This window comes from Gymnodinialimonas sp., from assembly GCF_059726805.1.
Genome location: NZ_AP041059.1, coordinates 334,251 through 552,498 on the forward strand (window position 1 = coordinate 334,251; position 218,248 = coordinate 552,498).

Annotated in this window: 230 protein-coding genes, 1 pseudogene and 1 riboswitch (2 of these 232 only partly in view); of the genes and pseudogenes, 132 read left to right on the forward strand and 99 right to left on the reverse strand. The window is 64.0% G+C overall.

The window, feature by feature from the left end; genetic code table 11:
• Positions 1-553, forward strand: partial view of a cytochrome c1 gene (locus AC6I9R_RS01640; RefSeq protein WP_461426845.1) — the 3' portion only. It extends 257 nt beyond the left edge of the window; 553 of the gene's 810 nt are visible here — the last part of the coding sequence; its start codon lies beyond the left edge, outside the window; the stop codon is at positions 551-553.
• Between the two features lie 204 nt (positions 554-757).
• Here AC6I9R_RS01640 and AC6I9R_RS01645 read toward each other — a convergent pair whose 3' ends face one another.
• Genes AC6I9R_RS01645 through thiB form a run of 3 tightly spaced genes read right to left on the reverse strand, consistent with a single transcriptional unit; the run spans position 758 to position 3,970 of the window.
• Complete coding sequence (locus AC6I9R_RS01645) at positions 758-1,447, reverse strand: thiamine ABC transporter ATP-binding protein (RefSeq protein WP_461426844.1); 690 nt, start codon at positions 1,445-1,447, stop codon at positions 758-760.
• Positions 1,434-2,999, reverse strand: coding sequence for a thiamine/thiamine pyrophosphate ABC transporter permease ThiP (locus AC6I9R_RS01650; protein ID WP_461426843.1), 1,566 nt, complete (start codon positions 2,997-2,999; stop codon positions 1,434-1,436). Before AC6I9R_RS01650 ends, AC6I9R_RS01645 begins: the two co-directional genes overlap by 14 nt.
• Positions 2,975-3,970, reverse strand: coding sequence for a thiamine ABC transporter substrate binding subunit (gene thiB / locus AC6I9R_RS01655; protein ID WP_461426842.1), 996 nt, complete (start codon positions 3,968-3,970; stop codon positions 2,975-2,977). Before thiB ends, AC6I9R_RS01650 begins: the two co-directional genes overlap by 25 nt.
• A gap of 45 nt (positions 3,971-4,015) precedes the next feature.
• Positions 4,016-4,131, reverse strand: a riboswitch (TPP riboswitch).
• An 87-nt stretch (positions 4,132-4,218) separates the two neighbouring features.
• Between thiB and aroC the strand changes: the two genes are divergently transcribed.
• The gene (gene aroC, locus AC6I9R_RS01660; protein ID WP_461426841.1) at positions 4,219-5,331 is read left to right on the forward strand and encodes a chorismate synthase; all 1,113 of its coding nucleotides are present in this window, start codon (positions 4,219-4,221) and stop codon (positions 5,329-5,331) included.
• A gap of 162 nt (positions 5,332-5,493) precedes the next feature.
• Positions 5,494-6,183 carry a hypothetical protein gene (locus AC6I9R_RS01665; protein ID WP_497863054.1) on the forward strand — a complete coding sequence of 230 codons (690 nt, stop codon included), beginning with the start codon at positions 5,494-5,496 and terminating at the stop codon, positions 6,181-6,183.
• 9 nt (positions 6,184-6,192) lie between these two features.
• Here the strand turns inward: AC6I9R_RS01665 and AC6I9R_RS01670 are convergent, their stop codons facing one another.
• From AC6I9R_RS01670 to AC6I9R_RS01720, 11 genes are all read right to left on the reverse strand, one after another.
• Positions 6,193-6,588 carry a thioredoxin family protein gene (locus AC6I9R_RS01670; RefSeq protein WP_461426839.1) on the reverse strand — a complete coding sequence of 132 codons (396 nt, stop codon included), beginning with the start codon at positions 6,586-6,588 and terminating at the stop codon, positions 6,193-6,195.
• 19 nt (positions 6,589-6,607) lie between these two features.
• Complete coding sequence (locus AC6I9R_RS01675; RefSeq protein ID WP_461426838.1) at positions 6,608-7,321, reverse strand: cytochrome c biogenesis CcdA family protein; 714 nt, start codon at positions 7,319-7,321, stop codon at positions 6,608-6,610.
• Positions 7,322-7,375: 54 nt separating this feature from the next.
• The gene (locus AC6I9R_RS01680) at positions 7,376-8,245 is read right to left on the reverse strand and encodes a DMT family transporter (protein WP_461426837.1); all 870 of its coding nucleotides are present in this window, start codon (positions 8,243-8,245) and stop codon (positions 7,376-7,378) included.
• A gap of 73 nt (positions 8,246-8,318) precedes the next feature.
• Positions 8,319-8,609 carry an HU family DNA-binding protein gene (locus tag AC6I9R_RS01685; RefSeq protein WP_461426836.1) on the reverse strand — a complete coding sequence of 97 codons (291 nt, stop codon included), beginning with the start codon at positions 8,607-8,609 and terminating at the stop codon, positions 8,319-8,321.
• Positions 8,610-8,745: 136 nt separating this feature from the next.
• A complete protein-coding gene (locus tag AC6I9R_RS01690) occupies positions 8,746-10,230 on the reverse strand; it encodes an AMP nucleosidase (RefSeq protein WP_461426835.1) in 1,485 nt (494 codons plus the stop codon).
• Entirely contained in the window at positions 10,227-10,979 is a 753-nt protein-coding gene (locus tag AC6I9R_RS01695; RefSeq protein ID WP_461426834.1) for a hypothetical protein, read from the reverse strand. The genes AC6I9R_RS01690 and AC6I9R_RS01695 overlap by 4 nt, the downstream gene beginning before the upstream one ends.
• Positions 10,976-12,766 carry an adenine deaminase gene (locus tag AC6I9R_RS01700; protein ID WP_461426833.1) on the reverse strand — a complete coding sequence of 597 codons (1,791 nt, stop codon included), beginning with the start codon at positions 12,764-12,766 and terminating at the stop codon, positions 10,976-10,978. The genes AC6I9R_RS01695 and AC6I9R_RS01700 overlap by 4 nt, the downstream gene beginning before the upstream one ends.
• A 73-nt stretch (positions 12,767-12,839) precedes the next feature.
• Positions 12,840-13,079, reverse strand: coding sequence for a hypothetical protein (locus AC6I9R_RS01705; protein ID WP_461426832.1), 240 nt, complete (start codon positions 13,077-13,079; stop codon positions 12,840-12,842).
• Between the two features lie 88 nt (positions 13,080-13,167).
• Positions 13,168-13,308, reverse strand: coding sequence for a hypothetical protein (locus AC6I9R_RS01710; protein WP_461427084.1), 141 nt, complete (start codon positions 13,306-13,308; stop codon positions 13,168-13,170).
• Positions 13,309-13,343: 35 nt separating this feature from the next.
• Positions 13,344-13,580 carry a hypothetical protein gene (locus AC6I9R_RS01715; protein WP_461426831.1) on the reverse strand — a complete coding sequence of 79 codons (237 nt, stop codon included), beginning with the start codon at positions 13,578-13,580 and terminating at the stop codon, positions 13,344-13,346.
• Between the two features lie 3 nt (positions 13,581-13,583).
• On the reverse strand, positions 13,584-14,288 hold the full coding sequence (locus AC6I9R_RS01720) for a sulfotransferase-like domain-containing protein (protein WP_461426830.1): 705 nt from the start codon (positions 14,286-14,288) through the stop codon (positions 13,584-13,586).
• Between the two features lie 96 nt (positions 14,289-14,384).
• Between AC6I9R_RS01720 and msrA the strand changes: the two genes are divergently transcribed.
• The gene (msrA, locus tag AC6I9R_RS01725; protein WP_461426829.1) at positions 14,385-15,065 is read left to right on the forward strand and encodes a peptide-methionine (S)-S-oxide reductase MsrA; all 681 of its coding nucleotides are present in this window, start codon (positions 14,385-14,387) and stop codon (positions 15,063-15,065) included.
• 24 nt (positions 15,066-15,089) lie between these two features.
• Here the strand turns inward: msrA and AC6I9R_RS01730 are convergent, their stop codons facing one another.
• Positions 15,090-15,377 (reverse strand): YggT family protein, encoded by a 288-nt coding sequence (locus AC6I9R_RS01730; protein ID WP_461426828.1) that lies wholly within the window; start codon positions 15,375-15,377, stop codon positions 15,090-15,092.
• A gap of 163 nt (positions 15,378-15,540) precedes the next feature.
• Here AC6I9R_RS01730 and AC6I9R_RS01735 point away from each other — a divergent pair, with 163 nt between their 5' ends.
• The 4 genes from AC6I9R_RS01735 to AC6I9R_RS01750 all read left to right on the forward strand — a co-directional run bounded on the left by AC6I9R_RS01735 (position 15,541) and on the right by AC6I9R_RS01750 (position 19,326).
• Complete coding sequence (locus AC6I9R_RS01735; protein WP_461426827.1) at positions 15,541-16,071, forward strand: acyl-CoA thioesterase; 531 nt, start codon at positions 15,541-15,543, stop codon at positions 16,069-16,071.
• Between the two features lie 51 nt (positions 16,072-16,122).
• Complete coding sequence (locus tag AC6I9R_RS01740; RefSeq protein WP_461426826.1) at positions 16,123-17,481, forward strand: MFS transporter; 1,359 nt, start codon at positions 16,123-16,125, stop codon at positions 17,479-17,481.
• A gap of 138 nt (positions 17,482-17,619) precedes the next feature.
• Positions 17,620-18,522 (forward strand): penicillin-insensitive murein endopeptidase, encoded by a 903-nt coding sequence (gene mepA, locus AC6I9R_RS01745; RefSeq protein ID WP_461426825.1) that lies wholly within the window; start codon positions 17,620-17,622, stop codon positions 18,520-18,522.
• Between the two features lie 210 nt (positions 18,523-18,732).
• Positions 18,733-19,326: an outer membrane protein gene (locus AC6I9R_RS01750; protein ID WP_461426824.1), complete on the forward strand. Its 594-nt coding sequence runs from the start codon at positions 18,733-18,735 to the stop codon at positions 19,324-19,326.
• Between the two features lie 122 nt (positions 19,327-19,448).
• Here the strand turns inward: AC6I9R_RS01750 and AC6I9R_RS01755 are convergent, their stop codons facing one another.
• Positions 19,449-20,288: an LOG family protein gene (locus tag AC6I9R_RS01755; protein ID WP_461426823.1), complete on the reverse strand. Its 840-nt coding sequence runs from the start codon at positions 20,286-20,288 to the stop codon at positions 19,449-19,451.
• A gap of 135 nt (positions 20,289-20,423) precedes the next feature.
• Between AC6I9R_RS01755 and dapD the strand changes: the two genes are divergently transcribed.
• The 4 genes from dapD (at position 20,424) to AC6I9R_RS01775 (ending at position 22,873) form a co-directional block, all read left to right on the forward strand.
• On the forward strand, positions 20,424-21,251 hold the full coding sequence (gene dapD / locus AC6I9R_RS01760; RefSeq protein ID WP_461426822.1) for a 2,3,4,5-tetrahydropyridine-2,6-dicarboxylate N-succinyltransferase: 828 nt from the start codon (positions 20,424-20,426) through the stop codon (positions 21,249-21,251).
• Positions 21,252-21,399: 148 nt separating this feature from the next.
• Positions 21,400-21,651, forward strand: a complete 252-nt coding sequence (locus tag AC6I9R_RS01765; RefSeq protein WP_461426821.1) for a GlsB/YeaQ/YmgE family stress response membrane protein — start codon at positions 21,400-21,402, stop codon at positions 21,649-21,651.
• 67 nt (positions 21,652-21,718) lie between these two features.
• Complete coding sequence (locus tag AC6I9R_RS01770; protein WP_461426820.1) at positions 21,719-22,459, forward strand: YHYH protein; 741 nt, start codon at positions 21,719-21,721, stop codon at positions 22,457-22,459.
• Between the two features lie 42 nt (positions 22,460-22,501).
• Positions 22,502-22,873 (forward strand): DUF8846 family protein, encoded by a 372-nt coding sequence (locus tag AC6I9R_RS01775; RefSeq protein ID WP_461426818.1) that lies wholly within the window; start codon positions 22,502-22,504, stop codon positions 22,871-22,873.
• On the opposite strand, the gene AC6I9R_RS01780 is transcribed toward AC6I9R_RS01775, so the two are convergent.
• Positions 22,870-23,916, reverse strand: a complete 1,047-nt coding sequence (locus tag AC6I9R_RS01780) for a Hint domain-containing protein (protein WP_461426817.1) — start codon at positions 23,914-23,916, stop codon at positions 22,870-22,872. The genes AC6I9R_RS01775 and AC6I9R_RS01780 overlap by 4 nt on opposite strands.
• Positions 23,917-23,929: 13 nt before the next feature.
• Positions 23,930-25,504, reverse strand: a complete 1,575-nt coding sequence (locus tag AC6I9R_RS01785) for a Hint domain-containing protein (protein ID WP_461426816.1) — start codon at positions 25,502-25,504, stop codon at positions 23,930-23,932.
• A 301-nt stretch (positions 25,505-25,805) separates the two neighbouring features.
• Between AC6I9R_RS01785 and dapE the strand changes: the two genes are divergently transcribed.
• The 3 genes from dapE (at position 25,806) to AC6I9R_RS01800 (ending at position 31,038) form a co-directional block, all read left to right on the forward strand.
• A complete protein-coding gene (dapE, locus tag AC6I9R_RS01790; RefSeq protein ID WP_461426815.1) occupies positions 25,806-26,960 on the forward strand; it encodes a succinyl-diaminopimelate desuccinylase in 1,155 nt (384 codons plus the stop codon).
• 169 nt (positions 26,961-27,129) lie between these two features.
• The gene (gene rnr / locus AC6I9R_RS01795; RefSeq protein ID WP_461426814.1) at positions 27,130-29,409 is read left to right on the forward strand and encodes a ribonuclease R; all 2,280 of its coding nucleotides are present in this window, start codon (positions 27,130-27,132) and stop codon (positions 29,407-29,409) included.
• 126 nt (positions 29,410-29,535) lie between these two features.
• Positions 29,536-31,038: a lytic murein transglycosylase gene (locus AC6I9R_RS01800; RefSeq protein WP_461426812.1), complete on the forward strand. Its 1,503-nt coding sequence runs from the start codon at positions 29,536-29,538 to the stop codon at positions 31,036-31,038.
• A 206-nt stretch (positions 31,039-31,244) separates the two neighbouring features.
• On the opposite strand, the gene AC6I9R_RS01805 is transcribed toward AC6I9R_RS01800, so the two are convergent.
• Positions 31,245-31,712 carry an MOSC domain-containing protein gene (locus tag AC6I9R_RS01805; RefSeq protein WP_461426811.1) on the reverse strand — a complete coding sequence of 156 codons (468 nt, stop codon included), beginning with the start codon at positions 31,710-31,712 and terminating at the stop codon, positions 31,245-31,247.
• Between the two features lie 87 nt (positions 31,713-31,799).
• Between AC6I9R_RS01805 and AC6I9R_RS01810 the strand changes: the two genes are divergently transcribed.
• From AC6I9R_RS01810 to AC6I9R_RS01825, 4 genes are all read left to right on the forward strand, one after another.
• Positions 31,800-33,497 (forward strand): DUF6504 family protein, encoded by a 1,698-nt coding sequence (locus AC6I9R_RS01810; RefSeq protein ID WP_461426810.1) that lies wholly within the window; start codon positions 31,800-31,802, stop codon positions 33,495-33,497.
• A gap of 362 nt (positions 33,498-33,859) precedes the next feature.
• Positions 33,860-35,473 (forward strand): calcium-binding protein, encoded by a 1,614-nt coding sequence (locus AC6I9R_RS01815; protein ID WP_461426809.1) that lies wholly within the window; start codon positions 33,860-33,862, stop codon positions 35,471-35,473.
• A gap of 22 nt (positions 35,474-35,495) precedes the next feature.
• A complete protein-coding gene (locus tag AC6I9R_RS01820) occupies positions 35,496-35,918 on the forward strand; it encodes a VOC family protein (RefSeq protein ID WP_461426808.1) in 423 nt (140 codons plus the stop codon).
• Between the two features lie 24 nt (positions 35,919-35,942).
• On the forward strand, positions 35,943-37,760 hold the full coding sequence (locus AC6I9R_RS01825) for a calcium-binding protein (RefSeq protein ID WP_461426807.1): 1,818 nt from the start codon (positions 35,943-35,945) through the stop codon (positions 37,758-37,760).
• Positions 37,761-37,763: 3 nt separating this feature from the next.
• Here AC6I9R_RS01825 and AC6I9R_RS01830 read toward each other — a convergent pair whose 3' ends face one another.
• The 5 genes from AC6I9R_RS01830 to AC6I9R_RS01850 all read right to left on the reverse strand — a co-directional run bounded on the left by AC6I9R_RS01830 (position 37,764) and on the right by AC6I9R_RS01850 (position 42,026).
• Complete coding sequence (locus AC6I9R_RS01830; RefSeq protein ID WP_461426806.1) at positions 37,764-38,618, reverse strand: D-amino-acid transaminase; 855 nt, start codon at positions 38,616-38,618, stop codon at positions 37,764-37,766.
• 35 nt (positions 38,619-38,653) lie between these two features.
• Complete coding sequence (locus AC6I9R_RS01835) at positions 38,654-39,448, reverse strand: CE1 family esterase (protein WP_461426805.1); 795 nt, start codon at positions 39,446-39,448, stop codon at positions 38,654-38,656.
• Between the two features lie 136 nt (positions 39,449-39,584).
• Positions 39,585-40,526, reverse strand: coding sequence for an N-acetyl-D-Glu racemase DgcA (gene dgcA, locus AC6I9R_RS01840; RefSeq protein ID WP_461426804.1), 942 nt, complete (start codon positions 40,524-40,526; stop codon positions 39,585-39,587).
• 2 nt (positions 40,527-40,528) lie between these two features.
• Positions 40,529-41,530 carry an N-acetyltransferase DgcN gene (gene dgcN / locus AC6I9R_RS01845; protein ID WP_461426803.1) on the reverse strand — a complete coding sequence of 334 codons (1,002 nt, stop codon included), beginning with the start codon at positions 41,528-41,530 and terminating at the stop codon, positions 40,529-40,531.
• 145 nt (positions 41,531-41,675) lie between these two features.
• On the reverse strand, positions 41,676-42,026 hold the full coding sequence (locus AC6I9R_RS01850) for a hypothetical protein (RefSeq protein ID WP_461426802.1): 351 nt from the start codon (positions 42,024-42,026) through the stop codon (positions 41,676-41,678).
• 290 nt (positions 42,027-42,316) lie between these two features.
• On the opposite strand from AC6I9R_RS01850, the gene AC6I9R_RS01855 reads away from it, so the two are divergent.
• From AC6I9R_RS01855 to cbiB, 3 genes are read left to right on the forward strand one after another with little or no spacing between them, the layout of a single operon-like run.
• Positions 42,317-43,294, forward strand: coding sequence for a glutathione S-transferase family protein (locus AC6I9R_RS01855; RefSeq protein ID WP_461426801.1), 978 nt, complete (start codon positions 42,317-42,319; stop codon positions 43,292-43,294).
• A 45-nt stretch (positions 43,295-43,339) separates the two neighbouring features.
• Positions 43,340-44,317, forward strand: a complete 978-nt coding sequence (locus AC6I9R_RS01860) for a threonine-phosphate decarboxylase (RefSeq protein ID WP_461426800.1) — start codon at positions 43,340-43,342, stop codon at positions 44,315-44,317.
• Positions 44,314-45,231 carry an adenosylcobinamide-phosphate synthase CbiB gene (gene cbiB, locus AC6I9R_RS01865; protein WP_461426799.1) on the forward strand — a complete coding sequence of 306 codons (918 nt, stop codon included), beginning with the start codon at positions 44,314-44,316 and terminating at the stop codon, positions 45,229-45,231. Before AC6I9R_RS01860 ends, cbiB begins: the two co-directional genes overlap by 4 nt.
• A 25-nt stretch (positions 45,232-45,256) precedes the next feature.
• Here the strand turns inward: cbiB and AC6I9R_RS01870 are convergent, their stop codons facing one another.
• Complete coding sequence (locus AC6I9R_RS01870; protein WP_461426797.1) at positions 45,257-46,132, reverse strand: LysR family transcriptional regulator; 876 nt, start codon at positions 46,130-46,132, stop codon at positions 45,257-45,259.
• A 110-nt stretch (positions 46,133-46,242) separates the two neighbouring features.
• Between AC6I9R_RS01870 and AC6I9R_RS01875 the strand changes: the two genes are divergently transcribed.
• The 6 genes from AC6I9R_RS01875 (at position 46,243) to AC6I9R_RS01900 (ending at position 51,512) form a co-directional block, all read left to right on the forward strand.
• Positions 46,243-46,539 (forward strand): DUF1330 domain-containing protein, encoded by a 297-nt coding sequence (locus tag AC6I9R_RS01875; protein ID WP_461426796.1) that lies wholly within the window; start codon positions 46,243-46,245, stop codon positions 46,537-46,539.
• Complete coding sequence (locus AC6I9R_RS01880; protein ID WP_461426795.1) at positions 46,536-46,874, forward strand: MoaF-related domain-containing protein; 339 nt, start codon at positions 46,536-46,538, stop codon at positions 46,872-46,874. Before AC6I9R_RS01875 ends, AC6I9R_RS01880 begins: the two co-directional genes overlap by 4 nt.
• A 949-nt stretch (positions 46,875-47,823) precedes the next feature.
• A complete protein-coding gene (locus AC6I9R_RS01885; RefSeq protein ID WP_461426794.1) occupies positions 47,824-48,999 on the forward strand; it encodes a lytic murein transglycosylase in 1,176 nt (391 codons plus the stop codon).
• A 66-nt stretch (positions 49,000-49,065) separates the two neighbouring features.
• Positions 49,066-49,914: a ParB/RepB/Spo0J family partition protein gene (locus AC6I9R_RS01890; protein ID WP_461426793.1), complete on the forward strand. Its 849-nt coding sequence runs from the start codon at positions 49,066-49,068 to the stop codon at positions 49,912-49,914.
• Between the two features lie 568 nt (positions 49,915-50,482).
• On the forward strand, positions 50,483-50,968 hold the full coding sequence (locus AC6I9R_RS01895) for a hypothetical protein (RefSeq protein ID WP_461426792.1): 486 nt from the start codon (positions 50,483-50,485) through the stop codon (positions 50,966-50,968).
• Positions 50,958-51,512, forward strand: coding sequence for a hypothetical protein (locus tag AC6I9R_RS01900; RefSeq protein ID WP_461426791.1), 555 nt, complete (start codon positions 50,958-50,960; stop codon positions 51,510-51,512). The genes AC6I9R_RS01895 and AC6I9R_RS01900 overlap by 11 nt, the downstream gene beginning before the upstream one ends.
• Before the next feature lie 467 nt (positions 51,513-51,979).
• Here the strand turns inward: AC6I9R_RS01900 and smc are convergent, their stop codons facing one another.
• The 3 genes from smc to AC6I9R_RS01915 all read right to left on the reverse strand — a co-directional run bounded on the left by smc (position 51,980) and on the right by AC6I9R_RS01915 (position 56,373).
• Complete coding sequence (smc, locus tag AC6I9R_RS01905) at positions 51,980-55,435, reverse strand: chromosome segregation protein SMC (protein ID WP_461426790.1); 3,456 nt, start codon at positions 55,433-55,435, stop codon at positions 51,980-51,982.
• Between the two features lie 180 nt (positions 55,436-55,615).
• Positions 55,616-55,837 (reverse strand): helix-turn-helix domain-containing protein, encoded by a 222-nt coding sequence (locus AC6I9R_RS01910; RefSeq protein WP_461426789.1) that lies wholly within the window; start codon positions 55,835-55,837, stop codon positions 55,616-55,618.
• Positions 55,837-56,373, reverse strand: a complete 537-nt coding sequence (locus tag AC6I9R_RS01915; RefSeq protein WP_461426788.1) for a hypothetical protein — start codon at positions 56,371-56,373, stop codon at positions 55,837-55,839. Before AC6I9R_RS01915 ends, AC6I9R_RS01910 begins: the two co-directional genes overlap by 1 nt.
• Before the next feature lie 67 nt (positions 56,374-56,440).
• On the opposite strand from AC6I9R_RS01915, the gene AC6I9R_RS01920 reads away from it, so the two are divergent.
• Positions 56,441-56,971: a hypothetical protein gene (locus AC6I9R_RS01920; protein WP_461426787.1), complete on the forward strand. Its 531-nt coding sequence runs from the start codon at positions 56,441-56,443 to the stop codon at positions 56,969-56,971.
• On the opposite strand, the gene AC6I9R_RS01925 is transcribed toward AC6I9R_RS01920, so the two are convergent.
• Entirely contained in the window at positions 56,960-57,250 is a 291-nt protein-coding gene (locus tag AC6I9R_RS01925; RefSeq protein ID WP_461426786.1) for a hypothetical protein, read from the reverse strand. The two genes, AC6I9R_RS01920 and AC6I9R_RS01925, sit on opposite strands and share 12 nt — an antisense overlap.
• Before the next feature lie 152 nt (positions 57,251-57,402).
• Between AC6I9R_RS01925 and rsfS the strand changes: the two genes are divergently transcribed.
• Both rsfS and rlmH read left to right on the forward strand, forming a co-directional pair.
• The gene (gene rsfS / locus AC6I9R_RS01930) at positions 57,403-57,837 is read left to right on the forward strand and encodes a ribosome silencing factor (RefSeq protein WP_461426785.1); all 435 of its coding nucleotides are present in this window, start codon (positions 57,403-57,405) and stop codon (positions 57,835-57,837) included.
• Positions 57,834-58,301: a 23S rRNA (pseudouridine(1915)-N(3))-methyltransferase RlmH gene (rlmH, locus tag AC6I9R_RS01935; protein ID WP_461427071.1), complete on the forward strand. Its 468-nt coding sequence runs from the start codon at positions 57,834-57,836 to the stop codon at positions 58,299-58,301. The genes rsfS and rlmH overlap by 4 nt, the downstream gene beginning before the upstream one ends.
• Here rlmH and AC6I9R_RS01940 read toward each other — a convergent pair.
• Positions 58,298-59,134, reverse strand: coding sequence for an ABC transporter permease (locus tag AC6I9R_RS01940; protein ID WP_461426784.1), 837 nt, complete (start codon positions 59,132-59,134; stop codon positions 58,298-58,300). The two genes, rlmH and AC6I9R_RS01940, sit on opposite strands and share 4 nt — an antisense overlap.
• A 97-nt stretch (positions 59,135-59,231) precedes the next feature.
• Here AC6I9R_RS01940 and AC6I9R_RS01945 point away from each other — a divergent pair, with 97 nt between their 5' ends.
• The 3 genes from AC6I9R_RS01945 to AC6I9R_RS01955 all read left to right on the forward strand — a co-directional run bounded on the left by AC6I9R_RS01945 (position 59,232) and on the right by AC6I9R_RS01955 (position 63,638).
• Positions 59,232-60,434 (forward strand): KpsE/RkpR family capsule polysaccharide export protein, encoded by a 1,203-nt coding sequence (locus AC6I9R_RS01945; RefSeq protein WP_461426783.1) that lies wholly within the window; start codon positions 59,232-59,234, stop codon positions 60,432-60,434.
• 9 nt (positions 60,435-60,443) lie between these two features.
• Positions 60,444-61,100, forward strand: a complete 657-nt coding sequence (locus AC6I9R_RS01950) for an ABC transporter ATP-binding protein (RefSeq protein ID WP_461426782.1) — start codon at positions 60,444-60,446, stop codon at positions 61,098-61,100.
• Between the two features lie 138 nt (positions 61,101-61,238).
• Positions 61,239-63,638 (forward strand): calcium-binding protein, encoded by a 2,400-nt coding sequence (locus tag AC6I9R_RS01955; protein WP_461426781.1) that lies wholly within the window; start codon positions 61,239-61,241, stop codon positions 63,636-63,638.
• On the opposite strand, the gene AC6I9R_RS01960 is transcribed toward AC6I9R_RS01955, so the two are convergent.
• Positions 63,628-67,224, reverse strand: coding sequence for a glycosyltransferase (locus AC6I9R_RS01960; RefSeq protein ID WP_461426780.1), 3,597 nt, complete (start codon positions 67,222-67,224; stop codon positions 63,628-63,630). The genes AC6I9R_RS01955 and AC6I9R_RS01960 overlap by 11 nt on opposite strands.
• Before the next feature lie 135 nt (positions 67,225-67,359).
• Here AC6I9R_RS01960 and gpmI point away from each other — a divergent pair, with 135 nt between their 5' ends.
• From gpmI to AC6I9R_RS01985, 5 genes are read left to right on the forward strand one after another with little or no spacing between them, the layout of a single operon-like run.
• Positions 67,360-68,874 carry a 2,3-bisphosphoglycerate-independent phosphoglycerate mutase gene (gene gpmI, locus AC6I9R_RS01965; protein WP_461426779.1) on the forward strand — a complete coding sequence of 505 codons (1,515 nt, stop codon included), beginning with the start codon at positions 67,360-67,362 and terminating at the stop codon, positions 68,872-68,874.
• Complete coding sequence (locus AC6I9R_RS01970; RefSeq protein ID WP_461426778.1) at positions 68,871-70,031, forward strand: murein hydrolase activator EnvC family protein; 1,161 nt, start codon at positions 68,871-68,873, stop codon at positions 70,029-70,031. Before gpmI ends, AC6I9R_RS01970 begins: the two co-directional genes overlap by 4 nt.
• A 33-nt stretch (positions 70,032-70,064) precedes the next feature.
• Positions 70,065-71,390: a S41 family peptidase gene (locus AC6I9R_RS01975; RefSeq protein WP_461426777.1), complete on the forward strand. Its 1,326-nt coding sequence runs from the start codon at positions 70,065-70,067 to the stop codon at positions 71,388-71,390.
• Between the two features lies 1 nt (position 71,391).
• Positions 71,392-71,853, forward strand: coding sequence for an RNA pyrophosphohydrolase (locus AC6I9R_RS01980; protein ID WP_461426776.1), 462 nt, complete (start codon positions 71,392-71,394; stop codon positions 71,851-71,853).
• Positions 71,850-72,341 (forward strand): hypothetical protein, encoded by a 492-nt coding sequence (locus AC6I9R_RS01985; RefSeq protein ID WP_461426775.1) that lies wholly within the window; start codon positions 71,850-71,852, stop codon positions 72,339-72,341. The genes AC6I9R_RS01980 and AC6I9R_RS01985 overlap by 4 nt, the downstream gene beginning before the upstream one ends.
• A 49-nt stretch (positions 72,342-72,390) precedes the next feature.
• Here the strand turns inward: AC6I9R_RS01985 and AC6I9R_RS01990 are convergent, their stop codons facing one another.
• Positions 72,391-73,569: a cupin domain-containing protein gene (locus AC6I9R_RS01990; protein WP_461426774.1), complete on the reverse strand. Its 1,179-nt coding sequence runs from the start codon at positions 73,567-73,569 to the stop codon at positions 72,391-72,393.
• A 175-nt stretch (positions 73,570-73,744) separates the two neighbouring features.
• Between AC6I9R_RS01990 and AC6I9R_RS01995 the strand changes: the two genes are divergently transcribed.
• Positions 73,745-74,032, forward strand: a complete 288-nt coding sequence (locus AC6I9R_RS01995) for a hypothetical protein (RefSeq protein ID WP_461426773.1) — start codon at positions 73,745-73,747, stop codon at positions 74,030-74,032.
• A 65-nt stretch (positions 74,033-74,097) separates the two neighbouring features.
• Here the strand turns inward: AC6I9R_RS01995 and AC6I9R_RS02000 are convergent, their stop codons facing one another.
• From AC6I9R_RS02000 to AC6I9R_RS02010, 3 genes are read right to left on the reverse strand one after another with little or no spacing between them, the layout of a single operon-like run.
• Entirely contained in the window at positions 74,098-75,006 is a 909-nt protein-coding gene (locus AC6I9R_RS02000) for an alpha/beta hydrolase (protein WP_461426772.1), read from the reverse strand.
• A 2-nt stretch (positions 75,007-75,008) separates the two neighbouring features.
• The gene (locus AC6I9R_RS02005) at positions 75,009-75,710 is read right to left on the reverse strand and encodes a winged helix-turn-helix domain-containing protein (protein WP_461426771.1); all 702 of its coding nucleotides are present in this window, start codon (positions 75,708-75,710) and stop codon (positions 75,009-75,011) included.
• Positions 75,682-75,975: a hypothetical protein gene (locus AC6I9R_RS02010; protein ID WP_461426770.1), complete on the reverse strand. Its 294-nt coding sequence runs from the start codon at positions 75,973-75,975 to the stop codon at positions 75,682-75,684. The genes AC6I9R_RS02005 and AC6I9R_RS02010 overlap by 29 nt, the downstream gene beginning before the upstream one ends.
• Before the next feature lie 242 nt (positions 75,976-76,217).
• On the opposite strand from AC6I9R_RS02010, the gene AC6I9R_RS02015 reads away from it, so the two are divergent.
• From AC6I9R_RS02015 to AC6I9R_RS02035, 5 genes are all read left to right on the forward strand, one after another.
• Complete coding sequence (locus tag AC6I9R_RS02015; protein ID WP_461426769.1) at positions 76,218-76,673, forward strand: hypothetical protein; 456 nt, start codon at positions 76,218-76,220, stop codon at positions 76,671-76,673.
• Between the two features lie 190 nt (positions 76,674-76,863).
• Positions 76,864-77,331 carry a hypothetical protein gene (locus AC6I9R_RS02020; protein WP_461426768.1) on the forward strand — a complete coding sequence of 156 codons (468 nt, stop codon included), beginning with the start codon at positions 76,864-76,866 and terminating at the stop codon, positions 77,329-77,331.
• Positions 77,332-77,425: 94 nt separating this feature from the next.
• The gene (gene rnhB / locus AC6I9R_RS02025; RefSeq protein ID WP_461426767.1) at positions 77,426-78,025 is read left to right on the forward strand and encodes a ribonuclease HII; all 600 of its coding nucleotides are present in this window, start codon (positions 77,426-77,428) and stop codon (positions 78,023-78,025) included.
• Between the two features lie 107 nt (positions 78,026-78,132).
• Positions 78,133-79,236, forward strand: coding sequence for a site-specific DNA-methyltransferase (locus AC6I9R_RS02030; protein WP_461426766.1), 1,104 nt, complete (start codon positions 78,133-78,135; stop codon positions 79,234-79,236).
• Between the two features lie 208 nt (positions 79,237-79,444).
• Entirely contained in the window at positions 79,445-80,080 is a 636-nt protein-coding gene (locus tag AC6I9R_RS02035) for an NAD(P)-dependent oxidoreductase (protein ID WP_461426765.1), read from the forward strand.
• Positions 80,081-80,212: 132 nt separating this feature from the next.
• Here AC6I9R_RS02035 and AC6I9R_RS02040 read toward each other — a convergent pair whose 3' ends face one another.
• Together AC6I9R_RS02040 and mutY are read right to left on the reverse strand one after the other, a co-directional pair.
• Complete coding sequence (locus tag AC6I9R_RS02040) at positions 80,213-81,346, reverse strand: alkane 1-monooxygenase (protein ID WP_461426764.1); 1,134 nt, start codon at positions 81,344-81,346, stop codon at positions 80,213-80,215.
• On the reverse strand, positions 81,333-82,382 hold the full coding sequence (mutY, locus tag AC6I9R_RS02045; RefSeq protein ID WP_461426763.1) for an A/G-specific adenine glycosylase: 1,050 nt from the start codon (positions 82,380-82,382) through the stop codon (positions 81,333-81,335). Before mutY ends, AC6I9R_RS02040 begins: the two co-directional genes overlap by 14 nt.
• Positions 82,383-82,461: 79 nt before the next feature.
• Between mutY and AC6I9R_RS02050 the strand changes: the two genes are divergently transcribed.
• The 3 genes from AC6I9R_RS02050 to comJ are packed head-to-tail and all read left to right on the forward strand — an operon-like array spanning position 82,462 to position 84,223.
• Positions 82,462-82,989, forward strand: coding sequence for a DUF721 domain-containing protein (locus AC6I9R_RS02050; protein WP_461426762.1), 528 nt, complete (start codon positions 82,462-82,464; stop codon positions 82,987-82,989).
• A gap of 10 nt (positions 82,990-82,999) precedes the next feature.
• Positions 83,000-83,683, forward strand: a complete 684-nt coding sequence (locus AC6I9R_RS02055) for a DsbA family protein (protein ID WP_461426761.1) — start codon at positions 83,000-83,002, stop codon at positions 83,681-83,683.
• A 3-nt stretch (positions 83,684-83,686) separates the two neighbouring features.
• Positions 83,687-84,223, forward strand: a complete 537-nt coding sequence (comJ, locus tag AC6I9R_RS02060) for a competence protein ComJ (RefSeq protein ID WP_461426760.1) — start codon at positions 83,687-83,689, stop codon at positions 84,221-84,223.
• Here the strand turns inward: comJ and lpxK are convergent.
• The 3 genes from lpxK to AC6I9R_RS02075 are packed head-to-tail and all read right to left on the reverse strand — an operon-like array spanning position 84,212 to position 86,742.
• Positions 84,212-85,198, reverse strand: coding sequence for a tetraacyldisaccharide 4'-kinase (gene lpxK, locus AC6I9R_RS02065; protein ID WP_461426759.1), 987 nt, complete (start codon positions 85,196-85,198; stop codon positions 84,212-84,214). The two genes, comJ and lpxK, sit on opposite strands and share 12 nt — an antisense overlap.
• Positions 85,198-86,490, reverse strand: a complete 1,293-nt coding sequence (locus AC6I9R_RS02070; protein ID WP_461426758.1) for a 3-deoxy-D-manno-octulosonic acid transferase — start codon at positions 86,488-86,490, stop codon at positions 85,198-85,200. Before AC6I9R_RS02070 ends, lpxK begins: the two co-directional genes overlap by 1 nt.
• Positions 86,491-86,496: 6 nt before the next feature.
• On the reverse strand, positions 86,497-86,742 hold the full coding sequence (locus tag AC6I9R_RS02075) for a DUF4170 domain-containing protein (RefSeq protein WP_461426757.1): 246 nt from the start codon (positions 86,740-86,742) through the stop codon (positions 86,497-86,499).
• 201 nt (positions 86,743-86,943) lie between these two features.
• Here AC6I9R_RS02075 and AC6I9R_RS02080 point away from each other — a divergent pair, with 201 nt between their 5' ends.
• Together AC6I9R_RS02080 and AC6I9R_RS02085 are read left to right on the forward strand one after the other, a co-directional pair.
• Entirely contained in the window at positions 86,944-87,171 is a 228-nt protein-coding gene (locus tag AC6I9R_RS02080) for a hypothetical protein (protein ID WP_461426756.1), read from the forward strand.
• Positions 87,172-87,387: 216 nt separating this feature from the next.
• A complete protein-coding gene (locus tag AC6I9R_RS02085; RefSeq protein ID WP_461426755.1) occupies positions 87,388-87,585 on the forward strand; it encodes a hypothetical protein in 198 nt (65 codons plus the stop codon).
• 402 nt (positions 87,586-87,987) lie between these two features.
• Here the strand turns inward: AC6I9R_RS02085 and AC6I9R_RS02090 are convergent, their stop codons facing one another.
• The 3 genes from AC6I9R_RS02090 to AC6I9R_RS02100 all read right to left on the reverse strand — a co-directional run bounded on the left by AC6I9R_RS02090 (position 87,988) and on the right by AC6I9R_RS02100 (position 91,711).
• Positions 87,988-88,776 (reverse strand): inositol monophosphatase family protein, encoded by a 789-nt coding sequence (locus AC6I9R_RS02090; protein ID WP_461426754.1) that lies wholly within the window; start codon positions 88,774-88,776, stop codon positions 87,988-87,990.
• Positions 88,763-90,112 carry a TldD/PmbA family protein gene (locus AC6I9R_RS02095; protein WP_461426753.1) on the reverse strand — a complete coding sequence of 450 codons (1,350 nt, stop codon included), beginning with the start codon at positions 90,110-90,112 and terminating at the stop codon, positions 88,763-88,765. Before AC6I9R_RS02095 ends, AC6I9R_RS02090 begins: the two co-directional genes overlap by 14 nt.
• A gap of 108 nt (positions 90,113-90,220) precedes the next feature.
• A complete protein-coding gene (locus AC6I9R_RS02100; protein WP_461426752.1) occupies positions 90,221-91,711 on the reverse strand; it encodes a hypothetical protein in 1,491 nt (496 codons plus the stop codon).
• Between the two features lie 154 nt (positions 91,712-91,865).
• Between AC6I9R_RS02100 and AC6I9R_RS02105 the strand changes: the two genes are divergently transcribed.
• From AC6I9R_RS02105 to AC6I9R_RS02115, 3 genes are all read left to right on the forward strand, one after another.
• Complete coding sequence (locus AC6I9R_RS02105) at positions 91,866-92,615, forward strand: SDR family oxidoreductase (protein ID WP_461426751.1); 750 nt, start codon at positions 91,866-91,868, stop codon at positions 92,613-92,615.
• Positions 92,612-93,223, forward strand: a complete 612-nt coding sequence (locus tag AC6I9R_RS02110; protein WP_461426750.1) for an enoyl-CoA hydratase/isomerase family protein — start codon at positions 92,612-92,614, stop codon at positions 93,221-93,223. Before AC6I9R_RS02105 ends, AC6I9R_RS02110 begins: the two co-directional genes overlap by 4 nt.
• A gap of 75 nt (positions 93,224-93,298) precedes the next feature.
• Positions 93,299-94,498: a TIGR03862 family flavoprotein gene (locus tag AC6I9R_RS02115; RefSeq protein WP_461426749.1), complete on the forward strand. Its 1,200-nt coding sequence runs from the start codon at positions 93,299-93,301 to the stop codon at positions 94,496-94,498.
• Between the two features lie 20 nt (positions 94,499-94,518).
• Here AC6I9R_RS02115 and AC6I9R_RS02120 read toward each other — a convergent pair whose 3' ends face one another.
• The 5 genes from AC6I9R_RS02120 to AC6I9R_RS02140 form a co-directional block, all read right to left on the reverse strand.
• A complete protein-coding gene (locus AC6I9R_RS02120) occupies positions 94,519-95,121 on the reverse strand; it encodes a glutathione S-transferase family protein (RefSeq protein ID WP_461426748.1) in 603 nt (200 codons plus the stop codon).
• A gap of 8 nt (positions 95,122-95,129) precedes the next feature.
• Positions 95,130-96,161, reverse strand: coding sequence for a DNA polymerase III subunit delta (holA, locus tag AC6I9R_RS02125; RefSeq protein ID WP_461426747.1), 1,032 nt, complete (start codon positions 96,159-96,161; stop codon positions 95,130-95,132).
• A 7-nt stretch (positions 96,162-96,168) separates the two neighbouring features.
• Positions 96,169-96,654, reverse strand: a complete 486-nt coding sequence (gene lptE / locus AC6I9R_RS02130) for an LPS assembly lipoprotein LptE (RefSeq protein WP_461426746.1) — start codon at positions 96,652-96,654, stop codon at positions 96,169-96,171.
• Complete coding sequence (gene leuS, locus AC6I9R_RS02135; protein ID WP_461426745.1) at positions 96,641-99,280, reverse strand: leucine--tRNA ligase; 2,640 nt, start codon at positions 99,278-99,280, stop codon at positions 96,641-96,643. The genes lptE and leuS overlap by 14 nt, the downstream gene beginning before the upstream one ends.
• A 101-nt stretch (positions 99,281-99,381) precedes the next feature.
• Complete coding sequence (locus AC6I9R_RS02140) at positions 99,382-99,864, reverse strand: DUF3576 domain-containing protein (protein ID WP_461426744.1); 483 nt, start codon at positions 99,862-99,864, stop codon at positions 99,382-99,384.
• A 443-nt stretch (positions 99,865-100,307) separates the two neighbouring features.
• On the opposite strand from AC6I9R_RS02140, the gene AC6I9R_RS02145 reads away from it, so the two are divergent.
• Positions 100,308-101,441 carry a porin gene (locus tag AC6I9R_RS02145; RefSeq protein ID WP_461426743.1) on the forward strand — a complete coding sequence of 378 codons (1,134 nt, stop codon included), beginning with the start codon at positions 100,308-100,310 and terminating at the stop codon, positions 101,439-101,441.
• Positions 101,442-101,513: 72 nt separating this feature from the next.
• On the forward strand, positions 101,514-102,167 hold the full coding sequence (locus AC6I9R_RS02150; RefSeq protein WP_461426742.1) for a YggS family pyridoxal phosphate-dependent enzyme: 654 nt from the start codon (positions 101,514-101,516) through the stop codon (positions 102,165-102,167).
• 113 nt (positions 102,168-102,280) lie between these two features.
• On the opposite strand, the gene AC6I9R_RS02155 is transcribed toward AC6I9R_RS02150, so the two are convergent.
• Together AC6I9R_RS02155 and ribA are read right to left on the reverse strand one after the other, a co-directional pair.
• Positions 102,281-102,790 (reverse strand): L,D-transpeptidase family protein, encoded by a 510-nt coding sequence (locus AC6I9R_RS02155; RefSeq protein WP_461426741.1) that lies wholly within the window; start codon positions 102,788-102,790, stop codon positions 102,281-102,283.
• On the reverse strand, positions 102,787-103,860 hold the full coding sequence (gene ribA / locus AC6I9R_RS02160; RefSeq protein WP_461426740.1) for a GTP cyclohydrolase II: 1,074 nt from the start codon (positions 103,858-103,860) through the stop codon (positions 102,787-102,789). The genes AC6I9R_RS02155 and ribA overlap by 4 nt, the downstream gene beginning before the upstream one ends.
• 159 nt (positions 103,861-104,019) lie before the next feature.
• On the opposite strand from ribA, the gene AC6I9R_RS02165 reads away from it, so the two are divergent.
• Together AC6I9R_RS02165 and AC6I9R_RS02170 are read left to right on the forward strand one after the other, a co-directional pair.
• Complete coding sequence (locus tag AC6I9R_RS02165) at positions 104,020-104,706, forward strand: response regulator transcription factor (protein WP_011453543.1); 687 nt, start codon at positions 104,020-104,022, stop codon at positions 104,704-104,706.
• A 335-nt stretch (positions 104,707-105,041) separates the two neighbouring features.
• Positions 105,042-105,683, forward strand: coding sequence for a DUF924 family protein (locus AC6I9R_RS02170; RefSeq protein ID WP_461426739.1), 642 nt, complete (start codon positions 105,042-105,044; stop codon positions 105,681-105,683).
• On the opposite strand, the gene AC6I9R_RS02175 is transcribed toward AC6I9R_RS02170, so the two are convergent.
• Positions 105,680-106,930 carry an MFS transporter gene (locus AC6I9R_RS02175; protein WP_461426738.1) on the reverse strand — a complete coding sequence of 417 codons (1,251 nt, stop codon included), beginning with the start codon at positions 106,928-106,930 and terminating at the stop codon, positions 105,680-105,682. The genes AC6I9R_RS02170 and AC6I9R_RS02175 overlap by 4 nt on opposite strands.
• 56 nt (positions 106,931-106,986) lie before the next feature.
• On the opposite strand from AC6I9R_RS02175, the gene AC6I9R_RS02180 reads away from it, so the two are divergent.
• From AC6I9R_RS02180 to AC6I9R_RS02200, 5 genes are all read left to right on the forward strand, one after another.
• Positions 106,987-107,946 (forward strand): alpha/beta fold hydrolase, encoded by a 960-nt coding sequence (locus AC6I9R_RS02180; RefSeq protein ID WP_461426737.1) that lies wholly within the window; start codon positions 106,987-106,989, stop codon positions 107,944-107,946.
• Between the two features lie 173 nt (positions 107,947-108,119).
• On the forward strand, positions 108,120-108,908 hold the full coding sequence (locus tag AC6I9R_RS02185) for an exodeoxyribonuclease III (protein WP_461426736.1): 789 nt from the start codon (positions 108,120-108,122) through the stop codon (positions 108,906-108,908).
• Positions 108,909-108,986: 78 nt separating this feature from the next.
• Positions 108,987-109,895: a thioredoxin gene (gene trxA / locus AC6I9R_RS02190; RefSeq protein ID WP_461426735.1), complete on the forward strand. Its 909-nt coding sequence runs from the start codon at positions 108,987-108,989 to the stop codon at positions 109,893-109,895.
• A 27-nt stretch (positions 109,896-109,922) separates the two neighbouring features.
• Positions 109,923-110,567 carry an LON peptidase substrate-binding domain-containing protein gene (locus AC6I9R_RS02195; RefSeq protein WP_461426734.1) on the forward strand — a complete coding sequence of 215 codons (645 nt, stop codon included), beginning with the start codon at positions 109,923-109,925 and terminating at the stop codon, positions 110,565-110,567.
• Positions 110,564-110,767, forward strand: coding sequence for a Trm112 family protein (locus AC6I9R_RS02200; RefSeq protein WP_461426733.1), 204 nt, complete (start codon positions 110,564-110,566; stop codon positions 110,765-110,767). The genes AC6I9R_RS02195 and AC6I9R_RS02200 overlap by 4 nt, the downstream gene beginning before the upstream one ends.
• Positions 110,768-110,783: 16 nt before the next feature.
• Here AC6I9R_RS02200 and AC6I9R_RS02205 read toward each other — a convergent pair whose 3' ends face one another.
• The 3 genes from AC6I9R_RS02205 to AC6I9R_RS02215 all read right to left on the reverse strand — a co-directional run bounded on the left by AC6I9R_RS02205 (position 110,784) and on the right by AC6I9R_RS02215 (position 113,051).
• Positions 110,784-111,221, reverse strand: coding sequence for a hypothetical protein (locus AC6I9R_RS02205; protein ID WP_461426732.1), 438 nt, complete (start codon positions 111,219-111,221; stop codon positions 110,784-110,786).
• Positions 111,221-111,658 (reverse strand): hypothetical protein, encoded by a 438-nt coding sequence (locus AC6I9R_RS02210; protein WP_461426731.1) that lies wholly within the window; start codon positions 111,656-111,658, stop codon positions 111,221-111,223. The genes AC6I9R_RS02205 and AC6I9R_RS02210 overlap by 1 nt, the downstream gene beginning before the upstream one ends.
• 130 nt (positions 111,659-111,788) lie before the next feature.
• Complete coding sequence (locus AC6I9R_RS02215) at positions 111,789-113,051, reverse strand: FAD-dependent monooxygenase (protein WP_461426730.1); 1,263 nt, start codon at positions 113,049-113,051, stop codon at positions 111,789-111,791.
• On the opposite strand from AC6I9R_RS02215, the gene AC6I9R_RS02220 reads away from it, so the two are divergent.
• From AC6I9R_RS02220 to AC6I9R_RS02255, 8 genes are all read left to right on the forward strand, one after another.
• Entirely contained in the window at positions 113,050-114,423 is a 1,374-nt protein-coding gene (locus AC6I9R_RS02220; RefSeq protein WP_461426729.1) for an amidase, read from the forward strand. The two genes, AC6I9R_RS02215 and AC6I9R_RS02220, sit on opposite strands and share 2 nt — an antisense overlap.
• A gap of 117 nt (positions 114,424-114,540) precedes the next feature.
• On the forward strand, positions 114,541-115,722 hold the full coding sequence (locus tag AC6I9R_RS02225; RefSeq protein WP_461426728.1) for an aminotransferase class I/II-fold pyridoxal phosphate-dependent enzyme: 1,182 nt from the start codon (positions 114,541-114,543) through the stop codon (positions 115,720-115,722).
• Positions 115,723-115,733: 11 nt separating this feature from the next.
• Entirely contained in the window at positions 115,734-118,580 is a 2,847-nt protein-coding gene (locus tag AC6I9R_RS02230) for a DNA translocase FtsK (protein ID WP_461426727.1), read from the forward strand.
• Positions 118,581-119,110: 530 nt separating this feature from the next.
• On the forward strand, positions 119,111-119,440 hold the full coding sequence (locus tag AC6I9R_RS02235; protein ID WP_461426726.1) for a hypothetical protein: 330 nt from the start codon (positions 119,111-119,113) through the stop codon (positions 119,438-119,440).
• Entirely contained in the window at positions 119,433-120,035 is a 603-nt protein-coding gene (locus AC6I9R_RS02240) for a Fic family protein (protein WP_461426725.1), read from the forward strand. Before AC6I9R_RS02235 ends, AC6I9R_RS02240 begins: the two co-directional genes overlap by 8 nt.
• Positions 120,036-120,424: 389 nt before the next feature.
• Positions 120,425-120,847, forward strand: coding sequence for a hypothetical protein (locus AC6I9R_RS02245; RefSeq protein ID WP_461426724.1), 423 nt, complete (start codon positions 120,425-120,427; stop codon positions 120,845-120,847).
• A gap of 112 nt (positions 120,848-120,959) precedes the next feature.
• Positions 120,960-122,555: a hypothetical protein gene (locus tag AC6I9R_RS02250; RefSeq protein ID WP_461426723.1), complete on the forward strand. Its 1,596-nt coding sequence runs from the start codon at positions 120,960-120,962 to the stop codon at positions 122,553-122,555.
• 177 nt (positions 122,556-122,732) lie between these two features.
• Positions 122,733-123,341, forward strand: a complete 609-nt coding sequence (locus AC6I9R_RS02255) for a LolA family protein (RefSeq protein ID WP_461426722.1) — start codon at positions 122,733-122,735, stop codon at positions 123,339-123,341.
• A 115-nt stretch (positions 123,342-123,456) separates the two neighbouring features.
• Here AC6I9R_RS02255 and AC6I9R_RS02260 read toward each other — a convergent pair whose 3' ends face one another.
• The gene (locus AC6I9R_RS02260) at positions 123,457-124,032 is read right to left on the reverse strand and encodes a transglycosylase SLT domain-containing protein (RefSeq protein WP_461426721.1); all 576 of its coding nucleotides are present in this window, start codon (positions 124,030-124,032) and stop codon (positions 123,457-123,459) included.
• Positions 124,033-124,122: 90 nt separating this feature from the next.
• Positions 124,123-125,010 carry an AEC family transporter gene (locus tag AC6I9R_RS02265; protein ID WP_461426720.1) on the reverse strand — a complete coding sequence of 296 codons (888 nt, stop codon included), beginning with the start codon at positions 125,008-125,010 and terminating at the stop codon, positions 124,123-124,125.
• Between the two features lie 88 nt (positions 125,011-125,098).
• On the opposite strand from AC6I9R_RS02265, the gene hspQ reads away from it, so the two are divergent.
• A complete protein-coding gene (hspQ, locus tag AC6I9R_RS02270; protein ID WP_461426719.1) occupies positions 125,099-125,425 on the forward strand; it encodes a heat shock protein HspQ in 327 nt (108 codons plus the stop codon).
• 577 nt (positions 125,426-126,002) lie between these two features.
• Entirely contained in the window at positions 126,003-127,169 is a 1,167-nt protein-coding gene (locus AC6I9R_RS02275; protein ID WP_461426718.1) for an ATP-grasp domain-containing protein, read from the forward strand.
• 223 nt (positions 127,170-127,392) lie between these two features.
• On the opposite strand, the gene AC6I9R_RS02280 is transcribed toward AC6I9R_RS02275, so the two are convergent.
• Together AC6I9R_RS02280 and AC6I9R_RS02285 are read right to left on the reverse strand one after the other, a co-directional pair.
• Positions 127,393-128,016, reverse strand: a complete 624-nt coding sequence (locus AC6I9R_RS02280; protein ID WP_461426717.1) for an MlaC/ttg2D family ABC transporter substrate-binding protein — start codon at positions 128,014-128,016, stop codon at positions 127,393-127,395.
• Positions 127,997-128,818, reverse strand: a complete 822-nt coding sequence (locus AC6I9R_RS02285) for an MlaA family lipoprotein (protein ID WP_461426716.1) — start codon at positions 128,816-128,818, stop codon at positions 127,997-127,999. Before AC6I9R_RS02285 ends, AC6I9R_RS02280 begins: the two co-directional genes overlap by 20 nt.
• 172 nt (positions 128,819-128,990) lie before the next feature.
• On the opposite strand from AC6I9R_RS02285, the gene AC6I9R_RS02290 reads away from it, so the two are divergent.
• The 6 genes from AC6I9R_RS02290 (at position 128,991) to AC6I9R_RS02315 (ending at position 134,844) form a co-directional block, all read left to right on the forward strand.
• Positions 128,991-130,715 carry a type I secretion system permease/ATPase gene (locus AC6I9R_RS02290; RefSeq protein ID WP_461426715.1) on the forward strand — a complete coding sequence of 575 codons (1,725 nt, stop codon included), beginning with the start codon at positions 128,991-128,993 and terminating at the stop codon, positions 130,713-130,715.
• The gene (locus AC6I9R_RS02295; protein ID WP_461426714.1) at positions 130,712-132,019 is read left to right on the forward strand and encodes an HlyD family type I secretion periplasmic adaptor subunit; all 1,308 of its coding nucleotides are present in this window, start codon (positions 130,712-130,714) and stop codon (positions 132,017-132,019) included. The genes AC6I9R_RS02290 and AC6I9R_RS02295 overlap by 4 nt, the downstream gene beginning before the upstream one ends.
• Positions 132,020-132,087: 68 nt before the next feature.
• Positions 132,088-132,555 carry a RidA family protein gene (locus tag AC6I9R_RS02300; protein WP_461426713.1) on the forward strand — a complete coding sequence of 156 codons (468 nt, stop codon included), beginning with the start codon at positions 132,088-132,090 and terminating at the stop codon, positions 132,553-132,555.
• Positions 132,552-133,316, forward strand: a complete 765-nt coding sequence (locus AC6I9R_RS02305) for a glycerophosphodiester phosphodiesterase family protein (protein ID WP_461426712.1) — start codon at positions 132,552-132,554, stop codon at positions 133,314-133,316. The genes AC6I9R_RS02300 and AC6I9R_RS02305 overlap by 4 nt, the downstream gene beginning before the upstream one ends.
• Positions 133,317-133,366: 50 nt before the next feature.
• Complete coding sequence (locus AC6I9R_RS02310) at positions 133,367-134,548, forward strand: GNAT family N-acetyltransferase (protein WP_461426711.1); 1,182 nt, start codon at positions 133,367-133,369, stop codon at positions 134,546-134,548.
• Positions 134,548-134,844 (forward strand): 4a-hydroxytetrahydrobiopterin dehydratase, encoded by a 297-nt coding sequence (locus AC6I9R_RS02315; RefSeq protein ID WP_461426710.1) that lies wholly within the window; start codon positions 134,548-134,550, stop codon positions 134,842-134,844. Before AC6I9R_RS02310 ends, AC6I9R_RS02315 begins: the two co-directional genes overlap by 1 nt.
• 77 nt (positions 134,845-134,921) lie before the next feature.
• Here AC6I9R_RS02315 and AC6I9R_RS02320 read toward each other — a convergent pair whose 3' ends face one another.
• A complete protein-coding gene (locus tag AC6I9R_RS02320; protein ID WP_461426709.1) occupies positions 134,922-135,410 on the reverse strand; it encodes a peroxiredoxin in 489 nt (162 codons plus the stop codon).
• A gap of 81 nt (positions 135,411-135,491) precedes the next feature.
• Between AC6I9R_RS02320 and AC6I9R_RS02325 the strand changes: the two genes are divergently transcribed.
• From AC6I9R_RS02325 to yaaA, 5 genes are all read left to right on the forward strand, one after another.
• Positions 135,492-136,700, forward strand: a complete 1,209-nt coding sequence (locus AC6I9R_RS02325) for an NAD(P)/FAD-dependent oxidoreductase (protein ID WP_461426708.1) — start codon at positions 135,492-135,494, stop codon at positions 136,698-136,700.
• Between the two features lie 10 nt (positions 136,701-136,710).
• Positions 136,711-137,268 carry a 16S rRNA (guanine(966)-N(2))-methyltransferase RsmD gene (gene rsmD / locus AC6I9R_RS02330; RefSeq protein WP_461426707.1) on the forward strand — a complete coding sequence of 186 codons (558 nt, stop codon included), beginning with the start codon at positions 136,711-136,713 and terminating at the stop codon, positions 137,266-137,268.
• A complete protein-coding gene (locus AC6I9R_RS02335) occupies positions 137,265-137,921 on the forward strand; it encodes an HAD family hydrolase (protein ID WP_461426706.1) in 657 nt (218 codons plus the stop codon). The genes rsmD and AC6I9R_RS02335 overlap by 4 nt, the downstream gene beginning before the upstream one ends.
• A 113-nt stretch (positions 137,922-138,034) precedes the next feature.
• Positions 138,035-140,095: a DNA helicase RecQ gene (gene recQ, locus AC6I9R_RS02340; RefSeq protein ID WP_461426705.1), complete on the forward strand. Its 2,061-nt coding sequence runs from the start codon at positions 138,035-138,037 to the stop codon at positions 140,093-140,095.
• A gap of 45 nt (positions 140,096-140,140) precedes the next feature.
• Positions 140,141-140,917: a peroxide stress protein YaaA gene (gene yaaA, locus AC6I9R_RS02345; protein ID WP_461426704.1), complete on the forward strand. Its 777-nt coding sequence runs from the start codon at positions 140,141-140,143 to the stop codon at positions 140,915-140,917.
• A gap of 159 nt (positions 140,918-141,076) precedes the next feature.
• On the opposite strand, the gene AC6I9R_RS02350 is transcribed toward yaaA, so the two are convergent.
• Positions 141,077-141,376, reverse strand: coding sequence for a DUF1244 domain-containing protein (locus AC6I9R_RS02350; protein ID WP_461426703.1), 300 nt, complete (start codon positions 141,374-141,376; stop codon positions 141,077-141,079).
• A 22-nt stretch (positions 141,377-141,398) separates the two neighbouring features.
• Positions 141,399-142,151: an N-formylglutamate amidohydrolase gene (locus AC6I9R_RS02355; protein WP_461426702.1), complete on the reverse strand. Its 753-nt coding sequence runs from the start codon at positions 142,149-142,151 to the stop codon at positions 141,399-141,401.
• Positions 142,152-142,314: 163 nt separating this feature from the next.
• Between AC6I9R_RS02355 and pyk the strand changes: the two genes are divergently transcribed.
• Together pyk and AC6I9R_RS02365 are read left to right on the forward strand one after the other, a co-directional pair.
• Positions 142,315-143,763 carry a pyruvate kinase gene (pyk, locus tag AC6I9R_RS02360; RefSeq protein WP_461426701.1) on the forward strand — a complete coding sequence of 483 codons (1,449 nt, stop codon included), beginning with the start codon at positions 142,315-142,317 and terminating at the stop codon, positions 143,761-143,763.
• Positions 143,760-143,996 carry a hypothetical protein gene (locus AC6I9R_RS02365; RefSeq protein WP_461426700.1) on the forward strand — a complete coding sequence of 79 codons (237 nt, stop codon included), beginning with the start codon at positions 143,760-143,762 and terminating at the stop codon, positions 143,994-143,996. Before pyk ends, AC6I9R_RS02365 begins: the two co-directional genes overlap by 4 nt.
• A 14-nt stretch (positions 143,997-144,010) precedes the next feature.
• On the opposite strand, the gene AC6I9R_RS02370 is transcribed toward AC6I9R_RS02365, so the two are convergent.
• Positions 144,011-144,601: an exopolysaccharide biosynthesis protein gene (locus AC6I9R_RS02370; RefSeq protein ID WP_461426699.1), complete on the reverse strand. Its 591-nt coding sequence runs from the start codon at positions 144,599-144,601 to the stop codon at positions 144,011-144,013.
• A 210-nt stretch (positions 144,602-144,811) separates the two neighbouring features.
• Between AC6I9R_RS02370 and rpmI the strand changes: the two genes are divergently transcribed.
• Entirely contained in the window at positions 144,812-145,012 is a 201-nt protein-coding gene (gene rpmI / locus AC6I9R_RS02375; RefSeq protein WP_461426698.1) for a 50S ribosomal protein L35, read from the forward strand.
• Between the two features lie 12 nt (positions 145,013-145,024).
• Positions 145,025-145,384, forward strand: a complete 360-nt coding sequence (rplT, locus tag AC6I9R_RS02380) for a 50S ribosomal protein L20 (RefSeq protein WP_461426697.1) — start codon at positions 145,025-145,027, stop codon at positions 145,382-145,384.
• A gap of 90 nt (positions 145,385-145,474) precedes the next feature.
• Here the strand turns inward: rplT and AC6I9R_RS02385 are convergent, their stop codons facing one another.
• Complete coding sequence (locus tag AC6I9R_RS02385) at positions 145,475-145,930, reverse strand: hypothetical protein (protein WP_461426696.1); 456 nt, start codon at positions 145,928-145,930, stop codon at positions 145,475-145,477.
• An 18-nt stretch (positions 145,931-145,948) separates the two neighbouring features.
• Entirely contained in the window at positions 145,949-146,740 is a 792-nt protein-coding gene (locus AC6I9R_RS02390) for an OmpA family protein (RefSeq protein WP_497863055.1), read from the reverse strand.
• Between the two features lie 597 nt (positions 146,741-147,337).
• On the opposite strand from AC6I9R_RS02390, the gene pheS reads away from it, so the two are divergent.
• The 4 genes from pheS (at position 147,338) to AC6I9R_RS02410 (ending at position 151,737) form a co-directional block, all read left to right on the forward strand.
• Positions 147,338-148,402 (forward strand): phenylalanine--tRNA ligase subunit alpha, encoded by a 1,065-nt coding sequence (pheS, locus tag AC6I9R_RS02395; protein WP_461427070.1) that lies wholly within the window; start codon positions 147,338-147,340, stop codon positions 148,400-148,402.
• A 4-nt stretch (positions 148,403-148,406) separates the two neighbouring features.
• Positions 148,407-148,718 (forward strand): hypothetical protein, encoded by a 312-nt coding sequence (locus AC6I9R_RS02400; RefSeq protein ID WP_461426694.1) that lies wholly within the window; start codon positions 148,407-148,409, stop codon positions 148,716-148,718.
• On the forward strand, positions 148,715-151,117 hold the full coding sequence (pheT, locus tag AC6I9R_RS02405) for a phenylalanine--tRNA ligase subunit beta (protein ID WP_461426693.1): 2,403 nt from the start codon (positions 148,715-148,717) through the stop codon (positions 151,115-151,117). The genes AC6I9R_RS02400 and pheT overlap by 4 nt, the downstream gene beginning before the upstream one ends.
• 170 nt (positions 151,118-151,287) lie before the next feature.
• Positions 151,288-151,737, forward strand: a complete 450-nt coding sequence (locus tag AC6I9R_RS02410; protein WP_461426692.1) for a YtoQ family protein — start codon at positions 151,288-151,290, stop codon at positions 151,735-151,737.
• A gap of 100 nt (positions 151,738-151,837) precedes the next feature.
• On the opposite strand, the gene AC6I9R_RS02415 is transcribed toward AC6I9R_RS02410, so the two are convergent.
• Entirely contained in the window at positions 151,838-152,539 is a 702-nt protein-coding gene (locus tag AC6I9R_RS02415) for a glutathione S-transferase family protein (protein WP_461426691.1), read from the reverse strand.
• 156 nt (positions 152,540-152,695) lie between these two features.
• Between AC6I9R_RS02415 and mscL the strand changes: the two genes are divergently transcribed.
• A complete protein-coding gene (gene mscL, locus AC6I9R_RS02420) occupies positions 152,696-153,127 on the forward strand; it encodes a large conductance mechanosensitive channel protein MscL (RefSeq protein ID WP_461426690.1) in 432 nt (143 codons plus the stop codon).
• 9 nt (positions 153,128-153,136) lie between these two features.
• Here the strand turns inward: mscL and AC6I9R_RS02425 are convergent, their stop codons facing one another.
• Entirely contained in the window at positions 153,137-153,586 is a 450-nt protein-coding gene (locus AC6I9R_RS02425; RefSeq protein WP_461426689.1) for a MarR family winged helix-turn-helix transcriptional regulator, read from the reverse strand.
• A gap of 76 nt (positions 153,587-153,662) precedes the next feature.
• Between AC6I9R_RS02425 and AC6I9R_RS02430 the strand changes: the two genes are divergently transcribed.
• Complete coding sequence (locus tag AC6I9R_RS02430) at positions 153,663-154,043, forward strand: hypothetical protein (protein ID WP_497863056.1); 381 nt, start codon at positions 153,663-153,665, stop codon at positions 154,041-154,043.
• Positions 154,044-154,163: 120 nt separating this feature from the next.
• Complete coding sequence (locus tag AC6I9R_RS02435; protein ID WP_461426687.1) at positions 154,164-155,000, forward strand: N-acetylmuramidase domain-containing protein; 837 nt, start codon at positions 154,164-154,166, stop codon at positions 154,998-155,000.
• Positions 155,001-155,051: 51 nt separating this feature from the next.
• Here AC6I9R_RS02435 and ald read toward each other — a convergent pair whose 3' ends face one another.
• Positions 155,052-156,170 (reverse strand): alanine dehydrogenase, encoded by a 1,119-nt coding sequence (ald, locus tag AC6I9R_RS02440; RefSeq protein ID WP_461426686.1) that lies wholly within the window; start codon positions 156,168-156,170, stop codon positions 155,052-155,054.
• 121 nt (positions 156,171-156,291) lie between these two features.
• On the opposite strand from ald, the gene AC6I9R_RS02445 reads away from it, so the two are divergent.
• Entirely contained in the window at positions 156,292-156,774 is a 483-nt protein-coding gene (locus AC6I9R_RS02445) for an Lrp/AsnC family transcriptional regulator (RefSeq protein WP_461426685.1), read from the forward strand.
• A gap of 33 nt (positions 156,775-156,807) precedes the next feature.
• Here the strand turns inward: AC6I9R_RS02445 and AC6I9R_RS02450 are convergent, their stop codons facing one another.
• Both AC6I9R_RS02450 and AC6I9R_RS02455 read right to left on the reverse strand, forming a co-directional pair.
• The gene (locus AC6I9R_RS02450; RefSeq protein ID WP_461426684.1) at positions 156,808-157,149 is read right to left on the reverse strand and encodes an AzlD domain-containing protein; all 342 of its coding nucleotides are present in this window, start codon (positions 157,147-157,149) and stop codon (positions 156,808-156,810) included.
• Entirely contained in the window at positions 157,146-157,853 is a 708-nt protein-coding gene (locus AC6I9R_RS02455; RefSeq protein ID WP_461426683.1) for an AzlC family ABC transporter permease, read from the reverse strand. The genes AC6I9R_RS02450 and AC6I9R_RS02455 overlap by 4 nt, the downstream gene beginning before the upstream one ends.
• A gap of 58 nt (positions 157,854-157,911) precedes the next feature.
• On the opposite strand from AC6I9R_RS02455, the gene mobA reads away from it, so the two are divergent.
• The 3 genes from mobA to AC6I9R_RS02470 are packed head-to-tail and all read left to right on the forward strand — an operon-like array spanning position 157,912 to position 160,204.
• Complete coding sequence (gene mobA / locus AC6I9R_RS02460) at positions 157,912-158,472, forward strand: molybdenum cofactor guanylyltransferase MobA (RefSeq protein WP_461426682.1); 561 nt, start codon at positions 157,912-157,914, stop codon at positions 158,470-158,472.
• The gene (locus AC6I9R_RS02465) at positions 158,469-159,323 is read left to right on the forward strand and encodes a molybdopterin guanine dinucleotide synthesis (RefSeq protein WP_461426681.1); all 855 of its coding nucleotides are present in this window, start codon (positions 158,469-158,471) and stop codon (positions 159,321-159,323) included. Before mobA ends, AC6I9R_RS02465 begins: the two co-directional genes overlap by 4 nt.
• The gene (locus tag AC6I9R_RS02470) at positions 159,323-160,204 is read left to right on the forward strand and encodes a DMT family transporter (protein ID WP_461426680.1); all 882 of its coding nucleotides are present in this window, start codon (positions 159,323-159,325) and stop codon (positions 160,202-160,204) included. The genes AC6I9R_RS02465 and AC6I9R_RS02470 overlap by 1 nt, the downstream gene beginning before the upstream one ends.
• Here the strand turns inward: AC6I9R_RS02470 and AC6I9R_RS02475 are convergent.
• The 3 genes from AC6I9R_RS02475 to AC6I9R_RS02485 form a co-directional block, all read right to left on the reverse strand.
• Positions 160,188-161,357: a MalY/PatB family protein gene (locus tag AC6I9R_RS02475; RefSeq protein ID WP_461426679.1), complete on the reverse strand. Its 1,170-nt coding sequence runs from the start codon at positions 161,355-161,357 to the stop codon at positions 160,188-160,190. The genes AC6I9R_RS02470 and AC6I9R_RS02475 overlap by 17 nt on opposite strands.
• Before the next feature lie 62 nt (positions 161,358-161,419).
• Complete coding sequence (locus AC6I9R_RS02480; RefSeq protein WP_461426678.1) at positions 161,420-161,629, reverse strand: helix-turn-helix transcriptional regulator; 210 nt, start codon at positions 161,627-161,629, stop codon at positions 161,420-161,422.
• On the reverse strand, positions 161,626-162,030 hold the full coding sequence (locus AC6I9R_RS02485; protein ID WP_461426677.1) for a hypothetical protein: 405 nt from the start codon (positions 162,028-162,030) through the stop codon (positions 161,626-161,628). The genes AC6I9R_RS02480 and AC6I9R_RS02485 overlap by 4 nt, the downstream gene beginning before the upstream one ends.
• Before the next feature lie 135 nt (positions 162,031-162,165).
• Between AC6I9R_RS02485 and def (AC6I9R_RS02490) the strand changes: the two genes are divergently transcribed.
• The 9 genes from def (AC6I9R_RS02490) to AC6I9R_RS02530 all read left to right on the forward strand — a co-directional run bounded on the left by def (AC6I9R_RS02490) (position 162,166) and on the right by AC6I9R_RS02530 (position 168,758).
• Positions 162,166-162,702 (forward strand): peptide deformylase, encoded by a 537-nt coding sequence (gene def, locus AC6I9R_RS02490; protein ID WP_461426676.1) that lies wholly within the window; start codon positions 162,166-162,168, stop codon positions 162,700-162,702.
• Positions 162,699-163,181: a peptide deformylase gene (gene def / locus AC6I9R_RS02495; protein WP_461426675.1), complete on the forward strand. Its 483-nt coding sequence runs from the start codon at positions 162,699-162,701 to the stop codon at positions 163,179-163,181. Before def (AC6I9R_RS02490) ends, def (AC6I9R_RS02495) begins: the two co-directional genes overlap by 4 nt.
• Positions 163,171-163,677, forward strand: a complete 507-nt coding sequence (def, locus tag AC6I9R_RS02500; RefSeq protein ID WP_461426674.1) for a peptide deformylase — start codon at positions 163,171-163,173, stop codon at positions 163,675-163,677. Before def (AC6I9R_RS02495) ends, def (AC6I9R_RS02500) begins: the two co-directional genes overlap by 11 nt.
• On the forward strand, positions 163,677-164,582 hold the full coding sequence (fmt, locus tag AC6I9R_RS02505; protein WP_461426673.1) for a methionyl-tRNA formyltransferase: 906 nt from the start codon (positions 163,677-163,679) through the stop codon (positions 164,580-164,582). Before def (AC6I9R_RS02500) ends, fmt begins: the two co-directional genes overlap by 1 nt.
• Positions 164,583-164,616: 34 nt before the next feature.
• A complete protein-coding gene (locus AC6I9R_RS02510; RefSeq protein WP_461426672.1) occupies positions 164,617-164,901 on the forward strand; it encodes a hypothetical protein in 285 nt (94 codons plus the stop codon).
• A gap of 91 nt (positions 164,902-164,992) precedes the next feature.
• Complete coding sequence (locus tag AC6I9R_RS02515) at positions 164,993-165,949, forward strand: L-malyl-CoA/beta-methylmalyl-CoA lyase (protein WP_461426671.1); 957 nt, start codon at positions 164,993-164,995, stop codon at positions 165,947-165,949.
• A gap of 73 nt (positions 165,950-166,022) precedes the next feature.
• Entirely contained in the window at positions 166,023-167,198 is a 1,176-nt protein-coding gene (locus tag AC6I9R_RS02520) for a LytS/YhcK type 5TM receptor domain-containing protein (protein ID WP_461426670.1), read from the forward strand.
• A gap of 82 nt (positions 167,199-167,280) precedes the next feature.
• Positions 167,281-168,240 (forward strand): acetyl-CoA carboxylase carboxyltransferase subunit alpha, encoded by a 960-nt coding sequence (locus tag AC6I9R_RS02525; protein ID WP_461426669.1) that lies wholly within the window; start codon positions 167,281-167,283, stop codon positions 168,238-168,240.
• Positions 168,241-168,311: 71 nt separating this feature from the next.
• Positions 168,312-168,758: a CIA30 family protein gene (locus AC6I9R_RS02530; RefSeq protein ID WP_461426668.1), complete on the forward strand. Its 447-nt coding sequence runs from the start codon at positions 168,312-168,314 to the stop codon at positions 168,756-168,758.
• Here AC6I9R_RS02530 and AC6I9R_RS02535 read toward each other — a convergent pair.
• Genes AC6I9R_RS02535 through AC6I9R_RS02555 form a run of 5 tightly spaced genes read right to left on the reverse strand, consistent with a single transcriptional unit; the run spans position 168,755 to position 171,864 of the window.
• Positions 168,755-168,970: a hypothetical protein gene (locus AC6I9R_RS02535; protein WP_461426667.1), complete on the reverse strand. Its 216-nt coding sequence runs from the start codon at positions 168,968-168,970 to the stop codon at positions 168,755-168,757. The genes AC6I9R_RS02530 and AC6I9R_RS02535 overlap by 4 nt on opposite strands.
• A complete protein-coding gene (locus tag AC6I9R_RS02540) occupies positions 168,967-169,566 on the reverse strand; it encodes a pyridoxamine 5'-phosphate oxidase family protein (protein ID WP_461426666.1) in 600 nt (199 codons plus the stop codon). The genes AC6I9R_RS02535 and AC6I9R_RS02540 overlap by 4 nt, the downstream gene beginning before the upstream one ends.
• Complete coding sequence (locus tag AC6I9R_RS02545; protein WP_461426665.1) at positions 169,563-170,288, reverse strand: lysophospholipid acyltransferase family protein; 726 nt, start codon at positions 170,286-170,288, stop codon at positions 169,563-169,565. The genes AC6I9R_RS02540 and AC6I9R_RS02545 overlap by 4 nt, the downstream gene beginning before the upstream one ends.
• Positions 170,288-171,190, reverse strand: coding sequence for a cell division protein FtsX (locus tag AC6I9R_RS02550; protein ID WP_461426664.1), 903 nt, complete (start codon positions 171,188-171,190; stop codon positions 170,288-170,290). Before AC6I9R_RS02550 ends, AC6I9R_RS02545 begins: the two co-directional genes overlap by 1 nt.
• Positions 171,187-171,864 carry a cell division ATP-binding protein FtsE gene (locus AC6I9R_RS02555; protein WP_461426663.1) on the reverse strand — a complete coding sequence of 226 codons (678 nt, stop codon included), beginning with the start codon at positions 171,862-171,864 and terminating at the stop codon, positions 171,187-171,189. The genes AC6I9R_RS02550 and AC6I9R_RS02555 overlap by 4 nt, the downstream gene beginning before the upstream one ends.
• 241 nt (positions 171,865-172,105) lie before the next feature.
• Between AC6I9R_RS02555 and AC6I9R_RS02560 the strand changes: the two are divergent.
• Together AC6I9R_RS02560 and AC6I9R_RS02565 are read left to right on the forward strand one after the other, a co-directional pair.
• A pseudogene (locus AC6I9R_RS02560) lies at positions 172,106-172,201 on the forward strand (zinc-ribbon domain-containing protein); the annotation flags it as partial.
• Positions 172,202-172,321: 120 nt separating this feature from the next.
• Complete coding sequence (locus tag AC6I9R_RS02565) at positions 172,322-172,951, forward strand: hypothetical protein (RefSeq protein ID WP_461427083.1); 630 nt, start codon at positions 172,322-172,324, stop codon at positions 172,949-172,951.
• A 64-nt stretch (positions 172,952-173,015) separates the two neighbouring features.
• Here the strand turns inward: AC6I9R_RS02565 and AC6I9R_RS02570 are convergent, their stop codons facing one another.
• Both AC6I9R_RS02570 and lysA read right to left on the reverse strand, forming a co-directional pair.
• On the reverse strand, positions 173,016-175,559 hold the full coding sequence (locus AC6I9R_RS02570) for a DUF4175 domain-containing protein (protein WP_461426662.1): 2,544 nt from the start codon (positions 175,557-175,559) through the stop codon (positions 173,016-173,018).
• A 30-nt stretch (positions 175,560-175,589) separates the two neighbouring features.
• The gene (gene lysA, locus AC6I9R_RS02575) at positions 175,590-176,855 is read right to left on the reverse strand and encodes a diaminopimelate decarboxylase (RefSeq protein ID WP_461426661.1); all 1,266 of its coding nucleotides are present in this window, start codon (positions 176,853-176,855) and stop codon (positions 175,590-175,592) included.
• Between the two features lie 78 nt (positions 176,856-176,933).
• Between lysA and AC6I9R_RS02580 the strand changes: the two genes are divergently transcribed.
• Positions 176,934-177,902 carry a quinone oxidoreductase family protein gene (locus AC6I9R_RS02580; RefSeq protein WP_461426660.1) on the forward strand — a complete coding sequence of 323 codons (969 nt, stop codon included), beginning with the start codon at positions 176,934-176,936 and terminating at the stop codon, positions 177,900-177,902.
• 29 nt (positions 177,903-177,931) lie between these two features.
• Here AC6I9R_RS02580 and AC6I9R_RS02585 read toward each other — a convergent pair whose 3' ends face one another.
• Positions 177,932-178,255 carry a DUF2834 domain-containing protein gene (locus AC6I9R_RS02585; RefSeq protein ID WP_461426659.1) on the reverse strand — a complete coding sequence of 108 codons (324 nt, stop codon included), beginning with the start codon at positions 178,253-178,255 and terminating at the stop codon, positions 177,932-177,934.
• 297 nt (positions 178,256-178,552) lie between these two features.
• Between AC6I9R_RS02585 and AC6I9R_RS02590 the strand changes: the two genes are divergently transcribed.
• The 3 genes from AC6I9R_RS02590 to AC6I9R_RS02600 all read left to right on the forward strand — a co-directional run bounded on the left by AC6I9R_RS02590 (position 178,553) and on the right by AC6I9R_RS02600 (position 182,780).
• The gene (locus AC6I9R_RS02590) at positions 178,553-180,202 is read left to right on the forward strand and encodes an electron transfer flavoprotein-ubiquinone oxidoreductase (RefSeq protein ID WP_461426658.1); all 1,650 of its coding nucleotides are present in this window, start codon (positions 178,553-178,555) and stop codon (positions 180,200-180,202) included.
• An 88-nt stretch (positions 180,203-180,290) separates the two neighbouring features.
• Positions 180,291-181,979 carry a tetratricopeptide repeat protein gene (locus AC6I9R_RS02595; protein WP_461426657.1) on the forward strand — a complete coding sequence of 563 codons (1,689 nt, stop codon included), beginning with the start codon at positions 180,291-180,293 and terminating at the stop codon, positions 181,977-181,979.
• Between the two features lie 9 nt (positions 181,980-181,988).
• The gene (locus tag AC6I9R_RS02600) at positions 181,989-182,780 is read left to right on the forward strand and encodes a 4-(cytidine 5'-diphospho)-2-C-methyl-D-erythritol kinase (RefSeq protein ID WP_461426656.1); all 792 of its coding nucleotides are present in this window, start codon (positions 181,989-181,991) and stop codon (positions 182,778-182,780) included.
• Positions 182,781-182,798: 18 nt separating this feature from the next.
• On the opposite strand, the gene AC6I9R_RS02605 is transcribed toward AC6I9R_RS02600, so the two are convergent.
• Positions 182,799-183,806, reverse strand: coding sequence for a polyprenyl synthetase family protein (locus tag AC6I9R_RS02605; protein WP_461426655.1), 1,008 nt, complete (start codon positions 183,804-183,806; stop codon positions 182,799-182,801).
• Between the two features lie 48 nt (positions 183,807-183,854).
• Between AC6I9R_RS02605 and AC6I9R_RS02610 the strand changes: the two genes are divergently transcribed.
• From AC6I9R_RS02610 to AC6I9R_RS02620, 3 genes are all read left to right on the forward strand, one after another.
• Positions 183,855-184,076, forward strand: a complete 222-nt coding sequence (locus AC6I9R_RS02610; RefSeq protein WP_461426654.1) for a putative signal transducing protein — start codon at positions 183,855-183,857, stop codon at positions 184,074-184,076.
• A 29-nt stretch (positions 184,077-184,105) separates the two neighbouring features.
• The gene (locus tag AC6I9R_RS02615) at positions 184,106-184,795 is read left to right on the forward strand and encodes a tRNA1(Val) (adenine(37)-N6)-methyltransferase (RefSeq protein ID WP_461426653.1); all 690 of its coding nucleotides are present in this window, start codon (positions 184,106-184,108) and stop codon (positions 184,793-184,795) included.
• Between the two features lie 98 nt (positions 184,796-184,893).
• Positions 184,894-185,058 carry a YdcH family protein gene (locus tag AC6I9R_RS02620; protein ID WP_461426652.1) on the forward strand — a complete coding sequence of 55 codons (165 nt, stop codon included), beginning with the start codon at positions 184,894-184,896 and terminating at the stop codon, positions 185,056-185,058.
• A 25-nt stretch (positions 185,059-185,083) separates the two neighbouring features.
• Here AC6I9R_RS02620 and AC6I9R_RS02625 read toward each other — a convergent pair whose 3' ends face one another.
• On the reverse strand, positions 185,084-186,031 hold the full coding sequence (locus AC6I9R_RS02625; protein WP_461426651.1) for a transcriptional regulator GcvA: 948 nt from the start codon (positions 186,029-186,031) through the stop codon (positions 185,084-185,086).
• Between the two features lie 321 nt (positions 186,032-186,352).
• On the opposite strand from AC6I9R_RS02625, the gene AC6I9R_RS02630 reads away from it, so the two are divergent.
• Positions 186,353-186,496 (forward strand): hypothetical protein, encoded by a 144-nt coding sequence (locus tag AC6I9R_RS02630; protein WP_461426650.1) that lies wholly within the window; start codon positions 186,353-186,355, stop codon positions 186,494-186,496.
• 188 nt (positions 186,497-186,684) lie between these two features.
• Here AC6I9R_RS02630 and yddG read toward each other — a convergent pair whose 3' ends face one another.
• The 4 genes from yddG to AC6I9R_RS02650 form a co-directional block, all read right to left on the reverse strand.
• Positions 186,685-187,554, reverse strand: a complete 870-nt coding sequence (yddG, locus tag AC6I9R_RS02635) for an aromatic amino acid exporter YddG (protein WP_461426649.1) — start codon at positions 187,552-187,554, stop codon at positions 186,685-186,687.
• A gap of 187 nt (positions 187,555-187,741) precedes the next feature.
• Positions 187,742-188,464 (reverse strand): acetoacetyl-CoA reductase, encoded by a 723-nt coding sequence (gene phbB / locus AC6I9R_RS02640; protein WP_461426648.1) that lies wholly within the window; start codon positions 188,462-188,464, stop codon positions 187,742-187,744.
• A gap of 91 nt (positions 188,465-188,555) precedes the next feature.
• Positions 188,556-189,731, reverse strand: a complete 1,176-nt coding sequence (locus AC6I9R_RS02645; protein WP_461426647.1) for an acetyl-CoA C-acetyltransferase — start codon at positions 189,729-189,731, stop codon at positions 188,556-188,558.
• Between the two features lie 183 nt (positions 189,732-189,914).
• Positions 189,915-190,745, reverse strand: coding sequence for an EAL domain-containing protein (locus AC6I9R_RS02650; protein ID WP_461426646.1), 831 nt, complete (start codon positions 190,743-190,745; stop codon positions 189,915-189,917).
• A gap of 100 nt (positions 190,746-190,845) precedes the next feature.
• On the opposite strand from AC6I9R_RS02650, the gene AC6I9R_RS02655 reads away from it, so the two are divergent.
• Complete coding sequence (locus AC6I9R_RS02655; RefSeq protein ID WP_461426645.1) at positions 190,846-191,430, forward strand: DNA-3-methyladenine glycosylase I; 585 nt, start codon at positions 190,846-190,848, stop codon at positions 191,428-191,430.
• Between the two features lie 56 nt (positions 191,431-191,486).
• Here the strand turns inward: AC6I9R_RS02655 and AC6I9R_RS02660 are convergent, their stop codons facing one another.
• On the reverse strand, positions 191,487-192,044 hold the full coding sequence (locus tag AC6I9R_RS02660) for a TlpA family protein disulfide reductase (RefSeq protein WP_461426644.1): 558 nt from the start codon (positions 192,042-192,044) through the stop codon (positions 191,487-191,489).
• A gap of 31 nt (positions 192,045-192,075) precedes the next feature.
• Here AC6I9R_RS02660 and argH point away from each other — a divergent pair, with 31 nt between their 5' ends.
• From argH to AC6I9R_RS02680, 4 genes are all read left to right on the forward strand, one after another.
• A complete protein-coding gene (argH, locus tag AC6I9R_RS02665) occupies positions 192,076-193,488 on the forward strand; it encodes an argininosuccinate lyase (RefSeq protein ID WP_461426643.1) in 1,413 nt (470 codons plus the stop codon).
• 64 nt (positions 193,489-193,552) lie between these two features.
• The gene (locus AC6I9R_RS02670) at positions 193,553-193,696 is read left to right on the forward strand and encodes a hypothetical protein (protein WP_461426642.1); all 144 of its coding nucleotides are present in this window, start codon (positions 193,553-193,555) and stop codon (positions 193,694-193,696) included.
• Between the two features lie 123 nt (positions 193,697-193,819).
• On the forward strand, positions 193,820-194,290 hold the full coding sequence (greA, locus tag AC6I9R_RS02675) for a transcription elongation factor GreA (RefSeq protein WP_461426641.1): 471 nt from the start codon (positions 193,820-193,822) through the stop codon (positions 194,288-194,290).
• A 57-nt stretch (positions 194,291-194,347) separates the two neighbouring features.
• Entirely contained in the window at positions 194,348-195,397 is a 1,050-nt protein-coding gene (locus AC6I9R_RS02680; protein WP_461426640.1) for a hypothetical protein, read from the forward strand.
• A 251-nt stretch (positions 195,398-195,648) separates the two neighbouring features.
• Here the strand turns inward: AC6I9R_RS02680 and AC6I9R_RS02685 are convergent, their stop codons facing one another.
• The 7 genes from AC6I9R_RS02685 to AC6I9R_RS02715 all read right to left on the reverse strand — a co-directional run bounded on the left by AC6I9R_RS02685 (position 195,649) and on the right by AC6I9R_RS02715 (position 200,122).
• On the reverse strand, positions 195,649-196,296 hold the full coding sequence (locus AC6I9R_RS02685) for a hypothetical protein (protein ID WP_461426639.1): 648 nt from the start codon (positions 196,294-196,296) through the stop codon (positions 195,649-195,651).
• Positions 196,297-196,613: 317 nt separating this feature from the next.
• Positions 196,614-197,255: a trimeric intracellular cation channel family protein gene (locus AC6I9R_RS02690; protein ID WP_461426638.1), complete on the reverse strand. Its 642-nt coding sequence runs from the start codon at positions 197,253-197,255 to the stop codon at positions 196,614-196,616.
• 90 nt (positions 197,256-197,345) lie between these two features.
• Entirely contained in the window at positions 197,346-197,801 is a 456-nt protein-coding gene (gene rnhA, locus AC6I9R_RS02695; RefSeq protein ID WP_461426637.1) for a ribonuclease HI, read from the reverse strand.
• Complete coding sequence (locus AC6I9R_RS02700) at positions 197,794-198,393, reverse strand: class I SAM-dependent DNA methyltransferase (protein ID WP_461426636.1); 600 nt, start codon at positions 198,391-198,393, stop codon at positions 197,794-197,796. Before AC6I9R_RS02700 ends, rnhA begins: the two co-directional genes overlap by 8 nt.
• The gene (locus AC6I9R_RS02705; protein ID WP_461426635.1) at positions 198,390-198,845 is read right to left on the reverse strand and encodes a DUF3429 domain-containing protein; all 456 of its coding nucleotides are present in this window, start codon (positions 198,843-198,845) and stop codon (positions 198,390-198,392) included. The genes AC6I9R_RS02700 and AC6I9R_RS02705 overlap by 4 nt, the downstream gene beginning before the upstream one ends.
• Before the next feature lie 137 nt (positions 198,846-198,982).
• Positions 198,983-199,597, reverse strand: a complete 615-nt coding sequence (locus AC6I9R_RS02710) for a LysE family translocator (protein WP_461429036.1) — start codon at positions 199,595-199,597, stop codon at positions 198,983-198,985.
• A 57-nt stretch (positions 199,598-199,654) separates the two neighbouring features.
• Complete coding sequence (locus AC6I9R_RS02715; protein ID WP_461429037.1) at positions 199,655-200,122, reverse strand: pyridoxamine 5'-phosphate oxidase family protein; 468 nt, start codon at positions 200,120-200,122, stop codon at positions 199,655-199,657.
• A 387-nt stretch (positions 200,123-200,509) separates the two neighbouring features.
• Between AC6I9R_RS02715 and AC6I9R_RS02720 the strand changes: the two genes are divergently transcribed.
• From AC6I9R_RS02720 to AC6I9R_RS02735, 4 genes are read left to right on the forward strand one after another with little or no spacing between them, the layout of a single operon-like run.
• A complete protein-coding gene (locus AC6I9R_RS02720) occupies positions 200,510-201,532 on the forward strand; it encodes an ABC transporter substrate-binding protein (protein ID WP_461429038.1) in 1,023 nt (340 codons plus the stop codon).
• A 36-nt stretch (positions 201,533-201,568) separates the two neighbouring features.
• Positions 201,569-203,719, forward strand: a complete 2,151-nt coding sequence (locus AC6I9R_RS02725) for an ABC transporter permease (protein ID WP_461429039.1) — start codon at positions 201,569-201,571, stop codon at positions 203,717-203,719.
• A gap of 9 nt (positions 203,720-203,728) precedes the next feature.
• The gene (locus AC6I9R_RS02730; protein ID WP_461429040.1) at positions 203,729-204,742 is read left to right on the forward strand and encodes an ABC transporter ATP-binding protein; all 1,014 of its coding nucleotides are present in this window, start codon (positions 203,729-203,731) and stop codon (positions 204,740-204,742) included.
• A gap of 9 nt (positions 204,743-204,751) precedes the next feature.
• Positions 204,752-205,543, forward strand: coding sequence for an inositol monophosphatase family protein (locus AC6I9R_RS02735; RefSeq protein ID WP_461429041.1), 792 nt, complete (start codon positions 204,752-204,754; stop codon positions 205,541-205,543).
• An 84-nt stretch (positions 205,544-205,627) separates the two neighbouring features.
• Here AC6I9R_RS02735 and AC6I9R_RS02740 read toward each other — a convergent pair whose 3' ends face one another.
• The 5 genes from AC6I9R_RS02740 to AC6I9R_RS02760 are packed head-to-tail and all read right to left on the reverse strand — an operon-like array spanning position 205,628 to position 209,639.
• Positions 205,628-206,137 carry a GAF domain-containing protein gene (locus tag AC6I9R_RS02740; protein WP_461429042.1) on the reverse strand — a complete coding sequence of 170 codons (510 nt, stop codon included), beginning with the start codon at positions 206,135-206,137 and terminating at the stop codon, positions 205,628-205,630.
• On the reverse strand, positions 206,134-206,892 hold the full coding sequence (locus AC6I9R_RS02745) for an ABC transporter ATP-binding protein (protein WP_461429043.1): 759 nt from the start codon (positions 206,890-206,892) through the stop codon (positions 206,134-206,136). Before AC6I9R_RS02745 ends, AC6I9R_RS02740 begins: the two co-directional genes overlap by 4 nt.
• On the reverse strand, positions 206,889-207,719 hold the full coding sequence (locus tag AC6I9R_RS02750; RefSeq protein ID WP_461429044.1) for an ABC transporter ATP-binding protein: 831 nt from the start codon (positions 207,717-207,719) through the stop codon (positions 206,889-206,891). Before AC6I9R_RS02750 ends, AC6I9R_RS02745 begins: the two co-directional genes overlap by 4 nt.
• Positions 207,716-208,612, reverse strand: coding sequence for an ABC transporter permease (locus AC6I9R_RS02755; protein ID WP_461429045.1), 897 nt, complete (start codon positions 208,610-208,612; stop codon positions 207,716-207,718). The genes AC6I9R_RS02750 and AC6I9R_RS02755 overlap by 4 nt, the downstream gene beginning before the upstream one ends.
• A gap of 1 nt (position 208,613) precedes the next feature.
• On the reverse strand, positions 208,614-209,639 hold the full coding sequence (locus AC6I9R_RS02760; RefSeq protein WP_461429211.1) for an ABC transporter permease: 1,026 nt from the start codon (positions 209,637-209,639) through the stop codon (positions 208,614-208,616).
• 164 nt (positions 209,640-209,803) lie between these two features.
• On the opposite strand from AC6I9R_RS02760, the gene AC6I9R_RS02765 reads away from it, so the two are divergent.
• The 6 genes from AC6I9R_RS02765 to AC6I9R_RS02790 all read left to right on the forward strand — a co-directional run.
• A complete protein-coding gene (locus tag AC6I9R_RS02765) occupies positions 209,804-210,421 on the forward strand; it encodes a helix-turn-helix domain-containing protein (protein ID WP_461429046.1) in 618 nt (205 codons plus the stop codon).
• 78 nt (positions 210,422-210,499) lie between these two features.
• A complete protein-coding gene (locus tag AC6I9R_RS02770; RefSeq protein ID WP_461429047.1) occupies positions 210,500-212,086 on the forward strand; it encodes an ABC transporter substrate-binding protein in 1,587 nt (528 codons plus the stop codon).
• Positions 212,087-212,155: 69 nt separating this feature from the next.
• Entirely contained in the window at positions 212,156-213,253 is a 1,098-nt protein-coding gene (locus tag AC6I9R_RS02775) for a M24 family metallopeptidase (protein ID WP_461429048.1), read from the forward strand.
• A gap of 228 nt (positions 213,254-213,481) precedes the next feature.
• Positions 213,482-214,825, forward strand: coding sequence for an efflux RND transporter periplasmic adaptor subunit (locus AC6I9R_RS02780; RefSeq protein WP_461429049.1), 1,344 nt, complete (start codon positions 213,482-213,484; stop codon positions 214,823-214,825).
• Positions 214,822-217,926, forward strand: coding sequence for an efflux RND transporter permease subunit (locus tag AC6I9R_RS02785; protein ID WP_461429050.1), 3,105 nt, complete (start codon positions 214,822-214,824; stop codon positions 217,924-217,926). The genes AC6I9R_RS02780 and AC6I9R_RS02785 overlap by 4 nt, the downstream gene beginning before the upstream one ends.
• A gap of 288 nt (positions 217,927-218,214) precedes the next feature.
• Positions 218,215-218,248: the start of an aromatic ring-hydroxylating oxygenase subunit alpha gene (locus AC6I9R_RS02790; protein WP_461429051.1), read on the forward strand. Its footprint extends 1,088 nt past the window's final position; only the first 34 of its 1,122 coding nucleotides appear in the window; its start codon is at positions 218,215-218,217; its stop codon lies off the right edge, out of view.

Here is a 218,248-nt window from a genome sequence, read left to right on the forward strand (position 1 = left end):
GCGCGCCTACATCGATGAGAACTTCATCGAGGTCTATGACGAAGAGTTGCAGGATTGGCGTATGGCCACGCCGAACGACAACTTCCCCGTCAACGACGGTGTCGGCGCCCCGGACCTCAGCCTGATGGCGAAAGCCCGCACCGGTTTCTCCGGCCCGCGCGGCACGGCGATCTATCCGCTGATCTATGGTCTGGGTGGGCCCGAGTACATCTACTCGCTTCTCACCCATTACACCGGCGAAGAGGTAGAGCAGTTCGGCGCCGTTCTCTACGAGAACACGACGATGGAAGGCGGCCTGATCTCCATGGCGCCCCCGCTGTGGGAAGGCGCGGTTGAGTATGCCGATGGCACGATCGCGACGGAAAGCCAGATGGCCGAAGACGTCTCCGCGTTTCTGATGTGGGCGGCAGAGCCGCACATGATGGCGCGCAAGCAGATGGGCCTCGTGGCGGTCATCATCCTCGGCATCTTCTCGGTCCTTTTGTATCTGACCAACAAGCGCCTCTGGGCGCCGGTCAAGAAGCGGGCCAAGGGCCAAATGCCGGCTGAATAAGCAGACCACCCATTTGAATGTGCAGCGCGCCCTTTCGAGGGCGCGTTTTGCGTTTCAGGCCCGTGCGCAAACCGCGTTAACACTTAAATGGTTTTTTATCAGGGGTTTAACCCCCTGCTCAAGCTTGAGCACCCCCGGGTCACGTCCAGGTCTTCAGCAACCGCTCCCGCCGCTCACCGGCGTAGGGTGGGTGAAACCCACCGTCTACATCCAGGGCCGCAGCGGCGCCGCATTATCGGCAATCGCCTCCGAAAGCAGCCCGTCCAGCGCCACCTTGCCCCCGTCCAGAAGCAGCACCCGGTCGCAGAGACGCTCCGCATCGCGGAGGTCATGGGTCGCCATGATCAGCGTCTGCCCGGTCTCATCACAAAGGCTGCGGACAAGCCCCAACATCTCGCGCCGCAAGCCGGGGTCGAGGGCCGAGAACGGCTCATCCAGCAGCGCGATCGTCTTGTCCCGCAACAGCATCCGTGCCAGCGCGACACGGCTCTGCTGCCCGCCGGAAAGCTCCGACGGCATCCGTGCGCCCATGCCGTCCAGATCCACCTTCGCCAGTGCCTCCGCCACGCGGGCGCGATCCTCGGGCGTCAACTTCAGGTCCGGCGCGATGCCAAGGGCGATATTGTCCGACACGGAAAGGTGCGGGAAAAGGTTCCCGTCCTGGAACAGGATCGAGATCGGGCGGTCAGCCACAGGCGCGGTGGTCACCTCGGTGTCCGCCATCGTGATCCGTCCCGCGTCGGGCCACAAGAACCCCGACAGCGTCGACAGCAGCGTGGATTTGCCCGACCCCGACGCGCCCATCAGCGCGACCCGCGCGCCCTTCGGAATGCGCAGGTCTGCCTCCAGCGTGAAGCTGCCCTGTCGCACGCGGACATTCTCAAGATGCAGCATTCACGCGGCCCCCTCGATCAAAAAGCCAGAACATCCCCAGCGACAGCGCCATCAGCAAAACCGCCGCCCCCTGCGCATCATTGGTGCGATAGGATCCGAACAGGCGGTACATCTCCAGCGGCAGCGTCTCCTGCCCCTGAGCTGAAAACAACGCGATGACGCCCAGATCGCCCATGGAGAACGCCGCCGCAAGCCCCGCGCCGAACCCGAGCGGGCGGCGCAAGCGCGGCAGGATCGCGTGCCGCAGCCGCGCCATGCCCCGCATCCCCAGCGCATCAGCAAGCCGCCCCTGCGTTGCCTCCGCCTGGGTCGCGGCCGGGATCAAAGCGCGTAGCAGGAACGGCAGCGCGACCAGCGCGTTCACCAGCCCGGTAATGGGAAGCGACAGCGCCACAGGGTCGGCCACCGGAAAGATCAGGATGAACAGCCCGGTGCCGACAACCAGCGGCGACACCGCGATGGACAAAAGCCCCACGCCCTCCAACCCCGCCCGCGCCGCTTTACCGGCGATCAGCAGCGCGATGGGCAGGGCCAGCGACACCGCCAACGCGGTGGAGGCCAGCGCCAGCAGGATCGACCGCAGCGCCGCCTCCCACGTCGACAGCGGCAACCCCCAGATCGCGCCGATGCCCTGGCCCGTCACGGCGGCCAGCGGCAGCAGCAGAAAGGCCCCCGCCGTGACCAGGGCGGCGCGGTCAAAGAGGCGCGCTGCCCCCGTATCCCCCGGCCAGCCCATCGCCGGGCGGTCCAGCCCGCCGCCGAAATCCGCTGCCGAGGCAAAGCGCCAGGCAACCAGGCCCGCGCCGATACAGATGGCCACCTGGATCACCCCCAGCAGGGCGGCACGGCCAAGATCGAAGTCGAACTGGAACGCCTGGTAGATCGCCAGCTCTACGGTTGTGGCGGCAGGGCCGCCGCCCAGGATCAGCGCCACCGCAAAGCTGGTGGTGCAGATCAGGAAGATCACCAGCGCCGCGCCGGGCAGGGTCGCGCGCAGCAGCGGCCATTCAAAGTGGTGGCGCATGTCAGCGGCAGTGAAGTTGAGCGAATGGGCCAGCCGGATCCGCTCTGCCGGGACGGCAAGCCAGGCTTGCAGCAGCAAGCGCGTGGCCAGCGGCAGGTTCAGGAACACATGGGCCAGGACAACGCCCGCAAGGCCGTAGATCTCGATGCTGCCCGCGCCGATGGCCTCCAGTGCCGCGTTCAGCCACCCGGCGCGCCCAAAGATCGCCAGAAGGCCCATGACGGCGACGATGACCGGCAGGATGAACGGCGCGCCCATCAGCGAGATGTAGGCGCCCCGCCCCCGAAACCGGCGCCGGGCCAAGGCCCGCGCCACGGGGATGGCCGCCAGGCACGAGACAACCGCCGACAGGAACGCCTGTAGCAGCGTGAACCGCACCGCGGCCCAATCGGCCGCGCGCAGGCCGGAAAACCCCTCGGCCCGAAAAACAACCGCGCCGAGGGGCCCCAGGATCATCAGAATGACCAGCAGGACAAAGGCCCCGCCGGTCACTTGCAACGGTGTTACTGGCTGAGCGCGTTTTGCCATACGGCCAATGCTTCATCGCGGACGCTGGCCGCATCCTCGGGGGAGAAGATCAACGCGGCTTCCGGCTGGATCAGCGTCTCGAACCCCTCGGGCAGCTGATCGGCGGGCAAGGCGGCAGGGTACATCCAGTTGGTCTGAGGGATGATCGTCTGGAACGCGGGCGAGGTCATGAAATCAAGGAATTGCTGCGCCAGCTCCGGATTGTCCGCCGTCTGCAACATGCCAGCGACCTCAATCTGCATGTAATGCCCTTCGCTGAAGGCGGCAGCGGTGATGGAATTGTCGGTCTCGGCGATCAGGTGATAGGCGGGCGAGGTCGTGTAGGACAGGACCATGTCCGCTTCGCCGTCCAGGAACAGGCCATAGCCCTCGGACCAGCCGGGCGTCACGGTCAGCACGTTGTCGGCCAGGCCGTCCCAGATTTCGCCCGCGCGGTCGCCGTAGGCGTTCTGCACCCACATCAACAGCCCAAGGCCGGGGGTGGACGAGCGGGGATCCTGGATCACGACAGAGGCGTCAGAGGCCGCGAGTTCCTCGAAACTCCCCGGCACGTTCTCCATATCCGTGCGATGGACGAAGGCGAAGTATCCCCAGTCGAAGGGCAGGAAATTGGGGTCGTCCCAGGCCACGGGCAGGGTCAGGCCCTCGGGTGACAGTCCATGCTCGGCCATCAGCCCGGCTTCCACCGCGGCGGCGGTCAGGTTGGTGTCGATGCCCAGGATGATATCGGCGTCCGAGCGTTCACCCTCCAGCCGCAGCCGCGCCAGCAACGCCGCGCCGTCGCCGGTGGCGGTGAACTGCAGATTGCAGTCGCAGATTTCCTCGAACGCCAGCTCAACGGCGGGGCCGGGGCCCCACTCGGAAATGAAGCTGTCATAGGTGTAGACCGTCAGCACATTGTCCTGCGCGAATGCAGTGCTTGCCAAAAGGGTCATACCCGTAGCGATGATCGTGGTGTTGGTGAGGTTCATAACTCACTCCTCCAAAGCTATGGGCGAAGTGAAGTCCGGGGGCGTCTGGCCCGCGATAACCTTCCCTCCGCCGGTGTTAACCGGTTCAGGTTCAACGGGTCAGCTTTCGCTATCTCAGCCATGTGTATCGTCAGATGCACGAGGCCCCCCGAGGTACGGCTAGACGTAGGGCAATGCGGACGCGGCGGCAAGCGGCTTGGCAAACGGGCGGCTTGGCAAAACGGTCGCACAGGGATAATCGGGGCGGCATGAGTATGAATTCCTACGGTCACCTGTTCCGCGTCACCACCTGGGGCGAAAGCCACGGCCCCGCCTTGGGGGCCACGGTCGATGGCTGCCCGCCCGGCGTCGCGGTCGACGCGGGCGCGATCCAGCATTGGCTGGACCGGCGCAAGCCCGGCCAGAACAAATACACCACCCAGCGGCGCGAGGCCGATGAGGTGGAGATCTTGTCGGGCGTCTATGAGGGCCACAGCACCGGCACGCCCATTCAGTTGATGATCCGCAATACCGACCAGCGATCCAAGGATTACGGCGACATCGCCGAGAAGTTCCGCCCCGGCCACGCCGACATCACTTATTGGCAGAAATACGGCATCCGCGATCCGCGCGGCGGCGGCCGGTCCTCGGCCCGTGAAACGGCGGCGCGGGTCGCGGCGGGTGGCGTCGCGCGGTTGGCGCTTGCGGCGCTGGCCCCGCAGGTGAAGATCAGCGGCTACATGGTGCAGATGGGGCCGCACGGGATTGACCGCGACCGGTTCGACCTGGCGCAGGTGGAGGAGAACCCGTTCTGGGTGCCTGATGCCCAAGCCGCCGAGGAATGGGCCACGTACCTCGACGGTCTGCGCAAGTCCGGCGACAGCGTCGGCGCAGTGATCGAAGTGCGCGCCAGCGGGCTGCCTGCAGGCCTCGGTGCGCCGATCTATGGCAAGCTCGACACTGACCTTGCCGCCGCGATGATGAGCATCAACGCCGTGAAGGGGGTCGAGATTGGCGACGGCATGGCAGCGGCGGCCCTGACCGGCTCTGCCAATGCCGATGAGATCCACATGGGCGCGGATGGCCCGGAGTATTCCTCCAACCACGCGGGCGGCATCCTCGGGGGCATTTCCACCGGCCAAGACGTCATCGTGCGTTTCGCCGTGAAGCCCACGTCCTCGATCCTGACGCCCCGCGCGACGATCACCAAAGGCGGCGCGCCTGCGCAGATCATCACCAAGGGGCGCCATGATCCTTGCGTGGGAATCAGGGCCGTTCCGGTGGGTGAGGCGATGATGGCCTGCGTCCTGCTGGACCATATCCTGCTGCACCGGGGCCAAATCGGCGGCGCCATCGGCGAAACCCGGGGGAAAATCGGGTAAGGTTTCGTTAAACCTTTAGGGGTTTTCCGCCCAATCCACGGGATAGAAGCGCTTTGATGCAAAGTGCGGAACAATGTGGCAAAACGGTCCAATCCTTGCCTTGTTCCCGCCACATTTCGCCAAAAATAAGGCGGGACTGGGGTTCATAGAATTGGATGTCTGATGGGGCAGAAGGCTCAAACAGATCGGTCGCCGCGCGGCCATATAACGATTGATTGGATGGTGCTGGCCGTCGCCTGCATCGCCACCTTGTTTCTTGTGGGCACCATGCTGCGCAGTACGGTGGATGCCGATGCGGCCACGTTGACCGGTTTTCAAGAGTTGGGCGGGAATGACACGCTGCTCGCGTTCCAGGATTTCAGCTTCAACGCCGAAGGCTGGACGCCCGCGTCCACCAGTGACCGCTTGCCGGGTCTGGGCCCCGTTCTGGGCCCCTTCGGGGTGGAGCCGGTGCAGCGATCCTTTGCGATGCCCGCCAATGCCACGGAAGCCGTGGCCACGTTTGACCTGCACCTCGTTGGCGATTGGGCGGCGGAGGGCGGGCTTCAGCTGTCCCTCGGTCAGGACCTTGTGCTGACGGCAGAGCTTGCCGAGGGTGCCGCGCCCGAAGATATCACGTTGAGCGTCACGGAACCGGACGGCGTCACGCTCGCCGTCCAGACCCTTGCCGTCAGCCCCCGCCCGGCGGAGGCGGCGTTGCCCGGCGCCAGCACCGATTTCGTGACCCTTCACGTCCGGCTTCACACCACAGAACCCGGCGAGACCATGGTCCTGCGGCTAAGCGCTGACGTGGCGGGGGAGGCGCAGTGGACGCTCGATAACCTCGCCGTCGTCACCACCGTTGGGTCCTAGAGCCTCGGCTTAAAGCCCGGCGTCCAGCAGCGCGCGGATGTCGCCTTCCCGTGTGCCCGCCACCAGGCGACCCACTTCCACGCCACCGCGGAACATCACCAGGGTGGAGCGGCGCGGAATGTTGAGAGACGTCGCCAGATCGCCGCGCCCGTAATCGTCCCAATCCACGCGGTAGAAGGTGATGGCGGCGTCATAGGCCGGGTTCGCCTGGCGCAGCGCGTTAATCGTCCGCTCCTGACTGCGGCAGGTAGAGCACCAATCGGCGGCGAAATCCACGAACACGGTCTCTCCGGCATTGATCGCGGCCTCGGCGCTGCCGGGGGTGTAGTCGATCATATTGGCCAGCGCGCTGAGCGGTGCCAGAGCAAAGGCGGTGGCGGACAGGATAAGCGTGCGACGGTTCATGGGGGGTGTCTCCGGTTGATTAGATCGAAACAGAAAGGTCTTGCAGCCAGATCGGCATCCGGTCGAGCAGCCAGATCTCGGCCATCAGGTGCCAGCGCATGTAAATCGCAAGGCCCACGAGGAAGAACACCACGCCCAGGAACGGGCGCGAGGCCGTCGCGAAGGCGCGCAGCGTGCCCATGCGCTTTTGCAGCGCCGAGCGGGCCGCGTAGCCAAGCGTGACGATGATCGTGCCGATCCCGAGGGCGAAGGAAAGCATGATGGCAAAGGCGCGCAACAGCTCTTCCCCTTGGGAGGCGAGCGATATTGCCGAGCCCAAGACAGGCCCCACACAGGGGCTCCAGACCGCGCCCAACAGCAGACCGCCGATGAACTGCCCCTGCCAGCCATCGGTCTGCATATCGCGCATCCCGTCATCGGCTTTCGCGGCCACACCTGCCGTGGCGGTGGCAAACCGCGCCGACAGCTGCGGCACCATCAGCACCGCGCCGAAAACCATCATCAACACAGCACCGGCGGTAGAGACCGTCTCGGCCCGCAGGCCCACAAGATGACCCGCCGCGATGATGCCGAAACCGATGGTCACAAACGCCAGCCCCATGCCCCCGGCCAGCGCCAGCGGGCCATAGCGCGACGATTGCAGCGAACCCGCCAACACGATGGGCAGGACCGGCAGAACGCAGGGGTTGATCAGGGTCAAAAGCCCGGCGGCATAGGCAAGCAGGAATTCCATGGGGCGGTGATGCCGCACCCGCCTGTGGCTGTCACTTAAACCGTTCGTGAGCGCTCAGGCCGCGATCCGCGCCCTTTGCACCGCCAGGATCCCGCCCGCGATGATCACCACGCCAAGGGCATCGATCCAGCTGAGGCTCTCGGACAGCAGCAGATAGGCGATGACGACCCCGAAGACCGGGTTCAGGAAGTGGTACGTCGCCGCCCGCGTCGGCCCGATGCGGCCGACCAGCAGGAACCAGATCAGCGTCGCGGCAAGACCCGGCATCAGGGTGGTGTAGACGAAGGCGAGGATGAAGGGCGTGGTCCAATCGACCGTCAGCGTCTCGAACGCCATCGCCGGGAACAGCAGCGCGACAGAGCCTACGATCATCTGCAGCCCCACGATCATCAACAGGTTGCCCCCGTCGGACGAGGCGCTTTTGACGGTCAGCGTCGCGGCGGTCAGGGCGACGGCGGCGATCAGGCACAGCACGATGCCGTAAGGATCCGCCCCGCCACCAAACCGCTGTGCCATGATCAGCGCGACACCCGCGAACCCGGCAATCATCCCGGCGATGCCCACCAGCGGAAGCCGCTCCTTGAAGAGGGTCCAATTCGCCAACGCCACCAGCAGCGGCATGGTCGAGGCGATGATCGCCGCGAAGGATGCCTCGATCGTCTGCATCGCGACGAAGTTCAGGCCCAGGTAAATCGCGTTCTGGCAGAGGCCAAAGATCACCACCGCGCGCCATTGGTTCCGCGTCAGGTTGAACCGTTGCCCCAACGCGAGCGCGATGGAAATCCCGATCAGACCTGAGAGGAGGAACCGCGCGGACAGCGAATAAAGCGGCGGCGCCGCCTCTACGATGATCCGGGCCGAGGTGAAGGCGGAGGACCAGATCAGGGCGAAGGTCAGCCCCATAACCACCGCTCGCACGTCCATCAGCCCGTCCCTCAAAAGCAAAAGGGCCGCGCCCTGATGGCGCGACCCTTTCATGTCTTCAGGTGGACAGCAATCAGCCGTTCACGGAATCCTTGAGCGCCTTGGCGATGGTGACTTTCACCTGCTTGTCGGCCTCTTTCTTGATCTGCTCGCCCGTGGCGGGGTTGCGGACCATACGCTCGGGACGCTCGCGGCAGTAGACTTTGCCGATGCCGGGAAGGGTCACGGCGCCGCCTGCGGCGACTTCCTTGGTGATCACGGACACCACTGCATCCAGTGCTGCGCCTGCGGCTTTCTTGTCGCCGCCCATCTCGTCTGCCAGCGCGGCGACGAGTTGTGTTTTGGTCATGGGTTTGGTTGCCATGTGCTTATTCTCCTGCTGTCTATCCCCCGAGCCCTTGGGCCGGTTGGCGCGAAACTAACCGTATTTAGTAGGGCCACACAACGGATCAAAAGGCGATTTCCTTGAAAAACAGGGGCAAACGGGCGTTTTTCTGCCGTTAAAGGAATGCCGTTTCCTGAAAAGAGCGCAATTTCCTGCTGTGTAGCCGTGCCAGGGGCATCCCGCGCAGGTGCTCCATCGCGCGAATTCCAATCTGCAAATGCCGCGAAACCTGGTCCTTGTAGAAGTCCGAGGCCATGCCGGGCAGCTTCAATTCCCCGTGCAGCGGCTTGTCTGACACGCACAGAAGCGTGCCGTAGGGCACCCGAAAGCGGAAGCCGTTGGCGGCAATCGTCGCACTTTCCATGTCCAGCGCCACGGCGCGTGATTGCGACAGACGCTGCACCGGCCCGGTCTGGTCGCGCAGCTCCCAATTGCGGTTGTCGAAGCTGGCCACGGTGCCGGTGCGCATGATCCGTTTCAGCTCGAACCCTTCCAGTTTTGTCACCCCGGCCACGGCGGTCTCCAGCGCGACCTGAATCTCGGCCAGCGCCGGGACGGGCACCCAGATGGGCAGATCATCATCCAGCACCTTGTCTTCGCGCAGGTAGGCATGGGCCAGCACGAAGTCGCCCAACCGCTGCGAATTGCGCAGGCCCGCGCAATGGCCGACCATCAGCCAGGCGTGGGGGCGCAGGACGGCGATGTGATCCGTGGCGGTCTTGGCGTTCGACGGGCCGACCCCGATGTTGACCAGCGTGATCCCGTTCCCGTCGTCGCGGGTCAGGTGATACGTCGGCATCTGCGGCATCTTCGCGGGCGCCGTGATCGGCGTCTCGGGGTCAGAGATGACCGTATTCCCGGTGGCCACGAAGCTAGTGTAACCGCTATCCGGATCAGCCAGTTGCGCGCGGGCATAGGCCTCGAACTCGTCCACGTAGAACTGGTAGTTGGTGAACAGCACGTGGTTCTGGAAATGGGCCGGGTCGGTGGCGGTGTAATGGGCCAGACGCGCCAGCGAATAATCAATGCGCTGCGCGGTGAACGGCGCCAGCGGCTGCGCGCCGTCCTCGTAGGTGAAGTCCAGCCCGTTGGCGATGTCGTCATTGGTGGTCGCCAGATCGGGCACATCGAAGACATCGCGCAGGATGAAATCCCCCGCGCCTTCCTGGGGCACGGTAATGGTGGTGTCATTGGCGACAGCAAAATGGACCGGCATCGGCGTCAAAGAGGGGCCGATAAAGACGCTGACGCCGTGGTTCTTCAGGATCAGGTCGATCTGCTGGGTCAGGTAGTTCGCGAAAAGATCCGGCCGGGTGATCGTCGTGGCATAGGTCCCGGGCTCGGACACGTGACCGAAGCTCAGGCGGCTGTCGACGGCGGCAAAGGACGTCGTGCGCATGCGGATTTCCGGGTAGAAGGCGCGGTAGCGCGTGCCCTCGGGCGCGCCGTTGGTCAGGGTCCCGGCGAAGCGGTCACACAGGAATTGCGTCGCTTCCGTGTAGAGCCTTTGCAGGTAGGCGACGGCGGCGGCGGCGTCCTCGAAGGCCTGGGGTTCGCCCTGATCAGGCGATGAGACGTGGAGTATGGGGTGCGTGTTCATTCTTCCTCGATTACATGTGGATAGCTTTCGCGCAGGATGGCGACGCCTTCGTCGCCCAGGGCCTCGCGAAGCTCTGCTGTCATTATATAGGGGTTCTCGGCGGTCATGCCGGGAATTGTCGTGGGATCCGGCTCGGGCATCATTTGGTCGAGCCAATCGCGGATCGGGTCCGGCGCGGTGTCTGGCGGGATGGAGATCCCGAGATCAGAGGCGCGCGAGGGCAGCGCGACGTTGAACGTGCTTTCAAGGAAAGCGCGGTAGGCCTGGGGCAGCAGCGGCGGCTCCGCCATATCTTGGGCGGCTTGCTCCTCTGCCGTCAGGGTAGGGTCCGTCAGCGCGCCGGGTTCCGAGTAGCCGATGGCGAGGAATTGCAGGGCGACCAGCGGATCAGAGGTCAGCACATGGGGAATGCCGTGGTTGAAGACCACGATGTGCTGCCTGTCCGCGGCGTCCGCCCAAAGGGCAAGGGTGCCGCCGTCGCCTGCGATTATTGCGATGGAGGCGACGCGGGCCGTGACCTCGTTGGGCGGCTCGTGGAACGGGGGGCCCGCCTCATAGTGGAACAGCACGAAACTGGCACCGGGGGCATCGCGCAGGTCGGGCGGATAGAGGCCAAGGAACGGCTCCCCCCCATGGGTGAAGGTGCCGCGGTGGCCCTGGACCTCCAACCAGTCCATCGTCCGGGCGATGGCATCGGGCAAATGCAGCGCGGGGGGCAGGGCCGCGCGGATATCGGCAGCGAAGCTCATGGGATCACGGGCGTCAGCTGGAAACTGCGCACATCGACAAGGCCGAGGTCCGAAATGCGTAGTTCCGGGATCACCACAAGGGCCAGCAGCGAATGCTGCATATAGGCGTTGTTGAGCGTGCAGCCCGCCGCCTGCATCGCCTCCACCAACTGCGTGACCTTCGCGGCGACCTCCGTGGCCGGACGGTCCGACATCAGGCCCGCGATCGGCAGTTCCACCAGCGCGCGTTCCGCGCCGTCCTGCCACAGCGTGACACCGCCGCCGACCGCGGCCAATCGATTGGCCGCCCGCGCCATCATGGCGCGGTCCGTGCCCACGACGATCATGTGGTGGCTGTCATGTGCGACGGTGGAGGCCATCGCCATGCCCGGCCCATAGCCAAAGCCGCTGACGAACGCGTTCGTCACACCACCGGTGCCCCGGTGCCGTTCCACCAGCGCGATCTGGGCGATGCCGTCCGGTTCCACGATGCCGCCCCGCACCGGCAGGTCCATCACCAGCGCCTTGGTGGGCGCCTGGTTCTCTACTACGCCAATGACATTGGCGCGCACCTGCGGGGCGGTGGACCGGATTTCGAAATCCGGTGCGGCCAGCGTTCGGCCCAGGTGCACCGATTGCCGCGTGTCTTCGGGCCAGTCCAGGTGGGGACACTCGGCGAGGCAGTCACCCCCCTCCGCCACTTTCACACCGCGCCCGTAGACCACCTCAATCGGCAGCCCCCGCAAATCGCCTGTCACGATCATATCCGCCCGCCGGCCCGGCGCGATCTGGCCAATCTCGCGCTCCAGCCCGAAGTGCGTCGCGGTGTTGATCGTGGCCATCTGCAGCGCCACCAGCGGATCACAGCTGCAGTCGATCGCATGGCGCACGGCGCGGTTCATGTGGCCGTCCTCCACCAGCGTTTTGGCAAAGCAATCGTCGGTGCAGATGATCATGTTGCGCGGGTCCAACCCTCGCTCGGTGATCGCGGTGATCTGGCTTTCAATGTCGTACCAGGCAGAGCCGAGGCGGATCATCGCCCGCATCCCCTGCCGCATCCGCGCCATGGCGTCGGTCTCACTCGTGCCCTCGTGATCATCCGCCGGACCGCCCGCGGCATAGGCGTGAAAGGCAGGCCCCAGATCGGGGGAGGCATAATGCCCGCCCACCGTCTTGCCCGCCGCTTGCGTTGCCGCAATCTCGGCCAACATCTGTTGCGAGCCATTCACCACGCCGGGGAAGTTCATCATCTCGCCCAGGCCCACGATCCCGGGCCATGCCATCGCCTCGCTCACGTCATCGGGCCCAATCTCGTACCCCGTCGTCTCCAACCCCGGCGCCGACGGCGCGCAGGAGGGCATCTGGGTGAACACGTTGACCGGCTGCATCAACGCCTCGTCATGCATCAGGCGCACCCCGCGCAGGCCAAAGACATTGGCGATTTCGTGGGGGTCAGTGAACATCGACGTGGTGCCATGGGGGATCACGGCGCGGGTGAACTCGGCGGGCGTCAGCATCCCGCTCTCGATATGCATATGCCCGTCGCAAAGGCCCGGGATCAGGTAGCGGCCCGCCAGATCCTCCACGACCGTATCGGGGCCAATGCAGTGCGACGCATCGGGGCCGACATAGGCGAAGCGGCCCTGTTTGACCGCCACCTGCCAGCCCTCCATGACCTCCCGCGTCTGGACCAGCACGACACGGGCGTTCGAGATGACAAGATCAGCGGGCGCGCGCCCGGCGGCCACCGCGACGAGATCGCTGGCGACATCCTGCCAGCTCGGGAATGTGGGGGTGTTTGCTTCCATGTCCCAGTTTGGCGCAGGTGCAATGCGCCTGCAAGTGACGTTTCGATAACCGTGTGAATCAATCCCTACGCGCTCAAAGGACCTCCACCAGCCACCGCCCAACAACGTAGTATGCCGCGAAATAGACCGCCAGGATGATCAAAAGCCGCCAGTGTTTGCGCCAGAACGCCAAATGGGCAAATCTGTAGCCCGCTTCGTTATCGGCATCGCGCCAATCGGACCACATGTTCTCCCCGCGGATCCGGAAGTACAGGTAAATGGCCAAGGCCGTCCCGAGGAAGGCTCCGATCGCCAAAGCGTCTCCCAAATTCATTTGCTTGGATCGTAAGTCCTCAAAGCGTGTTTCCGAAGACACTCATAGATAGGAAGGGCATTGGCTAACACTTTCTCATGCATCGGGCTCATGCATCGGGGCCGACATAGGCGAAGCGGCCCTGATTGACCGCCACCTGCCAGCCCTCCATGACCTCGCGGGCCTGGACCAGCACGACACGGGCATTCGAGATGAAAAGGTCAGCGCGCGCGCCCGGCGGCCACCGCAAGGCACCATTCAATAGGGCTTGCCGCAAGCTTGACATCACAGCCAAGCGCCGATGATCCAAAGGACAATGTAGACGACGGCGGCATAGGCCCCAAGGCTCAGCGTCAAACGCCAATGGGTGCTCCAGAATGCGTTGGTATGCTTGTAGTCGGGGCCACGGTAGGAGTCCTTGAGGTCCTGCCAGAGGTTCGCCTTCGTTCTGCGCCCATAGAGATAGGTGATCAGGATGAAGCCCGGAACGTAGAGGATCAGCAACAGTAGACCGACAGACATGGATCAGCTCCCTGGGTGCACCCTTTGGGCATGCATCGTTTGATAGATCGGCAAGGCCGCACCCAACAGGCCTTGATGCTGCAGCGCGACCTTCGGCAAAGGCCCCTCGGCGGCGGCAAACCCGGTAGAGCGGTGGACGGCATCGTACCAATGGGGCGCCCAGGCGCCGTCGAAGGGTTTGGGGCCTGCAGCCCACGCCAGCATCGCGGGGTCGTAGGGCAGGCCGATGGCGGCGCAGAGCGCGCGCAGCATGGCCTCGGGCGCTCTGCGGATGTCGGCGCTGTCGATGATCGGGCCGGGCAGGGCCTCGTAAATCGTAGTGGCCTGGGCAAAGCCGATGTCCTCCAGCGTCATCGTGTCTCGCTTGTTGGCATAGCTGGCGATGACCCGCGCGGGGTGGCGGATCAGGTGCACATTGCTGACGCCCTCGGCCCAGTCCAGCGGGAAGCCCGGCAGCATGTGGTGGGTCATCAGTTTCAGGTATTGGTGCGGCTTGGCGGTTGTGGCCAGAACCCGCTCGACCACGGCGAAGGGATCGGGCGGCTGCGCGGCCAGGCAGGCCGCGCGCATCGGGTGATCGGCGCCCGACACCGCCAGATAGGCGGCATAGAACGGCTCATCCCAGGCCTCGCAATCGGCGCGGTTGCCAAAGGCATACATCAGGGCCGTCGACAGGTTGCGGGGCCCCGACCACATGGCAATGCGCATTGTCACCTCCGTTCATTTCCACGTGAGATCACACCCGCAACGCTTGCAATGCAAGCGCGGGTTGGGGAGCGTTGGACAAACATGTCGGAGGTTCCCATGCCCAGAAACCCCATTCGCGAATCCGTCAAGGTCTTCACCCTGTCCATGGCGATCCTCGCGGGCTTCGTGCTGCACGGCAGCCGCGCCCATGCGCAGGACATCCGCACCGCCGTCGTGGCGGGCGGCTGCTTCTGGTGCGTCGAAAGCGATTTTGAGCGGGTCGCGGGCGTGATCGAGGTCGTCTCGGGCTTCGCTGGCGGCTCGGTGCCCAACCCGGAGTATCGCGACGTGGTGCGCGGCGGGACCGGCCATCTGGAGGTGGCCGAGATCACCTATGACGCCGAGGTGCTGCCCTATGCGACCTTGGTGCATCTGTTCCTGCGCTCCATCGACCCGCTGGATGCGGGCGGGCAGTTCTGTGACCGGGGCGAAAGCTACACCACGGCGATTTTCACCGACGACGCGCAGGAGCGGGACATCGCGCGCGGCGCGATTGCCGAGGCGGAAAGGCTGTTGGGCCAATCCATCGTCACCCCAATCCGCGACGCCGCGCCGTTCTACGCGGCAGAGGCGTACCACCAGGATTACTACCGCTCGAACGAGATCATCCTGACCCGGTTTGGCCCGCGCCGGAAATCCGTGGCCTATGACCTTTACCGCACCGCCTGCGGGCGCGATGCGCGGGTGCTGGAGGTTTGGGGCGCGGAGGCGGCCTTTGCCGCGGATCACCTGAACTAGGACAACCCCGGCGCAAGGCCCGGTCTAAAGGAAGAACGCCACGTTGTTGCGCAGGATGATTTCGACCGCGTAGACGCCCAGGATCACCACAAGCGGCGCAAGGTCGAGGCCGCCCATGTTGGGCAGGAAGCGGCGGATCGGGTCGTAGATCGGTTGCAGCAGGCGGTTCAGCCCGTCCCAGATCTGCGCCACAATCGGCTGCGCCATGTTCAAGACGCCAAAGTTGATCAGCCACGACATGATGATGTGGGCGATCACGATGAACTTCACGACGCCGATCAGAAGCATCAGGATCTGGAAAATTGAGGTCATGGGCTTTTCGTCCGCGTTCGTGAGTGTTCCCTGCCAGATAGGGCCGTGGCCCTTGGGCTGCAAGCGGGGAAGCCCCAGAGCCCTCCGATATCTCTGCATAGGCCCCACAATTTGACGCGACGGCCCTCTTGCACCCCGGCGCTGCGCGCGCGATGCATCTTTCATGTATCCCTACCTCAGATTTGGCGCCCTTGTGCTGCGCGAACGCCGTCTGCCGAAGATGGGTCTTTATGACACGCACGCGATGTCGATGACCTGCCTGCCGGTCGATATCGACATGTTCCTGGAGATGAACAACGGCCGCATCCTGACGCTCTTTGATCTCGGCCGCTTTGCGCTGGCGATCCGCATCGGCTTGGCGGATGTCCTGCAGGACCAGAAGTGGGGGCTTGTCGTGGCGGGCTCCACCGTGCGCTACCGCTCCCGGATCACGACGTTCCAGAAGTTTGAGATGCGGACGCGGTTTCTGGGCTGGGACGAGCGGTTCTTTTATCTGGAGCAATCGATGTGGCGCGGCGACACGCCCTGCAACCACGCGCTTTTGCGCACCGGCGTGACCGCCAAGGGCCGCCTCGCCCCCGTCGAAGATGTCGCCCAGGCCCTGGGGGTGGAGGGCGACAGCCCCGCCTTGCCGCCCTGGGCGCAGAACTGGGCTGAGGCCGACGGGACACGACCCTGGCCGCCCGAGGTCTGATCGCAGCGCTTGGTGATGGACAAACGCGGCCCCGCGCTGGAAGGTTGCGCCATGAACACCGCGCCCGCCCCTGCCGCTACGAACACCCGCAAACGCATCTGGGGCTGGTGGGCGTTTGACTGGGCGAGCCAGCCCTACAACACGCTGCTGCTGACCTTCATCTTCGGCCCTTATGTGAATGAGCTGCTGGGCGACGGCACCCAGGCCCAAACGGCCTGGGGCTACGGCGTCGGCGCGGCGGGCTTCCTGATTGCCATCTCCGCCCCGTTCCTGGGCGCGATGGCGGATCTTTCGGGGCGGCGGATGCCGTTCATCTACCTCTTCTCGGCCATGTATGTCGTCGGCGCCTACGGGCTTTGGTGGGCCGCGCCGGGGGATTTCAACCTGCTGCTGACCCTGATCCTCTTCGCCATCGGCCTCATCGGGATGGAGTTCGCCACGATCTTCACCAACGCCATGCTGCCCACCCTCGGCAACCGCGAAGAGATCGGGCGCATCTCGGGCTCGGGCTTTGCCTGGGGCTACGTCGGCGGCCTCGTCGCCCTGGTCCTGATGCTGTTCTTCTTCGCCGAGAATGCCGAGACCGGGAAAACCCTTCTGGGCATGGACCCGATCCTGGGCCTCGACGCCGCCACCCGTGAAGGCACCCGCGCCGTCGGCCCCCTCACGGCGATCTGGTTTGCCATCGGCATGATCCCCTTCTTTCTCTGGGTGCGCGACACGCCGCAACCGGGCGCCGTCCCCATGGGCCGCGCCCTGCGCGGCGCCCTGCCTGCGCTGATCAAAACCCTGCGCCGCCTGCCGTCCGAGAAACCCCTGCTGGCCTACCTCGCCTCGTCGATGTTCTACCGCGACGCGCTCAACGGCATGTATGTCTTCGGCGGCATCTACGCCTCGGGCGTGTTGGGGTGGAGCGTTGTGGACGTCGGCATCTTCGGCATCCTCGCCATCCTCACCGGCGCGTTCTTCTCGTGGCTGGGCGGGCGCGCCGACGGGCGCTTCGGCCCGAAACCGGTAATCGTGGTCAACGTCCTGCTCCTCAGCTTCGTGGCGCTGGCCGTCGTCTTCGTCAGCCGCGACAGCGTGCTGGGCGTCCCCGTCGCGCCCGACTCCTCCGCGCCCGATATCGCCTTCTACATCCTCGGCGCGTTCATCGGGGCCTGCGGCGGCGCGCTGCAATCCTCCTCGCGCACCATGCTGGTCCGCCAGGCCTACCCGGACCGCATGACCGAGGCATTCGGCCTCTACGCGCTGGCGGGCAAAGCCACGTCCTTCATCGCGCCGCTCTCCATCGGGCTGGTGACGCAGCTCTCGGGCAGCCAACAGGTCGGGGTCCTGCCGCTTGTGGTGTTGTTCGCGATTGGGCTGGTGCTGCTGATTTGGGTCGCCCCGGAGGGGCGCAATGAGTAGCCGCCCCAGAGGGGCGCAATGAATAAAGCCCCGAAGGGGCGCGATGAATAGACACCGGAGGGGCGTGACGGTTAAAGTAGAACAAGGCGGGGCCGTTTTGGCCCCAAAACGCCCCAAGTGATTATCGGAGACGTCGTTATGAAACGCCTATTTCCCTTTGCCATGTTGTTCCTCGCGGCCTGCGGCACAGGCGGCGGCCCCACGGCCCAATTGGACGCCACCTTGTCCAGCAGCGAAGCGCGGCAGTATTTCGGGGCCGAGACCACCGGAAGCGGCGGGCAAAGTGAGGCCATCGGCTTCTACTCCAACGGTTGCCTCGCGGGCGGCGTTGAGCTGCCCGAAACGGGGCCGACCTGGCAGGCGATGCGCCTGTCGCGGGACCGCAACTGGGGCCATACCGAGCTTCTTGATTACATCGAAACCCTCAGCGCCGATGTGGCGCGCAATACCTCCTGGCCGGGGCTCTATGTCGGTGACATGGCACAGCCCCGCGGCGGCCCGATGCTGACCGGCCATGCCAGTCACCAGTCCGGCATCGACGTCGATATCTGGATGCTGCCGCCCGACCGCCTGAACCTCAGCGTGGATGAACGCGAAAACCTCTCCTCCATCTCCGTGCGCGCGCAGCGGGGCGCCTCGGTCAATGGCAACTGGACGGCGGACCATGCCGAGGTGCTGCGCCTCGCCGCCAGTGACCCGCGCACCGCGCGGATCTTCGTGACCACCGGCGTGAAGGTCTGGCTATGCGAAAACGTGACCGGCGACCGCAGTTGGCTCAGCCATATTCGGCCCGCCAACGGCCACCACTACCATTTCCACGTGCGGCTCCAATGCCCGCGCGGCGACCGCAATTGCCAGAACCAGCCGCTGCCCCAGGGCGATGGCTGCCAAGAGGCCTACGACCGCGCCGCGCGCATCCTCAACCCGCCGCCCCCCGGCCCGCCGGACACGACGCCGCCGCCCGCCACACCGCCCCGGGGGATGCGCGTGCCGCTTGGCAATATGCCCAACCAATGCGTCAGCCTGCTCAGCGCGCTCTAACGCGGTCTGCCTGATTTCCGGGCATCTGCCCCTGCGGGCGGATGCCAAAGGTTAACGCCTTCGGGTCCTAAGTGCCTTTCCAGCAACAAAAACGTGCCCCGACCGCCACAGGCGGTGGGGGAATGGGCGCGCGCGCTGACACGGGCCGGGCCAGCCTGTAGACTCGCCGCAAGATCAAAAAAACGTCGAGCATAATTCGGAGTTCAAAAAATGAACCGCATTCTTTGTGCCATCGCGTTGATGGCCCTCTCCAGCCCTGCCCAAGCCCAAGTCACCGGCCCCGCCCTTTCAGATTGGCAGGGCGTCTACTTTGGCGGCCAGGTCGAGTTCTTCCCCGACAGCGAGTTCACCGATGACCGCACCCCGCTGATCGGCGGCGAGATTGAGGGAGAGATCGGCGGCACCTTCATCGGCTACCGCCATCAGTTCAATTCCTTCGTTGTCGGTGGAGAGCTTGATTATGTCGGCGGCGATGTCGAGACGACGCTGACCGCCTTGGGGGCAGGCGCCTCGGACGGGTCAGACATCGGCCTCATCCGCGCGGGCGCAGAGGTCGGCTATGCCTTCGGTCGTTTCCTGCCCTACGCCACGGCGGGCTACGCGCGCATCGTCTTTCGCAATACGATCAACGGCGACAATATCTCGCCGGGGTCGTTCTACGGGCTCGGGCTGGATTATCAGACCGGTGAATATGCGTCCGTCGGGGTCGAGGTGAACCGCCAGCGGTTCGAGGATTTCAGCCTGTCGCCCGACATCAACCTGGACGCCACAAGCGTCAGCGTGAATTTCGCCATCCGCTACTGACGGAAGGGCAGGGCCCCGGGCCATGTCTCGGGGCCGCCAAAAGGTTAACGCGGAAACTGTTCACAGTGATTATCGTTGTATTTCAGTATCTTAAGACCCTGCTCAAGCTTGAGCACCCCCGCTCACCGCCCCGGAATCTCTCCGCGTTTGCCCGACAGCGTCCAATTATCGATCACATCCAGCGCGTCCTGGGCCGTCTCCACGAAGCGGAACAGGTTCAGATCATCGGCTGAAATCGTGCCCGCCCGCACCAGCCCGTCCCAGTTGATGATCTCGCGCCAGAAGTCCTCTCCGAACAGCAGCACCGGCACCTGCTCCATCCGTCCGGTCTGGATCAGCGTCAGCGCCTCAAACGTCTCATCCATCGTCCCGAACCCGCCAGGGAAGACCGCGATCGCCTTGGCCCGCATCAGGAAGTGCATCTTGCGGATCGCGAAGTAGTGGAAGTTGAAGCACAGCTCCGGCGTGACGTAGTGGTTCGGCTCCTGCTCGTGCGGCAGCACGATGTTGAGGCCGATGGAGCAGCCGCCTGCATCCATCGCGCCCCGGTTGCCCGCCTCCATCACGCCAGGCCCGCCGCCGGTGACGACGACGTTCTCCGTACAGCCCGTCCCGACGGAGCGTTCGGTGATCACCCGCGCAAACTCCCGCGCTTCCTCGTAGTATTTCGACATATCCCGCAGCGCATCACTGCGCGCGCCCTCCCGGTCCTCGGGCCGCGGAATGCGGGCGCCCCCGAACAGAACGATGGTGGAGTTAATCCCCCGCTCATCCAGCCCCATCTCGGGCTTGAGCAGCTCCAACTGCAACCGTACCGGACGCAGCTCATCGCGGCACAGAAAGTCCTCATCCGCAAAGGCCAGCCGATACGACGGCGATTGCGCCTGCGGCGTGTTCGGCAAATGCGCGACCGCGCTGCGGTCTTGGCTGGCATTCCGGAAGGGTTTGCGTTCGTCTTTCATCAGGGCCTCTGTCTGTTGGTTCGCCCAAGCCTAGCGGCCCCGGCGAACACGTACCATCACCGATTGCCCAGTGGCCTTTGCAGGCGTTCACCGCTATAGCCGCCCCGAACGCCGCTATTGCTGAAGGGAAGTCCCATGTCCAACGCCCAACTCGAGACCGCCATCGAAGCCGCCTGGGAGGCCCGTGATCAGATCACGCCCGCCACAACAGGCGAAACCCGCGAGGCGATTGAGGATACGTTGACCGCGCTGGACAGCGGCACCCTGCGCGTGGCCGAGAAGCAGGACAGCGGCGACTGGCACGTGAACCAATGGGCCAAGAAGGCGGTGCTGCTTGGCTTCCGCCTCAAGGATATGGAGCTTCAGGGCGGCTCCGCCCAGGGCGGCAGCTGGTGGGACAAGGTCGACAGCAAATGGGCCTCCTGGGGTGAGAACGAATGGGGCGCCGCGGGCTTCCGCGCCGTGCCCAACTGCGTCGTGCGCCGCTCCGCCTACATCGCGCCGGGCGTGGTGCTGATGCCCTCCTTCGTGAACCTCGGCGCCTATGTCGACAGCGGCACCATGGTCGACACCTGGGCCACCGTCGGCTCCTGCGCGCAGATCGGCAAGAACGTCCACCTCTCGGGCGGGGTCGGCATCGGCGGCGTGTTGGAGCCGATGCAGGCTGGCCCCACGATTATCGAGGATGATTGCTTCATCGGCGCGCGCTCCGAGGTGGTTGAAGGCTGCATTGTCCGCGAGGGCTCGGTCCTTGGCATGGGCGTCTTCATCGGCCAATCCACCAAGATCGTGGACCGTGAAACCGGCACCGTCAGCTACGGCGAAGTGCCCGCAGGCTCGGTCGTGGTGGCGGGCTCCATGCCGTCGAAAAACGGCGTGAACCTCTACTGTGCCGTCATCGTCAAGCGGGTGGACGCCCAGACCCGCTCCAAAACCTCCATCAACGAGTTGCTGCGCGACTGATCGCGCTTTCATCTTGCCCGGAAAACTCCGGGGGGAGGGTGCATCCCTTGGGATGCGCACGGGGGGCTGGCCCCCCTCCGCCCTCTCCCAATCTGCCCGGTCCTGAGGTAGGTTCTCCCCACAAACCCCGCTTCTGAAGGAGAACCCCATGCAAGGTCTCGGAATTCTCGCAGCCATTCTTGTCGGCGGCCTCGCCGGTTGGATCGCCAGCCGCTTCATGGGCGCGCGGACTGGGATCATCATGAATGTGATCCTCGGGATCGTCGGCGCCGTGGTGGCCAATTTCCTCTTTGGGTTGATCGGCCTCACGACCTCGGGCGGTTGGTTGATGCAGGGGTTCGTGGCCTTCGTGGGCGCCTGCATCCTGATCGGCGTGCTGCGGATGCTGCGCGGGCGGTAAGGATTTTCGCGACGGAACGAAGCGGGGAGTGCGTGGAACCTTCAGGTAACACGAAAGGACCCACGCCATGATCCGCGCCCTCCTCCTGACGGCCCTGATCGCCACCGCCCTGGCGATCCCCGCCCAGGCCCATGAGCATGTGACAATGACGGTCGAAGATGACATCCGTTGCATCGCGTCCAACGGCATCCCGGGTCACGACGCGGGCCCCTGGCGCGCGGGCGCGATGGTCGAGCCGCAGAGCCACCTCTATTGCATGGACGCCACCCCCGAATTGACCGGCACGATCCGGCAAGATGTCCGTGTCTCGGGCATCACGTTGACCGGCATTCCGCTTCGTCCGGGCACGGCGGAGTATTACGACGCCGAAAGCGACCGGGGCTATTCCCGTGACAGGTCCTCGGGCTGGAACGTGGAAGGCATGGGTGGGCTGATCATGGACGCGCAGAATGCCCACGTCGATGGCGACGGGATGTATCACTACCACGGGATCCCCTCTGCCGTGGTAAGCGAGCTTGAGGGCACGCTGTTCGGCTATGCCGCCGATGGGTTCGAAATCCACTATGCCGGGGCGGCAGTGCAATCGTCGTGGCAGTTGCGGCACGGCGATCGCGCCTCGGGCCCCGGCGGCGTGTTTGATGGCACCTATGTGCAGGATTACGAATTTGTCGAAGGCTCCGGCGATCTGGATGAATGCAACGGTCGCCTGGAGGATGGGCACTACGTCTACTACGCGACGGACACTTTCCCCTTCTTCCCCCGCTGTTTCATGGGCGAGGTCGGCCAGGATTTCCTTGGGCGGCGGTAAGGCGGCTTGACTCAGACAGCCCTCCTGCGCCATCCGCGCGGGATGGCAGAGAATGATCAGAAGAAACCGAAGAAGCCCAAAGCCGTCCACGAGGTGTTCACGCTTCTGGTGGAAGTCGGCCGCAAGGACAACGACGGCCTGCCCAAAAAGGCGACCGGTGCGGGGCTGTTGTGCTTTGCCTCCGGCGTGGATGAGGCCGAGGCGGTGCGCGAGACCGTTGCGGTGCTCAAGCAAGCCGACCTCGCGCCGCTGGATGTGACGGGGTACGGCAGCCTCAAGGAACGCGAAGCCCAGGGCGATGAGATCAGCGAAGAAGAGCGGGACCTGATGGCGCGCGCCCGGGCGGAGAATTCGGTTATCGTGGTACAGATGACGCCGTTCTACGACGACGGGCCGGACCCTGCAGAGGCCTAGGCCGCCCGCGCGTGGGCCGTGACAAGTGCCCGCGCGGCAGCGCGATCCAGCAATGGCAAGGACGGCAAAGTGTCCGCCAAAATCGGGCTGGCCGATTGGCTGATCTGTTGATCGCCCAGGGCCATGACATCGCCCAGATGCGCGGTTTCCATCGGCGCGTTTTCGATCCGGATGCAGGCCGGATCATCCAGCATCATGTGGTAGAACATCCGCATCGGCTTGGTGCGGTCCCGCATCACGGCGCGCCCGGTGGCGAGGTCGGCGGCGCAGGCTAGGACCGCGTCGGTGCCGCAGAGGTAATCCACCACCGGTCCGGTCTGCAGCAGCCGGGTTTGCGGCGTCACCACAAGGTCCCGCGTCAGCCCGAAGTAGGGCGCGCGCAGGCAGATTGGGGCCGTGCGTCCCAGGCACAGGCGGGGCCGCGCCTCGATCCAGCGCAGGGGATGCGGGGCGCCTTCTTCGTCCAACAGCTCATCGCCCGGGCGCAGGGCGTCCACGGGCCGCGGGCCCTGCACGGTGGAAACAAGCGCGCCGCTTTCCACGCCGGGAAGGTCAGTCGCCGACACGGCGCTGGAGGCGACGGCGGCCACATGGGCGACGGTCAGAAACCCCTCGGCGCGGGGCAGCGCATCCCGCAGGGTCGCCTGTTTCGCAAGGCCCGAGCGCAGGACCTGCACCCGGTTCTGATCGTGGTTGGTGACTTCAAACACATCCGCCCGCCCCTCGGCGCAGGCGACGTAGCGCAGGCCCAGGGTCTCTCCGGCGCTCAAGGTGCCGGGGGTGGTGCAAAGGTCAATCTCACCGTGGAGCAGGCGGACGGCACCGTCGGGCATCAGGTAGATGCAGATCGCACTGTCGCCCTCGGTCGCGCCCTGCCAAAGGCGCAGGGGGATGTCGCGCGCGACGCCTCGGCCCCGGCGCGGTGTGGGGCGGCGGGGGCAGATCAGCTCCAACCACAGGGTCATGGCGCGGAGCGGCGTGTCACATGCCGTGGGCGGGGATCGGTAGACGCGCCTGTCGCTCCATATCGCTTGCCATGTCATGGGTGCGTCCGCCCTATGCCAACATCGCCCGCGCCTCAAAGGCGCGCAGCGGCAGGCGGGCGGCGGGGCCGTAGCCATCCATGGTGGTGGGGTCGATGTCGGGGAAAAGCGCCAGCACTTCTTCCTGAACCTCGGCGTCCAGGTCGTTCATCACCGTGGGGCCGGGCAGGAAGCTTTCCGTGGCCAGACCTTCGGAGAAAATGATCTGGTGTTGGTCGAACAGCAGGTGGAAATACTCCACCTCGCCGCCTTCCAGCACGCGGACAGAGCATTCATTGACCAGATCCTTCGCGGCGATCAGCACCTCATCCTCACCGAACATCAGCTCGGCCATCCAATGGGTCAGCATCACCCGGTGTTGGGGCGAGACGACAAGGCGACGGTGCATCCCGAAGGTGCCGGCCTCAATGGCGATGGGGGCAAAACGACCCTCGGCGGCAACCTTGCGCGACCCGATCCAGCGGATCGGCTGAAGGCCATTGTCGCGTGTTTCGATCCTGTCACCGGCGACGAGGTCTTCGACCGGCTTTTCGCCGTCTTCGGTCAATATCATCGTGCCGCGCACGAAGCAGGGAATGGCCGTGACCGTGACAAAGGCGGTGTCGGTGATGCCGTTGCCGTTATCGACGGTATAGGTGAAGTTGATCGTCTCGTTTGCCGTTAGCTCGGTCTGGGTGGCGGGCGGATCGATCTGCAACTCACCCGAGGGCAGCAGCGTCACGATGGTGCCATCCGACAGCGTGACGCTTTCGCCGAGCTCAACACGCACGCCATTGATATGGGTGATGAAGGCCAGGCCGCCGCTATTCGGATCGTTGGCCAGCACATCCAGAACGGAGGTCACACCCTCATAATGGGTCAGCGAATCCGCTTGGGCGATGAACTCACCCTGGATCGAATCCGCCGCAATCAGCACGTTGGAATCGTAGGAGCTGTCGCCCACATCGGCGATGCCGATTCTGATGTCGTTGGGCTGGTTGGCGTTGACCGGCATGACCAGGGTCAGCGTGACGGTGAAGCCGTCCATCTCGGTGTTGAAGTCGTCGTTGGTGTTGTTGTTGAATAGCGTCGCATTGGCCGATTGGTTGACCGAGTTGATCTGCGTCACGTTCACAATCGGCGACGTCACAAGGTTGCCGTTCACCCAGACCCCGAAGATGTCGTTGTAGATGGAGCCGGTGTATTCTGGATATTCCTCGGACGAGAAGGTGAACTGCATGGTCACAAAATCGGTCGTCGGGGTGAAGTTGATGTCCAGAAAGCTGGCGTCATAGGTGTTGGTGCCGGCGGCCGCGTTGAAGTCCGAGTTGTTGGACTGGCCGGGCGTATTGGTGGAAGTGCTGCCAGACCGGTTCGGATCGCCGTTGGACTGTGTGATGTTGTTGGCGCGGCCCGTCGACAGGATGACGCCGGTATCCGACGGCGTGACCCCGGGGGCGACCGTGTTGCCGTTGGTGTAGATGCCCGAGGACTGGCTCCACCCCGAATAGGTGGCATTGTTGACGGTAACGCCCGGGCCAAAGATCGTGTTGGCCATCTGAAGCGCCGTCGCGTTTTCATTGATCGGAAGTTCGTTTCCCGTCGCCATGTCTTGCCGTCACCCTTTCGGGCCGAGGTTCGGCATACACGATACGGCACACAGGCATTGCGGCTCGGGCATGACCCAAGCGCTTCCCGTGACGGTTACTCATTACTCTGCTCAATCGCGGCGCTGGTTTTTTGGTGCGTCCGCTTGCCTGCCTCGGCGTTGTTTTATTGCGACTTCGTTAACACGGAGCCTGTGGATAATTCCAATTTTCTGCTCGTTTGAGCCATCTTCCCGCCGCATTGTGGTCCTTCGGCCACGCCGATAGGATGCGTCCTACCATATCGTGTATCCCGAGGATTTCATGTCACAATCTCCTGTCGATCCCGTTGCCCTTACGGCAGCCTTGATCCGCTGCAACTCTGTCACGCCGCTGGAAGGGGGGGCTTTGGTCCTGCTGGACGAGCTGTTGTCAGAGGCCGGATTTGACTGCACGCGGGTGGACCGGGGCGGCACTGCCAACCTCTACGCCCGCTGGGGGACGCGCGGAAATGGCCGTGCGTTTGGGTTCAACGGCCACACCGATGTGGTGCCGGTGGGCGATGAGGCGGCCTGGAGCTACCCGCCGTTTGGGGCCGAGATGGACGGCGACTGGATGTACGGACGCGGGGCCACGGACATGAAGTCAGGCGTGGCGGCCTTCGCGGCGGCGGCAATCGATTTCGTGCGCAACACGCCGCCCGACGGGGCCGTGGTGCTGGCGATCACCGGCGATGAGGAGGGCGAAAGCACCGACGGCACCATCGCACTGCTGGATTGGATGGATAAGGTGGGCGAACGCGTGGACGTCTGCATCGTGGGGGAGCCGACGTGCCCCGAACAGATGGGCGATATGATGAAGATCGGCCGCCGCGGCGCGCTGACCGCGTTCTTCGAGGTCATCGGCAAACAGGGCCACTCCGCCTATCTGCACAAGGTGATCAACCCGCTGCCCGCCGTCGCCCTTCTGGGGCACCGCCTGTCGACCCATGTGCTGGATGAGGGGACGGATCACTTCGATCCCTCCACCTGTGCGATCACCACCATCGACACCGGCAACCCCGCCAACAACGTCATCCCCGCGCGCACCAAAATGACGGTGAACCTGCGGTTCAACGATCTGCATTCCGGCGAAAGCCTCACGGCCTGGCTCCGATCCGAGGCCGACCGCGTGGCGGCGGAAACCGGCACGACCATCCAGATGACCACCAAACTCAGCGGCGAAAGCTTCCTGACCCCGCCGGGCGACCTCTCGACCCTCGTGGCCAAAGCCGTGACAGCTGAAACGGGGCGGGTGCCCGAGATGTCGACCACCGGCGGTACGTCGGATGCGCGTTTCGTCAAGAACCACTGCCCCGTGGTGGAATTCGGCCTCGTGGGCCACCGAATGCACCAGGTGGATGAACGGGTGCGGATCAGCGATATCCACGACCTCAAGCGCGTCTACATGCGCGTCCTGCAGGACTACTTCGCCGACTAAGCGCGCCGCCCCTCCTCGACCCTTTCGGGTCTCCTCGCAGCGGTGCCGATCCGGGCACGCCGCTCCCCCCTTCATCTTGCCAAATACAACTCAACCCCATCCTCTCCGCCACGCGCCTCCGGTCGAATTGCCCGATGACGCCCCCCCCCGCCCATGATACGCCCCTCCCATGAGCAGCATCCCCTCCAAAGAGCAGATCCTCGCGTGGATCAACGACAACCCCGGTCGCCGGTCCAAGCGGGACATCGCCAAGGCGTTCGGCATCAAGGGTGCCGCACGGATTGATCTGAAACGCATCCTGAAAGAGCTTCAGGCCGACGGGCATCTGGAGAAGAAGGGCCGTATCTACCGCGACCCCAACAAGCTGCCGCCAGTCACGATCCTGCAGGTCCAGGCGCCGGACGAGAACGGTGATCTCTTCGCGCGTCCGTTGGAGTGGCACGGCGAGGGGGCGGAGCCGCGCGTTCTATATACCCCGCGCACGGCGGATCCGGCCGTGGGGCAGGGTGACCGCATTCTGGCCAAGCTGTTCGAGGTGCAGGGGGAGGACCACCATTACACCGCCAAGCTGATCCGCAAGATCGGCACCAACCCGCGCAAGATCCTGGGGATCTTCCGCAAGGAGGATGACGGCGGGACGATCACGCCGATCTCCAAGGGAACGGACAAGGAATGGCAGGTGCGTGCGGGCGACACCTTTGGGGCCAAGGACGGAGAGCTGGTCGAGGGAGAGCTGGCCGGGCCGAAAGCGCGCATGGGCGCGCCGCGCGCTAGGATCACGGCCCGCGTTGGCGATCCCGGTGCCGCGCGGGCGGTGTCGCTGATCGCAATTCATGAACACGGTATTCCGGATAGTTTCCCGAATGCCGTCATCGCCCAGGCCGATGCCGCCAAGCCCGCAGGCCTGAAGGGGCGAGAGGATCTGCGCGATCTGCCGCTGATCACCATCGACCCGTCCGATGCGCGGGACCATGACGACGCCTGTTATGCCCACGCCGATGAGGATCCGAAGAACAAGGGCGGCCATGTGATCTGGGTCGCGATTGCCGACGTGGCCCATTATGTGACGCCGGATTCTGCGCTCGACCGAGAGGCGCGCAAGCGGGGGAATTCGACGTATTTCCCCGACCGTGTCGTGCCTATGCTGCCGGATCGGCTGTCGGGCGATCTGTGCTCGCTCCACGAAGGGGTGCCGCGCGCGGTGATTGCGGTGCGGATGGTGATTGACGCGCAGGGGCAGAAGGTGGGGCATGCCTTCCACCGGGGGCTGATGACCTCCCCCGCCTCGCTGAGTTATGAGGAGGCGCAGGCCGCCCAGGATGGCGATGTCAGCGCCCGGACCGAACCCCTCCTCGAGGGCGTTATTCGCCCTCTCTTCGCAGCTTATGAAAGCCTCAAGATCGCGCGGGCCAAGCGGCAGCCGTTGGAGCTGGACCTGCCGGAGCGGCGGATCGAGCTGGACGACCGGGGGGAGGTAACCTCCGTCGCGTTCAAGGACCGCCTCGATGCCCACCGCCTGATCGAAGAATTCATGGTGCTCGCCAATGTCGCGGCGGCAGAAACGCTGATCGCCAAGCGCACGCCCCTGCTGTTCCGCGTCCATGAGGAACCCTCGCCCGAAAAGCTGGAAGCCCTGCGAGAGGTTGCCGACAGCGCGGGGCTGACGCTGGCCAAGGGGCAGGTGTTGCAGACCCGGCACCTGAACGACCTGCTGCGCGCGGCGGGGGAGGATGTGGCAGAGCTGATCTCGATCTCCACCCTGCGCTCGATGCAGCAGGCCTATTACAACCCGGAGAATTTCGGCCACTTCGGCCTTGCCCTGAAAAGCTACGCGCATTTCACCTCGCCTATTCGGCGCTATGCCGATCTGGTCGTGCACCGCGCGCTGATCAGCGCCCATGGGTGGGGGTCCACGTCACAAAAAGACGGGCTGTCGGCGGGCGAAATCGAACGGCTGGAAGAGACCGCCAAGCTGATTTCAAGCACCGAGCGGCGGTCCATGGTGGCCGAGCGCGATACCTCGGACCGCTATCTGGCGGCTTATCTGTCGGACCGGGTGGGGGCAGAGTTTGGCGGGCGGATCTCGGGCATCGCGCGGTTCGGTGTGTTCGTGAAGCTGGACGAGACCGGGGCCGATGGCCTCTTGCCGATGCGGGCCCTGGGGCAGGAGTATTTCCACTTCGATGCCGAGGCGCAGACCCTGATGGGCGCGGATACCGGCACGATGATCGGGATCGGCGATAGGGTGCTGGTGAAGCTCTCTGAGGCGGTGCCGGTGACCGGCGGATTGATCCTGGAACTGCTGGAGCATGACGGCAAAGCGCCGGCCCAGGGGCGTCGGCGCGGCCAGAGCCGGGGACGGGTCAAACCACCGGCGCGGCGCAAGGTCGGGGCGTCGAAAGGGCGTAAGGTCAAGCTTCGCAAGAAGGCCGCCCGCAAGAACGGCTAACCTGGCGTTAACCCTTTTTGCGCCATGCTCTCTGGCGAAAGCCCGCGCATTGTTGCGTGAAAAACTGTTAGTCCACCGCGTTTTTGCTATATTGTTGCGCTACTGAGCACGATCGAGCCTTTGCCCATGTCCCGTCTTGGACCCATCTTTCTAGCGGTTTTTCTCGCCCTGGGGCTGCCCGTTCTGGCGGCACCGCCCACGATTTCGCCGCTGCCCCTGCCGCGTCCGCTGCAAGGGGCTGTGGTGGCGGTGGAGGTCTCGGCCCCTCTGCGCCGCAACGTGCTGATCGAGGTGATTGCCGAAGAGGCGATTGAAGAGGCCGCCGTCGCGGATGAAGCCCCCGTAGAGGAAGCGGAACAACCGGCCCCGAGCGACCTTGCGATCCTGACCTCCCCGCGCCCGACATGGCGGGGCGACGTGCCGCCGGATTTCGCCGCCCGTGCCGCGCGCCTGCGGGCAGAGGCCGAGGCCGAGGAAGCCGCCAACCGCCCGATCCGCACCAGTGATCCTGAGTTTCGCGCCTGGATCGCGGCGTTCGAGGAGCGGGCGCTGGCCGCGGGCATCAGCGCGGACACGTTTGAGCGGGCCTTTGACGGGCTGCAGCTCAACACCGGTGTCCTGGAGCGTGACAGGAACCAGGCGGAGTTCTCGCGCGCGCTCTGGGTTTACCTGGACTCGGCGGTTTCCGCCGCGCGCATCCGCAATGGGCGCGAGGCACTGGCCGAATGGCGCACGACACTGGGGCGAATTGAAGAGCAATATCAAGTGGAAGCCGAGGTTGTGGTCGCGGTCTGGGGGTTGGAAAGCGCCTATGGCGCGATGCGCGGCAGCGAGGGGATTGTCGAGGCGATGGCCTCGCTGGCCTTTGACGGGCGCCGTCAGGAGTTTTTTGAGGCGCAGCTGATCGCCGCGCTGCAGATCATCGAGGCGGGCGACACTCGGCCGCGCAACATGACGGGATCCTGGGCGGGCGCGATGGGTCACACGCAGTTCATGCCCACCAGCTACCTGGAATATGCGCAGGATTTTGACGGCGACGGGCGGCGCAACATCTGGAGCGATAATCCCGTCGACGCGTTGGCCTCCACCGCCCATTACCTTGCGGAACACGGCTGGACCTACGGCCAGCCCTGGGGCCTGGAAGTGCGCCTGCCCGAGGGGTTCGACTACCGTCTGGCGGGCGAGCAGGAGCGCATTGGCGCGGCGTTCTGGAACCAGCAAGGCGTGCGGCTGCGCAATGGCGATCCGGTGCCGGAACATGGGCCTGCGTCGATCCTTCTGCCAGCCGGGGCGGGGGGTGTGGCGCTGGTGGTCTACAACAATTTCCGGGTCATCGAGCGGTATAATCCCGCAGACGCCTATGTCATCGCGATTGGCCATCTTAGCGACCGGATCCAAGGTGGACCCGCGTTCGAGGCCGGGTGGCCCCGGGGCGACCGGGCGCTGACCTTTGCGGAGCGCGAAGAGTTGCAGCGGTTGCTGCGGGCGGCGGGACATTATGATGAGCGGATCGATGGGATCGTTGGGCCAATCACGATTGCATCGGTGCGCAGCTATCAGGAAGCGGTCGGGGTGACGCCCGATGGCTATGCATCCTTGGCGATCCTGCAGCGGTTGCGGGGCGGGTAGGGTTCAGGGATTGCGCCTTGGCTCAGACGCCCTTCGGGCGCCTTCGCCAAGTCGCCGGGGGCGCCTCCTCCGCGCTTCGCGCGTCCTCGGCGCTAAAGCGTTCCGCCAAAAACCTGAGTAACAGCTTTTGGAGGAGCGCAGTGCAAGGCTTGATCGTTGCACGCGCCCCGCCTTTTTCTGATGTCTCAGGTCAAAGGCGGGACGCTCTAGGCCGGTGTGACGTCATCCCCGAGGGTGATCAGGCCCGGCGCCACCACGCGGGCGCACCAGCCGCCGTGGCCGCGCATGGCGTTGTAGCCGCCGGGACCCAAGGCGGCTTCCATCCGCGAACACGGGGCGCAGGGGATCGTGATCTCGATGAGCGCTGCGCCGATGCGGAGCTGTTTGCCGCGCAGGGCCTGCAGGTTGAGTTTTGAGATGACGAGGTTGCGGCGCAGGGTCTCGGGTGCCAGCTCGGACATTCCGGCGAGGGCGGCGATTACCGGCACATGCTCGGCCTGGATCAACGTCAGCGCGCGCTTCCCCGGGCGGCTGTGGTCGCCTTGCAGGCCGCCCTCCAGCAGATGCGCCTTTGGGACCGCCTCGATCTCTGCAAGCCGCGTGGGCCGCAGCCCGATCCAATCAAGACGCCCTTTCTGGGCATGGCGCGCGGTGAGGGTGGCGAGGGTTTCCATGGGATCCCCCTTAACACAGCGAAGGACTCGACTCCCAGCCGGTCGCGCACTAATTTGAGAACAAATTAGGAACATGTGCTGCCACCCATGCCCCAATCCTCAGGCTATATCGCTGATCCGCGTCGGCGCATCCTCTCGCTGTGGTTCCCCCGCCTCGGGGCGGAGCGGGTGCTGCGGATGGCCCCTGCCTTGGTCGAGACGCCGCTTGTGACGGTGGCAGAGATCGGCAATCTGCGGCAACTGGTGGCCACCACCCAGGTCGCCGAACGCCTTGGCCTGTCGCGCGGGCAATCCCTGAGCGAGGCGATGGTGCTGTGCCCCGATCTCGTCACCCGCCCGCAAGACCCGGGCCGGGAGGCGGCGCTGCTGGCGGCACTGCGGCGCTGGGCGGGCAAGTTCAGCCCCTGGGTGGCGGAGGAAGGCGCAGAGAGCCTGATCATCGACCTCACCGGCTGCGCGCATCTGTTCGGCGGGGAGGAGGCGCTGTTTGCCCAGGTGCATGAGGATTGCGCAGACCTCGGCCTCAGCGTCTGCGCGGGGATTGCCGACACGGCGGGGGCGGCCTGGGCCCTGGCGCGCTACGCGGGTGGCGGCGGGCTCGTGCCGGAGATGGTACGGGGGCGCAGTGGCGATGCGATTGATCAGGAAGCGCGGGCCACGCGGTCCCGCGCGCGCAAGCGGCATTGGGTGAAGGGCGGCCCCGCCCCCGCGACAGAGGTGGCGGGCACGGCACCGCGGATCGCGCAACCCGGCGGCACGCGGCAGGCCCTCGCACCGCTGCCCATCGCGGCGCTAAGGGTGACCCCGGATATCACGACAGGCCTTGCGCGCCTTGGCCTGCGCCGCATCGGCGACGTGTTGACCCTGCCCCGCGCGGGCCTGGCCCGGCGTTTCGGTCGGGGCCTCATGCAGCGGCTTGATCAGGCGCTGGGGATCGAGCCTGAACCGATCTCTCCGGCGGGCGCCCCGCTGCATTTTGCCGTGCGCCTCAGCCTGCCGGAGCCGATTGGCCTGGAGGCGGATATCGTCGCGGGGCTGGAGCGGATCCTGCCGCCGCTGTGCGAGAAACTGCGCGCCCGGGGACGCGGCGCGCGCCGGGTGCGGCTGGAGTTGAGCCGAGTGGAAGGCGACACGCAGGTTGTCGAAATCGGCCTGGCGCGGCCTGCCGATCAACCGGACAAGTTGCAGCCCCTGTTTGCGATGAAACTGGACGATGTGGACGCGGGCTTCGGGATTGACCGCTTGCGGGTGATCGCCCATGTGACCGAGCCGTTGCACGCCACGGAACACAAGGGCGGGTGGGCCGTGGCCCAGGAGGCCGCGGGGCCCCGCGCGCGCGGGCAGGACATGGCGGATCTGATCGCGCGGCTCGGCGCCCGGGTGGGGCTGGAGGCGATCCGCCGTGCGCGGCCTGCCGACAGCCATATCCCGGAGAAAACCTCTGTCCCCCTCGCCGCCGCCTGGTCCGAGCCTGAACCCTCTGGCACCTGGCCCGCCCCCACGCGGCCCCGTCCGTTAACGCTGTTCCAGCCCGAGCCTGTCACCGCCCCGGCCACCCCGGACGTGCCGCCCGAGTTCCGCTGGCGGGGGCGGCGGTTTGAGATCCAAAGCGCCCAGGGCCCCGAACGCATCGCGCCGGAATGGTGGCTGGACGAGCGGCAATGGCGCACCGGCGTGCGCGATTACTGGCGCGTCACAACCCGGGACGGCGCGCGCCTTTGGCTCTATTATGCCCATGGGGGCGCCCAATCGGGCGGGTGGTTTGCCCAGGGTGATTTTGGGTAAGCCAGCCCTCGCACGGCACACCAAGCGCACCCCGGGGCCCTCTGATGTCACGCCTTGAGGGGTGATTCAGGTTTTTTTGAAACCGCCACGGGCTTTGCGGCGCCGAGAATGTGGCAAGAATTTGGCGATTGAAGTCGGGTTGGAAACAACCCAACAGAATCGGCCAGATTGTACCCTAAACCCCTGTAAAATAGGCGAAGTAGAGGGTTCCCAAACGCCATAAAAATGACGAAAATTACCCTCAAATTGCACCCTGCCCGAGCGCTGCCACCCCCCTCTCGGGCTCGATTCTACAGATCGGACTGCAACCAGACATCGGCACCGCCCCGTTAGGGCGGTCCCCCACCAAGAGTATCGTACCCATGTTCTCCATCTTGCCCTTCCTGCTCGTCGGCCTCGGCCTTTCGTTCTTCATCGACAACGATGACGACAATGACGAGCAGCCCTCGACCCCGGAGCCGGGGTTTGAAACCGGCGATGGCCCCGAGGAAGAAGACATGCTCACCTTCGTGCAGGGGATCAGGCTTGGCGTGCTGACGCCCGACGGCGACCCCACAGAGGGTCCGCTTCAAGGTGGTGAAGGTGACGACACGATCACCGGCGGCATCGACAACGACGTGCTGATCGGCGCGGGTGGCAACGATCAGATCGTCGGCGATCTGGGGGAAGATACGATCAGCGGCGGTCTTGGCAATGACACGCTGGATGGCGGCGAGGGTGCTGATGTGATCGAAGGCGGCGCCGGCGCGGACCAGATCATCGGCGGGCTTGGCAATGATACCCTGGCGGGCGCAGATGGTGCCGACACGCTGCTGGGCGGTGCGGGCAATGACGTGCTGGACGGCACGCAGGAAGACCTGTTTGTTCCAACCTCCCCGACCGACCCCATTGACCCGATTGATCCCACCATTCCCGGCGATGACGGACCGGCCTCCGAGCCCGACACTCCGGCTGACCCGTCCGAGGACCCCATTGTTGAGCCCCCGGCCCCGCCAACCGGGAACCAGCTGCTGGATGGCGGCGCGGGCAATGACCTTCTGACCGGCGACAAGGCAGACACGCTGACCGGCGGCGAAGGGGTCGACAGCTTTGTGGTGGATGCCTCCGGCGACCCGACCGATGGCTCGGTCCTGATCACCGATTTTGACCCCGTGCTGGAGGCGCTGACCCTGAACGTGGACGGCCTTGAGGTCGGCGACCCGACCCAGGACGGCTTCGCTTTTGAGATCGAGACCCGCGATCTTTCTGACGACAGCGGCATGGAAGTTCTGCTTCAAGGCGTGGTCGTGGCCACCCTTGCGGGCGTGTCCGAGACCGATGAAATCACCATCTCTGTCGTCGGCGCGAACTCTGGCACCGCCAACCCTGGCACCTTCACCAACCTGGGCGACGGCGATGATATCGCGACCGGTGTTCTGTCTGACGACACGATCAACGGCGGTGCGGGCAATGATTCCATCGACGGCGCCGCAGGGCGCGATGTGCTGAACGGCGACGCGGGCAACGACACGCTGAACGGCGGCGCGGGCCGCGATGACCTGTCGGGCGGCACCGGCAATGACATCCTCGATGGCGGCGGTAATGATGAGCCCATCGGGGCAACGGTCGTGCAAGAGCGGCTTGATGGCGGCGAGGGCGACGACACCCTGCGTAGCGGTGATGGCTTTGTCGCGTTGACCGGCGGGGAGGGCACCGATGTGTTCGAGATCACCCGGACAGAGCTGAACGCTGATCCCGCAGTCGATCCGGTCCGGGTGCCGGTGACCGAGGTCACTGACCTGAACGTTGCCACCGAAGAGGTGAACATCAGCTTCGTCAACGGTGACGCCTCGGCCTCTCCGGTGCCCTTCACCCTGGTGGATGCGCCTGATGGATCCGGTGTGGCGGTTGTGATCGGGGGGGAGTTCTACGTCTTCCTGACCGGTGTTCTTGCCGCCGATGCGCCCACGGTGAACGTGACCAGTGCCGCAGCCTAAGCCCCCTTTCAGGGTCCGCGCCTTGGGCGAAATTGCCATCCGCTGCGATAACCTCGCGCGGATGGAGGCGTTTTATGCCGACGTCCTGGGGCTGGAACGAATGCCCGGCAATGCCGCGCCGGACATCGTCTTTTTCCGCATCGCCGAAGGCTTCGGTGGACACACCCAGGTGCTTGCGCTGTTTGGAAACAATGCGGCGGGTGACCTCGGATTGTATCCCAGCGCGCGCCAAGCCCCTGAAACCGGGGCAAAATCCTCATTGCATCACCTGGCGTTAACCATATCCTACGAGGAACAAGACGCCGCCATGGCCTGGTACGATTCGCTGGGGAAAGCGTACCGGGTAGAACATTTCGGCTGGGTTGGCTGGCGGGGGATCTTCACCGAAGACCCCGAGGGCAACACAGTCGAACTTGTGGCCTACGATCCCAGCCTTAAAGAGTGACCCATTTAAAGCGGAGGCACTGCCATGCTGACCCTTCTTCCTCTTCTCCTCCTGGGCGTTGGCCTGGCGTTCTTTCTGGGCGGCGACGATGATGATGACAGCTCTCCGACCATCGTCGGCACCGACAACGATGACCTTCTGACCACCGACGTCGGCGCGCTGCTGGACGGGCTGGAAGGCGACGACACCCTGCGCGGGTCCGAGGAGGATGACACCCTGCTGGGACGCGGTGGCAACGACCTGCTCAACAGCCAGGGCGGCGATGACCGGATTGAGGGCGGCGACGGCGTCGATACGCTCAACGGCGGCACTGGCGCCGACACGCTTCTGGGCGGCTTGCTGGGGGATTTCCTGGGCGGGGACGACGGCGACGACAGTCTTTTTGGCGGCTTCGGACCCGACCAGATCGAAGGCGGCTTCGGCGCGGATACCGCCGACGGCGGCCCGGGCGCAGACCTGATCTATGGCGATGGCGGCGAGGACAGCCTGGATGGCGGCACCGGCGATGACACCCTCTTTGGGGGCCCCAGCGGTGACACGATCAACGGCGGCGATGGCTTCGACAGCATCGAAGGTGGCAATGGCCGTGATGACCTCAGCGGCAACGCGGGCAACGACGTGATCTTCGGCCAGAACGACAACGACACCCTGCGCGGCGGCGAGGGCAATGACCTTCTGGACGGCGGCGCAGACACAGACCGCATCTTCGGCGATGGCGGCAATGACACGATCATCGGCGGCACCGGCTCGGACGGTCTGGTGGGCGGCGAGGGCAATGACGAGCTTCTGGGCAAACGCGGCCTCGACAAGCTGTTCGGCGAGGAGGGCGACGATACGCTCTTCGGCGGCCTCGACAACGACCTCCTCAGCGGCGGCATCGGCAACGACAACCTCGATGGGCAACAGGACGACGACAGCCTGCGCGGCGACGAAGGCGACGACACGCTGCTGGGCGGCCTGGGCAACGACGACCTGGATGGCGGCGAGGGGAACGATAGCCTTCGCGGTGGCGCGGGCAATGACAGCCTCTTCGGCGTAAACGGGGCCGATACGCTTTTTGGTGACGACGGCAATGACCTTCTGCTTGGCGGCGACGGCGGCGATTCCCTGTCTGGCGGCGCTGGTAACGATAACCTCCTCGGTGGCCTCGGCGCCGATGTCCTTTTCGGGGGTGTCGGCAACGATGTCCTTTCCGGCGATGAAGATGATGACCTGCTGAACGGCGAAGACGGGGCCGATAGCCTCATCGGCGGGGAGGGGAACGACACGCTTCTGGGCGGCGCGGGCAACGACACCCTGGAAGGCGGCGTGGGCAATGACAACATGGTTGGCAGCGCCGGGGACGACCTGCTCTTCGCTGGCCTGGGCGACGATACGCTCGACGGGGGCGAAGGCGCCGATACGCTTATTGGCAGCATCGGGGCGGACGTTCTGTTGGGCGGGGCGGGCAATGATTTCCTCAACGGCCAAGCCCTGCTTGAAGAGCCGGGCGTCGCCGACGTCCTCATCGCGGGCGATGGGGACGATGTTCTGGCGGGCAACGATGGGGATACCCTCACCGGCGGTGCGGGCGTCGACCAGTTCCAGGTGTTCAGTGATTTCGAGACTCCGGGAGAGGTGGTGGAAATCACCGATTTCGAGGCCGGGTCCGAGGAACTTGTCCTGCAACTCCAGTTTGATGACATCTACAACGGCACGCCACCGCCGCTGAATGTCACGCAAACCGATGCGCCCGGCGGCGGGGCCTTGGAAATTCGCGTGAACGGGACGGTTTTCGCCTTGCTCTCGGGCATGACCTCGGCTGACGCTGTCAACGTCTCGACCGTGGTGTCGTTTGACTAAGCCCTAAACCGCCGCCTTGCGCATCTCGTCCAGGTAGATCTCGCGCAGGCGGGCGACGACGGCGCCGGGGGTGCCTTGGCCGACCGTCACGCCATCAAGCTCCACCACGGGCATCACGAAGGTGGTGGCCGAGGTGACAAATGCCTCGTCGGCCGCCTTGGCTTCTTCCATCGTGAACGGGCGCTCTTCGACCTTCATCTGCGCCTCTTCCGCCATCCGAAGAACGGCAGCGCGGGTGATGCCGCTGAGGATCTCATTGCCCAGGTGTCGGGTGACAATCGTGTTGCCCTGGACGATATAGGCGTTATTCGACGTGCCCTCCGTCACCACGCCGTCCTGCACCATCCAGGCATCATGGGCGCCTGCCGCCTTCGCGGCCATCTTGCCCATCGACGGGTAGAGCAGCTGCACCGTCTTGATATCGCGACGGCCCCAGCGTTGATCCTCGATCGAGATCACCTTCATGCCGGTCTTGGCCATCGGGTTGTCGGCGAGGCCCGGCTTGTTCTGGGTGAACAGCACCAGGGTCGGCGCTGTATCCTCGGGGTAGGCGAAATCACGGTCGGCGGCGCCGCGCGTGACTTGCAGGTAGATCAGCCCTTCGTCGATCTCGTTGAGGCGCACGAGTTCGCGGTGGATCTCCAGCAGCTCTTCTTCGGTCGTGGGGTTCGCCATATCCAACTCATCAAGCGAGCGTTGCAGGCGCTTGGCGTGACCGTCGAAGTCGATCAGCTTGCCGTCCAACACGCTGGTGACCTCATAGACACCGTCCGCAAACAGGAACCCGCGATCGAAGATCGAGATGGTGGCTTCATGCTCGGGCAGGTACTGCCCATTGACGTAGACGGTGCGGGTCATCTGTTCAGGCTCCTAAAACGCAAGTTCCCTCTGCATTAGAGCCGCGAGAGGATCCGTTCAATGGCCCATTCGACGCGTGCCGTCGAATAAGAATGCCCGCCGCTGAACAGGCAGAAATCCAGCAGCAATCCATCGGCGTTTTCGCGCAGGAAACACGACAGGTCGCCGGGCATCTCGGCCAGGCGCGCCTCGGGCTGGTCGCCATGCTCGGCGTACATCGCCAGCGCCTCCATCACGTTGCCCTGGTGGACCGGGCCAATCGGGCGTCCGGCCAGCGGCACGACCCCGTCGCCATCGCCATGGATGTGGATCAGATGCGCGGGCGGTGTGGGGCAGGACGGCGGGATGTTGAGCCAGAAGGTGCCCGAATAGGGCACGAAGCCCGCGAAGGTGTCGCCCATGCCGCAGGCCAGGGTCCAGGTCATCATTCCCCCGGCGCTGAACCCGGTGGAGATCAGGCGCGATTGATCAAGCGCGATGCGTCCGGCCACGTCGTCGATCACCGCGCGCACGTAGTCATACTCGCGCGCCTCGGTCTGTTGCGGTTCTCGCGGGCGGTGGGCGAGGTTCCAGTCATCGGCGTCCGCGTTCAGCGCGATGAAGGCCATGCCCAGGCGATCAGCCATGGCGCGCAGGCTTTGGTTGCGCATCGCCCCGCCCGCTGTGCCGCGATAGCCGTGGGCGTGGAAGAAGGCCCCGACCGGTTGATCGGTGTCGGGCATGTAGTAGCGGTAGGTGCGATCCCCCAGAACCGAGCAGTCGGTATCGGGGCCGCAGGCGAGGGCTGGCGTGCTCAGCAGGGCGAGGGCGGCGGCGAGGATCAGGCGCATGGGGGCTCCGGTTGGTGTCACGGCAACGTGTCGGAAATTGCGGGCCTCTGCACCCCACTTTCGTGTGAGGGCGCTTGGGGCCGGGTGCGGACCCTCCGGGGGGGATATTTTAGGAACGGGGAAATAGGGGGGAGTGCTATCCCCAGAGGGCGGCGTCCGGCGGGTAGACGGTGGAGCCGTCGAAGCGCAGCGGCGGGGTGCGATCTTCGGCCAGCAGGAGCGGCCCGTCGAGGTCCACGATCTCGGCGCCCTGGGCCAGGATCATCGCGGGCGCCATGGCGAGGCTGCTGCCGACCATGCAGCCGACCATCACGGCGTAGCCCTCGGCGCGGGCCGCGTCATAAAGCGCGAGCGCTTCGGTCAACCCGCCGGTCTTGTCGAGCTTGATGTTGACCATGTCGTATTTGCCCTTCAGGCCCGGCAGCGACGCGCGGTCATGGCAGGACTCGTCGGCGCAGACGGGCAGGGGGCGGGCGATTTCGGCAAGCATATCGTCTTCGCCCGCGGGCAGGGGTTGTTCCACCATCTGCACGCCCAGGCGCAGCAGGTGGGGGGCGAGGTCGGAATAGACCTCTGCCGTCCATCCCTCATTCGCATCGACGATGATCGCGGCCTTGGGCGCGCCTTTGCGCACGGCTTCAAGGCGGGCCATGTCGTCGGGGGTGCCGAGTTTGATCTTCAGCAGCGGGCGGTGGGCATGTTTGGCTGCTGCCGCGCGCATATTCTCGGGCGTGTCGAGGGACAGGGTAAAGGCGCTGGTGACGGGGCCGGGGGCGGGCCGATCGAACAGATCCCAGGCGCGGACGCCCTGGGACTTGGCGCGCAGGTCAATCAACGCGCAGTCCAGCGCATTGCGGGCCGCGCCCGCGGGCAGGGCCGCGACGTCGCCGCCAGAGGCCTCGATCTGCGCGGTCACACTCTCCAGCGTCTCGCCATAGCGCGCATAGGGCACGCATTCGCCGCGACCCTGGTGGCCGCCCTCGTCCACCGTGACAGTCAGCACCTGCGCCTCGGTCCGCGATCCGCGAGAGATCGTGAAAACCTCGGCCAGGCGGAAACTGTCACGGGTCACCTGCATGGTCAGATCGCCTCCAACGCGTCGCAGAGGCGCCCCGCGCCCTGGCGGAATGGATCCGCCGTGGGCAGGCCCATGCGCTTCTCGATATCGGCGAGGCATTGCAGCGCCTCGTCCTCCCCCAGGGCGGCGGTGTTGACGGAGATGCCGACAACCTCAGCCTTCGGGTTCGCCACGCGGGCCAGCGGCAGCGCGGTGTCGCGCAGCGCTTCCAGCGTCGGCAGGGAATAGGACGGCAAGCCGCGCATGTGTTTGCGCGTCGGCTCATGGCTCAGGATCAGCGCATCGGGTTGACCGCCGTGGACCAGCGCCATGGTGACGCCCGAGTAAGACACGTGGAACAGCGACCCCTGCCCCTCGATCATGTCCCAATGATCGTCGTCATTGTCGGGCGTCAGATACTCCACCGCTCCGGCCATGAAATCGGCGATCACGGCGTCCAAAGGCACGCCGTCGCCGGTGATCAGGATGCCGGTCTGCCCTGTCGCCCGGAACGAAGACTTCAGCCCGCGCGCCTTCATCTCGCTGTCCATCGCCAGCGCCGTATACATCTTGCCGGCCGAGCAATCGGTGCCCACCGCAAGGCAGCGCTTGCCGGACCGTTTGATGCCATTGGCAATGGGGTAGTCGACCGACGGGATGCGCACATCGTGCAGGGTGCGGCCATACTCATGGGCGACGGCGACAAGATCCGGCTCATCGCTCAGCAGGTTGTGCAGGCCGGACGCGATGTCGAACCCCTCCGACAGCGCCTCGATCAACACGCGCTTCCACGCGCTGGAGATCACGCCGCCCCGGTTCGCCACACCCACCACCAGCGTCTTCGCGCCCGAGGCTTTGGCGGCGGCCAGGTCCATATCGGCGACCTTCACGTCGGCATTGCAGCCGTCCATGCGGAACTGGCCGATGACATTCTCGGGACGCCAGTCGCGGATGCCCTGGGCGACCTTTGCGGCCAGTTGGTCGGGCGCGTCGCCCAGAAACAGAAGATACGGTGTTTCGATCATCGGATGGCCCTTCCCCGGTGTGCTTCGTCACGGCAAATTAGCCGTGTTCCGGCGCACGTACTGCGAAAAATCGGGTGATCTTACGGCCAGACGCGGGAGATCATCGCGCCAGGGGCGGGTCCTGACGCAAAATCTCGCAAGTAGCCTAAGCTTTGGACAGCAATCCTGCGGGGCGGGTGTCGGATTGAACGAAGTCCACCGGCGCGGTGCGCGCCGTTGCCGTGTTGCGCTTGAAGTCATAGCGCATCAGGTCGCCGTCCTCTGCCGAGGCCACGATCAATGCCTGGTAAAGGTGCTGCGCGCCCTCGTAGATGTCGATCAAGCCGCGCAGGCGCGGGGCCTTGTCCCGCTCCAACGCGAAGCCGTCTCCGGACATTTCCAGGATTGCGAAGGCCTCATCGCCCACATGAACGGTGCGGGTCGCCCGCTTGCGTTTCACATGGCGGTGGGCCGCAGCCAATTGGTCACGGATCTCTTTGGGCAGGTATTCAGACATCGGATCCTCCGACAGGGTGGGGTCGCACGCCGGGAAAGGTGGCGGGTTTTCGTGTCAGGTCAATGACATAACGCGGGCAAAATCCGGCCGCGCCCACCACCATGGCGTCCCATGCTTAACAAACCCCTTACCCGCTTGGCCCCGCGTCAATTGCTGCACTGCAGAGATCTTTTATATGATCTTGGAAAAATATTTCCTGTGCGCAGATGCGGAGCCGCCCGTGCGCGCCCTGACCTATACGCCCGGCCCCCCGCCGCCTACTTCCGACTCAGCACATGAAGGAGATGACGATGGGCCTCTTGGTTGACGGAACATGGCAAGACACCTGGTATGACACCAAGAAGACCGGCGGCGCGTTCAAGCGCCAGGAGGCGCAGTTTCGCAACTGGATCACCGCAGACGGCAGCGCAGGGCCCACGGGAGATGCGGGCTTCAAGGCCGAAAGCGGGCGCTACCACCTCTATGTCTCTCACGCCTGTCCCTGGGCCAACCGCACGCTGATCTTCCGCGCCCTGAAGGGGCTGGAGGATCACATCGACATCTCCGTCGTCCACCCCGACATGCTGTCTGACGGCTGGACTTTCGCCACGGATCACGACGGTGCCACCGGTGATACGCTCTATGGTCTGCCCTTCGCGCGCGACCTTTACACCCGCGCGCAGCCCGATGTGACGACCCGCGTCACGGTGCCGATCCTCTGGGACAAGCAGCGCGAAACCATCGTGTCCAACGAATCGGCCGAGATCATTCGCATGTTCAACAGCGCCTTCAACGACATCACGGGCAACGTCGATGATTACTACCCCGAAGCCCTGCGCCCCCAAATCGACGCGATCAACGCTCGCGTCTATTCCGAGGTCAACAACGGCGTCTACAAATCCGGCTTTGCCACCACACAGGACGCCTATGATACCGCCGTCCATACGCTCTTTGACGCGCTCGACTGGCTCGAAGGGCTCCTGTCGGAGAACCGCTATCTTGCCGGTGACACGATTTCCGAGGCCGACTGGCGCCTGTTCACGACGCTGGTGCGATTCGATCTGGTCTATCACCTGCACTTCAAGTGCAACCGGGCGCGGATCGTGGATTACCCCAACCTCTGGGCCTTCACGCGGGAGCTTTACCAATGGCCCGGCGTAGCGGAGCAGGTGAATTTCGACCATATCGTGCGCCACTACCACTACAGCCACGAAAGCATTAACCCGCACCGGATCGTGCCGATAAATCCGCAGATCGACTGGACCGCGCCCCATGGTCGCTCCCTTTGAGGTAGCGGATTGCGGGCGGCGCGGTTTCTTGTATCAAAAGGTCCCATGACCGCGCTGTTTTCCAAACGTGACCACGGAGGTGGTATCGACGCCGCCGCCGCCGAATATGGCGGCGATCAGACGGCGTGGCTGGATCTGTCCACCGGTATCAACCCCGTCGCCTACCCGGTGGGCGAGATCGCGCCAGAGGTCTGGAGCCGCCTGCCGGGCGACGCCGCCATGGCGCGCCTTCTGGACGCCGCCCGCATGTTCTGGTCCGTGCCCGAGGGCGTCGAAATCATCGCCGCTGCCGGGGCCTCGCCCCTGATTGCGCGAATGCCGGATCTGGCCGCGCTCGCGGGCGCCTATATCCCGGTGCCCACCTATAACGAGCATGCCGCCGCCTTCGCCGCCCGCGGTCGGCTTGGGGACGCGCTGAACCCCAACAACCCGGTCCATGTCTACGTGCATCCCAACAACCCCGATGGGCGGCTCTGGCCCGGCTCCGCCATCGGCGGGCGGCCTCTGACCGTGATCGACGAAAGCTTCTGCGATACGGTGCCCGAGAAAAGCCACATCGCCCGCGCGGCAGAGCCCGGCGTGATCGTGCTGAAAAGCTTCGGCAAGTTCTGGGGTCTTGCGGGCGTCCGGCTTGGGTTTGCCATGGCCCTGCCCGAAACCTTTGCGCCCACCGGCGGCAAGGGCAACCTGCCCGAGCTGATGGGCCCCTGGTCCGTCTCCGGCCCGGCGCTGGAGATCGGGGCGCAGGCCCTGTCAGACCACGACTGGGCCAGCGATACCCGCGCCCGCCTGGGCCGCGACGCCGCGCGGCTTGATGACCTGATGCTGAGCGCCGGGGCCGAGATCGTCGGCGGCACGACCCTCTTTCGCACCTACTCCCTGCGCGAAGGCGCGGCGCATTGGCAAAACCGATTGGCCGAACACCACATCTGGTCGCGGATCTTCCCCTATTCCAGCAACTGGATGCGCCTGGGCCTTCCCGGCACGGAAGAGGACTGGGCCCGGCTGGAGGCCGCCCTGTGACGGCCACCGCGCCGCTCTTGCTGGCGGCGTTGATCCTCGATGCCCTGGTGGGCGAGCCGCGCTGGCTCTGGTCCCGCGTCCTCCACCCAATCGTCCTGATGGGCCGCCTCATCGACCTTTGCGACGCGCGCTTCAACAATCACACCCGCCTCGCCGGATCGCTGGTGATGGCGGGCCTCGCCGTCGGCGTCCTGGCCCTCGGCGGGCTCATCGCGAGCCTTCCCCTCGGTTGGCTCTGGCAAATCCTCATCGCCGCCATCTTGCTCGCCCAACGCTCTCTCGTGGATCACGTCGCGGCCGTCGCCACCGCCCTCCGCCGCTCCCTCTCCGATGGCAAGCGCGCCGTCGCCATGATCGTCGGCCGCGACACCGCCCCCCTCGACGAGGCCGCCGTCGCCCGCGCCGCCATCGAATCCGCGGCCGAGAACCTGTCAGACGGCGTCATCGCCCCCGCCTTCTGGTTCCTCGTCGCCGGCCTCCCCGGCCTCCTGCTCTACAAAATCACCAACACCGCCGACAGCATGATCGGCCACCGCACCCCCCGACACGCGGCCTTCGGCTGGGCCGCCGCCCGCTTTGATGACGCCCTCAACTACATCCCCGCCCGCCTCACCGCCCTCCTCATCTCCCTGGCCTCCGGCCAAGCCGCCCCTCTGCGCTGCGCTTATCGCAGCGGCCCCTTGCATCGGTCCGTCAACGCAGGCTGGCCGGAGGCCGCGATGGCCGCGTCGCTCGGCCTCGCCCTATCCGGGCCCTGCACCTACGGGGGCGAGATGACAACGGACCCCGTCCTGAACGACGGCGGAGAGCGGAACGCCGGGCCAGGAGACATCTCGGCAGCCACAGGCGTGCTCTGGCGGGTGTGGGGCGTGATGCTGGTGGGGGTGGTGCTGCTAACGCTGGTGAGCCTGTGATCCTCATCCACACCGGACACCTCCCTCACGACATCTCCGCGCGAAGCGCCTGCAGGAAGTTCTGCACCCGCACCGACGGCGGGCGATTGCTTGGCCGCACGATTTTCGCGAACCGCACGTAGCTCTCGTACTCCTCCAACGCAGGCACCAAGTCGCCGCTCTGTACTGCCTTGCCACAGACGAACTCAGGCTCCAACGCCATGCCAAGCCCGGCCTTGGCCGCCTCAATCAGATAAGCGCCGCTGTTGGACACATACCGTGTGGTCAGCGGCACCTTGGTCAGCTTGCCCGCCCGGTTCCGGAACGCCCAGATCTTCGTGCCGGCACCCGTGCGATAGGCCAAAGCTGGCAGCCCGATCAGATCCTTGGGCGACTTGGGCAGGCCGTGGGCCTCCCAAAACGCGGGGCTGGCGCACAGCACATAGCGCACCTTGAACAACGGCTCTTCATCCAAGCCCGGCCTCTCAACGCCATCGATACGAATTGCCAGATCGTAGTGTGCGTCGACCAGATCGATGGGGCGATCACTCACGTCAATCTCGAAATGCACGCCCGGATTGGCCTCGGCGAACCTGTTCATCACCGGGGCGATGGTGTCGGTCCCCAAGGCCTGCGGCACCGCGATGCGGATCAGGCCGGAGGCGTGTTGAAGATCCCCGGCGATCGCGGCATCGGCCTCATTCAAGTCGGCAACGACCCGCAGGCACTTGTCGTAGTACGCCTGGCCGTAATGGGTCAGCGTGGTGCCCTGTTGCGTGCGGTAGGTCAGCGCCACCCCAAGGCGCGCTTCCAGATCGTGGATGCGTCGGTTGATCGCTGACACGGCGATATTCATCTGTCGCGCGGCGGCCAGCTGCGATCCCGCGTCCACAACGGCGATAAACGCCTCAATCTCGGCCAAACGGTTAATGTCTAATTCCTGGAAAACGACTTTCTGTTTTCATCATCTATGGCGCAAAATTCGAAAGCAATAGGGTAACGGCCAACGACCACAAACCCTATGAGGATCCGATGACCGCCTATTGCCTGTTCCAAAATCTCGATATCACCGACAGGGAGAAGATGCAGACCTACGCCACGACGGTAGAGCCCATCACCCACGCCTTCGGTGGCCAATACGTGACCAAAGCAGGCGCGGTCGATGTGAAGGAGGGGGACTGGGCGCCGACCTATCCCGTCATCATCAAGTTCCCCTCGATGGAGGCCGCGCGCACCTGGTACGATTCGGACGCATACGCGCCTCTCAAAGCCCTGCGAACCTCCGCAGGCCGCTTCAGCGCCGTCTTCATCGAAGGCAACACGGAATGAGCGGCGGCAGCACGGCGGTAGATGTGACCCATGAGGATCTTGTCGGCGCGAGCTTCCAGTTCCTCTACTCGGATGAGACCTACCGCATCGATATCCTGTCCGAGGCGCGCCTGCGCTGGACCCGGGTGGCCGGGGACAATGTCGGTCAGAGTGATGAGGAGGCCTACGTTTTTGATACGCTCAGCCCAGAGATCATTCTGGTGACCTGGATTGAGGCCGACGGTCTGGGTCTGTCAAACGCCCTGAACGTGGTGGACGGCACGTTGATCACCCACGCCAACCATGGACGGGAGGTGTTCCAAAACATGGGGCGGCACAGCTTCAAGGTGGGTTAGGCACCAAGACAACGCATGTCGCGCTGCGTCAGATCTAAGGGTCGTCCCGCCGACGCGCCTCGCCCCAACACCCATCCCCCTTCCCGCGCCGTGGCGATGATCGATAGCGGCGTTGGTGTCATCTGCCCGGTGCCGAATGCCTTCAGGCTGCCCAACCCCAAGCGGAAGGACCACCCTTGGAAGCACTGGCCCGACGCATAAGGCGCGGTGGCCTGGCCTCCGCGCCCTCCCTACGCCTAACATCCGCCGCGCACGTCGCCTCTCCTTCTGCCCATAAAAATTCTGCGCGCTTTCACATGGTACGCCCGCTTTGCCAACCGGCAGACCAACCGTTTCGTGGGGCTGCCCAGACGCCCCACATTTGCCGACGCGACGCTCGCCCTGGTCTTCCTCTATGTCGTCGCTCCCGCCTTGGCCGGTTGATCCGTATTCACCCTGCGCCAGGCTTTGCGCATTCCAACGCAGGCTTGGGGGAAAGGCTTCCCAAGCACCTTTTCCTCGGAAACAGAAAGCTTCTACATCAACCGCGCAATGACCTTTGCGCTGAGCGCCATGGTTCTTTCGGGGCTCTACTCTCTCCCCGGCATTCTCTGCTCGATGCGCGATGCCTTCCGCCCCCCTAAACCGCAAAACCCCGCGCCACCCCTGGAAGGCCTGGCCCAACAGCTAACCGGGCACCAACCCACACCGCTCCCCCACGTGCCACGCCGCCCATCAGCCACCCCGCTCCCTCCTTCATCTTGCCAAATACAACTCACCTCCCACGCTCAACCAACCGCATCGCCCCCCGAAGGTCGGGCACCCCACCAGGCCCACGCCAGCCGCAACGTCGCGATTGTCGCGCTCCCACTGCTGCGCTTCCAGGCACCTTGTCTATTTGGGCGGTTGCGGCACGCGCGCCATCGGGTAATCTCCCCTCAAAATGCTTCTCCAACAGGGTTTTCTCTCCATGCGCCGTTTCCTCGTTCCGTTTCTGTTGTCCCTCACCCTCGGCACCGCCGCCCAAGCGCAGCAATGTGGCGGGAACTTCAATGAATTCGTCCAGGGTCTCCGCGCCGAAGCGGCGGAGCGGGGCCATAGTGCCGAGACCATCGACGCCTTTTTCCGCCACGCCAACTTTGACCAGCGCACCCTGAACGCCGACCGCGCCCAGGGCTTCTTCCAGCGCCCCTTCACCGATTTCGCCCGCCGTCTGATCAGCCAGGGCCGCATGGATAACGGCCGCCGTAATGCCGAGCGCCAGGCCGCCACCTTCGACGAGATCGAGCGGCGTTTCGGCGTCTCGCGCGGGATCCTGCTGTCGTTCTGGGCGTTCGAGACCGACTACGGCGCCTTCCAGGGCGACTACAACACCCTCGACAGCCTCGTCACCCTCGCCCACGATTGCCGCCGGCCCGAACTCTTCCGGCCCGAGGTTTTCGGTGCCCTCACCCTGTTCGAGAACGGCGACTTCGACCCGGTCAACACACAGGGCGCCTGGGCCGGTGAGATCGGCATGGTCCAGATGCTCCCCGAAGATATCGTCGCCCACGGCATTGACGGCGATGGCGACGGCCACGTGTATCTGCAAACCTCCGCCCCCGATGCCCTGATGTCCGGCGCCAACATCCTCTCGTCCCTCGGCTGGCGCCCGAATGAGCCCTGGCTCGTCGAAATCACCCTCCCCGCCGACCTTGACTGGTACCAGACCGGCATCCACACCTCCCGCACCGTGGCCGAGTGGGAGGCCGACGGCGTGCAAGGCCGCGCCGGCCCCCTGCCGATGCGCAACGCCCAGGCCTCCGTCGTGATCCCCCAGGGCCGCAACGGCCCCGCCTTCCTGGCCTACCCGAACTTCAACGTCCTGTTCGAGTGGAACCAGTCTTTCACCTACGTGCTGACCGCCGCCTATTTCGCCACCCGCCTCGAAGGCGCCCCGGTGTTTGATGCCCGCAACCCGGACCAGGGCCTCGACGGCAACGCCATGCGCACCCTGCAGCAACGCCTCCAGGCGCTCGGCCATGACGTGGGCGAGATCGACGGCATCCTCGGCGCCGGCACCCGTGCCGCCGTGCGTGAGGAACAGCGCCGCCTCGGCCAACCCGCCGACGCCTGGCCCACCTGGACGCTGCTTAACGCTCTGTAAACCACCAACCGCGCGCTGCTTCCGGGTAGCGCGCAACACCCCCCTTCGCGGCCCTATACTGCCGCCATGACCCAGATCCACCACATCCCCCTCTCCGACATCGACGCCGATGCCCTCCCCCGCGACCGCATCTCCCTGGCCCCCTCCGCCCTGTCGGAACTGCAAACCTCCATCGCGTCCCTCGGCCTCACCCACCCGATCGAGGTCTGGGCCAAGCACGATCCCGTCCCCGACGCGCCCCGCCATGGCCTGATCTCCGGCCTGCGCCGCCTCACCGCCACGCGTGCCCTGGGCCACACCACCATTCCCGCCTTCATCCGCGACCCCTCCGACATCGCCGAGGCCATGACCCGTATGGTCGCCGAGAATGAGATCCGCGCCGCCATTTCCCCGTGGGAGAAGGGCCGCCTTGTCACCGAAGCGGTGGCCGAGGGCCTCTTCCCCACGCTAGACGCCGCCACCGACAGCCTCTACCGCACCCTCGACCGCCACCGCCGCGCCCGCATCCGCGCCATGGCCGAGGTCGTGTCCGAGATCGGCGACCACCTGCTGACCGCGCCCGAGACCCTCAGCCAGAACCAGATCACCCGCATCGCCTTCGCGCTCCGCGCCGACCTCGGCCCCCTCATCACGACGGCCCTTCGCACCTCCAAACAAAAATCCCCCGACGCCCAATGGAAAACCCTCCTGCCGATTTTATTAGAGGCCGAGGAAGCCGCCCGCACCCCGGACACCGCCCTCTACCGCCCAGGTCGCCCCCGCCGCACAGCCCAAGTGCGGTCGAAGCTACACATCCGCCGCGAGAGAACCCCCGACGGCTGGTCGCTGCGGTTCACAGGCCCAGAGGCAACCGGCCCGCTGATGGAGGACATCATGGACTACGTCGAAGACACCTTCGGCAACCGCCAACGGTAGGGCGCACATTCATTGTGCACCTGCTGCGCCCCGGCTCCCCGCCAGTTAACGCACCCGGGCAGAATCAAGCGCGCCAGCGCGCTGCCCATCGCCGCACCGCGGCCCGCCGATGGGCTTCACGAGAAAATTGGTAGGGAAAGCTAAAAGAGCGGTGGAAAACATGTTCGGCAACAGCCAACGCAAATTGCCCCGTAGGGTGGGTGAAACCCACCACCCGCAGACCGGGCCTCGGCCCGGATATGAGCCGCCCCAATCAACGCACCCGGGCAGAATCAAGCGCGCCAGCGCGCTGCCCATCGCCGGGCCGCCCCCCGGCACGGCGATTTGGTTGGTCTTGGTGCGTCATTCGTTCTGTGGGACGTGCTTGGCCACCATAAAGCGCCTTGGAACGACCGTCGGATCGCCGCACCGCGGCCCGCCGATGGACGGTACTAACCATGTAAGGCAATGGGAGCGCAGCAATCCTCTCATTGTCTACTGGTGGTTACAATGAAGCGCCACTGCACAACATATTGTTGACTTCACTAGAATTAGGTGATTTACCTTATGGCGTAAGGGAGATCGCCTAATGAGCTTTGCAAGAACCTACGAAAACTTTGAAGGAAGCACTGTTCGGAGGAGTGCTATGGGTGAAGAACATTTACCCGGTGCTGAACAGTGGCGCGATGTTCAAAACCCAAACCTTACGGCGTTGGGGAATACTACCCGTCCGAGACGGGCGGCTCTAAAGATGTCGATGGCACAAATGGCGAGAGAAATGCAGGTCTCACCTGCAACCTTGAGTGAGTTTGAAACAAAGAACGAAAACTTTCCAATCGCATGGCTTCCTGAGATTGGGCGGATTCTCAATTTCCAACCCGAGACTCTGGCTGATCTCAAAGCTAAACGTCAAATTTCTGATCTGGCTAAGAAGGATAAGTCACTTTTATCGGACAGATTTTTGAAGGCTTATCTAAGGAACCGAGAGCTAATCTCAGAAGACGGCAAGCAACGTTTGCTGGAAACACTTACTTTGATTTCTCGTCAGGAAAAGGGGGAGGCTGATGAAACCTGAAATTAGTGTAGTCTCAAATCGAGAACGCGCCCTTGTCCTCTATCAAATTTCCGATTGGATGCGGAGTCATAGCCTAGCAGCGGATGGCAGGCTTTGCTGCTCTACGTTTCTGGAGTTCGTTATGCCAGAAAAGCTCAAACGTTTTACATTTCATGTTTCGGATGTCGTGAGACGCAAGGGGTCGCGAGAAATACTTAGAGGACTGACAGAGTTTACTCCCGATCCTAAGGTTACGATATCGACGAAAGTGTACTTGGACGCGTTGGATGGTGAGCCATCGTGTATCGGAACTGTATATCACGAATGCTTACATGCCATAGAGCACCATTTGCCTGCGGCTCAAGGTCGCCTTTCAAAGGCCGAAACGAAAGTCTTGGAGGCCGAAGCAGACTTCGTTGCAGCTGCTGTCATGTTCCCATTGTCGGCAATCACCAACCGAACAACGGCGCTTTCTCTAAGAGCAGATCACTACGACGATCCATATTTGGCAGAAGTCGCACTAAGACATGCTAATGCCGTCTACCCGAATACTTGGCGCCGCTGACAGTGAGCTTGTAGCATGTATGAACATTTCGAAGACATCATAGCCTTGACTGCCGACGCAGAAATTTCCTTCGGGTTTATCAAAGGAAATGGATTAGGCGCGGTTTTACTAGCATTGGTTGTCGTCGTCTTCTTGATCAAGAATAAAGTTGGTTCAAGCGACATAGTGAGTATTATCAGAGCTGTACGCCCTTCTAAGGGGGCGAGGCCGCAGCGCTCCAAGGACTCAAGCTCTCCTTAGGCTATATTCGCCGCGTCAAAAGCTCTATCGTACTTGCTTTCTTGGCAGCTTATGTTCTTTAGCTCACTGCGTGTCCCTTCGCTGCGGTCAATCGGAACACTGGCAATCGATGAGGGCACTTTAAAGCCCACTAACCCGCCCCAAATTCACCCGCTCAAACCTTAACAAATCCAAAGACAAAACAAAAACAACCCCTTAACCCCCTGCTCAAGCTTGAGCACCCCAGATCAAGCCACCAGAGTCTCCGCCGCTTTCAGGTCCACCGAGACGAGCTGAGACACCCCCTGCTCCCCCATCGTGACCCCGAAAAGTCGGTCCATCCGAGCCATCGTGACCGCGTGGTGGGTGATCGTCAGGAACCGGGTGTTCGTCATGCGGGTCATCTCATCGAGCATGTCACAGAAGCGGGTCACGTTGGCGTCGTCCAGCGGCGCGTCGACCTCGTCCAGCACACAGATCGGCGCCGGGTTCGCCAGGAACACCCCGAAGATCAGCGCCAGCGCCGTCAGGGTCTGCTCGCCGCCCGACAGCAGTGAGAGGGTCGAGAGTTTCTTGCCCGGAGGCTGGCACAGGATCTCCAGCCCCGCCTCCAGCGGATCGTCGGATTCCACCAACACCAGCCGCGCCTCCCCGCCGCCGAAGAGGTGGGTGAAGAGGCGGGCGAAGTTCTCGTTCACCTCGTCGAATGCCTTCAAAAGCCGCTCGCGCCCCTCCTTGTTCAGCGCGTTGATCCCGGTCCGCAGCTTGGCAATCGCCTCCTCCAGATCGGTCTTCTCCGTCGCCAGCGTGTCGTGTTCCTCCTGCACCTCGCGGCTGTCCTCCTCGGCGCGCAGGTTCACCGCACCCAGGGCGTCGCGCTGGCGGCGCAGGCGCAGGACGTCCTGCTCGATCCGGTCGGCGGAGGGCATGGGATCGGGCAGATCGCCGAGGGTTTCCAGAAGCGCTTCCGGCGTCAGTTCCATCTCCTCGGCGATGCGGTCCGCGGCGGCCTGCACGGCCTCCATCGCGGCATCGCGCCGGGCCTCGGAGGCGGCGCGGACCTCGCGCGCCTCCGACGCGGCGCGCTCAGTGTCCCGCTCTGCGCCACTGGCGGCGCGCAGGTTCATTTCCCCGACCGAGAGCGCGTCGGCAGCGGTCGCTTTGCGGGCCTCGGCCGACGCGATCTGCACGGCAAGCCGCTCGCGCCGGCGTGCCACTTCGGCGGGTTTCTGACGGGCGTCGGTGAGGGCAACCTCTGCCTCACCCCGGCGCTTTTCCAGCTCGGCCAGACGGGACGCGGCGTTGGTCAAACGGTTCTGCCAATTGGTGATTTCGGTGCCGATCTTACTGATACGAGAGACGCGATCCTCGCCATCGCGCTTCACCTCATCGAAGGCGGCGCGTTTGGCGAGCATGGTCATCCGCGCGGCCTCGACCGTCGTTTTCACGTCTTCCAGACGGCCCCGCACGGCATCCAGATCATCCAATTCGGCAAGCGCGTCCTGGGCGCGGGTCAGCTCGGCGCGGGCGGTGTCGGCTTCTTCCGCGTGGCGAGAGGCGGTCAGGCGCAGGGTCTCCAACTTGCCATCGAGGACGCTTTGGTCCGCCTCGGCGCGGGCGGCGGCACGGCTGGCCTGGCTGAGCTGCGTTTCCGCGTCGCGACGCGCGGCACGGGCGGATTTATCGGCCTCTGTCAATTGGTTAAGGCGATCTGCGAGAGCCTCATGGACGGCCTTGGCGGCGTCGGCCTTACTCCGCGCGCGCAGGCGTTCCTCTTCCAGCTCGGTCAGGCGGTTCGCCTGTTCCAGCCGTCGAGCGGCGGTCGACACGGCGTCGGCGACGGCCACGGCGAACCCGTCCCAGCGCCAGAGGTCGCCCTGTTTGCTGACGAGACGTTGGCCGGGCTGCAAGGCGGGCTGTAACCGAGGTCCATCGGTGGCGTCGATGATGCCGATTTGGGACAGACGGCGCGCGAGGACACTGGGCGCTGTCGCGACCTCGGCGGCGGGTTGCGCGCCTTGCGGAAGGGGGGTGGAGGCGTCGTAGCCGGGAAGATCTGTCCAGCCGGTCGCGCCCGCCGCATCGGCGCGGGCGGCCTTGAGGTCATCGGACATCGCAGCGCCAATTGCGGCCTCGAAACCGGGAGAAACCTTAATTTCGTCAAGTACTTGGGCGCCGTCGCCGCGATCGCGTTCCAACACGCGGGCCAATGCCGTGACCTCTGCGTCCAGCGTGCCGGCACGGCCTTCAGCCTCGGACCGGGCAGAGCGTGCCTCGGTTTCCTTGGACTGAGCCTCGGCCCGCGCGGCTTCGGTTTCGAGTAGCGTTTCCTCGGCGCGGGCGGCGAGACTTGCGGCGCTGGCCAAAGCCTCCTCGGCGCCCTCGGCTTCGCGCTTGAGGGTTTGCAGGCGGTCGGCGGCATCACTGGCTGCATTCTCGGCTGCTGTCGCGTCGGCCGTGTTGCGGGTGACGGCTTTTTCGGCCTCTCCCATGCGGCGTTCGATGGCCTGATACCTGGCCGCCAGCGCGGCAGATTGTTCTGTAAGATCAGAGAGTTCCGCCTCTTGCCCCGCCAAAACGGAGCGCGCGTCCGTCACCGCATCGCGGGCATTGCCCAAGCGCGCGTCCTGGCCCTGTTGTGCCGTCTGCAGCTCTGCCCTTTCCGCTTGCAGGCGCGCGACGGTGTCGCCCGCGTCGGCGTTCAAAGCCTCTTCCCGGTCGTGGTCCTTGTCGATCTGGGCGATGCGGTTGGTGAGCGTTTCAACAGCGGCGGCGGCGCGGTCGGCCTCGGCCTGCAGGCTATCGCGTTCGACCAGTAAACGTTGGAGAACGGCAGCCGCGACGGTGTCTTCTTCGCGCAAAGGCGGCAGCGCTTCTTCGGCGGCTTCGCGGGCCTTCACGGCCTCCATCGCGGCGGCCTCGGACTGGGCGGCGGCAGTGAGACCGGCGCGCAGCGCCTCTTCCGCGCGGAGGCGGGCGGCGTCTGCATCGCGCCAGCGGGTGAACAGCAAAAGGCCTTCCGCGAGGCGCAGCTCGGACCCGATCTCGCGGTAGCGGGCGGCTTGTTTTGCCTGTCTTGCCAGGGTGTTAAGCTGGCTGGCCAGTTGATCGAGCACGTCGTCAACCCGGGCCAGATTGGCCTCTGCGCCCTTCAATTTCAGCTCGGCCTCGTGGCGGCGTTGGTAGAGGCCCGAGATGCCAGCGGCCTCTTCCAGCACGCGGCGGCGGGCCTTGGGTTTGGCGTTGATCAGCTCGGAGATCTGTCCCTGACGCACCAGCGCGGGGCTGTGCGCGCCGGTGGAGGCGTCGGCAAACAGCATCGAGACATCGCGGGCACGGACGTCTTTTCCGTTTAGTTTATAAGCACTTCCGGCATCGCGGGTGATGCGGCGGACGATGTCGATCTGGTCTTCTTCGTTGAACCCGGCGGGGGCGAGGCGGTCGGTGTTGTCGATCTGAAGCGAAACCTCGGCGAAGTTGCGGGCGTTGCGCGTGGCGGCGCCGCCGAAGATGACGTCTTCCATGCCCGCGCCGCGCATCGCGGTGGGGCGGTTTTCGCCCATCACCCAGCGTAACGCCTCAAGAAGATTGGATTTTCCGCAACCATTGGGGCCCACGACCCCGGTCAACCCATCGGCGATCACGAGGTCCGTGGGGTCGACGAAGGACTTGAATCCATTGAGTCTGAGCTTTGTGAAACGCACCTGTACTGCCTCTTTCCGATGGCGATTCTTCTGACGGGCAGTCTACGCGGAGGGCGGCCCCATGAGTCAACGCACATGGGGCGTATATCGTAGGGATCGGCGGGTTATCCCCAATATATGTGGCTTCTTGCCAAACCTATGTTTGGGGCAGCGCGAGGGCACAAGTATATCAATGGTATATCAATCTGGATTTTCACCTTCGGAGAGGACCTCCAGAATGTCCCCCGGCTGACAGTCGAGCGCGGCGCAAATCTTGGCCAGCGTCTCGAACCGGATGCCCTTCACCTTGCCGGATTTCAGCAGGCTGAGATTTGCCTCGGTGATGCCGATCTGGGTGGCCAACTCACGCCCCTTCATCTTGCGACGGGCCATCATCACGTCCAGTCGGACGACGACCTGCATCAGATGAACGCCCGGTTCTCATCCGCGATGCGGGCGGCCTCGGTCATGGCGAGGCCGATGACGGTCATCAGGCCGGCGGCGAGGAACAGGAACAGGTCCGTGTTGCTGAACGCGATCGACAGGCTGCGCTCGCCCGGCGGGTTGCCCCAGGTCAGCGCGAGGACGGTGAGGGTGTGGGCGAGCACGCCGTAGATGGCGAGGGCTAGAAGGAGCGTGCCGATGCGCCGGATGCGTCGGGCGGCCTCGCCCCCCAGGACGTCACCGGTGGCGAAGAGGACCAGCAGGGCGCGGATGTTCCAGAGGACGACACAGATCAGCGCGACCGAGAGGGCGGCGATGGCATAGGTCACCGTGAGGGCCGCGGGGGAAAGGACGGCGGGAAGGGTCACGCCGCTGTAGGCATCGCGCAGGAACGCGGTGTCGAAATAGCCTGACAGCGCCATGGTGAACACGGCGAAGGGGTAGGCCAGAAGCGCGATGGTTGTCACAAGCGCCAAGGGGCGCGCGATGCGGCGGGTTTGCGAAAGACTATCCATGGCCCCTTGTCACACAGAAAAAGTTTTCTGTAAAACAATAATTACAGAATCAGCGAGGCAGGTGATCATGACGCGCATTTTCTTAGGCTTAGGGGTGGTGGCCCTTTCTGGCTGTGTCAGCCTGAACCCGGTGACCATGGTGCAACTGGCGCGATTGGATCCGCTGACGGCGGATCCGACGCAGATGGCGGTGGCGCTTGATCTGCCGGAGGGTGTCGGCGTGGCGGAAGGCTCGGCCCACATGCGGCTTTATGCCGACCATCAGGACGGCGCGGGTTTTGATGAGCGGTTTGAGCTGGTCCAAAGCGCGCAGGACGTGTGGCGGGTAGAGCCGGGGGCGCAGGACAGGTTCCGCGCGGCGCAGGCGCGGGCCTTGGCCTGGGAACAAGCGGACGCGGATGCGGCCTCGGGCGGGTTTTCGGTGGGGTTTGAGCCGTGCACGTTGGACGCGGGGCCTGGGGCGGACGCAAGGGTGTCATTGAGCCTGCAACTGGAGCCCGGCGCGCGGTTCCTGCCGTTGTTCAACGAGGTGCCGGTGACGGCGTTCATGGAGGACGCGGATTTGGCGGCGCTGCGGCCTTGCGGATCAGCAGATTAGATCGGCGCGCATCACGTTCTGGTCGCCGCGCAGGCTGTCGGTGACAACTGTGCAGCCGGTCGCCTGCTCCATCGCCTGCCCCGCGCGGTGGACGATGGCGCCGATGGAGGGGAAGGGCATGGCGTTGGTGCGGATCGCCTCGGCCCGGGTGCCGTTCTGGCGGACAGAGAATTCGGCGCCATCCACGGTCACGTAAGTTGGCGTGATCCCCATCATCGCGGGCGAGGGGCTGTCGCAGGCGACAAGCAACAGCGGGAGGGACAGGAGAGCGTAACGCATCCCGCACCATGGGCCTGACATGGTTAACAAATCGTTACGGCACCACGGCCTTGGCAACACTGCGCCGCCGCCACGTAAGGCGTGGTTGAGAACGGGCTTGGGCGATGTTATCTTGGCCCCATCTCGGCGCCGGGGACGCACAGGCGCGTATGATGGAGGACAGAGTCCTGACCGGACTTAACCAAGCAGGGGCCAAGACCTCTGCACCCGCCGCGACCGGCCAGACCCGGGGCGCACGGACCCAAACCGCCTACAGCAGCGAAGAGCTGCTTGAGCGCATTTTGACATCTCTCAATGACGACAAAGCCGAAGACGTCGTGCAGATCGATCTGCGCGGAAAGTCCTCGATTGGCGATTACATGGTCGTGGCCTCTGGCCGCTCCACCCGCCAGGTCGCGGCGATGTCCGAGAAGCTGGTCGACAAGCTGAAGCAGGAATTCGGCCTGTATTCCAAGATCGAAGGCAAGGATGCCGGCGATTGGGTGCTGATCGATACCGCCGATGTCATCGTCCACATTTTCCGCCCTGAAGTGCGCGAGTTCTATCAGCTGGAGAAGATGTGGCAGCCTGAAGCAGTCGCGACCTGAAGGTTCACCTGTGCGTTGTGGGCCGCCTGAAGAAGGGGCCCGAGAAGGCGCTTCTCGACGATTATTTGCAAAGATTTGACAAGACGGGCCGGGGCCTTGGGCTGACGCTTGGGGACGTCGTGGAGGTCGATGACCGCAAGGGCGGCGGCATGGCGGCGGAGGCAGAGCTGATTCGCGCACGGCTGCCGGGTGCCACGTTTTGGGTCATGGATGAACGCGGGGAGGTGATGACCTCGCCGCAGTTCGCGGATCGGTTGGGCGCGCAAAGGGACCGGGGCGCGGGCGATCTGGCGCTGGTGATTGGCGGGGCGGACGGAATTGATCCCGGCCTGCGCGCCGAGGCCGCGCTGGCGATCTCCTTCGGCAAGATGGTCTGGCCTCACATGCTGGCCCGGGTGATGCTGAGCGAGCAATTGTACCGCGCGGCAAGCATCCTTGCCGGAAGCCCGTACCACAGGGTTTAGCGCATCAGGATTTGCTGACGGTGGCGACGCAGCAACAGTAGCCCGAAGACCAGCGGCACCAGCGCCCAGACCACCAGCAGCGGCACCGAGATGAAGTCCGGCGCATAGGTGGGGTAGACGCCTTGGCGGAACATCGACGTGAAGTGAATCCAGGGGGTCCAATCAAGGATTGATTGGATCGCGGGGGACAGATCTTCGTAGAGGAAGAACACGCCCGCGCCGATCAGAAGCGGGCGCGTGGCGATGGACCAGAAGTGGCCATAGACGGGGTAAAGCCCCAGAAGCGCGCAGTTGAAGGTGCCGTGGCCAAGGCCCAGGAGGGCTGCGAAGGCCATGGCGGTGACCATGTAGCGGAACTCCAGCACGGCGGTTGTGTCCGTGAACTCCAGAATGCCGAACAGCACGATGCAGCTGACTGCGAGGCTGGTCAGCGTGTTGAGGATGAAGCGCGCCAGGATCGCGTCGATCCAGGTGACGGCGGGGTACATCAGCAGCGGTCTGGAGAAGTTGAGCGCGTGCATGACGGTCGCGATTGTCAGGTTATAGAGCAGGAACGGCAGGTAGCCGGTGGCGTAGAACAGCAGGAATGAATTGCCGAGCGATGGGCTGCGGATAAGCAGAGAGAAGACGAAGGCCATCACCAGAAGGGCCGCCGTGGGTTCCACCACCGCCCAGATGTACCCCCCCGGAGAGCGGCCATAACGCGTCGACATCTCACGCAGCATCAGCGCGATGATCGCGCGCGCCGATGCAAAGCTGGTCGCGCGCGACTTGGCGCGGCCCACGGGCGAGGGAAAAGGCGAGAGGTTGGCCAAAGGGGCGGGGTCCATCATGCTTTCTTAAAACTCTCCAAGTATGTATGACGAATGATATTCCAGCAACGGGATGCAGGGCTTGCGCCCGTTAGAGCACGTCAGGATTGCCAAACCATTGACTGAAGCGGCGAAAAAACCGGACGCTCCCGTAGGGGCCAAGCGGCGGATCCGGGTGAATACGGTGCCTGCGGGCCGGGCCAAAATGCGGTGGCGGCACTGGGGGATCCTGATCTCTTTCGTGGTGCTGGTTCTGGCGCCAATCGCGGTGTTGGCGACGTACCTTTATACCGTCGCGGTTGATCAATATGCCTCTACCACCGGGTTCACGGTGCGCCAGAACGAATCCAGCGCGGCGACGGATGTGCTGGGCGGCCTTGCCGCCTTCACCGGCGGCGGCGGAAGCGGGCAGGCGGATGCGGATATCCTGTTTGAGTACATCGTCAGTCAGGAGCTGGTGCAGCGCCTGGATGCGCGGCTGGATCTGGTGGGCCATTACTCGGCCCCGTTTGAGGAGGATCCGTTCTTCGCCCTCGACCCCGACACCACGATTGAAGGGCTGGTGGACCATTGGCAGCGCATCGTGCGGATCAGCTACAGTCAATCCTCGGGCCTGATGGAGCTGCGCGTGCTGGCGTTTGAACCGGGGATGGCGCAGGCCATCGCCAGCGCGATTATCGAGGAAAGTCAAAGCCTTGTGAACGCGCTCAACAGTACAGCGCGCGATGACGCCATGCGCTTTGCAGAGCAGGATCTGGCGGCTGCGCTGGTGCGGCTGCGCACAGCGCGCGAGGCGCTGACCGCGTTTCGGACGCGCACCCAGATCGTGGACCCTGAAAGTGACCTTCAGGGGCGGATGGGGGTGCTGAACAATCTGCAGCAGCAATTGGCCGAGGCGCTGATCGAGAATGACTTGCTGGGTGAGAATACTGCCAACCCCAATGACCCGCGCCTGCGCCAATCGGCGCAGCGCATCGACGTGATCCGCGAGCGGATCGCGCTGGAGCGGCAGAACTTCACCGAGGCCGACGCCCAGGTGGGCGGCGAGGATTACCCCACGCTGATCGCGGAATTCGAAGGCCTTGTCGTGGACCGGGAGTTTGCCGAGGAAAGCTATCGCGCGGCCCTGACCGCGCTGGACTTGGCGCGGACGAATACCACGCGGCAAAGCCGCTACCTGGCGGTGTTCATCCAGCCGACCTTCCCGGAACTGGCGCAGTTCCCGCGCCGCGATGTGATCCTGGGCCTTGCCGCGCTGTTCCTGGTGCTGAGCTGGGCAATCCTGGCGCTGGTCTATTACTCGATCCGCGACAGGCAGTAGGCCGCGGCGATGATCCGGTTCGAGAACCTGACCAAGTCCTTTCGCGTCGCGGGCCAGCGGCGGATCGTGATCGACAACCTCAACCTGACGCTGCCCACCGGCAAATCCCTGGCGCTTCTGGGGCGCAACGGAGCGGGGAAATCGACGCTGATGCAGATCATCGCGGGCAATATGGATGCCGATCATGGGCGGGTGATCTCGGACGGGACGATATCTTGGCCGGTGGGATTTGCGGGGTCGTTCCACCCCGAGTTGACGGGTGCGCAGAACACCCTGTTTATCGCCCGGGTCTACGGCGTCGACACGCGCGAGTTGACAGATTTCGTGCGCGGGTTTGCAGAGCTTGGGGACCATTTCAACGAGCCGGTGCGCACTTATTCCCAAGGCATGCGGTCGCGGCTGACTTTTGGTTTGTCGATGGGAATCGAGTTCGACACCTATCTGGTGGATGAGGTCACGGGCGCGGGCGATGCGGCGTTCCGACAGAAGTCCAAGCAGCTGTTTGCGGCGCGGATGGAACGCTCTGGCGCGATTATGGTAAACCATAATCTGGGCGAATTGCGGGAGTATTGCGATTCAGCTCTGGTCCTGGAAAAGGGCCGTTTGCGCTATTTTGACGATCTCGATGAAGCCATTGAGCTGCATAAAGAGAACATGGGCGCCTAGCCCCGCATCCCCGCCGGGCGGTTAATTCAACGCCTCAAATTTCGATCTATTCGCCACCGGCCTGCCACAAACTCGCACGAACTTCGCACAAGCTTTGGCACCACATTGCCGGTGAGCGATTTGGAAGGTGGGTGCGAGATGGCACAAATGGTGATCAAGGGGCAGTTCCAGACGGGGCAATTGGCCTTGGATGTTGGAATCTCTGATTTGATGGTGACGGTGGTGGACGGGAAATCCGTTCTCTACACGAACTCCGGGCAGAACGGCGGCTTGGCCGCTTTTGAGCTGAACCCCAATGGGTCGGTCAGCATCCTCGACACGGCGCTGTTCAACAGCGCCTGGGCCGAGGGCGCGCTGCGCGACATGTACCTGATGGAGGTGAACGGCGCCATCTGCATCGCGGTGGCGGGCAACGGTGAGGATCAGTTGCACCTGTTCGACATCAACGCCAACGGCAGCCTTGGCCAGGCCGTGACGATGACGGGCATTTCGACCGAGATGTCGCAAGTGCAGGGGTTGAGCCAGACCGAGGCCCAGACCCTGTTCATGGCCGATGCCAATACCGGCATGATCAGCGGCTACGAGATCAACGCCAACGGCACCCTGTCGCAGACCATGCAGGTTGCGGACACCAGCACCACCTATTCCTCGGGGATCATGGCGGTCGATTCGACAAAGGTGCTCAACAAAGAATATGTCATCAGCGTCAGCGAGACCGAGAAGGGCGTGTCCGTCTACCGGGTGGACGGCAACAGCCTGCAAAACACCGGCAATGCGGGTGTGAATGAGGGGATCGGCGTGATGACCCCCACCGATATGAAGGTGGTGGAGATGGGCGGGCGTAGTTTCGTCCTGCTGGCCTCGGCGCCCGGTGACGGGCAGGGGCAATCGGGTGCGATCACGGTCATGGAGCTGGCCCAGGACGGCAGCCTTGTGTCCACCGATCACATCATCGACACCCGCGAGACGCACTTTGGCAACGTCCAAAGCCTGGAAGTCGTGGAGGCTGACGGCCGCACCTATGTGGTCGCGGGCGGGGGCGACGACGGCGTCACGCTGTTTGTGCTGATGCCGAACGGACGCCTTCAGCTTCTGGGCACGGTCAGCGACGATCCGGGGTTGCAGAACATCTCATCCGTGGCGGCCCATTTCGACGGCGGGACGCTGAGCCTGTTCGTCTCGTCCGAGATGGAGGGGGGCGTGACGGAGATTACCGTCGATCTGACCAATCACGGCGAGATTATCGAGGGCTCCCACGCGGGCGGCACGATCACGGGCGGGGCCAAGGACGACATCCTGATCGGCGGCGTCGGCAACGACAACATTATCGGCGGCGCGGGCGATGACCTGCTGGAGGATGGCTTGGGCGTCGACACGATTCACGGCGGCGACGGGTCCGACACGTTCATCCTGCGGTCCGATTTCAGCCATGACGAGATCCGTGATTTCGAGGCCGGGGTGGATCAACTGGACCTGTCGGCCTGGCCGATGCTCTATGATCCGGCCCAGATCGGCTACACGGCCACGGCCAACGGCGCGATCCTGAGTTGGCGCGGCGAGACGCTGGAGCTGTTCTCTCGCGATGGGCAAACGCTGAGCTTCAGCGAAATCCAGGCCGCGATCCTGAAAACCGCAAACCGGGTGCCGGATTTCTCCAGCTTTGGGGGCAATGGCGGGAATGACAACATCGACGGCACCGCGATCAATGACGCCTACAACACCGGCAGCGGCAACGACACGGTCGATGCCTTCGCGGGCAATGATTACATCGATGCCGGCGAGGGGAACGACAGGGTCACCGGCGGGCTTGGCCAGGATACGATCATCCTGGGAAATGGCTGGGACTACGCCCACGGCGGTGATCAGGAGGACCTGATTTACGGCGGCGGTGGCCGGGACGAGATCTGGGGCGGCAACCAGGCCGACACGATCTATGGCGGGCCCGGCGTGGACACCATTCGCGGGCAACAGGGCGAAGACCTGATTTTCGGCGGCAATGAGCGTGACATTATCCTGGGCGACAACAGCAACGATACGCTCTACGGCGAGGGCGGCAACGACGTGGTGCGCGGCGGCAATGGCAATGATCTGGTGTACGGAAACGAGGGCAATGACCGGCTGTTCGGGGCCAACCACGAAGACACGATCTATGGCGGTGACGGTAACGACCTGATCCGCGCCGGATTTCAGGCCGATTTTGCAGATGGCGGGGCCGGGAACGACTACATCGTCGGCGGGGGCGGCTTTGACACGCTGGTGGGCGGCACCGGGAACGACACGATGGAAGGCAATTTCAACGCCGACCGTTTCTGGTTCGAGGATGGCCACGGCAACGATGTGATTGTCGATTTCGAGGCCACCAACAATGCCGAGAAACTAGTGTTCAGTGAGCTGTCGACGATGAATTCCTATTCCGAGGTCATGCAGGCCGCGGTGCAGCAGGGGGCGGATGTGTTCATCGACACCGGCCTTGGCAACTCGATTCTGTTGGAGAACGTGCTGCTGACCGACCTCGATCCGAACGATTTCATCTTTTAGGGCGCCCCGCGAGGATGTCCTTGTAGAGCGCGACTAGTGCGTCGCCTTGTTCGGCCGCTGTGCGTAACTCCGCCCGGTGGGGCGGCGGCTGCGTATAGCGCGCGGGGTTGGCGTCGATCTGGGCCAGAACCCGCGTCAGCGCGCGATGATCGTCGACCGGGACGATATGGCCATTCTCCCCCTCCACGATATCCGCACCGATGGCGCCCCGGTCGGAGGCCACGACCCAAAGCCCCAGGGCCATCGCCTCGCGCGTTACCAGCCCGAAGCTTTCGGGCCAGACGGAGGGCGCCATGAGCACGTCAAACCGCCCGTAGAGCGTGCCGACCTGGGCCTGGGGTTGGCGCGGGATGCGCAGGACGGGGGTGGTGTTCCAGACCTCATGCACCTCGGCCCCCGGCGGCAGCGAATGGTCCGAGACGATCAAATCGATGTTCTCAAACGCCTGCGCGGTCAGCGCCGCGCGCAGGATGTCATAGCCCTTGTGGCGCGATGCGCCGCCGATCAGGCCCAGGCGCACGCGGCCCTCGGGCGGGTCCGTCCGATTGCGCTCGGGCAGGGTGGAGACACCGTTGGAAAGCGCCGTCACGTTGGACAGGCCCGCATCGCGGTGCAGTTGGGCAAAAGGCTCGGACACGGCGAGGGCGGCGGCGGCGTCGGTGATGCAGCGCCGCGCGATCTGCTCTCTCTCGGCCAGGGGAGATGCCGTGAAATCATAGAGCGACGGCGCGCCATCGGGGCCGGTGATGAACTGATGCGGCGAGGTCCACCAGCCGTCATGCAGGGTCAGAACGTAGGGAATGCCGCGCCTGCGGCAGGCGTCGATGACCCCGGCGCCGAGGCGTTGCAGGCAATGGGCATGGACGATATCGGGCTGAATGCGGTCCAGCAGCGCCTCAATCCGCGCGTCCATGACCGGGTCGCGCATGGCCCGCTCGGGCACGTTCTTGTCCCGGGTGATGGCCCAGATCCGCGCGCCGGAATGGCTGACGGCCTGAACCTTGTGGGCGGTTTTCCCGCCGTTAAGCGTAGTGAGGATGTCGACCTCAAACCCATCGCCGTGTCTGTCCAACAGGTGGGTGACGTTATCTGCGACAACGCGCGTGGCGCCGCCGAGGGCTTGCGGCGGAAAGAAGACGTTAACCACCAAGAGTTTGGGCTTGGGCGCAGACCGGGTGGCTTGCATGTTTTCGACCAGTGCCGCCCCCATGGCGGGCATGGCGTAGTCGCGCAGAACCTGGGCGCGGGCGGCCTGACCCATGGACAGGCGCAGGGGGTCCTCATCAATGAGGTGCAGAAGGGCGGAGGTGAATGCCTCTGCATCATCGGCGATGATCCCGGTCGCGCCGTTGTCGATCACGTCCGCCATCACCGGAGAGGGGCTGACGACGGCGGGGATGGCGAACATCGCGGGTTCCATCCACTTGATCTCGGACTTGGCATCGGCGGCGGGGGACGGGGCGAGCACGGACAGCGCGATGTCGGCCTGCGACAGAGCGTCCATATAGGCCTCAAAATCCCAGATCGGGGGCATCAGGGTGACGTCGTCGGGCGACAGATGCCTCAGCGGGGGGAATTCGCCCATGAGGCGGATCTCGACCCGGCCCGGACGGGCCTGAAGGACCTCGGCCAGGGCGGGTTCCAGAACATTGGAGAACTCTGCCTTATGGGCCTTGGTGCCCGAGCCGTAGAACAGCACGAGTTTGTCGTTCTTGGGCTTCTTGGCGGCGGCCATGGCGACGGCATGGGCCGCGCCAAGGGCGTTGCGATGGGTGAAGGCGGTGCCGGTGATCGTCAGCGGCGCGAGGGCGTCGCGGATCGGATCGGTGGAGGCGATGCCGGTGCCACAAAGCCGCGCGGCGGCGGCGAAAAACGGGACGCCGCAGGCGATGGCGTCGCGTGTGTCATTGCCGATCTGGCCTGCGTAAGTCTCCAGCGGGGGTGGGAAATGCCGCGGATCAAAGATCAGGTCATCGACGTCGAAGAAGGTGGCGAGGCCCTGTTTGGCGGCGTCCATCATGACATCCGCCGTGTCGGGCAAGGCGGGGGTTCGTTGGAAGATGACGGCATCGAATTGCGCGAGTTGGGCGTGTAGCGCGGCGACGTCGGTGCTGTGCAGGAAAACGGTCACCTGTAGCCCCTGGGCGCGAAGCTGATCGGCCCTTTGGTCGGCGCGGTAGAGCTTGCATTGATAAAGGTCGTCATTGGCGAGGATCGCGACGCGGGCGATCTGCCCGGAGCGGTCCAGCCGGTCCGGGGTCGGCGCGTAGATGGCAAGGGCGCGGGTCAGCAGATCCTGCACCTCGACCACGAGGCGGTGGGCGAGGTGGGTTTCGAGATCCTCGCTCAGGTCGTCGATGATCATCCGCGCCACCGCGCGGGCCTTGCGGGTGATCGCCACATCGCCCCGGGCCGCATCGGGCAGGGTGCTGGCGCAGGTCAGGGCCGCGTCGAGATTGCCTTGATCGTAGTGCAGCCGCGCGAGCGTCACGCGGTTCTCTCCCCCATCGAAATCAGGCGGCGCGACGGAGCGCAGGGCGATCTCTCGGGTGATTTGGCGGGTGCCGTGGATCAGCTCGGCCAGATCAACGCTCGCGCGCGGATCGTCGGGGGTGACGGACACCACATGGGCCAGCAAGGCTTCCGCGGTGCCGATATCGCCCCGGCGACGGCATTGCCGGGCCAGATCGATGGCAAAGCTGCGCAGGGCCGTGTGGGAGAGGTCGAGGCTTTCGACAAGGGGCATAGGATGCAGGAGCATCCGGGCGAGGTGGCCGGTGGAACCTGCGGAAACCTCGGTCGGCAGATGGACGTTGAACCGCGCCCGCGCGGCGGCTTTGGGGTTGGCATGGGCATTGGCGCGCAGGCCAATGCTGGCCCAATGGCGCGGCGTGGCGGGACCTTCGAGCGACAGCTCGGCCAGGGAGGCGGCGTAGAACGCCTCATCCAACTGGTGATCGGGATGGGCGGGAATGCCGGCATCCAGGCCGGTGGCGGCGAAATGGTGGATGCAGGACACGCGGTCCGGGGCGGGAAGCTCCATTCCTGCGGCGTCGAGGGCGGCAAGGTAGGTTTCATGGTGGAAGATGTGTTCCAGGGTCGGGCCGTGGAGACCGAGAAGCAGCCACAGATCCCGTTCCCCCAACATCAGGTGCGAGGCCGGAACGCCGAGGGCGGTCAGCGCGGTTGCCGCTTGCGGGGCGGTCAGATGGGAGGGGAGCCTGTGACCAAGGGTCTCGGCGACGAAATCCGGGCTCCAGCGCGTTGGGGTGCCGTTGCGCCCCTCGGCAATGCCGAATTCGAGGTAGTGAAACAGCGCCTCTTGCGGTCTGTCCACGGCGCCTGCGACATCGCTATTGTGGGTGAGGTAGGCACCAAGGGAGAAGCCGTCGCGCAGCGCGCTGGCGCGGGGGTGTCGGGCCAGGATGTCTTCCAGCGTTTCGCCGCCGCCGTCTTCCGAGCAGGCGTGGGCGAGCCATTCGCGCCAGGCGTTGCGGTCGGCTTGGGACGTCAGCAGATTGTCCGGCGGGTCGCTTGCTGCGCCCCCGTCTTCGGCCTGCCCCACTGACCCCGCGTCGCTCGTCACTTTGCGCCCTTCTGGCTTGCATTTCATCCGTCATAGCGCGCGCGCTTCGGCCTGTCACCGCCAAGCGGGCCTGCGGGCGCTTGCAGCGCGGATGCGCCCTCCATAGAACGGAATTGGTAAAGGAGTTCTCAACGAATGACAGATCAACCGCGCCCGGTCGTGTTGTGCATTCTGGATGGCTGGGGCCTGGGCCAGACGCAAGCGGATAACGCACCGCACCTGGCGGCAACGCCGGTGATGGACGGTCTGATGGCCTCTTGCCCGCACGCGACGCTGCTGACACACGGGCTCGACGTGGGCCTGCCCGAAGGGCAGATGGGCAATTCCGAGGTCGGCCATACCAACATTGGCGCGGGGCGCGTCGTGAAGATGGATCTGGTGGAGATCAACGATTCCATTGCTGCCGGTGAATTCGCGGAGCGCGAGGCGTTGGTCGCCTTTGCTGAGGCGTTGAAGGCCTCGGGCGGGACGGCGCATCTGATGGGGTTGGTGAGCGATGGCGGGGTGCATTCGCAACTGACGCATTTGGAAGCAGCCGTTGAGGTTCTGGTGGCGCGCGGCGTGCCGGTGGCGGTCCATGCGATCACCGACGGGCGCGATGTGGCGCCGAAATCCGCCGAGGGGTTCCTGCGCGGCTTGGCATTGCCCGACGGCGCGCGCGTGGCGACAGTCTGCGGGCGGTATTTCGCGCTGGATCGTGACAACCGCTGGGACCGTGTGGCGCGGGCTTACGCCGCGATGGTGCGGGGCGAGGGTGAGCGGGCCGAGGATGCCTTGGGCGCGGTGCGCGCGGCCTACGGGGTTGATAAAACGGACGAATTTATCCCACCGACCGTGGTGGCGGACTACGGCGGGATGGCCGACGGCGACGGGATCTTCATGCTGAATTACCGCGCCGACCGAGCGCGGGAGATCCTGGCGGCGCTGGGGGATCCGGCGTTCGAGGGGTTTGACGTGGCAGGCCGGCCCGAGTTTGCCGCGAAGCTGGGGATGGTGGATTACTCCAAGGCCCATGACGCCTATATGACCACCGTTTTTCCGAAGCAGGAGATCAAGAACACCCTCGGCGAATGGGTCGCCAAGGCGGGCCTGCGACAGTTTCGCGTCGCCGAGACCGAGAAGTACCCGCACGTGACATTTTTCCTCAACGGCGGTGTCGAGGTGCCGGAGACGGGCGAGGATCGGGAGATGCCGAAATCGCCCGATGTGGCGACGTATGATTTGCAACCCGAGATGAGCGCCGGGGCGGTGACGGAGCTGTTGGTGGGCGCGATCCGGGATCGCTATGACCTGATCGTGGTGAATTACGCGAACCCCGATATGGTGGGACACACCGGCGATCTGGCCGCTGCGATGGCGGCCTGCGAGGCGGTGGATGCGGGGCTTGGCCAAGCGGTGGCGGCGCTGGAAGAGGTGGGCGGCGCGATGATCGTTTGCGCGGACCACGGCAATTGCGAGACGATGGTGGACCCGGAAACGGGCGGGCCGCATACGGCCCATACGACAAATCTTGTGCCGGTGATCCTGGTGGGCGGGCCCGAGGGCGCGGGTCTGCGCGATGGACGCCTGGCGGATTTGGCGCCGTCCTTGCTGGCGTTGATGGGGTTGGAACAGCCTGTTGAGATGACCGGCGAAAGCTTATTGGAATGAGGGTCTTCGCGCCCCTCCTCGGGCCTGCGCTGCTGGCAGCAACGCTGTCCCTCCTCGCAGCGGTCCCTGTGGCCGCCCAGGGAGATCCGGCGATAACGGCGCGGGAGGCGTCGCGCATGTTGGAGGACGCCGCGACGGCGTTGCGCGAGGCGGAGGGCGCGCGCGATCAGGTGGAGGCCTTGACCGAAACCGTGCGCGCCTATGAGCACGGGCTGGACGCCTTGCGGGCCGGCATTCGCGATGCGGCCCTGCGCGAACGCACGATCTTGTTGGTGTTTGATGCAGAGCGCGAGCGGCTGGCGCGGTTGATGGGCGTGTTGCAGCGGATCGAAGAAGCGCCCGCCCCCGCGACATTGCTGCATCCGGAGGGGCCTTTGGGGACCGCTCGGCTGGGGATGATCGTGGCCGATGTCACCCCTGCGGTCGCGCGGGAGGCCCGTGCGTTAAGGGCGCAACTGGAGGAACTCGCGGTGCTGCGCGCGTTGCAGGACGGGGCGGTGGGGCAATTGGAAGCCGCGCTTGGGGGCGTGCAGGAAGCGCGCACGGCCCTGAGCCAGGCCATCGCCGACCGGGTCGATCTGCCTGAACGCTTTGCCCAGGACCCGGCGGCGATGGCACGGATCCTGGAAAGCGTCGATAGCCTGGGCAGTTTCGCCGCGATGTTGGCCGAGACGCCCGCACCGGCCATGGACACGATCCGCGACTTCGCGAGTGCGCGCGGCACCCTGCCGCCGCCCGCCCTTGGCACGCTGGTGCGCGGCTTCAACGAGACCGATGCGGCGGGCATCACCCGGCCCGGCGCGCTGCTGGCGGTGCCGATGAACGCGCTGCTGACCGCGCCTTGGCCCGCATCTGTCCGCTATGCCGGGCCGCTTCTGGATTACGGAAATGTCATTATCCTGGAGCCGCAAGCCGACTATCTGCTAATTCTGGCGGGCGCGGGCGATCTGTTCGTGACCGCCGGAGAATTGGTGCCGTCCGGCGCGCCCCTGGGCCTGATGCCAGACGCAGCGGGTGATACGGACGGCGATACTGAAGAGGAATTGATCGTTTCCGACGCGCTTGGCGGTGGTGTCGAGCCGACGGAAACGCTTTATATAGAACTCAGACAAGGCGGGAGCCCGGTGAACCCAATGCAATGGTTCGCGGCACAATAAGATCCCGTGATGGCAAATAGAGGACGACGATCGATGAAGAAACTGATGATGGCCGCCGTGGGCGGCATTGCAGGCGGGGTGTTGTTGAGCACTCAGGTCGCGGGCCCCTTGCTGGCGCAGGAGGCCGAGCGGAACGCCTCGGTCTATGAGCAGTTGGACCTGTTCGGGGACATCTTCGAGCGCATTCGCCAGAATTACGTGGAAGAAGTGGATGAGGCCGAGCTGATTGAAGCGGCAATCAACGGGATGCTGATCTCGCTCGATCCGCATTCGTCCTATATCTCGGCGTCCGACTTCGAGGACATGCAGGTGCAGACCCGCGGCGAGTTTGGCGGGCTTGGCATTGAGGTGACGCAGGAAGATGGCTTCGTGCGGGTCATCACGCCGATGGACGACACGCCAGCGATGGAAGCGGGCGTGGAATCCGGCGACTTCATCACCGCCGTCGATGGCGAGGCGCTTCTGGGCCTGACCCTGGAGCAAGCGGTGGACCTGATGCGCGGCCCGGTGGGCAGTGACATCGTCATCACCATCGTGCGCGAGGGCGAAGAGCAGCCGTTTGACCTGACCATCACCCGCGACCGCATTCAGCTGACCGCTGTGCGCGCGCGGCTTGAGGGGAACACCGCCGTTTTGCGCGTCTCGACCTTCAGCGACCAGACCTTCCCGAACCTGCGCGAAGGGTTGATGGAGCTGATCGAAGAGGTTGGCGGATTGGAAAACATGAACGGCGTCGTTCTGGACCTGCGCAATAACCCCGGCGGTCTGTTGAACCAAGCGATCCGCGTGAGCGATGCGTTCCTAGAGCAGGGTGAGATCGTCTCCACCCGTGGTCGCGAACCACAAGACGGCGAGCGCTACAACGCCACGCCGGGCGACATGATCGAAGGGCTGCCGATGGTGGTGCTGATCAACGGCGGCTCTGCCTCTGCCTCGGAGATTGTGGCCGGTGCGCTGCAGGATCACCGCCGCGCGGTGGTTGTGGGCACCAACAGCTTCGGCAAAGGCTCGGTCCAGTCGGTGATGCCGCTGGCGGGCGATGGCGCGATGCGCTTGACGACGTCGCTGTATTACACGCCATCTGGCCGGTCTATTCAGGCCCTGGGCGTGGCGCCTGACATCATCGTGGAACAGCGCGATCCGGTTGAGGTGGAAGAGGACGAAGAGGGTCGTCCCGCCCGCTCGGAAGCCGGGCTGCGCGGCGCGATTGAGAACTCGTCCCTGACCGAGGATCAGTTGCAGCAGCTTGAAGAAGAGCGCGCCATTGCCGAGGCCACCGCCGCCTTACGCAATGAGGATTATCAACTGGCCTATGCCATCGACATCCTGACCGGTCTGGGCGCGTTGGGTCCGAACTGAGGTGACGCAAACGTTGCCCTATCGCCCGTGCGCGGGGGTCGTTTTGACCAACGCGGACGGGCTTATCTTTGCGGGCCAGCGGGCTGGCATGGACGTGCCCGCCTGGCAGATGCCCCAGGGCGGGATCGATGCGGGCGAGGATCCGCTGGACGCCGCCTACCGAGAGCTGGAGGAAGAAACCGGCGTGGGTCGCGACCACGTTACGTTCATGCGGCAGACCGCCGATTGGCTGGCCTATGATTTCCCGGAAGAGCTGCCGATGCGGTGGAAGGAGAAGTACCGGGGCCAAACGCAGATGTGGGCGCATTTCCGGCTGGATGCGCCCGACGACGTGATCAACCTGAACCACAAAGATGTGGAGTTCAGCGACTGGCGGTGGATGACGGCAGAGGAAATCCTGACTGCCATCGTGCCCTTCAAACGCGATATCTATGAGGCAGTCTTCAAGGAGTTCGCCCTATGATCCGCCAGTTTGCCTTTGTCGCCGCCCTTTTGGCCGCCGGTCCCGCCTCGGCCCTGTCGTGCGCTGTGCCCACCGTGGCCGGGGCCTATACCGCCGCCGCCCAGAGCCCGGCGGATTACGTGATCGCCGTGGGGTCGCTGCGGCTGACCGGGCCAAGCAACCCGCCCCAAGGGGCGGTGGCGCAGGGCGGGGATATCAACCAGATGGTCGGCTACACGCAGCCCGCGCGGTTCCAAGGCGAATTCTTCACGGGCCGCGATTTTGATGCCTCCCGCGATGTCCCCATCACGGTCGATGTCACCTGCGTTGCCGCGTGGTGCGGGTCGGCGCAGGATATTCCCGACGCCTTGTTCTTCTTCCGCGTCGACAATGGCGCTTATGTGCTGACCGCGAATGCCTGTCCCGGCTTTGTGTTCGATCTTGCCCATCCCGGCATGCTGGAAGAGGTCATCAACTGCCATCTAAGCAGCTGCCCCGGCGCGTGGTGAGCAATAAGCGTAGCGGCCCCGAGCGTCCCGCCCGGGACCGCCACCTAACCTAAAGCACCCGCATCAACCCTTCGCGCACGAAGCGTTTGGCCAGCACCATCTTGCCCGCGTCATCGAGGTCCCCGCCCATATCCCCCAGGCGGAAATCGGTGGTGGTCACACAGAACGCCATCGCCTCTTTCGCGTGGTCCGGCAGGATGATCTCGGCACCCTGGGCGACAAGGCAGACCTGATCCTCGTTCGGGACATCGTGGATGCCGAAGACGATATGCGGATGCGCGCCGACGCGGCTGTCCATCGTAAGACTGTCGAGCTTGGCCAGCTGCGCCATCTGCCCTTCGACGCGGGGCACGCGCGCGGTCAGGAATTCTTCCTGGAAGCCCGACAGCAGCTTGCCCACATGGGCGTCGCCGACCAGCGCAATCAGCTCGGCGAAGGTGTCGTTATAGGCATCCAGATCGGCACCATAATTGGCAAACCCCGGCGGCAGTGCTCGGCGCAGGGCGGGTTCGCGGTGGGCCTTGGCGATGACGGCCTCGGCCACAGCATCGGCCCAGGTGCGGAACATCAGGCCCGTGGTGATGTGGAGCGAAGTCTCGTCGGTGGCCACAGCATCATGGGCCATGCCGCGCGGGATGTAGACGGCATCGCCGGGTTCCAGCACGAAGCGCTGCACCTCCTCGCCCACGTCCATGCCACGCTCAAACGCCTGATCGGGCAGGGGCAGTTCGACGGGCGTGCCGTAGATGCGCCATTCCTTGGTGCCCGCGACTTGCAGGACCAACACGTCGTGGCCGTCGTAATGCGGGTTGAAGCCCTGATTGCCGGGGGGCGTCATGTAGATGTTGGTCTGCACGCGGGCCGACATCGCCGCCTCCATCGCGCGGCAATAGCGCGCGAGCGCGGGCAGGCGTTCGTGCAGCCCGGAAAGGATCACCGTCGCGCCATCGGCATGGAGCTGGTTCACGCGCACGGGGTCGATCTGCCCGGTCTCGTAGGCGAAATCGGCGGGGGTGATATTGCCGTCGGCGCGGGTCACGTTGATCTCGGGCACATGCAGACCCATGGTCGAGACGACGCGGTCAATATCCGCGTAGCTTAGCAGATCTGCGAAATACCCCGGTTGGCCGCGCTTGATCAGCATCGGCTTCTTCTCAAAGTACTCGGAAAAGAAGGTGTCAGGCGTTTCGGGCGAAATGGCCCAATCAAAGCTGAAGGTCTCGGTCATCTGGCGTCCATCATCTGTGGTATGTGCTTGATTTCATGTTGTGGCAGTCTGAACACGCAAGGGCGTCGGGTTCAATCGCTGTTAAAGGTAAGGGATCACCGACGTTGACTGGTTAAGGCAGATCGGTCAGAAATTCGGCCATACGTAGCTAGAGACCCATTGAGGAATTTGAACAATGTCCAGCGAAGACAAGAAAAAGACACTGACCGACGCCGACATCACGACGGATCACCCCACCAACCGCCGCACGGTTCTGGGTGTGATGGGCGCCGCAGGCGTCGGCGCGGCCCTGATCCCCACCGGCGCAGAAGCGCAAGGCACTGACAGCGACAACGGCTCCTGGACGGACGCTGCAGGCTGTGGCCGTGGCTCGGGTGGCTATTCCACCGGCATCACCGATGCGGACAACGGCTCCCTCGGGACCGACGCGCCGGGCCGTGGCCGGGGTGCGCCCTACTGCTGAACCCACGCGCGGTTTGAGCGAAGACAATTTGGAAGCGGGGTGGAGAAGAGGCCATCCCGCTTTTTCTATGTGCGCTCTATGGCCTCGGCGAGGGCTCTGGTCGCGCGGGCAAACACCTGCGCCGCCGCCGGAGACCGGTCGCGCCAGCGGATGAACCCATGGATCATCCCCTCCGCCTTCTCGTACCAGACAGGAATGGACGCTGCGAGGAGAGTGGCGGCGAGATCCTCGCCGTCACCGAGGAGGGGGTCGAGCGCGGCCGTGAGGATCACGGCTCGGGGCAGGTTGGCAAAGGTGATCGGCTCGGGCGTCTGGCCTTGCAGGTAATCCCGCCAGCATCGGTGCATTAACTCAGTCGTCAGATAAGGCGCCTGGGCGTGGATCACATAGCTTTGCGCGCGGCACGCCGGATCGACCGCCGGATAGATCAGAAACATCCCCGCCGCCTGCTGTGTCGTCGCGGCCGTGCCAAGCGCCAGGTTCCCACCCGCGCTGTCACCCCCCAGCCAAAGCGCCGGGATAGCCCCCAAGGGAGAGGCCCCCGATGCGAGGTATTCAAATGCTGCCCTGCATTCGGTCAAAGCCCTAGGATAGGGATGTTCCGGGGCTAGCGCATAGTCGATGCTGACCACCCGAAGCCCCGTGTCGCGCGCGATGTCGGCGCAGACGTGTTCATGGCCGCGCAACGACCCAAGACTCCACCCGCCGCCGTGGATATAGAGCATTGCTTCGGCGCGGGGGTTTGGGGCGGTGTAGGTGCGCAGCGGCACGGCGCGGTCCGCCACATCCAACGTCCAGTCGTGGGTTTGAATATCGGTGGGTAGCGGCGGAAGGCGGTCTTCCATTTCGGCCACCGCCGCGCGGAGGTCTGTGATGGGGCGCAGATGCTCGGGCACCAGATTCGGATCATTGGCCATGGCGCGGGCCAGATCCCAAAGATCAGGGTGCAGGCCGGGGTAGGGCGCGGTCCCCATGCCTACATCATCTTGATGACGTCTTTATCGATCGCCAGAATATAGCCGCGCCGGGCGATGTTCTTGACCAGCAACTCAGAAACCATCTGGTTGCCCAACGTATCGCGCAGCCGCTTAATCCGCGTGGCGCCTGCCGCCTCATCCACGTCGGACTCCAGCTTGCCCGAAACCATCGCCTCAATCTGCGCGCCGGTCAGCACGTCGTCGTCCAGCCGCGCCTCGGCCAGGACAGACAGCGTCTCCATCGCCGCATCGGTCAGCTTGAATTCCAGGTTGTTGATCAACACCACACGTTCTTCACGCGACAGGATCAGGGACGAGACCTGAATGCCCTGTCGCTCGATCTCGCCCATGCGGCGGTTGAGCGTGATGATCGTGACCAGAAACACCAGGCAGGCCACCAGCAGCGCGGTTGCGAAGATCATCAGCACGAAGATCACCGCGCGGTAGCTGGCCAGCACCTTGGAGAACGTCGTGCCCGATTGCGCCAGAACCTCCAGCATGGCGATGGCGTCGGGGTTGCGGACGTCATTGACCTCGAACACCTGAATGACGGCTTGGTTGAAGGCGTCGGCATCGGGCAGATTCACAAAAAGCAAAACGGCGGACGTCACAAGAACCGCGACGACCGCCAGAATACCAAGTTGTACGACGCGCGTGGACGCGATCCGTGTGTCAGAAACGGAGGTAGTATTGTCCGGCATCCGATCTCCTCGATGTGAGGCCGGAGTCATCAAACACCGAACTCACGTTCACCAACGTCCAGCCTTGGGCGGCAAGACGGCCAGCGACGTAAGAAGATGCGGCACTGACCGAACATGCGCTTTGGGGCACTTCAATCACACCGTAGTGCAGACGCAAAGGGTTATCCATCCTTGCGCGATAGTCCGCGTAACACGCGGCATTGGCGGCCGAGGCCAGGAGGCTCAGCGCCAGCGCGCAGAGGAGGGGTTTGAAGAATCGTTTCATCTGTTTGGCTCGTTTGATTGCTGAAAGGGGGCAGCTTCACGAACCGATATGCGGGTGGTGGGGTCTGTCATTCAATATCGGGGGGGCGGATCCGAGCCTGTTATCCGATAGCGGCGCGGTGTTTTTGCCTTGCAGGCCGGGGCCGCGGAAAGGTGACGCAACGGCAATTTTCGCCGGAACATCTTTTCATGATCCTGCGGGCCCTTTTTCTGCCCGCGCCTGATTTCAAGTGAGCGATTTCGATGACCAAAACCTTTTCCGCCCTCGTGGTGGTGCTTGCAGGCCTTGGGTCCGCAGCACCCGCCCAAGTCTTTCCCAGCCTGAGCCAAAGCTTGACTGATTTTCTGCCACTGGAGCTTCCCGCCTTTCAGAGCAGCGATTTACCTGAGCCCCTTGAAATCGCAACGCCACCCACCTGGATGTATGACCTTCACGGGGCCGATCCCGAGACTATTGACCTTCTGGTCTGGGCTGCCACCCGCCCCGAGACCTGGGGTGCCGCTTCGGCGCCCTATCAAGTGGCCCACCCCGGTCCTAGCTATGTCGGGTTGATCCCGGCCCCGGTGCCGGACGGCTGGGTTGTGACCCACCGCTGCCTTGCCTGGGACGACACCTATGTCGGTGCCGAAACCCCAAACGGGGACTGCTACATCTTCGAGATGCGCCCGTTCGTTGCGGGCCCCCTGCGTCGTCCCTGAGCGCGCGCACGTTATCCGATATCAAATCAACCGGTATCCGATAGCGCCGCGCCGTCATTGCATGGCTGAAAGCGGAGGGGGGAGGGTGATCCCACAAGCGCCGAATGAGTGCGCCTTCTTGAACTTCGGAGCGTGCGCTTCGGGTCAAGACCCCAAGACCTTTCACGACGCAACACAAGGGAACAAGACGATGATGCGCCACCTCTCCAAGACCATGACCGCTGGCGTTCTGGCGGTGACCCTCGCCCTGACGGGCATTACCGCCACGGCCTCTCCGGCGGCGGCCAACGGCCATCGCAACAATGGCGGCGATGCTGCCGCCGTTCTGGGCGGGCTGTTGCTGCTTTACGGGTTGAGCCAGGCCGGGCGGAACCATGGCACCCGCAACCACGGCAGCCGGATCCACATCGACCCCGACAACCCCCACATCATTCACCGTCCCCCGCCCGTCCACCGCGTGGCGCCCCAGCGCTGCTTTATTCAGGGCTATGACGGCAACGGCCAATATCGCGGCTACCGCTACCGCTGCATGCAGAACCACGCGGCCAACGCGCATCTGTTGCCGTCCAATTGCCTGCGCCATGTCTGGACGGACCGGGGCCAGCGCACGATCTACGGCGGCCGGTGCCTGCGCAACAACGGCTGGGTGCGCGGGTAGCACCCTGATCTCGCAATAAACCACCCGAGTAGTGAAGGAGAGGCGGCGTGACCCGATGGTTGCGCCGCCTTTTGCTTTGCCGCAAACCGACGCCATGGGACCGGATTTTGAATTAGAGCGCGGGCTTGGCGGCACCGTCGCGGGCGTGGATGAGGTGGGGCGCGGCCCCTGGGCCGGGCCCGTGACGGCCTGCGCCGTGGTGCTGGACCCGGCGCGGGTGCCCGAGGGGCTGAACGATTCCAAGAAGCTGGCCGAGGCGCGGCGGGAGGCGCTGGCCATGGAGGTGCTGGCCGTCGCCGATGTGTCGCTCGGGTGGGCTTCGGTTGAAGAGATCGACGCGATGAACATCCGCCAGGCGACGTTCCTTGCCATGCGCCGCGCGATTGACGGTCTGACAGGCAAGCCGACCCACGCGCTGATCGACGGAAACGCGGTACCGCCCGGTTTGCCATGCCCCGCCAGTTGCGTCGTGAAGGGCGACGGGCGCTCGGTTTCCATCGCAGCGGCCTCAATTGTGGCCAAAGTACGGCGCGACGCCCTGATGAAAGAGCTTGCCGTGATGCATCCCGGTTACGGTTGGGAGACGAATATGGGTTATGGCACGGCAAAACACGCGGCCGGTCTACAACATCTGGGGGTGACCCCGCATCACCGACGCAGCTTTGCGCCGATCGCCAAGATATTGTGTGGATAAAATCGTACCCGCTCGATTCGAGATAAATTGACCGGGAATCCCGGATCGTGGAGTCTGTCCCCAACACCAAATGAGCGCCCGAAAGAGGCGCCAGTGCGAGGCGGACAATGACAACAAAAACAAAAGACAAGGCAGCGGTGACGCTGCCCTTGAACGAGATTCTTGCCGGCGATTGCATCGATGTGATGAATGCCCTGCCCGATGCGTCGGTCGACCTGATCTTTGCCGATCCCCCCTATAACCTGCAGCTGAAGGGCGACCTTCATCGTCCCAACAACAGCCTTGTCGATGCGGTCGATAACGACTGGGACCAGTTCGACTCGTTCCGCGCCTATGACTCCTTCACCAAGGCCTGGCTTTCGGCGGCAAAACGCCTGCTGAAGCCCGGTGGCGCGATCTGGGTGATCGGCAGCTACCACAACATCTTCCGCGTCGGTGCGGAGTTGCAGACCCAAGGCTTCTGGATCCTCAATGACGTGGTCTGGCGCAAGTCCAACCCGATGCCCAACTTCCGCGGCAAGCGGTTCACCAATGCCCATGAGACGATGATCTGGGCGTCGAAAGACGAAGGCTCCAAGTACACGTTCAATTATGAGGCCCTGAAAGAGCTGAACGAGGGCATCCAGATGCGCTCGGACTGGGTCCTTCCGATCTGCAACGGCGGTGAGCGTCTGAAGAACGACAAGGGCGACAAGGCGCATCCGACGCAAAAGCCGGAGTCGCTCCTGCACCGTGTTCTGGTGGGCTCCACCAACCCCGGCGACGTCGTGCTCGATCCGTTCTTCGGCACCGGCACCACGGGCGCGGTCGCCAAGGCGCTGGGTCGTGAATACATCGGGATCGAGCGGGAAGAGGCCTACCGCGTGGTGGCCGAGAAACGCATCGCCCGGGTCCGCAAGTTCGACAAGACGGCGATTGCCGTCACAACGCCAAAACGTGCCGAGCCGCGCGTACCCTTCGGCCAACTCGTGGAGCGCGGCCTGCTGCGCCCCGGCGAGATGCTGACCAGCCCAAGAGGTCAGCAAGCCAAGGTCCGCGCGGACGGCACGTTGATTGCCGACGACGTGAAGGGCTCCATCCACAAGGTGGGGGCCGAGCTGGAAGGCGCGCCGTCGTGCAACGGCTGGACCTATTGGAACTTCAAACGGGACGGCAAAAGCGTTTCGATTGACGTGCTGCGTCAGCAGATCCGGGCGGAAATGTCCGAGTAAGATCCCAAGACATCAAGTTTCCGGGGCTCCCAAGACCCCAGACCAGAACCTTGCCGCCCGCGCATGTGACCACCTTGGCGCGCGGGCCACCTTCGCCCGTCGGACCTCGTTCCGGCGGGTCTTTTCGCGTCTGGGCGTCGGCCCGCCAGAATTTCCCCGTTGGAAGCCGGTTCCGCGCGCCTATCTGTAAGGGGTAGGAGGTGCTGCCATGAAACTCTCAGTGATCGGCGCGAGCCGGGGTATTGGCCGAAAGGTCGTGGACGAGGCGCTGGAGCGCGGCCACGAGGTCGTGGCGATGTCGCGCAACCTGACGTCCCAGGGGATCTCTGGCGACGGGTTCACCGCAATGGACGGCGATGCAACGAACGCCACAGATGTGGCGGCGGCGATTGCAGGCGCCGATGCCGTGATCCTGACGCTCGGTGTCCCGAAAGACGCGCGCGTCCTGAAGGCCACGACGCTGTTCTCGGACGCGACCCGGACCCTGATCGCGGCGATGGACGAGGCGGGGATCAAACGCCTGATCACCGTGACAGGCTTCGGCGCGGGCGACAGCAAAGACAAGCTGTCAACGCCGGAACGTCTGACCCAAAAGGCCTTCCTGGGCCGGGCCTACGCCGACAAAGACCTACAGGAAGAATTGATCCGAGACAGCGGGTTGGACTGGACCATCGCGCGCCCCGGGATCCTGTCGGACAATCGCAAATCGAATGCCTACAAGGTGCTGGTGGACAAAGACACCTGGCGCAACGGGTTGATCAACCGCGCCGACGTCGCCGATTTCTTGGTGACCGCCGCCGAGCAAAACAGCCACATCCACCAAACCCCCGCGCTCCAACGCTAACGCACCCCTCCTCGAGGGCGTCGCCCTCTCCTCGCAGCGGCTCTCTTTCATCTTGCCAGAAAAACTCTCAGGGGGTCTGGGGGGATGAAATCCCCCAGTTGGGCGACCGCAAAGCGGGCGCCATCCCTCGGGTCAACGCGGCGCCGGGTGGGTCAACTTGTTATAGGCCTTCCACTCCGTGATCTCCGGATAATACATCGCCCGCCAGCGCTTCACGCGGGGGTTCATCACCCGCTTCCACAGCGGCGGGATCATCGCGGCGGCGGTCATTACCGGGTAGCCATAGGGAAATTGCGGCGCGTCGGCCTCGGTGTAGTTCTGCAACAGCGGAAAGCGCCGGTCCGGCTTGTAGTGATGGTCCGAATGGCGCTGCAGATTGATCAGCAACCAGTTCGAGGCCTTTTGCGCCGCATTCCAGGAATGCCTCGGCTGGACGTGTTCGTACTTGCCATCGCCCAGGTGCTTTCGCGTCAGCCCGTAATGTTCGATGTAGTTGGTCAGTTCCAACTGCCAGACGGCCGTGAAGGCCTGCCCCAGGAACATCGCCAGCCCAACCCAGCCGCCGATCAAAAAAGCCAGGGCCAGGAACGCAGCCTGGAGCGCCAGGTACTGCCAGAAGGGATTGGTGCCGTCCCAGGCGGGAAGGCCTTTGCGCGCCAGCATCGCCTTTTCGGCTTTCCAGGACGAAGAGTAGGACTGCCGCAACACGCGGGGAAAGAAACGGTGGAACCCCTCGTTGTAGCGCGCCGTCACCGGATCACGCCCGGTGCCGACATAGCGGTGATGAACCAGCAGATGCTCGGACCGGAAGTGGGAATAGAGCACGCTGGCCAGCAGCAGATCGCCCCACCAGCGCTCCAGTTTCGACTTCTGGTGCATCAGCTCGTGGGCGTAGTTGATGCCGATGGTGCCGCTCAGCACGCCCATCCCGAAGGCGAGGCCAGCCAGCTCCCACCCGCCCAGATGATTGGCACGTGTGGCGTAGAAGATCACGGAAAACAGCGTCGCGAATTGCAGCGGAGGCCAGACCAGCGTGATGGCGCGGTACCAGAACAGCTGATCGTCGGAGGTGGCGAGGTCCGCATTCTCCAGCTCTAGTCCGGCGATCTGGTCGAGCAGGGCAAACAGCCACCAGGTCGATAGGGGAATGGCCAGTAACCACCAGCCGCCTTGGCTTGCGACGACGGCGATCAACGGGATCAACATCAGGCTCGCCCAAAACGGCAAGGCGCGGTGGAGTTTCGCAACGGTGTCAGACGGGATCATCGGACGTCTCACTCAGATCATAGGCTTTGCGCATCAGGGTAGGCAAAGAGGATGGCTTGAATAGGGCACGGGGCACGAATTCGCCCCGCTGCGGCGACGTGTCCGAGGGGGCCTGCACGATGCGCAGGGCCAGGCGCAGGTGGAAGTGAGTGAAGGTGTGGCGGACTTCAACACTCGGGTCCTGCCAGTCCGCCGCGAAGGGCGGTGCCTCTGTCGGCGCATCGGACCAGTCCGAGGTCGGGAAGGCCAGCATGCCGCCCAGAAGGCCCTTGTCTTCCCGGGTCTCCAGCAGGATCGCGCCATCGTCCCGGCGCGCGACATAGACATAGCCGAGGCGCGTGGGCTTGGGCTTTTTCGGGGCTTTCTTCGGCAGATCCGCCGCGATGCCCGCTTTACGCGCGGCGCAGGCACCCATCAAAGGGCAGATCCCGCAGGCAGGCGATTTCGGGGTGCAGATCGTGGCGCCAAGATCCATCAACGCCTGGGCGTGATCCCCCGGGCGCTGCAAGGGTGTCAGCCTCGTGGCGTGCTCCTTCAGCACCGGTTTGCAGCCGGGCAAAGGATCTTCAACGGCGAAAAGCCGTGCCATGACACGTTCGATATTGCCATCCATCACGGCGGCAGGCTGCTGGAATGCGATGGAGGCGACGGCGGCGGCGGTATACGGCCCGACGCCCGGCAAAGCCAGCAACTCCGCCTCCGTCTGCGGGAACGCCCCGCCATGCTCCGCTACCACAACGCGGGCGCATTTCAGCAGATTGCGGGCGCGGGCGTAGTAGCCCAGGCCCGCCCATTCGCCCATGACCTCGGCATCTTCCGCCGCCGCCAGGTCCGCAACCGTGGGCCAGCGGGTGGTGAATCGCTCAAAATAGGCTTTCACGGTGACGACGGTGGTCTGCTGCAACATGATCTCGGACATCCAGATCCGATACGGATCTGCCGCCCCGCCACTGCCGGGCGGAACACGCCATGGCAAAACCCGCGCATGGGCGTCATACCAGTCCAGCAATGCGCGGCCTATCTGCTCTTCACGCACCCGTTATCCATCCCATGTCGCTTGTTATTGGTTAGCACCTCGTGAAGGCATAGAGTGCGCGTAACGAAAGGTTCAACCCATGGCTGCCTCTGCACCTCCGCCCAAGCCGCAAATTGCCCGTCGCAGACGGGGGTTTGAGCGTGCTGTGACGCTGGTGGGGCCAGAACTGCGGACGCCCGCCGAAAAGCGTGGGTTTGCCGAGACCAAGCTGCTGACCCATTGGCCCGAGATCGTCGGGCCCGACATCGCGGATATGGCAGTGCCGGTGAAGGTAAAGTTCGGGCGCGGGTTCGGCGGCACGCTGGTGTTGCTGACCACGGGCGCGAAGGCCCCGATGCTGGAGATGGCGCGCGAGCAGATCATCACCCGGGTGAATGCCTGCTACGGCTATTCGGCGATCAAGGATGTGCAGGTCACGCAGACCGCGCCCACAGGCTTTGCCGAGGGGCAGGTGGCGTTTAGCGCCGCCAAACCAAAACCCAAGCCTGCGCCGGACCCCGCGCGCCTTGCGAGTGCCACCGAGGGCCTCGATCAGATCAACGATCCCGTGCTGCGCGACGCCTTGCGAAAGCTGGCCGGGAACATAGTTAGTCAGTCAAATCGTTAAGGAGAATTCAATGGATCGCAGAGCCATGTTGTTAGGCGGCGCCACCGGTGTTCTGGGCGCGGGCGCGTACCTGTTGTGGGATGGCCGGGGCGGACAGCGCCAGCAGACCGAAGCGCCGCTGACCCCCTTCACGGCGGCCAACGCGCAGGAAGTCACCGATCTTCCCGAGGTGGCCGAGATGTCGAAAGGCAACCCCGACAGCGGCGTGACGCTGATCGAATATGCCAGCTTCACCTGCCCCCACTGCCGCAGCTTCCACACCAACGTGCTGCCGCAGCTGGAGCGTGATTACATCGAGCCCGGCCTGATCAATTTTGTCTACCGTGAGGTCTACTTCGACCGCTATGGCCTGTGGGCCGGGATGGTCGCGCGTTGCGGCGGCCCGCTGCGGTACTTCGGGATCGTCGACCTGATCTATCAGTCGCAAAGCGAGTGGACCCAGGGCTCTCCGGCGGAAATCGCCGAGAACCTCCAGCGCATTGGCCGCACGGCAGGGCTTTCCAGCGAAGAGCTTGATGCCTGCATGACCGACGCCGCCATGGCCCAGGCGATGCTCGCCAATTACGAGGCGCAGATGGAGGTTCACCAGATCGCGGGCACCCCTGCCTTCGTGCTCAACGACGAGCTGCATGGCAATATGAACTACACCCAGATGAGTGGCCTTCTGGATGCCGCTATCGAGGCCGCAGGCTAAGCCTTGGCGCGTCTTCTGGGCGCCGCCCGGATCTTTGCAAGCCACTACCAGTTTGTGCTGTGCGAGGATCCAGGCCGCCCCCTTTCCGATGAGGAAAACTGGACGGACGCGCTTGTTCAGCGCGGCTACGCCGGTGCGCCGGATTGGCGTATGATCGGGACGGAAGCCGACCTGAATGACCATTGGATCGAGCTGGCCCTCGCCGACGCGGCGCCGGACCCGTCCAATTGGCACAGGATCATCTGTTGTGATTTTGAGACCCGATCCGGGGCTGTGAACCTGATGGGAGTGCTGGCGGATGAGGCCGAGATTTCAGCCCAGATTGCACCCGGCACCTACGCGGCCCATATCTGCGTGCGCAACCCCGGCGTCGATCAGCAGACCACTGGAGAGCTTGATGCCGGGGCCGAGATGTTGACCGACACGGAACTGGCCGCGCGCGAGGATCTGGAACGTTACCGCGTGGTGCTTGTGCCGGGCGCGCCCAAGCGCACGGGTGTGGTCTTTGACCGGGAGAGCGGTCAGGCGTCAGCCGGGTAGAACGCGGTCAAGCGCGGCATCCAGCGGGCTCCAATCGTCGATCTGCAGCCGCACGGGCACGGTCATCACCTGGGCGCGGAACACGGGCGACAGGCGCACCGCGTCCTTTTCCGTCGTCACCACTTGCGCGCCGCGTTGGTAGGCATCGCGCAAGAGGCGGGTCATCAGCGTGTCGTTGAGCGGTTGGTGATCGGCCAGGGCGTGGGCTGCATGCAGATCCGCGCCGAGGCTTTGGAGGGTCTGGAAAAACTTCTCGGGGTGGCCGATGCCTGCGAAGGCCAAAACCGGCAGCCCGTCGAGGGGCAGGCCCGTCGGCAAGGGCTCCAACGCGCCGGTCAGATGCGGCACGGAAATCCGCTTGCCCCAGGCCTTGGCAAACCGCGTCTGCGCCGCCTCCGGCCCGATGCTAAGGACCATGTCAGCGCGTTGCAGCCCCACGTCCACCGGCTCTCGCAACGGACCGGCGGGGATCACCCGGCCATTGCCGAAACCGCGCCAGGCGTCGACGACGACGACCGAGATGTCGTAGGACAACGCGGGGTTCTGGAAGCCGTCGTCAAGGATCAGGCAGTCCGCCCCCGCTGCTACGGCCGCCCGCGCGCCCGCCAGCCTGTCCGTTGCCACCCAGGTCGGCAGAAAGGCGGCCAGAAGCAGCGCCTCGTCCCCTACTTCTTTCGCGGTATGCGTGCGTTCATCTACGCGCAAAGGCCCTTCAGCCTCACCCCCATATCCGCGGGTCACGGCGTGGGCGGCGACGCCACGCTCGGCCAACCGTTGCGCCACGGCAATCGCCGTCGGCGTCTTGCCGGTCCCGCCAGCGTTGATGTTGCCGATGCAAATGACCGGCACGCCGATGCTTTCCCGCGCGCCGCGCTGCAAGCGCCGCGCGGTGCCCGTCGCGTAGAGCGCGCCAAGCGGCGACAGCAGCGCTGACAAAACGCCCGCAGGCTCATGCCAGAACCCCGGCGCGCGCATCAGGGCGTCTCCGTTTCTTCCAGCGTGTCGATGATCAGCGCCAGGGCGCGGTCCGTCACATCCGCCCCGTCCGAGATCACTTGCCACGCCGCCGCCGCCATGGTCGCGGCGGCATCGGGGTTCAGCAGTTCCGCGACCTGACCCGCCAACTTGTCGGGCGAGGATACCATCCGCGCCGCGCCGCCGTCGCGCAGGCGGTCATAGATGTCGACGAAGTTCGTCACATAGGGGCCGTGCAGAATGGCCGAACCGAGGGCGGCGGGCTCAAACGGGTTGTGACCGCCGATGGCCACAAGGCTGCCGCCCACAAAGCTGATCGGCGCAAGGCGATACCACAGGCCCATCTCGCCCATCGTGTCGGCCAGGTAAACTGGTGCTTCATCCATTGGCAGCTCATCCGCCGAACGGCGGGTGAAGCGCAGGCCCTCGGTCTTGAGTTGTGCTGCAATCTCGTCACCCCGGTGCGGGTGGCGCGGCACCAGGAGCAGCAGCAGTCGCGGTGAAGAGCGCATCGCCATACGGTGCGCCTGCAGCACCATCGCATCTTCGCCCTCATGGGTGGAGGCGGCGAGCCACACGGGCCGTCCCGCCAGCTTCGCGGCCATCTCGGCGCGGTCATCCTCGTTGCAGGGCAGGGCGGCGGCGCCTTCCTTCAGGGTGCCCATGACCTTCATGCGGCTCACGGGCATGCCCAGACGCCGCAGGTAAACCATCGTCAGATCGTCCTGCACCAGCGCGGTCTGGAACCGGGCCAGCAGGCTGCGGGCCATGCCGCGCGCGAACCGCCATTTGTCGTGGCTCGCCTTGGACATGCGCGCGTTGAGCAGCAGCATCGGGATACCACGGGCATGGGTTTCCACGACCAAGGCGGGCCAAAGCTCACTTTCCGTCCAGATCGCTACATCGGGCTTCCAGTGGTCCAGAAAGGCGGTGACGAAGGGTTTCGCATCAAGCGGCGCGTAGTGGTGGATCGCACGTTCGGGCAGGCGCTCGGCCATCACGGCGGCAGAGGTCACGGTGCCAGTGGTCACCAGCACATGCAGGTCTTCGCGCTCGTCCAGCAGGCGGCGGATCAGCTCCAGCACCGCCAGGGATTCCCCCACAGACGCGGCATGGAACCAGATCAGCGGCCCCTCGGGGCGGGGTACGCTTGCGATACCGCGCCGTTCGTCCAGACGCGCGCCATCCTCCTTGCCCGCCGCCAGCCGCTCGCGCAGCTTGCGTTCGGCGAAACCGCGCGCACCGCGGGCGGACCACGCCATATAGAGGCCAAGGAGGAAGGAACGCGCCATCGGGTCTTAGCTTCCCAGCTCTTCCGTGGGCGACGCTTCCGCGCCCTCATCGCGCAGGCGGTGAATATGGGCGATGAAGTACCGCATATGGGCATTGTCCACGGTGCGCTGCGCCTCGGATTTCCAGGCGTCATAGGCGGATTGGTAATCGGGGAACATGCCGACGACGTGAATGTCTTCGGGGTTCTCAAATTCTGTCTTCTGGGGGTCTTTCAGCTCTCCGCCGAAAACGAGGTGCAGGCGTTGGGGCATGGGGATCTCCTGAGGGTAGACGTCGCGGGAACCCATACAGCATGTCGCTTGGAAGTTGGAACCGGTTTCGGGCTTGCGGCACCTGCCGCTGCCGATGGCAAAGGCGGGGCCGGGACGGCACGCGGCAGGGTCAGGATTCCCTCCGTAGCGGCACCGAGGCGGAAAGCGCATAGTCATCCCATCGAAACGGAGGACTTTTCCATGACCAAGACCTTTTCCACGCTCGTCGCAGCCCTGGCAATTACCGCCTCTCTGGCGGCTGTGACGCCCGTTTCGGCCGATTCTTCTCGGGGTGAAGTAACCCGCACGACGCCTTCCGAAGTCATGTCAGGCCCGATTTCTGGCGGCGACCTGGGCTCGGGGCGCATTACTGTCCTGGATCAGGATCTCGACACGATCGCAGGTGGTGGCCTTGGCTCCGGCCGCTGATCCCGCCTGACCCCCGCAAGGCCGCCCTGCTCTCTCCCTCCTTCTCCGCCCGGGCCGCTTTGCCAAAAGACCCCCACCGCGCTCTCCCCCCGTGGTGGGGGTTTCTTTGTCTCTCTGCCCCTGTGCTGAGAGCCTCCCCCAAGGGTCAGGATTCCCGCCATGGCGAGGGCACAGAGGAAAGCACATATTCATCTTATCGAAACGGAGGATTTTTCCATGACCAAGACCTTTTCCACGCTCGTCGCAGCCCTGGCAATTACCGCCTCTCTTGCGGTTGTGACGCCCGTTTCGGCCTTTACCGCCCCGGGTGATGTCGCTGGCGTTTCCGGCCTGGACCTCGGCTCTAGCCGCCTTTCCGGCACCGACCTTGGGTCGGGGCGCGTGTCGACCATGGACCTGGGATCCGGCCGCTAACCCTGCCCGCCCCAAGCAAGTCGCGGCCCGTCTCTCTCTCCCCCCCGCTCAGGCTGCCTTGCCATACCCCCGTCGCGTCCCCCCGCGGCGGGGGTCTTTCGTTGCGGGGTAAGGAGACCCTTACTCGTGCGCCGCAATCCAAAGGCGTAGCGTAAAGGGGCAAGCACAGGTGATCATCGAAAGATTTCGCCACGCCAATTTCTGAAAGACACCCATAGCTGCCATGCCCTTTTCAAAACCCCTTTTCTTCCTGGCCTCGCTCTTGATTGTCACTGTGCTTGCAACCACCCCGCAAAACGCGTCTGCCCATACCAACGGCCCGGCTGAAGAGGAGGATTTTGCCTCCAGCCGGATCCTGGCAACGGGTCCTTTGAACATCGTCTATTTTCGGGTGTCTGGCCGCTAATGGGGCGGCGCTGCGCGTCGCTCTAACAGCTGTGCGTGGACCTTTGCGTTTCCGGTCAACACCCCGTCGACCTGCGCGCTTGCGCCGTTGAACTGCAGCGGACGCCCGAAACCGTCGGTCACCACGCCGCCCGCTTCCGAGATGATCAGCGCGCCTGCCGCGATGTCCCATTCCCATGTCGGGCGGAAGGTCATCATCGCGTCGAACCGGCCTTCGCCCACCAGTGACATCCTGTACGCCAACGACGGGCGGTAGGCCTTGCCGATGACCGGCACGTCGCCGTCCCAATGGTGCGCCTGCATATTGCCCTTGGTGGTCAGCGCGGTCGCTTCGGCCAAGGTCTCGGTCTGGGTGACGTGCAGGGTGGAGGTGTTCAGCGTGGCGCCGCCGCCAAGGCTTGCGCCATACATCTTGTCGCGCATCGGCAGGAAGACGGCGGCAGCGGTCACGACGCCATTGCGCACCACCGAGAGGGAGTGGGAAAAGCTTTTGCCCCCCTCAATGAACGCCCGCGTGCCGTCGATGGGATCGCAGATGAACACGTGTTCATTCTCCAGCCGCGCGGCGCTGTCTTCTGTTTCCTCCGACAACCAGCCATAGTCGGGGCGCGCGTCCAGAAGGACCTCGTGCAGCATCTTGTCGATCGCCAGATCGGCCTCGGTCACCGGCCCTTCTGCGCCCTTGTCGAAGACGGCGGGGTCCTTGCCGAAAAACTGTTTCGCGATCTCACCCGCCTGCTGCGCGGCCTCGGTCAGAAGGGCAAGGTCGTCCTTAGGCTCCGGCAATCGTCAGCCCCTCAACCAGAACGGAGGGGATCACGCGGCTGATATGCGCGCGGGCGTCGTTGGCGGGGGTGAGGACCCGCAGCATATCGCGCAGGTTGCCTGCCACGGTGCATTCATTGACCGGATAGGCGATCTCACCGTTTTCGACCCAGAATCCCGAGGCCCCGCGAGAGTAATCGCCCGTCGTGGCGTTGATCGACGACCCGATGAGCGAGGTGATCAGCAACCCGGTGCCCATCTCGCGCAGAAGCGCCTCTCGCGAAAGATCACCCTGCGTCAGCCGGACGTTCCCGACCGAAGGCGAGGGCGGCGCGCCGGTGCTGCGCGTGGCCGACGCGGTGGAGGACAAGCCCAGTTTGCGCGCGGTGGAAAGGTCCAAGGTCCAGCCGGTCAGCACGCCGTCTTCGACAATCGTGCGGTTCGCGGTCGCCAGCCCCTCGGCATCGAACGGACGACTGGCGGAGGTGCGCGGGCGCAGCGGCTCTTCGATCAGCGACAGGCCCTTGGGCAGCACCTGCTCGCCCAACAGATCGCGCGCCCAGGACGCGCCGCGGGCAATCGCAGTGCCATTGGACGCCGCCAGAAGGTGGCCGATCAGGCCGCCCGCGACACGTTCGTCATACATCACCGGAAACGCGCCGGTGGGCGGTTTCTTCGCGCCGGCACGGGCTACTGTGCGCTCGGCGGCGATGCGCCCGACCTCTTCCGGGGACATCAGGTCGCTGGCGTGGTTGCGCCCGTCGCCGAAGTAATCCCGCTCCATCGCGGCGCCTTCTCCGGTGATGGCGATGCAATGGAGCCCGTGATCCGTGCGCGTATAGCCCCCGGCAAAACCGTTGGTGGCCGCCAGGAAGATCTCGCGCCGCGAGAACCCCGCGCCCGCGTCCGAGACCTGGGCAACCCCTTCCACGGCCAGCGCCGCAGCCTCAGCCGCCAGGGCCATCGCCTCTAGTCGGGCCGGGTCCGGGTCTTCGCCCGTGTCGTTCATGTCCAATGCGTCGCCGTCGCGTAAATCGCTCAGCTGTTCGGCATCGGCGAGGCCCGCATATGGATCCTCCGGCGCAAGTTGCGCCATGGCGACGGCGCGTTCCGCCATCTCGCGCAGGGTGTCGAGCGACGTGTCCGACGCCGAAACACAAGCCTGGCGCTGGCCCACCAGCACCCGCAGGCCCATGTCGATCCCCTCGGACCGTTCGGCCTGTTCCAATGCACCGTTCAGCACACCAATGCTGACCGAGGTCCCGTCCACCACCAGCGCATCGGCAGCGTCGGCACCCGCACGGGTCGCGGCCTCCAGAAGGGCGTTGGCAAGGCTCGGCAGGGGGGCGTTCGTCATGGGCATCCTCTCGGGTTGTAGGGGAGGTAGAGCCGCAAGAGGGGGCTTGCAAGCGAAACGGCCCGAAGCCTGCGCTCCGGGCCGATCAAAAAGCTGTCTATGTGCGGGTTACTGCAACGGCACCCCATTGGCGGTGATGGAGCCATCGGCGCCGAATTCCACCGTGGTCTCCAGCGTGTCAGGCGCGGCACCGGGCCGCGCGAAAACATTCGCCATACCCATGATCATCCCGCTTTGGGCCGGGGGCACCATGCCACCAGCGACCAAGGTTTCCATCAACGCGTTGCCGCCCGAAAGTTGCAGGTCGGCAGAGCCGACGGGCATCGGGACCAATTGCCCGGGCGCAAAGCTGAAATCTGCGGTCCCGGCAAGCTCAGCGCCGCCCACGGACAGGTTCAACTCGTTCACCGTGATGGCGCGCAATTCGCCCGGCGGGCCGGTCATGGTTTCCGGATCAAGGGTCATCAGATCCACGAACAATTGCAGCTGTCCCGTCGCATCAATCAGCAGGCTGGCCGGGTCACGCGGGAAGGCCTGGCCAGGGTCCACCATTCCCAAAAGGCTTTCGCCCACCATCAGGTCTTGTACGCTCAGGCGCAGGCCCATGTCCTGGGGCGCCTCTCCGGCGAAGACCGGCATGGAGAACGCGATCTGGGTCGAGCCGGTGGAGATCTCGACCGGCACCGGGATTTCCGCACCGCTCACCATGGCCTCGGCGCCGGTTGCCGACACGTCATAGCTGATGGCTTCGGGCGAGAAGCCTACAACCATGCGGCCGCCATCGTTGGAATAAAGCGCGGCAAAGGATTCGCTCGGGTCTTCAAACTGAAGCTCCATCCCAAGGGAGGCATAGGTGATATCGGCCGTCAAATCGGCGGCGTCCTGCGACAGCCCCTCTGGCGTGGCCATGGAATAGACCGCGTCAAACGACCCGCTGCTGGTCTCTGCGATGTCGGCGATCTGAAGGCCGACCTTGAGCGTCCCGGGCTCCGATTCCGGACCCCTGATCTCCACCGCCATGGTGATGCTGCCAATCGCGCTTTCGGACGAGATTCGCGTGTTTTCCGGCTCCGTCCCCATCAGGGTGAAGACGGACCCAAAGTCCGTGATCGCCATATCAAGGTCGATCTCCGGGATCTCATCCGCGGGGCCCACGATTTCGCCGATAGCGGCGGTAATCAGGTCCGCGCTATAGGTGTAGGTCCGATCTTCCGGCGAGCCCGAGGCGACAACGCTGAGGTTTTCGTGGTTCAACAGGATCGTAAGCCCGTCCGTCCCGCCATCGAAGCGGACATCAACCGTATAGGGTTGCGAGAACGTCATGGTGACGGTGCCATCGCCATTCTCGGTCAACACAACTTCCTCCACCAGGGCGCGCATGTCGACGACGTCCGCATCTTCCTGGGGCACAAGCGTCTGGCTGAAATTGGTGAGGGTCAGTCCGGTGTCGGTCGTGGCCACGTCAGCCGTGATCGGCGAGGCCGCAGCTTCGGCCTGCATTTGCCAATCGGCCCAAACATCGGCGGCGGTCATATCGGCCATCGCGGGGGAGGCAGCCACAAGGGCGACAGCGGAAATCGTATAATAAAGTCGTTTCATAGGAGGGGTTGCTCCAGCAAACAGGGGTGTAAAGCCCGAATGATCACGGGCCGCGCGCCGTGCGTCAAGTCGGGATATCCGGATATGGCTGGTCGCCGCCGATTGGGGGCGCTACGTTCCGCGACAGCAAGGTGACGCGAAAGGGGCACGTAACATGGGACATGCGGTAGAGGGCAAAGTGGTCGCAATCACCGGCGCCAGCCGGGGCATCGGGGCGGCGGCAGCGCGCGAGTTTGCAAGCCTTGGCGCTAAGGTCGTGCTTTTGGCGCGCTCCCGTGATGCGATTGCGGAACTGGCCGGAGAGATCGGCGAAAACGCCCTCGCCGTGCCCTGTGACGTGGCCCGCTATTGGGAGGTTGAGGCCGCGTTTCGCGCCGCCGTTGACACCTTCGGCTCCCTCGATGTGGTGATCAACAACGCCGGCGTCATCGAGCCTGTGGCGCGGATCGAAGATACCGATCCGGACGCCTGGGGCCAGGTGATCGACATCAACCTCAAGGGTACCTTCAACGGCATCCGTGCGGCTCTGAACCATATGCCCCAGGGCGGCACGATCATCGGCATCTCCTCGGGCGCGGCCACGAATGCGCTGGAGGGTTGGTCGCATTACTGCGCCTCCAAGGCCGCCGCGCTGATGCTGACCCGGTCCCTGCACAAGGAGATGGGCGAACGTGGCATCCGCGCGCTCGGCCTGTCGCCCGGCACCGTGGCGACCCAGATGCAGGTGGAGATCAAGGCCTCGGCCATGAACCCCGTCGCCGCCCTGGAATGGTCCGATCACATCCCGCCTGAGTGGCCCGCCAAGACCTTGGCCTGGATGTGTACCGAGGCGGCGGATCCCTACCTCGGCGGCGACATCTCGCTGCGCGATGAAGCGATCCGCTCAGCAGTTGGCCTCACATGATTGACGTCCATGACGATGATGGCCTGCGCCTTGTCACCCTTAACCGCCCCGACAAGGCCAATTCCCTCACCGCCGCGATGCTATCCGAGCTGCGCGATGTCTTCTCGGAAAGCCAGTCCTGCCGGGCCCTGATCCTGACGGGTGCAGGCACCAAGGTGTTTTCCGCTGGCGCAGATCTGGAGGAAGCCCACGCAGGCCTCGCCACCTCCCCGCTCTGGGAAGAGGTCTCCGGCGCCCTCGCCGCGCTGCCCTGCCTGACCATCGCGGCCCTGAATGGCACGCTGGCGGGCGGCGCCTTCGGCATGGCGCTCGCCTGTGACATCCGCCTCTCCGTCCCCCGCGCCAGATTCTTCTACCCCGTCGCCAAACTGGGCTTCCTGCCGCAGCCCTCCGATCCCGTGCGCCTCTCGGCCCTAATCGGCCCCGCCCGCAGCAAACTGATCCTTTTGGCCGCCGAAAAACTGGGTGCCGACGAAGCCCTCTCTTATGGACTCATCGACCGCATCTGCGCGCCCGATGCCCTCCTCCCGGACGCCAGCGCTCTGACCACGGCCTCCCTCAACGGCGACCCCGCAACGCTGCACAAAATCAAATCCATGATCCCCTAAGCGCCCGCTCCCCCCTTCATCTTGCCCAGAAAACTCCGGGGGTTTGGGGGCTGGCCCCCAACGGAAAGACGCTCGATGCCAAGACCGACGCCTGAAATCGACGCCCTGGTCATCGGCTCCGGCCCCGCGGGCCTCATGGCGGCAGAGACGCTGGCAAATGCCGGCCGCAAGGTCACCATCGTCGAGGCCAAACCCTCAGCGGGCCGCAAGTTCCTGATGGCGGGCAAATCCGGCCTCAACCTCACCAAGGATGAGCCGCTGGAGGAATTCATCCGCTCCTATGGCCCTGCCGCCGACTGGCTCTACCCGATGGTGGCGCAACTTGACCCTGTGGAGGTCATGGCCTTCGCCGAAGACCTGGGCCAGCCGGTCTTCACGGGCACCACGGGCCGTGTCTTTCCCAAGGCCATGAAAGCCTCGCCGCTCTTGCGCGCCTGGTTGCAACGTCTCGACGCGACGATGCATTTGCGCTGGCGCTGGACCGGGTTTGAGGGTGACGCGTTACGCTTCGACACACCGGATGGCCCGCAGTGCCTGTCGCCGAATGTCACCGTTCTTGCCCTCGGCGGGGCCAGTTGGGCGCGCTTGGGCTCAGACGGCGCCTGGGCCAGCATACTAGCCGACAAGGGCGTCGACCTGGCCCCGTTCAAGCCTGCCAACATGGGGTTCCGCGTCGACTGGTCCACGCATATGGCCCCTCATTTCGGCACGCCGCTCAAGAACATCGCCCTGATCGCGGGGGCCGCGCGGCACCGGGGGGAGGCCGTCATCTCGCAGCGCGGTCTGGAGGGCGGCGGCATCTATGCCGTTTCCTCTGCCGTGCGCGACGGCGCCGATCTGGCCTTTGATCTGTTGCCTGGTCGACCCGTCGAAGGCCTGATTACCCGTCTCAAGAAACGCCCGAAGAAACAGACGATGACCAAGGCGCTGACGGGCCTTGGCCTCGACCCGCTCAAGCGCGCTCTTCTACAAGAATTTGCCCGGCCCCTGCCGGAGGATCCCAGCGCCCTTGCTGCCCTGATCAAAGCGCTTCCCGTCAAACACCAGGGTCCCCGCCCAATGGATGAGGCGATTTCCACCGCGGGCGGTGTCACGCGCGCCGCGGTGACAAGGGGCCTGATGCTGCAGGCGATCCCCGGTGTCTTCGTCGCCGGGGAGATGCTGGATTGGGAAGCGCCAACTGGCGGCTATCTGATCAATGGCTGCCTTGCGACAGGCCGGTGGGCCGGGTTGAATGCGGCGATGCATTTCGATGGACTCTCACCGGCGGGATAAATCCCGCCCCACGTTTCTTCCTACGTCCCAGCGGCCAAGGCTCGTTTGAACGCAGGCCGCGCGCGCATCATGGCGTTGTGCTCGGCCAGACGTGTGTTGGTGACGTCAAACTTCGCGCTGCCCGCCCATCCCATGCAGTGGGACAGAAGGATATCGGCAAGGCATATCTCAGACCCCATAACAAACGGGCCTTCAGCGCTCATCCGGTCCGCAATCGCATCCTGGTTGCGGGTGAATTCCCATCGCAGCGAGTCCTTCACGCCCGCCACACGCTGTTCCTCGGGCAAGATGAACGAATGGCGCGCGGCGGCCCAAAGCACCCCGTCGATCTCATCGTTGACGGCCTGCACGAAAGCATCCTGCTGCGCGCGGGCGATCGTGCCGGCGGGCGCGGTCAGTTTCCCGTATCTATCCGCCAGGTACGTCATGATCGCGACCGAGTCGGGAATGGCGACACCATCTTCTACCAGAACCGGGATCTTGCCGGTGGGGTTCAACGCGCGAACTTCCTCGGATCGGGGCATCGCCGCCACGACGGAATATTCCAGCCCCAGCTCCTCCAGCATCCAAAGCACCCGCATCGCGCGGGACCTTGCGCCGCCAAACACCACATAGTCGGTCATCTTCTGCCTCACCTCCTTGAACGGGCGGGCAGCATTGCCAGCCTGATCAATGTCCGTTCCATTACCGCCATCTGCGGCGCCGTACTGGCCGAGCGCAGGATTAGATCCGTCTCGATCAACATCGACAGGGCCGTTTCCAGCGCATCGCGGCCCCAGCGGCTGGCCTGCCGCGCCATGCGGTCGCGGCGCGGGCCAAAGACCGGCGGGCGCATCGCTTGCAGCCCCGCGGCGGGGCCATTGGGATGAGCGCTCGCGGCGTGCAGCGCCTTGAAGTGGCGCAGTGCTGCAATGCAAAGGGACACCGGCGTGGTGCCCTGTTGTTTCAGGCGCACAAGGATTGGGCCGATGGCGCCGGTTTCGGCCTCTGCCGTGGCATGGAGGATATCATCCAGCTCGGCCTCCCGGGTCAAAGGCGCGACAGCCTCGATATCGGCAGGGGTCGCGGGGCTCGCGTCGCCGCGTTTATAGAGGCCAAGCTTTTCCACCATCTGCCGGAAATCACCCGGCCCGATGGCCCGCGCCAGCCCCTCCAGATCCACCATCGCCTCACGGTCGACGTCCTGGACACCGGCCGCTTTCAGGATGTCCTCGATCTCGGCCCGGCCCGGCGGGTCGTCGTAGATCGCGGCGGCATAGGCGCGCTTGTTGCCCTCAAACACCTTGCGCAGGGCGGACTTGGCGGTCAGCCGTCCGGCCGTCGCAATGATCTGCGCGTCGCCCTGTTGCCATTCCTCAAAGGCGGCGGTGAAAACCTTGGACAGGCCGTCCGTCGCGCCCTCCACCAGCACGGCCCTGGGTCCCGGAAAGAAGCCCACGGCCTTCACGGCATCCAAGAGGCCCGCACTGTCGGACCGCAGATCCGCCCCGGTCATCCGTGTCAGGCGCATCTCTTCTTCAGCGGCTTCCCCCAGTAATGCGGCCAAAAGATCCTGCCGCTTCAAGGCCACGCGCATGGCGTCGTCGCCAAAGATCAGACATCCCGCGGCAGAGGTATCGGGCTGCTTGAAGTAGGCATTCGCATCGCGGGTGGAGAGTTTCATCGCAGGCCTAGGACCAAGAGGCCGCACCCGCAATCAGCCTGGTGACCAATTGGTCCGCCAGCGCGACGGCCAAGCGGTCCTCCGCATCGCGGCGCGCGGATTCCGTGGCCACAGGCGATTCGGTCGTGGCGTAGGAGGTGAAGGTCGCCACCTCCCCGGTCTGAACGATAAGGCCCGTGCCCGCATCGCGCACCGTGAAGCTGAGCGTGCCCACAAGGTTGATGCGGTTGATCACCTCGTCCACGTCAATGGCGAGGTCCCGATTGGTCCGCTCGATCACATAGTCCAGCGTGTAGCTGGACCCGGTGCCAATGCGGTCTTCCAGGCGCGCGACCAGCGCAAATTCCAGGCGCGAGGCCGGGTCCGCCACGCGGATCTGGTTGCGGATCACCTCTCCGCTGCCGCCGGGGCCGTAGACGGGCCGGAAGTTGCACGCCGCCAGGGGCAGCGCGGATAGCGACAACAGAAGTGTGCGGCGACTAAATAACGACATTCACGATCCGTCCGGGGACAACGATCAGCTTTTTCGGCGCGGCCCCCTGCAACGCCCTGACCACAGCGTCGTCTGCAAGGGCGATCTTTTCAACCTCTTCCTTGCTGGCATCCTTGGCGACCGTGATCTCGGACTTGCGTTTGCCGTTGATCTGGATCGGCAGGGTAAGCGTGGATTCCACCAACATCGCGTCATCGGCGACGGGCCAGGGCGCATTGGCGATCAGGCCTTCGCCGCCTTGGTGGGCCCAGATATCCTCGGCCAGATGCGGGGTCATCGGCGCCATCAGTTGCGCCAGGGTCATCACCGCCTCGCGTTGCGCCTTGTGCGAGGCTTTGGATTTCTGCAGCGTGTTGGTGAAGGCGTAAAGCTTGGCGATGGCGGCGTTGAAGCCGAAGGATTCGACCCCGTTGGTCACGTCGCGGATCGTCTTGTGCATTTCGCGCAGCAGGTCTTCGTCGCCTTCGCCGCCGTTTCGGTCCATCTGGGCGATCCGGTCGCACAGCGACCAGACGCGGCCCAGGTGCTTGTAGGCCGCTTCCGCGCCGGAGGCCGTCCATTCCACGTCCCGCTCAGGCGGGGAATCGGACAGGACGAACCAACGGGCGGTGTCCGCACCGTATTGTTTGATGATCTCCACCGGGTCCACGACGTTGTTCTTGGACTTCGACATCTTCACGGACGACTCGACCGTGATCGGGACTTTGACGCCGGTCGGTTTGAACAAAGCTACAGGCCCGTCGGGAGTTTCTTCTATGTCTTCAGGGTAAAAGTAGTGTTTTTTCTTTCTCTCAGTTTCATCGACACTGATTTTCCCATCTTTTTCTCTGTTAATCGTTCCCGAGATTGTTTCTTCCCAGCTGTATGAGGCATGCGTGACCATGCCCTGCGTGAACAGTGCGTCGAAGGGCTCGATGGCCTTGCGGGGCAGGTGGCCGGTGATGTGCATCGCCCGGGCGAAGAAGCGCGAGTACAGCAGATGCAGGATCGCGTGCTCGATGCCGCCGATGTATTGGTCGACGTTCATCCAGTATTCGGCCTCGTCGCGCGACGTGGGCGTCGCCGCATGGGGCGCGGTGAAGCGGGCGAAGTACCAGCTTGAGTCGACGAATGTGTCCATCGTGTCGGTCTCGCGCAGGGCGGGTTTGCCACAGGACGGGCAGGGCACGTTGCGCCAGGTTGGGTGACGGTCGAGCGGGTTGCCGGGGACATCGAACGTGACGTCGTAGGGCAGCTCGATGGGCAGGTTCTCTTTCTTCTCGGGCACCACGCCGCAGGCGTCGCAATGGACCACGGGAATCGGGCAGCCCCAGTAGCGTTGGCGCGACAGGCCCCAATCGCGCAGGCGGAACTTGGTGACGCCTTGGCCGACGCCCTCGCCCTCGCAAAAGGTCACGGCGGCGTCGATGGCGTCGTTGCCGGATTGGATTTCCTCGCCCGCGAAGCCACGGGTGTAGCGGACCGGGTCGGGCTTGGGCGGCACATAGGCCTCGCCGCCGTCCTCGGGCAGGACATGGTCTGTGTCGTCCACGGGCACATAGGTCGAGACGACGGGCAGCTCGTACTTGCGGGCGAATTCCAGGTCCCGCTCGTCATGGGCGGGGCAGCCGAAGATGGCGCCGGTGCCGTAGTCCATCAGGATGAAGTTGGCGATGTAGACGGGCAGATGCGCGCCCGTGTCGAAGGGGTGGCGGACGCGCAAGCCGGTATCCATGCCCATCTTCTCGGCCGTCTCAACCTCTGCCGCCGTGGTGCCGCCTTTGCGGCACTCGGCGCAGAAGGCGGCGACGTCGTCGCGCTCGGCTTCCAGCAGCTTGGCGATGGGGTGATCGGGGGAGATGCCGACGAAACTCGCCCCCAACAGAGTATCAGGCCGTGTCGTGTAGACCTCCACTCGGTCGTGGCCGCCCACGGGCTCCACCAACCCAAAGGCAAACTGCAGGCCGCGAGACTTACCGATCCAGTTGGCCTGCATCAGCTTCACCTTGGCGGGCCAATTGTCCAAACCTTCCAGGGCGCTCAGCAGCTCATCGGAATAATCCGAGATCTTGAAGAACCACTGCGTCAGTTCCTTCCGCTCCACTTCAGCGCCGGAGCGCCAACCCTTGCCGTCCTCCACCTGCTCATTGGCCAGGACGGTCATATCCACCGGGTCCCAGTTCACGACCGCATTCTTGCGGTCGATCAGACCGGCTTCCATCATGTCGATGAACAGCGCCTGCTGGTGGCCGTAGTATTCCGGATCACAGGTCGCCAGATCGCGGGACCAATCGATGCTGAACCCCAAGGGGCGCATCTGGTCGCGCATGTCGTCCATGTTCTTGTAGGTCCAGTCCTTGGGGTGAATGCCCCGGTCCATCGCGGCGTTCTCAGCCGCCAGACCAAAGGCGTCAAAGCCCATCGGGTGCAGCACGTTGTGCCCCGTGGCCTTCTTATAGCGCGCGATGACGTCGCCCATGGTGTAGTTGCGCACGTGGCCGATGTGGATTCTACCGCTCGGGTAGGGAAACATCTCCAGCACGTAGTACTTGGGTTTGTCGCCTTCCATCGTTGCAAGGAAGGTGCCCGCGTCCGCCCAGGCCTTTTGCCACTTCTTCTCGATCTCGGAGGGGGTGTAACGGGGCATCGGTTAGTTCCTTGGGTCGGGTCGACATGAAAACGCCGGGCTGGTGGGCCCGGCGTGTTGTTAAGCGGTCACGTAGAGTTGGTCTAGGGGTGGGGGCAGGTCTAGAGATTGCCGTCGGCAACCCGCAGCTGGCGCGCGCGCGTAAGAATGGCGTCTTCCACCTGGCGCGCGGTCTCACGGCTGACGGCGCTGCCGCCGCGGCCTTGCAGGGCGACGCGCAGGGAGCGCGCCTCCAGCGCCGGGTCACTGACGTAGACCGTCGCGCGGTAGGCGCGGTTGCCGCCGGGAGGTGTCGCGTAGCCAAAGACCAGGATGCCGGTGAACGGATCGGCAGCTTCTAATGGCATGAAGTCCAGGATCTCCAACGAGGCGCGCCAGAGGTAGCGGTTGACCTCGACCGTGACGGACGGATCATCCGAGCCGCCGAACAAATCCCAGATCGTCTCACGGCTCGGATCCAGCATCAGGCCTTCCTGTTGAAGGCGCGCATCCGCAGCCTCGCGGTTGTTGCCCAGACCGTTGCAAGCGGCGAGCGCCCCGATGATCAAGGCAAGGCCCAGAAAGTTTACACTTCGTTTCAACATCTTCTCTGGTCCCGCCCAATTCGTTGCGCAACTTTTATAGAAGCGCCTTGCGTGCGGCAAGGGGCGCTGTGTCAGCGCTTGACGGCCCACGGGACGGGGGGCTTGCGTCACTACTTATATACACTGCATTCAACTGTAGCGGATCTTGCCACCCGCTGGCCTTGGCCCTTGCGACACGATTCGAGTCGTTCCACCCCGAGTCGCCCCGATATCGAGAGTTCTTGCAGTGCGACCTTGGCGTGTTTTCCAGGCTCCCATCGGCACCGTGTTCATCCAGTCATTGGGGGCGACACGGCCCGTAAGCCCTATTAACCTTTGATTTATTGAGGCGCGGCGCCCCCAGCCCGAACGCGGGACTGTGACATGTCTGCACCATGCGGTTGCCAACCTTCCAAGCGTCTCCGGGCCATTCTTGCAATCAAAGGGGTGAAAGGCGAAACACCATGCATACCCAATTCGGGCGTTCCGCTTTGGGGTTGGATTATTCAAGTGAACACAAGGGAAAAACCATGAAAAAGGTTCTCTTCGCAACTACCGCGCTTGTCGTCACAGCTGGTATCGCAGCTGCAGACGTCTCGCTCAGCGGTCGCGCCGAAATGGGCGTCAACGGCGGCAACAACGGTGGCACCGCGCCTACCGATGTTAACACCGGCTTCTTCACCGACATCGACGTGACTTTCACCCTCTCCGGTGAAACCGATGGCGGCATCACCTTCGGTGCAGCAATCGACATCGACGAGTCGACCGTTGCAGACACCGCAGCTGGTGGTTCCACCAACGGCGCATTCGGCAACAACGCTGACGACGGCGGCATCGCGATCTTCATCTCCGGCGACTTCGGTACGCTGACGATGGGCGACACCGACGGCGCACTCGACTTCGCCATGCAGGAAGCTGCAGCCGGCAACGCGGGTTCGCTCGCAGACGACGAAACCGCACACGCCGGTTACCTCGGCTCCTACGGTGACGGCGCATACGACGGCCAGATCCTACGTTACGACTACTCCTTCGACCAGTTCACTTTCGCAGTGTCGGTCGAGATGGACGACGCAACTGCCGGCACCCGTGACACCGGCTACGCTGTTGGTGCAACGTACACCTTCTCCTTCTCCGGTGGTTCTGCCACTGTTGGTGGTGGTGTGCAGTTCATCGACGCCGCCAACTACAACCCGGGTAACACCGCCAACTACACCGGCCAGGACCTGGACGGCGAGTACATGATCATCGGTGTGTCGGCAGCTGTGTCCCTGGACAACGGCCTGTCCGCCGCGATCGCCTACACCGACTACTCCTCGGAAGAAGCGACGCCTGATGACGAGTACACCCACATCGGTGTCGGCGCTGGTTACACCTTCGACGCGATCACCGTGTCCGCCAACTACGGCATGTGGGACATCACCCCTGACGGTGGTGCACCTGCAGAAGAGATCTCCGGCTTCGGTTTCGCAGCTGCCTATGACTTCGGTGGCGGTCTCTCCGCTCACCTCGGCTACGGCATGTCCGAGACGGACGCAGCAGGCGCCAACGCCTCCTACGCCGAGAGCACCTGGTCCTTCGGCCTGGCAATGTCCTTCTAATCCAACCGGATTAGTCTGATTTGGGAAGAGCGGGCCTTGTGCCCGCTCTTTTCTTTTGGTGAACCTGACAGCATGGCTTTGTCTGATATCACCCCCCGTATCACCGCGAGTGCAACGGCCCATGGCCGGGACCCCGCGGACATTACCTTGATCGCCGTTTCCAAAGTGCAGCCCCCTGAGCGGGTCGAGGCTGTGCTGTCCGAGGGCTACCGGATTTTCGGCGAGAACCGCGTGCAAGAGGCCCAGGGACGCTGGCCCGACTTTCAGGCCAGGTACGACGGGATCGACCTGCACCTAATCGGGCCGCTGCAAACCAACAAGGCGCGCCAAGCGGTGGAGATGTTCGGCACCATTCACACGGTTGATCGCCCGAAACTGGCCAAGATCCTCGCCCGGTTGGCGCAGGAGCGGGGCTCCAGCCCGGGCCTGTTCATCCAAGTGAACACGGGCGAAGAGCCCCAGAAAGCCGGTTGCTTGCCGTCCGAGGCCGATGCCTTCATCGCCGAGGTCCGGGCGATGGACCTGCCCCTTCTAGGCCTCATGTGCATCCCGCCGGTGGAAGAAGAACCGTCCCTGCACTTTGCCCTGTTGGCCAAGATCGCGGCGCGCAATGGCCTGCAAGGCTTGTCGATGGGGATGTCGTCGGACTTCGAGACTGCGATTGCCCAGGGCGCGACCCACATTCGTGTCGGCTCTGCGATCTTTGGAGAGCGCGCTTACGACTGACGCGGCGCGTTGCGGCCTCCTCCTTTGCCGCGTCTTCTGCGAAGACGCAGGCAAACTCGACGGCCGTGGTGGCACCTCGCCCTTCGGGCATCGGTGCGGGCGCCCTTTGGTTGCTAGCCCGCTAAAGCGTCCGGCACGATCAGCCGGGTCCCCACGGTGATACGCGGTATGATCCACCGCAGATGCGCCCGGCTGACGGCGACACAGCCTTCAGTGCTGCGCCCCGGCCCGCGCCATTGGTGCATGAAAATGGCCGATCCTTTGCCCGCCTCGGCCTGGGGCCAGTTCCAATCGGTGATCAGGACGATGTCGTAGAGCGCATCGCCCCGGGCCAGCCGCTCGGCTGAGCCCGCGTAGGGCCTGCGCACCATCAGGTTGTAGTCCTCATCCCCTGCATCGTCGGACCAGAGGTCATTGGGACCAATCGGCACCGCCCAGTCGCAGGGCTTTTGCCCCCGGTCGGCGCGGTAAAGGCAGCCGACGATCCGGTGTACGCCCACCGGCGTGCCGCCATCCCCCTCGCGCTTGTCTCGGACCACGCCGCCGCGCCCGACGGTGAAGGGCAGCCGCGCGCCCCAGAAGCGCAGGCCCGAGGGGGTCAGGACGATGTCTTCAGGGCTCATAACAGATGCCCCGATTTACTGCGTTTCACTTCCAGATATCCGGCATTGTAGCGATTGGGGTCGATGATCAGGGGCACCCGCTCGGTCACGTCGATGCCCTCGGCGCCCATCATCTCGACCTTGCGCGGGTTGTTGGTCATCAGTCGCACGGCGCTAAAACCCATGCGACGCAGCAAGTCGGCGCCGATGCGGAAGTCGCGCTCGTCATCCTCAAAGCCCAGGCGGTGGTTGGCCTCCACCGTGTCGAAGCCCTGGTCCTGCAGGGCATAAGCGCGCATCTTGTTGGCCAGGCCAATGCCGCGACCTTCCTGGTTGAGGTAAAGCAAAACGCCTTCGCCCGCCGCGCCCATCGCCGTCAAAGCGCCGTGGAGTTGCGGGCCGCAATCGCATTTCAAAGAGCCTAGGACATCGCCCGTAAAACACGCGGAATGCAGCCGCGCGAGGACGGGCTTGGCGCGGTCGGGGCGGCCGACTTCAACGGCATAATGCTCGATCTCGGCATTGTCGGGGCGGAAGATGTGCAGACGGCCCGCACCCGCAAGCGCCATCGGCAGGCGCGCGGCGGCAACGGGCGACAGCGGTGCCGACGCCGCCAGGTCCTGGGCGGTCTGCCCCGCCGGCAGCACGGTCAGGCCTTCGGGCCAGTCGCGCACCTCAACCCCCGCTATGGCGGGCAGAAGCTGTGCGGACTTCGTCAGCTCCAAGGCGATGCGGTGCAAGGAGGCATCGCCGGACCGCTCCTCCCTGAACGGTCCTCGCAGCGGCGCGCTGAGGTCGCAGGCCGGATCGGCGAGCTCTGACAGCCACCGCGCGCCCGCATCCGCCGGCATCGTGATTCGCGCAATGTCACCGTCATAGACCCGGATCTTCAACGTCTCGGCCCGCCAGCCGGTGACAGCGGCCACCACCGGCCCCAAGGCGCGCAACGCGTTCAACCGCGCGTCGCCGGCCGTCTCGCAGGCCATCACGATCAGCCCCGCGCCGTCCTCAACCAATACCACGGGCAGCCCGACCCGCAGGTCGCTGCGGGCGCGCGCCACAAGGTCGGATATGGTGGGCAAAAGGCTCATGCCCCACACATAGCCCGCTCAGGTCTGGAATTGAAACATTCCCTCACGCGCTCACACAGGGGCACACAGGCCTGTGAGGCATGGTTACATCCATAGACAAACCCCGCCCCAACCCGTCATGTCATCTCAACGGAACATGAAACGACGGGAGCCCGCACCATGGCAAACCTCAAGAAAATCCTTCTGGTCGACGACGAAGACGACCTGCGCGAGGCGCTGAGCGAACAGCTTGTGATGACCGAAGACTTCGATGTGTTCGAGGCCGCCAATGGCGCCCAGGCCATGGAACGGGCCAAGGAAGGCATCTACGACCTGGTGATTCTCGACGTCGGTCTGCCCGACACCGATGGCCGCGAGCTCTGCCGCCTGATGCGCAAGCAGGGCGTGAAATGCCCGGTCCTGATGCTGACGGGCCATGACAGCGACGCCGACACGATCCTGGGCCTGGATGCCGGTGCCAACGACTACGTCACCAAGCCGTTTCGCTTCCCCGTCCTTCTGGCCCGCATCCGCGCACAGCTGCGCCAGCACGAGCAAAGCGAAGACGCCGTCTTCCAGCTTGGGCCATACACCTTCAAGCCCGCCATGAAGATGCTGATCACCGAGGACGAGCGGAAGATCCGCCTGACCGAGAAAGAGACCAACATCCTCAAGTTCCTCTACCGCGCACAAGACGGCGTCGTCGCCCGTGATGTGCTGTTGCATGAGGTCTGGGGATATAACGCAGGCGTCACCACCCACACGCTGGAGACGCACATTTACCGTTTGCGTCAGAAAATAGAACCAGATCCGTCCAATGCCCGCCTTCTTGTGACCGAATCTGGCGGCTACAGACTGGTGGCATAGTGATACAGGCGCCTGCGCGTTCCTCCCGATGCACGGCCCTAATGAACCCCTCGGTGCCGGGGCTTCCGACCTCCCTCGGAAATGGCACCATCCTCCCTGTTGACTGGCCCGGACCTCGTGTCCGGGCTTTTTTTTTGGCCGTGGCGACGAATTTGACGTGGATCAAGTTCAACGTCACCCGCGTGGTGTAGACCTTTGCCTACAACCTCCCTGTTGTGACTTTGCCCGGCCCCCTGAACACAAAGGGGTGCCCGGGTTTTCTTTTTGCCCCCGCGCGGGCCTCACCCCAAGATTAATCGTTTTCCCCGCCGCCGCGCGCGCTGTAGCGTCGGCCCATGACACAGCAATCCGACTTTGACCCGCAAATCGTCCTCGACCTCTGGTTTCCTGATAACGGCCATTGGACCAGTCCCGAGACCCACATGGCTTTCTGGAGAGAGCGGATGCAGGGCGGTATGGACGCGCGGATTATCCGTGATTTCGCCGAGCTGACTCATGCCGCCGCCGCCGGGGCGCTGGATCATTGGGCCGAAACCCCGCGCGGTCGTTTGGCGCTTCTGATCGCGCTCGATCAGTTCCCACGCTCGCTGTGGCGCGACACGCCCGGCGCGTTTGGCCAGGACATCAAGGCGACGCGTCTGGCGCTGGATGGGATTGAAAACGGTCACTTTCACGCTCTGCCCCATATCTGGGAGCGGCAGTTTTACCTGATCGCCATTTCCCACTGCGAAGGGCCCGATCACCTGGATCGTCTGGATGTGAAAGACCGGATGGTCGAAGGCTACCCCGAGATCTGTCCGCCGGGGATGGAGCCGATGTTGGAAAAACTCGCCGAGCAGCACGCGCGCGAACGTGAGATCATCGAACGTTTCGGCCGTCATCCGCACCGCAATCCGATCTACGGCCGCGTCTCGACACCGGAGGAAGAGGCCTACATCGCCACAGGCGATTTCCCGCACGTCAAAAGCACGGATTAACCGGCTTTCGGCAACCGCAACCGCGCGACCCCGTAGAGGAACAGCGCGATGAACACCCCGGCGCCGACCAGGAACACCAGCCGCAACGCGTCTTCGCGGCCCATGTCGGGCTCGGCCATCGCCATGATCCAGCCGCCCGCCAAGGCCCCAAGGGGCATCATGCCCCAGCCAAAGAATCGGTAGATCGAGTTGACCCGGCCCAGAAGCGCGTCGGGGATCACGCGTTGGCGGAAGGACACGGTGACGACGTTCCACAGGACCGCCACGAAAGTCTCCAGAAACAAGAGCGTGACCGCGACCCAGACCTGGGAGGTGAAATAGAGGCCCAGGAACGGCAGCGGCATCAGCGCAAGGGCGACCCACAGGCTGCGTGAGGATCCCAGCCGCGCTGCGATCCAGGGGCAAAGCAAACCTCCTGCCACGCCACCGGCTGCCCCCGCCGTCAACAGCATCCCGTGGCCCACCGCGCCCAGTCCCAGGACCTCCTGGCTGAACAGAACCAATACGGTGAACCCCGCCATATGCGCGGCGTTGAGCCCGCCCAGGATCAACGCCAGCTGCAAGATCACGCGGTGTTCCTTGATCCAGGTCCAGCCCGCGCGCATCTCGGTCCAGAAGCCCTCGCGGTCCGCAATGACGCCGCGCGCCGGGAAGGCGATGGCCCAGACGGCGAAGGCCGCAAGCGCGAATCCCAAAGCTTCAAACAAGAACGGCGCGGGGACGGCGAGTGCGATCAGAAGGCCCGCCAGCGGCGGCCCGACGAATTGGCCCATAACCTGCTCCATCGACCAGATCTGGCCGTTGGCCTCCTCCAGCCGGTCCTTGTCGACAACGCTTGGCAAGGCGGTCTGCGCGGCATTGTCCCGGAAGACCTCCGCCGTGCCCATCAGGAAGGCGAGCGCGGCTAGACCGCTGATCATCCAGATGATTTCGGCGCCGGAGGCCTCCCTCGGCCCCGCCACGATCAGGGCCACGACCGCCAGCGCCAGCGCCATGCGCGCCAGATCCGCGCGGACCACCATTTTCTGGCGGTCCGCCCGGTCCGTCCAAACGCCCACGGGCAGGGACCACAGGAACCACGGCAAGCGCGTGGCGAAGGCGACAACGGCCAAGGCGCGGGGATCGGTGGTGATCAGCGTCGCCATCCACGGAAAAGCCAACGCGCCGATCCCGTCGCTGAGGTTCGACAGACCCGCGCCGGACATCAGCAGGCGGAAGTTACGGTTTTCGCGGATTAATGCGGCCATGGGCGGCTCCTTCAGGGCAAGCTTGCATTGGATCGCGGCTGGGGCACAATGGGGCCATGCGCTTAATTCTCAGAACGCTACTGGCCCTCTGCCTGCTCGTGGTGCTTGCACTGGGTGGGTTTCGTCTGGCCGCTGACCTGCGCGAGGTGGAGGCGGCGGCCGATGCCGCGCCTGCAGACGGACGCCTCGTGCCCACCGCCCTGCAAGGGATTTTCGCCATCGAGCGTGGGCCTGCCGAGGGCCCTCCGGTCCTGTTGATCCACGGCTCCGTCGGTTGGTCGGGCAGTTGGCGCCATACGCTCGACCTGCTTGCGGCAGAGGGTTACCGCGCCCTGGCGATTGATCTGCCGCCGATGGGCTTTTCGGACCGTGACCCCGGCGGCGACTATGGCCGCGCGGCCACCGCCGCGCGCATCCTGGCGTTTTCCCGGGCCGAGGGGATCACACCCCATATCGTTGCGCATTCCTTCGGCGCGGGCGCCGCGATCGAGGCGGTGATGCAGGACCCCACGGCCTTCGCCTCGCTCACCATTATCAACGGCGCGCTTCCGCTCGACCCTGCGCCTTCGCTGCTTCCGGCGCCGCTGCGCCCGATCTGGCTGCGCGAGGCGCTGGTTTCTGCCACCGTCACCAACCCCTTGGCCTCCCGCCGCCTGCTACAAGCCTTCCTCTACCGCAAGGAGACGGCCACCGATGAGGTCCTGGACGTTCTGGCACGACCAAGCACCCTGGAAGGGGCCACCGAGGCCCTGGCGATCTGGCTACCGACCCTGCTGATCCCGCCCGTTGATCTGCCCTCTGTCCGCTCAGAAGCCTATGCAGCCCTCGATATCCCCACGGCGATCATCTGGGGGGCAGAGGACACGACGACGCCGCTGCCCCAGGGTGAAAACCTGCACGCGCTGATCCCCGGCAGTACCCTGGCGGTCCTGCCGGACGTGGGCCATATCCCGATGATCGAGGACCCCGCCGCATTTGACGCGGCCCTCCTCTCGGCCCTCGCGGGCCTGCGCTAACCCGCCCCTCCTCGAGTGCGTTGCACTCTCCTCGCAGCGGGGCTCTGTTTCATCTTGCCCGGAAAACTCCGGGGGGTGACGTGCTCCGACAGGAGCGCGTCGGGGGGCTGGCCCCCCTAGCCACGCCTGCCCAAATCTCTATCGTGGCCGAAACACACAGCCGGAGCCGCCAAATGCCCTTCACCCTCGCCACTTGGAACATCAACTCCGTCCGCCTGCGCCAGACCCTCGTGTCACAGTTGATGACCGAGGAAGCGCCCGATGTCCTCTGCCTGCAGGAGTGCAAGAGCCCCGTCGACAAGATGCCGTCGGATGTCTTTGCCGCCCTTGGCTATACCCATGTCGTGGCGCGCGGGCAGAAGGGCTACAACGGTGTCGCCATCTATTCCAAGCTCCCGATGGTGGAGGCGGGCTCTCACGAGTTTGCGGGCCTCGACCATGCCCGCCACATCGCCGGGCAGTTGGAAAACGGCGTGACGATCCACAACTTCTACGTCCCCGCCGGCGGGGATGAGCCGAACCGTGAGAAGAACATCAAGTTCGGCCAGAAGCTCGATTATATGACGGATATGCGCGATTGGGCGCGGGCGGATCAGCCCGCCAAATCCATCCTTGTGGGGGATCTCAACATCGCGCCCCGCGAAGACGACGTCTGGGATCACAAGAAGCTTCTGAGGGTCGTCTCCCATACCCCCATCGAGGTCGAACACATGGCCGAGGCCCAGGAGGCGGGCGGCTGGGTGGACGTGACCCGCACCGATATTCCCGATGGAAAGCTCTATAGCTGGTGGTCCTACCGCTCGCCCGATTGGGACGGCGCAGACAAAGGCCGTCGCCTTGATCACATCTGGGCCACGCCCGATATTTCCAACGCGGCCCATTCCTCTCGCATTGCCCGCCACGTGCGCGGGTGGGAAAAACCTTCAGACCATGCGCCCGTGTTTGCAACATTCGACCTTTAACCGCGCCTGCCCCCCTTGGCGCGCGGCGTCCCACGCCGCATATAACCCGTATCACCAGTAATTGACGGAGCTTGCCCCATGCTCGAATTTGGCCAATCCCCCGACGCCCCCCCCGCCGACCTGATCAAGGATGTGACTGACGCCACCTTCATGGCCGACGTGGTGGAAGCCAGCCAAACCGTTCCGGTGATCGTGGATTTCTGGGCGCCTTGGTGCGGCCCCTGCAAGGTCCTGGGTCCGCAGTTGGAAGAGGCCGTGATCGCCGCCAAGGGCAAGGTCCGCATGGTGAAGGTCAACGTGGATGAGAACCAACAGATCGCGGCGCAGTTGCGCGTGCAGTCGATCCCCACGGTCTACGCTTTCCATGAAGGCCAGCCGGTCGACGGCTTCCAAGGCGCGGTGCCGGAAAGCCAGATCAAGGAATTCGTCGCCAAGCTGGCGGCGATGTCCAAGGAAGATGGCGGCTTGGGCGAAGCCCTTGAAGCGGCAGAGGAAATGCTGGCCGAGGGCGCCCATGACGACGCCGCTCAGACGTTTGCTGCGATCCTTGGCGAAGAGCCAGAGAATGCGCTGGCGACCGCGGGCCTTGCCCGCGCGCATCTGGCCATGGGCCAGGTTGATGAGGCCGAGCAGTTGCTGTCCACCGCGCCCGACAAGATCTTCAACGCCCCTGAGCTGGAGGCCGTACGTGCCCAGATCGAGTTGGCGCGTCAGGCCGAAACCGCGGGCCCCCTGGCCGAATTGCAGGCCGCCGTGGAGTCCAACCCGAACGACCACACCGCGCGTTTTGAACTGGCCCAGGCACTGCATGCGGCCGGCGATGTCGAAGAGGCCGTGGACCATTTGCTGGAATTGTTCCGCCGCGACCGCAATTGGAACAATGAGGCCGCCAAGACCCAGCTCTTCACGATCTTCGACGCGCTGCCGCCGCAAGATCCGATTGCCCTCACCGGCCGCCGCCGTCTCAGCTCGATGATATTTGCCTGAGACAAGGATCAGCCTACGTCCATGCCCATGATGAAACACGCTGATCTTCCCGGCACGATCCCGGTCTTCCCGCTGCCCGGCGCGCTGCTCTTGCCCCGCGCCCGCCTGCCGCTGCATATTTTCGAGCCGCGCTACCTGCAGATGATCGAGGATACGATGAAGACCTCGCATCGGCTGATCGGAATGGTGCAACCCTTCGAGGCGCCGGGAACGGGCGAACAGAAGTTGCACCACATCGGCTGTGCGGGGCGTCTGACCCAGTTCTCGGAAACCGAGGATGGGCGCTACATGATCACGCTGGCGGGCATGTCCCGGTTTCGGATCGCGTCCGAAGTCTCGGGCTTCGCGCCGTACCGCCGCTGCGACGTGTCGTGGGAGGGGTTCAACACCGACCTTGGCCCGACCGAGACGGACAAGGCCTTTGACCGCGACAGCTTCCTCGACTTGCTGAACCGCTATTTTCAGGCCCAAGACCTCTCCACCGATTGGGACAGCCTGAAAGACGCCGAGGATGAGTTGTTGATCAACTCCCTGTCGATGCTCTGCCCGTTTGATCCCGAGGAAAAGCAGGCCCTGCTAGAGGCGCCGTCGCTGTCCACCCGGCGCGAAACGCTGGTGACGCTTCTGGAATTCGCCCTTGCCGCAGGCTCGGACGAAGAACGCATGCAATGAGCGATCCGGCGGATGACGCGCCGGTCCGGCCCCTCATCGACCGCCGGATGTTAGAGGCGCTGGTTTGCCCGGTCACCCAGGCACCGTTGTCATACGACAGAGAACGCCAAGAGCTGATCTCGCGCGCGGCGCATCTCGCCTACCCGATCCGGGGCGGCATTCCGATCATGTTGGAAGAAGAAGCCCGCAAGCTGGATTGATGCGGCAGGGCGGGGATTACTCTGACGTTCCGCCATCGTCGGGCGTGCGGGGTGCTCTGTGCATCACTCCGCCCCAGATGATCAAAACCAAGGCCACAAGCGCGCCGATCCCGACGTTTCGCCATCCAACCGAAAGCACCTGGTCCATCGTCAGGAAGCGTTCCCCAATCAGGTCTTCGTCGCTCAGCAAGGCGATCAACATGTCATTGGTTGCCACCTCAATGGCGGCAAAGGGCGCGGCCAGCGCTGTTGCCCCCAAAGCGATCAGCCCGCGTGCCACCGCGTGGCGGTTGGTCTGGGCAAACCAGATGAACACGCCCGCGAACAGGGCCGAGGCGACGCCGCTGGCAATCGCCCGTGTGGGCGTGGTGACGGCGGTCACGGCCACCCAGCAGAGCGCCAGGATCAACACGGAGAAAATGGCCAGGATCAGCGGGCCATTGGGCGATTTCACTACGGGGCCTCGGGCGTGCTGGCCGGGCTGCGATGCATCAGCCCGCCGATCAGAACCAGGATCAGGCCGAAGATGATACCAAAGACCAACCCGGCAGAGGCAAAGATCGACGATAGGAACAGCGCCCCTGCTTCCTCCTCGGTGAGGGAGCTGCCGTTCTGAATTGCGGTAAGCGTGCCCTCCGCCACCTGCTCTCCGAACCCGGCAAGGGCTGCGATGGGGACAATGATGAACACCGCGCCCAGTCCCAGGAAGCCACGCGCGAAGGCGTGGCGGCCGTTGTTGGCAAACCAGATGAAGGCGCAGGTCAGCGCCGCGACGATGACGCCCGTCATCAACCCGCCGAACGCGCCGTTCAGGCCGACGGTGAAGAGGAATCCGAACGCGAAACTCAGCGCGCCAAAGAGGATCAATGCGGTCAGTTTTGGGCCAGTCATGGGGGGTCTCGTCTTGTTGATTTTCGGGCAGGTTAGTCAGTCCGACATGATCCGCAAAGTGGGGATTGCCGCACCCCTGAGGGCAGATTGATATACCATTGATCTACCCGCGCGCCGTTTTCGCCGCCGCCTACAGCGCGCGCCCCTGCATCAGACGCGGCAGATCCCCGGTTAGTCCAGCCGCCTCACGAATGAATTTGCGCCGCAGGGCGGGCACCGTGCCGATTGCCCCCATGCCGATATCGCGGATCGCGCGGATTGCCGGGTTATCGTTGGAAAACAGCCGATTGACGCTGTCCGTTGCCACGGCCAGCCCCATCGTATCGGCCCGGCGCCATTGCTGATAACGGTCCAGCACGTCACGGCGCGCAAAGCCCTCTCCGCGCCGCTTGGCGTCTGCCAAAGTCTCTGCCAGCGCACTCACATCGCGCAGTCCCAGGTTCAGCCCTTGGCCCGCAATCGGGTGAACACCGTGCGCCGCGTCGCCCACAAGGGCCAGCTTTTCGGCCACAAAGGCGGTGGCGAGCGATAGGCTTAAAGGGTAGCTATGTCGTTGACCGGTAAGAGAAATATCGCCCAGGAAGTCGCCGAATGCCGGCCGCAGGGCATCCATGAAATCCGCATCACTGGCGCTTGCCAAGGCACTGGCCCGAGGCTCGGTTTCCGACCACACGATGGACGATCTGTTGCCCGGCAGCGGCAGGATCGCCAGCGGTCCGCCCGGCATGAAGAACTGATGCGCGATGCCGTTGTGGGGTTTTTCGTGCTGGACCGCGCAGACAAGCGCCGTCTGCGCGTAATCCCACCCGGTCCGCTTGATGCCCGCGCGCGCGGCCACGCCCGAGCGTTTGCCGTCCGCACCGACCAGAAGACGCCCGCGCAGCACCTCTCCACCTTCCAGCGTGACAGAGGCTAACCCATTGGTATCCTGAGAGATAACGCGCGCATTCGCGCGGTGTGTCACGCGCGGATCAGCCTCCATCGCGGCCATCAAGGCGCGGCGCAAGTAGCGGTCTTCCAGCATATGACCCATCGGGCCTTCCTCGATCTCGGCATGGTCGAAGTGCAGGTAAAACGGCGCCGCCCCTTCGCCAGCGCGCCCGTCAGAGGCCTTGATTTCCAACATCGGCTGCGCGTGGTCCGCGACCGCGTCCCAGATCCCCAAAGCGCCGAGCATTCGGACCGAGGCCAGCGCCAGGGCATAGGCGCGCCCGTCAAAGCCGGTCTCTTCCCGGGTCTGCGCGGGCAGGGCGTCCAAAACCACGCTCGAAAGTCCCGCCTGCGCACAGGCCAGCGCCAGGCAGGGGCCGTTTAACCCCCCGCCAACAATCAGAATATCTGCATCAAGCTGTTCCATAGGGTGAACTATGGCGCGGCCAAGGGGATTGTCCATGTGGCGCGTCGTCGTTAGCCTTTTCGCAAGCAAACTGGGGGCGGTGAAGATGGATTGGCTGAGCAAAAGCGCAAGCGAGATCGGGCGCGGCATTGGCGCGGGCGACGTGGACCCCGTGGCGCTGACCGAGGGCTATCTGGATGCCGTAGCGGCCAGCGCGCATGGCCCCCGCATCTACGCCCGCATGACCCGTGACCGCGCGTTGGCCGAGGCGATTGCCGCCCACGACCGCGCCAAGCAAGGCGTTCGGCGAGGGCTGATGGATGGCGTGCCGATCAGCTGGAAGGACCTGTTCGACACGGCGGGCGTCACGACAGAAGCGGGCTCCAAGCTGTTGGAGGGCCGCGTGCCGACCGCGGACGCAGAGGTTCTGGCCAACGCCACCCGCGCGGGCCTCGTTTGCTTGGGCAAGACCCATATGACCGAACTGGCGTTCTCGGGCCTTGGCGTGAACCCCTCCACCGCGACGCCCCCCAACGCCCATGATCCGGCGCTCGCCCCCGGCGGCTCATCCTCGGGTGCCGCCACGTCGGTGGCCTACGGTATGGCCGCGGCGGGGATCGGGTCAGACACCGGCGGCTCCGTCCGCCTGCCCTCGGCCTGGAACGACTTGGTGGGCTTCAAGCCCACCCACGGCGCGCTGTCGCTTCGGGGTGTCGTACCGCTCTGCGAAAGCTTCGACACGGTCGGCCCGCTCTGCCGCACCGTGGAAGACTGCGCCGAGTTGTTCGCTGTCATGGGCCGCACGAAGGCCCCCGACCTGCGCGCGGCCAGCCTGCAGGGCACCCGCTTCGCGGTCCTCAACCCCTATGCGGATGACGTGCGCGAGGCCCCCGGCGCGGCCTTCCAATCCGCCGTGGACCGCCTTGGCAAAGCCGGTGCCCATATCGATACCGTCAACGTGCCCGCGGTCGATGAGGCCATGCAGACCACGCTTTCCCTTTACACCGCCGAGGCTTACGGGACCTGGGGCAAGGACATCGAAGCCGCCCCCGACAAGATGTTCCACCGCATTCGTGACCGTTTCCGCCAAGGCGCGGACGTGTTGGCGGCGGATTTCGTGGCTCTCTGGCAGCGCCTGCGGGTGCTGCGCGCGGACTACTACGCGGCCACCTCCGGCTACGACGCTGTGCTCATCCCGTCTGCCGCGAACCTGCCGCCCAACGTCGCACGGCTGGATTCCGATGACGATTACTTTGTCACCGAGAACCTCTTGACCCTGCGCAACACCCGCGTCGGCAACCTGATGGGCCTTTGCGCGGTGACCCTGCCCACGGGCGTGCCGTCCACGGGGCTGATGATGATGTGTCCCCCGGGCCATGACGCGCGCCTGTTGCGCCTGGCGCAGGCGGCGGAGGCCAGTTTGGCCTAACGGACACACCCCTCGCCACACCCACCTGATATTAAGCCTCTTTTTCTGGACCAGAGCCGCCCCCTTCGCTATCATCATGGCTAACGGGGCGTTTATGACCCTGAAAATGAGGCAGTAATGGTGTTTCCGGAGCGGTTTTCGAACCTCCCAGAATATGCGTTTCCGCGTTTGCGGACGTTGTTGGACGGCATGGAGCCGGGCGGCGACCCTATTCTCATGACCATTGGCGAGCCGCGCCACGCCTTCCCCCCGTGGATCGCCGAGGCGCTGGCGCAAAACCTGCATGGCTTCGGCAAATACCCCGAGAATGACGGCGCTTTGTCCCTGCGCACGGCCCAGGCCGCGTGGCTTGGCCGCCGCTACAACGCTGATGTCGATCCTGCCACGCAGATCCTGGTCCTGAACGGCACGCGAGAGGGGCTCTACAACGCCTGCATGGCGCTCTGCCCAGAACGCAAGAATGGCCAACGGCCCGTCGTCCTAACACCCAACCCCTTCTATCAGGTCTATGCCGTGGCCGCGCTCTCCGTTGGCGCCGAACCCGTCTATCTGCCCGCCACGGAAGCGACCGGCGACCTGCCGGATTTCCATGCCGTCGACCCCGCGATCCTCGAGCGCACGGCCATCGCCTACATCTGCTCGCCTGCCAACCCGCAGGGCGCCGTCGCGTCCGAGGCCTATTGGGAAGCGCTGATCACCCTGGCCGAGAAGCACGATTTCAAGATCTTCGCGGATGAATGCTACTCCGAGATCTACCGCGAGACACCGCCCCCCGGCGCCCTGCAAGTCGCCCAAAAAATGGGCGTGGACCCGGAACGGGTGATGGTGTTCCACTCGCTCTCCAAACGCTCCAACCTGCCGGGCTTGCGCAGTGGTTTCTGTGCGTCGGGCCCGCAAAACATCGCCCGGATGAAGCAGTTGCGCGCCTACGCGGGTGCGCCGCTTCCGATGCCGCTGCAAGCGGTGGCCGAGGCGGTTTGGAACGACGAAGACCACGTGATCGACAACCGCAACCTCTACCGCGTGAAGTACAAGATCGCCGACGATATCCTTGGCGACGTGCAGGGCTACAAGGGCCCCGAGGCCGGGTTCTTCCTGTGGTTGCCGGTCCAGGACGCGGAACAAGCCACGGTCAAGCTGTGGCAAGAGACGGGCGTGAAAGTGCTGCCCGGCTCCTACCTCGCGCGCGAAGTGGACGGGGTGACCCCCGGCCACGACAAGATCCGCGTCGCAATGGTTGCTGAAAAAGAAGAAATGCGTCGGGGGCTGAAGATGCTCCGCAAGGCGCTGTATGATTGAGGAGGCATAACATGGCCTATCAGACCCGCCAGCGTGAACCGCTTCTGGACGGACATATGCAAGCAATTCTCGCCCGTCGTGGCCGAGAGATGTGCGGTATGGCCCTTGTGGGTCTTGGTCTTGCCCTGGCGGCAATGCTGTGGAGCTATGTGCCCGAGGATCCCAACTGGATGGCTGCGACAGATGCCGCGCCCGAGAACCTTTTGGGCCGGGGCGGTGCATCGATCGCCGCCGTGATGATGATGATCATGGGCTTTGCCGCCTGGGTTCTGCCCGTGGCCTGCATCGCCTGGGGCGTGCGTTTCATCCTGCATCGCGGGCAGGAACGCGCCTTGGGCCGCGTCTTGTTCCTGCCCATCGCGATTGCCTTGGCCGCGATTTATGCCGCCAGCCATGTGCCGCCTGCGGGGTGGTCGCACTCCTTCGGCGCGGGCGGTCTGTTCGGCGATACGATCCTGGGCGCCGTGCTGAGCGCGCTGCCTATGGCGCCGCAGATCGGCATCAAGATTGCGGCTTTCGTGGCCTTCGTGTTCACCGCGTTGATGGTGCTGTTTGTGCTGGGTGTCACCCAACGGGAATTGGGGCTGACCCTGCGGTTCCTGCTGGTCGGCATGATCGCAACGGGTGGTGCCGTTATGGCCACGATGCGCGGCCTCGGACGCGGGGCAGGGGCCACCGCGGCGGCCTTGCAGGACCGCAGGATTGCCCGCCGAGAGGCGCAGGCCGCACAAGCGGCCCCGCTTGCCGTCGATCCCGCCTATGCCACCACCGGTGAGCCGCGCGTGCAGCGTGCCGTTGCGCCGGACGAGCCTGCACCCGCGCCCGCCGCTGTCGCCCCAGCCACGCCGGGCCTGTTCTCTCGCATGCCGGGCCTGCGCCGGGAGGCAGAGCCGCCCTTGGAAGCCCCGTTGCCCGAGGCGGATCCGATGCTGGTCGAAGACCTGCATGAACAGCCCGTGGGCCAGGACCGCGTGCGGTCGCGGATCTCTGATGCGATCCGGGCGCGCCGCCATCCCGTCGAAGCGGCCCCGACTGGCAACACCATCGCCGACATCGCCGCCCGCGCCCGTGTGACGCCGGGAACGCCGTCCCGCGTGCCGGGCTTGAACCGGATCGAGCCGCCGCTGACCGCAGCCCACGCGCAGGACACGCCGGAAGCGCCCATGGCAGAGGTCGAGCCCGTGGAACTGCACCGCGCCGAGCCGGAGCCCGCTCCGGTCGCCGTGCCGCCCGCGCGTGTCGAACGCAAGGTGGTGCAGCAACCCAGCCGCAAACCCCAAGCGCAGTCGCGTCAGGCGAAGGCCGATAGCCAGCCCTCCCTGCCGCTGTCGGAGCCGGAACCCTATGAGTTCCCGCCGCTGACGCTTCTGACCAACCCGACCACCATCGAGCGGCATCACCTTTCCGATGAGGCGCTGGAGGCCAACGCCCGGATGCTGGAGAACGTGCTGGATGACTACGGCGTGAAAGGCGAGATCGTCTCCGTCCGTCCCGGCCCCGTCGTCACGATGTATGAGCTAGAGCCCGCGCCCGGTTTGAAGGCCTCGCGCGTCATCGGTCTGGCCGATGACATCGCGCGGTCGATGTCCGCGCTGTCCGCCCGAGTGTCCACGGTGCCCGGACGGACCGTCATTGGCATCGAGCTGCCGAACCAGAACCGCGAGATGGTCGTCCTGCGCGAGATGCTGTCCCACCGCGACTTCGGCGACGGCTCCCACAAGCTGCCGCTCGCTTTGGGCAAAGATATCGGCGGTGATCCGATCATCGCGAACCTTGCGAAGATGCCTCACCTGCTGATCGCGGGGACGACCGGCTCGGGTAAATCCGTGGCGATCAACACGATGATCCTGAGCCTGCTTTACAAGATGAAGCCGGAAGATTGCCGGATGATCATGATCGATCCGAAGATGCTGGAACTGTCGGTTTATGACGGCATCCCCCACCTTTTGTCGCCCGTTGTGACGGACCCCAAGAAGGCCGTTGTGGCGCTGAAATGGACCGTCGGTGAGATGGAAGAGCGCTACCGCAAGATGTCCAAGATGGGCGTGCGGAATATCGACGGGTATAATTCTCGCGTGAAAGATGCGCTGGATAAGGGCGAGATGTTCTCCAGAACCTATCAGACGGGTTTTGATGATGAGACGGGCGATCCCGTGTTCGAGACCGAAGAATATATGCCCGAGAAGATGCCCTATATCGTCGTCATCGTCGACGAGATGGCCGACCTGATGATGGTCGCGGGCAAGGAGATTGAGGCCTGCATTCAGCGGCTGGCTCAGATGGCGCGGGCGTCTGGGATCCACATCATCATGGCGACGCAGCGGCCGTCGGTGGATGTGATTACCGGGACGATCAAGGCGAACTTCCCGACGCGGATTTCTTTCCACGTGACCTCCAAAGTCGACAGCCGGACCATCCTGGGTGAGATGGGCGCCGAGCAGCTGCTGGGCATGGGCGATATGCTTTATATGGCGGGCGGGGCGAAGATCACGCGTGTCCATGGGCCGTTCTGTTCCGATGAAGAGGTGGAGGAGATCGTCCGCCACCTGAAAAGCTTCGGGCCGCCGGATTACGCTTCCTCGGTTCTGGAGGGGCCGGACGACGACAAGGAATCAGACATCGACGCGGTTCTGGGGCTGTCCACGGGCGGCAATACGGGCGGCGAGGATGCCTTGTATGATCAGGCGGTGGCGATCGTGGTGAAGGACCGGAAATGCTCCACCTCGTATATCCAGCGCAAGCTGGGGATCGGGTATAACAAGGCGGCGCGGTTGGTGGAGCAGATGGAGGAAAACAGCCTCGTGTCCTCGGCCAATCATGTGGGCAAGCGAGAGATCCTGGTGCCGGAGCAGGACTGAGATCTGCAGGGGTGTGCAAGGGGTGCTCAAGGTTGAGCAGGGCCCTAAACAACTGAAATATAACAGTATTCAGGTTTGTTAACTTTTTGCACCTGCCGTTGTGAGCTGGCTTGCGTTCGAGCGGCGCGGGGCAGGCATTCGCCAAGTCGGGGGTCTTCAGAGGTCGGCGAATGACGGCTTGGCTGTGACAAAGGCATGTGTCCAAGTTTGAGCAGTCCCCCGATCAGTGCGTCTCGGCCCTGGGCGATCCCACGCATAGAAATGATCCTCAAGCGCCTTGCGTGGGGGGGCGACGGTCAGTGAGCTGGCGCAACCGCAAGATCCAGGCGCCAAGAGCCCTGTTTTGGGAATGCTGGACAAGGCCTGAACACTTCAGGAATTTTTTCGTCTGAAAACCGCATGGCATCCAGGCTTGTGAGATCGACCTGCGTGACGGGGGGAGATGGCGAAAACTTTACATATGACAGCACAACTCTTGACAAATGACGTCAAAACATTATTTTGATGTCATCACTTATCGGAGCTGACTCATGTCTGTGCCTATTACTCTTCGTGTCGAGCAGAACCTGAAAGACCATCTGGCCAAGCTGAGCGAGCATAGGCAGATGACGATGAACAAGCTTATCACCCAGGCCCTTGTGCAATTTGTTTCCAAGGAATCGCTTGCGGTGGAGGAAGAATTGGAAGCCTCGTTGGCTACGTTGAAGGCGTATCGGGCATCTGACCCCAACTTTGAGCAAGCCATTGACGGCGTGGTGACGGCGGAGCTGTCTACTGACGTTGATCCCGCCCAAGGGGATGTGGTGTTTCCGGAAGACCACGAAGCCACAACCCTCGTTCGCAATTTGCTACGTGCCTGATTGGGATGAAGACAGCGACAAGCTGACCGACAATCTGAAGAAAGCGTACCGCGCGTCCCGTGATCAGGCCTTGGGGCGCACCTTACCCCGTGTGGAATTGGCGCGAGGTTGGCACGCCCTTGTGATGGCAGGGTTGCAGGTTCCGGACCGGAGCTATGTGGGCGGTTTCCGGGGCGAAAGCGGGCTTGAGGGGTGTGAGGTTCACATCGGTATGCACGCAGGTGCGCCGTCTTCTTCGGTAGCGGAAGAGCTCCGAAGGTTTGAGCGGACACTGGAAAGAACCGTTGCAGCCCTGGATGGGCTGATCCCGCCGGGGCGTATCCCCAGTTCCAAAGATCAACTGAACGCCGTGATCGAGCTATGTGCGTGGGTGCATGCCGAATGGGTCAGGATTCATCCGTTCGCCAATGGCAACGGAAGGACCGCGCGGATCTGGACGGGCTTCATCGCGATGCGATACGGCCTGCCGCCTTTCGTGAAACTCAGGCCAAGGCCCGACGGAGGCTATGGGGCGGCGTGCGGCAAAGCGATGGAAGGAGACTGGGCGCCAACAGTGCAGGTCTTCCGACGCATGTATCTGGACGTGATCGCCTGAAACCTCTGGACTGGGCGGAGGTTGCCTTCCCGGACCCGAGATTGGAGCGGATTGATTTTCAGTCCGTAGGCAACGTCGATCCGATTGAAGCCGTGAGCGCCTTTGAGCACCGGCGAGAGATGTCGGTAACGGCTGTCTTCAAACCCATCCAACCCTACGCTCCAGAGTAGTCTGACCGCATGAAGCCATCACTGGAAAGAGTGTAGGTTTGGCGTATCGCGTGGGCGTTGCCAGACGGCCCGCGTTTTGATTTCCACAGATTTTCGAATGCCCGTGTTCATATGGGTAGTTTCCCCCAGTGTTTGGCGCGCCGCGACGGGGCATCCATGGGTCATCGCCACGCCGCATCCAGCGGAAAGGCACAAACGATTGAACCAAGGAATTAGACCATGACGACCCCTTCGACCCTTAAGAAATTTGCCCTTGCCGCTGTTTTGACCCTGGGCGGCTTCGCCTCGGGCGCGTCGGCCATGACGCTGCACAATTGCACCCATGATCCGCTGATGGTGAGCCTGATGAACAACGCCGGCAGCTTTTCCCAGCCGACGACGATTGCGGCCAACGGCACAAGCCAGATCCATGCGACGCGGTCGCTGGGGCCGTATCGCATCGTGCTGCCGCAACTGGGCGAGGGCGCGCATTTCAGCGGGCGGGACGGGGATGGCACCTTCAGCCTGATCCGCACCGGTGGCGGCAACATCGGCATCCGCGACGGCAACGCTTGTGCCCAGGCGGGCGGCGGCGGCAACGCGGGCGGCGGCGGTGAGATCTGCTACGAGGTCACCGGCGGGCGGGTGTGCTATCGTCCGTAAGCGGGCCTTTGGCTCGATAGGATTGGGAAAGCGGGCGCGGGAGTGCCTGCTTTTTCGTTTTGAGCCGGGCCTCTGCTGGACTTGTCGGGGCGGCTCGCGCACAAGCGGGGGGATGATTACCCCTTTCAAGCGGCCTGTGTGGCCGCCCGATTACAGGTCTCCTCCATGGGGGAAGCGGGCATCGATATTCGACCATATCGCAGCCCATGTTGAGCGCGCGCCACCGGGGCGGCTGTCCCGTGAGGGGTATGTCCTGCCCGACGAGCCCAAGCGCGACGACAGCCGCATGTCGTTCGCACGCGGTGCGTTGGATGGCGCCTTCGTTCATCATTATGCTCAGACGCAAAAGGACGATGCCGTCGAGGTCCTTCATGTCGCGTTGGTGGCTGCGTGCAAATCCGCGTCCGACGACAACATCCGGGCGCTTTACGATCTGATGTGCGGCGGGTCGGCCATAAGCCTTGTCGATCCGCTGCTGGGGCGGATCCGCTCTGAAAACACACCGGCGCCGGGTCGATTGAGGGACATCGCGCGCTGGTTTACGACGAAAGCGGCGGACCGGGAGGTGGTCAAAGTCTCGATCGTGTTGCTGGGCTTGATGGACGACACCCGGGACAGGGGCGTTCTGCTGATCTTGGGCAAACATGACGAGTTCACGCAATACGCGGTGCGTGCGTTGGCCCAAGCATCGGATGGTGAAAGCGCGCTTTGGGCCTTGGCGCAGGGCACGGATGGGTGGGGGCGGATTAGCGCAGTCGAGCATTTGCGGGATACTGAGGATCCTGCGATCAAGGATTGGCTTCTGCGCCACGGGTTCAAGAACACCATCATGTATGAATACCTGGCCTGCATCTGTGCGCGGGCCGGGGAACTTCATCTGGCGCTGGAGTCGGCGAACGTTGATGGAGACCTGTTCGAGGGAGCGGTAGAGATCATCTCTGCGTTGATTAATGGCGGTCCGGCGGAGGGGTTGGAGGACTACGAGCATGGCTGTGCTGCGATCCACCATCTTGTGGGGCAGCCGGAGGCGCGCTTTGCGACGGCGGCCCACTTTGCGTTTCTGTGGAAGCTGAAAGGCCATATCGGGCGGCATCTGTCAGGCGCACGGGATTTGGGCCAGGATTGGACGGTGGCCGGTGCCAATGTGATCATTGCGCGGATTGATCAGGTTTTGGCGAGCCGGGATTGGCGGGCTGTGATTGAAGAGGCCCTCGTCCACGGGGATCGGGACGCGTTTTGGTTTGCCAGCCGATCTTGCGAGAGACTGGGGCTTGATCCCTGGCCGCATTTCTATCGCAGGACAAAGGCCGGTGAGGATTATTGGTGGGGTCTGATGCGGAAGGCTGGGCCAGAGCGTATTGATGCCGTTTTGGCATTGGCGCAGGAGAAAATCCCGCTCGACACCATTGCGTCGGGTCCTGCGGAGCACATGGGTTTTGGTCGCGCATATGCATCCCATCGGGCGCTCGATTTCATTTTGCAGGACTTGCGGGCGCATTCGGGGAAGGGATGGGATTTCGTTCAGGCGGGGCTGAAAAGCCCGGTCATCCGGAACCGAAATATGGCCATCCAAGTGCTGGAGGCTTGGGGGAAGGCGGCCTGGCCGGAGGGTGCGGAGCTTTTGGTGCGGCGGGGTTTCGCGGAAGAACCCAATGACAAGGTGAAAGCGCGGTTCGCGGATGTGCTGGCCAGGCGAGACACGCGTTGATCCCGGGGCGGGCGCGGGGTGAGGCAGGTTCCGCCCCTCCTCGGGCCGCTTCGCGTCCCTCCTCGCAGCGGTTGGGGTTCACCGGCTGTTGATAGGCGGTGACGTGCCGGTGTTATCGCATAGCGGGGGGAACGTGCCTATATTCGGGGCAAGCACTTCGAATCGGAGCATTTTTTCATGTCGATCACTCGCCGCACTTTGATGGGCGCCACGGCGGCTTTTGCCGTGCTGGGCCCTACGGCTGCCTTTGCGCAGGCCATTCCTTTGGGCGATCTGTCCGCCTACCTCAACGCGATGCAAACGGCGGAGAGCCCGTTTACGCAGATCAACTCGGACGGGACGGTGTCCACGGGGACGGTGTTTATCCATCGGCCCGGGCGGGTGCGGTTTGAGTATGACGGGGATGATCTGCTGGTGATGGCGGGTGGATCGCAGGTGGCGATCTTTGATGGCCGTGCCACTGGCCCGCCGGAGCAATATCCGCTGGATGAGACGCCCTTGCGGATCATTTTGCAGCGCAATGTGAACCTGGGGCAATCCGGCATGGTGAGCGAGCATTCGTTTGACGGCACCTCCACGCGCGTTGTGGCGCGGGACCCGCGGCGGCCCAATATTGGCTCGATCACGCTGGTGTTCACGCCGGGGCCGGAGTTGCGGCAGTGGATCATCACCGATGAGGGGGGCGCGCAGACCACGGTGATCCTGGGCGCGTTGGAGCAAGGCGGGCGGATCCCGGCGCGGTATTTCTCGATCCCGCAGGAGGTCAACGCCCGCAACGGCGGCTGATCAAAGCATTCCGCCAAAAGCCTGAGACACGGGCATTTGGCGGGACGCAGTGCAACGCTTGAATGTAGCGCGCGCCCCGCCTTTCGCTGATGTGTCAGGTTAAGGGCGGGACACTCTAACAGCGCTCCAGCTGTTGGCGGTAGCGCTCGGCGCGGTCTTCGACGCGGCGGGCGACTGTGATCAGCCAGGGTTTGGAGTTGTAGCTGCCGCGCGCGTAGCCGGTGTGGCCTTCGTGGTAGGCCAGGTATTGGCGGCGCACGTCGTCCAGCGCGATGCCGTTCCTCTCCAGCGACAGGTTCATGTACCAGCCCATGAAATCCGTGGCATCGTCGATGTCGGTGCGCCGGGCGCGGGGGCGGTTCTGATCCTCCTGATACTCGGCCCAGGTGCCGTCGAGCGCCTGGGAATAGCCGATGGCCGAGGATTGGCGGCCCATGGGGATCACGCCCAGGGCATAGCGGAAAGGCGGGCGGATATCGCCGTCAAACCGGCTTTCCTGGTGGATCGTGGCCATCATGTTGGGCACGGGGATGTTCCATCTCCGCTCGGCCCGGCGCAGGGCACGGCCATAGTTGGGCCTTTCGCGCAGAAGCGCGCAGGCGTCATCGAGATTGCGGGGCGATTCGAAATCCCGCGACCCACACGCCGCGAGAGAGGCCGTGAGGCCTATCAGTAAGGTTCGTCTGTACATGGGCTGCTCTGCCTCTGGGGTGCGCCTGTTTCCGGCACGTTGTGGACAAGTATAGAGCAAAACGGCGTGCAGGAAAACGGGGGGAATGCCTTACCCGGGCAGAAGAAACGAAAGCGTGATCGGAAGGGCAACAATCGCCAGAAGGGTGGAGGTGACGACAAGGCTGGCGGAGGCGTCGGGGTCGGTCTGGTAGCGCTCGGCCATGAGGTAGGAGGTGACGCCCACGGGCGTGGCCATCTGCAGGATCAGCACGGCTTGCGGGATCCCGGTGAGGCCGGTGGCAAGGCTGACGCCGACGCCTGTCGCGAGGCCTATGGAGAGCTTGATCGCCGAGAGGCCAAAGGCCGGCAGCACCCGGGCCGGTTTCAGGCGCGCCACGGCAGCCCCGAGGGTGAGGAGCATCAGGGGGATGCCCATCTGGCCGATGAGCGTCAAGGCGTTGAGCGCCACGGTCGGCGGCTGCCAACCCGCGATCAGGAAGGCAACGCCCAGGACGGAGGCCCATAAGATAGGCTCCCGCAGGACCCGGGCGGGGTTCTGGACGCCCGCGACCATCCAGAGGCCCGCAGTGAACATGAAGATCGCCATGAGGGCGAAGACGACCACCGCCAGACCCAGCCCGGTATCGCCAAAGGCGAACAGCGCCAGGGGCAGGCCGAGGTTGCCGGTATTGCCAAACGTCAAAGGCGCCAGGTAGGCGCGGGGGCCCAGGCGGAAAAGCCGGACGGTCAGCCAGGCGCCAAGGGCGATCACCCCGTAGCACAGCGCGGTGGCAAAGCTGAGGGCGGCAAGGGCCTGCGGCGCGATCTGGGCACCGACTAGGGCGGTGAAGATCAGGCAGGGCACCGCGAGGGTCATCGCCAGGCGGGTGACGAACTGAGTCGGATACTCATACCCCAAACGCACCCAGGCAAAGCCCGCCGCCCCCAGAATGAACACCGGCGCGGTGATCTCCAACACTGTAAGGGCAAGGTTCACAGACTGTTTCCCGCAAGAATCGCGCCGCGGGATGGACAAACCCCGCCCCGGTTCGCTAACAAACTTCCTTAAGTTCCGGGGGCAAGCCATGCTTGAGACGCAAGCCAAATACAACATCGGCCAGATCGTGAAACACCGGAAACATCCGTTTCGCGGTGTTGTCTTCGATATCGACGCAGAGTTCTCGAACTCCGACGAATGGTACGAGGCGATCCCCGAAGAGGCCCGCCCGGTGAAGGACCAGCCGTTCTACCACCTGCTGGCCGAGAACGATCAGACCTATTACGTGGCCTATGTGTCCGAGCAGAACCTGGTGCCCGACGACACTGGAGAGCCCGTGACGCACCCCGACCTGCCGGATCTGTTCGGCGAGTACCGGGATGGGCATTATCCGTTGGAATATCAGCTGAATTGAGTGCTGTGATTGGTGCGCTTTGCGCATCGTGTCGGCTGATGAGCTGTGCTCGGGCGATGGTTTGCTGATGCGGCGAAGGGCGGCTTTGTGCCCAAGAGTACCGTAGACCTGAAGCGCGGCGAACTTCCGGTTACGTGAATATTCGACTTTCGTCGGCAGCCCCTGCGACACCGCATTTTGGCACAACGGTGCCTTGATTACACGGCTTGGGTTGACCATGTTACGAGGGCGTCCATACAAATCTGTAGGGAGTTTCATAGATGGGATCATGTAGCAGCGGTGGCGGTAATCCTATTGCGCCATCTGGAGGGTATGTCCAGAGCTCCAGCAAGGGAGGAACTCACCACACAGTGGCAAACCCCAGAACCAATGTGCGGATATCATGGGACACTGATTCCGACGGAAATAAGTCCGGTGTGCATATCACTGATCAGTCCTACAAAAGTGGGCAATCGACCGGTGGTTGGTTGCGCCGTCTCTTTAGCTCCAAGTATCGTTAAGCATGTGAGATGTCGGGCTAGTCACCAGTGATTGGCTGAGTGGATTGCACTGGCTGGTCCCGAGAGTTGAACCAAAGATGAAAGATCGTTCGCGCACTGTTGTTTTTGTTGGGGCTTTCGACGACCACTTCTACAGGATACCCAGCTACATCAACGCTTGCGCATCACTCGGCTTTTCAAGTAATTTCGTAAGCTCAGCGGACTTTCTTGAGCATTATGCTGACTTTTCGGGTGCAAGCGTCGTGGTATTCAACGACGAGCCAGCAATTCGCAGCGTTGCTGCCACATTAGGCACTGGCGATGAAAACTCAGACCCTCGAATTGCTAAGGCAGTGGTGCTAAGCAGCTTCACAGACAAGCATCTTGTAAGAAGGATTTCGTCGTCTGAATTCCCTCATCGCTTTACCGCTTCGAAACGAGACGACCTAGACATGGCTTTAGTTTCCAGCTCAATGGAAACAAGCACCGCTGTGGTGATAAAGCCGACCGTCGGGAGTTGCGCCGTTGGCGTCAAAAAGTGCACGTCGGTTAGGCAAGTTGCAAACTACGTTTCTAAATTGAGCTCTGACGATGAAGTAATGGTGGAAGAGTACATCGACGGAGATCATTTTTGCTTGGATGTGACTTGGAACGGACGAGCTGCTTCTCTTGTCGGTTTCTGTTGGAAGGTCATGTCTTTCGCCCAGACTCCATACATCATTGGGCATAGTTTGATTGAACCCATACCTAGTGAACTTGTTGAGCTTGTAGTCAAAAAGATCAGTTCGATACTGACATCCCACTGCTCTGGCATCGCGGCAAACTTCCATTGCGAGCTTGTTCTCGGTTCACAGGATGGAAAGCCTCATCTTATCGAAATCAATCCTCGTGCTCCAGGTGGGTGGCTACCGGAGCTATACTCCGTTGGGGTCGGGCGCAGCTACGATCTTGAGCTAGTAAGAAATGCAGCCGGGTTACCCCCAATGCAAGGCTGGCATCATACACCCGCTGCACTTGGCAGTATTGTGAATTCAGATTTTTTTGAGAACGAGACTAAACAAAAAGTGCGTTCATCATCGATCTACGAGCGCTTCACTTCGGACGGAATTAGTGAGTCTGGAAAAATCGGAAGGTTCTTGTTCTGGGGGCAGTCGTCCGAGCAAGTTGCACTTGAATTTCAAGCAACACTAGAAGCATCAATGCCTCTACAAGAACCTGACGAAGACAAGATCGCGGCAGCGGTAGTTTCGTCAAAGTGTTGCTAGTTTAAGCAACCCTCTAACCTTAGGCGCACAATGTGTTCAGACTTCCACAATGCGGAATTTGAACCGAGTTGAGTGAACGGCGGCTTTGTCCCGCAAAGCTGTCATCGCGTCTACGTCGGTGAGGTCGCTCGTTTCGTGCGAAGAGACCCAGGGGTGTGACTATGGCGTGGATGAAGGCACCTGTTCCCTCGGGCGCGGGGTGGGTTGCACCCACCCTACGGGTCTAGCCGAGGGTGCGGAGATGCTGAGTCAACGCGTCGATGTTGCCGCCGCGGGCTTCTAGCATGGCGCCGATTTCGGTGCGTTCCGAGATCATCAGGTTCACGCCCTGGATGATCAGGTTGAAGAACAGCGGGCGGCCGGAGCCGTCGGAGACCAGCCAGCGTAGCTCGAACGGGCTATCGTTGCGCAGGTTGACCGTGGTGATGACCTCGAAGAACGACCGGACCGGGCGCACGCCATTTACGGTGATGGAACCGCCGATGAACTCGCGGAAGCGGCGGCCGTATTTGGCGGAGAAATAGTCTTGGAACGCCTCGGTAAAGGCGCGCAGCTGCGCGTTGCTGGCCGAGCGTGCGGGCGGCCCGAGGACCGAGCGGGCGATGGTGGGCACGTCGGCGTAGGTGCTTAGGATCCGCTCCATCTCGCGCAGCACGGAGGCGTCAGACCCGCCCGAGGCGATCACGCGGTTCACGTCGGCGACGGCGGCTTCGACAAGGGCCTGGGCCTGGCCTGCGGTCATCGCGTGGCCCGCGCGGGGCAGAAACGGCAGCGAGGCCCCGGCGATCGCGGTGGACAGGAACGCGCGGCGGCGGAAGGTGAGAAAGCTATTGGGCGTATGGGTCAAAATAAGGATCCGAATAGGGGTCATAATAAGGGTCTGCGGCCACCGCCTCGGCGGCGGCGGCGGGGTCTTCATTGGCGTAGGGGTCTTCATAGGTGGCGGCGGTGCCCCCAAGCTCGAACCGGCGTTGTTGCAGGTAGAGGGACCGCATCTGCAAATAGCTGTCCGCGCTTTCGTACAGCACCGAGTCGATGGTGTCGTCGAACGCGTAGCGGGAGTTCAGGGCCGAGCCGATGCTGGCGCCGGTCGAATAATAGCTTTCCGGCGCATCGATGTGGTGGCGCAGGGGGTTCATGGCGAAATCCACCACCCTGCCGACGGTATCGCGGGTGGTCGAGGGGCCAAGGAACGGGTGGACGACATAGTCGCCCTCACCGACGCCATAAAGGTGTAGGGTTTCGCCAAAGTCCGTCTCTTCCTCGGGCACGCCGAGGGCGGTGGCGACATCGAACAGCCCGCCCACGCCGATGGTGGAGTTCAGGGCAAACCGCAGGGTGTTCTGGGCGGCATCGCCCAGGCGCAGTTGCAGGATGTTGTTCACCACGTAGCCGGGCTGGTTCAAGTTCGAGGCGAAGTTCGACACGCCTACGCGCACAGGCTCGGGCACGGCGGTGCCGTAGGCGGTTGCGACGGGGTCCAGAACGGCGCGATCCAGCGCGATGTTGGTGGCATGGGCGGCGCGATTGCGCGCTTCATCGGCGTCGGCGATCTGATCGCCGGGGGGCAGCGTGGCGGGGCCACAGGCGGTCACCAAAAGCGCCAGCGCAACGGCGCAGAGGCGGCCCGGTAGTTTCGAAAACGTCAAGCGCACGTAGATCCCCCGTGGATAAGCGAAGTGCAATCTCATCGCCCTGCACACTTTCTAAAGGGTATAGGGGAACTATGCAGCGCACCACACCCTTGATACATCGGCAGGCATGGTCGGACTGTCAAGGCGACGACCAAGCCCTTGAGATCAAAAGAAGGCGACCGAGCCCATGAGCACGATTGCAAAAGACGAACTGGCAGAGTTTCGCCGACGCAACGCCTGGATCCTGTGGTCTGTCGCGCTGTTCAGCCTGTTCGTGAACCTGCTGATGCTGACCGGGCCGCTGTATATGTTGCAGGTCTACGAGCGGGTTCTGGGCTCGGGCAGTGAAGAGACGTTGCTGGCGCTGTCGGTGCTGGTGGCGTTCCTTTTCGCGATGATGGGGATTCTGGATTACGCGCGCGCCCGGGTGGCGGCGCGATTTGGCGCGCGGTTGCAGGAGGCGTTTGATGGCCGCGTGTTCCGCGCCGCCTTGGATCGGGCGCAGCGCACCGGGCGGGCACAGACGGCGTTGAGTGATTTGGGGTCGGTGCAGCGGGTCATGTCCTCGCCGGTGTTCATGGCGGTTTTCGACCTGCCCTTCACGCCGCTGTTCATCGTCGCCATCTTCTCGTTCCATGCCTGGCTTGGGTGGTTCGCCCTGGGCGCGGCGGTGACGTTGATCCTGGTCACCTTCGTTAACCGTCTGTCTACCGCCGGGCCCTTGGCGGAGGCGTCCGAGACGACCCGCGCCGCCGATCGCATGGCCGGAGAGATGCAATCTTCCGCCGAGGTGATCCGGTCGCTCGGGATGCAGGGCGCAGCATTCGCGCGGTGGCACAAGCAGCGGGCGCGGGCCCTGGATGTCAGCATGCGGGTGGCGGACCGGGCGGGGGGCTATGCGACCCTGTCCAAGACCCTGCGGCTGTTCCTGCAATCAGCGATCCTGGGCCTTGCGGCGCTGCTGGTCCTGCGCGGAGAGATGCGGGCCGGCGCGATGATTGCGGGCTCGATCCTGATGGGCCGCGCGCTGGCGCCGATTGATCTGGCGATTGGCCAATGGCCGATGATCCAGGAGGCGCTGCGCGGTTGGGGGCGGTTGCGGGACCTGCTGCTGGCCGAGGGGCAGGAGCCGGAGCGGCTGACCTTGCCGCGCCCGAGCGCCGCGCTTGAAGTGGCAGGCCTGACCGTCGCCCCACCCGGAGAATCGAAGCCATCCCTGCGCGGAGTGTCGTTTCGACTGGAACCGGGCGAGGCGATTGGGATCATCGGCCCCTCTGGCTCGGGCAAATCAACGCTGGCGCGCGCGATCACCGGGGTCTGGCCCATCGCGGGCGGCTCGATCCGGTTGGACCGCGCGACGCTGGATCAATACGACCCTGACGCCCTTGGCAAACTGATCGGCTACCTGCCGCAGGCCGTCAGCCTGTTTGACGGCACGGTCGCCGAAAACATCGCGCGGCTGGACCCGAACCCGTCCGGCGAGGCGGTGACCTCGGCAGCCGTGGCGGCAGCGGCGGACACGATGATCAGGGAGTTGCCCAACGGCTACGACACCGAGGTGTCGGGCCTGGGACCGCGCCTGTCAGGCGGGCAGGTGCAACGCGTGGGGTTGGCGCGCGCGCTTTACGGCGACCCGGTGCTGCTGGTGCTGGACGAGCCGAATTCGGCGCTGGATCACGAGGGATCCGAGGCGCTGAACGTTGCTGTTCAGGGGATGAAGGCGGCAGGGCACGGGGTTCTGATCATGGCGCATCGGCCCAATGCGATCCAGCAATGTGATAAGCTTCTGGTCCTGAACAACGGCATGGTGCAGGCCTTCGGGCCGCGCGATGAGGTGCTGGCCAAGGTTCTGCAGAACAGCGCCGATGTGCAGCGCGTGACCAGTGCCAAAGCGGCGGGAGATTTGACATGACCCAAGACACACGCCCCGCCTGGTCCGTCCGTGGCCCGATGCTGATCGGCCTTGTGGCGCTGGCCGTTCTGGTCCTGGGCTTTGGCGGGTGGTCCGTTTCCAGCACGCTCTCCGGGGCCGTGGTGGCCTCGGGCCAGATCGAGGTGGATCGCAACCGTCAGGCCATTCAGCACCCCGACGGCGGCGTGGTGGCCGAGTTGCTGGTTGATGAGGGCGACCGCGTCGGGGATGGAGAGGTTTTGGTGCGGCTGGATTCCTCGGAACTGCTGACCGAACTGGCCGTCGCGCGCGCCCGCCTGGCTGAGAGTGCCGCGCGCCGCGCGCGGCTGGAGGCAGAGCGGGACGGTTTGACGTCCCTGGAATTCTCGGAAGACCTGATGGCGATCGGTGCCGCTGATCCCGAGATTGCCGATGTGCTGGCGGGCCAGCAGAACCTGTTTGCGGCCCGCGCCGACACGCTTGCGCGCGAAGAAGAGCAGCTGCGCGGGCGCATCACGCAGATCGGCACGCAGGTCGACGCCATGCGCGCGCAGGAGGCGGCGCTGGTGGAGCAGATCGAACTTGTGGGCGCGGAGCTGACCCGGCGCGAGGATCTGCTGGAGCGTGGCTCCGGCACCGTGGAGCCGGTGGTGCGTTTGCAGCAGGAACTGGTGCAATTGCGCGGACAATTAGGGCAGGCCACGGCGGGACGGGCCGAGGCGGCAGAGCGGATCATCGAGACGGAGTTGGAGATCCTGCAACTGACGACGACGCGCCGCGAACAGGCGATTGGCGAGTTGCGTGAGATCCGCGTGGGCGAGCAGGAACTGGTGGAACGCACGGCCAACCTGGAACGCCGCATTGCCCGGATGGAGTTGCGCGCGCCGGTTGCGGGGACGATCCATGGGCTGACGATTTTTGGCGCGAGGTCCGTCCTGCGGCCGGCGGATCCCTTCGCCTATATCGTGCCGGAGGGGCGCCCCCTGGTGATCTCGGCCCGGATCCCGGCGATTGACATTGATCAGGTATTCGAGGGGCAGAATGTGTCCCTGCGCTTTCCGGCGTTTGACCAAAGCTCCATGCCCGAGGTGGTGGGAGAGGTGGCGCAGGTCTCGGCCGATGCGTTTGTGGATGAGGTTAGCGGCGGTAGTTTTTATCGCACGGAAATCACCATGACCGAGGAGCAGGCGCAGCTTTTGGGAGAGCGGGTTCTGATCCCCGGCATGCCGGTCGATGCGTTCATTCGCACCGAGGACCGCACGCCCCTGGCGTATCTGCTAGAGCCCTTCACCACCTATTTCTCACGCGCGTTCCGGGAAAGCTGAAGCGGTCTTTCCATGGACCGCCGGGCGCACTACGGTTTGCGGCGAAACACATTTGGGGAGGCTCAACCATGAGCGGAGTTATCGAAGCACGGCTGGCGGAATTGGGCGTTGTTCTGGGCGAGGCCACGGCGCCTGCGGCCAATTATGTGCCCTTCGTGCAGGTGGGTGATACGTTGTTCGTGTCGGGCCAGATCTCGATGGAAAACGGTGAGATGATCACCGGCAAGGTCGGGGTGGATCTGAGCGTGGAGCAGGGGGCCGCGGCGGCAAAAGTCTGCGCGATCAACCTTTTGGCGCAGGTGAAAGCGGCCTGTGGCGGGGATCTGGACAAGCTGGCGCGGGTGGTGAAGCTGACGGGCTTCGTGAACTCCACCCCTGATTTCGGCGACCAGCCCAAGGTGATTAACGGCTGTTCCGATTTCCTGGTGGAGGCCTTGGGCGACATCGGGCGCCACGCCCGCTCGGCCGTGAGTGCGGGGGCGTTGCCGTTCAACGTCGCCGTGGAGATCGAGGGCATCTTCCAGCTCAAGCCATGACCCCTGTGCTTCCGCCCGAGTTCCTGGGCAAGCCGCTGGCGCACCGGGGCCTGCATGACCGCGCGTTAGGCGTGATCGAGAACAGCGCCAGCGCTGTGCGCGCGGCGGTCGACGCGGGCTACGGCGTGGAGGTGGATGTGCAACTGACCTCGGACGGGGCGGCGATGGTGTTCCATGACGCGCGGCTGGACCGGTTGACCGACGAGTCCGGCCCGATCCGGGGCTGGGCGGCGCGTGATCTGGTGAAGCTGGTGCTGACAGGGTCCGAGGAGACGGTGCCGACCCTGCCCGAGGTGCTGGAGATTGTGGGCGGCAAGGTGCCGCTGTTGATCGAGATGAAAGACCAATCGGGTGGTACCGGTTCTGCGCCGGACGAGTTGGAACGCGCCGTGGCCCGCGCGCTGAAGGGCTACGACGGTCTTGTCGCCGTGATGTCGTTCAACCCCCATATGGTCGCCAATATGGCCAAGCGTGCCCCCAGTGTGCCGAGGGGGATCGTGACCGACGGCTACAACGAGAAGGAATGGCCGGATCTGTCGCAAGACACGCTGATGGCCCTGCGCGAGATTGGCGCGTTTGACGCCGTGGGCGCCAGTTTCATCAGCCACGACTGGAACGACCTGGCCGCGCCGCGGGTGGCGGAGTTGAAGGCCAAGGGCGTGCCGATCCTGTGCTGGACGGTGAAATCGCCCGAGCAAGAGGCGCAGGCGCGCCGCGTCGCCGATAACATCACGTTCGAGGGCTACACGCCTGCCGATTGACGCCCCCGGCGTGCGACCCATTTATGTAGCACGCAAGCGTGGAGGCGACCGTGGACGGCGACACTCAGATCAGCATCGATGTCCTGACGTCCCTGTCGCAGATCAGCGCAGAGGACTGGGACGCCTGCGCCTGCCCCGAGGACGGGCGGCCTAAAGATCCGTTCACCACCTATCGGTTTCTGAGCGCCCTGGAGCAATCCGGCAGTGTCGGGCCGGGCAGCGGCTGGCAGCCGCGCTACCTGGTGGCGCGGATGGAGGGCGAGGTGATCGCTGTGGCGCCCATGTATGCCAAGGGGCATTCCCAGGGGGAGTATATCTTCGACCACAACTGGGCCCATGCCTACGAGAATGCGGGCGGGGAGTATTACCCCAAGCTGCAAATCGCGGCACCGTTCACGCCTGCCACGGGGCGACGGTTTCTGACCAAGCCCGGCCATGACGCAACCGGGATTTCCGCGTTGATCCAGGGGGCGGTGCAGCTGGCGGCGGACAATGCCTTGTCGTCACTTCACGTGACGTTCTGCACCGAGGACGAGGCGATTGCGGGTGAGCGCATCGGGTTGATGCGGCGCTGGTCGCAGCAGTTCCATTGGGTGAACGACGGCTACGCGGATTTCGACGGGTTTCTGGGCAGTCTTTCCAGCCGCAAGCGCAAGAACATCCGCAAGGAACGCGCGCGGGCGCAGGATTTCGGCGGCCAGATCGTGAGCCTGACGGGCGATCAGATCAAGGCCGAGTATTGGGACGCCTTCTGGCATTTCTACCAGGACACTGGCGCGCGGAAGTGGGGCACGCCCTACCTGACCCGCGCGTTCTTCGACATGGCGCATCAGACGCTGGCCGATGACATGCTGCTGTGCCTGGCCCTGCGCGAGGGGCGGCCCGTGGCGGGCGCGCTCAACTTCATCGGCGCCGACACGCTTTACGGGCGCTATTGGGGCTGTGTGGAAGATCACCCCTGCCTGCATTTCGAGCTGTGTTATTATCAAGCCATCGACTTTGCCATTGCCCATGGCATGGCCCGTGTGGAGGCCGGGGCGCAGGGGGCGCACAAGCTGGCGCGGGGCTATCTGCCGGTGGCGACACACTCGCTCCACTGGGTGCGCGACGCGGGATTTGCGGAGGCAATTGCGCGCTATCTGGAGGCCGAGAAGGCCGCCGTGGATGAGGAAATCGAGGTGCTGACGGGCTACGGCCCGTTCAAGCGCGCGCATGTGGAGGAGCAGGAATAATGGCGGTGAAACTGGAAGGCGACGCGCGAGCGGAGGCATTGAAAGCCTTGGCTGAAAGCGGCTGGGAAGAGGTGACGGGCCGCGATGCGATCCACAAGATGTTCCAATTCCGGAATTTCACGCGGGCGTTCGGCTGGATGACGCAAGTCGCCATCGAGGCCGAGAAGATGGACCATCACCCCGAATGGTCCAACGTCTACAAGACGGTCGAGGTCACGCTGGCCACCCACGATGTGAACGGGCTGTCCGAGTTGGATGTGACCCTGGCGCGGAAGATGGACCAACTGGCGGGCTAGGCGCGGGACGGATCTTGGAAGATCCGTGGAACGCCCTTCGAAGGGCGTTTCCCGCGCCTGGCCGCAACCGTGGTGCCCTAGATGACGGCCAGGATCGATTCACCCGCGGAAACCTCACATACGCCGGGGCCTTCCTCGACATGGAGTTTCTTCACGACGCCGTCCTCGACAAACATCGCGTAGCGCTTGGAGCGGTCAAAGAAACCGACAGACTCCGCCGTCCAGTTCATGCCGATGGCCTTGGTGAACTCGGCCGAGGCGTCGCCCAACAAGGTGATGCCCGCCTCTTTGCCGCCGGTGACCGTGCCCCAGGCATCCATCACGAAGGGATCGTTGACGGAAACGCAAATGACCTCGTCCACGTCCTTGGCCTTGAAGCCGCCCATGTTGCGGATGAAGCTTGGCATATGCGCGGTCGAGCAGGTGCCGGTATATGCGCCGGGCAGGCCGAAAATCACCACATCGCGGCCCTTGGTCAGCGTATCCATCTCGACCGACTCGGGGCCGTCGGCGCCGACGCGCAGAAGGGTGGCATTGGGAAGGGTGTCGCCAATGGAAAGTGTCATTTGGGTGTGCTCCTGCGCTTGTGCGGTTGTTCCTCTGGCATATAGGGTCTGCCTCGGGCAGGGCTAGCGGGGAAGCGCGTCATGGACAAGATAATCGTCATCGGAGCAGGGCAGGCGGGCGCGTCCTGCGTGGCCAAGCTGCGCGCGGAAGGGTTGGAGGGCAAGATCACCTTGATCGGGGATGAGCTGGTGCCGCCGTACCAGCGCCCGCCCCTGTCGAAGGCGTATCTGTTGGGGGAAATGGCGCTGGATCGCCTCTTTCTGCGGCCCGTGACGTGGTATGTTGAGAACGATATCGAGCTGCGCCTGGGGGCGGGCGTCGACGCGATTGATGCGGGTGCGAAGACGGTGAGCCTGGGCGACGACGTGCTGGAATATGATGCGCTGGTCCTGGCCACGGGGTCCACACCGCGCCGCCTGCCTGCCAACATCGGGGGCGATCTGCGCGGTGTCCATGTGGTGCGCACGCTGGCCGATGTCGATGCGATGGCGCCCGAGGTGACGGAGGGTCGCCGTGCGTTGATCGTGGGCGGCGGCTACATCGGGCTGGAGGCCGCCGCCGTGGCGCGCAAGCGCGGCATGGAGGTGACGCTGATCGAGGCCGCGCCGCGCATTCTGGGCCGGGTCGCCGCGCCTGAGACGGCGGATTACTTCCGCGAGTTGCACCGCGCGCATGGCGTGCGCATCCTGGAAGGGGTGGGGTTGGAATGCCTCAACGGTGTCGATGGCCGCGTTGTGGGCGCGTTGCTGAGCAACGGCGAAGAGCATCCCTATGACATGGTGATTGCGGGGATCGGCATTGTGACCAACGACGGCCCGGCAGAGATGGCGGGTGTCACGCGTGACAACGGGATTGCCACGGACATTCAGGGGCGGACATCTGACCCAAGCATCTGGGCGGCGGGCGATTGCGCCTCGCTTCCGTATCGGGGGGAGCGGATCCGGCTGGAGAGCGTGCAGAACGCGATTGATCAGGCCGAGGCGGTGGCGAAGAACATCCTGGGCGCCGGAGAGGACTACGTGCCCAAGCCGTGGTTCTGGTCGGATCAATACGACGTAAAACTGCAGATCGCGGGGCTGAACACGGGCTATGACCGGGTCGCCGTGCGCGACGGCGGCGCGGCGCGGTCGCATTGGTACTACAAGGGCGCGGAGTTGCTGGCCGTTGACGCGATGAATGATCCGCGCGGCTACATGATCGGCAAGCGGTTGATCGAGGCCGGGAAATCGCCTGCGGCAGAGGTGGTGGCGGACCCGGCGGCGGATCTGAAGGCGCTTCTCAAGGCATGAGGCTGGGTTCTTGAGGATCGTGGGCGGGCGCCTGCGCGGCAAGAAGCTGGCCGATGTGGGCGCGGGCGATGCGGCGGCGCATTTGCGGCCCACCACGGACCGGGTGCGCGAGAGCCTGTTCAACCTGCTGACCAACGGACGCAATGGTGATCTGGTGCGGGACGCCCGTGTGCTGGATCTTTTCGCCGGCACCGGCGCGTTGGGGCTGGAGGCCCTGTCGCGCGGGGCGGTTCACGCCACGTTTGTCGACAGCGGCACCGCGTCGCGGGCGCTGCTGCGCGAGAACATCGCGCTGTGCGCTGCGCAGGGCGTCACCAAGGTGTTCCGAAGCGACGTGGCGGATCTGGGCCCGCCGAAAGCGCCCGTGGATCTGGTGTTCCTTGATCCGCCCTACGGCCAAGGCCTCGGTGAGGACGCGATCCAAGTGTTGCTGGCCCAGGGGTGGCTGGCGTCCGGCGCGACGCTGGTGTGGGAAGAAAGCGCCCCGCCCCTTATCCCCGCGCCGTTCCAGATGCTCGACCAGCGCAGCTATGGCCAAACCACCATCACCCTCTTGAGGTTTCCATGACGCTTGATCTCGTCATTTTCGACTGCGACGGCGTGCTGGTGGATAGCGAGCCATTGTCCAACCAGGTCACTGTCGATGCGCTGGCCGGAATGGGCGTTCACATGAGCCTGCAAGAGGCGATGGACCTGTTCATGGGCAAGTCGATGGTGCAGGTCGCCGCGATTGCCCGCGCAAGGGGCGCCCCGCTGCCAGGGACGGACGCGGAATGGATCGCGGAGCTCTACGACATCACCTATGCGCGGTTGCGCGAAGGGGTGGATCCGATCCCCGGTGTCGTCGGCGTGCTGGACGCTTTGGACGCGGCGGGGGTGCCTTACTGCGTGGCGTCAAACGGCTCGGACGAGAAGATGGACATCACGTTGGGCGGCACGGGCATGGCGGCGCGGTTTGCGGGCAAGCGGTTCTCGGCACACGCGTTGGGCGTGTCGAAACCGGACCCGGAGTTGTTCTTCATCGCCGCCCGCGCCATGGGCGTCGCGCCCGAGCGCGCGGTTGTGATTGAGGACAGCGGATCGGGCGCGTTGGGGGCGCAAAGGGCAGGGATGCGGTGCTTTGGCTATGCGCCAAAGGGGGGCGAAGACCTTGAGAAGGTCGGCGCAGAGGTGTTCCGGGACATGGGCGATCTACCAGCCCTGCTCGGGATTGCGAAGTAATCCACAACATCTTGGCCCAGATCGGGCGCGCAGGCCTTGTTTACTGAATCTCAATATGGGACGTTCAGATTTAACGAGCATTTGAACAAAAAAATCGACAGGCTGCCCCAACGATGTTGGTCGAACACCCCGACACATCCGCGATCTTGAAGTCCACCTTCGGGTTTGACGCGTTCCGCCCCGGTCAGGCGGAAATCGTGGAGGCTGTGGCCTCGGGCAAGGATGTGCTTGCGATCATGCCCACGGGCGGCGGCAAGTCCCTGTGTTTTCAACTGCCCGCGCTGATGCGCGACGGGGTGACGGTGGTGATCTCGCCACTGATCGCCTTGATGCGCGATCAGGTCCGCGGGCTGCGCGAGGCGGGCGTTGAGGCGGGGGCGTTAACCTCGGGCAACACGCCGGAAGAGACGGACGCGGTCTGGGAGGGGCTGGAGAAGGGCACGCTGAAACTTTTGTACCTGGCGCCCGAGCGGTTGGCGTCGTCGGGGACCGAGAGGATGCTGCTGCGCGCGGGCGTGTCGATGATCGCCGTGGACGAGGCCCATTGCGTCAGCCAATGGGGCCACGATTTCCGCCCCGATTACCTGCGCCTGGGCGCGCTGCGCCGCGCGCTGAACGTCCCTTTGGCCGCCTTCACCGCAACCGCCGACGCAGAGACCCGCGCTGAGATCTGCGAACGCCTGTTCGGCGAGGTCCCGCCCGAGGTGTTCCTGCACGGCTTTGATCGCCCCAACCTGACCCTGGCGTTCGAGGTGAAGAACAAGCCGCGCGAGCAGATCCTGTCGTTTGCCGCGGCGCGCAAAGGGCAATCCGGCATCGTCTATTGCGGCACACGCGCCAAGACCCAGACGCTGGCGCAGGCCCTGCGCGAGGATGGCCACAACGCCTGCGCCTATCACGGCGGGATGGAGGCCGAAGACCGCCGCATCGTGGAAACCCGGTTCAACCGCGAAGACGGCTTGATCGTCTGCGCCACAGTGGCCTTCGGGATGGGCGTCGACAAGCCCGACATCCGCTGGGTCGCCCACGCCGATCTGCCCAAGTCGATCGAGGGCTATTACCAGGAAATCGGCCGCGCGGGCCGCGATGGCGCGCCCGCCGATACGCTTACGCTCTACGGTCCAGACGACATCCGCTTCCGTCGCCAGCAGGTGGATGAGGGGCTTGCCCCGCCCGAACGCAAGTCAGCGGATCACGCGCGGCTAAACGCGCTTCTGGGCCTGGCCGAGGCGCAGGGGTGCCGGCGCAAGGTGCTGCTGTCGTACTTCGGGGATGCGGCGGAGGATTGTGGCAATTGCGACCTCTGCGCCAAACCGCCTGAGCTGTTCGATGCCTCCGTCGCGGTGCAAAAGGCGCTGTCGGTGATGCTGCGCACGGGAGAATATTTCGGCGCCGGGCATCTGATTGATGTGCTTCTGGGCGCGCAGAATGAGAAGATCCGCCAGCGCGGCCATGACCGCCTGTCGACCTACGGCATCGGCACGGAATTTGACAAACGCGGCTGGCAGGCCGTGTTTCGCCAGATGATGGGCCGCGACCTGGTGCGCCCGGACCCGGAGCGCCACGGCGCCTACCGCATGACCGAGGCCGCGCGCCCGATTTTGCGCGGCGAGGAAGGGATCACGCTGCGCAAGGACACCATCGCCAAGGCGCCGCGCCGCCCTGCCGTCAAGATGCTGGTCTCTGAAGAGGACGCGCCGCTGATGTCGGCGCTGAAGGCCAAGCGCCGGGCATTGTCCGAGGACGCGCGCGTGCCCGCCTACGTGATTTTCACCGACAAGACCCTGATCGAGATGGCCGAGAAGCGGCCCACGACGCTGGACGAGATGGCCCGGATTTCGGGCGTCGGCGCCACCAAGCTGGAGCGTTACGGCACCGCGTTCCTGCAAGTTATCACCGGCGACGCGCCAGATGCGCTCCACCCCGCGCGCCGCGCGCTGGCGGGCCGCGATGCGGGCGATGTGTTTGACCGGTTGATGGAGGTTCAGCAGGACCTGATGCGCGGCGATGATGGGACGGGGAAGTATCTTTCCGTGACCCATTCAACGCTGCGCAAGATCGCGGAACGCAAGCCTGCCTCTGTCCACGACCTCTCGCGCATTGCCGGGATGGGCGAAAAGCAAATCGACCGCTTCGGGGATGCCTTCCTCGATGTGCTGAGAGAAGCTGGATAACCGCCCAACGGCGCTTATATCAAACGCAACAAAGGAGGCCCGCCCATGCTCACCGTGATTTCCCCCGCCAAGCGCCTGGATTGGGCCGAGCGGGACGTGCCCACCACCACGCCCGATTTCATGGACGACGCCGTGACCCTGGCCCGCGCCGCCAAGCGCCTGAGCCAGAAGGACCTGCGCAAGCTGATGGACATCAGCGCGGACCTCGCCAAGTTGAACGCCGAGAGGTTCAAGGCGTTCGAGGACGCGCCCGAAGGTGAGCGGCCCGCCGCCCTGGCCTTTGCCGGCGACACCTATATGGGGTTAGAGGCCACGAGCCTGGATGGCGAAACACTGACCTACGCCCAGGATCATTTGCGCATCCTGTCGGGCCTGTATGGCCTGTTGCGTCCGCTGGATGCGATCCGGCCCTACCGTCTGGAAATGGGCAGCCGCCTGAAGACCCGCAAGGGCCCGTCGCTCTACGCCTATTGGGGCCCGCGCCTGTCCCAGGCGCTGAATGCCCAGGCCGAGGCGATTGGGACCGACACGCTGATCAACTGCGCCTCGGTCGAGTATTTCTCAGCAGTCGATGAGAAAGCTCTGAGCCTGCAGATCATCACGCCACAGTTCTTTGAGGAAAAACCCGGCGGCCCCAAGATCGTCAGCTTCTTCGCCAAGAAAGCGCGGGGCGCGATGGCCCGCTTCATCCAGGAACGCCGCCTGACAGATCCCGATCAGATCCTTGATTTCGACACCGGCGGCTACACCCATGTGCCGGATCTCAGCACCCCCGGAAAACCCGCCTTCCTGCGCACCGAAGCCGCTGCCAAAGCCGCCTGAAACACGGCGTCCGGCAGGCCTCCGCGCCCCTTCATCTTGCCCATACAACTCCGGGGAGCGCGAGGGGCAGAGCCCCTCGCAACCCTTTACGATCCGCGCTGTCAGCGCGAGGGGCAGAGCCCCTCGCGTTGGGCGCGCGATGCAAATCGCGCGCAATCCCTAGCCGTGATCCGGCTTGTTCACCTCGAACGCGGTCTTCTGTGCGTCTGATGCTTCCGTCTGATACTTGGCCTTCCACTGATCAAACGGCATGCCGTAGACGATTTCTCGCGCGGCATCCTTGCTGATCTCCATGCCCCGCTCGGCGGCCTCTTCCTGATACCAGCGGCTCAGGCAGTTCCGGCAGAACCCCGTCAGGTTCATCATGTCGATGTTCTGAACATCCGTGCGGCTTTCCAGATGCGCCAACAGGCGGCGGAAGGCGGCGGCTTCAAGTTCGGTGGTGGTGGGCTCGCTCATGGTCACACTCCTATAGCTCGTCTCACAGATCGGCACTCGCGGCGGCGGCTTCAAGCAAATGCGCCAAGCGCCTGCCCCATTTCTCCTGATCCTCCGCCGTCTCGATCAGGTCATTCCGGACTTCGATCAACACATGCAGATGGCCGTGTTGGATGCCGTGCCGGTCCAGCGCATCGCCGGGCAACTGACCCGAGTAGGGTTCATTGTCGCCAACGCAGAGGTCTTCCTCATCCCGCAGACGCGCAAGGAGCGGGTAGGCCAGCCGCGTGTCGCCTGCATAAAGGACCGAGACGTGCCAGGGCCGGGGATCGCGCCCCCGCAACTGCGGGGTGAAGCTGTGGACGGCGACGATAATGGGCGCGTTGCGGGCCGCGATCACCTCGGTCAACGCGCGGTGGTAGGGGCGGTGAAAACGCGCGAGGCGGCGTTCCAGCTCCACGTCTGAAACCCCACGATTGGCCGGAATGATGGAGCCGTCGTAGATCTGCATCAGCAGCGTCGGATCATCCTCGCCCCGGTTTGGGTCGATCACCAGCCTAGAGAAGCGCGAGGCCACAACCGGCGCCTCCAGCGCCGCGCCCATCGCTTGAGACACCCCCAATGCGCCCACGTCGTAGGCGATGTGGCGGTGCATATCCTCGGGCGGGACGCCCAGATCGCCTCCGGCCACGTCGTCGGGCACGCGGTTGCTGGCGTGATCGCAGGTCACGACCCAGCGCGCCCGCCGCTCGGGGCCAAACACCTCAACTGCATCCGTCATCGAAACATCATCCATATCTGTTTGAAAGCAGGGGTAATTCGGACTGCGGCCAAACGCCAGCACTCTGCCCGGTTGTTCAACCCCGCGTTTTGCGCCAATACGGAGGCCAAGGCGCCGCTGATAGCGCAAACATCGCCCGATTGCGCGATGATCCAAGCACCAAGAGGACGAAAGAGCCATGAAACGCGACCGTAACGTAAAGATCGTTGCCACCTTGGGCCCGGCGTCCGACGACTACGAGATGATCCGCGCGCTCCATGAGGCCGGCGCTGACGTGTTCCGGCTGAACATGTCCCACGGCGATCATTCCGAGATTGCGGTGCGCCACGGGATCATCCGCCAGATCGAGGCTGATCTGGGCCAGCCGATTGCCATTCTGGCGGACCTGCAAGGCCCGAAGCTGCGCGTTGGCGTGTTCGACAATGATGAGGGGTACGATCTGGAGGTGGGCGGCACCTTCCGCATGGATCTGGATGACACTCCTGGCGATGCGACCCGGGTGCAATTGCCCCATACCGAGATTTTCGCAGCGCTGGAGCCCGGCGCGCATCTGTTGATCAACGATGGCAAGATCCGCGTCAAGGTGCTGGACTGCGGCGCGGACTTCGCCAATTGCGAGGTGATCGCGGGCGGGCGGATCTCAAACCGCAAGGGCGTGAACGTGCCTGATGTGGTGCTGCCCCTGGCGGCGCTCTCCGACAAGGACCGCAAGGATCTGGAGTTTGTGTGCGAGTTGGGCGTGGATTGGCTGGCCCTGTCTTTCGTGCAGCGCAAAGAGGACGTGGACGAGGCGCGCACGCTGGCGAAAGGGCGCGCGGCGGTGCTGTCGAAGATCGAAAAGCCGTCCGCCGTGGCCAATTTCAACGAGATCCTCGAAGCCTCGGACGGGATCATGGTCGCGCGCGGCGATCTGGGGGTGGAATTGCCCGTGCAGAACGTGCCGCCGATCCAAAAGCGTCTGGTGCGCAAGTGCCGCAACGCCGCCAAGCCGGTGATCGTGGCCACGCAGATGCTGGAAAGCATGATCGAGTCGCCCATGCCCACCCGCGCCGAAGTCTCGGACGTGGCGGCCGCAATCTACGAGGGGGCGGATGCCATCATGCTCAGCGCGGAATCCGCGGCGGGGGATTTCCCGATTGAGGCTGTGACGACGATGAACAACGTCGCCGTCGAAGTGGAAAGCGACCCGACCTACCGCGATGTCATCGAGGCCAGCCGGGGCGGCAAGAAGGAAACCGTGGCCGATGCCATCGTCTCTGCCGCGCGCGAGATTGCCGAGACGACGAATATTCGCCTGATTTGCTGCTTCTCGGAGTCCGGTTCAACCGCCTCACTCACCGCGCGCGAACGGCCCAATGTGCCGATCCTTGCCTTGACCTCGCGCCAGGCCACGGCGCGGCGGATGTGCCTGACTTGGGGCTGCCACTGCGTGAAGGTCGGCGCCGTGGGGCGCTTCAAGGAGGCGGTGATCAACGCGGTGCGCGCGGCGACGGCGGAAGGCCTCGCCGATCAGACAGACCAGATCGTCGTCACCGCCGGTGTGCCCTTCGGGCAATCGGGGTCCACGAACATTCTGCGCATTGCGCCCTGTGACGAACGCTTGATCTACGCGTCCGAGTTGGAATGACGATCCCGGTCAGCGCAGATATCCTTCTGGTGATCGCCACGTTTGTGGCGATCCTGTCGTTCTCGTCCATCGTGGCGGCCTGGACGATGAAGCGTTGGCCGTTCATGGCGCTGATCTCATTCGCGATTGGGATCGGACTTGGCGTCTATGTCCATATGAACGAGCCGGGCGGGCTGGAACCTTTGGACATTCCCAACGCCTTCATCTCGGTCGCGGCGCGGATCTTGAACTAGGCGCGCGGCGGCTGTCAGATCACGCCCGCGATCAGGTAGGCGAGGACCCCGTAGGGCAGCAGGCCGATCAGGATGACGACGCCGTCACGCGCCAGCATGCCCAGGGTCAGCACCGCGACGCCGACGCCGACGACCGATGAGGAAAACGGCACGAATTCCAGGAACGGCATGATCAGCCCCGAAATCAGGCAGATCAGCTGTGGGATGAAGATCAGCGGGCGGTGGAACAGCAGACGGAACCGCTCGGCCGTGCGGCGGTCCAGCCAGGCGGCGACGGGTTTGAGCCGCGTGAAGGCCGATTCCAGGACGTTACCGGCAACCTTGCGCGCCAGGATCCAGTTGGGCAGCCACAGAAACCGGCGCCGCGCCAGCATCTGAGCGGACACCAGCACAATCAGGATCCCCATCAGCGACGAAAAGAAGGGGATGCCGCTCAGCGGTGTGGCCACGGCGATGGCGGGCAGCAACAGCACGGGCGTGAAACTGGCGCGGCCAAAGGATTGCAGGATGGTGCGGATATCGGTGGTTTCGGCTTCGGCGGCTTCCAGAACGCGGTCGATGATCTCGGGCAAGCTGGCGGGGGATGCCTGCGGTTCGTCCGTCATCTATGTCGCCTCTTTCCGGGGCAACACCACGTCACCGCTTTCCCGCTGCACCTAAGCTGCCGCTGCATCGACATCAAGTTTTGCGGTGGCCTCACAGAGTCCCTTGCCAGGTCCCAGGTTCCCGACTATACGGCGCTTTCCTACGGTGCGTCCGGCCAAAAACGGCATGCCGACGCGCGCCTGAACCACTCGATAAGATAGGAGTTGGAAATGCCGAAGATGAAGACGAAGTCGAGCGCCAAGAAGCGCTTCAAGGTGACGGGCACCGGGAAGGTGCTGGCAGGTCAGGCCGGTAAACGGCACGGGATGATCAAGCGGACGAACAAGTTCCTCCGCAACGCGCGCGGGACGAACGAGCTTTCGGCCCCCGACACGAAGATCGTCAAATCCTACATGCCCTACGACCGCTAAGGAGCCGCTGATATGTCCCGTACCAAAGGTGGAACCGTCACTCACCGTCGCCACAAGAAAGTTATCGATGCCGCCAAGGGTTACTATGGCGCGCGGTCGACCAACTTCCGCACCGCGACCCAGGCCGTCGACAAGGCCAACCAATACGCCACGCGTGACCGCAAGAACCGCAAGCGCCAGTTCCGCGCCCTGTGGATCCAGCGCATCAACGCCGCCGTGCGTGCCCATGACGAGGCGCTGACATATTCCCGCTTCATCAATGGTCTGGCGAAAGCCGGGATCGAGGTGGACCGTAAGGTCCTCGCCGATCTGGCCGTGCATGAGCCCGACGCATTCGGCGCGATTGTGGATCAGGCGAAAGCAGCGCTGTAAGCGTTCTTCGCAATCCTGAAGACATAAAGAACCCCGCGGCACCGATCTGGCGCCGCGGGGTTTTTTGTACCTGGGATCGTGGAGTCTCGCTTAGGCGATGGCGCGGCTCATCTGTTCCAGCCCACGACGCTGTGCGACGGGGGCGAGGTCCTGATCACCGGCGCGGTCGAAATCGTCGACGCCCTGGACGCGCTGCACATAGGCAGCGGCCTGTTGCTGCAGCGACTGCTCTTGCACAGCGGCGGCGGCGGCCTCCAGGTCAACGTCACCGGCGGGATAGCCTTCGAACAGGGCGGCCTCATACCGGCTGACCCGCGTGCGGGCGCGGGTGAGGTCTTCCGAGAGGGTGGCCACTTCTTCTTCCAGGCGCGCCACGTCTTTCAGGGCCTGTTTGCCGTCCCGCTGGGACCGCGCGAGGCGGGCTTGATAGGCCATCACGCGGTTGGCGATCGTGGCGGTGAAGTGGGCGCGGGCAAGCAGGTAGCCCCCGGCGCCAGCGGTGCTGATCAACAAAAGGACAAGCATCAGATTGAGGATTACGGGCATGGATCTTGACCTTTTCAGTTACTGGCGCAACGGCACGACGGCAAACTCGACGCGGCGGCTGAGGGCTTGGGCTTGTTCGGCAGGGGCATCCGCCAGAAGCTGGCGAGACCCGAAGCCAATTGGCTCGTAGAAGGTAGTGTCGTGCCCGGCGGCGGTGATCGCCTCGATCACGGATTCAGCGCGCTCCCACGAAAGAAGCAGGTTCTGCGTCTCGTCGCCGGTGGCATCGGAGTGCCCGCGCACCATCACGCGCAGGCCGCTGCAAGACGCGACGCCTTCCGCGAAGGAATACGCGGCGTCCATGTCCTGCGGCTCTGCAATCGTGGACCCTGCCGAGAAGCGGACGGACAAGCGGTCTGCCGCCCCTTGCAGGTTCTCGCGGCAGATCTCGGCCTGGGCTTCTGTCAGCACGGGGCGGGTCGCGGCGCGGCGCTCTTCCCGGCCTGTGGCGGCATCGACGGAGAGGGAGGTGAAGACCAGCTCTTCTTCCTCGGGGGCCACTTCGGCCACGTCCAGGGCCGCTTCGAGGACCGGGGGAAGCTCAACCTCCTCCACCTCGGCCACCTGCTCCTGAACCGGGGCGACCTGCTGCGGTGTCAGCACCGGCTGCACAGCGGCGACGGGCGCGGCTGGCACCGCGGTGACGGCCTGCTGCGGCGACTGCGATGTCGCGAGGAATCCGCCTGCCACCCCGGACACGGTGAAAAGGCCCGCTGCCAGCAAGACCGACGGCGTGGCCACCAGCTTGCGATAATGATCTGCGCGACGAGATGCGTGGGCCAGGCGCTGGCCTGCATCTTCTTGTTCCATGTCTTGCTGCATGCGTTTTCTAAAGATCGCCATCAAACAAACTCCGTTTGTGTAGACGGTGCGCGTAAGGGAATGGCGCCGCCTGGATACTCTACGGATACACGGGGGATGAGTGTTGATGTGGCGACCCAGCTGCACGGATGTGCCCATGGCCGATGCTGTCCCGCATCGACCTGCCCCGGAATGGGAGCCAAGTTTCGGGGGGCAAACCCCGGATTTTGAGTGACCAACATGCTCACGTGTACCTGCCCAATAGATGCCGGTGCTTTTCGCCCGACTTGCCGCTGAATCTGAGGCCAAGCCTGATTTCAGTCAATGATTTGCCACGTTTGCGCCAAACGAGCTGACTTAGCTGTTGCAGGAATGCCGCCTTGTGTCTTCGCGGCGGTTAGATACAAGTGTCGTTATTTCGTAAGTTTTTCAACGGTTTATACACCTTACGTAGACGTCAATCTCGGGTCGGAATCCTCGTTCTGTAAATGTGGCAGGAATGGGGCAGGCGCCCTGGCATTCGGGGCGCTCAGCTTGCATTCCCCCCCTCCAGCCCATAGGGATTTGCCCGGAAATCAAAGGCGGGAGCGCGGATTAATGGACGGCTTGGACGACTTGCGAAGCAGCTGGATTGGCCGCATCGGTGAGGCCTCGGATGAGGCCACGCTGGAGGAGTTTCGCGTCGCAGCCCTGGGCAAGAAGGGTGAGATCTCGCTGAAGATGCGAGAGCTTGGCAGGATGACGCCCGAGGAACGGCAAGTGGCCGGTCCCGCGCTGAACGCCCTGAAGGATGAGGTCAACGCCGCAATTGTGGCGAAGAAGGCCGGGCTGGCCGATGCCGCTTTGAACGCGCGCTTGCAGGCCGAATGGCTCGACGTGACGCTGCCCGCGCGGCACCGGCGCGTGGGGTCCATTCACCCGGTGAGCCAGGTGATGGAGGAGGTCACGGCGATCTTCGCCGATATGGGCTTCTCCGTCGCCGAAGGCCCGCAGATCGAGACGGACTTCTACAACTTCGATGCGCTCAACATCCCCGGCCACCACCCCGCGCGGGCGGAGATGGACACGTTCTATACGCATAGGGCCGAGGGCGATAACCGTCCGCCCCACGTCTTGCGCACCCACACCAGCCCCGTGCAGATCCGCCATATGGAAAAGCACGGCGCGCCCTGCCGCATCATCGCGCCGGGCCGCGTCTACCGCGCCGACTACGACCAGACCCACACGCCGATGTTCCATCAGGTGGAGGGGCTGGTTCTGGGCCGCGACGTGTCGATGGCCAACCTGAAATGGGTGCTGGAGGAGTTCTATTCCGCCTTCTTCGGGGTGTCGGTGAAGACGCGGTTCCGCGCGTCCCACTTCCCCTTCGTTGAGCCGGGCGCCGAGGTCGACATCCAGTGTTCGTTCGAGGGTGGCACGGTGAAGGTCGGCGAGGGCGACGATTGGCTGGAGATCCTGGGCTCAGGCATGGTTCACCCCAAGGTGCTGGAGGCCGGGGGGATCGATCCGGCGGAGTTCCAGGGCTTTGCGTTTGGCATGGGCATCGACCGGATTGCGATGCTGAAATACGGCATCCCCGACCTGCGCGACTTCTTCGCGAGCGACCTGCGGTGGCTGCGCCACTACGGGTTCAGCGCGCTGGAGATGCCAAGCGTGCATGCGGGGGTTTGAGGGTATGCTCACGGAACTGGAAAACGAACGGCGTGTTGCCGAAGGGGCTCTGCTCATCGGTGATGGCATTCGCCACCCATTTGTGGCGGTTGGCGAATATTCGCCCTTTTGGCTTTTCGCGGCCTGCTTCTTTGCAGCTTTTTTGGGTTCAGCCACGCCTATTTGGTTCTCCTTGGGGCTATTGCCGTTGGGTGTATTCGCAACCGCATGGACGGCGAATGCCATGATGCTCGGAGCCTTTGAAAAGCGTTTGGCTCAAGCAATTGCGCATTTTAGGCAGATGTCCGATCTTGAAGATGATGAGGAAGACCAATGAAATTCACCCTCTCCTGGCTGAAAGATCACCTCGACACGGACGCCTCGGTCCAAGCCATCACCGATGCCCTCACGGACCTCGGGTTGGAAGTGGAAGGCGTGGAGGACCGCGCGGCGGCTCTGGCCAATTTCACCATCGCCCACATCCAATCCGCCGAGAAGCATCCGGAGGCCGACCGGCTGCGCATTTGTCAAGTGGAGACCGACGACGGCCTCCAACAGATCATCTGCGGCGCGCCCAATGCGCGGGCGGGGATCAACGTGGTGCTGGCGAAACCGGGCGACTATATCCCCGGCCTCGACATCACCATTGGCGTTGGCAAGATCCGTGGCGTGGAGAGTTTCGGCATGATGGCTTCTGAGAAGGAGCTGTTGTTGAGCGACGAGCACAACGGGATTATCGAGCTGGAGGACGCGACCGTCGGGCAAAGGTTCGTCGACTGGCTCGCCAAGCACGACCCCGCCAAGGTGGACCCGGTGATCGAGATTGCGATCACGCCGAACCGGCAGGATGCGCTTGGCGTGCGCGGCATCGCGCGGGATCTGGCGGCGAAGGGCCTGGGGACTTTGAAGGCCCATGAGCCCGCGGAAGTCCAAGGCACGTTCCCCTCGCCGATCAAGGTGAGCATTGAGGCGGATACGCTGAACACGGCGCCGCATTTCACTGGGCGGCTGATCCGGGGCGTGAAAAACGGCCCCAGCCCCGCGTGGTTGCAAGACCGTTTGCGCGCGATTGGGCTGCGGCCGATCTCGGCCCTGGTGGATATCACCAACTATTTCACCTTCGACCAGAACCGGCCTTTGCATGTGTTCGATGCGGACAAGGTGAGCGGCAACCTGCGTGTGCATCGCGCGGCGGGGGGCGAAGAGATTATGGCGCTCGACGACAAGAGCTACACGCTCGTCGCGGGTCAGATGGTGATTTCCGACGACAATGGGCCGGAGAGCATCGCGGGCGTCATGGGCGGCGCGGAGACGGGGTGTACCGAGGAGACGGTGAACGTGTTTCTTGAGTCCGCTTGGTGGGACACGGTCGCGATTGCCTACGCGGGCCGCGCGCTCAAGATCAACTCCGACGCGCGGTATCGGTTCGAGCGGGGGGTGGACCCAGCGTACACGCTGCCGGGCCTGCATGCGGCGACGCAGATGGTGCTGGACCTGTGCGGTGGTGAGGCCTCGGAATTGGTCGAGGCTGGTGCGCCTTTGGACACGGCGCGGAATTATACGCTGCGGCCAGATCGGGTGAAGTCCCTGGTGGGCATGGATGTGGCGCGGGACGAGCAGGCGCGGATTTTGACGGCGCTGGGGTTCTCGGCCACGGGGACCGACACGCTGGAGGTCTGGGTCCCAAGCTGGCGCCGGGATGTGCAGGGCGAGGCGGATCTGGTGGAGGAAGTGGCGCGCGTGACGTCTCTGTCCCAGTTGGAGCCGCAGCCCCTGGCGCGAGAGCCGGGCGTGCCTGCACCCGTGCTGACGCCGATGCAAAAGCGCGAACGCGCCGCGCGGCGGACCATGGCGGCGCTGGGGTACAATGAATGCGTGACGTATTCGTTCATCGACAAGGCTAGCGCCGAGCTGTTCGGCGGCGGGTCCGATGACGTGATGCTGGAGAACCCGATTTCGTCGGAGATGTCGCATATGCGTCCTGCGGTTTTGCCCGGTCTGTTGCAGGCCGCTGCGCGCAATCAGGCGCGGGGTATGATGGATATGGCGCTGTTCGAAGTGGGGGCGGCATTCCATGGCGGCGAGCCGGAAGAGCAGCACCTGTTGGCGTCCGGCGTGTTGATTGGCCACACCGGCCCGCGCGATCCCCACGGGGCCCGGCGGGCGGTGGATGTTTTCGACGTGAAGGCTGATGCTGAGGCGGTTTTGGCCGCCATCGGCGCGCCCGCCAAGGCGCAGATCCTGCGCGGCGCGCGGGAATGGTGGCACCCGGGGCGGCATGGGATGATCTGTCTTGGCCCGAAGAAGGTGCTTGGGATCTTTGGGGAAATTCACCCCAAGATCCTGTCGGCGATGGATGTGAAGGGGCCTGCGATGGCCTTCACCATCTTCTCGGAAGAGGTGCCGATGCCGCGCAGCACAAGCGCCAGCAAGGGTGCGGTGACGATGTCTGACCTGCAGGCGGTGGAGCGGGATTTCGCCTTTGTCGTGGCAGCGGATGTGGCAGCCTTGGACCTCGTCAATGCGGCGGCAGGTGCTGATAAGGCGCTGATCTCGGATGTGAGTGTCTTTGACGAGTTCGTTGGGGGATCGCTTGGGGAGGGGATGAAATCCATTGCCGTGGCGGTGCGGATGCAGCCCAAGGACAAGACGCTGACCGAGGAAGAGATTGATGCGGTCGCCGCCAAGATTGTCGAGAAGGTCGGCAAGGCGACCGGTGGAACCTTGCGCGGCTAGGAGGGATTGCGCCCCGCTTGTGCCCCCTGACGGGGGCAACGCAGGGTCGCCGGGGGCAGACTTTTGAAAAAGTCTGCGGCGCGCGGGGCAGCGTTGGCGCGAAGACCGCTTGGGCCGGAGAAGGTCTGGGCGTTGGATGAGTTGTTTTGGCAAGATGAAGGGAGCGAGGCGTGGCACTTAAGATTTACCTGTCGGGCGAGATTCACACGGATTGGCGCGAGCGGATCATCGACGGCTCGGACGGGCTGGACGTGACGTTCAGCAGTCCGGTGACGGACCACGCGGCCAGTGATGATTGTGGTGTGGCGATCCTCGGGGAGGAGCCAAACAAGTTCTGGCACGACCATAAGGGTGCCAAGGTGAACGCCATCCGCACCCGCCACGGCATTGAAAACGCGGACGTTGTGGTTGTGCGTTTCGGTGAGAAGTACAAGCAGTGGAATGCCGCGTTTGACGCAGGCATGGCGGCGGCCCTTGGCAAGCCGCTGATCGTTCTGTCGATGCCCGAGCATCAGCACGCGCTGAAGGAGGTTCACGGCGCGGCGCTGGCCGCCGCGGAGGAGCCGGAGCAGGTTGTGCAGATCCTGCGATACGTGCTGACGGGGGCGCTGCCTGGCTGAACGTCAGGCACCGCAAACAAAAGAGCGCGCCGGGGGACTGACGCGCTCTTTTTTTGGTCCGGATGAGGTGGGTGCGGCGGGGTGAACCCCGCCCTACGCCTTAGCCCTCGCGCGGGGGTGTGTTGCGGCCGATCTTGACGGCCTCCCGGGCCAGGAAACGGTCGAGGTAAGCGGGCACATGGGTCAAATCATCCCAGCCGACCGCCTCTTTCACGCCGTAGAAGTCCAGCGCGGCGAGCCAGGGGGCGATGGCGATGTCGGCGATGGAGTAATCGCCTGCGATCCATTCGCGCCCGTCTATCTGCTTTTCGACCACGGCGAGGATGCGCTTGGCCTCATTCAGGAACCGCTCGCGGGGGCGGGGGTCTTCGATCTCGGCGCCGGCGAACTTCGAGAAATAGCCGAGTTGTCCGAACATCGGGCCAAGGCCGCCCATCTGGAACATCACCCACTTGATGATCTCGTACTTCTGCGCCGGCGTGGTGCCGATCAGCTTGCCGGTTTTCTCGGCCAGGTAAATCAGGATCGCCCCGGATTCCCAGAGGTCAATCGCCTCGCCGTCTGGCCCGTTGGGGTCAATGATGGCGGGGATCTTGTTGTTGGGGTTCAGGGCCAGGAAAGCGTCACTTTTCACGTCGGCATCGGACAGCGTGACGCGGTGCGCCTCGTAGGGGATGCCCATTTCCTCCAGCGCGATCGAGACCTTCACGCCGTTGGGCGTGGGGAAGGAATAGAGTTGCAGGACCGAGGGGTCCTTGGCGGGCCAACGGGTGTTGATGGGGTGATCGGTGACGGCGGTCATGGGCTTGTCCTATCCAGTTTTGCGTTGATGCGCAGATATGTCCCCTTGTTTGCCGATGCCACCCCAGCAAGGTTAACGGCGCGAGAGGGATACATGTGCGCGAGCGCACGAAAGATATCCCTTGCGAACAGGAACAAGATAGATTGGGACACCCACATGATTAACGAATTCAAGGAGTTCATTGCCAAGGGCAATGTGATGGACATGGCCGTCGGTATCATTATCGGCGCGGCGTTTACGGCAATCGTCACCTCATTGGTGGGCGATCTGATCAACCCGATTATCGCGCTGTTTACCGGCGGGATCGATTTCTCGGGCTGGTTCTACATCCTGGGCGATGCGGAATGCGCCTCGGTCGATGCCTGCACAGAGGCGGGCGTGGCGGTCTTTGCCATCGGCAAGTTCATCATGGCGGTGATCAACTTCCTGATCGTGGCTTTCGTGGTGTTCCTTCTGGTCAAGATGGTCAACCGCTTGAAAGCGGCAGCCGAGAAGCCGGAAGAGGAAGCCGCCCCGGAAGAGCCCAAGGGCCCCACGGCGGAAGAGCTTCTGGCCGAGATCCGTGACGCGCTTAAGGCGCAGGCCTAGAGCGCAAGCCTAGGGGTCGCTTGCGCGGTCCGCGCAGACGCGGGCGGTTGCCTCCAGCGCCGTTTGCAGAGCCTCAAGACGCGTCGGTCCAAGTTCCGCCTCGACGGCGGCGTGCAGCTCGGACTTGATGAGATCAAGGGTCGCGACCAGGTCGCGGCCCTTTTGCGTATGGGTCAGCCGTTGCGCCCGTGCGTCACCCGGATCAGGCATGGACTGAAGATAGCCGCGTTTGATCAGGCTGCGGACGGCCCCTTGCATCGCCTGTTTGCTGACGCCGCGCGCGCGGGCAATGGCGGCCATATTGGTGCCCTCGGGTCCCACGTGGACCAGAACGTCACTGTCGGCCTGGGTGATATCCTCAAACCCAGCCGCGGCGGCGCGCGCGAACATCGCGTGCTCGAACGCTCGAAACCCGGTCCAGAGGGCGACACCAATATGGGGAGGGGGCTGTCGGGGCATAGTGGTCAACGTGCTTGACTATCTAAGATAGTCAACCTACTTGTCTTTCTGTTACGTCTCTTGTCTGGAGGATACTATGAAAGGAAAGATTGCAATGGTCAGCTTAATCTCGACCCTCACGGCCGGTACGGCCTCGGGTGAAACCATTTTGGACGCGCAGGGCTTGGATGTGCTGCTGACGGGCCACACGGTCTACATTGATACACCGGGCGGTGAGGCGCCGGTTTGGTATGGTGCGGACGGACGTAGTGCTGCGGCATTGCCCAACGGCGTCACGTTGATTGGGCAATGGGCGATCGACGGCGCGAGCTACTGCGTGGATTGGGAGAATGGCCCGCAAAACAGCTGTACCCGCGTGACGAAGACCGACGGCGCGATTGCCTTCACGGACATCGCCAGCGGTGACCCAAGGGGTACGGTGGCGCGGATCGTGCCCGGAAATGCCGAAAACCTGTGAGGGTGCGGCGCGGACCGCCTGCCCGCTTATGCCATGCCCCGCAGGTCCGTCAGGCGCGCGGCGCTTGCTTCGACTCGGTAAATGTACTGTCCTGATGGGCATTATTTATGGGAGTAGATCATGGCGTTTTCTCAAGAAGTCTTGGATGGAATTGAAGCTGTTGCCCAGGCCAACGGGATCGAGGCCGACGCCTTGAAGGCGGTGGTGGAGGTCGAAAGCGCGGGAAAGGCGTTCACGACCATCGACGGGAAACCAATGCCGCTGATCCTGTATGAATACCACATTTTCTACCGCTACCCCGGATTGACCGACAAGGAACGGACCGAGGCGGTGAACCGGAACCTTGCCGCAAAGAAGTGGGGGGCGATCCCCTATGCGGTCAGCCAGTCCGCCCGCTACAACCAGTTGAAACGCGCGGCGACGATCAATGAGCAGGCGGCGTATTCGGCCTGTTCCTGGGGCGTGGGGCAAGTGCTGGGCTCGAACGCCGAATGGTTGGGCTACGCGGACCCGAAGACCTTGGCCGAGAAGGCGATGTCGGGGCTGGCGGGGCAATTGGAGGTCATGCTCAAGTTCATTGAAAAGCGCGGCCTCGTGGATGAGCTGTCGTCCCACGATTGGCGCGGATTTGCACGGGCCTACAATGGGCCGGGGCAGGTGGACTATTACGCCAGCCGGATGGCGTCGGCGTACAAGCGCCACTCGGGCCAGGCGTCTGCCACGATCCCGGACAGCAACTTGCGGGCGGGAATGCGCGGGCAGGCCGTCGCGGACCTACAGCGGAAGTTGCGGGGGCTGGGGTATCATCTGGTTATCGACGGAGATTTTGGCCCCGCCACGCAGCGGATGGTGAAACAGTTCCAGTCCGAACATGGTCTGCCCGTCGACGGGATCGCGGGGCACAACACATTGACGCGGATCGATGTGCTGACCGGCGTGGATCAGCACGGAGCATAGCGCGCTTGGCGAAGCAGCCCCCTTTGGTCGCAAAGGGGGCTAGAGCGTCCTTCAGGCTTTGATGGCGAGGGACGGCGATAACACGTCCATCCCCAGGGCCACACCAACGGCATAGTTGGTCAGCTTGCCTTCGTGGGTGTTCAGCCCCTCCAGCAAATGCGGATCATCGGCGCAGGCCTGTCTCCAGCCCTTGTCGGCCAAGGCCAGCATGAAGGGCATCGTCGCATTGCCAAGCGCCAGGGTAGACGTGCGCGCCACGGCACCGGGCATGTTGGCGACGCAGTAGTGGACGACACCGTCGACCTCATAGATCGGGTCCTGGTGGGTGGTGGCCTTCGACGTCTCGAAGCACCCGCCCTGATCGATGGCGACATCGACGATGACGCTGCCCGGCTTCATGGTGGAAAGCTGCGCCTTGCTGACCAGCTTGGGCGCAGCGGCGCCGGGGATCAGGACCGCGCCGATGACCATATCGGCGGTGGTGATCAGTTGCGCGGTCGCATCCGCAGAGGCGTAGCGGGTCTTGAACGCGCCACGGTAGGCGTCATCGAGGTAGCGTAGGCGGGGAAGCGAGCGGTCGAGGATGGTCACATCCGCGCCCATGCCCGCGGCCACACGGGCGGCTTGCGTGCCGACGACACCGCCACCGATCACCAGCACTTCCGCCGGGCCAACACCCGGCACACCGCCCATCAACACGCCACGCCCGCCATTGGCCTTTTGCAGCGCCCAGGAGCCGACCTGAGGCGCGAGGCGCCCGGCAACCTCGGACATCGGCGCCAGCAGGGGCAGACCGCCGGAGCGGTCGGTGACGGTCTCATAAGCAATCGCCGTGACGCCGCTTTTCAGCAGGTCATCGGTTTGCGGGCGGTCGGGGGCGAGGTGCAGGTAGGTGAACAGGATTTGGCCCTCGCGCAGCATGGCACGCTCGACGGCCTGGGGCTCTTTCACCTTCACGATCATCTCGGCGTTTGCGAAGATCTCCTCTGCCGTCGCGGCGATCTGCGCACCGGCGGCGATGTAATCCTCATCCGTGAAACCCGCGCCCATGCCAGCGCCTGCCTGCATCGTGACGGCGTGGCCGTGAACCACGGCCTCGCGCGCGGCGGCAGGGGTGATCCCGACGCGGAATTCCTGTGGTTTGATCTCTGTGGGGCATCCGATATGCATGAGCTGTTCCTCCCGAAAAAAAGCCGTTTGAATGGGGAATACGCCTGCGCTGGCGGAATTGCTTTGATACTTTGCCCGGATGTGAGCGATAACACGCGAAGAAATCGTGTGGAGTGGCGTAATGGCGCGAGAAATCACCAAAGAGGTTGAGCTGGATGCAATGGATGTCGCGATCTTGCGGGCATTGCAGCGGCAAGGGCGGATGACCCACGCGGAGCTGTCGGAGCGGGTGAACCTCTCGCCCTCGGCCTGCCACAGGCGGGTGCAACGGCTGGAAGGCTCGGGCGTGATCCGCGACTACGTGGCGTTGCTGCACCCGCGCGCGGTGGGCCGGGTGACGACGGTCTTCGTAGAGATCAAGTTGCAAGGCCAGTCGGAGGAAACGTTTGAGGCGTTCGAAAAGGCCGTCGCGCGGGTGGAAGACGTGTTGGAGTGTCACCTGATGGCAGGCTCGGCAGATTACCTGCTGAAGGTTGTGGCGCGCGATTCTGAGGATTTCGCAAGGATCCACCGCCAGCATTTGGCGCGGCTGCCCGGCGTGGCGCAAATACAGTCCAGTTTCGCGCTGAAGACAGTGTTCAAGACGACGGCTTTGCCCGTTTAGGGAAAAAGCGTGGACCGGGCCTTGGCTCGCGACTTACATGACCGCGCGGACCACCAAAAACGCGCCCATGCCTGCGACGACCGCCCAGATCGGGCTTTTGCGCCAATAGCCAATGCTGACCGCGAAGATCGCGCCTGCCAGGTGCGGCGGGCTAAGCGCCCCACCCGTCGTTGTGGGCCAGACCACAAGGGGCGTGACCAAGGCCGGAAGGATCGCCACGGGCGTGTAGCGAAGGTGGCGCAAAAGCCATTCCGGCAGCTCTCGGTCCCCGATCAGGCCAAGGAAAGAGAAGCGGATGATGTAGGTCGCCACCCCAAGAGTGGCGATGATGAACCAGATCTCTGCGGTGCTCCAGATCTCGGCCACGGATGTCATCTTGCGCCCATCCGTCGTTCCGCTTCCGCGCCGACCATCATCGCGCCAATGCCAGCGGGAAGAAGGCCGAGGTTGTAGGGAAGACCGGCAAACAAGAGCGCCAGAATGATCGAGGCCAGCGCCGCGAGGATATGCGCAGGGGTGCGCAGGGCGGGGGCGACCATGGCGATGAAGGTGACGGGAACCGCGAACTCCAGGCCCCATTCGGTTGGGATCGCACTGCCAAGCAGCGCGCCGATATAGGTGGCGATCACCCAAATCGGAATGATCGGCAGGCAGGTGCCAAAGAAATACCCCAGCTTCTGGGCCAGGGTCATCTGCGGCTCGGCCTCATATTTGAGGACCGAGACGGCGTAGGTCTGGTCGACATTCATGTAGCCGATCAACGCCCGTTTCCAGAGCGGTGCGGGCCCCAGATGCGGCGCGAGGGAGGCGGAATACATCGCCATGCGCAGGTTCACCGCAATGGCCGACAGAAGCACGATGATCGTCGGCGCTTCTTCAAGCATCAGTTGCAGCGCCGCGAATTGCGAGGCGCCCGCGATGATCACCACCGAAAACCCCATGACTTGGGCGATGTTCAGCCCGGCCTCGGTTCCCACGACCCCGAAGAGCATGCCAAAGGGTCCTGCGACAAACAGGAACGGGCCGCAGTCCCGCGCGCCGCGCCAGAAGGCGCCTCTAGAGGTGGTCTCGGGTGTCATGGTGGGTCAGTATCGGTTGAGATGCGATATCGTTAGAGGCGGACGCGGGGGGATGCAATTGGCTGAACGAGATATCCCGGCGGTGATCCTGGCCGGCGGCCATGGGCGCCGGATCGGCGGCGACAAGGCGAAGGTCCTGCTGGCGGGCAAGCCGCTGTGGCGGCATGTCCTGGCGCGTCTGGAGCCGCAGGTGGGCCTTGTGTCGATGAACGCCGGGGAGAGCTTCGGCGCATTGCCCAGGGTCGCCGATGAGGTGCCGGGCCTGGGCCCCTTGGGGGGCGTGCTGGCGGCGATGGTCTGGGCAGAGGGCGCGGGTGCTGCGCGGGTGCTGACCGTGGCCGTGGACACGCCCTTCCTGCCCATGGATCTCGTGGCGCGATTGGCAGCGGTGGAGGGCCGGATCGTGGTGGCCGCAACGGCGGACGGTTTGCACGGGACGACCGCGCTCTGGGACGTGGGCCTTGCCACGGAATTGCGAGCGGCCTTGGCAGATGGCACCCGCAAAGTGACGGCATGGGCCGGGGCCATGGGCGTGCAAACGGCCCATTTTGAAGACGCAGGCGCGTTCTTCAACGTGAACACGCCAGAGGATTTGGCCGTGGCAGAGGCGCGCCTATGAGCGGCTTCGACACCATCGTGATGGTGGATTGGTCCGCGCGTTCTGCGCCGTCGCCCGCCAGGCCAACCAAGGATGCGATCTTCGTGGGCGTGTCCCGCAACGGGCGGGAAACGGTCAGCTATCAAAGGACGCGCCATGCGGCGATGCGGTATCTGACCGGGCTGTTGGATGGAGAACTGCGGGGCCGGCGGCGCGTGCTGGTGGGGTTCGACTTCCCGTTCGGATATCCCAAGGGCTTTGCCAAGGTTGTCACCGGCTCCGACGATCCGTTGGGTCTGTGGGAATGGATGGCAGTGGAGATCGAGGATGACGCGCGCAACCGCAACAACCGCTGGGAGGTCGCAACGCGGTTGAACGGTATGTTCCCCGGGGTCGGGCCGTTCTGGGGCTGTCCGGCGGGTAAGGCGTCGGAGTTGCTGCCGGCCAAAGGCTCCGTCCGGTATGGACATGGCATGGAGGAACGGCGGGAGGTGGAGCGGCTTTTGCCGCGGGCACAACCGTGCTGGAAGCTGTTCACGACAGGATCAGTCGGATCTCAGGTATTGATGGGGTTGCCCTATGTGCAGGGCCTGCGGCAGCGGTACGGGAAGGACGTGTCTGTCAGCCCGTTCGAGGCGTGCGACACCCCGATTGTATTGGCGGAAATCTACCCGGGCTTGATTGACGCGGCCGTGAAGATGCGGGTGCAGGACGGAGAGATTTTGGACGCGGTCCAAGTGCGCCTCGTGGCGAAAGCGTTTGCCTCGCTGGCGCCCGCGCATCTGGCGGCGATGTTGCAGGAGGGGGACCGGGAAGAGGGGTGGATCCTGGGGCTCGGCCATGAGGCCGCGTTGATCGCGGGGCTTGATTGATGACCGCAAAGGGCGCGGGGTTTGGCCTTTTCCTGGCGGCTTTTGGCACCTTGGTGCTGACGCCCGACGCGATGTTGATGCGGCTCTCGGGCATGGATGGCGTGCAGATGTTGGGCTGGCGGTCCACGTTGATGGGACTGGTGTTGATCGGCGCCTGGGCCATTAGCCGCGTGGGACACTGGCGCGCCGATCTGGCGTGGATCTTTTCGGGCGGCGGCCTTGCCATCGCGCTCTGCCAGGGGGTTAACGGAACGTTATTCACCTTCGGGATCGTGGGCGCGCCGGTGACAGTCGTGTTGTTGGGTGTCGCCACGGTGCCGATCTTCGCGGCGGTTTTCTCATGGTGGGTGATGGGGGAAGCCACCGGAAAGGCGACCTGGGTAACGATTGGGTGCGTGATGGTCGGGATCACCATTGCGGTCTTCAGGAAGGGCGAGGGCGGTCTGGACGTGAGCGCTTTGATCGGCGCGCTTTACGGGTTGGGGGTGGCGGTTTGCCTGGCGCTATCGTTCGTGCTGATCCGGTGGCTCGGCGATGTGCCGATCTTGCCGACCGTGGGCCTCGGCGCGCTTGGGGCGGGTTTGGTCGGGATCGTGCTGACAGGGCCTGATCAAATGGCGGCAGAGGCCGTTTTATGGCCGATCCTTCTGACCGGTGCCGTGGTGCTGCCCGTCAGTTTCTATTGCCTGTCGTTGGCGTCCCGGCACACGGCGGCGGCTAATGTGAGCCTTTTGCTGCTGTTGGAAACCGTATTGGGCCCACTTTGGGTCTGGCTGGCCATAGGCGAGGCCCCCACGCCGATGATGCTTGGCGGCGGGGCAATCGTCGTGGGGGCGCTGGCGGTTTACTTGGCGCGAGAGCGCATCATTGCAGATCGCTGAAGGCGGCTTTCATCCGGGCCACGGCGTCCTCGATCACCGCGCGGGGGGCGGCGATGTTGAAACGCAAGAAGCTGTCGCCGCCCTTGCCAAACGTCGGCCCATAGTTCGCGGCGATCTTGGCGGTGTTGGTCACACGCTCGGTGAACTCGTCCCTTGTCATCCCGGTGCCGTCAAAGTCGACCCAGGCCAGGTAGGTGGACTCGAGCGCCATGGAGCGCAGACCAGGAATGGCGTTGATGCCTTCGTCGAAGATGCGGGCGTTCTCGGCCAGATATTCGCGCAGCTCGTCAAGCCATTCGGCGCCAGCGGGGGTATAGGCGGCGGTGACCATGAAAAGCCCAAAGGAGTTCGGCGACATGCCAAGCGCGGCCATGCGTCCGGCAAACGTCGCGCGCAAGGCGTCATCGGCGATGATGACGTTGCCGATGTGAGAGCCTGCGATGTTGAAGGTCTTGGTTGCCGCCGTCATCATCACCAGCCGGTCTTCGATGCCGTCGATATGGGCCATGGGGATATGGGTTTGACCGGGCATCGTCAGGTCGTGGTGGATCTCGTCCGACACCAGGATCAGGTCATGCCTGCGCGCGAAGTCCGCGACGCCCTGCAATTCCTCTCGCGTCCAGACGCGACCGCCGGGATTGTGCGGCGAACACAGCACCAGCATCTTCTCATGCCCCTTCATCTGTGCGTCGAAGCTGTCGAAATCGAGGGTCAGGCGGCCATCGACGATGGGCATTTCCAGCTCGCAGAGGTCTCGGTTTGCGGCGTTAATCACCTTGGCGAAGGCATGGTACACGGGCGTGAACAGGACGACGCCGTCGCCCTCGCTCGTGAAAGCGTCCAGGCACATGGCGGTGCCGTTCACCAGGCCGTGGGTGGAGAAGATGTGGGACGGATCGACCGTCCAACCATGCCGCTCCTGCATCCACCAGCAGATCGCCGCGCGGTATTTGCTGTCGTCGCCAAAGTAGCCATAGACACCGTGGGCGTGCATTTCGGCCACCGCTTGCTGCACGCATTCCGGCGGGCGGAAGTCCATGTCCGCGACCCACATCGAGATGCCATCCTGGGGCGAGACGCCGTAAAGCGTCTCCATCATGTCCCATTTCACACAATGGGTGCCGCGGCGGTCGATGATCTCGTCGAAGGACATTGGGGTCTCCTGTTTCGGGTCGTCGCAGACCCTAGCGGATGACCGAGGGGCCGCAAGGGGGCTCAGCCGTCAGGCAGGGCAAAGAGATCATGGACGGAGCATTCCAGGTAGTCGGCCAGTTCCAATGCCAAACGGGTAGAGGGCGTGAAGACACCGTTTTCGATGGTGTTGATCGTTTTGCGCGACACGCCGATTGCCTCCGCCAGGGCCATTTGCGTAAGTCCGGCGGCGGTGCGATACGCCTTGAGGTTCACGATCAGCGCGTCGCTCATTCCGCGCGTCCCCGCGCCACGGAGCTGAGGAAATGGATCGCCGGTGCCAGGCCAAGCACCGGGCCCATCCAGAAGAAGGCAACCGCCGGATCGAGGTCGGCCAGGTAGACGGCCGCAAAAAGCGCGACGAAGACGGCAAGGGCGGCCCAGTACCCGAACGCCAGGCTGTCGCGATGGGCAATCTGGTTCATCTCGTCCCAGGCCTGGTCCGAGGCATCGGGGTAGCGCCGGTTCACAAGGTAGGAGGCCAAAGCAAAACCCAACGCTGTGATCACGATGGCCGAAACCCAGGGCGCAGCGGCGGCGTCCGTCAGGCTCAAGACAGCAATCGCGAGGAATGTCACGCCAATTATGGCAACGCTGCCCCAGGTGCGGACGCGGCTTACGGGGTTGGAAGTCATGATGCGGTCCTTTCGTTTGCGGTATGTAACCTTAGGGTGACTTGCCCTTGTCAGATAGGCGGCACAAAATGTAACGTCAAGGTTACTTTTGCGGATTTGTTGCGGAGGCCCGCAAGATCACCTATCTGGTTTGCCATGAAACTCCCGATCCTCCTCCATCCCGACCCGCTGTTGAAAAAGGTGGCCGCCCCCGTGGCGGATGTAACTGACGAGTTGCGGACCCTGGCCGACAAGATGCTCTCGACCATGTATGAGGCGCCGGGCATTGGCCTTGCGGCGCCGCAGGTCGGGGTCTTGTCGCGGTTGATCGTGCTTGATTGCATAAAAGGCGACGAAGACACGCCGCGCCCGCTGGCGATGCTCAATCCGGAGGTGATCGCGTCCTCGGATGAGCTGAACACCTATGATGAGGGGTGTCTGTCGATCCCCGATATCTTCGCCGACGTCACCCGGCCCGAGGTCGTGACCGTCCGCTGGATGGACCTGAACGGTGCCGAGCAGGAAGAGACCTTCGACGGCCTCTGGGCGACCTGCGTGCAGCACGAGATCGACCACCTGGAGGGGAAGCTGTTCATCGATTACCTCAGCGGGCTGAAACGGCAGTTGATTACCCGCAAGATGGTGAAACTGAAGCGCGACCTCGCGCGTGAGCGCGCCGGGGGCAATGCGTGAGCGTTCGGGACGTCCTGCTGTGGCCGGACCCTCGGTTGTCGGAGGTCTGCGCGCCGGTTGAGGCACCGGATGCGCAGTTGATCGATGACCTATTCGACACGATGTACGCGGCCAACGGGCGTGGCCTCGCCGCGCCCCAGATCGGTGTGTTGCGCCGGATCTTCGTGGTGGATGTCAGCTGGAAAGAAGGCCCGCGCGACCCGCGCGTGTTCGTGAACCCGGCGCTTCAGAGCCGCTGCGAGGACATGCGCAGCATGGAGGAGGGGTGCCTTTCCATCCCCGATCTGCCGATGACCGTCACCCGCCCGGAGGGCGTCACGCTGTCTTGGGACGGTCCTAACGGGCTGCTTGAGGAAGCATTCACCGGCATCCTCGCGCGCTGCATCCAGCACGAGCTGGACCACCTGGATGGCCGGGTGATCTTCGATCACCAATCCCCTGACGACCGTGCCGAATTGGAGGCCGCCTATGCCCGTTAGGCCGTTCCTTTCCTATCCCGACAAGCGCCTGCGCACGCCAGCCGAGCCGGTTGGCAAAATTACCGAGGAACATCACGCGATCTGGCAGGACATGATCGACACGATGGAAGCGATGTCCGTTCTGGCACCCGGCGTCGGCCTCGCCGCGCCGCAGATCGGCGTGATGCTGCGCCTTGCCGTGGTGGATGCCAGCACCACGCGCGGCCAGGCGATCCGCATGGCGGACCCGGAACTTGTCAGCGCCTCGGAGGAGCTGAATACGCACCCCGAGGGGTCCCCCAACCTTCCCCATGTCCGCGCCAAGATCACGCGCCCCGCGCGGGTCGTCGTGGCGTTCACGGACCACCTCGGTATGCGTGTGCGGCAAGAGTTCGTGGACCTCTGGGCCACCTCCGTCCAGCACCAGATCGATCATCTGAACGGCAAGATGCACATTGACCATCTGAGCCGCGTGAAACGAGAGATGTTGGTGAAGAAATCGAAAAGGGGCGGGTGATGCGGATCGTCTTCATGGGAACGCCCGATTTCTCTGTCCCGGTGCTCGACGCGTTGGTGGAGGCTGGCCACGACATCGCGGCGGTCTATTCGCAGCCCCCCCGCCCCGCTGGGCGCGGCAAGAAGGACCGCCCCAGCCCCGTGCAGGCCCGGTCCGAGGCGCTTGGTCTCCCCATCCGCCATCCCGTGTCCCTCAAGGGCGCGGATGAGCAAGCAGACTTCGCCGCCCTCAATGCCGATATCGCCGTTGTCGTGGCGTACGGTCTGATCCTGCCGCAAGCGGTGCTGGATGCGCCCAAACGCGGCTGTCTCAACATCCACGCCTCGCTTCTGCCGCGGTGGCGCGGCGCGGCGCCCATTCACCGCGCGATTATGGCAGGGGATGGGATGACGGGCGTCTGCATCATGCAGATGGAAGCGGGCCTCGACACCGGCCCGGTCCTGCTGCGCCGGGAAACCGCCATTGGCCCGGAAGAGACGACCGGCGTTTTGCACGACAAGCTCGCGGCCCTTGGGGCCGAGGCGATTGTCGATGCACTGGCGCAAATCGACGATCTGACACCCGAGGCACAGCCCGAGGACGGTGTCACCTATGCCACAAAGATCGATAAATCCGAGGCAAAGGTGGATTGGACCGCCCCCGCCCCCCATATCAACAGTCAGATCTTGGGCCTCTCGCCCTTTCCCGGCGCCTGGACCACGGTGGGCGGCAAGCGGTTGAAGCTGCTGCAAAGTCGTCTGGCGGAGAGGCAAGGCGCGCCGGGTGAGGTGCTAAAGGGGCTGACGGTCGCCTGTGGCGACGGAGCCATAGAGATCACGCGCGTCCAGCCCGAGGGCAAGGGCGCGATGGACACGAAGGACTGGCTTTTGGGCGCGCGCCTCGCGCCCGGCGCCGTATTGGGGTAGACCGGGCGCCAGCCCGGATTGTTGGAGAACGCGCATGATCCTGTTTTCATTCTTCGGGTCCCTGATGATCGCGGGCGTCGTAGGGTTCCTGTTCGAGAAATTCGGGTGGACCCACAACGGCATTTTGCCCTCGATCTTCATCGCGTGGGGCGCAGTACTCGTGCTATTCTTCATCCGCTCGCTCTTTGGTCTGACCCTCGGGTCGCCGGGGCTCGATGCCATCGTCGGCTCCGCCGCCGCGCTGATCCTGATCCCCACGGAGTACGCCTCCAAGCGGCGCGGGCGTGACACGCAGGACCGGCCCTGGCGGCGGCGCTAAGCATATTCTGCGCTGCGGCATCTTGCGTCTAGCTGCGCAATAAATTACCCCTCACGCAAAGCGCTACGCAATTTCCTTTCGTGAGGTCCCCATGAGCTTCCGCATCCAGCCCACCCCCATCGCCCGCCCCAACCGTTGTCAGCTGTTTGGCCCCGGCTCGAACCCGAAACTGTTTGAGAAGATGGCAGCCTCGGCAGCGGATGTGATCAATCTGGACCTCGAAGACAGCGTCGCGCCCGATGACAAGGCTGCCGCCCGCGCCAATATCATCAATGCAATCAAGGATGTGGATTGGGGCACCAAGACCCTTTCGGTGCGGATCAACGGCCTCGACACCCCCTATTGGTACCGCGATGTGGTGGATCTGCTGGAGGCGGATACGCCGCGCCTGGATATCATCATGATCCCCAAGGTCGGCTGCGCGGCGGACATCTACGCGGTCGATGCGCTGGTAACAGCGATCGAGGCGGCCACGGGTCGGAGCAAGCCGATTGGCTTTGAGGTCATCATCGAAAGTGCGGCCGGTATCGCCCATGTAGAAGAGATCGCCGCCGCCTCGCCCCGGATGCAGGCGATGAGCCTGGGGGCCGCGGATTTCGCTGCTTCCATGGGGATGCAGACGACGGGCATCGGCGGCACGCAAGAGAACTACTACATGTTGCACGAGGGGCAGAAGCATTGGTCCGACCCGTGGCATTGGGCACAGACGGCGATTGTTGCGGCCTGTCGCACCCACGGCGTGCTGCCTGTTGATGGCCCGTTCGGCGATTTCTCGGACGATGAGGGCTACCGCGCCCAGGCACGCCGTTCCGCGACCTTGGGAATGGTCGGCAAATGGGCGATTCACCCCAAGCAAATTGCCGTTGCTAACGAAGTCTTCACACCTTCCGAGGATGCTGTGGCCGAGGCGGAAGAGATTTTGGCCGCCATGGAGAAGGCCAAAGCCGACGGGGCCGGAGCGACTGTCTATAAGGGTCGTCTGGTGGACATCGCTTCGATCAAGCAGGCCGAAGTCATCGTCAAACAAGCTAAAATGATCGCGGGTTAATCTGACCCGTTAAGACCTTCGAAAGTGTACCTGTATACATTTCCCCCGAGCATAGTTTGTAAGGGTGGAGAGTATGAGTATTGCAATTGTTGTCGACGTGATCGTCGCTATCGCCGTTTCCGCCCTTCTGGGGGAGGCTTACGGCAGCGTCCGCAGGCGCTTCTCGGGTAAAGCCATGGCGCCCTTTGCCTTGGGCGTCCTGTTTGGCCTCATCGCCCTCGTGCAGATGTACCGCCCGATTGAACCCTTTGACGGCTTGTTGATTGACCTGCGCAATATCCCCATTGCCCTTGCGGGTGCATTCCTGGGATGGCGCGGGCTTCTGCCCTGTCTTGTGATGGCAGCGGGTGCTCGGTTGGCCCTGGGTGGCACCGGTGTCGAAGCGGGTATCCTGGGAATGGTCCTGGCAGGCACTGCTGGCCTGCTGTGGGAACGCCATGTGGTGCGCCTTGGCGAGCGCAGCTTCACGATGCTGCTTTTGTTGGGCCTTGCGATGTCGGTGCATTTGCTGGCGGGCTTTATTCTGCCCCCAGAGATGTCCGCTTGGTTCTTCTCCACCGCCGCGCTGCCCCTGTTCTTGCTGAACCTCTTGGCCGTCCCACTGGTCGGTTCGGTGCTGGAGCGAGAGAACCGCCGCATCCAAAAGGAACACCGAATGGCTGCGGCGATGACGCGGGACCCGGAATCGGGTCTGCTGACGGGCGCCGCCTTCGTGCGGGACGTCACGAACGCCTATGCGGCACAGCCCTACGGAACCTTCTCGGGGTTTCTAAGGATTTCGATGAACGCCAGCGTTTGGCAATCACTGGAGCGTGTCTTCGGGTTTGGGGGCAGAACGGTGCTCAACGGCCCTTTCCTGGCCCAACATGTGGAGCATTCTGACTTCGCTGGCATGGCAACCGACGGCTCGATTCTTGTGCCCCTAACCACCTTTGAGGTTGATACGATTAGCCGGGTCAAATCCCATCTTCGCCTGGGCCTTCAAGCAAGGTGCCGCGACGAGGGCACCAGTGCCACGATGCAGTTCAGTGTGCTGGAAACGCCCGAACCCAAGGATTTCCTGCGTATCGCGGAAACAGCCGCCGCAATGCCCAGTTCCGATTGGGCGCACCAGCAGAATGGCCCCCAAGGCGTGTTGAGCAACAAGTCAGACATCCGACATACGCGTCGGTCGCAGATCTTTGACCCGGAACAGCATGATGTCCTGTTCGCCAAGGCCGATTTCCTTATCGAACGGGGCAAGACCTAGGGCCATTTGATCTGCTGCGTTGCAACTTACGCGCCGCGCCGTCATATACCATGCGTCCGTCCACGATGGAGAATGACGCGCAATGAACTACCTCGACTTCGAAAAGCCCCTCGCCGAAATTGAAGGCAAAGCCGAAGAGCTGCGCGCCATGGCGCGTCGGGAAGAGGGGATGGATGTCGAAGACCAGGCAACCGCGCTCGACAAGAAAGCGGCGGATCTGTTGCGCGATCTGTATTCAGACCTGACCCCCTGGCGCAAATGCCAGGTCGCCCGCCACGCTGAGCGTCCCCATTGCAAGGACTATATCGAGGCGTTGTTCACCGAATACACGCCCTTGGCAGGGGACCGTAACTTCGCAGACGACCACGCCGTCATGGGCGGCCTGGCCCGGTTCAATGACACCCCCGTGGTCGTGATCGGCCACGAGAAGGGCTTTGACACCAAGACCCGGATCGAACGCAATTTCGGCATGGCCCGTCCCGAAGGCTACCGCAAAGCCGTGCGGCTGATGGACCTGGCCGACCGCTTCAACCTGCCGGTGATCACGCTGGTCGACACGCCGGGCGCCTACCCCGGCAAGGGCGCGGAAGAACGCGGCCAGTCCGAGGCGATTGCCCGCTCCACCGAGAAATGCCTGCAGATCGGCGTGCCGCTGATCTCGGTCATCATCGGCGAGGGCGGCTCGGGCGGCGCGGTGGCCTTTGCCACGGCAGACAGGCTCGCGATGCTGGAACACTCAGTCTATTCGGTCATCAGCCCCGAGGGCTGCGCCTCGATCCTGTGGAAAGACGCCGAGAAGATGCGTGAAGCCGCCGAAGCCCTGCGCCTGACAGCGCAGGATCTGCACAAACTGGGGGTCTGCGACTTGGTCATTAACGAGCCCCTCGGCGGTGCACAGCGCGACAAAAAGGCGGCGATTGACAGTGTTGGCAAGGCGATCGCCTCGATGCTGGCAGGCTTTGGCGACGCCGACCGCGCGACGCTGATTGCCGGGCGCCGCAAGAAGTTCCTCGATCTCGGCGCCAAAGGCCTCGCCGCGTGATCAGCCGACGGCAGGCCACCCTTGGCCTGTGCGTGACACCTTTTCTTGCGAACTTTGCGAAAGCGTCCCCCATGCGTCCGATCTCTGATTTCAGCTGGCGCTACGCTGCCGACACGGTCATGGGCGGTGTCAGCGAAGGACGCGGTTGGGTTGAGGATGGGATCCTCCGCCTGCAAGGCACGGTGACCACCGCCAACAACGGCGGCTTTATCCAGGTGCGCACGGACCTGCCGACTGGCCTCACAGCGGACGCCGTCCGCCTGCGGGTGCGCGGCAATGGGGCGGGCTACTTCGTGTTCCTTCGCAGCATTCACAGCACCCGTCCCTGGCTATCGTATCGCGCAGGTTTTGACGCAAACGCGGATTGGGCCGATGTCACCCTGCCGCTGAGCGCGTTCAACCCGTCGCGTGATCCCTTGCCGGCACAGCTACGGGCAGAAGACGTGCGCTCCATCGGCATTGTCGCCTACGGGCGCGACTTTGCGGCGGATGTCTCCGTCTCGCATATCGCCGTCTAGCGGCGCACAAACACCACGCCCGCAAACATCATCACCAGGCTTGCCACGATGGCGCAGCCGGTCAGCACCATCACGCTGATCGCGTCCGAGCATTGCGCCGGTCCCGGGCAACCCCGGGCCCCGAAATCGCCCCAGGCGGCGGAGAAAACGAAAGCTGCGAGGAGGCCTAGCAATAGGCCGAGGAGGAACAGGAGGTAGCCAAGCGCCCTCACCACATCCGCTCCGGCGCCTTCACGGGATACTCGGCGTCATAGGTCTTGCCGTCAAACGTCGGGTCCGCGTCGGTGATGAAATCACCGGCTTTCGGCAAGCCCTCGGCATCGTCCCGGCCCCAAATGCCCGAGCGCATGATCGCCTTGGCGCATTGAAAGTAAACCTCGCCGGTGGTCACAACGATCACCGATTTCGGATGTTTGCCGCGCTGTTCAAACGTTTCCGTCACGCTCGGCTCATCGGTCAGCACAGCCGTCCCGTTGATCCGCACCACATTGCCCGAGCCGGGCACCATGAACATCAGCGAAACGCGCCCGTCGCGGACGATATTGCGCAGACTGTCGATGCGGTTGTTGCCGCGCCAGTCCGGCATCATCAGCGTGCGATCATCGACGATCCGCACCACCGGGCCGTCATCGCCGCGCGGGCTCGCATCGGTCCCCTCGGGGCCAACGGTGCTGAGCACCACAAAGCGCGCCGCGCCGATCCATTGCCGGTAAAGCGGCGTAAGATGGGGCATCACCTTTTGCAAAGACGTCGGAACCGCAGCACCGTAAAGCGCCTCCAGCGTGGCAGTGTCGGTGATGGTTTTCATGGCGCGTCCCTCACAAATCCGGCCTCATCCAACAAGGCGTTGCTCGCACTCTCAATCTCGTGCTCCAGCCGCTCCATGAAGGGTTTTGGCTCCATCCCCGGCTCGATCCGAGGCAGAAATTCGACCACGGCAGTGCCGCGCTTCCGGGTGATGCCCTTCTTCGGCCAGAACACCCCGATGTTGGTGGCAACGGGCACGCAGGGCTGGTCCATTTGCGCATAAAGCGCGCCCGTGCCCGCCTTGTAGGGGGCCGAAACCCCGGGCGCGATGCGGGTGCCCTGGGGGTAGATGATCAACTGACCGCCCTGTTGCCGGCCCGACCGGACATCCTCCAGCATCTTCTTGATCGCAGCGCCGCGTTTGCCCCGGTTCACCGGCACGCAGCCGATGCGCAGCCCATATTGGCCAATGACAGGGGCGAACATCAACTCGCGCTTCATGATGAATTTGCCGCGCGGGACGGCGTGGTAGATGGCCATCACGTCCAGAAAGCTTTGGTGTTTGGCGGCGATCATGACCTCGTCGGTGGGCGGCGTGCCGCGCACTTCGATCTTCAGGCCGACCATCCAGTCAAGCGTCCAGAACACCCATCGGCTATACGTATGGCATGCCAGATGCGCCCCGCGAGAGCTGAAGATCGCATAGGGGAAGAAGAAAAGCCCGAGGACCGGCATTGCCAGATACATCTGCACGATGTGAACGAACGAACGGAGAGTTTGCATTATTGGAGGCCTCGCAAAGTGCGGAACGCGGCGAAGCGCGTGGCAAAGAAGGCCGTCGCAGCAGCCAGCAGTGGGATCAGAAGCGGCCAAAACCAGCCCGTGCCTGAAAAACTGAGGCCCGTCAAAATGGCCGCCGTGTCCTGGGCGGAGGGCAAGATCATCACGGCCAGCACCCCCACAGCGGTGCCCACGGCGGCCCCGGTCAACGCGCGCACGGTGAAGCGCCGCACGAAGGCATGGGCGATGTAGCTGTCGCGCGCGCCCACCAGGCGGAGCACGCGGATCACCTGTTCATTCGCGGAAAGGGCGGCTTGGGCGGCGAGGGTGACCATGGCGGCCGTGGCGCCCAGGATCAGCACCAGGGCCAGGCCGCCTAGAAGGCGCAGGCGGCTGGCGGCATCGGCCAGGGGGCGGCGCCAACGGTCGTGGTCATCTAGCACAGCACCCGGCGCCTCGGCCACAAGCCGTTGGCGCAGGCCGTCGGCGTCATACCCTTCTTCCGTCTCGGTAATCTCGATCAGGCGGGGAATGGGCAGGTCGTCCAGGGGCAGGTCGGGGCCAAACCACGGCGCCAGCAGCGCCTGTTGATCCTCATCGGTCAGGGCGCGTGCGCTTTCGATGCCGGGCGTCTGCTCCAGCACTGTCAACACCGCCCAGGTCTGGGCCTCCAACTCCGCCGGTGGGGCCGAGATGCGGATGGTGGAGGATTGCGCGAGCGCGTCGGACCAGCGGTCCGCGAGCCTGCCTGAGGCCATCGAAAGCGCCATCGCGAAGACCGCGAGGAAAGCCATCGCCGCCGAGGTCGCGAGCGTCAGCCGCGCCGATTGCCCGCTGCGCGGCACCACGCTGTCGGCCTGCGCATCGCCACGCACCACGGCGAAAAGGTCCGCGCCCAGGCTCATAAATCGGCCCCCGCGCTGATGATCTGCCCGCCCTGAATGCGCAAGACCCGGGCCTGCACGCGCTGCTTCGCGGCACGGATCAACGCCAGATCGTGCGTCGCGATGACGACGGTCTTGCCCAGTTTGTTCAGCTCGATCAGCAGGTTGAGAAGCCGCAGGGACATGTCCCAATCGACGTTGCCCGTGGGTTCATCGGCAAGGATCAGGTCCGGGTCCATGATGATGGCCCGGGCCAGCGCCGCGCGTTGACGTTCCCCGCCCGACAGCTCTGGCGGCATGGCGCCCGCGCGGGCCGAAAGGCCGACCCAGCCGATCAACTCGGTCAGGTTGCTTTCCTGCACCATGCTGCCCTTGCCGGTGACGGTCAGGGGCAGGGCGAGGTTTTCGACCAGCGGCAGGTGATCGAGGAATTTGCAATCCTGATGCACCACGCCGATGCGCTGGCGCAGATCCGCGATGCCGTCACGCGCGAGGCCAGTGGCGGTATGGCCGAACAGGCTGATGTGCCCGCCGGTGGGCAGCAACTCGGCGTAGCACAGCTTCAGGAAGGTGGTTTTCCCGGCGCCGGAGGGCCCGGTGAGGAAGTGGAAAGAGCCCGGTGGCAGATGCAGCGAAAGGCCCGACAGCAGCGGCTCGGCCCCATAGCCATAGGCGGCGTCCTGCATCTCGATCATTGGAACTGTGCCCTCACCCTTACGCTGCCCCTATCTCGCACCTCTGGCGCGGCTCTGCAATCGCGGGTGCGCGCCTTGGCATGGGACTGAGTCGTTGTTGCAACTGCAACGGCTTCGCGGATTTACAGGGATTGGAAAGGCTTCAAGGGGTTGTTAATCTTTCCCGAAAGCATGCAACGGGGTGGTGCGCCCCGTGCCTCAAGGCCCGGTTCCACAGGCCCAAGATCAGAGACCAAACCCGATGCGGCTGACCTGTCCCAATTGCAGCGCAAAATACGAAGTCGATGAAGCGATGGTGCCCCCCGGTGGGCGCGATGTGCAGTGTTCGAACTGTTCGCAGACGTGGTTTCAGCCCGGCCCCCGGCGGGTAGAGCCGCCCGCCCCTGAGCCAACCCCCGCCCCGCCCCCGACCGCGGCGCCAGCACCAGAGACAGTCGCCCCCGAGGCGGAGCCGAGGTTGTCAGAGGTTGCCGTGGAAGGGCCAAGCGGTGCCCCGGGCGTTGAAGCCAGCGCGGACGCATCCCGCCCGGCGCGCCAGCAGATCGACCCCAACGTCGCCGATATCCTGCGCGAAGAGGCGGAACGGGAAGCGCGCCTGCGTCGCGGTGATCCCGCGCCCGAGCCTGCGCCGCAGCAAGAAGAAATGCCGTTGGTTTCCGAGGGCGCCAGCAGCCGGGAACAGCGCCTGGCCGAGTTGGAAGGGGCTGAAGACGCCTTCGACACGGAACAGATCTCTGCCGCAGTGGCTAGTGCCGCCGCCGCCTCGCGCCGGGAACAATTCCCCGATATTGAAGAGATCAATTCAACCCTGCGTGCGACCGGTGACCGTCACGAGGGTGAAGCCAGCGCCACCGACGTAGACACGGTCGGGGCCGCAGGCCGCCGCCGGGGGTCTGTGCGGCGCGGGTTCTTCCTGATGATCATCCTCGCGGCGATTGCAGCGGGGCTCTACGCCTATGCCGGTCAGATTTCCGAGGCCGTGCCGCAAGCAGGACCTTTGTTGGAACGCTACGTAGAGATGGTGAACACGGCGCGGTTCTGGCTGGATGACATGGCCCGGTCCCTGGCCAGCGGCACCACGGGGTAATCCGACTGCTTTGGCCACACACCATACTCAATTCTGAACGATTGGCCGCCCTTCGAAAAGCGCCCTAGAACTGGTCCAGCAGCCGGCGCAGATAGTCCCGCTCGATCTCAGGCCGGGCTTGCTCTGCCGCGCGGTCGCGCAAAAGGTCGAGCAATTCGCGGGCGCGTTGACGGGCATCTTCCCCTTCGCCCAGGCCATTCTCGTCCGAGCCAAACGCGCCGTTGTTGCCCGCCTGACGCCCCAGGGGATCCTGCATTGGGCGGCTCTCGGCCATGTTGCCTTCGGCCTGGCCTTGGCCCGGCTCGGCGCCTTGTTCCTGTGCCAGGGCCTCGCTCAATTGGGTCATACCCTCGCGCAGCGCTTCCATCGCCTCGGACTGAAGGTCCAGCGCCTCGGCGATATCGCCACGCTCCAGCGCGCCAGCGGCCTCGTCCATGGCACGGCCCGCGCCGTCGAGCTGTTCCAGCGCCTCGTCGCCCGCTTCCGTGCCGGTGCCGGGCAGGCGGCGGGCCTGCTCCTCCAACTGGCGCAGCAATTGCTGCTGCCGTTCCGCGAGGGAGCCTTCGCTGCCGTCACCACCAGCGGTATCGCCCGGGTTCTCGCCATCCTGACCGGGCTGGTTGCCCTGCTGCGCGTCGCCCTGCTGTTCGCTTTGTTGGCCGGGGCGGTTGGGGTTGAACTGATCCTGCAGGTCCTGGAAGGCGTCATCGGACAGCTGCTGTTGGCCGCGCAGGGTGTCTTGCAGGCCTTCCATGGCTTCCTGGCCGGGCGTCTGCGGGCCACCTTCGCCGCCTTCGCCCTGGGTGATTTCCATGTTCTCCAGCATTTCCTGGAGGGCCTGAAGCATCTCCATCGCCTCCGCCATGCGGCCTTCCTGCATCAGCTCTTCAATGCGGCGCAGCATTTCGTCGAGGTCGGCTCCGGTCATTTCCTGACGCTCACCGCCTTGGTCGGGCTGGTCGGTATCGTCGCCGAACTCGGTATTGTCGGCCAACTCCTGCATGTATTCGTCCATCGCCTCGCGCATTTCCTGCATCAGCTCGGCGATTTCCTCGTCCGAGGCGCCCTGGCGCATCGCCTCTTGCAGCCGTTCCTGCGCCCGCCGAAGGCGCTCCAGCGCCGAGTCCAGGTCGCCAAACTCCAGCTCCAGCGCGGCGTTCCAGAGGATTTCCGCCACGTCTTCCTGCGCCTCGACCGAGATCAGATCGATAGCAGACTCGAGGCGCTGAATGGCCGAGCGGAGGCCCAGGTAGACGCCCTCGTTCAGCCCGTCTTCCGGCCGATGAGTCAGGGCGCGCAGCAGGCGGGCAGAGCGTTCGGCGTTCTCGCGGCTCCAAAGGATATCGCGGCGCAGCTCGATCAGGCCATTGGCCAGCGGATCGAAGAAGCGTTGACCCGGCAGGCGGGCAACGTCGTAACGCACGGTGGCGATCTGGCCCGCGTCATCGATGGCCGTGAGGGTCAGCGTGACGGGCAGGTTGGCGAAAGGATGCTCGGAAAGATCTTCCAGCACCACCTCGGTGAATTCATCGCGGTTGCCCCGGAACGGCATCGGAAGGTCAAGAACAATCGGCTCGCGCGGTTCAGGGTCTACGGCCAGGCCAAAGCGACGGTCGGCGGCCGAGGCATCCAGGCGGATCGTGGCGGTACCTGAGCGCACACCATAGTCATCGCTTGCGGTAAAAGTGAATTCCATCGCACCGGGCGGCTCGCCTTCAACTTCGCCGTCCAGCGCAATGGTAGGCGGCTGATCGGGCCGGACAGAGACCTGCCATTCACGCCCGCCCGGGCCATCGACGGCCAGAACACCCCCGCGCTCCATCGTGACGGTCTGGGCGTAGGCGTCAGGGTCAGGCTCCGGCAGGGGGCCAATATCGGTGCGCAGGGTGATCTCGCCCGGGGTGCCATAGGCGCGCAGCGTGATTTCAGAACCAAGCGGGGCTTCGAACCCCGGCGCAGTGATATCGTTGAGGTAAAGGGACGGCAGGCCGGTGTAGATCGGCGGTTCCACCCACCCTTCCCAGGATGGGCCACTTGATGCCGTCGCGGCGCCAGGGCCAAGCGGAACCTCGCCCACTTCCGTCACCCGCGACAATCCCCCGAACAGCAGCGCCATCGCGATGGCGGTCGCGCCGATGTAGCGCAGCGCATAGGGATCGCGGCTGGACACGCGCAAATCAGGCTGCGGTGCGCGGGCGCTGGCGGCACGGTTGGCCATGCGTCTGATGTGTGCTGCCCAGACGGACCGGCTGGCGGGATCACTGCCGCCGACGGCGGGTGTGTCCAAGAGCGTGGTGATCGGACGGCCCGGCATGGTGGCATCCAACCGCTCCAACGCTTCCCCATGGGTGGGCATCTTGAAACGGCGTATGCCGAGGCCGATCAGCAGCAGCGCGAGCAAGGAAACAAGGCCCAGAACGCTCCAGGCGACGGCGGGCGAGGCGAGGCTTCCAGCGCCAAACGCCAGGGCCGCGAAGACGACGAACAACAAGGTCCAGACGGGCCAGAAAGCGCGCACGAACCGCTCCGCCACCATGCCCGCGCGGGTCAGGCGTAGCGGCCAGATCAGCCGCTTGATCGCATCGGTCTTGGGGGCTTGCTCGGTCATCGCGTCCAATCTGTCCGGGCGCGCGCCCGATTACATCCACTCTGGGAGTGTATCTCGGTTTATCATGTCGTCAAACGTAGGACGCGCCCGGATGACGGCGAATTGATCGCCATGGACCAGAACTTCGGGAATGAGGGGGCGGGTGTTGTACTCCGATGACATGACGGCCCCGTACGCCCCGGCAGAGCGGAAGGCGATCAGATCGGCCTCCTGCACCGGCGGCAGGTTGCGCTGCTTGGCAAAAGTATCGCCGCTTTCGCAGACGGGCCCGACGATATCATAGGGCGATTGCTCGGCGCCTGGGGCGGGTTCCACTACGGGGATGATATCGTGATACGAGCCGTACATCGCGGGCCGGATCAGGTCGTTCATCGCCGCGTCCAGGATCAGGAAATCCCTGTCTTCTCCACGCTTTACGTAGATGGTCGACGCGACCAGCAGGCCCGCGTTGCCCGAGATCAGGCGGCCCGGCTCAATCTCGATCTCGCAGCCCAGATGGCCCACGGTCCGCTTGACAACCTCGCCATATTCGATGGGCAGCGGCGGCGCGGAGTTGGAGCGTTCATACGGAATGCCAAGCCCGCCGCCCAGATCGAGGCGCGTGATGGTATGGCCATCGGCACGAAGCTGCTCGGTCAGCTCAGCCACCTTTGTGTACGCGGTCTCGAACGGGTCAAGATCGGTCAGCTGGCTGCCGATATGGACATCGATTCCAATGACTTGCAGGCTCGGGAGAGACGCGGCGAGGGCATAGACCTCGCGCGCGCGGGCGATGGGGATGCCGAACTTGTCCTCCTTGCGCCCGGTGGAGATTTTCTCGTGCGTCTTTGCGTCCACATCCGGGTTCACGCGCACGGTGATGGGGGCCGTGGCGCCCATGGCCGTGGCGACGCGGGACAGACGGTGCATCTCGGGCTCTGACTCCACGTTGAACTGGCGGATGCCGCCTTCCAGCGCCAGACGCATCTCTTCCTCGGTCTTGCCGATACCGGAAAACACGATCCTGTCGCCCGGCACACCCGCCGCTTTCGCGCGCATGTATTCGCCGCCCGACACCACGTCCATACCCGCGCCAAGCGACGCCATATGCTTGATAACCGCTTGATTAGAGTTGCTTTTCATCGCGAAGCAGATGAGGTGAGGCATGTCGCCCAACGCCTCTTCAAACAGCTGGAAATGGCGCGTCAGGGTCGCGGTGGAATAGACGTAAAAGGGCGTGCCGACGCGGGCGGCGATGTCGGCCACGGGCACGTCTTCGGCGTGCAAAACGCCATCCTTGTACAGAAAATGATCCATCGCGCGCGTCCCTTCAGTCTTGCAAGCGGCGACCTAGCACCTATCCATTGGGGTTCAAAGCGTTTCAGGGGGAAGACCATGGTGAAAACGGCGATTATCGAGGCTCACGGCGGGCCGGAGCAGTTGAAGATCGTGGACCGCCCTGTCGGAGAGCCCGGCGCAGGCGAGATCCGGATCCGCCACCATGCGGTCGGCTTGAATTTTATCGACTGTTATCAACGCTCTGGCCTCTATCCGATGGAGCTGCCCCATGCGTTGGGGATGGAGGCGGCAGGTGTGGTGGAAGCCGTGGGCGCGGGCGTGACGCATCTGGCCGTCGGCGACCGCGCCGCCTACGCCTGCACCCCGCCCGGCGCCTACACGGAAGCGCGGGTGATGCCCGCCGCGCAGGTCTGCCCTTTGCCTGATGAGATCAGTTTTGAAGATGGCGCGGCGATGATGCTTAAGGGTCTGACAACGCACTACCTTTTCCGCCGCACGACGCCAATCGCGAAGGGCGATACGGTGCTGTTTCACGCCGCGGCAGGCGGCGTTGGGCTGATCGCCTGCCAATGGGCGCGGAGTGAGGGGATCCGGTTGATCGCGACGGCTGGCAGCGATGAGAAATGTGCGCTGGCCGTGGAGCACGGCGCGGAGGTTTGCATCAATTACCGTACGGAGGATTGGGTCGCCCGGGTGCAAGAGTTGACCGGCGGCGTCGACGTGGTGATGGACTCGGTCGGGGCGGATACCTTTGAAGGTTCGCTCGATTGCCTTAAACCCTTGGGTTTCATGATTTCTTTCGGGAACGCTTCCGGTCCCGTACCGCCGTTCGAGCTGTCGAAACTGGCGCAGAAGGGCTCTCTCAAGATCACCCGGCCGACGTTATTTGCCCACATTGCACAACATAAGGCGTGTCAGCAGATGGCGGCGGAACTCTTCGAAAAAGTGACATCTGGGGCGGTGAAGATCCGCATCGATCAGCGGTTCGCCCTCGACGACGTGGCCGACGCCCACAGGACCCTGGAGGCGCGGAAAACGACCGGCCAGACGGTGCTTGTCCTCTGACGAGGTATATCAATGGTATATCAATTTGGTTAAGACGCCCCCGGGGCCCGGCGTTGAACCGTCATCAAAAGAAGCGCGAGGGGCAGCCCCGCGCTGACGCCGATGCCGAAGGTCACCGGCACCACCAGCAGCCACGCCCAGGCGCGTTTGGTGATCACCTCGTGGGCGACCCAGACCATCAGCGCGAGGGCGGCAATCGTAAGGTCCCAGGTCAGCGCCGTCGTCGCCTCGTTCACGTACCAGGCGTCGATCATCGGGCCGAGGTCCCAGCCGTTTTCCTCGAACCACGCGTAGAAATGGCGCCAGGGGTAGTAGATACCGGCGAAGATCAGGGCGAGGTAGATGATGCGCATAAGAAGGGTCCTCTTTTTAAGCGCTACCGCCCTTCGGGCTACTTGAGCGCGGATGTGCGCTGCCACCCTGAGGGCTACTTGGGCGCGGATATGCGCTACCACCCTACGGGCTACTTGGGCGCGTTTGCCCTCTAACCTAGCCGTTTGAACCCGCATCGCCAGTCGCGTCAAATCGTCAGGCCAACCCCTTGTGCCACAGCGTCAGAATTGACCGGCCCAAGGTGACACGCTAGGCCAGTCGAGACGCCATTTTCCGGGGCCTTCCACGCTCCGACGACAGCCGTAAGGGAACCGCAGATGTCCGAGATTGAACGCGAGAGCATGGAATACGACGTGGTGATCGTCGGCGCGGGTCCTGCGGGCCTGTCGGCGGCGATCCGGTTGAAGCAGTTGGATGCGGACCTGAACGTCGTCGTGCTGGAGAAGGGATCCGAAGTGGGCGCCCATATCCTGTCGGGCGCGGTGCTGGACCCTTGCGGGCTCGACGCGCTGATCCCCGACTGGAAGGAAAAGGGCGCGCCGCTGAACGTGCCGGTCAAAGACGACAACTTCTACATGCTGGGCGAGGCGGGCGGCATCCGCATCCCCAACTTCCCCATGCCGCCGCTGATGAACAACCACGGCAACTACATCGTCTCCATGGGCAATGTCTGCCGCTGGATGGCGGAGCAGGCAGAGGAACTGGGGGTCGAGATTTTCCCCGGCATGGCGTGCTCGGAACTGGTTTACGGCGATGACGGTGAGGTCAAAGGCGTCGTGGCCGGTGTCTTCGGGCTGGAGGCCGATGGGTCGATTGGTGAGGGCACGGAACCGGGGATGGAGCTACTGGGCAAGTATGTCTTCCTGTCCGAGGGCGTGCGCGGCAGCCTCTCCCAAGAGGTGATCGGCAAGTACAACCTCTCCAACAATTACGAGCCGCAGAAATACGGCCTCGGCATGAAAGAGATTTGGGAGATTGATCCCGAAAAGCACCGCGAAGGCTCTGTCACCCACACGATGGGCTGGCCCTTGGGCAAGAACGCGGGCGGTGGCTCCTTCATCTATCACCTTGAGAACAATCAGGTTTACGTGGGCTTCGTGGTCCACCTGAACTACAAGAACCCGCATCTGTTCCCCTACATGGAATTCCAGCGCTTCAAGCATCACCCGATGGTGGCCGAGCTTCTGAAGGGCGGAAAACGCATCGCCTACGGTGCCCGCGCGATCACCGAGGGCGGCTATCAGTCGATGTGCAAGATGGTGGCGCCGGGTGTGGCGCTCTTGGGGTGTTCAGTCGGCATGGTCAACGTCCCGCGCATCAAGGGCAACCATAACGCCATGCTCTCGGGCAAGGCGGCGGCAGAGGCGGCCTATGCGGCGATCCAGGACGGTCGCGCCTCTGACGAGCTGACAGCCTACGAGACCGAAGTGCGCGAAGGAGCCATTGGGCAGGACCTCAAGAAAGTGCGCAACGTGAAGCCGATCTGGTCCAAAAGCGGGCTGATGGCGTCGCTGATGTTGGGCGGTCTGGACATGTGGACCAATACGCTTGGGTTCAGCATCCTGGGCACCAAGTCCCATGGCAAGACGGACGCGGATGCGACCGAGAAGGCCTCCAAGCACGAACCCATCGATTACCCCAAGCCCGATGGTGTGCTGTCGTTTGACCGGCTGACCAACGTCAGCTTCTCGATGACCAACCACGAGGAAAGCCAGCCCGCGCACCTGAAGCTGCGCGATGCCTCGGTGCCGATTGCGGTTAATCTGCCGACCTACGCGGAACCCGCGCAACGGTACTGCCCTGCGGGCGTCTATGAGGTGGTCGAGGAAGAGGGCAAAGACCCGCGTTTCCAGATCAACTTCCAGAACTGCGTCCACTGCAAGACCTGCGATATCAAGGACCCGTCCCAGAACATCCACTGGACGGTGCCCCAAGGCGGTGATGGCCCCAATTACCCGAATATGTAAGGCACCCGCGAGAACGTGAGGGGCGAAAGATTGCCCTTCCCCCGGGCGCGGCCTAGTCTCTGACGAAACCGTCCCCGAGGAGTGCCGGATGCGCCTGAAACGACCCCTGTTTGCCCTTGCCGTCATGGCGATGATCTCGCCCATCGCGGCGTCTGCCGACAGTTTGGCGGGGGCCTATCTGGCGGGCCGCGCGGCGGCGATCACGGGGGATCACGCCCAGGCGGCCAGCTACTTTGACCGCGCCTTGCAGATGGATCCCGGCAATCCTTTCCTGGTGAGCAATTCGGTCTTCGCCCATGCCTCTCTGGGCGAGTGGGAGCAGGCGGCCCTGGTCGCCGAAGGCCTGCCTGAGAACGCCAATGGCCAGGAACTGGTCGAGCTGGTGGATTTCGTGCGCCACGTGACCGAGGGCGAGTTGCTGGCGGCGATTGACATGATCGAAGCCGGGAACGGCCCCGGCCCCCTGGCCGATGAACTGACCCGCGCCTGGCTGACCTTTGGCCAAGGCGACATGTCCGGCGCGGTGGATCTGTTTGAAGCCCTCGCCGCCGAGCGGGGTCTGGAGGAACTGGCCGCTTTGCACCTGGCGCTCGCCCGCGCCGCGACGGGCGATTTCGAGGCCGCGCATGAGATCCTGTCCGGCGGCACCGGCGTGCAAATCACCAATACCGAGCGTGTCGTGCGCGCCCGCGCGGTGATCATGTTGCAACTTGATATGCGGGCAGAGGCGTTGGACCTGCTGGACGGCTATACCCAGGCCGTGCCGGACCCGGGGCTTCTGGCGCTGCAGGCGCGCGTCGGGTCGGGCGAAGAGATTGCCTATGATTTCGTGATCACGGCCCAGGACGGCGTGGCCGAAGTGTTCTTCACCGTGGCGCAGCTGCTGTCGGGTGACCGCAACACGACGCTGCCTTTGCTGATGGCGCAGGCGGCGCGGGGCATCGACCCGGACCACACGGACGCCATGGTTCTGGCGGGCGAATTGATGCGCGCCGACGAGCAGTTCCAGCAAGCTGCGCTGACCTTTGCAGCCGTGCCGGAGGGTGATCCCAATTACATCGAGGCGCAGATGGGCCGGGCCGAAGCGCTGGAAGACTTGGACCGAACGGACGAAGCGATTGCCATCCTGGGGGCCCTGGCCGAGGCGCGTCCGGACCTGGCCTCCGTCCAGGCGGCCTACGGTGACATCCTGCGCCGGGCAGAGCGGTTTGAGGAAGCGATTGAGGCTTATACGGCGGTCCTGTCCCTCGTGGACACAGACCTGCCGCGCTACTGGTTCATCCACTACGCCCGCGCGATTTCCTACCACCAGTCCGACAATTGGGACCCGGCGGAGGCAGACTTCCGCCGCGCGTTGGAACTGAACCCGGAACAGCCCAACGTCTTGAATTACCTTGGGTACTCCCTGGTCGAGCAACGGCGCAATTTCGACGAAGCCCTGGGCATGATCCAGCGCGCCGTCGCCGCCCGGCCTGAATCTGGCTACATCATCGACAGCCTCGGCTGGGTCTATTACCGCCTCGGTCGGTTCGAAGAGGCCGTGGCCCCAATGGAGCGCGCGGTCGAGTTGGAGCCGAATGACCCCATCGTCAACGACCACCTGGGCGACGTCTACTGGGTCAATGGCCGCTACCGCGAGGCAGAGTTCCAGTGGCACCGCGCCCTGTCCTTTGACCCCGAGCCCGAAGACGCCGCGCGCATCCGGCGCAAGCTGGAAGTGGGCCTTTATGAGGTCCTGGAAGAGGAGGGCGGCGTCGGCGCCCTGACCGAAGACTAAGGCCGATAGATGCGCTACTTCGCCCCGGCAAAGATCAACCTCGCGCTGCATGTGACGGGCAAACGGGACGACGGCTACCACCTGCTCGACAGTCTTGTCGCCTTCGCCACGGTCTATGATTGGATCACGCTGACACCCGCCGAGGAGATGTCGCTAGAGGTGTCCGGTCCCTATGGCGCGGGCGTGCCCACGGACGGGCGCAATCTGGTGTGGAAAGCGGCGGAGTTTGCGGGCAAGCCCTCCCACATCACCCTGGAAAAACACCTGCCCCATGCGGCGGGGATCGGCGGCGGTTCCACCGATGCGGCGACGGTCCTGATCGCCCTGGGATGCGGCCCGGACGGGTCCGAGGCCTTGGGTGCGGATGTCCCCGTGTGCTGGCACAGGCGCCCGATGCGCATGTCGGGCATCGGCGAGGTGTTGGAAGAGGTGCCGGATCTGCCGATGGTCTGGATCGTCCTGGTGAACGCGGGCAAGGCGGTTCCGACGGGGCTGGTGTTTCAGACCATGACGCAGGTGGACAACGCCCCGATGGCAACGCCGGACTGGCATGACTTCGACAGTTTCATCGCCTGGCTTGCCGGGACGCGCAATGACATGGAAGACGCGGCGAAAACGCTCTCTCCGGTGATTAGTGACGTGCTGGACAGGATCCGCGCGACGCCGGGCTGCGCGCTGGCGCGGATGAGCGGCTCGGGCGGGACATGTTTTGGACTGTACGCCACCGAGGCAGAGGCAGAGGCCGCCGCGGCGGCGATGCCAGGGGACTGGTGGGCCGAGGCTGCGTTCGTGCTGCCCTGAACGGGGCCTCTTTTGGGGTCAGTTCAACCGTGCCACGACGTAATCGGCCAAGTCTGACAACATATCGCGAATTGGGTCATCAGGCAGGGCGCCAAGCGCCGCTTTTGCCGCCGCGATATGGGCGTTGGCCGCATCGCGGGTGCTTGTCAGGGCACCGTGGGATTGCAGCAACCCAAGGGCATGTTCCAGATCGCCGTCCTGTTGATCGCCTTTGCCGATGGTGCGCGCCCAGAACGCGCGTTCTTCGGCATCGCTTGCGGCAATCGCGCGGATCACGGGAAGGGTCATCTTCCGCTCGCGGAAGTCGTCGCCCATGTTCTTGTCCAACTGCGCGCCGCCGTCCACGCCGCCCCAGTCCAGCAGATCGTCGGCCATTTGGAACGCCACACCCAACCCATCGCCATACCGCGCCAGGGCTTGCACCACGGTCTCATCCCGCCCCGCGATCACACCGCCGACTTCGCAGGCGGCCTCGAACAGGGCGGCGGTCTTGCCCCGGATCACCTGAAGGTAGGTCTCCTCGGGCGTGTCGATATTGGCGGCAACGGTCAGTTGCAGCACCTCGCCCTCGGCAATCGTGGCGGCAGCGTTGGACAGGATCGACAGGACCCGCAGGGACCCGGGCTCCACCATCAACTGGAACGCGCGGGCGAAAAGGTAGTCGCCGACCAGCACGCTGGATTGATTGTCCCACAGAAGGTTCGCCGTCGGGCGGCCCCGGCGCTGGTCGCTTTCATCAACCACGTCGTCGTGCAGCAGCGTGGCGGTGTGAATGAACTCCACCGTTGCGGCCAACTTCACGTGATCGTCGCCGCCATAACCACAAAGCCGCGCGCAAGCCAGCGTCAGCATCGGGCGAATACGCTTGCCCCCGGCCTCCACCAGATGCGCCGTGACCTCAGGAATGCGGGGCGCGTGTTTGGAGGCCATCCGCTCGCGGATCAGGGCGTTCACGGCGGCCAGATCGTCGGCCAGCGCCGCGCTCAGGCGGTCGTGGGGCTTTTGCGTCGGCGTATCCAGGCTCATCTGCGGTCCCATCTCGACATGGCCCGCGCGCGCGCTTACCTGTCTTGCATGCTTGAAATCCTGCGCAGTAACGACCCGACCATCATCGCCTTCGCAACCGCTCTTCTTAGGGGCGAGGATATAGAGGTGTTCGAGTTGGACGTCCATATGAGTGGCCTTGAGGGGAGCATCGGCATATTGCCGCGCCGCCTGATGGTGCGCCGGACCGAGGCCGCCGCCGCAGAGGTTGTGTTGCGCGACAATGAGCTTCCGGTGTCGGAGTGGAGCTAACGCAAGACGGCTTCCTGGGTGGGCGCGTGATGGCCTGGCAACCACGCGTCGGATACCGCGCGGCAACGGACCCGGTGTTCCTGGCCGCCGCCTGTACCGCCAAAGCGGGCGAGACCGTTCTGGAGTTGGGCTGCGGCGTGGGTGTCGCCTCGCTCTGTTTGATGGCTCGGGTGCCGTGCGCCGATGTGATTGGGGTGGAACGGCAGGCCGCTTATGCGGACCTCGCGCGGCGCAACGGGGTGGAGGTGGTCGAGGCTGACCTGACAGCCCTTCCCGCCGAGTTGCGCCAACGCAGCTTTAACCATGTGATCGCGAACCCGCCCTACTACGGGCCCGGCACGGCCTCGGATGATCCGGGGCGGGATGCGGCGTTGCGCGAGGAAACGCCTTTGTCAGATTGGTGCGCGGTGGCCAAGGCACGGCTGCGTCCCGGCGGTTGGGTGACGATGATCCACCTGGCCGAACGTCTGCCGGAGCTGCTTGGCGGATTGGACGCTTTTGGCAGCATTTCCGTGCTGCCCCTGGCCCCCAGAGAAGGCCGTGTGGCGGGGCGCATCGTGGTCCGCGCCCGCAAAGGCGCCAAGGGGGCGTTCCAGCTTTTGCCGCCGCTTCTTATACATGATGGCACCAAGCATCGCCGCGATGGCGATGACTATTCTGCAACAGCCCGCGCGGTGTTGCGCGAGGGTGCGCCGCTTCCTTGGGGCATAACCAGCTAAATATTGGGCATTTTAGACGTTAAGACAGTTCTTCGTGACAGACGAATGACAATGTGCTCGACTGATCCCACGGCCACTTATCATCAGAGGAGTATCGTATGTCGTTGAATGCCCATCTTCAGGAACTCAAGAAGAAGCATGCCAACCTCTCCGCCACGGTTGAAGAACACCAACGCAGTCCAGCCGTGGACCCCCTGACCCTTCGCGACATGAAGAAAGAAAAGCTCCGGCTGAAAGAGGAAATTAGCCGCCTCGACAACTAGATTTTGAGCGCCGCCGTGGCGATGCTCAGTTTTCGACCTCGGCGGCGCTCACAAATGTGAAACCGGCCCGGTATTCATCGAGTGAGGCGACTTCCTGCTCGATCCACTCACGGAACGCCTGCACTTGCGGGCGCGCGTCTGAACCCTCTGGGCAGACGAAACTATACTGCGCATCGGTTGTCAGCCCGATTTTGTAGGGCATGACCAAGCGACCCTCTTTCAGGTCTTTTTCGGCCAGAGAGAGCCGCCCTAACACAACACCCGCCCCGGCCAAGGCCGCGTCAATGGCGTGATCCGCCTGGCTGAACCGTGCGCCCGCCGCAAAGCGGGGCGGCAGATCGGCGGCGCGGAACCAGGCGGGCCAGTCAATCGCAGGCTTTAGGAAACGGATATCGTCCTGGTGCAGAAGCGGCGCGCGGGCGAGGTCGGCGGCATTTGGAAATTGCTCGGCCAGGGCGGGGGTCATCATCGGGGTGACCCATTCCTGGATGATCGGAGTGGCATCCAGGCCGGGTTCTTCGCGGGCAAAGCCAAAGCGGATCGCCACGTCGACGTCATCGCGGGCGAAATCCATCAGACGCAGCGTGGCTGAAAAGCGCAGTTCGATCTCGGGGTTGGCCATGGCGAATTTGAACAGACGCGGGGCCAGCCATTTGGCGGTGAAGGCGGGGCCCGCCGTGACCGTCAGGCTGGTTTGATCCACCGTCCGCTTTGCCGCGCGCCAGGCACTGCCCAGGGCGGCGAACCCGTCGGAAGTGCCGGGGACAAGCGCCTTTCCGGCATCGGTGAGTTCCACAGCACGGTTAAGGCGGCGAAACAGCGGCGCCTGAAGATGCTCTTCCAAAGACTTGATCTGAAACGACAGGGCGGCGGGCGTCACGTTCAACTCGGCCGCGGCCTTGGAGAACGACATATGCCGGGCGGCGGCATCAAAGGCGCGCAGGGCGGTGAGGGGGGGAAGGCGATCTGACATTTTCAGTTAAGTATACCTTATGCGAAGGATTGGAAAGTCTCGTTTGTGGGATGCGGTCCAGCGGCTCATATTCATCTCAAGACGAAACACTGACCTTCAAGGACGCAGATCATGCACTTCGACAACACAACCAACCCCGCCACCCGCGCCGCCATCTCCCGTGCCCATGCAGAGCGTGGCAAGATCCTGGGCGAGATCTGGGGCTTTCTGACAGGCCGCTCCTGAAAGGGCGGGACGCGGGGTTGCAGGAATTGCAATACTGCGTCCGGCTTCCTCGCCTATATTGGGCTTAAACAACCCCTTAACGTGCAGAGGTGCCCCATGCTTCCCGATCTTGCCGAACCCGAAATGATGAAAATCATCAACCAGGCGCGTGCCGAGCGCAGCCGTGAAATGGCGCGCCTGATTGCTCGCGTTTTCCGCCGCCGTGCCAAAGCAGACACGAGCGTTGCGGTAGCCGGTTAGCGGCTATACCGAAAGAGCATTGGGGTTTAGGAGGCAGGTTGCCTAAATAGAGGGCAATCTTGAAACTCTGCTGAACCTCAAAGGCCACTTAAAATGTTCTTTTCCATGATGCGCGGTCGCCTGCGCCACTCGTCCTACGCCCTCCACGCCAGTGAAGAGCTGCGCCGCGCGCGTCTGTCGGGCTACCTTCAGTCGCTGCGCTGAACCCGGGCCGAGCCTAGCGCCGCTAGGCCCGCGCCCCCTGCGATAAGCATCGCAGAGAAAATCAGCGTAGGCGACGCATTGGCGACGCCTACAACAATCAAAATCAGGGTCGACAACAGTGGCGCCGCGTAGCTGGCTACGCCCAGCAATTGGATGTCGCCCGATTTGACGCCCAGATCCCACACGTAAAACGCAAGGCCCACGGGGCCGATTCCAAGGGCCGCGATCGCGCCCCATCCCACGGCGCCAGTGGGCCAGACCGTCGTTTCCAGGGCCAGGTGCGCCGGGACCGACAGAAGGGCCGTCGCGACGCAGAAGATGGCGACGGACTCGGTGGGCATGGCGCCCAGGCGGCGCGACAGCACCGAATAGCCGGACCAGGTCAAGGCACAAAGCCCCGCCAGCGCCAGGCCGAAGCCGCCGGTGAAGCCGTCGGCCCCGGGCGCCACGATCAGCGCGGCGCCCGCAAAGGCGATGACAGCGCCGATGATGTGAAGAAGGCCCAAGCGCTCGCCCGGCAGCAGGCCGGAGAACAGCACGATGAACAGCGGCCAGAGGTAGGCGATCAGGCTGGCCTCCGCCGGCGGGGCGAGGCGCAGGGCGCTGAAATAGAGCGCGTGATAGCCGAAAAGGCCGAGGGTGCCGAAGATATAGACGCGCAGTGGCACGGCGCGAAGCTTCGGCCAGCCGCCGGTCACCGTCACCCAGATCAGCCCAAGCGTGCCGCCGACGGCAAAGGTCATGGCGTTGAGTTGGAATGGCGGAACCGGGGCCGAGCCAATGGTGAAAAGCGCCAGCAGCGCCCAGAGGAGGACGGCGATGAAGCCGATGGCGGTGGCACGAGAACGGGTCATGGCGCGGGTCTACGGGCCGGAATGGAAAAGGGAAAGTGCCCGTGACGCGGGGAGGCGGCCAATTTTTGAGGGTTCGGAAAAGCGGCGAGGGCCGGATTGAGTTGTATTTAGCAAGATGAAGGGGGGAGCGTGGCACGAAAAAGGCCCCCGGTGCGCGCGGGGGCCCTCGGTGCATTTGGTCGGGCTTTTAGACGAAGAACTGCGCGCCATTGGCGGAGATCGTGGAGCCGTTGATGAAGCCCGAATCGTCAGAGGCGAGGAAGCAGACGCAGCGCGCGATTTCCTCAGGCTCGCCCAGGCGGCCTGCGGGGATGCCCGCGACGATGCTGTCGCGCACCTTCTCGGGGATCGCCATGACCATCTCGGTCGCGATGTAGCCGGGGCAGATGGCGTTGGCGGTGATGCCCGCGCGCGCGCCTTCCTGGGCGAGGGATTTCACGATGCCCAGGTCGCCTGCTTTCGTGGCGGCGTAGTTGGTTTGCGCGAATTGGCCCTTTTGGCCGTTGATCGAAGAGATCACGATGACGCGGCCAAACTTGCGTTCGCGCATGCCGGGCCAGATCGGGTGGACCGTGTTGAAGACGCCGGTGAGGTTGGTGTCGATGACCTCGTTCCACTGCTGGGGCGTCATCTTGTGGAACGGCGCATCGCGGGTGATGCCCGCGTTGGCGACGACAACTTCGATGGGCCCGAGGTCGGCTTCGACCTGCGCGATGCCCGCCTTGGAGCTGTCGTAATCGGCCACGTTCCACTTGTAGGTCTTGATGCCGGTTTCCGCCGTGAATTTCGCGGCGGCCTCATCATTGCCTGCGTAGGTGGCGGCGACGGTGTAGCCGTCCGCTTGCAGGGCCTTGGAAATGGCTTCGCCAATGCCGCGGCTTCCGCCGGTGACCAGTGCGACTCGTCCCATGTCTCTCTCCTTTATGTGTTTGGTAAGTTTGTTACGCAAAGAAAAGGCCGTGCACAACTTTATTGCGCACGGCCTTAGTCAATTTGCTGTATTAGTCGCGCTCGACGCAGAGGGCGACGCCCATGCCGCCGCCGATGCAAAGCGTGGCGAGGCCTTTCTTGGCGTCGCGGCGCTGCATTTCAAAGAGCAGCGTGTTCAGAACCCGGCAGCCCGAGGCGCCGATGGGATGGCCGATGGCAATCGCGCCACCGTTGACGTTCACGATGGCCGGATCCCAGCCCATGTCCTTGTTCACGGCGCAGGCCTGGGCGGCGAAAGCCTCATTGGCTTCCACCAAGTCCAGGTCGTCGACGGACCAACCGGCTTTCTCCAGCGCTTTGCGCGACGCATAGATCGGGCCCACGCCCATGATCGACGGATCGAGGCCTGCGGTCGCGTAGGAGGCGATGCGCGCCAGCGGCTGGATGCCGCGCTTTTCGGCATCGTCGGCGGACATCAGCAGCGTTGCCGCGGCACCATCGTTCAGGCCCGAGGCGTTGGCCGCGGTAACCGAGCCTTCCTTGGTGAAGGCGGGGCGCAGTTTCTGCATCGCTTCCATCGTGGCGCCGTGGCGGATGTATTCGTCGGCGTCGACGGTGATGTCGCCTTTGCGGTTCGGCACGATCACGGGCGTGATCTCATCGGCGAACTTGCCCGCCTTCTGGGCGGCTTCGGCCTTGTTTTGCGAGCCGACGGCAAACTCGTCCTGCATCTCACGCGTGATCTGCCACTGGTCGGCGACGTTCTCAGCCGTCTGGCCCATGTGGTAGCCGTTGAAGGCGTCCCACAGACCGTCGCGGATCATCGTGTCGATGTATTTCATGTCGCCCATCTTCTGGCCCGCGCGCAGCATGGCGGCGTGGGGGGACATGGACATGTTTTCCTGGCCACCGGCGACGACCATGGCGGCGTCCCCCAGCATGATATGCTGGGCGCCGAGTGCCACGGCGCGCAGGCCGGAGCCGCAGACCTGGTTGATCGACCAGGCGGCGGATTCTTTGGGAAGGCCTGCATTGATATGCGCCTGGCGGGCGGGGTTCTGGCCTTGGGCCGCGGTCAGGACTTGGCCCAGGATCGTCTCGGACACCTCGGCTTTGTCGACGCCCGCGCGCTCGACCACCGCTTCGATCACGGTTTTGCCGAGGTCATGGGCAGCGGTATTGGCGAAGGAGCCGAGGAAACTGCCGACCGGGGTGCGGGCGGCGGAGGCGATGACGACGTTAGTCATGGGAAGTCCTTTCCTGTGCGCGCCGGGGGTCAGAAAAGGCGTCCGGCGCCGCGAATGATTGCGCAGGTGATAGTGTGCGGGCCACGTATATTTCAACGGACACGGTGTCTCAGGGGCAGATATGGGGGCGGATATGCGTCGCGTGCAAGGCTCGTGACGTTAGGGAAGGCGCGGGCGGTTCGCTCAGGCGCTCCGCGCGATCTGGGTGCTGACAACCTCGGGCAGGCTCATCGACGGGGCGCCGTAGTAATAGCCTTGCAGGCAATCCACGCCCGCGGCCACGAGCCATTGCGCCTCTTCCTCGGTTTCGACGGATTCCGACACCACGAGCATATCGAAATGCCGCGCGAGGCCGATCAACGCCTCGGACAACACCTGGTTGTCTGCATCATGGGCGATGTTGCGGGTGAATTGCCCGTCGATCTTCAGGATGTCGAAGTAGAAGGTCTTGAAATGGCGGAACGCCGTGTAGCCGGATCCGAAGTCGTCCAGCGCGAAGGTGATGCCCTTGTCCTGCAGATCTTCCATGAAGATCGCCACAATCTCGGGCATGATCATGACCGAGCTTTCGGTGATCTCCAGGATCAGACGCTCCACCACCATGGGGTGATCGCGCAGGCAGGTCCGCAGGATCTGCATCCAGCGCGGATAGCCGACGGATCGGGCGGACATGTTGATCGACAAGCGAAGCCCCGGGTTCTGGCGCAGCTGTTGCAAGCCGAACTCCAACGCGGCGCAGTCGATCTGGCGGCCAATGTCGGTGTCCTCCACGGCGCCCATGAAATCGCGCGCAGGAATGACGCGGCCGGTTTCATCCATGATGCGGATCAAGCCTTCAAAGAACGCGATGCCCTGGCCATCGGCGCGGACAATCGGTTGGAACGCCAGGCGCGCATCGCCGCGCGCCAGGGCCTGCTGAACCATCGCCAGGGTGCCACGATCCCTTTGGTTGATCGCCGCGTCCAGGGGACTTTCCAGTCCCGGTTCCATCGGTTCGACGCCATTGCCGCGCATGTGTCCACTCCAATCACCCAATCGCACTGGGTTGATGACCTGAGTCTCTTTAAGGAAGGATGAAGTTCGGGATTTGCATCGAATGAAGGGGAGTTTTGGGATGGCCGACAAAAGCGAGGGGCGGTGCGATTGGTGTGGGACGGATCCCGTATATGTCGCCTACCACGATGAAGAATGGGGGGTGCCGGAGTACGACAGCCGCGCGCTTTGGGAAAAGCTGGTGCTGGACGGGTTTCAGGCGGGCTTGGCCTGGATCACCATCCTGCGCAAACGCGACGCCTTCCGCGCGGCCTTCGAAGGGTTCAACCCGGAGGTCATCGCGCGCTGGGGCGAGGCCGATGTTGAGCGCCTGCTGGCAAACCCCGGCATCGTGCGCCATCGCGGCAAGATCGAAGCCACGATTGGCAACGCCCAGGCCTGGATCGCGCTAGAGGAACGCGGCGGGTTTGATCAGTTCATCTGGGATTACGTCGATGGCGTGCCATTGAAAAACACCTTCGCCACGATGGCCGAGGTGCCGCCCTCCACCGAGATGAGCACGCGGATGTCAAAAGACCTGAAGAAGGCCGGGTTCAAGTTCTGCGGGCCGACCATCGTCTATGCCTGGCTAGAGGCGACCGGCGTCGTCAACGACCATCTGGTGGGCTGCTTCCGCCACGAAGAGGTGACAAAACTCGCCCGTTAGACCGCTGCGAGGAGACCGCGCAGCGGTCGAGGAGGGGCCGGGGCCGCCGGGGGGCTTCAGCTGCCCGATGCGATAATCGCTTCCAGCATCGCAATCGCCTCGGGTCCATCCCAATGGGCGTCACCGCGCAGCCGCGCGATTTCCTGACCCGAAGGGTCAAGCACCACCGTGATCGGAAGCCCAAAGATCGCCATCTCGCGCGCGATCTGTTGGTTGATGTCGCGGTACTGCGGCAGGGTCGTGATGCCCTCCTCGTCAAAGAACCGCCGGATCGCTTGCGGCGGGTTGCGTCCCGTGGCCAGCGTCACGACCTGAAAGCTCTCCCCGCCCATCTGGTCCTGCAACGCCTGCAACGAGGGCATTTCCTCGCGACAGGGCGCACACCAGGTGGCCCAGAAGTTCAACAGCACGTACTGGCCCGCGTAGTCCTCCAGCGCGCCCTCGGTGTCATCCACCAGCAGAAACGGCAGGTCCGATGCGGCCACCGGAGTGTCATGGATCACCAGCCCGCGCATGTCGCCCACCTGCAAATCAGACAGGTCCTGCGCGGTGGCAGCATTTGCACCAAGGCTTGCAGCGATGTAAGCGGCGGTCAGTAGGATTTTGCGGACCATCTTGGTTCCTCTAGGCGACAGGACGACAGACATGAGCGATACGGGTTCCTCGGATAACGCGACAAAAGCCAACACCATGTGGGGTGGCCGTTTTGCGGCGGGTCCCGATGCGATCATGGAGGCAATTAATGCCTCGATCTCATTTGACCAGCGGATGGCGCGTCAGGATATCGAAGGCTCCCGTGCCCATGCCGCCATGCTGGCCGCCACAGGCATCGTGGACGGTAGCGATGTCGAGGTGATCCGGGAAGGCCTGCTCACGGTCTTGTCAGAAATCGAGGGCGGAACCTTCGCCTATTCCACCGCGCTGGAAGACATCCACATGAACGTCGAGGCGCGCCTGACCGAGGTCATCGGCACACCCGCCGGCCGTCTGCACACCGCGCGGTCGCGCAACGACCAGGTCGCCACCGACTTCAAGCTGTGGGTCCGCGACCAGATGGACGCCGCGATCACGGGGATCGAGGCCTTGCAACGCGCGCTCCTGGGCCAGGCAGAGGCCGGGGCCGATTGGGTGATGCCCGGCTTCACCCACCTGCAAACCGCGCAGCCCGTCACCTGGGGCCACCACATGATGGCCTATGTCGAGATGTTGGGCCGCGACGCCTCCCGCTTCCGCGATGCCCGCGCGCGGATGAATGAGGCGCCGTTGGGGGCAGCCGCCCTCGCCGGGACAAGCTTTCCGATTGACCGGGACATGACGGCCAAGGCCCTCGGCTTCGACCGCCCCGCCGCCAATTCCCTCGATGCCGTCGCCGATCGTGATTTCGCGCTGGAGTTCCTCTCGTCCGCCTCCATCTGCGCCATGCACCTGTCGCGCTTTGCCGAGGAACTGGTGATCTGGTCCTCCGCCCAGTTCCGCTTTGTGGCCCTGTCCGACCGCTTCTCCACCGGCTCTTCCATCATGCCGCAGAAGAAGAACCCCGATGCAGCCGAGCTGATCCGCGCCAAGATCGGGCGGATCTTTGGGGCCAACGTGGCGTTGATGACCGTGATGAAAGGCCTGCCGCTGACCTACTCCAAGGACATGCAGGAGGACAAAGAACAAACCTTTGATGCCGCCGACAGCCTGATGCTGGCACTGGCCGCGATGGAAGGCATGGTGCGGGACATGCAGGCCAATGTCGCATCCCTTGAGGCCGCGGCGTCCTCCGGCTTCTCCACCGCCACGGACCTTGCGGACTGGCTGGTCCGCACCCTCGACATGCCATTCCGCGAGGCGCACCACGTCACCGGCAGCCTTGTCAAACTGGCCGAGGACAAGGGCTGCGACCTGCCAGACCTCACGTTGGACGAAATGCGCTCGGTCCACGCCGACATCACGCAAGCCGTATTCGACGTGCTGGGCGTCCATAACTCCGTCGCCTCCCGGGTGTCCTACGGCGGCACTTCGCCGGTGCGCGTCCGCGAGCAGGTGGCGCGCTGGCGGGGCATTCTGGGATAGACGCGCTTGGCGCTGGACAGGCAGGCCAAACCAGCGGAGACTACAGGCCCAAAAGGAGCACGCCATGCGATACATCGCAATCCTATCCGTCCTGATCCTCACCGCCTGCGGTGTCGACGGCGAACCCGAGCGGCCCGAACGCGCCACGCCGCCCACCGGCATCTCGATCACGGGAACAGCGGAAATCGGCGTCTTCGGCTCCAACTGAACCGTCCCCGCCGCAATCCCAGTTGATCCAGCGCGCGGTTGCGCCTAACTTCACTGCATCCCGGCTTGGCCCTCGTGCTTTGCCGGGTTTTCATTTGCTCCTGTTTGCTGAAGGCACTGACCGATGGAAAAGATCCCGATGACACCGAAGGGCCTGGAGGCGATGAACGTCGAGCTGAAGCAGCTCAAAAGCGTTGAGCGTCCTGCCATCATCAAAGCAATCGCCGAGGCGCGCGAGCACGGGGACCTGTCGGAGAACGCGGAATACCATTCCGCCAAGGAAAAGCAGTCCTTCATCGAGGGGCGCATCAAAGAGCTTGAGGGCTCGATCTCCCTGGCCCAGGTCATCGATCCGGCCACCCTTTCGGGCGCGATCAAGTTCGGCGCCACGGTCGACCTGGTCGATGAAGAGACCGAGGAAGAAAAGACCTACATGATCGTGGGCGAGGCCGAAGCCGATATCGAAAAGGGCCTTCTCAACATCAAATCCCCCATCGCCCGCGCCTTGATCGGCAAGGAGGAGGGCGATAGCGTCGAAGTGCGCACGCCCGGGGGGGCCAAAAGCTTTGAGATCGTCAAGATTTCCTATGTCTGAGGCCCTTTTCTTCAAGGTTCCGGCCATGGCGCCCTTAATGATCCTCCGCCGCATGGGATGACAAAGACGATGCCGTCCTCTGATCCAACGCCGCCCCCCCAAGCCACGCCGACCGCGTTGGACCTTGGGCTTTACGCGCGCGCAGAGACCGGCCCGCGGATCACGGCGATCGAGATTGTGGCTATCTGCGTGGCCCTGCTCTGGATCGGCGCCGTCGTCTATCTGGGGCTCGGATCCTCCGAGGGGGAAGAGGCCTCCAGCGGCCTGTCACAGCTTTTGTCCATCCTGGCCGTCGTCCTGCCCCTGGCCTTGATCGGGGTCGCGGCAATGGCCGCCCGCACGGCGCGGGCCCTGCGGCAAGAGGCGGCGCGCCTGCAGGCCTCAATCGACGCGATGCGCGCGGCTTATGTTGAACAGCAGCAACGCCAGTCGATGGAGATGAAGCCGGACCTCGTGCAAAAGCTGGACGATCTGGTGGCCGCTCAACAGGCCGCGGACACGAAGCTTGCCACCTTCACATCCCTGCGCGTAGTGGACCCCGCCGAGGTCCGCGCCGCCGTCCCGCCCACCCTGACAGAGATCGACGCCGCGCAACCGCAACCGGCGCTGGCCTTCGTGCAAGAGGCCGTGGCCGAGCCGATTTCCGTGGCCGATTTCATCAAAGCGCTGAATTTCCCCGAAAATGAGCATGACAAGGAAGGCTTCCGCACCCTCCGCCGCGCCCTGGAAGACCGCGCGACAGAACGCCTGATCCGCGCCTCCCAGGACGTGCTGACCCTCCTGTCCCAGGACGGCATCTACATGGATGACCTGCGCCCCGACCGCTCCAAATCCGAGGTCTGGCGCCGTTTCGCCAAAGGCGAACGCGGCCGCCCCATCGCGGCCTTGGGCGGCATCCACGACCGCTCGTCGCTGGTCCTGGCCGCAGGCCGGATGCGCAAAGACCCGGTGTTCCGCGACGCCGTCCACCACTTCCTGCGCCACTTCGACCGAACGTTCATGGAGTTCGAAAAGAACGCCAGCGACGAAGAAATCGCCCATCTCGCCGACACCCGCACCGCCCGAGCGTTCATGCTTCTCGGGCGGGTGACGGGGACGTTCGACTAGGCGGGCTTCACGGCGCAGCGACGGGCTGGTTTGAGCCGAACCTGCTAAGTTGCCGCAGGATGGCGACGGTCCGGTCTTGGGGCAGTGGCCAAAAACGCAACAAATCCGTATGAGGTTTTGCCAAGGGTTTGTGACACAAGAATTTTCGACGCTTCTGGTGCGATTGCTCACAGTGACAAAAACAACCGTTTTTGACCCATAGCTATTGTCATTAGGGTGTTGGCAACCAGGCAGATGCTGTGGACCCTAGTCTAGGGCAACAAATTTGTTGCAGAGAACCACCTTCCGACAGCCAAACCTGAGAGAAAAACGGTGGCAAGGACGCTCACCACTCCAAACATTTCGGCTGGTGTCATCTCAGACAATCGGACCCGACCCAACAGGCTCTCTGTTGAGGTCTTGCGCCGTCGTTTGCAAGCACCTGAAACCCAAGACTGCAAAGAATGAAGTACGTCATTCGAACGCAAGCTCTCTCTAGAAAAGTCGAGATACTGCACGTACCAGTCGAGCTTTGATTCGATCAGTCCCTCTTCCTTCAGGCCTTTTTCACAGATTACGTACAGTGGAATCCCTAATGAGAAAGCCATTGCAGACTCAATGTGGTTCCACGGAGTAGTATAGGTGCGTTCGTTAATTGGGGTTTCATTTGCAGCGGAGCGCTTCTCCGCTCCAACCTCAACAAATTTTCTCTCGTACGCCACGACCAAGACACCATCACAGTCGGACATCACCTCTTTGATCTTCAGGAGTGGGCTTCCTGTGGGATATTCGTTTTTACCCAGTATTCGAGGATCAGCCCCGAGTGTATCTCTCAATATGGTCTCCAGCTCATCCCTAAACTCAATGTACTTTTGAGAATATGGGGTGCCCATGCTGACGAAAATTTTTGGCTGTCTCATATGAGCCCTCACATACTGACGTTTTCAAAGTCCTAGCACAGTTGCTGGCCTCTATCTACGAACGCATAGGGGACCCAAGCTACGCCACATACCGCGTGCCACGTTCACCAGACGCTTGAAAAAAAGCACATCCGGATTCGTCTAAGGTTAACGGCTTTGAAACGCCGAAGGTGGTCAAAACCCATGTGTTTTTGTCACTGGCGGAAACGACCGTTCGTGACCCGTGCAATCATTTTGAATGCAGCCAAGCGCGCAGTGGCAGCGAAAGCACACTTTGTCCACACAGCGCACCATCAATCACCACCCCCCCCGCCCCGTCACTGCCGCGGCGGGGTGCTCTTGTAGACCGGCAAGCGCCACCCAAACAGCAGCGATCCCGCCCGCAGGCCGAAGGTCACGATCACGCAAGCCACCGTCGCCCAGATCGGGTCCGCTGCGAGGAGCGTTCGCGCCAAAGGCGCACTAGCGAGGAGGGCCGCGCCCGCCCCCGCGACGGCGGCGGTGACGTAGAGCTCGCCCTGTTTCAGGACCAGGGGCACCTCGTTGGCCACCACGTCGCGCAGCAGCCCGCCGAAGGTGCCGGTCGCCACGCCCATGACAATGATGACGCCCGCGCTCGCGCCTAGGCTCTTGGCGACGGAAACGCCTGCGGCCACGGCAATGGCCAGCGCGGCGGCGTCCAGCCAGATCAGCCATTTCAGGCGGCTCTCCACCAGGTGCGCGGTGAAAAACACCAAAATGGCCGCCCCCATGGCGATGGCCAGCGGCGTCGCGTCGGCGATCCAGAACACCGGGTCGCGGTCCAGCAGAAGGTCCCGCAAGGTGCCGCCGCCGATTGCCGTGAGGGCGGCGAAGAAAATGAAGCCCACGATGTCGAGTTGCGCGCGGGAGGCGGCCAAGGCCCCGGTCAGCGCAAAGATCAAGGCAGAGGCATAGTCGAGGGAAAGGGCGATGGTCATGGCGGCGGAACCTTTGCTCAAAGGTTAACGAATTTATTTTCGGTTCTCTATCAATGGCTTAGATGCTTGCTCAAGCTTGAGCACCCTGCCTCAGCGTCGTTTGAAGGGCGCCATACCCGCGCGCGCCAACGCGTCGGCGCGCTCGTTCCCCTCATGGCCCGCGTGGCCCTTGATCCATTCCCACGTCACGTCGTGGCGGGCCTGCGCCTCGTCCAGCCTTTGCCAGAGATCGACGTTCTTTACGGGCTTCTTGGTCGAGGTCTTCCAGCCGTTGCGTTTCCAGCCGTGCATCCACCCGGTGATGCCGTTTTTCACGTAGGCGCTGTCGGTGATCACCGTCAGCTTGGACGGACGCTCCAACGCCTCCAGGGCGCTGATCGCGGCCAGAAGCTCCATCCGATTGTTGGTGGTCTCGGCCTCGCCGCCCTTCAGCTCGCGTTCTTTCAGGATGGTGTCGCCGTCCTTGGCGCGCATCAAAGCGCCCCAGCCGCCGGGACCCGGATTGCCGGAGCACGCGCCATCGGTGTAGGCGATCAGGTCAGCCATCGCTCGGCGCCTTCGCGTGGATCAACACGAATGGATCAACCGTGCCGGCAAACCCGGCCTCGGCGCCCTCGAAGGTCTCGGTAACGGTCAGGCCAAGGTCCGCCAGCATCCCGGTCAACTCAGCGGTGGTGAAGTAGCAATAGTGACGGCCAATGCCGTCGCGGTGCTCGCCCTCGCCGATTTTCATGCCGAGGAAGAAGGCACCGCCGGGACGCAACGCGACTGCGAGGGCCTTCAGGTAGCGCGGCACGTCGGCTCGGGGTGCGTGCAGCAGGCTGAAGCTGGCCCAGATGCCGTCATAGGCATCTTCCGCCGTTATGTCATCGAAGGTGGCCAGGCGCGCGGTCACGCCGTTGGCCAGGGCCGCGTCGACAAAGGCTTGCGTGGCATCGATCGCGTCGACGCTGTGGCCTTGGTCCATCATCGCGCGGGCATGCAGACCGGGGCCGCAGCCCAGGTCGAGCACATGGGCTTTGGGGGGCAGGGCGGCCGTGAAAACCTCCAACGCTGTTGCTTGGGTTGGGGTGATCCCAAGATCGGCATAGCCGTCGGCCCGGGCCTGGTAAACGGAAAGGGTCTGATCATCGCTCATGGGGCCAGTAGGAACCCGATGACAAGGCAAAACACAACCACTGAGGTCAGCAGAAGGCGCAACGGAATCCACCACTCCGGCGCGAGGCCTTTGCGGGCGCAGGCGATGTCGATGGCGAGAAGCCCAACGAAACCAACGACAAGTGTGATGAGGCGTGTCGTGTCAGGCTGACCCGAGAAAAAGAAGATCCAAAGGGCGGGCAGAGTCGACAGGGCAAGGCCCAAGGGCATCCAGGCGGTCTGCGCTTTCGCCGCAAAGCCCCAGATCACGCCGGCCATGAAGCTGAGGATCACGGTGCCATAGGCCGTCAGGATCGCGGTGCCGGTGAAGGCGGGCGGTAGCGTGAGGGGCATATAGGCGAGCAGGAGGCCCGCAGAGGACGACGCGCCCCAGAGGAACGGGATGAGGCCAGCGAGGCCAAGCAGCAGGGCGGAGGTTGGGATGCGGGTCATGGGCGGGTATGTGGCGCGGGGATGCCCTACTGGCAAGGGTCGTTTCTTAGGGGTGGGGTGGGAGGGCCCGCCCTCCCACCCCACCTTGGGGGCTCTGCCCCCTGGCCCCCCGGGAGTTTTCGGGCAAGGTGAAGGGTCTAGGCGCGTTCGAGGGCGAGGCGTCCGGCCAAGAGTGCGAAGATCGCCGCGAAGGAGCGGTTCATCCAGGCCATGATCCGGGTGGAGCCCAAGATGTATGTCCGTGCTGTGGCTGCGAAGAGGCCGTAGAGGACGAAAATCGCAAATGTCATGGCCATGAAAATGCTGCCGAGGATCAGGATTTCTTGTGTGACGGTCGCCGGGTTGCCGGACAGGAAAGGGGTCAGCAGCGACAGGAAGAAGATCGATAGCTTGGGGTTGAGGATGTTGATCAGGGCGCCGCGCTTGGCGATGGTGAAGCCGCTCTCTCGCGTCACTGTTGGTTCAACGCTGAGGGCGCCGCCGGAGCGGAGGGCGGAGTAGGCGAGGTAAAGCAGGTAGGCCACGCCCAGGAACTTGACGATGTTGAAGAGAAGCGCCGAGGTGTGCAGCACTGCCGCGAGCCCCAGGGTCGCGGCCAGAAGGTGCGGGACGATGCCGAAGGTGCAGCCCAGGGCCGCCCAAAGCGCCGCTTTCCGGCCCCGTCCGAGGCCCAGGGCCAGCGTGTAAAGCACGCCCGTGCCCGGTGCGATGACAACGACAAATGCGGTCAAAAGAAACTGGGGAGTAATCATGGTGTTAGTATCCGTAATGACGATTACGGGAGAGCCTGCCTGACGGCGGCGCGACTGTCAACGGCGCGCGGGCGGGGCAAGCTCTGGCCCGGTGCGAAAGAAGCTGACGTCGTTGGTGAAGATCGACGTGGGTGCGAGGCGGATCAGGCGGCCATCCGGGTCATCAACGCGGGCGACGGTTTCGACAAACCATTTGTTCTGCTGCTCCTCGGGGCCGAGGTATCGGCGCAGGAGCCGCCGGAACAGAGCGGGATCCATCGGCTCGACCGTGGCCGCGCCGCGCAGGCCGACATGGCGCAGAACGCCCGCGGCATTGTCGTAGTCGACGATTTCGACGGCCACCTGCGGGTTCTGGGCGACCCTCTCGGCACTGCTGGAGGTCACGTCGGACAGCATCCAAAGCGCATCCGCTTCCCACGTGAACCAAACCGGCGCATTGCGCGGCGCCCCGTCGCGGGCAACCGTCGCGAGGTTCGCCATCAAGGGCTTGCAGAGGACCAGTTGAGGGTCGAATTCCGTTGGCATGCTACGCGTTCCGCCAGGAGGTGGAGTTGTTTCGATTGGTACTGTAGCGGGTTTCTCGTTCGGGTGCAGGGGCGGAGCAGGGGACTTCCATTCTTTCACGTGATCGCCACGTGCGCTCACGCCAGCACATCTTTTATGGGTGCGTGAGCCAAGCATAGCCAGCGCGCTGAAGAGGGTAACGACGAAACTGATCGCACCCTCTGCATCTCCCGGTGGCAAGTGAATTGCACCGTCTTCTGGACAGCCTAGAAAACCCTTACCCCCGACTTAGTCCCCGACCGGCGACCCCCGCCTTTTATCGGGGCGGTGCGACAAACTTGTTGAAGAATGCAGGACTTACGGCGCTAATGGATTCGGAGTGATCTGCGAATACCTTGGGAGGATATCATGAAAACACCGCACCTGACCGCCGTTCTGGTGGCAACGACAAGCCTTTATGCGGCCGCGCCCACAGCGGCACAGGCTGATGAACTTGTGCTCTATTGCTCGGTTCAGGAGGAATGGTGCCGCGCCATGTCCGAAGCCTTTGAACGGGAGACGGGCATTGAGGTTCTGATGACCCGCCGGTCCTCGGGCGAGACTTTCGCGCAATTGGCCGCCGAGGCAGAACAGCCGCGTGGCGACGTCTGGTGGGGCGGTACGGGAGATCCGCATCTTCAGGCCGCGCAAGAGGGTCTGACCGACGAATACCAGTCCGATGAGCTGGCCAATCTTCAGGATTGGGCGGTGCGGCAAGCGGAGACCGCCAACTACCGTACTGTGGGGATCTACGCAGGCGGGCTTGGCTTCGGCTACAACTCCGATCTTGTAGAAGAAAACCCGCCATCGTGCTGGGCCGATCTGCTGGACGAGCGTTTTGCCGATGATGTGCAGGTCGCCAACCCGAACTCTTCGGGAACGTCCTACACGATGCTTGCGACGATGGTGCAGTTGATGGGCGAGGATGAGGCGTTCGAATATCTCGCGCAGCTGCACAACAACATCTCGCAATACACGCAGTCGGGCTCTGCCCCGATCCGCGCCGCAGCAACCGGCGAGACCGCCGTGGGTATCGTCTTCATGCACGACGCGGTGGCCCAAACGGTGCAGGGCGCGCCGATTGTGGCTGTGGCACCCTGTGAGGGCACAGGGTACGAGGTTGGGTCGATGTCGATCATCGCGGGCGGTCCGAACCCGGAGAGCGCGCGCATGTTCTACGATTGGGCGCTGACACCCGAGGCGCAGGAGATTGGGGCAGCCAACAACTCGTTCCAGATCCCGTCGAACGTGAATGCTGAAACCCCCGAGGCCGCGCCGCGGTTGGAGGATATCACGCTGATCGACTACGACTTCGCGCTTTATGGCTCGTCCGAGGAACGCACGCGTCTGTTGGCCCGGTGGGATGCAGATATCGGCTCGCTCGCACAGTAAATCGTGCGATTTGCCCTGACATCTGACCGAGCCGGCGTGGCCTGGCTCGGTCTGCTTGCCCTCTCATTGGTGGCGTTTCCCTGGTACAAGGGCGCGTCGCTGTGGACGGGGCCTGCCGCCTCCGCCTTGGTGGAGGCGCTCTCGGGTCATGGCTGGTTGTGGCCGGTGATCCTGGTCGCCCTGGCGCTTGCGGGCGTGGCGTTCACCCGGCGGTGGCAGCAGTCAAACGTGGCCCTGTGGCTGACCCTTGGGGCGGCCTTCCTTTACCTTTGGCAAGGCTTCTCGGTTGGTTTGCGCGGCCCGTCTCAGGCCTGGGTCGGCGGCGTTTTCGAGGCCGCAGCCGAGGGGCAATCGGGCCTGGGATGGGGCGGGTTTTTGGCGGGCGTGGCCCTTGTGGGTCTTCTGTCAGACATTATCGCGGCGCGCGGGTTCTGCCGGGGCGAGCGGTTTGCATCGTTCTGCATTACGGCCATCGTTGCCGCCCTCACGGCATTCGTCTTCTTCCCGATCCTCAAACTGGGGCTTGCGGCCTTCATCGACACTGATGGCAACCTCGCGCTGGCCACGTTTTGGGAGCGGATCAGCGCACCGGGCCTTTGGGGCGTACAATGCCTGATCGGCGGCGGGCGCTGCGGCGTGGTGATCAACACGGTGATCCTGGGCGTCCTGTCCGCCATCTTCGCCACGCTCCTTGGCCTTGCGCTGGCGTTGCTGGTCAATCGCACCGACTTCCGCATGAAGCGGGCGTTGCGGGCGATTTCGATCCTGCCGATTATCACGCCACCCTTCGTTGTCGGCGTTGCGATCATCCTTTTGTTTGGCCGCACGGGGCTAGTGACGTCCGGCGTCGCGGACCTGTTCGACGTGCGCCCGGGCCGGTGGGTCTACGGGCTGCCAGGCATCCTGATCGCGCAGGTTCTGGCCTTCGCGCCCGTGACATTCCTGGTGCTCTTGTCGACGCTGGAGGCGATCAACCCGACGTTGGAAGAGGCCGCTCGGACCCTCGGCGCGAAGTCGATGAAGACCTTCCGCTCTGTCACCTGGCCGCTTCTGCGCCCCGGCCTCGCCGCTGCGTTCCTGCTGGCGTTCATCGAAAGCCTTGCGGATTTCGGCAACCCCATCGTTTTGGGCGGCGGCTATGAGGTCCTGTCGATCAAGATATTCTTCGCCGTTGTGGGCGCGCGCTATGACCTTGGGAACGCGGCCACTCTGGCGATGATCCTGCTGGCCCTGACGCTGATCGCGTTCTGGCTGCAGATGCGTTGGATGGGCAACAAATCCTACGTCACGGTCACCGGCAAATCCGATGCGGGGTTGGCGTCGCCGCTGCCGTCGGTGCTGAAGATCGGCGTCTTCGCCGTGGTCATCCCGTGGGTCGTCTTCACGCTCGCCGTCTACATCATCATCGTCACCGGCGGCTTCGTGACCGACGTGGGGCGTTGGGACCTGACGCCGACGTTTGAGCATATCGTGACAGCCTTCCGGTTCGAACTCGACGAGGGCTTGCAGCTTTACGGCTCGGCCTGGGACAGCATGATGACGACGCTTTGGGTGGCCGCGCTGGCCGCGCCTTTGACCACGCTGATCGGCATCCTCACAGCCTGGCTTGTGGCGCGTCAGGATTTCGCGGGCAGGCGTGCGTTTGAATTCGGCACGATGCTGTCCTTCGCCATCCCCGGCACCGTGGTGGGCGTTTCCTATGTGGCCGCCTTCAACGTGCCGCCGGTCGATATCACCGGTACGGCGGCGATCCTGATCATCTGCTTTGTGTTCCGCAACATGCCCGTGGGGATGCGCGCGGGACTGGCGGCCTTGGCGCAGATCGATCGCAGCATGGAAGAGGCCAGCCAGACCATGGGCGCAGGCGGCCTTACCACCCTGCGCCGCGTGGTCCTGCCGCTGATCAAACCGGCGGTCTTCACCGCGCTGGTCTATTCGTTTGTCACCGCGATGACGGCGGTGTCGGCGGTGATCTTCCTCGTCTCGGCACGCCACAACATGGCGACGGCCTACATCATGGGCAGGGTCGAGGCCGGGGAATACGCGCTCGCCATTGCCTATTCGGCGGTGTTGATGATCGTGATGATCGTTTGCGTCGTGGTGATCCAGGGCATCGTCGGCACCCGCAAACTGGGACGGCGCAAGGAATTGCAGGGCAAGGGACAAGTCCCGGAACCGGCGGAATAGGGAACAGGCATGTCTGAGACGGCAATCGAATTTGTGGACGTCGTGAAGCGCTATGGCGATGCGACGGCGGTGGACCGGATCAATTTCTCGATTGAGAAGGGGGAGCTGGTGACATTCCTCGGCCCGTCGGGGTGCGGCAAGACCACGTCCCTGCGCCTGATCGCAGGGTTGGAGTTGCCGTCCGAGGGCCAGGTCAAGATCGCAGGCCGAGACGTGAGCCGGGACCCGGCGAGTGAGCGGAACGTAGGGATGGTGTTCCAGTCCTACGCGCTGTTTCCGCATATGTCTGTGCTCGACAACGTGTCTTACGGGCCGACGATCCGAGGGGTCAGCAAGGCGGACGCCCGGGACCAAGCCCGCGCGATCCTCGACCAAGTGGGTCTGGGCGGGCTGGAGGCGCGCTTGCCGTCAGAGCTTTCCGGTGGACAGCAGCAGCGCGTGGCCGTGGCGCGTGCAATTGTGCAACAGCCCGATGTGCTTCTGTTCGATGAGCCGCTCTCCAACGTGGACGCCAAGCTGCGCCGCAAGGTCCGGGCCGAGATCCGCGACTTGCAACAGCGCTTCGGCCTGACCGCTGTCTACGTCACCCACGACCAGGAAGAAGCGCTGGCCGTCTCTGACCGCATCGTTGTGATGAAAATGGGCCAGATCGCCCAGATCGGCACGCCGACCGAGCTTTATGAGCAGCCGTCATCGGCCTTCGTGGCCGACTTCATCGGGGATGCCAACCTGATCGAGGGGCAGATCAGCAACGGCCGCTTCACCGCCGCCCATCTGGACCTTCCCGTCGCCGCGCCGGACGGCCCGACGACGGCGACGATCCGGCCAGAGCGGATCACGCTGACCCCGGGCGGCGTGGCAACGATCAGTTCGGCCAGCTACCTTGGGTCCCGAATGGAGTACGTGGTGCAGGATGAAGACCTCGAATTCCTTGTGTCGCGCCCGATTTCTGAGGCCCGCCATACCGCTGGCGATCAGGTCACGCTTCTGATTGACCCGGGCGATCTGATCCTTGTGCAGTAGGATAGTGCCATGACCGATCCCATTAATGCGCGCGCGACGCTTGCCTCTGATCTGGCGCGGCGCGCCGGGCTGTTGGCTCTTGAGTACTACCGCAACCGCAGTGCCCTTGAGGTAGAGACCAAGAACGGTGAGTTGGACCTCGTGTCCATCGCGGACCGCGCCGTGGAAGACATGATCCGCGCGGAGATCACGGCCAACTTCCCGGATGATGCGATCCTGGGGGAGGAGGGCGGCGCAGTTGGCGGCAAGTCGGGCCTGACCTGGGTGATTGATCCCATCGACGGGACCGTGCCCTTCCTGATGGGACTGCCCCATTGGTGCGTCGTGATCACCTTGATCCAAGGGGAGGAGACGTTGATTGGCGTCATCGATGTCCCCCTCGCGGGCGAGCAGTTCATGGCCCGCGCGGGTCAGGGGTTCACCATTGATGGCCAAGTCTTCCGCATGGACGCTGACCGCAGGATCGACCAATCCCTGATCGCCGTCGGCGCATCGGACCGGACCGCACCGGAGCCTGCTGCCGCCGTTCTTCTGGGCGTGATGCGCGCGGGCGGGATGTTCTATCGCAATGGCTCTGGCGCGAACATGTTGGCCAGCGTCGCCGCCGGGCGGCTTGGGGGCTATGTGGAGGGCGCGATGAACCCCTGGGACAGCCTGGCGGGGTTGCTGATGATCCGGGAAGCGGGCGGGGTCACCTACCCCTATGCCGCGACGACGCCACTCGGCCTTTGCATGGGTGCTGCGCCCGCCGTTTGGGAGCCGTTGCGAGAGATTGTCGGTGGGGCGGGCCTGATTCCATAGTGTGGCGGACGGATGATTTGGCCGGCTAAGGATTTGCTGCGATGTCCAATTTCTTTTTGTTCGGACATCGAACGCGCGGCGTAATTAGGAGGGCGAGTGTCCTTTTGCCCTCGCCGCACGAAGGGCCGTTAGCGCGGGCTCCGTTAAAATTTCCCGGCAGGCAGCGACGCGGTCAGCCGAGAAATAGCCCTCTCGATCCAGAAGGTTCACGGTCGCCAGCAGTTCTCCGTCGTCAAACACGGGCAGGTTCATGACAGAGGCGCATCCGAGCGCCCCGATCAACTCGTAGTCGGGGAACACGGCGGCGATGTCGTCCAGCGAATTCGCGACAAAGCACTCGCGGCGGCCATGGACGATGTCGAACCACGCGTTGGGTGTAATCTCTTTTGTGCCGGATGTCGGGTAGGCGTCGGGCATGTTGGAAAAGGCGCGGCGGGCGACCCCGGCGTTCAGATCGACCGTCATGACGGTCCAAAGGCGCACCGGCATCAACGCGTTGCTGAAACGGTAGAGCGCTGCGAAGACGTCCTCTTCAGAGGTCGCACGGGCCAAGTCGCCTTCGAACTGAGCCTGCGCGCGGTCGGGGTCTGTCATGGATGATCCCCTGGTTCGCCGGCGCCGCCGCTGGCCGCAAAGAGTACCTGAGAATACGGGTCCGTGAAGCTGCCGTCATGCAGGGCTGTGGCGGGTGCGATCTCCACGATCTGGCCCTTGTTCATCACCGCCATGCGGTCGCACATGAAGCTGACGACGGGCAAATTGTGCGTGACCAACAGATAGGTGAGCCCCCGCTCTGCCCGTAAACGTTTGAGCAGGTTCAGGATTTCTGCCTGCACGCTGACGTCCAAGGCGCTGGTCGGCTCGTCGAGCAGCATGACTTCAGGCTCCAACATCAGCGCGCGGGCAATGGCCACACGTTGGCGTTGCCCCCCGGACATCTGGTGCGGGTAGCGAAAACGAAATCGGGCGTCGAGGCCGACGTCCGCCAGCACCTGTTTCACTCGCGCATCTGCATCGCCGACGCCGTGGATCGCCAGCGGCTCAGACAGGACCGCATCCACGGTCTTGCGCGGATGGAGCGAGCCGTAGGGGTCCTGGAACACCATCTGGCATTGCCGGGCAAGGGCGCGGTTGGGGCGGTGGGGACCGGGCTGGCCGAGGATTTCCATCGCACCGGTCCACTCCGGGGCCAGACCGCACAGTGCTTTCAGGACTGTGGATTTGCCAGAGCCGCTTTCGCCCACCAGGGCAAAGCTTTCCCCTTTTGCGACCTCAAAGGACACGCCCTGTACCACGCGCGTGCCGTCATAGGCGATGTCGAGGTTTGTTAGGGAAAGCGCCGCCGTCATGTCGTGCGCTCCATCACGGGAAGCGTCTCGCGCGTTTCATGCATTTGTGGCACGGCGGCGAGCAGGCCACGGGTGTAGGGGTGGGTTGCCTTGTGCAGGTCCTGGGCCGCGCAGGTTTCAACCACGCGTCCTGAGTTCATCACCAGAATACGGTCACAATAGCGCGCCACCAAGGGCAGGTCGTGGCTGATCAGGATCAGCCCCATGCCGTCGGGGTTCACCGCACTGCCGCTGACCAGATCGTTGATCAGGGTCAAGACATCGCCTTGCACGCTGACATCCAAGGCGCTTGTCGGCTCGTCAGCGATCAACAGGCGGGGGCGGGGGATCAGCATCATGGCGATCATCACGCGTTGACCCATGCCGCCTGACAGCTCGTGCGCATGCATGGCCGCCACGCGGTCGGGGTCATTGATCCGCACGGCTTCCAGCATCTCACGGACCCGCGTCTTGACCACGTTGCGAGGCAGGCGTTCGTGGGTGCGCAGGGCCTCCGCGATTTGCGCGCCGACGGTCATGACGGGGTTCAGGGAGTAACGTGGATCCTGCATGATCATCGAGATCTTGGCGCCGCGGACCTGGCGCATTTGCCGATTGGTCAGCGTTGCCAGATCCTGCCCCTCAAAGGTCATCTGCCCCCCAACCCGCCCCGGTGGCCGGATCAGCCGCAGGATCGCACGGCCCGTCATCGATTTGCCGGAGCCGCTTTCGCCGACGATCCCCAGCCGTTCCTGCCCTAATTCGAACGAGACGCCGTCCACCACATTCACCCGGCCCTTGGGCGTGGGGAAGCTGACGCGCAAGTTATCGACGCGGAGCAAGCTCATCCCTTGCGCTCCGATTTCGGGTCCAGCACGTCGCGCAAGCCGTCGCCCAGAAAGCAGAAGCCGAGGGACACGAGGATGATGGCGAACCCGGGGAAGGTGGAGACCCACCATTGATCATAGATGAAGCTGCGCCCGCCCGAGATCATAGCGCCCCACTCCGGCTCGGGCGGTTGCGCGCCAAGGCCCAGGAAGCCCAGGCCCGCCGCTGTCAGGATGATCCCCGCCATATCCAGCGTGACGCGGATGATCATCGACGAGGTGCAGAGCGGCAGAACGTGGCGCGTGATGATGCGCGTGTGGGACGCGCCCAACAGGCGCGCAGCCGCGACGAACTCTGAATTGCGCAGCGTCAGTGTTTCGGCCCGCGCGATGCGGGCGTACGCGGGCCATGTGGTGATGGCGATGGCGATGATCGCGTTCTCGATCCCCGGCCCAAGGGCGGCGGCGAAGGCCAGGGCAAGGACCAGTTTGGGCATAGACAGAAACACGTCGGTGATGCCCATGAGCCCTCGGTCAATCCAGCCGCCGAAGTAGCCCGAGACGGCGCCGATCATCAGGCCCAGGGGGGCAGAGACAATCGCGACAAGGGCCACGATCTGCAAGGTGATCTGCGCGCCATGGACCACGCGTGCGAAAATATCGCGGCCCAATTGGTCGGTGCCGAACCAATGCTCGGACGAGGGCGGCTGCAGGCGGCGGTCAAGGAATTGTCCGCCGGGCCCACCGGGCGCGATCATGTCCGCGAAAATCGCCGTCAGGATCAGGGCTGCGATGATCAACGTACCGAGAACGGCCAGTGGATTGCGCAGCAAATCCAGCGTCACGCGGTACGCGCGACCCGAGGCGGCCTGGGTGCGCGAGGCGGGGCTATCGTCCAGAAGCCAGTCTCGCATATCAGCGGCTCCCTTCACGGGAACGGGGGTCGAGGATGCGGTAGAGCACGTCCGAGACCTTGTTGATCAGGATGAACACCGCTCCGATCACGAGCGTTGCCCCCAGAACCGCGTTCATGTCGGCGTTGAACAGCGCGGTGGTCAGGTAGTTGCCAATGCCGGGCCAGGAGAACACCGTTTCGATCATCACCGAACCTTCCAGAAGGCCCGCGTAGGATAGTCCGATCACGGTGATCAGCGGCACACGGATGGATCCGAAGGCATGGACCCAGATCACCTGCCATTCCGGCACGCCTTTGACGCGGGCCGTCGTGACGTATTCCTGGCTGAGTTGGTCCAACATGAACGACCGCGTCATCCGTGCGATGTAGGCGAGGGAGAAGACGCCCAGGATCGAAGCGGGCAGGATGATGTGCGACCACGCGCTGGCGAAGACGTCCCAATCGCCATCCAGAAGCGCGTCGACGGTCAAGAGGCCGGTCACGACGGGGGTGATCCCGTCGTAGAAGATGCTGACGCGCCCCGGCCCCTCCACCCAGCCGAGCCAGGCGTAGAAGATCGCAAGCCCCACAAGACCCAGCCAGAACGCGGGAACCGAATAGCCCAGAAGTGCGAAGACACGGATGACCTGATCGATCCAGCTGCCCTGCCAGGCGGCGGCCAAAACGCCTGCGGGAATCCCAAGGCCCACGCCGATCAGGATGCCGAGCGTTGCCATTTCCAACGTTGCGGGAAAGACCCGCGCGAGGTCTTCTGCAACGGGGCGGTTGGTCGATGTCGACATGCCAAGATCGAAGCTGAGCACATCGCGCACATAGGCCACGAATTGCACGATCAGGGGCCGGTCGAGGCCCATGGCCACCCGCGCGACCTCATATTGTTCGGGGGTGGCGCGGTCGCCCACAACGGCCAGCACAGGGTCAATCGGCACAACACGGCCAATGAAGAACGTCAGCGCCAGAAGCCCCAGAAACGTCAGTGCCACAACGGTGGCAAAGCGGACCAGGCCCCCCAAAGGGCGCAGCAGGGTTGGGTAGGACGGGCGAAGCGTGATCACGTCGAAAGCGGTCCCCAGGGCGCAACTCGCGCCGGTTCTGTCACGGGAAGGTGCAACAAAAGACTTGGCGATGGCAAATAGTTTTGCTTAGATCAAAAAAATTATGATGATTGCCGCAACCTGGGGAGGGATACGTGGCACGACCCAAATCGAACAATGACCCGGCCCTTGGGGCGCTGATCCGCAAGCGGCGCAAGCAGTTGGGGCTGACGTTGCAGGCGCTCTGCGATGACGCGGGGCTGTCGGTCGGCTACCTCAGCCAGGTTGAGCGGGGGCAATCCACGCCGTCGCTGGGGACGCTGGCGCAGATCGCCCAGGGTCTTTCTGTTGGGCTGGAATACTTCATCGCGACGTCCAAACCCGCCGACAGCCTGACGCGCAGCGGCGCACGGCCGCAGTTTTCTATCGACGGCACGTCGATCCTGTATGAATCCGTTGGCGCCGATTTTCCGGGGGCCGAGCTGTCCTGCTACATCCTGCATGTGCCGCCCGGCTATGCGTCCGAGGTGGTCAACCACGAGGGGGAAGAGATCATCTTCCTTCTCGACGGCGAGATCACCCAGACGCTGGGGGGCCAAAGCTTCATTCTACAAAAGGGGGACAGTCTGCATTATTCCGGCTCAACCCCTCATTCCTGGTCCAACGAGACCCAGACGACCACGCGCATTCTGTGGACCGGCACCCTTTCGGTTCTGCAACGCAAGGGCGCGGTGAAACTGCCTGAACTGAACCCGGCCAACACGAATGGCTGAAAGCGCAGGCCGAAAAGTGGATACCGGTTTTCGGGCAAACTTGCGCGCAATATCCAAATCGACACGGAGGTTGACCCTATGAAACTGCTAAAACCCGCCTTGCTATCGGCGATGCTGGCGCTGCCGCTGGCCACGCCCGCGGCCTTCGCGGACACGCCCGACGACATCCTCGTCGTGGCGCAGAACATCGACGACATCGTCGCGATTGACCCCGCCCAGGCCTATGAGTTTACCTCCGGTGAGCTGGTGACCAACACCTATGACCGGCTTGTGCAGTATGACGCCGAGGACACCACCGTTCTGGCCCCCGGCCTTGCAACATCGTGGGAGATCGACGCCGAGGCCAAGACCATCGTTTTCACCCTGCGCGAGGGCGTGACGTTCCATTCCGGCAACGACTTTACCGCCGATGACGTGGTGGGCTCTTTCTCTCGTGTGGTGCAGTTGAACCTGACGCCTGCCTTCATCCTCACGCAACTGGGTTGGACGCCCGAGAACGTGGGCGAGATGGTGACAGCCGATGGCAACACCGTGACCGTGCGCTATGACGGTGATTTCTCTCCGGCGTTTGTGATGAACGTGCTGGCCTCGCGGCCCGCGTCCATCGTGGACATGGAAACCGCCATGGCCAATGAGGTCGACGGCGACATGGGCAACGCCTGGCTCAATGCCAACACCGCAGGCACCGGGCCTTTCGCCATGACCGCCTTCCGCGCGGCAGAGCTGATCCGGATGGAGGCCAACCCCAATTACTTTAACGGCGCGCCCGCCATCGACGGCGTCATCATCCGCCACGTAGCGGAATCGGCCACCCAGCAGTTGTTGCTGGAAGCCGGAGACGTGGACATTGCGCGCAACCTGACACCGGACCAGATCGCGGGCCTCGATGATGCCCTGTCGGTTGAGACGTTCCCCCAGGCCGCGGTGCACTTTCTGTCGTTCAACCAGAACGTGGAAAGCCTGACACCCCCCGCGGTGTGGGAGGCCGCGCGTTACCTGGTGGATTACGAGGGCATGACCAACTCGATCATTGCCGGTCAGATGGAGATCCATCAGGCCTTCTGGCCGGAAGGTTTCCCCGGGGCGCTGACGGATACGCCTTACAGCTATGATCCAGAACGCGCCGCGCAGATCCTTGAGGACGCGGGCATCGAACTGCCGATCACCGTCACGCTTGATGTGATCAACGCGGCACCTTTCACGGATATGGCGCAGTCCCTGCAGGCATCTTTCGCCGAAGCGGGCATCGAGTTCGAGATCCTACCCGGCACCGGAAGCCAGGTGATCACCCGCTACCGGGATCGCAGCCATGAGGCGATGCTGCTGTACTGGGGCCCGGACTTCATGGATCCCCACTCCAACGCCAAGGCCTTCGCCTATAACTCCGACAACCGTCAGGAAACCTATACTGCCACGACCACATGGCGGAACTCCTGGGCGGTTCCGGAAGAGATGAACGCAATGACCACGGCGGCGCTGACGGAATCCGACCCGGCAGCACGTGAAGAGATGTATCTGGAGCTTCAGCGCCGGGTGCAGGAAAACTCACCCATCGTGATCATGTTCCAGGCCTCGTATCAGGTTGGCATGGCCGGCAACGTGTCGGGTTACGTCAACGGGGCCACCTCGGACTTCGTGTTCTATCGGCTTGTCGACAAAAGCTGATCTGACGATGATCCATGCGCCGGCCTCTGCACTGGGGGCCGGCGTTTTCCTTTCAAGAGGGGGCCGAACATGACCATCTACCAAGATCGCCTGACACGCCTGCGCGCCCGGATGGCCGAGACGGGAACGGACCTTGTGGCGCTTGGCCCCACCAGCCATATGGCGTGGCTGTCGGGCGCTGATCCCCATGGTGATGAGCGGCCCGTGATGCTTCTGGTCAGTCAGGCCCATGCGGGCTTCTTGATGCCCGCGCTTAACGCAAACTCCGTGCGGCAGGCGACCGACTTGCCGTTCGAGACCTGGACTGATGAGGCGGGTCCTGCGGGTGCGTTGGACCGCTTGCTCGCTGCTTGTGACACCTCCGGGCCCAACCAGACCGTCGCGCTGGATGAGGCCATGCGTGCTGATTTCGCGCTGCTGCTGATTGATGCAATGGACGCGCCGCTGCGGCGGTTTTCCACGGACACTCTCGGCCATCTGCGCGCCATGAAGGACGCGGCGGAGGTCGACGCCCTGCGCGCCTGCGCGCACCTCAACGATGCGGCTGCCACCGCCGGGTTTCAAAGCCTCCGCGCGGGTATGACCGAGCGGGACGTGGCGCGGGTCATCCACGACCATTACAAAGCGCACGGCGCGAAGCCTGAGTTTACCATCGTGGGCTTTGGCGCAAACGGCGCATTCCCCCATCACCATACCGGCGACACGGTCTTGGAGGACAACATGGCCGTCCTGATCGACACCGGCTGCCGGCTCGGCGGCTACCCCAGCGATATGACGCGCTGCGGCTGGTTCGGCCCGACACCATCCCCCGAGTTCCTCCGCGTCGCCGAGGTCGTGGAACAGGCCGTTCAAGCCGCCCTTGCGGCAGTGCGCCCCGGTGTTCTGGCCCGGGAGATTGACGCCGCCGCCAGGGGTGTCATCGAAGATGCGGGCTACGGCGAATTCTTCGTGCACCGCACCGGCCATGGCCTTGGCCTCGATATCCATGAACCGCCCTACATCACCGCCACGTCCGATGTCGCCCTGCAGCCGGGCAATGTCTTTTCCATCGAGCCAGGGATTTACCTTCCGGGCCAGTTTGGCCTGCGTTTGGAGGATATCGTCGTTTCCACAGCCCAAGGCGCAGAGGTTCTTTCAGGCATGTCGCGCAGTATTTGGTTGTCCTAGGGCTTAGCAGGGATCGAGCCCTGCGATGCGCGTCACGTATCCCAAGCTGCGATCGCTGGATTTGACGATTCAAAACCTTGGTTCTGCTTCCATTCCGCGAACCGCCCTTGGCAGACGCGCTTAACTCGCCTTACGGTTGTATTGCCGGGCACATCACGCGCGCGGCACGCGCATGGGTTTACCCGTCTTCCAGTACAAACGATCCGCCTGACACGAGAGAGCACCACCATGAACCTCAAGCCGCTGTTGATCATACCTCCACTGGCCATCGGCGTTCTGGGGTTTTTCTGGATGACGCAAGGCGACAACGCGCCCGCCGCGCCTGTTGAGGAAGCCACGCTGGCCGTGCGCACGATGACCGTGGTTGCGCAGCCATTGACGATTTCGGCCACAGGATATGGTCGGGTCGAAGCGGTGCAAAGCTGGTCGGCGGTCAGCCAGGTTGAAGGCAATGTAACGGCCACGATCCCTGATTTGGCGGTGGGAACCGTTGTCGATGCGGGGCAGGTTCTGGTCCAGGTAGACACCACCGATTATGAGTTGGGCGTTGCGATTGCAGAGGCGAATGTTGCCGCAGCGCAAGCCAGTCTGGCCGAGTTGGATCGGCAGGAGGAAAACACCCAAGGCCTATTGGCGGTTGAGCAGCGCATCCTGGAGCTGGTCGCGGCAGATTTCGACCGCATCCAGACGCTTTCCGAAAACGGAACCGTGACCGCATCGACGCTGGAAGACGCTCAACGTTCGCTTCTGGCTCAGGAAAACGCCGTCATCAACCTGACCAACACCTTGGCGCTTCTGCCATCGCAACGGGAAACGGCCGGCGCCACGCTGAGGGTGCGAGAGGCTGAACTGGCCGATGCGCAGCGGTCGCTATCCAACACCACGATTACCGCGCCTTTCCGCGGGCGGATCGCGAATGCTTCGGTCGAAGTGGGTAACTTCATTCGGGTCGGCGCGGATGTTCTGACGCTTGAAGCCATCGACGAGGCCGAGGTTGTGGGGGCGTTTCAACCCCAGGGTTTTGGAAATCTGATGCGCCTTGCGGTCGGCCCGCAGCTGCAAGACATGACGTCCGTCGATGCAACTCGCGTGGTCGAATATATGCAGGAAGGGGGGGTCTCGGCCTATCTCGAGTTGGAGTTCGGCGGGAACACCGTGCGTTACCCGGCAGAGGTCGTGCGTTTCCGAGGCTCGATTGACAATGAAACGGGAACCCTCGGGATCGCGGTTCGGGTCGCCGATCCGCTGGTCGCCAGCGCCGCTGACAACGCGCCGCCCTTGGAATTTGGAAGCTTCGTTTCCGTGGTTCTGGAAGCCACGCCGGACAGCGATGTGATCGCCGTGCCCCGGTCAATCCTGCAGCAAGGCGCAGAGGGTCAGCCCTACCTGTTCACGGCGGACGCCGAGGATCGGCTGGCCATAACGCCGGTTCGCCCGGGGCCCGTTGCAGGCGATCAGATCCTGATCGTCGAGGGGCTGACGGACGGCACCCGCATCCTTTTGTCCTCACCGCGCCCCTCGATCCCCGGTCTGGCGCTTGACGTCATCTCGGGTGACGGTGCTACGCAATGATCGGCTATTTCGTCCGTCACCCGGTGGCCGCAAACTTGCTGATGGTGATCATGGTGGTGCTTGGGGTCTTTGTGATTTCAGGCATCGAACGTGAGACGTTTCCCGAGTTCACGTCTGACGCGGTCACCATAACGGTCACCTATCCCGGCGCGTCAGCGCGCGACGTGGATGACGAAATCTGCGCCCCGCTGGAAGACGCGCTGGCCGGGACCACGGGCCTCGTGGATCTTGAGTGCTTGTCCAATGAAGGCCGCGCGCGCGCCACGGCAGAGCTCGCCGAAGGCGGCAACCTGATCCAGTTCTTCAACGACATTTCTTCGTCCGTGTCGGGCGTTTCGGACTTCCCTTCGGCGGCAGAGACCCCCTCGGTCGAGATTGCCTCGCAGACCGACCTTGTTGCCTTGATCGCCGTCTCCGGGATCTCGGGCGCGGACGGGCTGATCGCTTACGCGGACGAGCTGTCGGACAGGCTTTTGGCCTTGGATGGTGTGGCGACGGCGTCCGTCAGCGGGATCACCGACCGGGAGCTGCGGGTGGATTTCGACCAACAGACATTGCGCCAGTTCGGCCTTTCCAGCGCCGATCTTGTCAACGCGATCGAGGCCCGGTCCTTTTCGCAGCCCCTTGGCAATGCTGCCCTGACCGAGGGCGATCTGATCCTGCGATACTCGGGCGCGACCCGGACGTTGACGGACCTTGAAGATCTGACGGTGATCGAAACGGCTGACGGCGCCCTGGTGCGCCTGTCTGATCTGGCCACGATCACCCTGGTGGACAGCGACGAGAACGTCCAAAGCTACATCGATGGCAACCTCGCTGCGATCATAACCATCGCGAAATCCGCAGACGAAGACATCATCCGCGTGTTCGAGCGGGTCAACGACGTGTTGGAGGCAAAGCGCGCCGCCTATCCTGACCCCTTTGACATCGCTGTGCTCAACAACAGCTCGGAACTGGTCGAGGAACGCATCGCGCTGATCGTCGAGAATATCGCGATTGGCCTGGTTCTGGTCTTCGCGACCATGTGGCTATTCTTCTCCCTGCGCGAAGCGCTGTGGATTTCCGCCGCCCTGCCGGTGTCGTTCTTGGGCGGTCTCTTCGTGATGAGCCTTCTGGGCATCACGATCAACATGATCACCCTGATCGCGCTTTTGATGGCGGTGGGTCTGATCATGGACGACAGCATCGTCATCGCCGAGAACATCAACAAATGGCGTCGCAAGGCCCCGCCGCTGGAAGCAGCGGCCAAGGGCACGATGGAGGTTTTGCCGGGCGTGATCTCGTCCTTCATCACATCGGCCTGCGTGTTCGGCCCGCTGATGTTCATCTCGGGCGATCTGGGGCAGATCCTGCGGTTCATCCCGATGGTTCTGCTGATCACGTTGGCCCTGTCACTGGTCGAGGGCTTCTTGATCCTGCCCCATCACCTGAGCCACTCCGGTGATGATCCAGAGACGAGCCTCAAACCGCGCATAGCGGAACGCGGCTTGGTTTGGGTGCGTGAGAATGTGGTGATGCCCGCCGCGACGGCCATGGTCAATTTCCGATACCTCACGTTCGGGTCGGTGGTGGCAATCCTGATCCTTTGCGTTGGCCTGATCGCTTCGGGAACCGTCAAGATCATCGGCTTCCCGGCGACGGAGGGCGACACGCTTGTCATGCGCCTGTCGCTGACCTCGGGCATCCCACGGGAGCGCACCGTTGAGACGGTCGATCAACTGGTGGCAGGGCTTGAGGCGGTGGATGCGGAATTGACGCCGCTGACCCGGGATGGCGCGCCCTTGGTCGAACGGGTCTTGGTCCAATATGCGGTGAACGACAACGTCAACGACAACGGCTCCCACACCGCGACGATCACTGTCGATCTGCTTGAGAGTGCTTTGCGAAACGTCACCGCCGATGAGGTCTTGCTGGCCTGGCGCGCGGCATCGGGCCCGCTGCCGGATGTCGTGCAGATCAGCTTCGCCCAATCCGAACAGGGCCCTGGCGGCTTGGATCTGGACGTGGAACTGCGCGGCCGCGATTTGGCCGATCTTGAGGCGGCGGCCGAGCGGCTGACAGCGGACTTGCTGCAACGCGATGACGTGACCGAAGCCTACCAGGATTTCTACGGCGGCCGGAACGAGGCGCAGGTTTTGCTGAACACCTTTGGCTCCTCTGCCGGGCTGACCCCCCAATCGCTGTCAAACCAGCTGCGCACGGCGTTTGAGGGGTCGGAGACGGACAGTTTTCGCCAAGGTGCAAGCGAACGGACGGTTCGGGTGCAATTGGCCGACACGGTTTCCAGCCTGACGGAACTGGAGCGTTTCCCGATCCTTTTGCCGGGGGGCGGCCAGACCAGCCTGAACGCCGTGGCCGATGTGACGCTTACGGCAAGCTACGCCACCATCACCCGCACCAACGGGCTTGCGGTGGCCCGCATCCAAGGCCAGATCGACAATGACGCCACCACCTCTTCCGCGATCTCGCAAGTGGTTCTGACGGAACTGGCACCGGCCTTGGCATCGGACTTTCCGGGGGTCGAGATTGCCATCGGCGGGGCGACGGCAGAACAACAGGAATCGCAAACCTCCATGGTCTCCGCCCTCGGGTTGGGGTTGATCGGCGTCTACATGGTGCTGGCGTTCCAGTTCCGCTCTTACAGCCTGCCGGTGGTGGTGATGATCTCGATCCCCTTTGCCCTGATCGGCGCGATTCTGGGCCATTGGGCCCTGGGCATGGATTTCTCGATGCCAAGCCTGATCGGCTTCGCGTCCCTCGCCGGGATCGTGGTCAACAACGCGATCTTGTTCCTGACGTTCTTCCAGTCGCATTTGCAGGGCGGCGACCATGTGGCCGCGTCCCTGAACGCGGTGCGCGACCGGTTCCGCCCGATCCTGTTGTCCAGTGCGACGACCTTCATGGGGCTTTTGCCGATCATCTTCGACACCAGCCCCCAGGTGCAGACGCTGGTGCCACTCGTCGTGTCGGTCGCCTTCGGCCTACTCGCGTCAATGGTCCTTGTCGTGTTGGTGTTCCCGTCGATCCTGTCGATCTACTTCGACCTGTTTTCGGTCCGCAAATGGATCGACAAGTTTGAGCCCGAAGGTGTTGCTGCTTGAGGGTGTGGGATCCGATGCGCTGTCCGCAAGACCGCTTTGGGAAGACTGAAGTCTAGCCACTGACGGACAGGTCGAAGGGCCGGCGACGGCCGTGTCCGCGAGGCGCACCTGAAGGCGACCCGTCTGATTGCGGGACCCCGTCGCGGTGAAGCCGATAGGTCCTCCCCAGCCGCAAAAGGCCCGGATCTCGACCCCGCGTGTCAGGCGATTAACATCAAACTCATGTCGAATTTTGCATAGCAGCGTTCCGGGCTTTGCCTAGGCTGAGAACACCTTGGGAGAGATGGCATGACCGATTCCGACGCAATTTCGCTTGGCTATG

Bases quoted from the DNA above. Each gene is read 5' to 3' on its own strand.
- aroC (WP_461426841.1), top strand. From the start codon at position 4,219: ATGAGTATGAATTCCTACGGTCACCTGTTCCGCGTCACCACCTGGGGC.
- AC6I9R_RS02245 (WP_461426724.1), top strand. From the start codon at position 120,425: ATGACGACCCCTTCGACCCTTAAGAAATTTGCCCTTGCCGCTGTTTTG.
- AC6I9R_RS02275 (WP_461426718.1), top strand. From the start codon at position 126,003: ATGAAAGATCGTTCGCGCACTGTTGTTTTTGTTGGGGCTTTCGACGAC.
- yddG (WP_461426649.1), bottom strand. From the start codon at position 187,554: ATGACCCGTTCTCGTGCCACCGCCATCGGCTTCATCGCCGTCCTCCTC.
- AC6I9R_RS01895 (WP_461426792.1), top strand. From the start codon at position 50,483: ATGAGCTTTGCAAGAACCTACGAAAACTTTGAAGGAAGCACTGTTCGG.
- AC6I9R_RS02465 (WP_461426681.1), top strand. From the start codon at position 158,469: ATGAGCGGCTTCGACACCATCGTGATGGTGGATTGGTCCGCGCGTTCT.
- AC6I9R_RS02120 (WP_461426748.1), bottom strand. From the start codon at position 95,121: ATGACCGACTATGTGGTGTTTGGCGGCGCAAGGTCCCGCGCGATGCGG.
- AC6I9R_RS02320 (WP_461426709.1), bottom strand. From the start codon at position 135,410: ATGACACTTTCCATTGGCGACACCCTTCCCAATGCCACCCTTCTGCGC.
- AC6I9R_RS02595 (WP_461426657.1), top strand. From the start codon at position 180,291: ATGCGCCTGAAACGACCCCTGTTTGCCCTTGCCGTCATGGCGATGATC.
- AC6I9R_RS02185 (WP_461426736.1), top strand. From the start codon at position 108,120: ATGCCCTTCACCCTCGCCACTTGGAACATCAACTCCGTCCGCCTGCGC.
- AC6I9R_RS02450 (WP_461426684.1), bottom strand. From the start codon at position 157,149: ATGACATCCGTGGCCGAGATCTGGAGCACCGCAGAGATCTGGTTCATC.
- AC6I9R_RS02390 (WP_497863055.1), bottom strand. From the start codon at position 146,740: ATGGAACAAGAAGATGCAGGCCAGCGCCTGGCCCACGCATCTCGTCGC.
- AC6I9R_RS02020 (WP_461426768.1), top strand. From the start codon at position 76,864: ATGATGCGCCACCTCTCCAAGACCATGACCGCTGGCGTTCTGGCGGTG.
- AC6I9R_RS02210 (WP_461426731.1), bottom strand. From the start codon at position 111,658: ATGACTGGCCCAAAACTGACCGCATTGATCCTCTTTGGCGCGCTGAGT.
- AC6I9R_RS02085 (WP_461426755.1), top strand. From the start codon at position 87,388: ATGACCAAGACCTTTTCCACGCTCGTCGCAGCCCTGGCAATTACCGCC.
- AC6I9R_RS02750 (WP_461429044.1), bottom strand. From the start codon at position 207,719: ATGAGCTTGCTCCGCGTCGATAACTTGCGCGTCAGCTTCCCCACGCCC.
- rplT (WP_461426697.1), top strand. From the start codon at position 145,025: ATGTCCCGTACCAAAGGTGGAACCGTCACTCACCGTCGCCACAAGAAA.
- AC6I9R_RS01665 (WP_497863054.1), top strand. From the start codon at position 5,494: ATGGGGCAGAAGGCTCAAACAGATCGGTCGCCGCGCGGCCATATAACG.
- AC6I9R_RS01855 (WP_461426801.1), top strand. From the start codon at position 42,317: ATGGGCCTCTTGGTTGACGGAACATGGCAAGACACCTGGTATGACACC.
- AC6I9R_RS02630 (WP_461426650.1), top strand. From the start codon at position 186,353: ATGCTTCCCGATCTTGCCGAACCCGAAATGATGAAAATCATCAACCAG.
- AC6I9R_RS02710 (WP_461429036.1), bottom strand. From the start codon at position 199,597: ATGATTACTCCCCAGTTTCTTTTGACCGCATTTGTCGTTGTCATCGCA.
- AC6I9R_RS02720 (WP_461429038.1), top strand. From the start codon at position 200,510: ATGAAAACACCGCACCTGACCGCCGTTCTGGTGGCAACGACAAGCCTT.
- AC6I9R_RS01705 (WP_461426832.1), bottom strand. From the start codon at position 13,079: ATGAATTTGGGAGACGCTTTGGCGATCGGAGCCTTCCTCGGGACGGCC.
- AC6I9R_RS02425 (WP_461426689.1), bottom strand. From the start codon at position 153,586: ATGCCCCGACAGCCCCCTCCCCATATTGGTGTCGCCCTCTGGACCGGG.
- AC6I9R_RS02255 (WP_461426722.1), top strand. From the start codon at position 122,733: ATGTCGATCACTCGCCGCACTTTGATGGGCGCCACGGCGGCTTTTGCC.
- AC6I9R_RS01995 (WP_461426773.1), top strand. From the start codon at position 73,745: ATGTCCAGCGAAGACAAGAAAAAGACACTGACCGACGCCGACATCACG.
- AC6I9R_RS02645 (WP_461426647.1), bottom strand. From the start codon at position 189,731: ATGACTAACGTCGTCATCGCCTCCGCCGCCCGCACCCCGGTCGGCAGT.
- AC6I9R_RS02015 (WP_461426769.1), top strand. From the start codon at position 76,218: ATGACCAAAACCTTTTCCGCCCTCGTGGTGGTGCTTGCAGGCCTTGGG.
- AC6I9R_RS02570 (WP_461426662.1), bottom strand. From the start codon at position 175,559: ATGACCGAGCAAGCCCCCAAGACCGATGCGATCAAGCGGCTGATCTGG.
- AC6I9R_RS02690 (WP_461426638.1), bottom strand. From the start codon at position 197,255: ATGACCATCGCCCTTTCCCTCGACTATGCCTCTGCCTTGATCTTTGCG.
- AC6I9R_RS01985 (WP_461426775.1), top strand. From the start codon at position 71,850: ATGATCCGCCAGTTTGCCTTTGTCGCCGCCCTTTTGGCCGCCGGTCCC.
- AC6I9R_RS01765 (WP_461426821.1), top strand. From the start codon at position 21,400: ATGCAAGGTCTCGGAATTCTCGCAGCCATTCTTGTCGGCGGCCTCGCC.
- AC6I9R_RS01805 (WP_461426811.1), bottom strand. From the start codon at position 31,712: ATGGAAACCCTCGCCACCCTCACCGCGCGCCATGCCCAGAAAGGGCGT.
- AC6I9R_RS01685 (WP_461426836.1), bottom strand. From the start codon at position 8,609: ATGGCAACCAAACCCATGACCAAAACACAACTCGTCGCCGCGCTGGCA.
- recQ (WP_461426705.1), top strand. From the start codon at position 138,035: ATGTTGGTCGAACACCCCGACACATCCGCGATCTTGAAGTCCACCTTC.
- AC6I9R_RS01955 (WP_461426781.1), top strand. From the start codon at position 61,239: ATGGCACAAATGGTGATCAAGGGGCAGTTCCAGACGGGGCAATTGGCC.
- AC6I9R_RS01890 (WP_461426793.1), top strand. From the start codon at position 49,066: ATGACCCAGATCCACCACATCCCCCTCTCCGACATCGACGCCGATGCC.
- AC6I9R_RS02620 (WP_461426652.1), top strand. From the start codon at position 184,894: ATGTCGTTGAATGCCCATCTTCAGGAACTCAAGAAGAAGCATGCCAAC.
- AC6I9R_RS01750 (WP_461426824.1), top strand. From the start codon at position 18,733: ATGAACCGCATTCTTTGTGCCATCGCGTTGATGGCCCTCTCCAGCCCT.
- AC6I9R_RS02300 (WP_461426713.1), top strand. From the start codon at position 132,088: ATGAGCGGAGTTATCGAAGCACGGCTGGCGGAATTGGGCGTTGTTCTG.
- dgcA (WP_461426804.1), bottom strand. From the start codon at position 40,526: ATGCAGGTGACCCGTGACAGTTTCCGCCTGGCCGAGGTTTTCACGATC.
- AC6I9R_RS02335 (WP_461426706.1), top strand. From the start codon at position 137,265: ATGACGCTTGATCTCGTCATTTTCGACTGCGACGGCGTGCTGGTGGAT.
- AC6I9R_RS02215 (WP_461426730.1), bottom strand. From the start codon at position 113,051: ATGGACAATCCCCTTGGCCGCGCCATAGTTCACCCTATGGAACAGCTT.
- AC6I9R_RS01715 (WP_461426831.1), bottom strand. From the start codon at position 13,580: ATGTCTGTCGGTCTACTGTTGCTGATCCTCTACGTTCCGGGCTTCATC.
- rpmI (WP_461426698.1), top strand. From the start codon at position 144,812: ATGCCGAAGATGAAGACGAAGTCGAGCGCCAAGAAGCGCTTCAAGGTG.
- AC6I9R_RS02200 (WP_461426733.1), top strand. From the start codon at position 110,564: ATGAGCGATCCGGCGGATGACGCGCCGGTCCGGCCCCTCATCGACCGC.
- AC6I9R_RS01815 (WP_461426809.1), top strand. From the start codon at position 33,860: ATGTTCTCCATCTTGCCCTTCCTGCTCGTCGGCCTCGGCCTTTCGTTC.
- AC6I9R_RS02235 (WP_461426726.1), top strand. From the start codon at position 119,111: ATGTCTGTGCCTATTACTCTTCGTGTCGAGCAGAACCTGAAAGACCAT.
- dapD (WP_461426822.1), top strand. From the start codon at position 20,424: ATGTCCAACGCCCAACTCGAGACCGCCATCGAAGCCGCCTGGGAGGCC.
- AC6I9R_RS02740 (WP_461429042.1), bottom strand. From the start codon at position 206,137: ATGACAGACCCCGACCGCGCGCAGGCTCAGTTCGAAGGCGACTTGGCC.
- AC6I9R_RS02230 (WP_461426727.1), top strand. From the start codon at position 115,734: ATGGCCTATCAGACCCGCCAGCGTGAACCGCTTCTGGACGGACATATG.
- ribA (WP_461426740.1), bottom strand. From the start codon at position 103,860: ATGAGCCTTTTGCCCACCATATCCGACCTTGTGGCGCGCGCCCGCAGC.
- AC6I9R_RS01670 (WP_461426839.1), bottom strand. From the start codon at position 6,588: ATGAACCGTCGCACGCTTATCCTGTCCGCCACCGCCTTTGCTCTGGCA.
- AC6I9R_RS02685 (WP_461426639.1), bottom strand. From the start codon at position 196,296: ATGAGACAGCCAAAAATTTTCGTCAGCATGGGCACCCCATATTCTCAA.
- pheT (WP_461426693.1), top strand. From the start codon at position 148,715: ATGAAATTCACCCTCTCCTGGCTGAAAGATCACCTCGACACGGACGCC.
- AC6I9R_RS01900 (WP_461426791.1), top strand. From the start codon at position 50,958: ATGAAACCTGAAATTAGTGTAGTCTCAAATCGAGAACGCGCCCTTGTC.
- rnr (WP_461426814.1), top strand. From the start codon at position 27,130: ATGAGCAGCATCCCCTCCAAAGAGCAGATCCTCGCGTGGATCAACGAC.
- AC6I9R_RS01775 (WP_461426818.1), top strand. From the start codon at position 22,502: ATGGCAGAGAATGATCAGAAGAAACCGAAGAAGCCCAAAGCCGTCCAC.
- leuS (WP_461426745.1), bottom strand. From the start codon at position 99,280: ATGCCCCGTTACACCCCCTCCGAGATCGAGAAGAAGTGGCAAAAGGCC.
- AC6I9R_RS02290 (WP_461426715.1), top strand. From the start codon at position 128,991: ATGAGCACGATTGCAAAAGACGAACTGGCAGAGTTTCGCCGACGCAAC.
- AC6I9R_RS02175 (WP_461426738.1), bottom strand. From the start codon at position 106,930: ATGGCCGCATTAATCCGCGAAAACCGTAACTTCCGCCTGCTGATGTCC.
- AC6I9R_RS01690 (WP_461426835.1), bottom strand. From the start codon at position 10,230: ATGAACACGCACCCCATACTCCACGTCTCATCGCCTGATCAGGGCGAA.
- dapE (WP_461426815.1), top strand. From the start codon at position 25,806: ATGTCACAATCTCCTGTCGATCCCGTTGCCCTTACGGCAGCCTTGATC.
- AC6I9R_RS01780 (WP_461426817.1), bottom strand. From the start codon at position 23,916: ATGACATGGCAAGCGATATGGAGCGACAGGCGCGTCTACCGATCCCCG.
- AC6I9R_RS02455 (WP_461426683.1), bottom strand. From the start codon at position 157,853: ATGACACCCGAGACCACCTCTAGAGGCGCCTTCTGGCGCGGCGCGCGG.
- AC6I9R_RS02745 (WP_461429043.1), bottom strand. From the start codon at position 206,892: ATGACGGCGGCGCTTTCCCTAACAAACCTCGACATCGCCTATGACGGC.
- AC6I9R_RS02540 (WP_461426666.1), bottom strand. From the start codon at position 169,566: ATGAAAACCATCACCGACACTGCCACGCTGGAGGCGCTTTACGGTGCT.
- msrA (WP_461426829.1), top strand. From the start codon at position 14,385: ATGCCCAGAAACCCCATTCGCGAATCCGTCAAGGTCTTCACCCTGTCC.
- AC6I9R_RS02150 (WP_461426742.1), top strand. From the start codon at position 101,514: ATGGCTTTGTCTGATATCACCCCCCGTATCACCGCGAGTGCAACGGCC.
- AC6I9R_RS02325 (WP_461426708.1), top strand. From the start codon at position 135,492: ATGGACAAGATAATCGTCATCGGAGCAGGGCAGGCGGGCGCGTCCTGC.
- AC6I9R_RS02530 (WP_461426668.1), top strand. From the start codon at position 168,312: ATGCGTCCGATCTCTGATTTCAGCTGGCGCTACGCTGCCGACACGGTC.
- AC6I9R_RS02145 (WP_461426743.1), top strand. From the start codon at position 100,308: ATGCATACCCAATTCGGGCGTTCCGCTTTGGGGTTGGATTATTCAAGT.
- AC6I9R_RS02110 (WP_461426750.1), top strand. From the start codon at position 92,612: ATGATTGACGTCCATGACGATGATGGCCTGCGCCTTGTCACCCTTAAC.
- AC6I9R_RS02650 (WP_461426646.1), bottom strand. From the start codon at position 190,745: ATGCGCGGCAATGGCGTCGAACCGATGGAACCGGGACTGGAAAGTCCC.
- AC6I9R_RS02585 (WP_461426659.1), bottom strand. From the start codon at position 178,255: ATGCGCATCATCTACCTCGCCCTGATCTTCGCCGGTATCTACTACCCC.
- AC6I9R_RS02730 (WP_461429040.1), top strand. From the start codon at position 203,729: ATGTCTGAGACGGCAATCGAATTTGTGGACGTCGTGAAGCGCTATGGC.
- rnhA (WP_461426637.1), bottom strand. From the start codon at position 197,801: ATGGCTGACCTGATCGCCTACACCGATGGCGCGTGCTCCGGCAATCCG.
- AC6I9R_RS02600 (WP_461426656.1), top strand. From the start codon at position 181,989: ATGCGCTACTTCGCCCCGGCAAAGATCAACCTCGCGCTGCATGTGACG.
- AC6I9R_RS02680 (WP_461426640.1), top strand. From the start codon at position 194,348: ATGACAAAGACGATGCCGTCCTCTGATCCAACGCCGCCCCCCCAAGCC.
- AC6I9R_RS01800 (WP_461426812.1), top strand. From the start codon at position 29,536: ATGTCCCGTCTTGGACCCATCTTTCTAGCGGTTTTTCTCGCCCTGGGG.
- trxA (WP_461426735.1), top strand. From the start codon at position 108,987: ATGCTCGAATTTGGCCAATCCCCCGACGCCCCCCCCGCCGACCTGATC.
- AC6I9R_RS01735 (WP_461426827.1), top strand. From the start codon at position 15,541: ATGTATCCCTACCTCAGATTTGGCGCCCTTGTGCTGCGCGAACGCCGT.
- AC6I9R_RS02400 (WP_461426694.1), top strand. From the start codon at position 148,407: ATGCTCACGGAACTGGAAAACGAACGGCGTGTTGCCGAAGGGGCTCTG.
- AC6I9R_RS01835 (WP_461426805.1), bottom strand. From the start codon at position 39,448: ATGCGCCTGATCCTCGCCGCCGCCCTCGCCCTGCTGAGCACGCCAGCC.
- AC6I9R_RS01830 (WP_461426806.1), bottom strand. From the start codon at position 38,618: ATGACCCGCACCGTCTACGTCAATGGGCAGTACCTGCCCGAGCATGAA.
- AC6I9R_RS01675 (WP_461426838.1), bottom strand. From the start codon at position 7,321: ATGGAATTCCTGCTTGCCTATGCCGCCGGGCTTTTGACCCTGATCAAC.
- AC6I9R_RS01645 (WP_461426844.1), bottom strand. From the start codon at position 1,447: ATGCTGCATCTTGAGAATGTCCGCGTGCGACAGGGCAGCTTCACGCTG.
- AC6I9R_RS02670 (WP_461426642.1), top strand. From the start codon at position 193,553: ATGCGATACATCGCAATCCTATCCGTCCTGATCCTCACCGCCTGCGGT.
- AC6I9R_RS02000 (WP_461426772.1), bottom strand. From the start codon at position 75,006: ATGGGGACCGCGCCCTACCCCGGCCTGCACCCTGATCTTTGGGATCTG.
- fmt (WP_461426673.1), top strand. From the start codon at position 163,677: ATGCGGATCGTCTTCATGGGAACGCCCGATTTCTCTGTCCCGGTGCTC.
- greA (WP_461426641.1), top strand. From the start codon at position 193,820: ATGGAAAAGATCCCGATGACACCGAAGGGCCTGGAGGCGATGAACGTC.
- lpxK (WP_461426759.1), bottom strand. From the start codon at position 85,198: ATGCGCGCGCCGGGGTTCTGGCATGAGCCTGCGGGCGTTTTGTCAGCG.
- argH (WP_461426643.1), top strand. From the start codon at position 192,076: ATGAGCGATACGGGTTCCTCGGATAACGCGACAAAAGCCAACACCATG.
- AC6I9R_RS02100 (WP_461426752.1), bottom strand. From the start codon at position 91,711: ATGAAACGACTTTATTATACGATTTCCGCTGTCGCCCTTGTGGCTGCC.
- AC6I9R_RS01860 (WP_461426800.1), top strand. From the start codon at position 43,340: ATGACCGCGCTGTTTTCCAAACGTGACCACGGAGGTGGTATCGACGCC.
- yaaA (WP_461426704.1), top strand. From the start codon at position 140,141: ATGCTCACCGTGATTTCCCCCGCCAAGCGCCTGGATTGGGCCGAGCGG.
- AC6I9R_RS02755 (WP_461429045.1), bottom strand. From the start codon at position 208,612: ATGCGAGACTGGCTTCTGGACGATAGCCCCGCCTCGCGCACCCAGGCC.
- AC6I9R_RS02735 (WP_461429041.1), top strand. From the start codon at position 204,752: ATGACCGATCCCATTAATGCGCGCGCGACGCTTGCCTCTGATCTGGCG.
- AC6I9R_RS01810 (WP_461426810.1), top strand. From the start codon at position 31,800: ATGCCCCAATCCTCAGGCTATATCGCTGATCCGCGTCGGCGCATCCTC.
- AC6I9R_RS01730 (WP_461426828.1), bottom strand. From the start codon at position 15,377: ATGACCTCAATTTTCCAGATCCTGATGCTTCTGATCGGCGTCGTGAAG.
- AC6I9R_RS02550 (WP_461426664.1), bottom strand. From the start codon at position 171,190: ATGAGCCTGGGCGCGGACCTTTTCGCCGTGGTGCGTGGCGATGCGCAG.
- AC6I9R_RS01755 (WP_461426823.1), bottom strand. From the start codon at position 20,288: ATGAAAGACGAACGCAAACCCTTCCGGAATGCCAGCCAAGACCGCAGC.
- AC6I9R_RS02195 (WP_461426734.1), top strand. From the start codon at position 109,923: ATGATGAAACACGCTGATCTTCCCGGCACGATCCCGGTCTTCCCGCTG.
- AC6I9R_RS02010 (WP_461426770.1), bottom strand. From the start codon at position 75,975: ATGAAACGATTCTTCAAACCCCTCCTCTGCGCGCTGGCGCTGAGCCTC.
- AC6I9R_RS02180 (WP_461426737.1), top strand. From the start codon at position 106,987: ATGCGCTTAATTCTCAGAACGCTACTGGCCCTCTGCCTGCTCGTGGTG.
- AC6I9R_RS02035 (WP_461426765.1), top strand. From the start codon at position 79,445: ATGAAACTCTCAGTGATCGGCGCGAGCCGGGGTATTGGCCGAAAGGTC.
- AC6I9R_RS02515 (WP_461426671.1), top strand. From the start codon at position 164,993: ATGAGCTTCCGCATCCAGCCCACCCCCATCGCCCGCCCCAACCGTTGT.
- def (WP_461426674.1), top strand. From the start codon at position 163,171: ATGCCCGTTAGGCCGTTCCTTTCCTATCCCGACAAGCGCCTGCGCACG.
- AC6I9R_RS02445 (WP_461426685.1), top strand. From the start codon at position 156,292: ATGGCGCGAGAAATCACCAAAGAGGTTGAGCTGGATGCAATGGATGTC.
- AC6I9R_RS02480 (WP_461426678.1), bottom strand. From the start codon at position 161,629: ATGAGCGACGCGCTGATCGTGAACCTCAAGGCGTATCGCACCGCCGCC.
- AC6I9R_RS02055 (WP_461426761.1), top strand. From the start codon at position 83,000: ATGGATCGCAGAGCCATGTTGTTAGGCGGCGCCACCGGTGTTCTGGGC.
- AC6I9R_RS02385 (WP_461426696.1), bottom strand. From the start codon at position 145,930: ATGCCCGTAATCCTCAATCTGATGCTTGTCCTTTTGTTGATCAGCACC.
- AC6I9R_RS02715 (WP_461429037.1), bottom strand. From the start codon at position 200,122: ATGCCAACGGAATTCGACCCTCAACTGGTCCTCTGCAAGCCCTTGATG.
- AC6I9R_RS02785 (WP_461429050.1), top strand. From the start codon at position 214,822: ATGATCGGCTATTTCGTCCGTCACCCGGTGGCCGCAAACTTGCTGATG.
- AC6I9R_RS02040 (WP_461426764.1), bottom strand. From the start codon at position 81,346: ATGATCCCGTCTGACACCGTTGCGAAACTCCACCGCGCCTTGCCGTTT.
- hspQ (WP_461426719.1), top strand. From the start codon at position 125,099: ATGCTTGAGACGCAAGCCAAATACAACATCGGCCAGATCGTGAAACAC.
- mscL (WP_461426690.1), top strand. From the start codon at position 152,696: ATGATTAACGAATTCAAGGAGTTCATTGCCAAGGGCAATGTGATGGAC.
- AC6I9R_RS01785 (WP_461426816.1), bottom strand. From the start codon at position 25,504: ATGGCGACGGGAAACGAACTTCCGATCAATGAAAACGCGACGGCGCTT.
- AC6I9R_RS02780 (WP_461429049.1), top strand. From the start codon at position 213,482: ATGAACCTCAAGCCGCTGTTGATCATACCTCCACTGGCCATCGGCGTT.
- AC6I9R_RS02545 (WP_461426665.1), bottom strand. From the start codon at position 170,288: ATGCAAACTCTCCGTTCGTTCGTTCACATCGTGCAGATGTATCTGGCA.
- AC6I9R_RS02140 (WP_461426744.1), bottom strand. From the start codon at position 99,864: ATGTTGAAACGAAGTGTAAACTTTCTGGGCCTTGCCTTGATCATCGGG.
- AC6I9R_RS01950 (WP_461426782.1), top strand. From the start codon at position 60,444: ATGATCCGGTTCGAGAACCTGACCAAGTCCTTTCGCGTCGCGGGCCAG.
- AC6I9R_RS02475 (WP_461426679.1), bottom strand. From the start codon at position 161,357: ATGTCCTTCGACGAGATCATCGACCGCCGCGGCACCCATTGTGTGAAA.
- AC6I9R_RS02615 (WP_461426653.1), top strand. From the start codon at position 184,106: ATGGCCTGGCAACCACGCGTCGGATACCGCGCGGCAACGGACCCGGTG.
- AC6I9R_RS02770 (WP_461429047.1), top strand. From the start codon at position 210,500: ATGAAACTGCTAAAACCCGCCTTGCTATCGGCGATGCTGGCGCTGCCG.
- thiB (WP_461426842.1), bottom strand. From the start codon at position 3,970: ATGAACCTCACCAACACCACGATCATCGCTACGGGTATGACCCTTTTG.
- AC6I9R_RS01975 (WP_461426777.1), top strand. From the start codon at position 70,065: ATGAAGAAACTGATGATGGCCGCCGTGGGCGGCATTGCAGGCGGGGTG.
- AC6I9R_RS02260 (WP_461426721.1), bottom strand. From the start codon at position 124,032: ATGTACAGACGAACCTTACTGATAGGCCTCACGGCCTCTCTCGCGGCG.
- holA (WP_461426747.1), bottom strand. From the start codon at position 96,161: ATGAAACTCTCCACCCGCGATGCGAATGCCTACTTCAAGCAGCCCGAT.
- AC6I9R_RS02165 (WP_011453543.1), top strand. From the start codon at position 104,020: ATGGCAAACCTCAAGAAAATCCTTCTGGTCGACGACGAAGACGACCTG.
- AC6I9R_RS01910 (WP_461426789.1), bottom strand. From the start codon at position 55,837: ATGCAGGTCGTCGTCCGACTGGACGTGATGATGGCCCGTCGCAAGATG.
- AC6I9R_RS02105 (WP_461426751.1), top strand. From the start codon at position 91,866: ATGGGACATGCGGTAGAGGGCAAAGTGGTCGCAATCACCGGCGCCAGC.
- AC6I9R_RS02655 (WP_461426645.1), top strand. From the start codon at position 190,846: ATGGCCGACAAAAGCGAGGGGCGGTGCGATTGGTGTGGGACGGATCCC.
- AC6I9R_RS01770 (WP_461426820.1), top strand. From the start codon at position 21,719: ATGATCCGCGCCCTCCTCCTGACGGCCCTGATCGCCACCGCCCTGGCG.
- AC6I9R_RS02295 (WP_461426714.1), top strand. From the start codon at position 130,712: ATGACCCAAGACACACGCCCCGCCTGGTCCGTCCGTGGCCCGATGCTG.
- AC6I9R_RS02005 (WP_461426771.1), bottom strand. From the start codon at position 75,710: ATGCCGGACAATACTACCTCCGTTTCTGACACACGGATCGCGTCCACG.
- AC6I9R_RS01880 (WP_461426795.1), top strand. From the start codon at position 46,536: ATGAGCGGCGGCAGCACGGCGGTAGATGTGACCCATGAGGATCTTGTC.
- AC6I9R_RS02435 (WP_461426687.1), top strand. From the start codon at position 154,164: ATGGCGTTTTCTCAAGAAGTCTTGGATGGAATTGAAGCTGTTGCCCAG.
- AC6I9R_RS01680 (WP_461426837.1), bottom strand. From the start codon at position 8,245: ATGGACGTGCGAGCGGTGGTTATGGGGCTGACCTTCGCCCTGATCTGG.
- AC6I9R_RS02705 (WP_461426635.1), bottom strand. From the start codon at position 198,845: ATGACCCGCATCCCAACCTCCGCCCTGCTGCTTGGCCTCGCTGGCCTC.
- AC6I9R_RS02095 (WP_461426753.1), bottom strand. From the start codon at position 90,112: ATGACGAACGCCCCCCTGCCGAGCCTTGCCAACGCCCTTCTGGAGGCC.
- AC6I9R_RS01920 (WP_461426787.1), top strand. From the start codon at position 56,441: ATGACGCGCATTTTCTTAGGCTTAGGGGTGGTGGCCCTTTCTGGCTGT.
- AC6I9R_RS02605 (WP_461426655.1), bottom strand. From the start codon at position 183,806: ATGAGCCTGGATACGCCGACGCAAAAGCCCCACGACCGCCTGAGCGCG.
- AC6I9R_RS01850 (WP_461426802.1), bottom strand. From the start codon at position 42,026: ATGTCTGAATACCTGCCCAAAGAGATCCGTGACCAATTGGCTGCGGCC.
- AC6I9R_RS02355 (WP_461426702.1), bottom strand. From the start codon at position 142,151: ATGGATGATGTTTCGATGACGGATGCAGTTGAGGTGTTTGGCCCCGAG.
- AC6I9R_RS02370 (WP_461426699.1), bottom strand. From the start codon at position 144,601: ATGACGGACGAACCGCAGGCATCCCCCGCCAGCTTGCCCGAGATCATC.
- rnhB (WP_461426767.1), top strand. From the start codon at position 77,426: ATGGGACCGGATTTTGAATTAGAGCGCGGGCTTGGCGGCACCGTCGCG.
- AC6I9R_RS01875 (WP_461426796.1), top strand. From the start codon at position 46,243: ATGACCGCCTATTGCCTGTTCCAAAATCTCGATATCACCGACAGGGAG.
- AC6I9R_RS01740 (WP_461426826.1), top strand. From the start codon at position 16,123: ATGAACACCGCGCCCGCCCCTGCCGCTACGAACACCCGCAAACGCATC.
- AC6I9R_RS02470 (WP_461426680.1), top strand. From the start codon at position 159,323: ATGACCGCAAAGGGCGCGGGGTTTGGCCTTTTCCTGGCGGCTTTTGGC.
- AC6I9R_RS02225 (WP_461426728.1), top strand. From the start codon at position 114,541: ATGGTGTTTCCGGAGCGGTTTTCGAACCTCCCAGAATATGCGTTTCCG.
- AC6I9R_RS01915 (WP_461426788.1), bottom strand. From the start codon at position 56,373: ATGGATAGTCTTTCGCAAACCCGCCGCATCGCGCGCCCCTTGGCGCTT.
- AC6I9R_RS02080 (WP_461426756.1), top strand. From the start codon at position 86,944: ATGACCAAGACCTTTTCCACGCTCGTCGCAGCCCTGGCAATTACCGCC.
- AC6I9R_RS01885 (WP_461426794.1), top strand. From the start codon at position 47,824: ATGCGCCGTTTCCTCGTTCCGTTTCTGTTGTCCCTCACCCTCGGCACC.
- AC6I9R_RS02350 (WP_461426703.1), bottom strand. From the start codon at position 141,376: ATGAGCGAGCCCACCACCACCGAACTTGAAGCCGCCGCCTTCCGCCGC.
- AC6I9R_RS02555 (WP_461426663.1), bottom strand. From the start codon at position 171,864: ATGATCGAGATGCAGGACGCCGCCTATGGCTATGGGGCCGAGCCGCTG.
- AC6I9R_RS02485 (WP_461426677.1), bottom strand. From the start codon at position 162,030: ATGACTTCCAACCCCGTAAGCCGCGTCCGCACCTGGGGCAGCGTTGCC.
- AC6I9R_RS02305 (WP_461426712.1), top strand. From the start codon at position 132,552: ATGACCCCTGTGCTTCCGCCCGAGTTCCTGGGCAAGCCGCTGGCGCAC.
- AC6I9R_RS01990 (WP_461426774.1), bottom strand. From the start codon at position 73,569: ATGACCGAGACCTTCAGCTTTGATTGGGCCATTTCGCCCGAAACGCCT.
- AC6I9R_RS02660 (WP_461426644.1), bottom strand. From the start codon at position 192,044: ATGGTCCGCAAAATCCTACTGACCGCCGCTTACATCGCTGCAAGCCTT.
- AC6I9R_RS01925 (WP_461426786.1), bottom strand. From the start codon at position 57,250: ATGCGTTACGCTCTCCTGTCCCTCCCGCTGTTGCTTGTCGCCTGCGAC.
- ald (WP_461426686.1), bottom strand. From the start codon at position 156,170: ATGCATATCGGATGCCCCACAGAGATCAAACCACAGGAATTCCGCGTC.
- AC6I9R_RS01700 (WP_461426833.1), bottom strand. From the start codon at position 12,766: ATGGAAGCAAACACCCCCACATTCCCGAGCTGGCAGGATGTCGCCAGC.
- AC6I9R_RS01940 (WP_461426784.1), bottom strand. From the start codon at position 59,134: ATGATGGACCCCGCCCCTTTGGCCAACCTCTCGCCTTTTCCCTCGCCC.
- AC6I9R_RS02510 (WP_461426672.1), top strand. From the start codon at position 164,617: ATGATCCTGTTTTCATTCTTCGGGTCCCTGATGATCGCGGGCGTCGTA.
- AC6I9R_RS01970 (WP_461426778.1), top strand. From the start codon at position 68,871: ATGAGGGTCTTCGCGCCCCTCCTCGGGCCTGCGCTGCTGGCAGCAACG.
- AC6I9R_RS02220 (WP_461426729.1), top strand. From the start codon at position 113,050: ATGTGGCGCGTCGTCGTTAGCCTTTTCGCAAGCAAACTGGGGGCGGTG.
- AC6I9R_RS02625 (WP_461426651.1), bottom strand. From the start codon at position 186,031: ATGTCAGATCGCCTTCCCCCCCTCACCGCCCTGCGCGCCTTTGATGCC.
- AC6I9R_RS02030 (WP_461426766.1), top strand. From the start codon at position 78,133: ATGACAACAAAAACAAAAGACAAGGCAGCGGTGACGCTGCCCTTGAAC.
- lysA (WP_461426661.1), bottom strand. From the start codon at position 176,855: ATGGATCATTTTCTGTACAAGGATGGCGTTTTGCACGCCGAAGACGTG.
- AC6I9R_RS02590 (WP_461426658.1), top strand. From the start codon at position 178,553: ATGTCCGAGATTGAACGCGAGAGCATGGAATACGACGTGGTGATCGTC.
- AC6I9R_RS02075 (WP_461426757.1), bottom strand. From the start codon at position 86,742: ATGCCCCAACGCCTGCACCTCGTTTTCGGCGGAGAGCTGAAAGACCCC.
- AC6I9R_RS02580 (WP_461426660.1), top strand. From the start codon at position 176,934: ATGGTGAAAACGGCGATTATCGAGGCTCACGGCGGGCCGGAGCAGTTG.
- def (WP_461426676.1), top strand. From the start codon at position 162,166: ATGAAACTCCCGATCCTCCTCCATCCCGACCCGCTGTTGAAAAAGGTG.
- AC6I9R_RS02170 (WP_461426739.1), top strand. From the start codon at position 105,042: ATGACACAGCAATCCGACTTTGACCCGCAAATCGTCCTCGACCTCTGG.
- dgcN (WP_461426803.1), bottom strand. From the start codon at position 41,530: ATGATCGAAACACCGTATCTTCTGTTTCTGGGCGACGCGCCCGACCAA.
- AC6I9R_RS02775 (WP_461429048.1), top strand. From the start codon at position 212,156: ATGACCATCTACCAAGATCGCCTGACACGCCTGCGCGCCCGGATGGCC.
- AC6I9R_RS02525 (WP_461426669.1), top strand. From the start codon at position 167,281: ATGAACTACCTCGACTTCGAAAAGCCCCTCGCCGAAATTGAAGGCAAA.
- AC6I9R_RS02365 (WP_461426700.1), top strand. From the start codon at position 143,760: ATGACGATCCCGGTCAGCGCAGATATCCTTCTGGTGATCGCCACGTTT.
- AC6I9R_RS02430 (WP_497863056.1), top strand. From the start codon at position 153,663: ATGAAAGGAAAGATTGCAATGGTCAGCTTAATCTCGACCCTCACGGCC.
- AC6I9R_RS02415 (WP_461426691.1), bottom strand. From the start codon at position 152,539: ATGACCGCCGTCACCGATCACCCCATCAACACCCGTTGGCCCGCCAAG.
- AC6I9R_RS02250 (WP_461426723.1), top strand. From the start codon at position 120,960: ATGATTACCCCTTTCAAGCGGCCTGTGTGGCCGCCCGATTACAGGTCT.
- AC6I9R_RS01825 (WP_461426807.1), top strand. From the start codon at position 35,943: ATGCTGACCCTTCTTCCTCTTCTCCTCCTGGGCGTTGGCCTGGCGTTC.
- AC6I9R_RS01695 (WP_461426834.1), bottom strand. From the start codon at position 10,979: ATGAGCTTCGCTGCCGATATCCGCGCGGCCCTGCCCCCCGCGCTGCAT.
- mepA (WP_461426825.1), top strand. From the start codon at position 17,620: ATGAAACGCCTATTTCCCTTTGCCATGTTGTTCCTCGCGGCCTGCGGC.
- AC6I9R_RS02070 (WP_461426758.1), bottom strand. From the start codon at position 86,490: ATGGCGCGTTCCTTCCTCCTTGGCCTCTATATGGCGTGGTCCGCCCGC.
- AC6I9R_RS02315 (WP_461426710.1), top strand. From the start codon at position 134,548: ATGGCGGTGAAACTGGAAGGCGACGCGCGAGCGGAGGCATTGAAAGCC.
- AC6I9R_RS02520 (WP_461426670.1), top strand. From the start codon at position 166,023: ATGAGTATTGCAATTGTTGTCGACGTGATCGTCGCTATCGCCGTTTCC.
- AC6I9R_RS02115 (WP_461426749.1), top strand. From the start codon at position 93,299: ATGCCAAGACCGACGCCTGAAATCGACGCCCTGGTCATCGGCTCCGGC.
- rsfS (WP_461426785.1), top strand. From the start codon at position 57,403: ATGGAGGACAGAGTCCTGACCGGACTTAACCAAGCAGGGGCCAAGACC.
- AC6I9R_RS02700 (WP_461426636.1), bottom strand. From the start codon at position 198,393: ATGAGCGATGATCAGACCCTTTCCGTTTACCAGGCCCGGGCCGACGGC.
- AC6I9R_RS02610 (WP_461426654.1), top strand. From the start codon at position 183,855: ATGCTTGAAATCCTGCGCAGTAACGACCCGACCATCATCGCCTTCGCA.
- AC6I9R_RS01650 (WP_461426843.1), bottom strand. From the start codon at position 2,999: ATGGCAAAACGCGCTCAGCCAGTAACACCGTTGCAAGTGACCGGCGGG.
- lptE (WP_461426746.1), bottom strand. From the start codon at position 96,654: ATGTCGTTATTTAGTCGCCGCACACTTCTGTTGTCGCTATCCGCGCTG.
- gpmI (WP_461426779.1), top strand. From the start codon at position 67,360: ATGACAGATCAACCGCGCCCGGTCGTGTTGTGCATTCTGGATGGCTGG.
- AC6I9R_RS01720 (WP_461426830.1), bottom strand. From the start codon at position 14,288: ATGCGCATTGCCATGTGGTCGGGGCCCCGCAACCTGTCGACGGCCCTG.
- AC6I9R_RS02155 (WP_461426741.1), bottom strand. From the start codon at position 102,790: ATGAGCCCTGAAGACATCGTCCTGACCCCCTCGGGCCTGCGCTTCTGG.
- pyk (WP_461426701.1), top strand. From the start codon at position 142,315: ATGAAACGCGACCGTAACGTAAAGATCGTTGCCACCTTGGGCCCGGCG.
- AC6I9R_RS02050 (WP_461426762.1), top strand. From the start codon at position 82,462: ATGGCTGCCTCTGCACCTCCGCCCAAGCCGCAAATTGCCCGTCGCAGA.
- phbB (WP_461426648.1), bottom strand. From the start codon at position 188,464: ATGGGACGAGTCGCACTGGTCACCGGCGGAAGCCGCGGCATTGGCGAA.